The 230,686-nt window shown below is 45.0% G+C and carries 238 protein-coding genes, 1 tRNA gene, 1 other RNA gene, 16 pseudogenes and 2 riboswitches (2 of these 258 cut by a window edge); of the genes and pseudogenes, 189 read left to right on the top strand and 67 right to left on the bottom strand.

Annotated features, from left to right (window positions below; translation table 11 throughout):
* Positions 1-256 carry the 5' portion of an ABC transporter substrate-binding protein gene (locus tag BXP28_RS13165; RefSeq protein ID WP_036655250.1) on the bottom strand. 1,556 nt of this gene lie to the left of the window's left edge, so 256 of the gene's 1,812 nt are visible here — the first part of the coding sequence; it begins with the start codon at positions 254-256; its stop codon lies off the left edge, out of view.
* 206 nt (positions 257-462) lie between these two features.
* Here BXP28_RS13165 and BXP28_RS13160 point away from each other — a divergent pair, with 206 nt between their 5' ends.
* The 3 genes from BXP28_RS13160 (at position 463) to BXP28_RS13150 (ending at position 2,603) form a co-directional block, all read left to right on the top strand.
* Positions 463-705 carry a hypothetical protein gene (locus tag BXP28_RS13160; protein WP_024095151.1) on the top strand — a complete coding sequence of 81 codons (243 nt, stop codon included), beginning with the start codon at positions 463-465 and terminating at the stop codon, positions 703-705.
* Positions 706-832: 127 nt separating this feature from the next.
* Entirely contained in the window at positions 833-1,111 is a 279-nt protein-coding gene (locus BXP28_RS13155) for a hypothetical protein (protein ID WP_036655248.1), read from the top strand.
* Positions 1,112-1,265: 154 nt separating this feature from the next.
* Positions 1,266-2,603 carry a DRTGG domain-containing protein gene (locus tag BXP28_RS13150; RefSeq protein ID WP_036655246.1) on the top strand — a complete coding sequence of 446 codons (1,338 nt, stop codon included), beginning with the start codon at positions 1,266-1,268 and terminating at the stop codon, positions 2,601-2,603.
* Here BXP28_RS13150 and BXP28_RS13145 read toward each other — a convergent pair.
* Positions 2,587-2,892, bottom strand: coding sequence for a YtpI family protein (locus BXP28_RS13145; RefSeq protein ID WP_023485471.1), 306 nt, complete (start codon positions 2,890-2,892; stop codon positions 2,587-2,589). The genes BXP28_RS13150 and BXP28_RS13145 overlap by 17 nt on opposite strands.
* A gap of 176 nt (positions 2,893-3,068) precedes the next feature.
* Entirely contained in the window at positions 3,069-3,221 is a 153-nt protein-coding gene (locus tag BXP28_RS22820; RefSeq protein ID WP_024095147.1) for a hypothetical protein, read from the bottom strand.
* A gap of 500 nt (positions 3,222-3,721) precedes the next feature.
* Here BXP28_RS22820 and BXP28_RS13135 point away from each other — a divergent pair, with 500 nt between their 5' ends.
* Genes BXP28_RS13135 through BXP28_RS13125 form a run of 3 tightly spaced genes read left to right on the top strand, consistent with a single transcriptional unit; the run spans position 3,722 to position 7,665 of the window.
* Entirely contained in the window at positions 3,722-6,043 is a 2,322-nt protein-coding gene (locus BXP28_RS13135; protein WP_036655243.1) for an ATP-binding protein, read from the top strand.
* On the top strand, positions 6,040-6,669 hold the full coding sequence (locus BXP28_RS13130) for a response regulator transcription factor (RefSeq protein WP_023485469.1): 630 nt from the start codon (positions 6,040-6,042) through the stop codon (positions 6,667-6,669). The genes BXP28_RS13135 and BXP28_RS13130 overlap by 4 nt, the downstream gene beginning before the upstream one ends.
* 21 nt (positions 6,670-6,690) lie before the next feature.
* Complete coding sequence (locus tag BXP28_RS13125; protein WP_023485468.1) at positions 6,691-7,665, top strand: polyprenyl synthetase family protein; 975 nt, start codon at positions 6,691-6,693, stop codon at positions 7,663-7,665.
* A gap of 314 nt (positions 7,666-7,979) precedes the next feature.
* On the opposite strand, the gene BXP28_RS13115 is transcribed toward BXP28_RS13125, so the two are convergent.
* On the bottom strand, positions 7,980-8,522 hold the full coding sequence (locus BXP28_RS13115; RefSeq protein ID WP_024095141.1) for a hypothetical protein: 543 nt from the start codon (positions 8,520-8,522) through the stop codon (positions 7,980-7,982).
* Between the two features lie 353 nt (positions 8,523-8,875).
* On the opposite strand from BXP28_RS13115, the gene BXP28_RS13110 reads away from it, so the two are divergent.
* Positions 8,876-9,223 carry a hypothetical protein gene (locus BXP28_RS13110; protein WP_036655241.1) on the top strand — a complete coding sequence of 116 codons (348 nt, stop codon included), beginning with the start codon at positions 8,876-8,878 and terminating at the stop codon, positions 9,221-9,223.
* Positions 9,224-9,645: 422 nt separating this feature from the next.
* On the opposite strand, the gene BXP28_RS25160 is transcribed toward BXP28_RS13110, so the two are convergent.
* The gene (locus BXP28_RS25160; RefSeq protein ID WP_144029651.1) at positions 9,646-9,789 is read right to left on the bottom strand and encodes a hypothetical protein; all 144 of its coding nucleotides are present in this window, start codon (positions 9,787-9,789) and stop codon (positions 9,646-9,648) included.
* 754 nt (positions 9,790-10,543) lie between these two features.
* Positions 10,544-10,685, top strand: a riboswitch (cyclic di-AMP (ydaO/yuaA leader).
* A 3-nt stretch (positions 10,686-10,688) separates the two neighbouring features.
* Between BXP28_RS25160 and BXP28_RS13105 the strand changes: the two genes are divergently transcribed.
* Positions 10,689-11,735 carry a C40 family peptidase gene (locus BXP28_RS13105; RefSeq protein WP_051427933.1) on the top strand — a complete coding sequence of 349 codons (1,047 nt, stop codon included), beginning with the start codon at positions 10,689-10,691 and terminating at the stop codon, positions 11,733-11,735.
* A gap of 448 nt (positions 11,736-12,183) precedes the next feature.
* On the opposite strand, the gene BXP28_RS13100 is transcribed toward BXP28_RS13105, so the two are convergent.
* On the bottom strand, positions 12,184-12,762 hold the full coding sequence (locus BXP28_RS13100; RefSeq protein ID WP_023483429.1) for a sporulation membrane protein YtrI: 579 nt from the start codon (positions 12,760-12,762) through the stop codon (positions 12,184-12,186).
* Positions 12,759-13,091: a YtrH family sporulation protein gene (locus BXP28_RS13095; protein WP_024095139.1), complete on the bottom strand. Its 333-nt coding sequence runs from the start codon at positions 13,089-13,091 to the stop codon at positions 12,759-12,761. The genes BXP28_RS13100 and BXP28_RS13095 overlap by 4 nt, the downstream gene beginning before the upstream one ends.
* A gap of 256 nt (positions 13,092-13,347) precedes the next feature.
* Here BXP28_RS13095 and BXP28_RS25605 point away from each other — a divergent pair.
* From BXP28_RS25605 to mdh, 10 genes and pseudogenes are all read left to right on the top strand, one after another.
* A pseudogene (locus BXP28_RS25605) lies at positions 13,348-13,903 on the top strand (transposase); the annotation flags it as partial.
* Positions 13,904-14,167: 264 nt separating this feature from the next.
* Entirely contained in the window at positions 14,168-17,824 is a 3,657-nt protein-coding gene (locus BXP28_RS13085; protein WP_024095137.1) for a DNA polymerase III subunit alpha, read from the top strand.
* A 352-nt stretch (positions 17,825-18,176) separates the two neighbouring features.
* On the top strand, positions 18,177-18,368 hold the full coding sequence (locus tag BXP28_RS13080) for a hypothetical protein (RefSeq protein WP_024095136.1): 192 nt from the start codon (positions 18,177-18,179) through the stop codon (positions 18,366-18,368).
* A 94-nt stretch (positions 18,369-18,462) separates the two neighbouring features.
* Entirely contained in the window at positions 18,463-19,329 is an 867-nt protein-coding gene (gene accD / locus BXP28_RS13075) for an acetyl-CoA carboxylase, carboxyltransferase subunit beta (RefSeq protein ID WP_024095135.1), read from the top strand.
* A complete protein-coding gene (accA, locus tag BXP28_RS13070) occupies positions 19,319-20,293 on the top strand; it encodes an acetyl-CoA carboxylase carboxyl transferase subunit alpha (RefSeq protein WP_023483424.1) in 975 nt (324 codons plus the stop codon). Before accD ends, accA begins: the two co-directional genes overlap by 11 nt.
* Positions 20,286-22,040, top strand: coding sequence for a pyruvate kinase (gene pyk, locus BXP28_RS13065; protein WP_036655239.1), 1,755 nt, complete (start codon positions 20,286-20,288; stop codon positions 22,038-22,040). The genes accA and pyk overlap by 8 nt, the downstream gene beginning before the upstream one ends.
* Before the next feature lie 176 nt (positions 22,041-22,216).
* Positions 22,217-22,663: an acyl-CoA thioesterase gene (locus BXP28_RS13060; protein ID WP_023483422.1), complete on the top strand. Its 447-nt coding sequence runs from the start codon at positions 22,217-22,219 to the stop codon at positions 22,661-22,663.
* A 420-nt stretch (positions 22,664-23,083) separates the two neighbouring features.
* A complete protein-coding gene (gene citZ, locus BXP28_RS13055; protein WP_023483421.1) occupies positions 23,084-24,196 on the top strand; it encodes a citrate synthase in 1,113 nt (370 codons plus the stop codon).
* A gap of 106 nt (positions 24,197-24,302) precedes the next feature.
* Positions 24,303-25,601 carry an NADP-dependent isocitrate dehydrogenase gene (icd, locus tag BXP28_RS13050; protein WP_023483420.1) on the top strand — a complete coding sequence of 433 codons (1,299 nt, stop codon included), beginning with the start codon at positions 24,303-24,305 and terminating at the stop codon, positions 25,599-25,601.
* Between the two features lie 25 nt (positions 25,602-25,626).
* Positions 25,627-26,568, top strand: coding sequence for a malate dehydrogenase (gene mdh / locus BXP28_RS13045; protein ID WP_023483419.1), 942 nt, complete (start codon positions 25,627-25,629; stop codon positions 26,566-26,568).
* 92 nt (positions 26,569-26,660) lie between these two features.
* Here mdh and BXP28_RS13040 read toward each other — a convergent pair whose 3' ends face one another.
* The gene (locus tag BXP28_RS13040) at positions 26,661-26,810 is read right to left on the bottom strand and encodes a YfbR-like 5'-deoxynucleotidase (RefSeq protein ID WP_264366238.1); all 150 of its coding nucleotides are present in this window, start codon (positions 26,808-26,810) and stop codon (positions 26,661-26,663) included.
* 62 nt (positions 26,811-26,872) lie between these two features.
* Entirely contained in the window at positions 26,873-28,024 is a 1,152-nt protein-coding gene (locus BXP28_RS13035) for a polysaccharide deacetylase family protein (protein ID WP_023483418.1), read from the bottom strand.
* Between the two features lie 180 nt (positions 28,025-28,204).
* On the opposite strand from BXP28_RS13035, the pseudogene BXP28_RS13030 reads away from it, so the two are divergent.
* Positions 28,205-29,745 (top strand): annotated as a pseudogene (locus tag BXP28_RS13030) (fumarate hydratase).
* Between the two features lie 268 nt (positions 29,746-30,013).
* Here the strand turns inward: BXP28_RS13030 and BXP28_RS13025 are convergent.
* Entirely contained in the window at positions 30,014-31,435 is a 1,422-nt protein-coding gene (locus BXP28_RS13025; protein ID WP_235430667.1) for an N-acyl-D-glucosamine 2-epimerase, read from the bottom strand.
* A gap of 211 nt (positions 31,436-31,646) precedes the next feature.
* On the opposite strand from BXP28_RS13025, the gene pnpS reads away from it, so the two are divergent.
* Both pnpS and BXP28_RS13015 read left to right on the top strand, forming a co-directional pair.
* Positions 31,647-33,446, top strand: a complete 1,800-nt coding sequence (gene pnpS / locus BXP28_RS13020) for a two-component system histidine kinase PnpS (RefSeq protein WP_036655237.1) — start codon at positions 31,647-31,649, stop codon at positions 33,444-33,446.
* Positions 33,447-33,553: 107 nt separating this feature from the next.
* A complete protein-coding gene (locus tag BXP28_RS13015) occupies positions 33,554-34,267 on the top strand; it encodes a response regulator transcription factor (RefSeq protein ID WP_023483414.1) in 714 nt (237 codons plus the stop codon).
* A 129-nt stretch (positions 34,268-34,396) separates the two neighbouring features.
* On the opposite strand, the gene BXP28_RS13010 is transcribed toward BXP28_RS13015, so the two are convergent.
* Positions 34,397-35,260, bottom strand: coding sequence for an AraC family transcriptional regulator (locus BXP28_RS13010; protein WP_077585080.1), 864 nt, complete (start codon positions 35,258-35,260; stop codon positions 34,397-34,399).
* A gap of 139 nt (positions 35,261-35,399) precedes the next feature.
* On the opposite strand from BXP28_RS13010, the gene BXP28_RS13005 reads away from it, so the two are divergent.
* Positions 35,400-36,482, top strand: a complete 1,083-nt coding sequence (locus BXP28_RS13005) for a Gfo/Idh/MocA family protein (protein WP_023483412.1) — start codon at positions 35,400-35,402, stop codon at positions 36,480-36,482.
* Between the two features lie 90 nt (positions 36,483-36,572).
* Here the strand turns inward: BXP28_RS13005 and BXP28_RS13000 are convergent.
* Positions 36,573-36,815, bottom strand: a pseudogene (locus BXP28_RS13000) (cytochrome d ubiquinol oxidase subunit II); the annotation flags it as partial.
* A 382-nt stretch (positions 36,816-37,197) separates the two neighbouring features.
* Between BXP28_RS13000 and BXP28_RS12995 the strand changes: the two are divergent.
* The 7 genes from BXP28_RS12995 (at position 37,198) to BXP28_RS25595 (ending at position 41,967) form a co-directional block, all read left to right on the top strand.
* Entirely contained in the window at positions 37,198-38,088 is an 891-nt protein-coding gene (locus BXP28_RS12995; RefSeq protein WP_036655232.1) for a phosphate ABC transporter substrate-binding protein, read from the top strand.
* Between the two features lie 228 nt (positions 38,089-38,316).
* Complete coding sequence (gene pstC, locus BXP28_RS12990) at positions 38,317-39,261, top strand: phosphate ABC transporter permease subunit PstC (protein ID WP_024095123.1); 945 nt, start codon at positions 38,317-38,319, stop codon at positions 39,259-39,261.
* Entirely contained in the window at positions 39,258-40,115 is an 858-nt protein-coding gene (gene pstA, locus BXP28_RS12985; protein ID WP_036655230.1) for a phosphate ABC transporter permease PstA, read from the top strand. The genes pstC and pstA overlap by 4 nt, the downstream gene beginning before the upstream one ends.
* Positions 40,116-40,118: 3 nt before the next feature.
* On the top strand, positions 40,119-40,886 hold the full coding sequence (gene pstB / locus BXP28_RS12980) for a phosphate ABC transporter ATP-binding protein PstB (RefSeq protein ID WP_023483408.1): 768 nt from the start codon (positions 40,119-40,121) through the stop codon (positions 40,884-40,886).
* Positions 40,887-41,083: 197 nt separating this feature from the next.
* On the top strand, positions 41,084-41,419 hold the full coding sequence (locus BXP28_RS12975) for a TauD/TfdA family dioxygenase (RefSeq protein ID WP_023483407.1): 336 nt from the start codon (positions 41,084-41,086) through the stop codon (positions 41,417-41,419).
* Positions 41,420-41,470: 51 nt separating this feature from the next.
* Positions 41,471-41,731 carry a GNAT family N-acetyltransferase gene (locus BXP28_RS25600; RefSeq protein ID WP_394804621.1) on the top strand — a complete coding sequence of 87 codons (261 nt, stop codon included), beginning with the start codon at positions 41,471-41,473 and terminating at the stop codon, positions 41,729-41,731.
* Positions 41,725-41,967 carry a GNAT family N-acetyltransferase gene (locus tag BXP28_RS25595; RefSeq protein ID WP_394804622.1) on the top strand — a complete coding sequence of 81 codons (243 nt, stop codon included), beginning with the start codon at positions 41,725-41,727 and terminating at the stop codon, positions 41,965-41,967. The genes BXP28_RS25600 and BXP28_RS25595 overlap by 7 nt, the downstream gene beginning before the upstream one ends.
* Before the next feature lie 6 nt (positions 41,968-41,973).
* Here BXP28_RS25595 and BXP28_RS25590 read toward each other — a convergent pair.
* The 3 genes and pseudogenes from BXP28_RS25590 to BXP28_RS12960 form a co-directional block, all read right to left on the bottom strand.
* A pseudogene (locus BXP28_RS25590) lies at positions 41,974-42,258 on the bottom strand (transposase); the annotation flags it as partial.
* A gap of 180 nt (positions 42,259-42,438) precedes the next feature.
* A pseudogene (locus BXP28_RS24285) lies at positions 42,439-42,692 on the bottom strand (transposase); the annotation flags it as partial.
* A 260-nt stretch (positions 42,693-42,952) separates the two neighbouring features.
* Positions 42,953-43,357 (bottom strand): hypothetical protein, encoded by a 405-nt coding sequence (locus BXP28_RS12960; protein WP_036655226.1) that lies wholly within the window; start codon positions 43,355-43,357, stop codon positions 42,953-42,955.
* 317 nt (positions 43,358-43,674) lie between these two features.
* Between BXP28_RS12960 and BXP28_RS12955 the strand changes: the two genes are divergently transcribed.
* The 3 genes from BXP28_RS12955 to BXP28_RS12945 are packed head-to-tail and all read left to right on the top strand — an operon-like array spanning position 43,675 to position 45,876.
* Positions 43,675-44,844 (top strand): tetracycline resistance MFS efflux pump, encoded by a 1,170-nt coding sequence (locus BXP28_RS12955; protein ID WP_036657071.1) that lies wholly within the window; start codon positions 43,675-43,677, stop codon positions 44,842-44,844.
* Between the two features lies 1 nt (position 44,845).
* Positions 44,846-45,199: a DUF1516 family protein gene (locus BXP28_RS12950; RefSeq protein ID WP_023483404.1), complete on the top strand. Its 354-nt coding sequence runs from the start codon at positions 44,846-44,848 to the stop codon at positions 45,197-45,199.
* A 32-nt stretch (positions 45,200-45,231) separates the two neighbouring features.
* Positions 45,232-45,876 carry a KinB-signaling pathway activation protein gene (locus BXP28_RS12945; RefSeq protein ID WP_023483403.1) on the top strand — a complete coding sequence of 215 codons (645 nt, stop codon included), beginning with the start codon at positions 45,232-45,234 and terminating at the stop codon, positions 45,874-45,876.
* Positions 45,877-45,986: 110 nt separating this feature from the next.
* Here the strand turns inward: BXP28_RS12945 and BXP28_RS12940 are convergent, their stop codons facing one another.
* Complete coding sequence (locus BXP28_RS12940) at positions 45,987-46,733, bottom strand: HAD family hydrolase (RefSeq protein WP_036655225.1); 747 nt, start codon at positions 46,731-46,733, stop codon at positions 45,987-45,989.
* A 226-nt stretch (positions 46,734-46,959) separates the two neighbouring features.
* On the opposite strand from BXP28_RS12940, the gene polA reads away from it, so the two are divergent.
* The 5 genes from polA (at position 46,960) to BXP28_RS12915 (ending at position 52,447) form a co-directional block, all read left to right on the top strand.
* Positions 46,960-49,614 (top strand): DNA polymerase I, encoded by a 2,655-nt coding sequence (gene polA / locus BXP28_RS12935; protein ID WP_036657066.1) that lies wholly within the window; start codon positions 46,960-46,962, stop codon positions 49,612-49,614.
* A 19-nt stretch (positions 49,615-49,633) separates the two neighbouring features.
* Entirely contained in the window at positions 49,634-50,494 is an 861-nt protein-coding gene (gene mutM / locus BXP28_RS12930) for a DNA-formamidopyrimidine glycosylase (RefSeq protein ID WP_023483400.1), read from the top strand.
* A gap of 67 nt (positions 50,495-50,561) precedes the next feature.
* Positions 50,562-51,260, top strand: a complete 699-nt coding sequence (gene ytaF, locus BXP28_RS12925; RefSeq protein ID WP_024095115.1) for a sporulation membrane protein YtaF — start codon at positions 50,562-50,564, stop codon at positions 51,258-51,260.
* Between the two features lie 39 nt (positions 51,261-51,299).
* Positions 51,300-51,896, top strand: coding sequence for a dephospho-CoA kinase (gene coaE, locus BXP28_RS12920; protein WP_023483398.1), 597 nt, complete (start codon positions 51,300-51,302; stop codon positions 51,894-51,896).
* On the top strand, positions 51,893-52,447 hold the full coding sequence (locus BXP28_RS12915; RefSeq protein WP_023483397.1) for a lytic transglycosylase domain-containing protein: 555 nt from the start codon (positions 51,893-51,895) through the stop codon (positions 52,445-52,447). The genes coaE and BXP28_RS12915 overlap by 4 nt, the downstream gene beginning before the upstream one ends.
* Before the next feature lie 97 nt (positions 52,448-52,544).
* Here the strand turns inward: BXP28_RS12915 and BXP28_RS12910 are convergent, their stop codons facing one another.
* Entirely contained in the window at positions 52,545-52,775 is a 231-nt protein-coding gene (locus tag BXP28_RS12910) for an alpha/beta-type small acid-soluble spore protein (RefSeq protein ID WP_024095113.1), read from the bottom strand.
* 112 nt (positions 52,776-52,887) lie between these two features.
* Between BXP28_RS12910 and nrdR the strand changes: the two genes are divergently transcribed.
* The 14 genes and pseudogenes from nrdR to BXP28_RS12845 all read left to right on the top strand — a co-directional run bounded on the left by nrdR (position 52,888) and on the right by BXP28_RS12845 (position 67,677).
* Positions 52,888-53,358, top strand: a complete 471-nt coding sequence (nrdR, locus tag BXP28_RS12905; RefSeq protein WP_024095112.1) for a transcriptional regulator NrdR — start codon at positions 52,888-52,890, stop codon at positions 53,356-53,358.
* Between the two features lie 269 nt (positions 53,359-53,627).
* Positions 53,628-54,896, top strand: coding sequence for an ABC transporter substrate-binding protein (locus BXP28_RS12900; RefSeq protein WP_023483395.1), 1,269 nt, complete (start codon positions 53,628-53,630; stop codon positions 54,894-54,896).
* 76 nt (positions 54,897-54,972) lie between these two features.
* Positions 54,973-55,908, top strand: a complete 936-nt coding sequence (locus BXP28_RS12895; RefSeq protein ID WP_036655223.1) for a carbohydrate ABC transporter permease — start codon at positions 54,973-54,975, stop codon at positions 55,906-55,908.
* A gap of 2 nt (positions 55,909-55,910) precedes the next feature.
* A pseudogene (locus BXP28_RS12890) lies at positions 55,911-56,800 on the top strand (carbohydrate ABC transporter permease).
* A gap of 163 nt (positions 56,801-56,963) precedes the next feature.
* Positions 56,964-57,266 (top strand): annotated as a pseudogene (locus BXP28_RS12885) (MurR/RpiR family transcriptional regulator); the annotation flags it as partial.
* A gap of 150 nt (positions 57,267-57,416) precedes the next feature.
* Entirely contained in the window at positions 57,417-58,280 is an 864-nt protein-coding gene (gene glcT / locus BXP28_RS12880) for a glucose PTS transporter transcription antiterminator GlcT (protein WP_023483392.1), read from the top strand.
* A gap of 164 nt (positions 58,281-58,444) precedes the next feature.
* On the top strand, positions 58,445-58,930 hold the full coding sequence (locus tag BXP28_RS12875; protein ID WP_023483391.1) for a PTS sugar transporter subunit IIA: 486 nt from the start codon (positions 58,445-58,447) through the stop codon (positions 58,928-58,930).
* A gap of 42 nt (positions 58,931-58,972) precedes the next feature.
* Positions 58,973-60,427: an N-acetylglucosamine-specific PTS transporter subunit IIBC gene (gene nagE, locus BXP28_RS12870; RefSeq protein ID WP_023483390.1), complete on the top strand. Its 1,455-nt coding sequence runs from the start codon at positions 58,973-58,975 to the stop codon at positions 60,425-60,427.
* 229 nt (positions 60,428-60,656) lie between these two features.
* Entirely contained in the window at positions 60,657-62,396 is a 1,740-nt protein-coding gene (ptsP, locus tag BXP28_RS12865; protein WP_023483389.1) for a phosphoenolpyruvate--protein phosphotransferase, read from the top strand.
* Positions 62,397-63,342: 946 nt separating this feature from the next.
* Positions 63,343-64,932 carry a binary toxin-like calcium binding domain-containing protein gene (locus tag BXP28_RS12860; protein ID WP_174567576.1) on the top strand — a complete coding sequence of 530 codons (1,590 nt, stop codon included), beginning with the start codon at positions 63,343-63,345 and terminating at the stop codon, positions 64,930-64,932.
* Positions 64,933-65,020: 88 nt separating this feature from the next.
* Entirely contained in the window at positions 65,021-66,244 is a 1,224-nt protein-coding gene (locus BXP28_RS12855; protein ID WP_023483236.1) for an IS256 family transposase, read from the top strand.
* A 10-nt stretch (positions 66,245-66,254) separates the two neighbouring features.
* Positions 66,255-66,458, top strand: a pseudogene (locus BXP28_RS24280) (hypothetical protein); the annotation flags it as partial.
* Positions 66,459-67,361, top strand: coding sequence for a hypothetical protein (locus BXP28_RS12850; RefSeq protein WP_023484803.1), 903 nt, complete (start codon positions 66,459-66,461; stop codon positions 67,359-67,361).
* Between the two features lie 22 nt (positions 67,362-67,383).
* The gene (locus BXP28_RS12845) at positions 67,384-67,677 is read left to right on the top strand and encodes a hypothetical protein (RefSeq protein WP_036655218.1); all 294 of its coding nucleotides are present in this window, start codon (positions 67,384-67,386) and stop codon (positions 67,675-67,677) included.
* Between the two features lie 208 nt (positions 67,678-67,885).
* Here BXP28_RS12845 and BXP28_RS12840 read toward each other — a convergent pair whose 3' ends face one another.
* The 3 genes from BXP28_RS12840 to BXP28_RS12830 form a co-directional block, all read right to left on the bottom strand.
* Entirely contained in the window at positions 67,886-68,431 is a 546-nt protein-coding gene (locus BXP28_RS12840; protein WP_036655216.1) for a DUF3967 domain-containing protein, read from the bottom strand.
* Between the two features lie 286 nt (positions 68,432-68,717).
* Positions 68,718-69,734: an NADH:flavin oxidoreductase/NADH oxidase gene (locus BXP28_RS12835; RefSeq protein WP_036655213.1), complete on the bottom strand. Its 1,017-nt coding sequence runs from the start codon at positions 69,732-69,734 to the stop codon at positions 68,718-68,720.
* A gap of 213 nt (positions 69,735-69,947) precedes the next feature.
* Positions 69,948-70,514: a biotin transporter BioY gene (locus tag BXP28_RS12830; protein ID WP_023483386.1), complete on the bottom strand. Its 567-nt coding sequence runs from the start codon at positions 70,512-70,514 to the stop codon at positions 69,948-69,950.
* Between the two features lie 106 nt (positions 70,515-70,620).
* Here BXP28_RS12830 and BXP28_RS12825 point away from each other — a divergent pair, with 106 nt between their 5' ends.
* Positions 70,621-71,469 (top strand): ATP-binding cassette domain-containing protein, encoded by an 849-nt coding sequence (locus BXP28_RS12825; RefSeq protein ID WP_051427931.1) that lies wholly within the window; start codon positions 70,621-70,623, stop codon positions 71,467-71,469.
* Positions 71,453-73,117, top strand: a complete 1,665-nt coding sequence (locus BXP28_RS12820; protein WP_023483384.1) for an ATP-binding cassette domain-containing protein — start codon at positions 71,453-71,455, stop codon at positions 73,115-73,117. The genes BXP28_RS12825 and BXP28_RS12820 overlap by 17 nt, the downstream gene beginning before the upstream one ends.
* A 57-nt stretch (positions 73,118-73,174) precedes the next feature.
* Here BXP28_RS12820 and BXP28_RS12815 read toward each other — a convergent pair whose 3' ends face one another.
* Positions 73,175-74,365: an FtsW/RodA/SpoVE family cell cycle protein gene (locus BXP28_RS12815; RefSeq protein WP_023483383.1), complete on the bottom strand. Its 1,191-nt coding sequence runs from the start codon at positions 74,363-74,365 to the stop codon at positions 73,175-73,177.
* 148 nt (positions 74,366-74,513) lie between these two features.
* Between BXP28_RS12815 and BXP28_RS12810 the strand changes: the two genes are divergently transcribed.
* From BXP28_RS12810 to BXP28_RS12750, 12 genes are all read left to right on the top strand, one after another.
* Positions 74,514-74,777 carry a hypothetical protein gene (locus BXP28_RS12810; RefSeq protein WP_024095097.1) on the top strand — a complete coding sequence of 88 codons (264 nt, stop codon included), beginning with the start codon at positions 74,514-74,516 and terminating at the stop codon, positions 74,775-74,777.
* 30 nt (positions 74,778-74,807) lie between these two features.
* Entirely contained in the window at positions 74,808-75,347 is a 540-nt protein-coding gene (locus BXP28_RS12805; protein ID WP_023483382.1) for a hypothetical protein, read from the top strand.
* Positions 75,348-75,673: 326 nt separating this feature from the next.
* Entirely contained in the window at positions 75,674-76,462 is a 789-nt protein-coding gene (locus BXP28_RS12800) for an IclR family transcriptional regulator (RefSeq protein ID WP_036655209.1), read from the top strand.
* Between the two features lie 106 nt (positions 76,463-76,568).
* Entirely contained in the window at positions 76,569-78,056 is a 1,488-nt protein-coding gene (locus tag BXP28_RS12795; RefSeq protein WP_040932142.1) for an OPT/YSL family transporter, read from the top strand.
* A gap of 11 nt (positions 78,057-78,067) precedes the next feature.
* On the top strand, positions 78,068-79,123 hold the full coding sequence (locus BXP28_RS12790; protein WP_023483379.1) for an S-methyl thiohydantoin desulfurase family protein: 1,056 nt from the start codon (positions 78,068-78,070) through the stop codon (positions 79,121-79,123).
* 29 nt (positions 79,124-79,152) lie between these two features.
* Positions 79,153-80,082 (top strand): DUF1177 domain-containing protein, encoded by a 930-nt coding sequence (locus BXP28_RS12785; RefSeq protein ID WP_077585077.1) that lies wholly within the window; start codon positions 79,153-79,155, stop codon positions 80,080-80,082.
* 61 nt (positions 80,083-80,143) lie between these two features.
* Positions 80,144-80,827: an AroM family protein gene (locus BXP28_RS12780; RefSeq protein WP_023483377.1), complete on the top strand. Its 684-nt coding sequence runs from the start codon at positions 80,144-80,146 to the stop codon at positions 80,825-80,827.
* 45 nt (positions 80,828-80,872) lie between these two features.
* A complete protein-coding gene (locus tag BXP28_RS12775) occupies positions 80,873-81,820 on the top strand; it encodes an aminopeptidase (protein WP_023483376.1) in 948 nt (315 codons plus the stop codon).
* A gap of 30 nt (positions 81,821-81,850) precedes the next feature.
* The gene (locus tag BXP28_RS12770; protein ID WP_158442251.1) at positions 81,851-82,015 is read left to right on the top strand and encodes a hypothetical protein; all 165 of its coding nucleotides are present in this window, start codon (positions 81,851-81,853) and stop codon (positions 82,013-82,015) included.
* 532 nt (positions 82,016-82,547) lie between these two features.
* A complete protein-coding gene (locus BXP28_RS12765; protein ID WP_023483375.1) occupies positions 82,548-82,859 on the top strand; it encodes a hypothetical protein in 312 nt (103 codons plus the stop codon).
* A gap of 413 nt (positions 82,860-83,272) precedes the next feature.
* Entirely contained in the window at positions 83,273-85,279 is a 2,007-nt protein-coding gene (locus BXP28_RS12755) for a glycoside hydrolase domain-containing protein (protein ID WP_051427930.1), read from the top strand.
* Positions 85,276-85,602, top strand: coding sequence for a hypothetical protein (locus tag BXP28_RS12750; RefSeq protein WP_023484168.1), 327 nt, complete (start codon positions 85,276-85,278; stop codon positions 85,600-85,602). The genes BXP28_RS12755 and BXP28_RS12750 overlap by 4 nt, the downstream gene beginning before the upstream one ends.
* Positions 85,603-85,665: 63 nt before the next feature.
* On the opposite strand, the gene BXP28_RS12745 is transcribed toward BXP28_RS12750, so the two are convergent.
* Positions 85,666-86,496, bottom strand: coding sequence for a hypothetical protein (locus BXP28_RS12745; RefSeq protein ID WP_036655205.1), 831 nt, complete (start codon positions 86,494-86,496; stop codon positions 85,666-85,668).
* 197 nt (positions 86,497-86,693) lie between these two features.
* On the opposite strand from BXP28_RS12745, the gene BXP28_RS12740 reads away from it, so the two are divergent.
* Entirely contained in the window at positions 86,694-86,933 is a 240-nt protein-coding gene (locus BXP28_RS12740; protein ID WP_036655202.1) for a hypothetical protein, read from the top strand.
* Between the two features lie 55 nt (positions 86,934-86,988).
* On the opposite strand, the gene BXP28_RS12735 is transcribed toward BXP28_RS12740, so the two are convergent.
* The gene (locus BXP28_RS12735) at positions 86,989-87,846 is read right to left on the bottom strand and encodes a hypothetical protein (protein WP_036655200.1); all 858 of its coding nucleotides are present in this window, start codon (positions 87,844-87,846) and stop codon (positions 86,989-86,991) included.
* A gap of 408 nt (positions 87,847-88,254) precedes the next feature.
* Complete coding sequence (locus tag BXP28_RS12730) at positions 88,255-88,566, bottom strand: hypothetical protein (RefSeq protein WP_024095081.1); 312 nt, start codon at positions 88,564-88,566, stop codon at positions 88,255-88,257.
* Positions 88,567-88,739: 173 nt separating this feature from the next.
* On the opposite strand from BXP28_RS12730, the gene BXP28_RS25145 reads away from it, so the two are divergent.
* The 5 genes from BXP28_RS25145 (at position 88,740) to BXP28_RS12705 (ending at position 92,789) form a co-directional block, all read left to right on the top strand.
* The gene (locus BXP28_RS25145) at positions 88,740-88,877 is read left to right on the top strand and encodes a transposase (RefSeq protein WP_077585076.1); all 138 of its coding nucleotides are present in this window, start codon (positions 88,740-88,742) and stop codon (positions 88,875-88,877) included.
* A gap of 464 nt (positions 88,878-89,341) precedes the next feature.
* Positions 89,342-89,599, top strand: coding sequence for a hypothetical protein (locus BXP28_RS12720; RefSeq protein WP_036655198.1), 258 nt, complete (start codon positions 89,342-89,344; stop codon positions 89,597-89,599).
* A gap of 109 nt (positions 89,600-89,708) precedes the next feature.
* Complete coding sequence (locus BXP28_RS12715; RefSeq protein WP_023482424.1) at positions 89,709-90,764, top strand: nucleoid-associated protein; 1,056 nt, start codon at positions 89,709-89,711, stop codon at positions 90,762-90,764.
* 14 nt (positions 90,765-90,778) lie between these two features.
* Positions 90,779-92,260, top strand: a complete 1,482-nt coding sequence (locus BXP28_RS12710; RefSeq protein WP_023482425.1) for a hypothetical protein — start codon at positions 90,779-90,781, stop codon at positions 92,258-92,260.
* 52 nt (positions 92,261-92,312) lie between these two features.
* Positions 92,313-92,789, top strand: a complete 477-nt coding sequence (locus BXP28_RS12705) for a hypothetical protein (protein WP_036655196.1) — start codon at positions 92,313-92,315, stop codon at positions 92,787-92,789.
* Between the two features lie 317 nt (positions 92,790-93,106).
* Here BXP28_RS12705 and BXP28_RS12700 read toward each other — a convergent pair whose 3' ends face one another.
* Together BXP28_RS12700 and BXP28_RS12695 are read right to left on the bottom strand one after the other, a co-directional pair.
* Complete coding sequence (locus tag BXP28_RS12700) at positions 93,107-93,541, bottom strand: ImmA/IrrE family metallo-endopeptidase (RefSeq protein ID WP_036655194.1); 435 nt, start codon at positions 93,539-93,541, stop codon at positions 93,107-93,109.
* Between the two features lie 28 nt (positions 93,542-93,569).
* The gene (locus BXP28_RS12695; RefSeq protein ID WP_023482426.1) at positions 93,570-94,025 is read right to left on the bottom strand and encodes a helix-turn-helix domain-containing protein; all 456 of its coding nucleotides are present in this window, start codon (positions 94,023-94,025) and stop codon (positions 93,570-93,572) included.
* A 243-nt stretch (positions 94,026-94,268) separates the two neighbouring features.
* Here BXP28_RS12695 and BXP28_RS12690 point away from each other — a divergent pair, with 243 nt between their 5' ends.
* The 20 genes and pseudogenes from BXP28_RS12690 to BXP28_RS12600 all read left to right on the top strand — a co-directional run.
* Complete coding sequence (locus tag BXP28_RS12690; protein WP_023482427.1) at positions 94,269-94,718, top strand: ArpU family phage packaging/lysis transcriptional regulator; 450 nt, start codon at positions 94,269-94,271, stop codon at positions 94,716-94,718.
* Between the two features lie 102 nt (positions 94,719-94,820).
* A complete protein-coding gene (locus BXP28_RS12685) occupies positions 94,821-95,492 on the top strand; it encodes a hypothetical protein (protein WP_036655191.1) in 672 nt (223 codons plus the stop codon).
* Between the two features lie 470 nt (positions 95,493-95,962).
* Positions 95,963-96,391: a phage tail terminator family protein gene (locus tag BXP28_RS12680; protein ID WP_023482429.1), complete on the top strand. Its 429-nt coding sequence runs from the start codon at positions 95,963-95,965 to the stop codon at positions 96,389-96,391.
* Positions 96,366-96,548, top strand: coding sequence for a hypothetical protein (locus BXP28_RS12675; protein WP_036655187.1), 183 nt, complete (start codon positions 96,366-96,368; stop codon positions 96,546-96,548). The genes BXP28_RS12680 and BXP28_RS12675 overlap by 26 nt, the downstream gene beginning before the upstream one ends.
* Entirely contained in the window at positions 96,549-97,883 is a 1,335-nt protein-coding gene (locus BXP28_RS12670) for a phage tail sheath family protein (protein ID WP_023482430.1), read from the top strand.
* Position 97,884: 1 nt separating this feature from the next.
* Complete coding sequence (locus tag BXP28_RS12665; protein WP_036655185.1) at positions 97,885-98,346, top strand: phage tail tube protein; 462 nt, start codon at positions 97,885-97,887, stop codon at positions 98,344-98,346.
* A 19-nt stretch (positions 98,347-98,365) separates the two neighbouring features.
* On the top strand, positions 98,366-98,788 hold the full coding sequence (locus BXP28_RS12660) for a phage tail assembly chaperone (RefSeq protein ID WP_023482432.1): 423 nt from the start codon (positions 98,366-98,368) through the stop codon (positions 98,786-98,788).
* A 371-nt stretch (positions 98,789-99,159) separates the two neighbouring features.
* On the top strand, positions 99,160-101,205 hold the full coding sequence (locus tag BXP28_RS12655) for a hypothetical protein (RefSeq protein ID WP_036655183.1): 2,046 nt from the start codon (positions 99,160-99,162) through the stop codon (positions 101,203-101,205).
* A complete protein-coding gene (locus BXP28_RS12650; protein WP_023482434.1) occupies positions 101,205-101,846 on the top strand; it encodes a LysM peptidoglycan-binding domain-containing protein in 642 nt (213 codons plus the stop codon). Before BXP28_RS12655 ends, BXP28_RS12650 begins: the two co-directional genes overlap by 1 nt.
* A gap of 4 nt (positions 101,847-101,850) precedes the next feature.
* On the top strand, positions 101,851-102,819 hold the full coding sequence (locus tag BXP28_RS12645) for an XkdQ/YqbQ family protein (protein ID WP_023482435.1): 969 nt from the start codon (positions 101,851-101,853) through the stop codon (positions 102,817-102,819).
* A complete protein-coding gene (locus BXP28_RS12640; RefSeq protein WP_023482436.1) occupies positions 102,819-103,106 on the top strand; it encodes a DUF2577 domain-containing protein in 288 nt (95 codons plus the stop codon). The genes BXP28_RS12645 and BXP28_RS12640 overlap by 1 nt, the downstream gene beginning before the upstream one ends.
* A 2-nt stretch (positions 103,107-103,108) precedes the next feature.
* Positions 103,109-103,531, top strand: a complete 423-nt coding sequence (locus BXP28_RS12635) for a DUF2634 domain-containing protein (RefSeq protein ID WP_023482437.1) — start codon at positions 103,109-103,111, stop codon at positions 103,529-103,531.
* A complete protein-coding gene (locus BXP28_RS12630) occupies positions 103,509-104,585 on the top strand; it encodes a baseplate J/gp47 family protein (RefSeq protein ID WP_036655181.1) in 1,077 nt (358 codons plus the stop codon). Before BXP28_RS12635 ends, BXP28_RS12630 begins: the two co-directional genes overlap by 23 nt.
* Entirely contained in the window at positions 104,578-105,159 is a 582-nt protein-coding gene (locus tag BXP28_RS12625) for a putative phage tail protein (RefSeq protein ID WP_235430670.1), read from the top strand. Before BXP28_RS12630 ends, BXP28_RS12625 begins: the two co-directional genes overlap by 8 nt.
* Positions 105,156-105,434 (top strand): hypothetical protein, encoded by a 279-nt coding sequence (locus BXP28_RS12620; protein ID WP_036655179.1) that lies wholly within the window; start codon positions 105,156-105,158, stop codon positions 105,432-105,434. Before BXP28_RS12625 ends, BXP28_RS12620 begins: the two co-directional genes overlap by 4 nt.
* Before the next feature lie 3 nt (positions 105,435-105,437).
* Positions 105,438-107,537 (top strand): Kelch repeat-containing protein, encoded by a 2,100-nt coding sequence (locus BXP28_RS12615; RefSeq protein WP_051427929.1) that lies wholly within the window; start codon positions 105,438-105,440, stop codon positions 107,535-107,537.
* Positions 107,538-107,549: 12 nt separating this feature from the next.
* Positions 107,550-107,942, top strand: coding sequence for a hypothetical protein (locus BXP28_RS12610; protein ID WP_023484501.1), 393 nt, complete (start codon positions 107,550-107,552; stop codon positions 107,940-107,942).
* Positions 107,935-108,096 (top strand): hypothetical protein, encoded by a 162-nt coding sequence (locus BXP28_RS23310; protein ID WP_167552506.1) that lies wholly within the window; start codon positions 107,935-107,937, stop codon positions 108,094-108,096. The genes BXP28_RS12610 and BXP28_RS23310 overlap by 8 nt, the downstream gene beginning before the upstream one ends.
* A 38-nt stretch (positions 108,097-108,134) precedes the next feature.
* Positions 108,135-108,545, top strand: coding sequence for a phage holin family protein (locus BXP28_RS12605; RefSeq protein ID WP_023484502.1), 411 nt, complete (start codon positions 108,135-108,137; stop codon positions 108,543-108,545).
* A pseudogene (locus tag BXP28_RS12600) lies at positions 108,542-109,057 on the top strand (peptidoglycan recognition protein family protein); the annotation flags it as partial. The gene BXP28_RS12605 and the pseudogene BXP28_RS12600, both read left to right, overlap by 4 nt.
* Before the next feature lie 475 nt (positions 109,058-109,532).
* On the opposite strand, the gene BXP28_RS12595 reads toward BXP28_RS12600, so the two are convergent.
* Positions 109,533-110,825 carry a glycosyl hydrolase family 18 protein gene (locus BXP28_RS12595; protein ID WP_167552505.1) on the bottom strand — a complete coding sequence of 431 codons (1,293 nt, stop codon included), beginning with the start codon at positions 110,823-110,825 and terminating at the stop codon, positions 109,533-109,535.
* Between the two features lie 661 nt (positions 110,826-111,486).
* On the opposite strand from BXP28_RS12595, the gene BXP28_RS12585 reads away from it, so the two are divergent.
* Positions 111,487-111,834, top strand: coding sequence for a YolD-like family protein (locus BXP28_RS12585; RefSeq protein ID WP_036655172.1), 348 nt, complete (start codon positions 111,487-111,489; stop codon positions 111,832-111,834).
* Between the two features lie 50 nt (positions 111,835-111,884).
* On the opposite strand, the gene BXP28_RS12580 is transcribed toward BXP28_RS12585, so the two are convergent.
* On the bottom strand, positions 111,885-112,229 hold the full coding sequence (locus tag BXP28_RS12580) for a DUF2512 family protein (protein ID WP_023484506.1): 345 nt from the start codon (positions 112,227-112,229) through the stop codon (positions 111,885-111,887).
* Positions 112,230-112,413: 184 nt separating this feature from the next.
* Between BXP28_RS12580 and BXP28_RS12575 the strand changes: the two genes are divergently transcribed.
* From BXP28_RS12575 to BXP28_RS12465, 22 genes and pseudogenes are all read left to right on the top strand, one after another.
* Positions 112,414-112,617, top strand: coding sequence for a spore coat-like protein (locus tag BXP28_RS12575; protein WP_023484507.1), 204 nt, complete (start codon positions 112,414-112,416; stop codon positions 112,615-112,617).
* 118 nt (positions 112,618-112,735) lie between these two features.
* On the top strand, positions 112,736-112,939 hold the full coding sequence (locus tag BXP28_RS12570) for a spore coat protein (RefSeq protein ID WP_394804623.1): 204 nt from the start codon (positions 112,736-112,738) through the stop codon (positions 112,937-112,939).
* 345 nt (positions 112,940-113,284) lie between these two features.
* Positions 113,285-113,434: riboswitch (adenosylcobalamin (AdoCbl) riboswitch) on the top strand.
* Positions 113,435-113,820: 386 nt separating this feature from the next.
* Complete coding sequence (locus tag BXP28_RS12560) at positions 113,821-114,960, top strand: 1-propanol dehydrogenase PduQ (protein ID WP_023484509.1); 1,140 nt, start codon at positions 113,821-113,823, stop codon at positions 114,958-114,960.
* A gap of 184 nt (positions 114,961-115,144) precedes the next feature.
* Positions 115,145-115,497, top strand: a pseudogene (locus tag BXP28_RS12555) (BMC domain-containing protein).
* 11 nt (positions 115,498-115,508) lie between these two features.
* A complete protein-coding gene (locus tag BXP28_RS12550) occupies positions 115,509-115,940 on the top strand; it encodes a EutP/PduV family microcompartment system protein (protein WP_023484510.1) in 432 nt (143 codons plus the stop codon).
* 235 nt (positions 115,941-116,175) lie between these two features.
* A complete protein-coding gene (locus tag BXP28_RS12545) occupies positions 116,176-116,748 on the top strand; it encodes an ANTAR domain-containing response regulator (RefSeq protein ID WP_036655167.1) in 573 nt (190 codons plus the stop codon).
* Entirely contained in the window at positions 116,741-118,165 is a 1,425-nt protein-coding gene (locus BXP28_RS12540; RefSeq protein WP_023484512.1) for a sensor histidine kinase, read from the top strand. Before BXP28_RS12545 ends, BXP28_RS12540 begins: the two co-directional genes overlap by 8 nt.
* Before the next feature lie 140 nt (positions 118,166-118,305).
* Positions 118,306-119,736 (top strand): ethanolamine ammonia-lyase reactivating factor EutA, encoded by a 1,431-nt coding sequence (gene eutA, locus BXP28_RS12535; protein ID WP_036655164.1) that lies wholly within the window; start codon positions 118,306-118,308, stop codon positions 119,734-119,736.
* 29 nt (positions 119,737-119,765) lie between these two features.
* Complete coding sequence (locus tag BXP28_RS12530; RefSeq protein WP_023484514.1) at positions 119,766-121,130, top strand: ethanolamine ammonia-lyase subunit EutB; 1,365 nt, start codon at positions 119,766-119,768, stop codon at positions 121,128-121,130.
* 21 nt (positions 121,131-121,151) lie between these two features.
* Positions 121,152-122,102: an ethanolamine ammonia-lyase subunit EutC gene (gene eutC / locus BXP28_RS12525; RefSeq protein WP_023484515.1), complete on the top strand. Its 951-nt coding sequence runs from the start codon at positions 121,152-121,154 to the stop codon at positions 122,100-122,102.
* An 18-nt stretch (positions 122,103-122,120) separates the two neighbouring features.
* The gene (eutL, locus tag BXP28_RS12520) at positions 122,121-122,774 is read left to right on the top strand and encodes an ethanolamine utilization microcompartment protein EutL (RefSeq protein ID WP_023484516.1); all 654 of its coding nucleotides are present in this window, start codon (positions 122,121-122,123) and stop codon (positions 122,772-122,774) included.
* An 11-nt stretch (positions 122,775-122,785) separates the two neighbouring features.
* The gene (locus BXP28_RS12515; protein ID WP_077585074.1) at positions 122,786-123,526 is read left to right on the top strand and encodes a BMC domain-containing protein; all 741 of its coding nucleotides are present in this window, start codon (positions 122,786-122,788) and stop codon (positions 123,524-123,526) included.
* A gap of 150 nt (positions 123,527-123,676) precedes the next feature.
* Positions 123,677-125,140, top strand: a complete 1,464-nt coding sequence (locus BXP28_RS12510) for an acetaldehyde dehydrogenase (acetylating) (RefSeq protein ID WP_077585073.1) — start codon at positions 123,677-123,679, stop codon at positions 125,138-125,140.
* 49 nt (positions 125,141-125,189) lie between these two features.
* A complete protein-coding gene (locus BXP28_RS12505) occupies positions 125,190-125,477 on the top strand; it encodes a BMC domain-containing protein (RefSeq protein WP_036655161.1) in 288 nt (95 codons plus the stop codon).
* Positions 125,478-125,621: 144 nt separating this feature from the next.
* Positions 125,622-126,449 carry a cobalamin adenosyltransferase family protein gene (locus tag BXP28_RS12500; RefSeq protein ID WP_036657048.1) on the top strand — a complete coding sequence of 276 codons (828 nt, stop codon included), beginning with the start codon at positions 125,622-125,624 and terminating at the stop codon, positions 126,447-126,449.
* A gap of 11 nt (positions 126,450-126,460) precedes the next feature.
* The gene (gene eutD / locus BXP28_RS12495) at positions 126,461-127,099 is read left to right on the top strand and encodes an ethanolamine utilization phosphate acetyltransferase EutD (RefSeq protein WP_024093586.1); all 639 of its coding nucleotides are present in this window, start codon (positions 126,461-126,463) and stop codon (positions 127,097-127,099) included.
* Positions 127,100-127,117: 18 nt separating this feature from the next.
* Positions 127,118-127,801 (top strand): putative ethanolamine utilization protein, encoded by a 684-nt coding sequence (locus BXP28_RS12490; RefSeq protein ID WP_024093587.1) that lies wholly within the window; start codon positions 127,118-127,120, stop codon positions 127,799-127,801.
* A 12-nt stretch (positions 127,802-127,813) separates the two neighbouring features.
* On the top strand, positions 127,814-128,086 hold the full coding sequence (locus BXP28_RS12485) for a EutN/CcmL family microcompartment protein (RefSeq protein WP_036655159.1): 273 nt from the start codon (positions 127,814-127,816) through the stop codon (positions 128,084-128,086).
* On the top strand, positions 128,079-128,624 hold the full coding sequence (locus BXP28_RS12480; RefSeq protein ID WP_036655157.1) for a BMC domain-containing protein: 546 nt from the start codon (positions 128,079-128,081) through the stop codon (positions 128,622-128,624). The genes BXP28_RS12485 and BXP28_RS12480 overlap by 8 nt, the downstream gene beginning before the upstream one ends.
* Before the next feature lie 19 nt (positions 128,625-128,643).
* Positions 128,644-129,759, top strand: coding sequence for an ethanolamine utilization protein EutH (gene eutH / locus BXP28_RS12475; protein WP_023484520.1), 1,116 nt, complete (start codon positions 128,644-128,646; stop codon positions 129,757-129,759).
* 337 nt (positions 129,760-130,096) lie between these two features.
* Positions 130,097-130,573, top strand: a complete 477-nt coding sequence (locus tag BXP28_RS12470; RefSeq protein WP_077585072.1) for a class I SAM-dependent methyltransferase — start codon at positions 130,097-130,099, stop codon at positions 130,571-130,573.
* A 2-nt stretch (positions 130,574-130,575) separates the two neighbouring features.
* Complete coding sequence (locus tag BXP28_RS12465; RefSeq protein ID WP_077585071.1) at positions 130,576-130,935, top strand: hypothetical protein; 360 nt, start codon at positions 130,576-130,578, stop codon at positions 130,933-130,935.
* 127 nt (positions 130,936-131,062) lie between these two features.
* Here the strand turns inward: BXP28_RS12465 and BXP28_RS23305 are convergent, their stop codons facing one another.
* Together BXP28_RS23305 and BXP28_RS23300 are read right to left on the bottom strand one after the other, a co-directional pair.
* Positions 131,063-131,227 carry a hypothetical protein gene (locus BXP28_RS23305; protein WP_024093592.1) on the bottom strand — a complete coding sequence of 55 codons (165 nt, stop codon included), beginning with the start codon at positions 131,225-131,227 and terminating at the stop codon, positions 131,063-131,065.
* 47 nt (positions 131,228-131,274) lie between these two features.
* Positions 131,275-131,436: a hypothetical protein gene (locus tag BXP28_RS23300; protein ID WP_024093593.1), complete on the bottom strand. Its 162-nt coding sequence runs from the start codon at positions 131,434-131,436 to the stop codon at positions 131,275-131,277.
* A 935-nt stretch (positions 131,437-132,371) separates the two neighbouring features.
* Here BXP28_RS23300 and BXP28_RS12460 point away from each other — a divergent pair.
* The 3 genes from BXP28_RS12460 to BXP28_RS24270 all read left to right on the top strand — a co-directional run bounded on the left by BXP28_RS12460 (position 132,372) and on the right by BXP28_RS24270 (position 133,489).
* On the top strand, positions 132,372-132,566 hold the full coding sequence (locus tag BXP28_RS12460; protein ID WP_036655155.1) for a helix-turn-helix transcriptional regulator: 195 nt from the start codon (positions 132,372-132,374) through the stop codon (positions 132,564-132,566).
* A 333-nt stretch (positions 132,567-132,899) separates the two neighbouring features.
* On the top strand, positions 132,900-133,361 hold the full coding sequence (locus BXP28_RS12450) for a hypothetical protein (RefSeq protein ID WP_023484522.1): 462 nt from the start codon (positions 132,900-132,902) through the stop codon (positions 133,359-133,361).
* Complete coding sequence (locus BXP28_RS24270) at positions 133,358-133,489, top strand: hypothetical protein (RefSeq protein ID WP_024093596.1); 132 nt, start codon at positions 133,358-133,360, stop codon at positions 133,487-133,489. Before BXP28_RS12450 ends, BXP28_RS24270 begins: the two co-directional genes overlap by 4 nt.
* 551 nt (positions 133,490-134,040) lie before the next feature.
* Here BXP28_RS24270 and BXP28_RS12445 read toward each other — a convergent pair.
* Positions 134,041-134,113: transfer RNA gene (locus BXP28_RS12445), tRNA-Ala, on the bottom strand.
* 181 nt (positions 134,114-134,294) lie between these two features.
* Here BXP28_RS12445 and BXP28_RS12440 point away from each other — a divergent pair.
* The 3 genes from BXP28_RS12440 (at position 134,295) to BXP28_RS12430 (ending at position 135,634) form a co-directional block, all read left to right on the top strand.
* Positions 134,295-134,597 (top strand): hypothetical protein, encoded by a 303-nt coding sequence (locus BXP28_RS12440; RefSeq protein ID WP_144029556.1) that lies wholly within the window; start codon positions 134,295-134,297, stop codon positions 134,595-134,597.
* A 16-nt stretch (positions 134,598-134,613) separates the two neighbouring features.
* Entirely contained in the window at positions 134,614-135,138 is a 525-nt protein-coding gene (locus BXP28_RS12435; protein WP_024093598.1) for a VanZ family protein, read from the top strand.
* A gap of 82 nt (positions 135,139-135,220) precedes the next feature.
* Positions 135,221-135,634 carry a hypothetical protein gene (locus BXP28_RS12430; protein ID WP_051427927.1) on the top strand — a complete coding sequence of 138 codons (414 nt, stop codon included), beginning with the start codon at positions 135,221-135,223 and terminating at the stop codon, positions 135,632-135,634.
* Positions 135,635-135,905: 271 nt separating this feature from the next.
* On the opposite strand, the gene BXP28_RS12425 is transcribed toward BXP28_RS12430, so the two are convergent.
* Positions 135,906-136,208, bottom strand: coding sequence for a hypothetical protein (locus BXP28_RS12425; RefSeq protein WP_023484526.1), 303 nt, complete (start codon positions 136,206-136,208; stop codon positions 135,906-135,908).
* A gap of 385 nt (positions 136,209-136,593) precedes the next feature.
* On the opposite strand from BXP28_RS12425, the gene BXP28_RS12420 reads away from it, so the two are divergent.
* From BXP28_RS12420 to BXP28_RS12390, 6 genes and pseudogenes are all read left to right on the top strand, one after another.
* The gene (locus tag BXP28_RS12420; RefSeq protein WP_023484527.1) at positions 136,594-137,031 is read left to right on the top strand and encodes a DUF86 domain-containing protein; all 438 of its coding nucleotides are present in this window, start codon (positions 136,594-136,596) and stop codon (positions 137,029-137,031) included.
* Between the two features lie 274 nt (positions 137,032-137,305).
* On the top strand, positions 137,306-137,944 hold the full coding sequence (locus BXP28_RS12415; protein WP_023484528.1) for a helix-turn-helix transcriptional regulator: 639 nt from the start codon (positions 137,306-137,308) through the stop codon (positions 137,942-137,944).
* 288 nt (positions 137,945-138,232) lie between these two features.
* Positions 138,233-139,294 carry a selenide, water dikinase SelD gene (gene selD, locus BXP28_RS12405; RefSeq protein WP_023484529.1) on the top strand — a complete coding sequence of 354 codons (1,062 nt, stop codon included), beginning with the start codon at positions 138,233-138,235 and terminating at the stop codon, positions 139,292-139,294.
* 54 nt (positions 139,295-139,348) lie between these two features.
* Positions 139,349-140,400, top strand: a pseudogene (mnmH, locus tag BXP28_RS12400) (tRNA 2-selenouridine(34) synthase MnmH).
* A gap of 260 nt (positions 140,401-140,660) precedes the next feature.
* Positions 140,661-141,131, top strand: coding sequence for a hypothetical protein (locus BXP28_RS12395; protein ID WP_023484531.1), 471 nt, complete (start codon positions 140,661-140,663; stop codon positions 141,129-141,131).
* Between the two features lie 62 nt (positions 141,132-141,193).
* On the top strand, positions 141,194-141,571 hold the full coding sequence (locus BXP28_RS12390) for a YtxH domain-containing protein (protein ID WP_023484532.1): 378 nt from the start codon (positions 141,194-141,196) through the stop codon (positions 141,569-141,571).
* Between the two features lie 46 nt (positions 141,572-141,617).
* On the opposite strand, the gene BXP28_RS12385 is transcribed toward BXP28_RS12390, so the two are convergent.
* Positions 141,618-141,743: a helix-turn-helix domain-containing protein gene (locus BXP28_RS12385; protein ID WP_374049710.1), complete on the bottom strand. Its 126-nt coding sequence runs from the start codon at positions 141,741-141,743 to the stop codon at positions 141,618-141,620.
* 601 nt (positions 141,744-142,344) lie between these two features.
* Positions 142,345-142,917, bottom strand: coding sequence for a GNAT family N-acetyltransferase (locus tag BXP28_RS12380; protein ID WP_024093605.1), 573 nt, complete (start codon positions 142,915-142,917; stop codon positions 142,345-142,347).
* 177 nt (positions 142,918-143,094) lie between these two features.
* Between BXP28_RS12380 and BXP28_RS12375 the strand changes: the two are divergent.
* From BXP28_RS12375 to BXP28_RS12365, 3 genes and pseudogenes are all read left to right on the top strand, one after another.
* Positions 143,095-143,769: pseudogene (locus BXP28_RS12375) on the top strand (RNA-guided endonuclease TnpB family protein); the annotation flags it as partial.
* 414 nt (positions 143,770-144,183) lie between these two features.
* Positions 144,184-145,069, top strand: a pseudogene (locus tag BXP28_RS12370) (RNA-guided endonuclease InsQ/TnpB family protein).
* Positions 145,070-145,426: 357 nt separating this feature from the next.
* Positions 145,427-146,725, top strand: a complete 1,299-nt coding sequence (locus tag BXP28_RS12365) for an alpha-glucosidase/alpha-galactosidase (RefSeq protein ID WP_023484765.1) — start codon at positions 145,427-145,429, stop codon at positions 146,723-146,725.
* Between the two features lie 301 nt (positions 146,726-147,026).
* Here BXP28_RS12365 and BXP28_RS12360 read toward each other — a convergent pair whose 3' ends face one another.
* Entirely contained in the window at positions 147,027-147,221 is a 195-nt protein-coding gene (locus BXP28_RS12360) for a hypothetical protein (protein ID WP_235430665.1), read from the bottom strand.
* Between the two features lie 252 nt (positions 147,222-147,473).
* On the opposite strand from BXP28_RS12360, the gene BXP28_RS24265 reads away from it, so the two are divergent.
* A complete protein-coding gene (locus tag BXP28_RS24265) occupies positions 147,474-147,620 on the top strand; it encodes a hypothetical protein (RefSeq protein WP_024093612.1) in 147 nt (48 codons plus the stop codon).
* 223 nt (positions 147,621-147,843) lie between these two features.
* Positions 147,844-148,329 carry a DUF2798 domain-containing protein gene (locus BXP28_RS12350; protein WP_036657034.1) on the top strand — a complete coding sequence of 162 codons (486 nt, stop codon included), beginning with the start codon at positions 147,844-147,846 and terminating at the stop codon, positions 148,327-148,329.
* A 974-nt stretch (positions 148,330-149,303) separates the two neighbouring features.
* On the opposite strand, the gene BXP28_RS12345 is transcribed toward BXP28_RS12350, so the two are convergent.
* Positions 149,304-149,912, bottom strand: coding sequence for an ETX/MTX2 family pore-forming toxin (locus tag BXP28_RS12345; protein WP_051427926.1), 609 nt, complete (start codon positions 149,910-149,912; stop codon positions 149,304-149,306).
* Between the two features lie 379 nt (positions 149,913-150,291).
* Here BXP28_RS12345 and BXP28_RS12340 point away from each other — a divergent pair, with 379 nt between their 5' ends.
* The 7 genes from BXP28_RS12340 (at position 150,292) to BXP28_RS12315 (ending at position 155,040) form a co-directional block, all read left to right on the top strand.
* Positions 150,292-150,732, top strand: coding sequence for a MerR family transcriptional regulator (locus BXP28_RS12340; protein ID WP_036655149.1), 441 nt, complete (start codon positions 150,292-150,294; stop codon positions 150,730-150,732).
* Positions 150,733-150,769: 37 nt separating this feature from the next.
* On the top strand, positions 150,770-151,954 hold the full coding sequence (locus BXP28_RS12335) for an MFS transporter (RefSeq protein WP_036655147.1): 1,185 nt from the start codon (positions 150,770-150,772) through the stop codon (positions 151,952-151,954).
* 173 nt (positions 151,955-152,127) lie between these two features.
* Positions 152,128-152,934, top strand: a complete 807-nt coding sequence (gene racE, locus BXP28_RS12330) for a glutamate racemase (protein WP_023483961.1) — start codon at positions 152,128-152,130, stop codon at positions 152,932-152,934.
* Between the two features lie 104 nt (positions 152,935-153,038).
* Positions 153,039-153,800, top strand: coding sequence for a LysM peptidoglycan-binding domain-containing protein (locus tag BXP28_RS25140; protein WP_367869679.1), 762 nt, complete (start codon positions 153,039-153,041; stop codon positions 153,798-153,800).
* A gap of 2 nt (positions 153,801-153,802) precedes the next feature.
* Positions 153,803-154,240, top strand: coding sequence for a M14 family zinc carboxypeptidase (locus BXP28_RS25135; protein WP_313779736.1), 438 nt, complete (start codon positions 153,803-153,805; stop codon positions 154,238-154,240).
* An 84-nt stretch (positions 154,241-154,324) separates the two neighbouring features.
* Positions 154,325-154,633, top strand: coding sequence for a hypothetical protein (locus tag BXP28_RS23295; RefSeq protein WP_162544271.1), 309 nt, complete (start codon positions 154,325-154,327; stop codon positions 154,631-154,633).
* 125 nt (positions 154,634-154,758) lie between these two features.
* Positions 154,759-155,040, top strand: coding sequence for a YkvA family protein (locus BXP28_RS12315; protein ID WP_024093619.1), 282 nt, complete (start codon positions 154,759-154,761; stop codon positions 155,038-155,040).
* A gap of 33 nt (positions 155,041-155,073) precedes the next feature.
* On the opposite strand, the gene BXP28_RS12310 is transcribed toward BXP28_RS12315, so the two are convergent.
* Positions 155,074-155,265: a hypothetical protein gene (locus BXP28_RS12310; protein ID WP_024093620.1), complete on the bottom strand. Its 192-nt coding sequence runs from the start codon at positions 155,263-155,265 to the stop codon at positions 155,074-155,076.
* Between the two features lie 258 nt (positions 155,266-155,523).
* On the opposite strand from BXP28_RS12310, the gene BXP28_RS25585 reads away from it, so the two are divergent.
* From BXP28_RS25585 to BXP28_RS12300, 3 genes and pseudogenes are all read left to right on the top strand, one after another.
* Positions 155,524-155,877 (top strand): efflux RND transporter permease subunit, encoded by a 354-nt coding sequence (locus tag BXP28_RS25585; RefSeq protein WP_024093621.1) that lies wholly within the window; start codon positions 155,524-155,526, stop codon positions 155,875-155,877.
* Positions 155,778-156,524, top strand: a pseudogene (locus BXP28_RS12305) (helix-turn-helix domain-containing protein); the annotation flags it as partial. The gene BXP28_RS25585 and the pseudogene BXP28_RS12305, both read left to right, overlap by 100 nt.
* Positions 156,525-156,908: 384 nt before the next feature.
* Positions 156,909-157,256 carry a hypothetical protein gene (locus tag BXP28_RS12300; RefSeq protein WP_023483958.1) on the top strand — a complete coding sequence of 116 codons (348 nt, stop codon included), beginning with the start codon at positions 156,909-156,911 and terminating at the stop codon, positions 157,254-157,256.
* A 97-nt stretch (positions 157,257-157,353) separates the two neighbouring features.
* On the opposite strand, the gene ytvI is transcribed toward BXP28_RS12300, so the two are convergent.
* Positions 157,354-158,469, bottom strand: coding sequence for a sporulation integral membrane protein YtvI (gene ytvI / locus BXP28_RS12295; RefSeq protein ID WP_036655142.1), 1,116 nt, complete (start codon positions 158,467-158,469; stop codon positions 157,354-157,356).
* A 13-nt stretch (positions 158,470-158,482) separates the two neighbouring features.
* Positions 158,483-159,235, bottom strand: coding sequence for a type I methionyl aminopeptidase (map, locus tag BXP28_RS12290; protein WP_023483956.1), 753 nt, complete (start codon positions 159,233-159,235; stop codon positions 158,483-158,485).
* 257 nt (positions 159,236-159,492) lie between these two features.
* Here map and BXP28_RS12285 point away from each other — a divergent pair, with 257 nt between their 5' ends.
* The 4 genes from BXP28_RS12285 (at position 159,493) to BXP28_RS12265 (ending at position 161,623) form a co-directional block, all read left to right on the top strand.
* Positions 159,493-159,795 carry a hypothetical protein gene (locus BXP28_RS12285; RefSeq protein ID WP_023483955.1) on the top strand — a complete coding sequence of 101 codons (303 nt, stop codon included), beginning with the start codon at positions 159,493-159,495 and terminating at the stop codon, positions 159,793-159,795.
* Positions 159,795-160,019, top strand: coding sequence for a YuzB family protein (locus BXP28_RS12280; protein WP_023483954.1), 225 nt, complete (start codon positions 159,795-159,797; stop codon positions 160,017-160,019). Before BXP28_RS12285 ends, BXP28_RS12280 begins: the two co-directional genes overlap by 1 nt.
* Positions 160,020-160,549: 530 nt before the next feature.
* The gene (locus BXP28_RS12270; RefSeq protein WP_144029668.1) at positions 160,550-161,074 is read left to right on the top strand and encodes a hypothetical protein; all 525 of its coding nucleotides are present in this window, start codon (positions 160,550-160,552) and stop codon (positions 161,072-161,074) included.
* A gap of 9 nt (positions 161,075-161,083) precedes the next feature.
* Positions 161,084-161,623 carry a hypothetical protein gene (locus BXP28_RS12265; RefSeq protein ID WP_023483952.1) on the top strand — a complete coding sequence of 180 codons (540 nt, stop codon included), beginning with the start codon at positions 161,084-161,086 and terminating at the stop codon, positions 161,621-161,623.
* A gap of 109 nt (positions 161,624-161,732) precedes the next feature.
* Here BXP28_RS12265 and BXP28_RS12260 read toward each other — a convergent pair whose 3' ends face one another.
* Positions 161,733-162,887: a THUMP domain-containing class I SAM-dependent RNA methyltransferase gene (locus BXP28_RS12260; RefSeq protein ID WP_036657030.1), complete on the bottom strand. Its 1,155-nt coding sequence runs from the start codon at positions 162,885-162,887 to the stop codon at positions 161,733-161,735.
* A gap of 119 nt (positions 162,888-163,006) precedes the next feature.
* Between BXP28_RS12260 and BXP28_RS12255 the strand changes: the two genes are divergently transcribed.
* Positions 163,007-163,642: an O-methyltransferase gene (locus tag BXP28_RS12255; RefSeq protein ID WP_023483950.1), complete on the top strand. Its 636-nt coding sequence runs from the start codon at positions 163,007-163,009 to the stop codon at positions 163,640-163,642.
* Positions 163,643-163,693: 51 nt separating this feature from the next.
* On the opposite strand, the gene BXP28_RS12250 is transcribed toward BXP28_RS12255, so the two are convergent.
* Positions 163,694-164,911: an MFS transporter gene (locus tag BXP28_RS12250; RefSeq protein WP_036655138.1), complete on the bottom strand. Its 1,218-nt coding sequence runs from the start codon at positions 164,909-164,911 to the stop codon at positions 163,694-163,696.
* Positions 164,912-165,108: 197 nt separating this feature from the next.
* Between BXP28_RS12250 and BXP28_RS12245 the strand changes: the two genes are divergently transcribed.
* Positions 165,109-165,684, top strand: a complete 576-nt coding sequence (locus BXP28_RS12245) for a spore coat protein (protein ID WP_042118750.1) — start codon at positions 165,109-165,111, stop codon at positions 165,682-165,684.
* Positions 165,685-165,803: 119 nt separating this feature from the next.
* A complete protein-coding gene (locus BXP28_RS12240) occupies positions 165,804-166,439 on the top strand; it encodes a fumarylacetoacetate hydrolase family protein (protein ID WP_023483947.1) in 636 nt (211 codons plus the stop codon).
* Positions 166,440-166,522: 83 nt separating this feature from the next.
* Here the strand turns inward: BXP28_RS12240 and BXP28_RS12235 are convergent, their stop codons facing one another.
* Positions 166,523-167,263: a WecB/TagA/CpsF family glycosyltransferase gene (locus BXP28_RS12235; protein WP_024093630.1), complete on the bottom strand. Its 741-nt coding sequence runs from the start codon at positions 167,261-167,263 to the stop codon at positions 166,523-166,525.
* Between the two features lie 195 nt (positions 167,264-167,458).
* On the opposite strand from BXP28_RS12235, the gene BXP28_RS12230 reads away from it, so the two are divergent.
* Complete coding sequence (locus BXP28_RS12230; protein ID WP_023483945.1) at positions 167,459-168,313, top strand: DUF92 domain-containing protein; 855 nt, start codon at positions 167,459-167,461, stop codon at positions 168,311-168,313.
* Between the two features lie 50 nt (positions 168,314-168,363).
* On the opposite strand, the pseudogene BXP28_RS12225 reads toward BXP28_RS12230, so the two are convergent.
* The 5 genes and pseudogenes from BXP28_RS12225 to BXP28_RS12205 all read right to left on the bottom strand — a co-directional run bounded on the left by BXP28_RS12225 (position 168,364) and on the right by BXP28_RS12205 (position 173,972).
* A pseudogene (locus tag BXP28_RS12225) lies at positions 168,364-169,580 on the bottom strand (NCS2 family permease).
* A 176-nt stretch (positions 169,581-169,756) separates the two neighbouring features.
* Positions 169,757-170,116, bottom strand: coding sequence for a LapA family protein (locus BXP28_RS12220; protein WP_023483944.1), 360 nt, complete (start codon positions 170,114-170,116; stop codon positions 169,757-169,759).
* A gap of 62 nt (positions 170,117-170,178) precedes the next feature.
* Complete coding sequence (pepF, locus tag BXP28_RS12215) at positions 170,179-171,969, bottom strand: oligoendopeptidase F (protein WP_024093632.1); 1,791 nt, start codon at positions 171,967-171,969, stop codon at positions 170,179-170,181.
* Between the two features lie 827 nt (positions 171,970-172,796).
* Positions 172,797-173,438, bottom strand: a pseudogene (locus tag BXP28_RS12210) (TerC family protein); the annotation flags it as partial.
* 300 nt (positions 173,439-173,738) lie between these two features.
* The gene (locus tag BXP28_RS12205) at positions 173,739-173,972 is read right to left on the bottom strand and encodes a hypothetical protein (protein WP_036655135.1); all 234 of its coding nucleotides are present in this window, start codon (positions 173,970-173,972) and stop codon (positions 173,739-173,741) included.
* A 200-nt stretch (positions 173,973-174,172) separates the two neighbouring features.
* Here BXP28_RS12205 and BXP28_RS12200 point away from each other — a divergent pair, with 200 nt between their 5' ends.
* A complete protein-coding gene (locus tag BXP28_RS12200) occupies positions 174,173-174,370 on the top strand; it encodes a cold shock domain-containing protein (protein ID WP_024093635.1) in 198 nt (65 codons plus the stop codon).
* A gap of 206 nt (positions 174,371-174,576) precedes the next feature.
* The gene (locus BXP28_RS12195; RefSeq protein ID WP_023483941.1) at positions 174,577-175,317 is read left to right on the top strand and encodes a YebC/PmpR family DNA-binding transcriptional regulator; all 741 of its coding nucleotides are present in this window, start codon (positions 174,577-174,579) and stop codon (positions 175,315-175,317) included.
* A 57-nt stretch (positions 175,318-175,374) separates the two neighbouring features.
* On the opposite strand, the gene BXP28_RS12190 is transcribed toward BXP28_RS12195, so the two are convergent.
* On the bottom strand, positions 175,375-176,019 hold the full coding sequence (locus BXP28_RS12190) for a nitroreductase family protein (RefSeq protein WP_023483940.1): 645 nt from the start codon (positions 176,017-176,019) through the stop codon (positions 175,375-175,377).
* Positions 176,020-176,350: 331 nt separating this feature from the next.
* Between BXP28_RS12190 and BXP28_RS12185 the strand changes: the two genes are divergently transcribed.
* From BXP28_RS12185 to cydC, 11 genes are all read left to right on the top strand, one after another.
* Positions 176,351-176,665 carry a hypothetical protein gene (locus tag BXP28_RS12185; protein WP_023483939.1) on the top strand — a complete coding sequence of 105 codons (315 nt, stop codon included), beginning with the start codon at positions 176,351-176,353 and terminating at the stop codon, positions 176,663-176,665.
* A 165-nt stretch (positions 176,666-176,830) separates the two neighbouring features.
* Positions 176,831-177,442, top strand: a complete 612-nt coding sequence (locus tag BXP28_RS12180) for a hypothetical protein (RefSeq protein ID WP_036655132.1) — start codon at positions 176,831-176,833, stop codon at positions 177,440-177,442.
* 55 nt (positions 177,443-177,497) lie between these two features.
* Positions 177,498-178,523 carry a tetraprenyl-beta-curcumene synthase family protein gene (locus BXP28_RS12175; RefSeq protein ID WP_023483937.1) on the top strand — a complete coding sequence of 342 codons (1,026 nt, stop codon included), beginning with the start codon at positions 177,498-177,500 and terminating at the stop codon, positions 178,521-178,523.
* Positions 178,524-178,567: 44 nt separating this feature from the next.
* A complete protein-coding gene (pfkA, locus tag BXP28_RS12170; protein WP_023483936.1) occupies positions 178,568-179,533 on the top strand; it encodes a 6-phosphofructokinase in 966 nt (321 codons plus the stop codon).
* A gap of 231 nt (positions 179,534-179,764) precedes the next feature.
* Complete coding sequence (locus BXP28_RS12165; RefSeq protein WP_036657025.1) at positions 179,765-179,974, top strand: DUF3906 family protein; 210 nt, start codon at positions 179,765-179,767, stop codon at positions 179,972-179,974.
* A 32-nt stretch (positions 179,975-180,006) separates the two neighbouring features.
* Positions 180,007-180,558: an NADPH-dependent FMN reductase gene (locus BXP28_RS12160; RefSeq protein WP_023483935.1), complete on the top strand. Its 552-nt coding sequence runs from the start codon at positions 180,007-180,009 to the stop codon at positions 180,556-180,558.
* 147 nt (positions 180,559-180,705) lie between these two features.
* The gene (locus tag BXP28_RS22805) at positions 180,706-180,870 is read left to right on the top strand and encodes a hypothetical protein (RefSeq protein ID WP_155116340.1); all 165 of its coding nucleotides are present in this window, start codon (positions 180,706-180,708) and stop codon (positions 180,868-180,870) included.
* 97 nt (positions 180,871-180,967) lie between these two features.
* On the top strand, positions 180,968-182,374 hold the full coding sequence (locus tag BXP28_RS12155) for a cytochrome ubiquinol oxidase subunit I (RefSeq protein WP_036655127.1): 1,407 nt from the start codon (positions 180,968-180,970) through the stop codon (positions 182,372-182,374).
* Entirely contained in the window at positions 182,358-183,374 is a 1,017-nt protein-coding gene (gene cydB, locus BXP28_RS12150) for a cytochrome d ubiquinol oxidase subunit II (protein ID WP_023483933.1), read from the top strand. Before BXP28_RS12155 ends, cydB begins: the two co-directional genes overlap by 17 nt.
* A complete protein-coding gene (cydD, locus tag BXP28_RS12145) occupies positions 183,374-185,098 on the top strand; it encodes a thiol reductant ABC exporter subunit CydD (RefSeq protein WP_023483932.1) in 1,725 nt (574 codons plus the stop codon). Before cydB ends, cydD begins: the two co-directional genes overlap by 1 nt.
* On the top strand, positions 185,095-186,852 hold the full coding sequence (cydC, locus tag BXP28_RS12140) for a thiol reductant ABC exporter subunit CydC (RefSeq protein ID WP_036655124.1): 1,758 nt from the start codon (positions 185,095-185,097) through the stop codon (positions 186,850-186,852). Before cydD ends, cydC begins: the two co-directional genes overlap by 4 nt.
* 97 nt (positions 186,853-186,949) lie before the next feature.
* Here the strand turns inward: cydC and tatA are convergent, their stop codons facing one another.
* The 3 genes from tatA to BXP28_RS12125 all read right to left on the bottom strand — a co-directional run bounded on the left by tatA (position 186,950) and on the right by BXP28_RS12125 (position 188,589).
* Positions 186,950-187,186, bottom strand: coding sequence for a twin-arginine translocase TatA/TatE family subunit (gene tatA, locus BXP28_RS12135; protein WP_023483930.1), 237 nt, complete (start codon positions 187,184-187,186; stop codon positions 186,950-186,952).
* A gap of 248 nt (positions 187,187-187,434) precedes the next feature.
* On the bottom strand, positions 187,435-187,623 hold the full coding sequence (locus tag BXP28_RS12130) for a hypothetical protein (RefSeq protein ID WP_024093644.1): 189 nt from the start codon (positions 187,621-187,623) through the stop codon (positions 187,435-187,437).
* A 144-nt stretch (positions 187,624-187,767) separates the two neighbouring features.
* Entirely contained in the window at positions 187,768-188,589 is an 822-nt protein-coding gene (locus BXP28_RS12125) for a YitT family protein (protein WP_023483929.1), read from the bottom strand.
* Between the two features lie 309 nt (positions 188,590-188,898).
* On the opposite strand from BXP28_RS12125, the gene BXP28_RS12120 reads away from it, so the two are divergent.
* Entirely contained in the window at positions 188,899-189,474 is a 576-nt protein-coding gene (locus BXP28_RS12120; RefSeq protein WP_023483928.1) for a TetR/AcrR family transcriptional regulator, read from the top strand.
* 297 nt (positions 189,475-189,771) lie between these two features.
* Here the strand turns inward: BXP28_RS12120 and BXP28_RS12115 are convergent, their stop codons facing one another.
* Positions 189,772-190,440 (bottom strand): DUF4247 domain-containing protein, encoded by a 669-nt coding sequence (locus BXP28_RS12115; RefSeq protein WP_024093646.1) that lies wholly within the window; start codon positions 190,438-190,440, stop codon positions 189,772-189,774.
* Between the two features lie 28 nt (positions 190,441-190,468).
* A complete protein-coding gene (locus tag BXP28_RS12110) occupies positions 190,469-191,002 on the bottom strand; it encodes a DUF4178 domain-containing protein (RefSeq protein WP_023483926.1) in 534 nt (177 codons plus the stop codon).
* 371 nt (positions 191,003-191,373) lie between these two features.
* On the opposite strand from BXP28_RS12110, the gene cshA reads away from it, so the two are divergent.
* From cshA to BXP28_RS12075, 7 genes are all read left to right on the top strand, one after another.
* Complete coding sequence (gene cshA, locus BXP28_RS12105; RefSeq protein ID WP_024093648.1) at positions 191,374-192,891, top strand: degradosome RNA helicase CshA; 1,518 nt, start codon at positions 191,374-191,376, stop codon at positions 192,889-192,891.
* 198 nt (positions 192,892-193,089) lie between these two features.
* Positions 193,090-193,773 (top strand): YesL family protein, encoded by a 684-nt coding sequence (locus BXP28_RS12100; RefSeq protein ID WP_237088952.1) that lies wholly within the window; start codon positions 193,090-193,092, stop codon positions 193,771-193,773.
* Positions 193,774-193,860: 87 nt separating this feature from the next.
* Positions 193,861-194,040: non-coding RNA, 6S RNA (gene ssrS, locus BXP28_RS12095), on the top strand.
* Positions 194,041-194,184: 144 nt separating this feature from the next.
* Complete coding sequence (gene fsa, locus BXP28_RS12090) at positions 194,185-194,841, top strand: fructose-6-phosphate aldolase (protein WP_023483923.1); 657 nt, start codon at positions 194,185-194,187, stop codon at positions 194,839-194,841.
* A gap of 35 nt (positions 194,842-194,876) precedes the next feature.
* Positions 194,877-195,884: a class II fructose-bisphosphatase gene (gene glpX, locus BXP28_RS12085; RefSeq protein WP_023483922.1), complete on the top strand. Its 1,008-nt coding sequence runs from the start codon at positions 194,877-194,879 to the stop codon at positions 195,882-195,884.
* 234 nt (positions 195,885-196,118) lie between these two features.
* Positions 196,119-197,483 carry an Nramp family divalent metal transporter gene (locus BXP28_RS12080; RefSeq protein WP_036655120.1) on the top strand — a complete coding sequence of 455 codons (1,365 nt, stop codon included), beginning with the start codon at positions 196,119-196,121 and terminating at the stop codon, positions 197,481-197,483.
* A gap of 202 nt (positions 197,484-197,685) precedes the next feature.
* Positions 197,686-198,075, top strand: coding sequence for a DUF1499 domain-containing protein (locus tag BXP28_RS12075; RefSeq protein ID WP_036655118.1), 390 nt, complete (start codon positions 197,686-197,688; stop codon positions 198,073-198,075).
* An 84-nt stretch (positions 198,076-198,159) separates the two neighbouring features.
* Here BXP28_RS12075 and tpx read toward each other — a convergent pair whose 3' ends face one another.
* Positions 198,160-198,678: a thiol peroxidase gene (tpx, locus tag BXP28_RS12070; RefSeq protein ID WP_023483919.1), complete on the bottom strand. Its 519-nt coding sequence runs from the start codon at positions 198,676-198,678 to the stop codon at positions 198,160-198,162.
* 145 nt (positions 198,679-198,823) lie between these two features.
* Between tpx and gltC the strand changes: the two genes are divergently transcribed.
* Positions 198,824-199,753, top strand: a complete 930-nt coding sequence (gltC, locus tag BXP28_RS12065; protein WP_024093650.1) for a glutamate biosynthesis transcriptional regulator GltC — start codon at positions 198,824-198,826, stop codon at positions 199,751-199,753.
* Between the two features lie 17 nt (positions 199,754-199,770).
* Here gltC and BXP28_RS12060 read toward each other — a convergent pair whose 3' ends face one another.
* From BXP28_RS12060 to BXP28_RS12045, 4 genes are all read right to left on the bottom strand, one after another.
* The gene (locus tag BXP28_RS12060; RefSeq protein WP_036657023.1) at positions 199,771-200,457 is read right to left on the bottom strand and encodes a zinc metallopeptidase; all 687 of its coding nucleotides are present in this window, start codon (positions 200,455-200,457) and stop codon (positions 199,771-199,773) included.
* 39 nt (positions 200,458-200,496) lie between these two features.
* Positions 200,497-200,904 (bottom strand): MerR family transcriptional regulator, encoded by a 408-nt coding sequence (locus BXP28_RS12055; RefSeq protein ID WP_023483916.1) that lies wholly within the window; start codon positions 200,902-200,904, stop codon positions 200,497-200,499.
* A 305-nt stretch (positions 200,905-201,209) separates the two neighbouring features.
* Positions 201,210-201,635 carry a M67 family metallopeptidase gene (locus tag BXP28_RS12050; RefSeq protein ID WP_158225771.1) on the bottom strand — a complete coding sequence of 142 codons (426 nt, stop codon included), beginning with the start codon at positions 201,633-201,635 and terminating at the stop codon, positions 201,210-201,212.
* Positions 201,636-201,728: 93 nt separating this feature from the next.
* The gene (locus BXP28_RS12045) at positions 201,729-203,042 is read right to left on the bottom strand and encodes an MFS transporter (RefSeq protein ID WP_036655110.1); all 1,314 of its coding nucleotides are present in this window, start codon (positions 203,040-203,042) and stop codon (positions 201,729-201,731) included.
* Between the two features lie 153 nt (positions 203,043-203,195).
* Between BXP28_RS12045 and BXP28_RS12040 the strand changes: the two genes are divergently transcribed.
* A complete protein-coding gene (locus BXP28_RS12040; protein WP_023483913.1) occupies positions 203,196-203,765 on the top strand; it encodes a TlpA family protein disulfide reductase in 570 nt (189 codons plus the stop codon).
* Between the two features lie 125 nt (positions 203,766-203,890).
* Here BXP28_RS12040 and cimA read toward each other — a convergent pair whose 3' ends face one another.
* Positions 203,891-205,510: a citramalate synthase gene (gene cimA, locus BXP28_RS12035; RefSeq protein ID WP_036655107.1), complete on the bottom strand. Its 1,620-nt coding sequence runs from the start codon at positions 205,508-205,510 to the stop codon at positions 203,891-203,893.
* A 211-nt stretch (positions 205,511-205,721) separates the two neighbouring features.
* Between cimA and BXP28_RS12030 the strand changes: the two genes are divergently transcribed.
* From BXP28_RS12030 to BXP28_RS12020, 3 genes are all read left to right on the top strand, one after another.
* Positions 205,722-207,014 carry a DNA polymerase IV gene (locus BXP28_RS12030; RefSeq protein ID WP_036655106.1) on the top strand — a complete coding sequence of 431 codons (1,293 nt, stop codon included), beginning with the start codon at positions 205,722-205,724 and terminating at the stop codon, positions 207,012-207,014.
* 79 nt (positions 207,015-207,093) lie between these two features.
* A complete protein-coding gene (locus BXP28_RS12025; RefSeq protein WP_024093655.1) occupies positions 207,094-207,327 on the top strand; it encodes a ferredoxin in 234 nt (77 codons plus the stop codon).
* Positions 207,328-207,442: 115 nt separating this feature from the next.
* The gene (locus BXP28_RS12020) at positions 207,443-208,945 is read left to right on the top strand and encodes a L,D-transpeptidase family protein (RefSeq protein ID WP_023483909.1); all 1,503 of its coding nucleotides are present in this window, start codon (positions 207,443-207,445) and stop codon (positions 208,943-208,945) included.
* A 153-nt stretch (positions 208,946-209,098) separates the two neighbouring features.
* Here BXP28_RS12020 and BXP28_RS23285 read toward each other — a convergent pair whose 3' ends face one another.
* Positions 209,099-209,248, bottom strand: a complete 150-nt coding sequence (locus BXP28_RS23285; RefSeq protein WP_024093657.1) for a hypothetical protein — start codon at positions 209,246-209,248, stop codon at positions 209,099-209,101.
* 180 nt (positions 209,249-209,428) lie between these two features.
* On the opposite strand from BXP28_RS23285, the gene BXP28_RS12015 reads away from it, so the two are divergent.
* From BXP28_RS12015 to BXP28_RS11985, 7 genes are all read left to right on the top strand, one after another.
* Complete coding sequence (locus BXP28_RS12015; protein ID WP_023483908.1) at positions 209,429-210,526, top strand: quinone-dependent dihydroorotate dehydrogenase; 1,098 nt, start codon at positions 209,429-209,431, stop codon at positions 210,524-210,526.
* A 26-nt stretch (positions 210,527-210,552) separates the two neighbouring features.
* The gene (gene yjbM, locus BXP28_RS12010) at positions 210,553-211,359 is read left to right on the top strand and encodes a GTP diphosphokinase (RefSeq protein ID WP_023483907.1); all 807 of its coding nucleotides are present in this window, start codon (positions 210,553-210,555) and stop codon (positions 211,357-211,359) included.
* On the top strand, positions 211,356-211,775 hold the full coding sequence (locus BXP28_RS12005; RefSeq protein WP_023483906.1) for a DUF309 domain-containing protein: 420 nt from the start codon (positions 211,356-211,358) through the stop codon (positions 211,773-211,775). Before yjbM ends, BXP28_RS12005 begins: the two co-directional genes overlap by 4 nt.
* Positions 211,776-211,968: 193 nt before the next feature.
* On the top strand, positions 211,969-212,721 hold the full coding sequence (locus BXP28_RS12000; protein ID WP_374049656.1) for a pseudouridine synthase: 753 nt from the start codon (positions 211,969-211,971) through the stop codon (positions 212,719-212,721).
* 27 nt (positions 212,722-212,748) lie between these two features.
* The gene (locus tag BXP28_RS11995) at positions 212,749-213,552 is read left to right on the top strand and encodes a Cof-type HAD-IIB family hydrolase (protein ID WP_024093660.1); all 804 of its coding nucleotides are present in this window, start codon (positions 212,749-212,751) and stop codon (positions 213,550-213,552) included.
* 25 nt (positions 213,553-213,577) lie between these two features.
* On the top strand, positions 213,578-215,125 hold the full coding sequence (locus BXP28_RS11990; RefSeq protein WP_230460728.1) for an MDR family MFS transporter: 1,548 nt from the start codon (positions 213,578-213,580) through the stop codon (positions 215,123-215,125).
* Between the two features lie 152 nt (positions 215,126-215,277).
* Entirely contained in the window at positions 215,278-216,225 is a 948-nt protein-coding gene (locus tag BXP28_RS11985) for a hypothetical protein (protein ID WP_023483902.1), read from the top strand.
* A gap of 125 nt (positions 216,226-216,350) precedes the next feature.
* Here BXP28_RS11985 and trxA read toward each other — a convergent pair whose 3' ends face one another.
* The gene (trxA, locus tag BXP28_RS11980; protein ID WP_023483901.1) at positions 216,351-216,668 is read right to left on the bottom strand and encodes a thioredoxin; all 318 of its coding nucleotides are present in this window, start codon (positions 216,666-216,668) and stop codon (positions 216,351-216,353) included.
* Positions 216,669-216,785: 117 nt separating this feature from the next.
* Between trxA and BXP28_RS11975 the strand changes: the two genes are divergently transcribed.
* Complete coding sequence (locus BXP28_RS11975) at positions 216,786-217,055, top strand: hypothetical protein (RefSeq protein ID WP_036655103.1); 270 nt, start codon at positions 216,786-216,788, stop codon at positions 217,053-217,055.
* On the opposite strand, the gene BXP28_RS11970 is transcribed toward BXP28_RS11975, so the two are convergent.
* The gene (locus BXP28_RS11970) at positions 217,025-218,404 is read right to left on the bottom strand and encodes an RsmF rRNA methyltransferase first C-terminal domain-containing protein (protein WP_311795102.1); all 1,380 of its coding nucleotides are present in this window, start codon (positions 218,402-218,404) and stop codon (positions 217,025-217,027) included. The two genes, BXP28_RS11975 and BXP28_RS11970, sit on opposite strands and share 31 nt — an antisense overlap.
* Before the next feature lie 112 nt (positions 218,405-218,516).
* Between BXP28_RS11970 and rpiA the strand changes: the two genes are divergently transcribed.
* Entirely contained in the window at positions 218,517-219,164 is a 648-nt protein-coding gene (gene rpiA, locus BXP28_RS11965) for a ribose-5-phosphate isomerase RpiA (protein WP_023483899.1), read from the top strand.
* Between the two features lie 135 nt (positions 219,165-219,299).
* On the opposite strand, the gene BXP28_RS11960 is transcribed toward rpiA, so the two are convergent.
* From BXP28_RS11960 to BXP28_RS11940, 5 genes are all read right to left on the bottom strand, one after another.
* Positions 219,300-220,967: a glycerol-3-phosphate dehydrogenase/oxidase gene (locus BXP28_RS11960; protein ID WP_023483898.1), complete on the bottom strand. Its 1,668-nt coding sequence runs from the start codon at positions 220,965-220,967 to the stop codon at positions 219,300-219,302.
* Between the two features lie 194 nt (positions 220,968-221,161).
* Positions 221,162-222,652, bottom strand: a complete 1,491-nt coding sequence (gene glpK / locus BXP28_RS11955) for a glycerol kinase GlpK (RefSeq protein WP_023483897.1) — start codon at positions 222,650-222,652, stop codon at positions 221,162-221,164.
* Positions 222,653-222,700: 48 nt separating this feature from the next.
* Positions 222,701-223,519: an MIP/aquaporin family protein gene (locus tag BXP28_RS11950; RefSeq protein ID WP_036655099.1), complete on the bottom strand. Its 819-nt coding sequence runs from the start codon at positions 223,517-223,519 to the stop codon at positions 222,701-222,703.
* Positions 223,520-223,697: 178 nt separating this feature from the next.
* Complete coding sequence (locus tag BXP28_RS11945; RefSeq protein ID WP_023483895.1) at positions 223,698-224,255, bottom strand: glycerol-3-phosphate responsive antiterminator; 558 nt, start codon at positions 224,253-224,255, stop codon at positions 223,698-223,700.
* 197 nt (positions 224,256-224,452) lie between these two features.
* Entirely contained in the window at positions 224,453-224,923 is a 471-nt protein-coding gene (locus BXP28_RS11940) for a helix-turn-helix domain-containing protein (protein WP_230460727.1), read from the bottom strand.
* 120 nt (positions 224,924-225,043) lie between these two features.
* Between BXP28_RS11940 and BXP28_RS11935 the strand changes: the two genes are divergently transcribed.
* The 5 genes from BXP28_RS11935 to BXP28_RS11915 all read left to right on the top strand — a co-directional run.
* Entirely contained in the window at positions 225,044-225,250 is a 207-nt protein-coding gene (locus tag BXP28_RS11935; RefSeq protein ID WP_036655097.1) for a helix-turn-helix domain-containing protein, read from the top strand.
* A 544-nt stretch (positions 225,251-225,794) separates the two neighbouring features.
* A complete protein-coding gene (locus BXP28_RS11930) occupies positions 225,795-226,919 on the top strand; it encodes a glycosyltransferase family 4 protein (RefSeq protein WP_023483893.1) in 1,125 nt (374 codons plus the stop codon).
* A 5-nt stretch (positions 226,920-226,924) separates the two neighbouring features.
* Complete coding sequence (locus BXP28_RS11925; protein ID WP_023483892.1) at positions 226,925-228,235, top strand: metallophosphoesterase family protein; 1,311 nt, start codon at positions 226,925-226,927, stop codon at positions 228,233-228,235.
* The gene (locus BXP28_RS11920; RefSeq protein WP_167552504.1) at positions 228,232-228,639 is read left to right on the top strand and encodes an ATP-binding protein; all 408 of its coding nucleotides are present in this window, start codon (positions 228,232-228,234) and stop codon (positions 228,637-228,639) included. Before BXP28_RS11925 ends, BXP28_RS11920 begins: the two co-directional genes overlap by 4 nt.
* On the top strand, positions 228,609-230,686 hold the 5' portion of the coding sequence (locus BXP28_RS11915; RefSeq protein ID WP_077585062.1) for an AAA family ATPase. It continues 802 nt past the right edge of the window; the window shows 2,078 of its 2,880 coding nt (coding positions 1-2,078); the start codon lies at positions 228,609-228,611; the stop codon falls past the right edge of the window. The genes BXP28_RS11920 and BXP28_RS11915 overlap by 31 nt, the downstream gene beginning before the upstream one ends.

Raw genomic sequence — 230,686 nt, 5'->3', positions numbered from 1 at the left:
CCATATCGGCCGCTTCCTTGGCAAGTACATCTTCAGCGGCAATAAGAAACGTAATTTCTGAGGCATGCCCCCTGCCCCGTCCCGGTTTCCACTCAATCCATCCGTGAGCCGCCATTTTTTTCAGCAGCAGCTTCACGTTCCGTTCCGTGCAGAACAGGACTCCTGCTATCTGATCAAGAGTGACTCGGTGTGGGACTTTATCGGGCACATGTTCATACGAACTCCGCAAACGCAAATAATGATAAGTAATCTGCATATGAATGTACCTTTCTCTAAAAGGGGAAATATGTAAATTCTATTATAATCGTTTTTTTTATCTATGGTAAGAGTATTTAGACAAATAATGGAAGATTATAGAAAATTGGAAAAGGATAATTTGCAATCTCCAAGAAGAATCCCTATAATGTATTTAGGAAATATTTCCTTTTTAAGCCAATAGAAGTTAATCGAAGGAGCGTTATTATGAAAACCTTGCATTCTTCTTTTCGTATCTCAAGGTCCGAAGCGAAACCGACTTATCGGAGCAGTAAGCAGCGTCTGAGGTCTTTGGAAGAGGAATGGTTGGAGCTTCAGAAATTCGAAGAGCGAAGAACGAAAAAATCTTTGCAATTTATGCCCGAGACTCTGAAATGGTTCGGAATATTCGGATTAAGCGCTATGGTGATCATTGCCATGATGAGTATTTTTGTCGATATGCTCAGGTAAGTCTGATCAGACTGAACATTTCCTCTCCATTATTATGACAGTCTCTCAATGACAATCATCATATTTGTCCTAGTTTGTTCATAGAATAAAAACAAATATGAGTTCTTTAAGAGGGGGCGTGAAAGACTTGAAGGGGCTAAAAAATGTAATTTACATGAGTCTGGCTGTCGGGATGCTGATCTACGCATTGCCGAAACTCAATCTTGGAGAGGGTTTTACACTGCCGACCCTTTTCGGAGTGGTGTGGGTATGTTTCGCCCTGTTTGTGGTGGCGGCACATCTTCATGAACTGCTTGGGGTGGATGAGGAGAGAAGACAACAGATGAACCGTGTGCAGCGAATGAAGAAGTGGCAGACGGAACAAACGCTACAGGGGAGACGCAAAATTCTTCAACTTCGCAAATAAGGAATGGGAATATGCATCAATCATTCGGAACGTTTTGTTGAAACGGTCGCCAGTCTATTTAAGGATGGCGGCCGTTTCCGTTTGTTTGTTATTTTTCGTTTCTGGCAATATAATTTAATAAAGTGTTACAGTTTGGGAAATTGGGGTGTAACAGATGGATCAAGTCAATACGCAATCGATGACTAAACATGAACAGATTTTACGATATATTGAAAGCTTGAAGCTAGGCACCAAAATTTCTGTTCGCAAAATTGCCGATCAATTGGAAGTTAGCGAAGGTACTGCTTATCGGGCGATCAAAGAGGCGGAGAACCTGGGCCTTGTCAGTACGAAAGAGCGTGTCGGAACCGTCCGTGTAGGAAAGAAACTGCGCCAAAATATAGACAAGCTGACCTTCGGTGAAGTTGTCAATATCGTGGATGGGGAAGTGCTCGGAGGCAAAAACGGCTTGCAAAAAACGCTGAACAAATTCGTTATTGGGGCGATGGAGCTTGATGCCATGGTCCGGTATATTGAACCGGGCAGCCTACTGATTGTGGGAAACCGGACAGGCGCTCATGGACTGGCCCTGAAACAGGGGGCGGGCGTCCTTATAACAGGAGGGTTTACAACCACAGACGGGATTAAGGAACTGGCCGACGAAATGGGCCTTCCGATCATTTCCAGCAGTTATGATTCTTTCACGGTAGCTTCCATGATTAATAGGGCTATCTATGACCGTCTTATCAAAAAGAAAATCATGCTGGTAGAGGATATTATTTCATCTCATACTCCCGTCTACTCCCTTAAAGCGACAAGCACGCCGGATGATTGGAAGAACTTGCTGGAACAGACCGGACACAGCCGTTTTCCTGTAGTGGATGAGTGGAACCGGGTAATTGGAGTAGTCACATCCAAGGATATGGTGGGGGCTGATCCGGATCAAGCGGTTGATAAGCTGATGACTCGTAACCCGCTAACCGTATACCCGAGCACTTCCATAGCTTCGGCGGCTCATACGATGGTTTGGGAAGCTATTGAACTGCTCCCGGTAGTGGATTCCAACAGAAAGATGCTTGCAGTGATCAGCCGTAATGACGTACTCAAGGCAATGCAGTATATTCAAAAGCAGCCTCAGCACGGCGAAACATTCGAAGATCTGATCTGTACAGGGTTTGAGGAAAGCAGGGATGAAAGCGGCGGGCTTTTGTACAAAGGAGTGATAACCCCGCAAATGACGAATCATCTTGGAACGGTATCGGAAGGCGTTCTTCATACGCTGATCACGCAAGCCGCCTTCCGGGCCGTTCAGGATGTGAAACGCGGGGACTTGGTCATGAATAATATTTCAATCTACTCCATCAAGCCTGTCCAGATTGAGAGTGAAATTATCATTAAGCCCCAGCTGCTTGAAGTTAGCCGTAAATTTGTAAAGATTGACGTATCCATTCATCATCAGCAGATGCTGGTATGTAAGGCTATGCTGACGGCTCAGGTTATCGATCGTTCTTAGACATTAAGCGGGAGTAATGACCGTTATTCCGGATGCCTGCAAACAGGTTAAACAGACCGAGCAGCAGGCAGACCGTTCCAAAAATGCGGCGGGTAATTGAGTCTGTAAAGAAAAACAACTGGGTAATAGAAATAATAATGAGCATGATGCCCATGGCGATATTCATGCGTGCCGCATTTAGGCCCCGTGTTACCGGGTCCTTTTCCCTGCGGTATTTCAGGCTGAACCAGACAGAAATGACCAGCATCACCACAATAGCGATGAACAGAAACATTTGAACAGTTTCCATGTAAATGTCCTCCTTGCGTACAAAAGATAGGGTCCAAGATGGTTTTGATAATGTAACTGTACAAATTTTTACATCCATTTGCAATTGGCAGTCAAAAGATGTGTACACAAAAAAAGAAACCTCCTGCTTCTGTTACAGAGGTTTTCTGTATAAAGGTATTTTTGTTTTTGATAAGACTAAAGAGTCTGCTCTCCGGCTTCCAGATGCTCAAGAACGGTCTCTAGTGAATAATGAATAGTTCGCGTTGGAATTTCAATTGCATGGATGCATTCGTCTAATGTTTCATTCCACACATCGTCAAACAGCTGATCAAAATGAACTTGTTTCATAATTGCACTCCCGTTTATTAAGATGGTTAATTCTGTATAAGAATGTCTACTTTTATATTATCTTTTGGGGAGCCATTATTCAGCGTAAATGTATTTCGCTTCCATGCACATTTTATTACATATATGCGCAACAGGGTGTAGTCGTACAAAAAAAGATTGCATATTAGCACAAGCCAATATGCAATCTCTTTTCACATTCTGATAAGATGAAGATAAGGATTAATACCAACTGCCTGGTGGACGAACTCCTTTTCTTTCATTTATCCCGGAGTTTTGTGCGAAAGCTTTGGTAATGGATTGCTGTTCCATCGATGTAAGAATCAAAGACTCTTGTTTTAAGCCGGATTTAAGCGATTTGACTGCACTTTTAAGATCTTGGGACCAAAGAATGGTAGCTTGCATACTTTACACCTCACCTTAGAAATTTGGTTCCTATACATAGGTACCTGTACCTATGATATACCAAATAATACCTAGTTTCAAAGGGAGATTTGAAATTAATGAAATTAATGAAATATATAAGATGGTTAATCCCTGTGTTTCTTGTTGTGCAAATTTGGACAGTTTATATCACATTTACTTACCCTTACCTGGGGATTGTGGTATTCCAAAATGAACAGGGGCAGTGGCAAGTTAACGAGTTCCAAAAGAAAAGCGAAGGATCAAATCTTGTACATAAAGGCGATATTGTGTTAAGTATTGACGGACAAGAGCCGGGCGATTATTTTACCGTGAAGAAATGGAAGGGAATTGAACAGGCCGGTAATATCGTTGTTGAAAGGGATGGAGGAAGAATTTACTCTGTAGATACCCGTAATCTTCCCCATCCGGTAGCTCCGGGTTTTATCTATTTGTTAGCGGAATTACTTTCCATCGGATTTGCTCTTCTGCTGATGAAAAAAGCGGGAAAATCGAAGTCCGCAAGACTGCTGGCCCTTGTATTTATCAATATTGCTCTGCTTTATATGAACGTGGGGGCTTCGGAACGGGGAGATACTCTCGCGAAAGTATTAATTTCTAATTTCATGCCTATACTCCCTTTTGTTTTTCTAAAGTTTCTTATCGAATTTTTTCGAGAAAAAACAGGCGTTCATTGCAAGGACGGTTATTTGCGTTTTTTGTATCCGACCTTGACGGTGATTTTCGTACTGCGTTTTTCTTTGTTTTTACCCAATGCTGATTATGGTACTTATCAAGCCAATTTTATCGCTATAGCGGTCTTTCTCTTGATTGGACTGATCCTGAATTTCTGGCTCCTGATAAGTATTTATTATAGATATGCCGAGACACACGCTTATCTTGCCATGATTTTAAGAACGGTGATGTTTTCCCTGTTTATTTCGTTTTTCCCGGTTGTAGGGTTAACTTTTTTGCCTCAGGTGCTTTTTCAGCAAGAGATCGGATACTCATTTTATAATAGCTGGTTTGTCCACTTTTTTCCGATGTCGTTTGCTTATCTGATTCTGTCCAAGCAGATTTACGATATTGAGATTATATTACGGAGATTGCTTTATACCACGATAATTTCGATTATTCCCAGTGTTGTTCTAACAGCTGTGATCACAGGATTACTGTACAAAGACACTCATCTGGAAAAAATATTGCTGACCTTTATTACGATCCTGCTGGTCATGTCCGTACTGATTTATTCATTAGAATATCTGGCGACGAAACTTGAGAAAATTATGTTTCCCCGCAAGTATTATCTTCAGACTGCACTGAAAAAAGTCGCCAAGGATCTGGAAGTCATTACGAGCTTTCGGGAACTGAAAGAAATCGTGCTTGTGGATATTGTAAATACTCTGCAGGTTCATGGGGCTGCCTTTGTCATACAATACCCGAATGATATAGAAGTGATCGGTGAAGGAATGATTGATCCAACAGAGGTAGAGAATCAGTTTAATAACAGAAGCTGGAATGAAATGGGGTATACGGTAGCTGAAATAAATAAACATGAAGAGTATAACAGTTACCTTGTACTTACGAGGAAAAAGACCAATACTTATATGAACCGGGAAGAACTGCAATGGCTCAATCTGATTATCACTTATTTATCCGTCAGTATGGAAAACCTGTATCTCATCCGCAAACTTCATATGCGGTTGCATGAACTGGCTTCGGAACTGCCTAACCAGGAGAACGGGGGCGACTATGTCTGGTTCAGAAAGACGATGTTCGAGCTTCAGGAGAAGGAACGCACACGGATTGCTTCCGACCTTCACGACACGACGATGCAGGATATCTTCTTTGTCATCCGCAAGCTGAAATCCCTTCAAAAGCAGCTGACACAAACGGAGGACCTCAGGCAAATCCGGGATATTTTGAATCATCTTGAACTGATCAACGTCAACCTGCGGCAGTGCTGTTTTGAACTGAATCCTTATATGCTTAAAAATATCGGGCTTATCGGTGCTCTGCGCAATCTGATTGATATAGAATCAGGGCTTGGCAGCTATGAGATTCAATTGATTACATCCGGCAACCTGGAGGAGATAGAACAGATGGAGGATGAGAAGAAACGGCACATATTCCGCATGATCCAGGAACTGATTACGAACGGGAGGAAACATGCCCGGGCCGATCATCTGAATATCAAGTTGCAAGCAGACAAGGGGCAACTGCTGGTTATGTATGAGGACGACGGAATAGGTTTTCAAACCGAATCTGTTGCATCCAAAGTGCTCGGGAAGTCAGGTATGGGACTGGAACAGATGAAGAGCAGGGCCCTTCATTTGAACGGCCTAATGGATATTTCCTCGGAAAAAGGCAGCGGGGTACGAATATCTATTAAAATCCCAGTGAAAGAAGGTGTGAGAGTATGAACCGAGAATGGACGGTACTTATCGTGGATGATCATCCGGCAATGGCATTCGGTACGAAAATGATTCTGGAGGCAAGAGAAAATATCCGGGTCATAGGGATTGCATCTTCCGGAGAAGAGGGGCTCAGCCTTGTAAAAAGTGAGCGCCCGGACATAGTCTTTCTGGATTTCCATCTTCCGGATATGACAGGACTTGAAGTGGCATCCGGTATGATGAAAACCCATGAAGAACTGAAGATCGTGATTTTCACGGGTATTGATTTCATGCCGATTTTGAACAACCTGTTGAGCCTGGGCATCAGCGGGATTATGTCCAAAGATTCAAGCGAGGAACAAATTACGAACATGGTGAATTGCCTGATTGAAGGGCAAACCGCTATTTCCCTGGAGCTTTTCCGCCAGCTTCAGCTGGGTAAAGGGGAAGATGACGGCACCGCCTTAACGGATGAAGAGATCAACATTATGAATCAGATTATCAAAGGGGCGACCAACGAGCAGATCGCTGAGGTAATTCATATGAGCAAACGCTCTGTAGATAATTATGTACGCAAAATTTATGATAAATTCGGCGTAAAATCACGGGCCCAGGCCATCGAGAAATTTATCCAAATGAAACGCCCGGTGTGACGCCAACGGGAGGAACCAGAAATGAATCCACAAGTTTGGAAAGAAATAAACGAAATCACTGACCGGTATTTTACGGAACCGGATTTAAACGGGCTGCTTAAAAAGAGTATAGCGGACAAAGCCGAGGAAACATCCATCTGGTCAGAGATGACTCTTTATATCCATAGAATGTTTGGCGGAAATAACCCTTGTCTATACAGACTGGGGGCGTTGGCGGAACTGCTTATTCTTGGACTGGATATTATGGATGATCTTCAGGATAAAGACAATACCGGCAAGGTCTGGATGGCGATGCCGGAAGCAGCAGCCATGAACGTAATGAATGGTATGCTTATGGCAGCTTTAGCCGAGCTGGGGAATATGAAAAAGGAGTATGCGGGCCAGCCATTTCCTTGTGCTTCTGAAGTAAGCAGGATGATTACGACAGCCATTAACGGGCAGCACATCGATATTATGGGCAAGGTTCAGACGGAAGAGGAATATGTAGCTATGGTACAGCAGAAATCCTGCACATTGTTCAGGCTCTCTTTTTATCTGGGGTATTCCTCTGCAGGACCGAATCTTGTCTCCGATTTGGAGGCGGAACAGCTTCAGCAATTTGCTGTCTACGCAGGTATGCTTGGCCAGATTCAGAATGATATCCAGGATCTGACCCGGTATGATATTAAGAACGATTTGCTGTACAAAAAAAGAACACTCCCCATTTTGTATCTTCTTGCAGAGGATGAATCGGATTTTCCTCCCATTCATCAGTTTTACCGTTCGGAGATAACCTGGGAGGAATTCCTTACTTATAAGCTGGAATGCCTTGAATACATAAACGAGTGCGGATGCGTGGAATATGTCTCTGCCATTCGGCATTTGTATGCCACACATGCGAACCAACTGCTGGATGAAATCCGTGTCCGGAATGAATGGAAGGAACGGCTTCGGGATGTTTTGCTTGGTGCCTATAACAATGAGGTCATGGAAGAGGCTGAGATAAAAGAGGGATAATAGGTGAAAAAAGTGGTGCCGGATTAGGTAATGTGGAGTTGGTAAATCAATAATGATGATGAAAAAAGACATTGGATGTATTTATTTCCAATGTCTTTTTTTTGTGCAATGCTGAAGCTTAAGTTGATGTTCTTTTATCCACTTATTTACTCTTTTTATCAAATTTAAATATAGAGAAATAAATGAGTGAACAAACATAAAAAATAGCCGTAATTACAAGGACTTCAATCCAATTGGTTTGTTTGTTAAAAATAAGATGGTATAAGACGAAAACCAATGCGAACACCAATGAAAGGATAATATAAAGTAACCAGTTAGGTATAGACGTGTTGTTTTCCTTCAATTCCATTTTCCTCCTTCATTCCCCATATTGCGCACTTACCGCTATAGTATACCAAAGTTGCCACTAAGCTTATTACACTTACTCCAGGGACATATCTTATTATAAGTTTTGCTGCTTCTTTCCATGCCTTTGCTTTAATATAAGTCAATACACCTCCACCAATCAAAGATTCAAATATATTTACTCCAAAATAATCCAATAAAGCAGATTTCATACAATCTAGCCAAGCGCTACGATTATTTTCGGTTTTTTCCTTCACTTCTTTTTCTAATAAATCTAGTCCTTTATCTTGACCATACCTTTCTCTGATTTTATCAAAATCCAGACCAATTATGTTATCATATTCATCTGTTAACACTGCGTGTTCACCAATAAATTCTAGTATTTCTTCTGTTTCTTTTAGTCGTTGGTCATAATCCATGTTTGTTGCTCCAGCTATAGGGGCACCCACTGAAGAAAAAAACATAACTAAACTCGCGAACACCAAAAAATACTTGATCTTGCTCAACTTCATTTTAATTACCTCCTTGGTATATTTTTGACCCCTTATATAGGAATCAGATTACATTTTCTACAAAGGAAGTAAAACATCATCCATCTAAATACATATTTACCATAATAAAACATTTCTCTTTCTGTATATGCTCTTAGGCCTCCATAAATTCACATAATTTTAAACCGGTCCTCCTATCTCCAGACATGCCTACTAGGTCTTTTTAAAGGTCATAATAAAAGGAAATCATGCCGTCTGATCGTCGGGACGATATTTAACATCAGTCATGATTGATGTACAAAATTGCAGAAAAATTCAAATGTAGTATTATGGAATTATATGGTACTCTGGGCAAAGAGAGAAGGAAGAAAAAAATGGACAATAGAATTACGTTGCGTGGCGAACTTGAAAAAGCCATAGATGAAACCGGATGTACACTATCCCAACTGGAAGAAAAGGGCGGTACCCAAATTGGAAATCTTAGTGCCTGCCTTCGCGGCAAATCGCTCCGGCCTATCACATATACTCTAGAATTTTGGTCTATGGTTGAGGAGTTTACTGAAGAACTGCGGATACTATCGAATATTGTATATCTAGAGGAGTTAAGAAAACTTAATAACAATAGATCGGAACCACCAGTAGAAACCGAACGACATCTTGTTGTTTATTACGGTAAATCATATTTAATAAAAGGCGCGGCCTTATTTAAACAAGGTCGTTGAGGAAACCAAAGCATGTATTGAAGGATATCAAGACCCCAGCTGGTTTAAACATTTGGATGATTTAGGAAAGATGGAAGTCAAAAAATATAGCCAATTGCAAAAGCAAATAGGTATAGCGTAGAATTGCTATTAGGGAATACTGATGTACTTGATAAGTTCTTGAATTTCCTCACAGATTATCCCCAACATACTTCAGGAGCACTTTTAGTTATTTTAGAGGTAGCGAATACATACGGATATTAAATATAGACCACATTTTGGAACGATTCGCTAATTCCTACTAGAACATCCCAACAGAATGTGGTGTTTGCTCAGAAACAATTGAGGTTTTATTAGCAGGCGCTTTTTTTGCCAATGTCTTGATTTGTTCCAGATGAGCCTGTACATTTTTTCGGTAGTCTCTTTTTGTTGAAGCGCTGCCCCTAGCATACATAGACATCTAATATTTCTAGATAGTTAGAAGACGAGCTTTTTATATAAATGGTCGGTGCAATATCGTTGAGCTTTGCTTGGATATCTTTGTGTCGAGCTGGGTCTGCGATAATGAGATCTGGTGCTGCTTCCATCAATTTCTCCAGATTTGGCGTGCGCCTTGAGCCGAGAGAAACGTACTCACCGATTTATCGGAAAGCTGCGGGATGTTTTATCTCCGTCGTCTGTGACCGCTACTATCTTTTTATCAAGATACCGGCAGTTTCTGCCTTTGGCTCTTGATTTACTTCGTTTCCGCAACCAGCGGCGATGAATAGCAGGACGAAAAAAAGCATGGAGAAAACGGTTTAATGTTCACGTTTTCCCCCTCCCTCTTTTTTTCCGTCACTACCGAAGTCAGAATTGTATAGATTGTCCCCTTAAATCAGCCTGTACAAAGGCAAAAGTGGAACGGGGAAATCCGGGTGAAGCCTCCTCCCATATGTCTCCGCCCTGCTGATGAAACCAATTATTTTGGACGTGAAGCCATGTTCCTGAACATAAGATGTCTCCAATCCCCTTTTGGCTTTGTAAAAAGGTCTTGTTTTTAATCGTAATATTTACTATTATAAAAACAGCTTTACGAATGGTCAATAGTACAAGGACACTTTTGGGAAGGGAGTGATGAAAGGGGAGGCTGGATGGACCGGGACCGGGTTTCCGGTTTTGATCTGAAAGGATTTCCAGATGAACGCTCTCAAATGTGGATAGAGGGTATTAGCTCAGGATAAATTTGCCAACAAGCTATATTAATTTTTTATGATGGAAAAAATTTTTTAAATGGCCACGAAAGTTGCAAGACTCCAATTAATTATGCTAACCTTGCCAAAGACGAGGAAGCTTGTTTTGTTTTAATAAAAGCCGAATCTTGCTCTTCTACATGAGGAACAGGTACGGGGGACGATATGCTGTGGGGTGAATTTGCAATATTGTGCATTAGGGAATACCTCTTCCCGAACCACTAACCTCGGAGGCTACGTACAGGAGGGAATTTATGGCTACAAAATGGTTGAAAAGTTTGGTTCTTTCAGGGACTTTAGTAACGGTAGGGTTAATAGCATCAAATACTACTGCACACGCAGCTATTCCGGACGGTGTTAAAGTTCAGATCAATAACCACTTAGTTAATTTTTCGGATGCTATGCCTTATTTGAACCAAGGATCGATAATGGTCCCGCTGCGAGCGGTAGCTGAGAATTTAGGCTACAAATTGGAGTTTGAAATGATTCAAAATGGTACTCAAGTCAGAGTCAAACTCATAGGAGATGGTCATGTATTTGAGTTTGAGTCCGGTAAGCAGGAGGCAAAAGTAGATAACAGAAGTATAACCCTAGATGAAGCACCTGTTATTAAAAATGACCGTGTCTATGTACATATCCGTTCAATTGGAGAGCATTTTGGACATATTGTCCAATGGGATATGAACAATAATATCGGCATTCTGGGTGCAGATGGAAAATACCATGCTCCTGCGTGGTATAAGCCTGCAAAACGAACTACACCAAGCAAAGATGTAACCTTGTCTGCTAAGAAGTCAAACGAATCTGCAGGAAAACAGCATACCGGGAAACCTGCTGATAAACAAGTCTCATCTGCTAAGAAAGCAAACGAATCTGCGGGAAAACAGCATACCGAGAAATCTGCTGATAAAAAGGTAGAACCAGCTACAAGCAAAGAAATAGCCTCAACTGATAAAAAATCCATCGTATCTAAGGCAACAGGGCAGGTTGGGGTACCATACTTATGGGGGGGAAGTTCCCCAAGTGGGTTTGATTGCTCGGGTTTAGTAACTTATATCTTTAAGCAACAAGGTATAAATCTTCCGAGGACTTCTTCAGGCATGTATGGTGTGGGAACATCGGTATCGAATCCCGAACAAGGGGATCTTGTATTTTTCGCTAATGGCGGTAAAGTGTTTCATGTAGGCGTTTATGTTGGTGGCAATCGGTTTATTTCTGCAACCGACGATGGAGTTAAAATTGATAGTTTAGGAAATTCTTATTGGAACAAATATTATATAGGCGCTAAAAAAGTGATGTAAGATTATATTCGTATTGGAACAGTTAAGACCAAGTCACTTTTCGGATTTTGTCCGAAAAGTGACTTTTTATATAATTTCATAACTTAGATTTTCCATCCGAACAGGTACAAGATATAGATAAATCTGAACCGTATTTGTATCTTCTCTACCTACTGTTGATTCCAATATAAAATAAGTTGCCCTGCAATTGATTACAACCTGTTAACAAGAAACATGGAAATTCTTCACATAATACAAAAAGGGACGAGTATTACGCCTTGAAGCAAAGGGGGAAGGGGAACAGGAAAGCTATCGAGGCGCTTGCAAAGCTTGTAGAGAACAAATTTGGCGAGGATTGATAAGGGTGTTTCCGCTGCCCAAAAGGGGCCAGCCCAAAAAAGAGAAGAGACCTTCATTTATCTTACAGTTAGGATTTTGGAGGTCTCTTCTTTGTTATATATACGGGACTTTACATAGTAAAAGGGTCATCTTTTTTTGGAGAAAACCATTGGCTTTTCCCTTTATTTTCCTCTGTATCTGAAGGGGCTCCGGCAGCGCCGGGTTTTCGCTCTAAGGCCGCGATCCAGAATACAAGCTCATTTTTTACAAGCATAATGGCCTTCACCCTTACGACATAATCTTTTTCAAAGACGCCGTAATAAGTCCGGTCGGAAATGAGTTTCTCATATAGCTCCAGAGAATCATTCACACTATTGACCTTTTGCCCGACAACCACCTTCATATCGTTTTGGACTTTCTTTTCAAGTTCTTTGCGGATATCCTCGTTCAGGGGAGGTGTCTGGCTATCTTTCAAATGTACGGTGACCCGCTGGATGACAGTCTGCTTGTCCTTAAATTTCGTTAAAGATTCCAGATCAAGAGAGAGCCGTTCATTATCGGATTTCAGTTTCCGGAGTTCTACAACAAGGAAGTTAAAGTTTTGATGATAAACCCCCATGAAAATGCTGCTGCCAATAATTACTCCGGATAAAAACAAACCGATTCCGGGTAAAAGCCGGGAGGCCCGGTAAAAAGAGGGGATTTTCAAACGGAACCGCCACCCTTGGCAATCCAGTGGATCACGGTAGCTCCCATATGAGCTCCCATAAATGCACTGACGATGATCATAATCTGCTTAATGGCTGGCGATAAATCCCCTCCCGCCACATGACTTTCAATAACCCTGATCGGATCAATAGTTCCCCCTATGGCGGCTACCATGGCCCAGATTTTTATCCGTTCGGCAAGCAGCAGCATATTCTCCGTAGGAGGCTGGAGGCTTAATACGGATCCGACTGCACCCATCATACAAGCACCCAGCACAACACCGAATGCAATAAAAAAATCCAAAATCATATCTGTGATAAAGTCGCTCATTCGGAGTGCTCCTTCCTTTTGCAAAACCCTTGTCTCTACATTGTATGGGGACCTGTCCGCATTATGACTGAAATTGATGAAAAAGCTTGCGCAAACTCGTGACTTCAGTCGTGAGTAAGCAAGCTTCGGTTGAGGCATAGGCTTTAGCTATGTCAATCGACCGAGATATATTGAACTAAATAAACTGCCTAACACTTATATAATCGGATTTCAACAGATACATATGTTAAAATTATTTAGAGGTGTTTTTCTATGTTTGGCGGATTCTTTTTCTCGATTCTTCAAAAAGCAAAACAATAAACCTCAATTTAAAAGCAAAAAGAATCCTGTACAAAGCTATACAACCCAATTTACAAACAATAATATTGCTATATTAGAAGGACATATCAAACTTCCTAAACTAGGACCGGTTAAGTTTGCTAAAAGTCAAGAGCCCAATATCCTTAATGCTACAATTTGCAAGAACGCCAGTGGAAAATTCTTCGTATCTATTCTTTGTGAAGAAGAAATATACGTGCTTCCAAAAACGGATTCTGCCATTGGTATTGACTTAGGCATCACAGAAACGTGAACAACGTAAGCTGTCCAGACGTGCGTTGGCTGCTAAGAAAAACGGTATCAACCTATATGAAGCGAAAAACTATCAAAAACAAAAGCGTAAAGTCGCTCGTTTGCACGAAAAAGTAATGAATCAACGCAATGACTTTCTGAATAAGTTAAGTACAGACATGATCAAAAACCACGATATGATCTGTATTGAGGACTTAAACACAAAAGGTATGTTGCATAATCATAAACTAGCGAAAAGTATTTAAGAGAAACCTCTGTTGGTAAAGAAATACGCTAACAAGTATGCTCTCTTCCCAAGAACCTCGTGATTTTAGTCATGAGAGGTTCAAGAAGAATATCCGGACTTTAGCAAAAGGGCGAATTTGTGTTCGATGTATGATAAAATTGAAAGAAAAACCGAATCAATTTCATAAAACTTCTTCGGATGGAAATCTAAGTTATGAAATTGATTTAAACCGAGAAACTTTTAATATGTTAAGAACTGGATCCAGAGAGGATGGAACGTAGTGAGTTCGTTTGTACATTTGCATGTGCACAGTGAATACAGCCTGCTCGACGGCGCCGCGCGTATCCATGATCTTACGGAGCGGGCGGCGGAACTGGGCATGTCCGCTCTTGCCCTGACCGATCACGGGGTTATGTACGGCACAATTGCTTTTTATAAAGCCTGCAAACAGCGTGGGATCAAGCCGATCATAGGGTGTGAGGTTTATTTCACCACGGGCTCTATCAGGCAGAAGGGCAATCGGCAGGAGCAGCCTATCTATCATCTGATCCTCCTTGCCAAGAATAATACGGGTTACCGTAATTTAATGAAGCTGTGCTCCATTGGACATTTGGAAGGATTCCATTATAAACCGCGGATTGACGCCGAGCATCTGGCAGCCCATTCGGAAGGGCTGATCTGTCTGAGTGCCTGCCTTGGCAGTGAAGTATCCCAGCATTTGCTCCACGACCGCAAAGAAGACGCAAGGAAGGCCGCCGAACGTTACCGTTCTATATTTGGTGAGGATTTTTATCTGGAGATTCAGGATCACGGCATGATGGAGCAGAAGAAAGTCATGCACAGTATGATTGAATTGAGCCGTGAAACCGGCATACCGCTTATTGCAACCAATGACGTCCATTACGTGCGGGAACCTGATCATGAAGTGCAGGATGTTCTGATTTGTATCGGTACAGGCAAAACAGTAGAGGACGAGGACAGATTGAAGATGGGGACAAGTCAGCTCTATCTGAAAACCCGGGAAGCAATGGCCGCTTTATTCGCCCATGTGCCCGAGGCTGTCTTAAATACGGAAAAAGTGGCAGCCCAATGCCAGGTGGAAATTGAATTAGGACATTCTATCCTGCCAAGTTTTGAACCTATTCCGGAATCTCTTACAGCGGCGGAATATCTGAAACAGCTTTGCCTGGAAGGAATTTCAGGGCGCTATGGAACCCGTCAAGAGTGGAATGACCCGTCTTCGGATTTCCGCAAGCAAGTGGAACAAAAGCTTTATTATGAATTGGATGTTATTGAAAGCATGGGATTCTCGGATTACTTCCTCATAGTATGGGACTTTATCCGGTATGCCCATGAACAGGGAATCATGACCGGCCCGGGCAGGGGATCCTCTGCAGGGAGCCTTGTCGCCTATGCATTGAATATTACCGATGTAGATCCCATTGAGTATAACCTGCTGTTCGAGCGGTTCCTTAATCCCGAACGGATCACCATGCCTGATATTGATATAGATTTTAATGATGAAAGGCGGGACGAAGTCATTGATTACGTAGTACGTAAATACGGCAAGGAACGTGTAGCCCAGATTATTACTTTCGGGACCATGGCGGCCAAGGCTGCGGTGCGGGATGTGGGAAGAGTCCTTAATCTTCCTTACAATGAAGTAGATAAAGCGGCCAAGCTGATACCAAACCATCTGGGCATGACAATTGACCATGCGCTTGAAGTGAACAGCGATCTTCGCGAGCTTGCGGAAAAGCAGCCAAAAACAGCGGAATTGCTGAATATGGCAAAACGTGTCGAAGGCATGCCCCGACATGCTTCGACTCACGCCGCGGGGGTTGTCATTTCCCGTGATCCTCTTACCGATTATGTTCCGCTCCAGGAAGGAACTGAACAAACACCCCTGACGCAGTATTCCATGGAGCATTTGGAATCCATAGGATTGCTGAAGATAGATTTCCTCGGGCTCCGTACCTTATCCATTATCGAACGTACACTTGCCTGGATCAAGGAGCAGGAAGGGAAGCTGGTTGATTGGACACAGACGGACAAGAGTGACCCTAAAACGTATGAGCTTCTCAGCAGAGGCGAAACAACCGGTGTGTTTCAGCTTGAATCCCCCGGTATGCGCCGGGTATTGAAGGAGCTTAAGCCGTCACGGTTTGAGGACATCATTTCCGTACTCGCCCTGTACCGTCCAGGACCGATGGAGTTTATCCCGCAGTATATTGCCTGCAAACATAAACAGACGGAACCGGTTTATCCGCACCCCTCCTTGGAGACGATTTTGAAAGATACGTACGGCATTATCGTGTATCAGGAACAGATTATGCAGATTGCCTCCAGGATGGCGGGATTCAGCCTGGGTGAAGCGGATTTGCTGCGCCGGGCTGTATCTAAGAAAAAACGTGAGGTACTGGATGAGCAGCGTTCCCATTTTGTAGAGGGAAGCCTTGGCCAAGGCTTTACTGCAGAGGAGGCGAATCATGTCTATGATATGATCGTCCGTTTCGCGGACTATGGCTATCCGCGTGCGCACGCGACCGCATACGGTGTACTCGCCTTCCAGACGGCTTATCTGAAGGCACATTATCCAAGGCATTTCATGGCATCCATGCTGACAGCGGTAACCGGGAACCAACGTAAAATGGCAGAATATGTCGATGAGTGCAGACGAATGAAGCTGGATGTGCTTCCTCCGGATATTAATGAGAGCGGAGTGCTCTTCACTCCGGTTGCTTCTCCGGGGTTTGGTACGGAGCCTGCCCGGTACGCCGGCGAGCCGGCAGAGGAGGGGATGGCGGATAAAATCCCCGTGAATGGAGCCATCCGCTTTGGGCTTGCGGCCATCAAGAATGTTGGAGCAAGCGCCATTGAAGCGGTGCTCAAGGAGCGGCGCAAAGAGACGTTTACGAGCCTGCTTGATTTTTGCCGGCGCGTTGATCTGCGTATCTGCAATAAGCGTGTCATTGAATCATTGATTCAAGCCGGCGCGTTTGACACGCTGCCGGGTCATAGAGCCCAGCTTGTGGCCATGCTTGATGATACGGCGGAGGCGGCACTAAAGTGGAGGAAAGAGAAGGACGATCTCCAGCTGCACTTGTTCGGCTTTGTAGAAGAGCCGCATTGGGAGGTAGAGGTCCCTGACGTGCCGATGCTGACTAAGCTGCAGCAGCTGGATTACGAGCGGGAATTGATCGGAATGTACTTGTCCGGTCATCCGCTCGATGCGCATGAGGATCTATTGGGCAGGCTGGAAGCAGATCCGCTTTACCAACTGCAAGAGTATCCCGATCACAGTGAAGTGGTTGTGGCAGGCATGGTCGCATCCAGCAAGACCATCGTGACCAAAAGAGGGGAACCGATGGCCTTTATGGAGCTGGAAGACCGGATTGCCAAAGTAGAGATCGTCCTTTTCCCCAAAGTATGGAAGGGGGCAGCTCCACTTGTCCAGAAAGGACGTGTCGTTTTTGTAAAGGCAAAGCTGCAGCACCAGGATGAAGATATGCCTAAACTTTTGGCAGATGTTGTCTGCGGTCCTGATGATCCGGCTATTTATCAGCTTTTTTATAAAAATGGGGACATTAGGAAAAATGGTGCTGTTCATAATGGCCAGGTAAGTTTTGGGAAGTCCGGGAGCCATTCGAGGCAAAAAGTTTTAACCGTGGATAATGCCGGGGAAGCGGGAATCGGAAAAACAGGGAAGAACCAGAGGGTCTATATCAAAATATCCCCAGATCATGAGGAACAGGGGAAACTGGTTCCCCTGAAGCAGCTTTTGCAGAAACACAGCGGACACTTGCAGGTTGCTCTGTTCTACGAACGTAATCAGAAAGCCGTGGCTTTAAGTGATGCTTACCGGGTAAAACCGTCACCTGAATTGTTTCAGGCAGTGGAAACCTTATTGGGAGCATCCAGCATCAGAGTGAAATGAAAAAGTAAAGGAACAAAAAGCCTACCCGCCAGGACCAAGCAGCGAAAAGGTCCGGGTGGGAGGGCTTTTTAACAAACCAAATAAAGCGTTTACCTTGAAAATTTGCATGGAACGGTCGAATAAAAGGAATAAATATGGAGTGAAGGGGGGAAATGGTACTTTTAACTTGGGTTTTGTCCCCTTTAATAATGAGTTGTTTTGTTGCGGGAAAAAGTGGACATATGGTATCATTAATCCATTGTATAGGTACACGAGGCGGGAAGCTGAAGTTGCGGGGTAGGCAGAGAGATAAATTGAATTTAGAGAGAACAGCAGCACCCTGGCCCTTAGCAAACTTGTAGGAGGTTTTTCCATGTGGACAGTAATTTATATTGCTCCCACAGCGAATATTGCAGAGCGAATAAAAGATAGACTGACAGAAGAAGGTTTCCTGGTTCAGGTCCGGGGAGTCAGCATGTCGAAGAATCAGTTCGAAATCTTAGTTCCCGAAGGTGAAGTGGAAGAGGTGCAGGAAGTACTGAATTCCATTTTGCATAACAAGTAAAGCGGGAAAGGCAGATTGATCTTCTTCCGGTATTGGAACACAAAGGCTAGAAGTAGCGGGCGAAGCAGGATTATGAAGCCAGTGAGGTGTGAATGTGTTAAAGGATCTATTTCAAAAGCGAAAATACGCAACCATCCCTTCCGAAAAAACAAAGAGGGATATTCCAGAAGGCTTAATGAATAAATGTCCGCGCTGCGGTACCATTCAATACAGCAAAGAACTTGAGAAGAACTTGAAAGTGTGCCTCGCGTGCGGTTATCATTACAAATTAAACGCGATGGAACGCGTTCGTATGACACTTGATGACGAACGGCTTTTTGAATATGATGATCAGATGATATCTGAAGATCCGTTGGGGTTCCCTGATTATAAGGACAAGCTGGCTAAGGCTTCGTCCAGATCCGGATTGAAAGACGCCATTGTGACTGGGGAAGGAACAATTGGCGGTTTTCCTGTGGTTATTGGAGCCATGAGCTTTGATTTTATGGGCGGTTCCCTGGGGTCCGTAGTCGGGGAGAAAATAACCCGGGCCGTTGAAAAAGCTATTCAGAAGCAGTACCCTGTCATTCTCTTCTCAACTTCCGGCGGGGCCCGTATGCAGGAAAGTATTCTCAGCCTGATGCAGATGGCCAAAACAAGTGCTGCCATTTCCAAGTTGAACGAATCTGGTGGATTATTTGTTTCGGTCATAACGGATCCGACCTTTGGCGGAGTTACAGCTAGCTTTGCTATGCTTGGCGATATTATCCTGGCTGAACCGGCATCTTCATTCGGTTTTACCGGACGTCGTGTGATTGAGCAAACTATTCGGGAAAAACTGCCGAATAACTTCCAGACTGCAGAGTTTAACCTTCAGCACGGCCAGTTGGATAAGGTCGTGCACCGGAAGGAAATGAGGGCGACACTCACAGCCATTTTGGATATGCACATGATGAAGGGGGATGCGAATTATGGCGGGTGAACTGTCTTTTGAGCAGCCTCTGGTAGAGCTGCGTGCCAAAATCGAGGAACTGAAAAAGTTCGGCGAGGAGAAACAGATTGATTTCTCGGAAGAAATCAAACGTTTAGAAGAAAGATACGAGCAATTGGAGAATGAATTGTATGTCAACATGAGCACACCGCAAAGAATGCAGCTGGCCAGACATCCTGGCCGGCCTACAGCCATGGACTATATACAATCCATTTTTACTGATTTTATAGAGCTTCATGGGGATCGCCTATATGGTGATGACCTGGCTATCGTCGGTGGTATCGCCAAACTGGAGGGCAGACCGGTCACGGTTATTGGCCACCAAAAGGGTAAAGATACTAAAGACAACATTGCCCGCAATTTTGGAATGCCCCATCCGGAGGGGTACCGGAAAGCGTTGCGTCTAATGCAACAGGCGGACAAGTTCAAACGTCCAATCATTACATTTATCGATACGAAGGGAGCTTACCCCGGCATCGCATCTGAAGAACGCGGGCAAGGGGAGGCTATTGCACGCAATTTGTTGGAAATGGCATCAATGCGTGTGCCGATTATCTGCATAGTGATTGGTGAAGGTGGTAGTGGAGGAGCGCTGGCTTTGGGTGTCGGCAACCGGGTTCTCATGCTTGAGAATTCTATCTATTCGGTAATTAGCCCCGAAGGTGCCGCTTCTATACTATATAATGATGCTTCAAAGTCCCTGCATGCGGCGGAGGCAATGAAAATTACCGCCAAAGATATTGAGAAACTGGGGGTAATTGACGGAACGATTCCAGAGCCCAAAGGCGGTGCTCACCGGGATTGGGAGAAGCAGGCGGATTACATAAAAGCTGCACTTCTTGAACATTTGCAGCCGCTGCTTACCATGTCGGAACAGGAGCTCAAAGAAGACCGATACCGGAAATTCAGGGAGATCGGCAGGTTTACATTCACACAGGAGGGAAACCATGCGTAAAACTAAAATCGTTTGTACAATCGGCCCAGCAAGTGAATCTCTGGAAATACTGAAAAAGTTGATGAACGCGGGCATGAACGTGGCCCGTCTTAATTTCTCACACGGAGACTATGAGGAACACGGAAAGCGGATTCAGACCATACGTCAGGCATCGCAGGAAACCGGGAAAAATGTGGCTATCCTATTAGATACCAAAGGACCGGAAATTCGTACGGGCAATCTGAAGGAAGAACCTATCGAGCTTGTTCAGGGAAATAAAATTACACTGACAACGGAAGAAATTCTTGGGGATGCGAATCGCATTTCCATTACTTACCAGAATCTTCCTAAGGATGTTCAAGTAGGGTTCACCATTTTAATTGACGACGGTCTGATCGGCCTTAGGGTTGACAGCATCAACGAAACTGATATTGAGTGCACCATTGTAAATGGGGGAGCTATTAAAAGCAAGAAAGGCGTGAATGTTCCTGGGGTAAAAATTGCCCTTCCAGGAATCACTGAAAAGGATGCTAATGACATCAGATTCGGCATTAAGCAGGATGTGGATTTTATTGCCGCTTCTTTTGTTCGCAAAGCAAGCGATGTGCTTGAAATCCGTGAATTATTGGAGCATCATAACGCAACCCACATTCAAATCATCCCGAAAATTGAAAACCAGGAAGGCGTCGAAAACCTGGATGAGATCATCGAGGTTTCTGACGGTTTAATGGTGGCACGTGGTGATCTTGGTGTAGAAATCCCTGCGGAGGAAGTACCGATCGCACAAAAAGAAATGATCAAAAAATGCAACCTGGCAGGGAAGCCGGTTATTACGGCAACGATGATGCTGGATTCCATGCAGCGCAACCCTCGTCCGACCCGCGCGGAATCCAGTGATGTGGCCAACGCTGTATTCGACGGTTCAGATGCTGTTATGTTGTCTGGAGAAACAGCTGCCGGAAAATATCCGGTAGAAGCGGTTCAAACCATGGCCCGTATTGCAGAGCGTACGGAACAAGCCCTGCAGTATCGTGAAATCTTTCTCCATCGGGCCAATGCTCTGCAGGTGACGGTAACTGAGGCCATCAGCCAGGCCGTAGCCAATGCTGCATTGGAATTGGAGGCAAAAGCGATTATTACGGCTACCGAAAGCGGCTTTACAGCACGTATGGTATCCAAATACCGCCCGGAATCCCCGATTATTGCCGTAACCAAAACCGAGCGTATGATGCGTCGGCTCAGTCTGGTTTGGGGGGTACATCCTGTACTTCGCGGTCATGCAAGTACAACCGATGAACTGTTCGAGCAAGCGGTGGAAAGCAGTCTAAAAACCGGTGCAGTATCACTGGGTGACATCGTTATCATTACAGCAGGAGTTCCTGTAGGAAGTTCCGGCAGCACCAACCTGATGAAAGTGCATCAAATCGGTGAAATGATTGGAAAAGGAACGGGAATCGGTTCCCAAAACATTACCGGTAACGTATGCTCGGCTTCTTCCGCAGAGGAAGCTCTGAATAAAATGACGGACGGTGCGATTCTGGTGGCCCGCAGCACAGACAAAGACTATATGCCGGCTATTGAAAAAGCTTCCGCATTGATTACGGAACTTGGAGGAATTACTTCTCATGCGGCAGTAGTGGCTGTTAGCCTGGGTATTCCGGTAATTGTTGGGGTGGAACGTGCCCTTGATTTGATGAAAGACGGTATGGAAGTGTCTGTCTATCCGGAGGTTGGTGTAATTTATTCAGGAAGAGCCCGTGTTCTTTAATACACCAAACGGACTTTGACATAAACAGGCTTGCATAAATCCCTAAGATGTTTGTTTATCGCTTTAATTGGTTAAGCAAAATGCTTAAACTAAGGAGTGAACCAGAGCTTGATTTCTCTGTTTCACTCTTTTTTTAAAAGTTTAGAAAGAAACAGGAAATTAGGGGAGGTCATGCCATGAGTTTTCCGTGGAAAGAACATCATTTAAGGGTGAGATATGCGGAGACGGATGCTATGGGTGTCGTATATCATGCCAATTATTTAATTTGGCTGGAAGTAGGCCGTACGGAGTTTATCAGGGAAATGGGATACCCTTATGCCAAAATGGAGGAGCAGGGGCTATTACTTCCTGTAGTCGAGACAAATCTCCGGTACCGCAGGCCGGCAAAATACGACGATGCCATTACAGTGTACTCGCGGATCGAATCCTTTACTCCAAGCAAAATTATTTTTACTTATGAAATCAGAAGAAAGGCGGAAGCGGAACAGCAGAATGAAGACCCTGCCGGGGAACTCCTTGTTACAGGAACGACGGTTCACGTATGGATTAACCGTTCCTGGAATCCTGTACGTATAGATAAGGAAGCTCCAGAGTTATTCTTATTTTTGCAGGAAAACGCATGAAGTCCTGCCTATTTAGATTTATCCCGGCCCGGGTTCGGCGATTCAGCCGGATCCGGGTTACTTTAAATTTCATCCATTTCATATACTTTTAAGAAAAATTTGTTTGTATCCATTTTCACGCGAAATGCAAATAAATTGAAAAACAGTTTCAACTAATGAACCGGAACTGTCTGAATTTGCCTGTTCTTGTTTTTATTAAAAACATACGTGAATAGGCTTACATAGTATACTTTTTTGATAAGAAGTAATGGATATAATGCGGTTTTCCCCATTATCAAGCTGTATAACAAACTTTGTTTATTGTACTGATAATGAACTTTTATGTCTAAATTTGTTCACAGAATTTCTAAAATCCTTTATTATTGAACTAAAGGGAATAAGCAATTTTTGTAAATTCAAGTGAATTAAGGGGAGATTCCAATGACAGCAACCAAAGGTTTGGAAGGCATTGTCGCTACGACGTCTTCGATCAGCTCGATCATTGACGGCGTTTTAACTTATCGGGGTATTGATATCGATGAATTGGCAGAACGCGCCTCTTTCGAAGAGGTTATTTATTTACTTTGGTTCGGCAAACTGCCAAACCGGTCCGAGTTGGAACAGCTTCGCAAAGACTTGAATGAGAATATGTCCATTCCGGATGGTATCATTCAGCAGTTGAAGCTGTATCCGAAAGATACAAATTCCATGGCTGCCTTGCGTACCGCGGTATCAAGTCTTTCTTTCTACGACAGGGAAGCTGGTGATATGAGCCGGGAAGCTAATATCCGCAAAGCAATCAGATTGCAAGCCAAGCTTCCTGCCGTTATTGCTGCTTTTGCTCGCATCCGGGAAGGCAAAGAGCCATTACCGCCGGCAGGGCATGATACGATCGCAGCCAACTTCCTGTATATGCTGACAGGGGAAGAACCTCATTCCACAGCTGCGGAAGCACTGAACAAAGCACTCGTCCTCCATGCGGATCATGAACTTAATGCATCTACTTTTGCGGCCCGTGTTACCGTTGCAACATTATCTGATATTTATTCCGGCATTACTTCTGCAATTGGAGCCCTCAAGGGGCCTCTTCACGGAGGAGCCAATGAAGCGGTAATGGCAATGCTCGAGGAAATCGGGACAGAGGATAATATTCGACCCTATATCACAAAGAAAATCGAACATAAAGAGAAAATCATGGGATTCGGGCACCGTGTTTACAAAACGGGTGATCCCCGTGCCAAGCATCTTCAACAGATGTCCAAAGAGCTTGGAGAGTCAACAGGCGACTTGAAGTGGTATAACATGTCTATCCGGATTGAAGAGCTTATTCATAATCTAAAGGGACTGAAGCCTAACGTGGACTTTTATTCTGCTTCTGTTTATACCGCACTTCAAATTCCGAGAGATTTGTTTACCCCGATTTTTGCCTTGAGCCGGACAGCCGGTTGGGCTGCCCATATCCTGGAACAGTATGAAAATAACCGGATCATCCGTCCGCGTGCTGAATATACGGGGCCTGTTAATCAAAGATTCATACCTATAGAGTCGCGCTAATTGTAAAAGAGGATTTGCGCTATATCCCTACATTATCCATAATAAGGAGAGGCAGGTGTGAACCTGCCTTAAGGAATTTATTATATTGATAGGAGGAATTTGAGAGATGCCACAATTTGAAAGCTACTCACTGCCCGCCGAAGGCGAGAGAATTACGATTGAAAACGGAAAACTGCAGGTGCCAAACAATCCTATTATTCCTTTTATCGAAGGAGACGGAACAGGTCCCGATATCTGGGCCTCCGCTCAACGTGTGCTGGATGCGGCTGTAGAAAAAGCCTATAAAGGTGAGAAGAAAATTGCCTGGTATGAAGTATTTGCAGGGGAGAAAGCTTTCAACAAATTTGGAAGCTGGCTTCCTAACGATACGTTAACTGCCATTCGTGAATATATTGTTGCTATTAAAGGGCCTCTGACCACTCCGGTTGGCGGAGGTATCCGTTCTTTGAACGTTGCGCTGCGTCAGGAGTTGGACCTCTATACTTGCCTTCGTCCGGTCCGCTATTTCGACGGAGTACCGTCTCCGGTAAAACGTCCTGAACTCGTGGACATGGTCATTTTCCGTGAAAATACGGAAGATATTTATGCCGGTATTGAATACCAGGAAGGCAGCGAAGAAGTTAAGAAAGTGGTAGAATTCCTCAAAAATGAGATGGGTGTGAACAAAATTCGTTTCCCTGAAACATCCGGAATTGGCATCAAACCTGTCTCCAAAGAAGGCTCCAGCCGTTTGATCCGTGCGGCTATTAAATATGCAATCAAGCATAACCGCAAGAGCGTCACCCTGGTGCACAAAGGAAACATCATGAAATTTACCGAGGGTGCTTTCAAGAACTGGGGTTACGAACTGGCCGAAAAGGAGTTTGGAGATAATACCTTCACCTGGGCCCAGTATGACCGTATTAAGGAAGAGCAGGGCGTTGAAGCGGCTAATGCGGCACAAAAAGAGGCCGAAGAGGCAGGCAAAATCATCGTAAAAGATGCCATCGCCGATATTGCCCTGCAGCAGGTTCTGACCCGTCCGAATGATTTTGATGTGATTGCGACCCTCAACCTGAACGGTGATTACCTGTCTGATGCCCTGGCTGCCCAAGTAGGCGGAATCGGTATTGCGCCCGGAGCTAACATCAACTATGTAACAGGACATGCGATTTTTGAAGCCACACATGGTACGGCTCCTAAATATGCAGGATTGGATGTTGTGAACCCGGGATCGGTCATTCTTTCCGGTGTTATGATGCTGGAACATCTCGGATGGCTGGAAGCAGCTGACCTGATCTATAAAGGGATGGCCGTTTCCATTAACAACAAGACGGTCACTTACGACTTTGCACGTCTGATGGAAGGCGCCAAGGAAATCAAATGCTCGGAATTCGGCAGTGAAATCATTAAAAACATGGACTAATACTAATCTACGGAGGTAGCGGAAAATGGCCATTCGTCGTAAAAAAATAACGGTTGTAGGTGCTGGTTTTACGGGGGCAACCACAGCATTAATGCTGGCTCAAAAAGAATTGGGAGACGTCGTGCTGGTTGATATTCCTCAACTGGAGAACCCTACAAAGGGAAAAGCATTGGACATGCTTGAAGCCAGCCCGGTTCAGGGATTTGACAGTACAATTATCGGTACTTCGAACTACGAGGATACCAAGGGATCTGATGTGGTTATTATCACGGCAGGTGTAGCCCGTAAGCCTGGTATGAGCCGGGATGATCTTGTAAACACCAATGCCGGTATCGTCAAATCAGTTTGCGAGAATGTAAAAACGTATTGTCCGGATAGTATTGTCATTATCCTGAGCAATCCTGTTGATGCGATGACGTATACGGCTTATCAGACTCTAGGGTTTCCTAAAAACCGTGTAATCGGCCAATCCGGCGTTTTGGATACCGCACGTTACTGCACATTTATCGCCCAGGAACTGAATGTATCAGTGGAAGATGTGCGCGGATTTGTTCTGGGTGGTCACGGTGATGACATGGTTCCGCTTGTCCGCTATTCCAGCGTTGGTGGTATTCCAATTGATAAGCTGATTCCACAAGACCGGATTGATGCAATTGTCAAGCGTACCCGTACAGGCGGAGGAGAGATCGTCAATCTGCTTGGCAACGGAAGCGCCTACTATGCACCGGCCGCTTCCCTTGTCCAAATGACGGAAGCCATTCTAAAGGACAAAAAACGGGTTCTTCCTTCCATCGCCCTCCTGCAAGGAGAATACGGCTACGATAACCTGTTTATGGGCGTCCCTACCCTTCTTGGGGGAGACGGAATTGAGAAAGTATTCGAACTTGAGCTTACAGCGGAAGAAAAAGCGGCGCTCGATAAATCCGCAGAGTCCGTACGGAATGTCATCCAAGTAGTGAGCGTTTAGTCAAAACAAACAGGGCTGTTGAGTCATCAACGGCCCTGTATTCATGTATATGTAGCTGGAAAACGGAAAGTTATGACATAAAAAATGCGGGTCTACATGGATAGTTCGTCGAGTGTTTTCTCGACGCTTGGGGCAAGGTGGGTAAGGAAATACTCCACTTCAGGCATATTTAGCTGCCTGATGGCTTCTTCTGTCTGCTTCCTGGCTGTTCCAAACTCTCGGTATTGCGCATCAGACTCCAACGTTCGATATGTTTCAGTCTGTACATGTAGGCAAAAAAGTCGCTTTCCATAATTACAGCTCCTTAAGAAGAGTGGGTCATTAAGGGTTTTCTTAAGCTTATCTGCCTGGTTGCCGGATCATACTGGGCCTGTTGTCGGGTTAAAGTTTGCAGATCTTTCCAGGAAATCATGGGGCGTCCCCCGCGAAGCAGTAAAGGCTTTTTAAGTCGGAGTATCCCGGCAGTTCCTCTAAGTTCCATGCTGCGTATTTTACCTACCCAATACCGGTCTTGATAGCGGATGATCACTTTTTGATGATCCAGCTGCATATCGCCACCAAGCTGTTTCATTGCATCGTCAAGCGGAAAGAAATCCGGGCTGTCCGGTATAGGGATCGTTCTTTTTTGAATAATACGATCCAAACGCTCAGGTGTGATCCAGGGACTGCCGGCATTAATGCGGGGAATTCGCATCGGATCAGCGTCTCTGGTGGCCATTTGCGGAATGATGGTAAACCCGTATTGAAACCCACTTTTCTTCAATAAGCGGATGCTTTCGGTATTAATAATTCCGTAAGGATACGCAATCGTGTCTACAGGCCGTTCGTAAATTCTGCTCAGATGTTCAATAGAAGTTTTTCCGTCCTTAAGAATGCGCTGTTCGTACTGTTCCTTGGTTTCTTCCTTCCCGTCCACAGTTTCTCTGCCTACGAGCGCAGCTTGATTGTTACCCAGCTTCCGATGAGAAGCATGGGTATGGGACTGGATGTCGATGAAATCCGTTTCATGCGTCATTTGATAGAGTTCATCCCGGGACATAGGAGGAATATAAGAGGATTCCGGATCATCCAGTGTTTCCGTAATGACAAAGCTGACAGCGGGAACCTCATACTTTTTTAGAACAGGATAGGCATTCTCGTATACGCTCTTATAGCCATCATCAAGCGTAACCAGTACTGCGTTGGAAGGGACGGAGGCCCCTTTCATGAACGCCTTAAATTCGGTAAGGGAAATAAAATGATAGCCTTTGTCTTTCAAGTACCGGATCTGGTCTTCAAATAACCGGGTCGTCACGGTACCGGAGCTTTTGTCCGTGTCGTGAATATGATGATACATGAGCACCGCTACTTGGTCTCTGTAAGAAGGATTCTTTTGTTCAGCCTGAATAGGCTGGAGTATAAGGGTGAGCCCTAGCAGGGAGGCAAGCAGGGTGCCGGATAGCCACTTCCAATTCATGTAATTACTCCTTTATCTTCTAGTAAAAAAAGGCAGATTCCGCCACCCTGTGATACAATACAGGAAGCTAGTCTGATAGAGTTGTAACGCAAGAGAAAACTGTTTTAGCGCCTTAAAGGCGGGCGAGTTTTCTGTAAAATAAACCAATTCAGCCTAATGACGAGAGGGGTATCAAGCACAATGCAGCATTTTCAACAGAGTGTCTATGATATGATTGTGGAAACATCTACGAATCTGCCAGCCGATGTGAGAGAGGCAATTCAAAAAGCAAGACTCATGGAGGATCAGGGAACGCGTGCGGCCCTTGCCCTTTCCACAATTACGGATAATATTCATATGGCCGAAACGAATGTATCTCCTATTTGTCAGGATACAGGAATGCCTACGTTTATTATACACTGTCCCGTCGGAGCGAACCAACTGATCATGAAAAAAGACATTTTAGCTGCGATTCAGCGTGCAACCAAAGATAGTAAGCTGAGACCGAACTCCGTGGACTCCCTGACGGGTGAAAATAGCGGAGATAACCTTGGTGCCGGAACCCCGGTCATTCATTTTGAACAATGGGAACGGGATGACATTGAGATAAAGCTCATTTTAAAGGGCGGTGGCTGTGAGAACAAAAACATTCAGTACAGCCTGCCGGCTGATATCCCTGGTCTTGATAAAGCAGGACGTGATCTTGACGGTATCCGGAAATGCATTTTGCATGCGGTCTATCAGGCACAAGGACAAGGATGCAGTGCAGGAGTAATTGGCGTAGGTATTGGCGGAGACCGGACAACCGGGTATGAACTGGCCAAACAACAGCTGTTCCGGTCATTGGACGATATCAATCCCAATGAGGATTTGCGGAAGTTGGAAGAGTATATTCTGGAAAATGCCAATAAGCTTGGTGTGGGAACAATGGGCTTTGGCGGCCAGGTTACGCTGCTTGGCTGTAAAATCGGGGCCTATAACCGGCTTCCGGCCAGCTTCTTTGTATCGGTAGCCTACAATTGTTGGGCTTACCGCCGGCAAGGTGTACGGATTGATGCCGGATCAGGGGAAATCACGGAATGGCTGTACCGGTCAGGGTCCGAGAAACCGATGGAGACGGATTCAGCCCATAGGCAGCAAGAAGTGCAGGAGCCAGCGGAACGCCGGGAGTTCAGACTTACGGCACCTCTTACGGAAGAACAGGTCCGTGAGCTGAAGGTGGGCGATGTCGTCATTCTGGACGGATTGCTCCATACCGGCAGGGATGCACTTCACAAATATTTATTGGATCATGATTCCCCGGTTGATCTGAACGGGGCCGTTATTTATCATTGTGGTCCGGTTATGAGCAAAGAAGCGGACGGAGGCTGGAAAGTTAAGGCAGCAGGGCCTACGACGAGCATTCGGGAGGAGCCGTATCAGGGCGATATTATGAAAAAATTTGGCATTCGTGCCGTCATAGGCAAGGGGGGGATGGGAGCGAAAACCCTTGTGGCTTTACAGGAACATGGCGGTGTTTACCTGAATGCTATCGGGGGAGCGGCCCAATATTATGCCGAATGCTTCAAGCAGGTAGAGGGAGTGGACTTTTTGGAATTCGGAATTCCGGAAGCCATGTGGCACCTTCAGACAGAAGGCTTTGCAGCCATTGTAACGATGGACTCAAACGGCAACAGCCTTCATGCGGATGTAGAAAAGGATTCTTTTGAAAGCTTGCAGCATTCAAGAAACCTGTATTTTAAAACTCATTAATTGGGTTTTCAGCTATAAATAAAACTCACTTAGTAATGTTATTTTTCGATCCTGCTAAAACTGGAAAAGGGTATGGAAAACAAATTATTCAATTATTAGTCAGTGACTTTGGAGTGACAACTGTTGATGTAAATAAACAAAATGAGAATGCAAAAATGTTCTACTACTGCCATTTGAAATTAACGGTAAATCAAAGAAGCTTCATGGGGAGAGATCGTCTCCTTCATGAAGCTTTTTTGATAACGGGAGGATGAACGCCTAATGCAGGGGCGTATTTCCACTTGAATAAGGTTCAACCGGAATTCGTGTATCCGGTAAAATTGTATTGGCCATCTGGTCTTTATGATAAAGCCAAAGTTCAGGTGTATCCTGAACATTGCGGATAGTAAGATATATATTTCCCTTTAGGAGCTGTCTGGTTTTCAGATAGACGCAGTTGCCATCCACCCGGATTTGATTCGGGGGTACAGGAAAAGATTTACCCTGATGACCAATCACAAAGCTGTTCGGCTGCTTGGCGGAAACTTCCTTGATTCTCTTATGGAAAGTAACCCGAATCGTATGGGAGTCTGTCCACTTGGCTTCCTTGGCGATAGGTACTTCTTCATAAATATAACCGCCAAGATGATATTCATATGCTGTCCATGTTGAGTATCCGATCTGTTGCGTGGTTTGAATAAAAGTATTCAGCCATGTCCTGCTTTTGGTCATTTGGATGCCGGAGCCAATATCGGCCTGAATGCCGAGAGGCAGGGAAGGATGCCGGCTGCGGATTTGCTCGACAAACGGTTGATACTTAAGAGGATAATTTCCGGGCAGTACGGATTCGGGTTTGCCCCAATCCGGCCAGTGTGTTTGCAGGACATGGATATCGGGGTGGACGGCACTGATCATCTTCGCTGCATCCATCCCCTGGTATTCCCTCAATAAAGAAACAGAGCCCGGCCCTGCGTCTATCGCCAAAGACCATGTGGCAACCAGCAATCCTGGTCTGGCTTCCCTGACTCCCCCTCGTCCGTTTATGAGCTCATTCAGAAAATTATTTACAGCATCTACCCGGAAGGTCTGCCATTTGCCGTACAGGTCGGGCTGTTTTTTGTAATAATAAGCATGCTTGGGGTCTGCAAAGTTAGGCATGGGAAGCCCGTAAAACTTGGAGAAGGCCGCTTCCGCAAGAGGACCCACATCCCCGTAATTTCCCGACTCGATTCCGTTCCACTCGGGAAAATAGGGCTCTGCGACTTCAATCCCGTCAAAAGGAAACGATTCTATCAGGTGTGCCAGGGCCTGCTTCTTCCATGCGACATATTTTTCGCTGAAAGGCGAGAACAGGTAAAACCCGTCATTCGGTCTTTCTTTTAATAGTTTCATTTGCCAGGCAGGCCAATCCTCCGGAAACCCTGTAACCGAATAGCTTCCGTTTCCAAGGACAAGTGCCCATACTGCAAGTCCCGCATTGTGGAAGGCTTCAATCAGTTCCCGGTTTACATTATTTTCGTTAGTCACAAAATAATGCACGGACCGGTATCCGTTTACACGTATTTCTTCAGCAATGCTTGCCGGAGTACGGCCCTGATAATAAGGAAAACCGGGGTCAACTTGAATGGAAGGACCGCATAGCGCATGCTGCTTTCTTTCAGCAGCAGAGTGAGTAACAGCTGAAACGGGAGTGGTCGTCATAAGAAATTCCACCTTCTTTCAAAGGCTGCCTTACGTTTTTATTTTACCATTTTATTCCATAGTGATGAAAGAATGTCTACTTGTTATCTCTTCTTCTTTGTGAAGGGTACTGTTCAAGACAGGAGTAATCGCAGAACATCAATTGACTTGTTGGTGCCCTTCCTATATGTTGAATGCAGAAAAGTAAAAGTTGAAATATGGAGGAGTCGGCATGAACAAATTCCGTGCCAAATTAACGTGGACATTCACGATTCTGATCGGGATTGCCGTCCTCATGGCAGGAGTATTTGCTGCAAAGCTGCTGGAGCAATTTCATATGAATGAGCTTGAGCAGAACCTGGTTCGTGAGCTGCATGTGATGAATGATGTGTTTGATTGGACGAAATCCGGTGAAGAAACGGCCCTGATGGAAGAATTTACGAAAGAGACGCAGAGAATGAAGGAGCAGACGGATGCGCGGGTAACCTACATACGTGCAGACGGTAAGGTGCTTGGGGATTCCAACGAACATCCCTCGGAAATGGACAACCATCTTCACCGGGAAGAAATTGATCAAGCAGCTAAACAAGGCATCGGATCAGTTGTCCGTTTTAGTGATACAATAAGACAAAACATGATGTATGTCGCGGTTTCTGTAAAGGGAGCCAGTGGACAGACTGAAGGATATTTGCGGATGGCCATGAGCTTGCAGCAGATTGAAGGGACCGTCCGGCAATTGTGGCTTTTCTTATTGATTGGACTGCTCATCCTGTTCCTGTTGTCCGGATTGATTTGTTACCGCATTGCGAGGGGGATAACAAGGCCGATCGAACGGATTACCCGGGTGGCCCGCCAAATGGCGAATCAGCAGTATGCAGCCCGTGTACCGGAAGCCGGGAATGATGAAGTCGGCGAACTGGCCAGAACGATTAACCGTATGGCGGAGAACCTGCAAATACAGATGCAGCATATCAGGGAGAATGAATACCGCCTTCAGGGTGTATTGGAAAATATGGTCAGTGGTGTCATGATGGTGGATCAGCGGGGAACGATTACGCTAGTCAATCGTTCTGCAGAGGACATACTGGGATATTCTTCGCATGAGCTGCTGAACAAATCGTATCTGGATGCCGGATTTCAGCTTGAGTTTACCGCACTTCTTGCAGACGCAATTGAAACTCATACCCGGGTCAGGGAAGAGCTTATGCTTCATTTTCCGCAGGAGCAGATCTTGGAGGTTCACGTCAGTCCGATTGTACAAGGGGACGGGCAGCGCAAGGGTGTACTGGTCGTTCTGCATGATATTACAGCTGTTCGGCGTTTGGAACGTATCCGTAGTGAATTTGTCGCAAACGTATCTCACGAACTCAAGACTCCGGTTGCCGCAGTAAAGGGATTTGCTGAAACGCTGATGGCAGGTGCCCTGGAAGATAAAGAAATGGCCAGATCCTTCCTCCAAATTATATATGATGAAAGTGACCGGTTAAACCGTCTGATCGGAGACATCCTCGAACTATCCAAAATTGAATCCAAACGCATACCGCTCCAGTTTTCTCCGGTAGATGTGGAGAGTATAGTAGAAAACTCCATCCAGATGATGAAGGCAGAAGCTGAAAAGAAGCACATCACCCTGGAAAGCTGTGTAGAAAATGAGCTTTATATCGAAGCGGATGAGGACCGTTTGCGGCAAATTTTGATCAATTTGCTGTCTAATGGGATCAGCTATACCCCTGAAGGAGGAAGAGTGTCCATAGGTGTGGAATTTGTGCCAAGTCTGGATGATAATCCGGATAATGAACGGATGCGTATCCGTATTTCAGATACGGGGATCGGGATTCCGGAAAAAGATTTGCCGCGGATTTTTGAGCGGTTCTACCGGGTGGATAAGGCCAGATCCAGAAGTTCAGGAGGGACAGGGCTTGGATTATCCATTGTCAAACACTTAACGGAGCTTCATCACGGCACTATTTCCGTGGAAAGCGAAGCAGGAAAAGGAACCACGTTCAATATAGAACTTCCCGTAATCCAGTAGGCCGGTTAACATTTTTACACGGTGTTGACATTTGGTTTACCATCGTTTTACATCCCGTTGATATGATACAATTAAGTTACAAACCTAATGATAGGGGACGTTGCGATATGTCGCAAAAAATTCTGGTAATTGAAGACGAGCCGACGCTATCCAGATTGTTGTCTTATAACTTGGCTCAGGAAGGGTATGAAACCGATGTGGTCGGGGACGGAGCAGAAGGATACCAGGCGGCTGTGCGCAACACGTATGATCTTATTATCCTGGATATTATGCTTCCCGGCATGAATGGGTTTGAAGTTTTGTCCAAGTTGAGACAAAAAGGAAGCAAGACTCCGGTAATCATCTTAACTGCCCGCAATGCGGAGGAGGAAGTGGTTCAGGGACTCAAATTCGGGGCAGATGACTATATCACGAAGCCGTTTGGGGTAGCAGAGCTGCTGTCCAGAGTATCCGCAGTCCTGCGGAGAACCGGAAACAAAGAGGTGGAGGACACAGGTACTCATTCGGGGGATAAAGTCATCACGGTTGGCGATTTATTCATTTATCCGGAAAAGTATGAAGTAGTGCTGAACAATCAGTCCATCCCCTTGCGTCCGAAAGAATTTGAAGTACTGCTTTATCTAGTCCAGCGTCTGGGTATCGTTGTTACCCGGGATGACCTGATGAATGTAGTTTGGGGATTTGATTATATCGGGGGGCAGCGAACGGTGGACGTACATGTCAGTTCTTTGCGCAAAAAGCTGGAAATGAACCAGCAATCTGTTCAGATTGAGTCGATTCGCGGAGTAGGATATAAGCTGGTTGTATACCAGCCGAAATAACAGTGGAGGTCCCTTTTCTGCATATAGATAAGCCGGATGCGCCAGCATCCCGTTTTTTAATGCCCTCATAATGTTCCGTCCGGATAGGAAGGTGAAGTTGTTTCCGGCTGTGTTTTGTCCTGATCCGGGTTAAAGGTCAGCATTTTTTTTACGGAATTCATGGGGGGAACAGTGGTTATATTTTTTGAAGATTTTATAGAAATGGGCCATATTGGGCATTCCGATTTCTTCCCCTACCTGGGCAACACTGATGTCCCTGGTTAGAAGAATTTTCTCCGCTTTTTTAATCTTTTTGTAATTTACATAATCCATAAAGGACATGCCGATTACTTTTTTAAAATATTTCACGAAATAATAATAACTGACATTGGCGGCCCGGCTTGCCTCTTCTACATGAATTTTTCCGCCAATATTGGCTTCAATATAATCAAATACAGGTTTAAGCCGAATAAAGTCGGTGCTTTTGTTGTAGTTCAGTTTTTTCCGGGTATCATTGCGGAGAAGAGCCAGTACTATGCGCTTGATTAGAATATTCACGGCGATTTCATAACCGGGAGTTTTCGTTTCCCACTCGCGGTAGATTTCCGTTACGCATTCGGCAACGAGAGTCCTGATCTCACTGTTTTCTTCAAAAATATAATTCAGCTTGCTTAAAGCCGATTCCGCTTCGGAGAAATATTTCAGATACGGGATCGTACTTTCATCAAAATAATGCTCCAGATCAAACTGCAGCACCAGGTAAACGGTCTCAATGCCGGGAAAGGACCGGTCTCGGTGCAGCTGGGAGGAACCGATTAAGATAATGTCCCCTTCGTTCAAGAGGGTCATTTCGTTGTTCAGATACACCTCAAGTTTCCCTTTAAGGATGACGAGCATTTCCATTTCTTTATGGTAGTGCCAATTTCCGATGAACGGTTCCCCCCGGAAAGCCTGAAAAATATGCATGGACAAAAAAGGGTTTTCATAATTAATTTTTTCGTTATAAAATTCCACTTTCAGTTCCTCCGTATGGCAAAATCACATATAAGTATACCCATATAAGCAATTGTTTTTCTCTTGGTTTTCTCTATACTTTATTGTAGTACGTCAAGTTTTCTAATGAAAGACCTATCTGATAGGAGGAGTTTGGAGAATGTCGAAAACATATCGCCTTGGTATCATTGGTTGCGGTGGAATTGCAAACGGAAAGCATATGCCGAGTCTGGCCAAATTGGACAATGTAGAAATGGTGGCGTTTTGTGATACTATCAAGGAACGCGCCGACCAAGCCAAAGAACAGTATGGAACGGAAGGGGCCGCAATTTACGAGAACTACCAGGATCTGCTCAAAGACGAGTCAATCGATATCATTCATGTTTGTACGCCAAACGACTCCCATGCGGATATTACCATTGCTTCACTGGAAGCAGGAAAGCACGTCATGTGTGAGAAGCCGATGGCCAAAACAGCCGCCGATGCCCGCCGGATGGTGGAGGCAGCGAAACGCACCGGCAAAAAACTGACAATCGGATATAACAACCGTTTCCGTTCCGACAGCCAATATTTAAATAAAGTATGCCAGGAAGGCGGGCTCGGAGAAATTTATTTTGCGAAAGCGCACGCTATCCGCCGCCGTGCCGTGCCAACTTGGGGTGTATTCCTCGACGAAGAAAAACAGGGCGGGGGACCGCTTATCGATATCGGTACACACGCACTTGATCTAACGCTTTGGATGATGAACAACTATAAGCCGAAAGTGGTTTTGGGTAAAGCTTATCATAAACTTTCCGGCCGTGAAAATGCGGCAAACGCATGGGGGCCTTGGGATCCGGCCAAATTTACTGTGGAAGATTCCGCATTTGGCATGATCACGATGGAAAACGGAGCCACGATCATACTGGAATCCAGCTGGGCACTGAACGCTCTGGATGCGGACGAAGCCAAATGTACACTTTGCGGTACGGAAGGCGGAGCCGACATGAAAGACGGACTTCGCATTAACGGCGAAAAGCACGGCAAACTGTTCACCAACCATATCGAGCTGAATGCAAGCGGCGTTGCTTTCTACGACGGGGTAAGTGAGGAGGCTCCGGATGTTGAAATGAAAATGTGGATTGACGCTATCGAAAATGACAAGGAACCTGTTGTAACTCCGGAACAAGCCTGCGTCGTTTCCGAAATTCTTGAGGCCATCTACACATCCTCTGAAACAGGAAAAGCCGTTTACTTCGATTAATCTCATAATCTTTAATGAAAGCCGTGTACAAGTATTGTATACGGCCTTCTTATTTTGAAATCTCCCATGCAATCTCACCCTTTCTTTTTTTCAGCGGTTGCGTCTTTTGTTCTGTACATAGTCCGCATCGAACAGGAACAGGCGCATCAGGAGCCACAAGGATGGTACCAGGATACAGAGTCCCGCGATAAAGGCAATGATCAAGGCAATTGCCATCTCCGCATTGACGAAGTTTTCGTGGATATGAATGTACGGATATAAAAGATAGGGCAGGTGTGCAGCTCCGTACCCGAAAAAGGCGAAGGCAAACTGCAGGATGACCAGAACAAACGACCAGCAAGTGCCGGGTTTTATGCTGGGCAAAAACACTTCGAAGCATAAGCTTAGTCATGATTATGATTACCCAAATATGAAAAAAATGGGATAGCTCTCTTCAGAAAGGCATAAAAAAGAACAGCAGCAACAACGAAACACAATATGATCAATTTTTTTTCTTGTTTTTTGTAGTTCATCAGTAGCCTCCCCTGCCGGATATATGATTATCTTGTGCAAATTTTTGTGATACCTTTCACAGGCAATATAAATAAGCTTTCTTAATTGGCCGTTTTACATTTTTACATGTCGTTAACAATCTGAGTGTTTGGATTTTACACTGGCTTGTTACGATGATTTCAGAAACAACAAATCATTTGAATTTTTCGGGAGGTCATAATTGATGAAGAAGATGTGGAGCAGAAAGCCTGTTCTATTTCTTGTAACAGGAGTATTATTTGCCAGTTTGCTTGCAGGATGCGGCTCGAAAAGCGAAACGAATGCATCATCCAGCCCAAAAGGCTCTGCGGAGTCATCCGCAAGCAGTGAAGTATCCGGTACAGTGACAGCATCCGGCTCCAGTGCTCTGCTTCCTTTAGTTAAAGCTGCCGCAGCGGAATTCTCCAAGAAAAACTCTAATGTGACTGTAAATGTAACGGCCGGTGGTTCCGGTACAGGCCTTAAGAACGTGGCCGATGGAATTTCGGATATCGGAAATTCTGACGTAGAAGCCAGAGATGAATACAAAGATAAAAATCTTGTAGACCATGTAGTATCGATTGCACCTTTTGCCCTGATTGTAAATAAGGATGTGGAAGTAGAAAATCTGAGCAAGCAACAGGCGGCAGACATCTTCTCCGGTAAAGTGAAAAACTGGAAAGAACTCGGTGGTAAAGACCAGCCTATCGTGATTGTTAATCGCCCTGACAGTTCCGGTTCCCGCAAACTTATCAAGACCCTTGTACTTGGGGATCAGGATTTTACTAAAGAAGGCGTGACCCAGGAGAGCAGCGGGGCCATGAAAACAGCGGTTTCCCAAACCACCGGTGCCATAGGCTATGTAGATATTCCTTATGTGGATGATGCAGTGAAAATGTTGAAATTCGAAGGTGTGGAATACAAGAAAGAAGCGATCAAAGACGGTTCTTACAAACTGTACGGCGTTGAGCATATGTATACCAAAGGAGAGCCTAAAGGAGCCGTTAAAGCCTTCCTTGAATACATCATGAGCGCGGAATTCCAGAATTCCCAGGTAGAGCAGCTGAAATTCCTTCCGGCCTCTACCCTTAAATAATGAATCCTCATTCTATAAAAACCGGTCTCTCCTGTTTGGGAACCGGTTTTCATATTTCCGGACCCGGCCAGTAAAATATTGATTTGCACTCGGCGGGAGGGGGTTAACAAAATTATCTGGTTTAACACTGTGTTAACAAAACGTTTATTTTCTATTTACACTAGTCCCCTATGATGAAAGTGTACTAAAACCGTGGCTTCGGCTTAGAAAAGTAAGGGGGACTACCCGTTGAATTCTTCTGTTGCAAAATCTATTGCAGGTACCCATAACAAGCCTGAATTGGCACAATCAGATGCAAGCTCGTGGACTAAAAACCGGCATCGTACGGACAAAATGATGCGATGGCTGTTTGTAGGCAGTACTGTTCTTGTTTCCTGTATTATTTTCTCGATTATTCTGTTTGTAGGCTTTCAAGGTATACAGACGTTTAAAGATGTTAATCCGTTCACATTCTTTTTCTCTATGGAGTGGGTTCCGGCCAATAATCAGTTTGGAACCTTTTCCTTTTTGTTCAGCACATTGGCTTTAACCGGCCTGTCCATCCTGATGGTTGTACCTCTAGCCGTTTCTGCTGCCATTTTCATGGCGAAGATTGCTCCAAAATGGATGAGGGAGATTTTGCGTCCGGCTGCTGAATTGTTTGTCGGCATTCCTTCTGTCGTGTACGGGCTAATCGGACTGACGGTTATCGTTCCTTGGCTTGCCAATATTAGCGGAACGGCGGGTTACGGTATCTTACCGGCTGCTATCGTCCTGGCCGTGATGATTTTGCCAACAATCCTGTCAGTCTCCGAGGATGCGCTCCGTGCCTTATCTCCCGGACTTCAGGAAGCTTCCCTGGCACTTGGAGCCACCCGCTGGCAAACGATTTGGAGAGTGCTCCTTCCGGCAGCAAGGCCCGGAATTATAACAGGAATAATTTTGGGGATCGGGCGTGCTCTCGGTGAGACAATGGCTGTGTTCATGGTTATCGGAAACTCCCCGTTATTGCCGAAATCCTGGCTGGAATCCACAACGGTTCTTACGACGGCTATTGTGAAAGATATGGGGAACACACATCACGGGACGGCCTGGAATAATGCTTTATACATGATGGCATTTGTACTGCTGGTCATTTCACTAATCCTGATTCTTGCTATCCGGATTATTGCAAAAAGGAGTGAAGTGAAGTGAGGAACAAGGCGACAGACTTTGCCGCAACAGTGTATTTTTGGCTGGCAGGATTTTCGATTATCGGGCTTTTGGTCTGGGTACTTTACCGGATCTTAAGCGCAGGACTTCCGCATCTTTCCTGGGACTTTATAACCGGACTTCCGGAAGATATCATGCCCGGCGGCGGTGTAGGGCCAATGCTCTTCAACTCTTTCTATATCCTGTTTCTGTCTCTTGTATTCTCGCTTCCAGTTGGTTTTGGGGCAGGTATTTATCTGGCAGTCTATGCGAAGAAGAACAGGTTGACGGAATTTATCAGGATCTCAGTTGAAGCTTTAGCTTCCGTGCCTTCCATTGTTTTTGGCCTGTTTGGCTTCTTGCTCTTTGTACAATTTTTCAATTTGAAAATATCCGTTCTGAGCGGTTCTTTGGCTCTGGCCCTTTTGAACCTGCCCGTTCTTGTCCGGGTAACCGAAGGAGCTTTCCGGACCGTCCCGCACTCATATTGGGAGGCCAGTCTTGCCCTCGGTTCTACCCGCTGGCAGGCTATCCGTAAAGTGCTGTTTCCGGCAGCTTTGCCTAGTCTGATTACCGGAATAACACTTGTAGCGGGACGTGCACTAGGGGAATCCGCTATTTTGATCTATACTGCCGGATTATCTGTATCCCGAAATTTCCCGGAATTAAATCCATTTGCCATGGGGGAAACGCTGGCTGTTCACTTATGGTACGTTCAATCTGAGGCACTTGTACCGGACGCGAAGCAAATTGCGGCCGGAAGCGCAGCTCTTCTTCTGCTTGTTGTGCTTGCCTTTAACCTTCTTATCGGCATACTAAGTCGTATTATTCAAAAACGATTACCCGGAGGCAAATAACTTATGATCACAACGACCGCAACAAAAATAAGTGTCAAAGATGCTAATTTGTTTTATGGAGAACAACAGGCACTCAAAAATATGAATTTGGATATGCCGGAGAAATCCATTACAGCTCTGATCGGGCCTTCCGGATGCGGGAAATCCACTTTTCTCCGCATGCTGAACCGGATGAATGATTTGATTGAAGGTGTACGCATTACAGGGACTGTGGTTATAGACGGACTTGACATTTATGCATCGAATACGGATGTGGCTTCCTTAAGGAAACGGATCGGTATGGTATTTCAGCGTCCGAATCCTTTTCAGACGAGTATTTTTGACAATGTGGCTTATGGACCGCGTATCCACGGGATCAGAAAAAAAGCGGAGCTCGAGGTTATCGTGGAACGGAGTCTTAAACAGGCAGCCCTCTGGGAGGAAGTGAAGGACCGACTCAACAAGTCTGCATTGGCCTTGTCGGGCGGACAGCAGCAGAGGCTGTGCATAGCCAGGCTGCTGGCTGTGGAACCGGAGGTACTTCTGATGGATGAGCCGACCTCTGCGCTGGACCCGGTCTCTACTATGAAAGTGGAGGAACTTACTCAAGAATTGAAAGAGAAATATACGATAGTAATCGTTACTCATAATATGCAGCAAGCTGCCCGGATTTCCGATCAAACTGCCTTTTTCTTAAACGGTGTGCTGGTGGAAAATGGGGAGACGGAGAAAATCTTCAATAATCCGGCGGACCAACGTACGGAAGACTACATTCGGGGCAGATTCGGCTGATAAGGGAAAACTTAAAAAACGAATCAATTTCGGATGGATATCTAAGTTATGAAATTGATTCAAACATTTTTTGAACCTCTCATGACTAAAGTCGCGAGATTCTCGGGAACAGAGCGTACTTTTACGACATACCAGTCTGCTCTAAAGCCCCCTAATGAACTTGGACAGTACATCCCTTATTCCGATATAATAAAATCATGTTGGAGGGGAACGAAAACCAGAAAGCAATACGACCTGAATTTCAAAAAGATGATCGTGCCAAGGGAAAAGGAATCGGCAATATGACGGCTGTCGCGAGACAGCTAGCAGAGAAAGCTTTTGGTGTTAAAATAAGTGATATACAACGAGAAGCCTTAGACTTATTTGATTCCATTACATTTAATCCGGACTTTCAATTAGTTATGAAGCTTGAGCCAGGTGACATGCAATTTCTTAATAATCATGTTGTAATACATTCGAGGACTGAGTTTGAAGATTATGAAGATCCTAAATTAAAAAAGACATTTATTACGGTTATGGCTTTCTGTACGTAATTCAAGAAAAGAACACCCAATCACCTTTTAAATTGAGAGGAGTGGTATTTAATGATAATAAGGGAAGCAACAACTGATGATGCATTAGAACTTACAGAACTGATTAAACAAGTTGAAAGGGAATCTGATTTTATGTTGTTTGGGGCAGAAGAAAGGATACTCAGTCCAGAACAACAAATGAAAAAAATAGAAGCAGTAAAACAAGATGAAAATTCAATTATTTTAGTCGCTGACATTAATGGTAAATTGGTAGGCTATTTAATTGCGAACGGAGGATTTGCAAAAAAAATAAACATTCTACTTATTTGGTAATAGGAATTTTAGAAGAATTCACTGGAAAAGGGATTGGAAAGGATTTATTTAACGAATTGGAAACATGGGCATCTCTAAATAGTATACACCGATTAGAATTGACTGTTATGAAGCACAATGAGAGAGCAGTTTCACTTTATAAAAAAATGGGATTCGAAATCGAAGGAGTTAAAAGGAATTCATTACTAGTAAATAATATATATGTAGATGAGTATTATATGTCGAAATTATTATAAATAGTTTCAAAGTTCGATGGAACCCAAAATAATGTAATATAAATTTAAGACGTCCGTCATGACGAGATATAGCATCTTCAGCAGCGGCTCATCGGTAGGGAAAATGCTTTTTCCTTTCGTCACCTTGCGTAACCGGCGATGATAGCTTTCGATCATGTCCGTCTTAAGATGAGCTTACGGATCTCTGACGGGTACTTGAAAAAAATAGCGAGTTTCTCCCCAGTTGGTGCGCCACGAATGGACGATAAGCGGATACTTGGTGCCCCATGTCCCTTCGAATCGATCCAGCTTTTACAGACTCGAAAACTGTAAGCACGGATGGCATTCTTAATGACTTTAATTAGTCCCCCGAATATGTTGTACTTGTTTTCTGTTCGATATACATCGGAAGTTGGATGAAAGGCGCAAACATTGATTTATTCAGTGATGGTTTGTTTATTTACTGGTTTAAAAATAAGGGGCTACCCCAAACATGTCGTACCTCAATCGTTCGACGATGTTAACGTCAGATAGTTCAAAGATCACCTTCAAGAGCAAGTATTTAAACAATTGAATCGGGTCGATTGCCTTTCGGCCGTTATCCAGACTGTAGCGCTCTTTCAATTCTTATAAACAAATGAGAAATCCACCAATTCATTGATCTGACGCAAAATATTATCCTTTGGAATAATCAAGTTATAGAGTTCTATATAGGGATTTAAAGTCATGGATTGTTGTTGAAGCATCACATTTCACCTACTCGGTTTGATGCTTTCATTATACTAAAAAAAGGTACAGCTCCCTCAAAAATTTGAGGAACCTGTACCTTTTTAGCTTTTAGAGGGACTTTTTCAGTGGCCTTTCAGTCAGGAACAGATTTTTTTTATTTCATCTGTCTACCTAAAGGAGAGCATATCATTGGTGCTGGGTTAAACTATCGACAAAGTCCCTATATTCACCGCCGCAAAGTAAAAGGTTTTTGCTGGAGGGCGAAGGCAGGCGCCTTTTATTCCTGGATTCTTTCAATTTTGGGCACAATCGCCAAAGCCGGAATGGAGTTAGTCATTGCTCTTGCAAATACCTTTACTTTTTCACCTATCATATAAGGAGCAGGATTTGATATAGGAACCTTTAGCAACTTATCTTGAAAAGCCAATACCCACCAACTTCCCAAATAAAAGAGTGCCTCTTCTCTTGTAGGAGTATCTGCAACCAGCATGTGGCCGTGAGAAATGGAGATGACATACCCGGTAAAGGGCAGCCGATCTTCTTTCACAAGACAGTAAATGGAGGTATCATTCGATGGAGACACATCCGAATGGGCAAGAGCGGGTGTTATTCCCGCCGTAACTCCCCATCCTAAGGCAAGAGTGGTTGCTGCAGCTACAAACTTTTGTTTTGAAGTGAACATAGATTTATCCTCCTTGTTTTTAGACTTCATAGCTATACATTCTTATAAATAACCCAAAATCCTTCAAAAATTGAAATATTTAACAATTTTGAAACAATTGATATAATAGAAAATGCTTTAAAAAATTCAAGATATCGACAGATTTATGACACTTTGTTTGTGAAATAGTTCATAGATCCATGTATAATATATACTGAAAAGATATGGATCAGCTTGCATAAATCCTTAAAGTTAAGATGGCTGTGAACCTGGCGAATCTAAGGGAGGTACCTGTTCTTACATACGGTTTACCTTTGCCTGTGAAAGGAAGGGAAACATTGAAAAAGCCGATATTACTTATCATGATCATGTTGTTTTTCGTCTATGTAGGGTTTGGGATTATCATTCCCGTATTGCCGGTTTTTGTGCAAGAAGAAGGAGTTGACCCGGCCGGACTCGGCCTGCTGCTTTCCATCTATTCCATCGTATCCTTTCTGGTTGCCCCATTCTGGGGAGCGCTGTCCGACCGGAAAGGCAGGCGTCCCATTCTGCTGACAGCCACGTTTGGTTTTGCATTAAGCTTCGTGCTTTTGGCTTTATCGGAACGGCATATTTGGCTGCTCTATCTATCCAGGGTCCTGGGAGGACTATTTTCAGGAGCTTTAAGCGGAGTCGCCATGGCATATGTAGCGGATATTACTTCCCATGAGGAAAGGACGAAATCCATGGGATTCGTCGGGATGTCCATTGGGCTGGGCTTTATCTTTGGTCCGGCTTTGGGCGGTCTTCTAAGTAGTTGGAGCTTAACTCTGCCTTTTTGGGTTTCGGCTGGAGCTTGCACTGCAGTGTTTGCAGGTACACTGCTGGTTTTGCCGGAATCTCTTGATAAAAGTGTACAGCCTGCAGAACATTCGCATTCATCCAGGTGGAAAGCTTTCAGCGGTCTGCTGCGTTATCTGTATATTCTTACCTTTGTAGTATCCGTCTCTCTGGCAGGACTGGAATCCACCTTCCAGTACTTTGAAATGGAAGTATTTCAGGTTACCTCTTCACAAATCGGGCTAATGTTTATGTTCAGCGGTTTTGCTGATGCCCTTGTTCAAGGGGGATTAATTCGCCCGATTGCCAAACGGAAATGGGAGAAACAGGCTATTGGTACAGGATTGTTCTTCTCTGTGATGGGGTTTATCATGATTCTTCAATCCGCCGGTTTCTGGACAGCTACGGTGGCGCTTACTATATTCAGCATGGGGAATGCGATGGTCCGCCCTTGTGTCAGCTCTTTATTGACGCAGCGCACTACAGGCGGACAGGGAATTACAACCGGGCTGAATTCTTCTATGGACAGCCTCGGACGTATTGCAGGCCCCCTGCTGGGAACAAGCTTGTTCGGGTGGAAATCAGGCGCTCCTTATCTGGCAGGTATTTTGCTTAGCCTTGCAGCAGGGTATTGGCTTTGGAAGTTTCATGAATTGGACCAAAAAAAGAAAAATGCAGGAGGCGTGTAGGATGTCGGAAACGGTGTTTAACATTTTTCAAAAATCCCATGAGGGTTCCTGGGCATTTGTGATTGTTTTCTTCATTTTGAGCGTTATTTTTACCCGGCAAAAAATCACCCCGATGATAGCCCGGTTATTTTATTTGATCATGCTTGTAAGTGGTATCGGTATGCTGATTAATTGGGGATTTCCAGGCAAGTATCTGACCAAAGGAATCCTCGCTGTTCTTATGATCGGCGTCATTGAGATGATTATGGGACGTACAAGAAGAGGACAGGGAAAAGAACCTGTTACACTTGGCATGTGGGCGGCATTTGTCATACTGCTTATTCTCATATTATTGATTGGTTTCGGAGTGTTCTGAAAGATATAAATCTATAAGTTTGGGGATCAAACATGATGATTAAAAATTGGCTGTATATTAGTGTGACTACGGTTCTGTACGGGTCTGCCGTAACCCTGCTGCTTTTGGGAAGTGTGAAGCTTATTTTTCCGGGCTTTGTCTTTATGGATGAGGCAGCCAAAGGGACCAGCGAGATAGGATACGCCCTGTTTGGTTCAGTTACCGTCAGTATCGTTTGTGTAGTCGGTTTTTTTGCTTATCTCGTAGCTAATTATTATATGATCGGGATACTTAAAAACCGTTTCAAAGCATGGAACGGGATTCAAATCTTCTTCATTTTCCTGACACTGGCGGACCTGGTTTTTCTTCGTTATGAAAACTTCGCCCGGTCTGAGGAAAGTATCTGGAGATATGCAGGATTGCCTATAGTTATAGTGACAGCGGCTATTGCAGTTGCTTGGTGGAAGGTAAAACTGACCAACAAAAACGCCTGGATTCCGACCTTGTTTTTCATGATTGTTGTGACTTCTTTGGAGCTTATACCGGCCATGCAGGCCAATGAAGACGAGTATCTGCTTATTCTTCTCGGTACCCTTGTAGTGCTCAATGCAAGACTTATCCTGATTCTGCATAAGCTTGTCAATCGCACAAGAGCCGCCAAGGCGGCAGCGGCTAAAACCCGTTCCGGACAGGGATAAGTGTAAGTTTCAGCCCTAAAGGGACCAGAAAACGGGCCAGCCGCACGCCCAAGCAGAGCAAAGCCGTGAAAATGGCCGCTCCGCACGGAAAACAAGAAAAAATCAGCTGGCTACAGTACGGAATCAAGCTGTTTCACGGCTTTTATAATGAGAATTTTATGCTTCCCGACCTTGCGTCGGGATATTTTTTTGGCGTGGGCGGGATAAATCCAAATGGCATCAAGTCCGCAGCGTGTGGCTCCGATAATATCATTTTTCCAGGAATTTCCTACCATAACACCTTCAATCGGTTTTGTTCCGGTTGCTTTCATGGCAGCCTCAAACAAGGCGGAGTGCGGTTTTCTGGGACCGTTTTTGAGCGAGCTGAAGATCAGGTGTTCGGGGAACCAGCGTTCCAGCTTCAGATTCCGCAGATTCCGTTCCAGTCTGGATCGTTTTCCGTTACTGATAATAGCCAGTTTATACCTTTTTGATAGTTCATTCAGTACTTCCTCAACGCCCGGAAAAAGGGATACGTACTTTTCTTCAGCCAGTTCCACCTGATCAAAAAAAATTTTGGCAAATGCCTCGTTCACCCTGATCGGATAGGGTTCCAGAGCTTTTTTCAGGGAACGGATACGGATTTCCTCAGAGGATAGGGGGGGCTTATCTTCCGCTTTCCGGGCACGGCTCCATTCCAGCTTGTAACTGTGAAGAGCATCCTGGGCCGTCCATGTGCTGGCTTCAGGGGCCCATCTTCCTGTAAATTCACTTAACGCGTCCACAAAAGCGAAATCAAAACACCTTCTTCGGTCTACAAGTGTGTTGTTCATATCGAAAAAGACGACCTTTTTCTGAGGGAAAAAAAAGGAGCTCATGCAGGGTCCTCCTTCACTTGCGTCTTTTCGTCCAAGCGGATTATCCGTTCTCTAACGCGACATTTAATGGATACAGAGGAATTTCCGCATTTGGAACTTTTTTCTAAAATATTAGAAAGGACAAATTTTCCTTTCGGATGTTACTTATGTTTATGTGGGGATTCATTTTTTTATTTACGGTTCCTATGCTATCATGAGAATAGTACGTGAAAAATTGGGGTGGACCATGGAAAAATTAATCATAATTGATGGGAATAGTATTGCAAACCGGGCTTTTTATGCCCTGCCTCTGCTGAGTAATTCCAGCGGGCTGCACACAAATGCGGTGTATGGGTTTACCACCATGTTATTGAGGCTGATTGAAGAGGAAAAACCGACCCACTTTCTCGTTGCTTTTGATGCGGGAAAAGTGACGTTTCGACATAAAGAATATAAAGAGTATAAAGGGGGAAGGGCCAAAACCCCTTCGGAGCTATCTGAACAATTTCCTTTAATCAAAGAGCTTCTGAACGCTTTCGGCATTCGCCAGTTTGAGCTGGAGGGTTATGAAGCAGACGATATTATCGGTACCTTGACCAGAGCTGCTGACGAAAAAAAGAAGCATGTTATGCTGGTTTCCGGAGATAAGGACATGCTTCAGCTTGCCTCCGATTATGTGACAGTTGCGATTACACGTAAAGGCATCAGTGAAGTGGAGCATTACGGTCCAAAAGAAATCGAAGAAAAATACGGATTAAAGCCGGAACAAATCATCGATATGAAGGGCCTGATGGGGGATTCTTCCGATAATATCCCTGGTATTCCCGGCGTAGGAGAGAAAACGGCTCTTAAACTTTTGCATGAATACGGCTCTGTTGAATCTGTTCTTGAGCATGCTGATGAACTGAAAGGCAAAATGAAAGAAAAAGTGAAGGAAAATGCGGACTTAGCCCGGATGAGCAAGGAATTGGCGACTATTTTCCGTGAAGTTCCGATGTCTACAGAATGGGATGAGCTTGTTTATGAGGGCTATGAAGGACCCAAGCTTCAGGAAATGTTCCGCAAGCTGGAGTTCAAGTCTTTGCTGGAAAAACTCGATTTTGGGAACGGAGAAACAGGTAAGGAAGCCGGCAAAGAGGAAGACCCCGTCCCATTTGAAGTGATAAAAGAAGATCAGCTTGCCGTTCTGGAAGCTGTTTTAGATTATATCAAGGCTATCCATGTGGAAGTAGTGGGAGAGAATCCCCATCATTCAGATATAGCAGGATTGGGGCTTTATGACGGAAACAAAGGGTATTTTCTAGCTTTTGAAACGCTGCAATCCGTTAATGCGGAGCCGATCCGCCAGTGGCTTTCGGACGCGGACAAGGAAAAATGGATATTCGATAAGCATCGGGCCCAACTGGCTTTGTCCTGGAAAGGTATTAAGCTTCGCGGGGTCTCTTTTGACGTATTGCTCGCATCGTATCTGCTTGATCCTACGGAATCCACACTTACATTAAGCGGGGTTGCCGGCAAATATTCGGTGGCTTCCCTTCCTGCTGATGAACAGGTGTTTGGAAAAGGGGCTAAATTTAAACTGCCGGAGGAACACCTGCTTGGAGAGAACCTTTCTTTGAAGGCGGAGCGTGTATCCCGCCTTGTTCCGGTTTTGAAAGCGAAGCTGGAAGAAAGCGGGATGCAAGAGCTTTATTATGAGCTTGAGCACCCGCTTGCAGGTGTGCTTGCAGAAATGGAATTGGCCGGGATAAAGGTGGATAAGGAAAGCCTTAAGCAGCTCGGTACGGAAATATCAGACCAGCTTAAAACTATTATGGACCGCATCTACGAGCAGGCAGGGATGACTTTCAATATTAATTCACCGAAACAACTGGGTGAAGTATTGTTCGAAAAACTGCAGCTGCCTGTTCAAAAGAAAACGAAGACAGGTTATTCGACGGATGCCGAGGTGCTGGAGAAGCTGGCTCCTTATCATGATATTGTCGGTGATATCCTTCATTACCGGACGCTGGCAAAGCTTCAATCCACATATGTGGAGGGATTGCTTAAAGAAGTCCGTCCGGACACAGGAAAGGTGCATACGTATTACCGCCAGACCATCGCGGCGACAGGCAGGCTTTCCAGCCAGTATCCGAATCTGCAAAATATTCCGATCCGCCTGGAGGAAGGGCGCAAGATCCGCAAGGTTTTTGTTCCATCGAAACCCGGATGGCATATTCTGGCTGCGGATTATTCGCAAATTGAACTTCGTGTACTCGCTCATATCTCAGGGGACGAAAAGCTGAAGGAAGCTTTCGTCAAGGATATGGATATCCATACTAAGACTGCTATGGATGTGTTTGGGGTTAGCGAAGCGGAAGTGGACGCTAATATGAGGCGTTCTGCCAAGGCGGTTAACTTCGGAATTGTATATGGAATCAGCGATTACGGCTTATCCCAGAACCTTGGGATTACGCGGAAAGAAGCTTCCCGGTTTATCGAGCAGTATTTTTCTGTATTCCGCGGAGTCCGCAATTATATGGACTCCATTATCAGGGAAGCCAAAACACAGGGTTACGTAACGACACTTCTCCAGCGCCGCAGATACTTGCCTGAAATTAATGCATCAAATTACAACCTGCGTTCTTTTGCCGAGCGTACAGCCATGAATACGCCTATCCAAGGCACAGCTGCGGATATTATCAAGCTTGCCATGGTTCAAATGGATGAGCGTCTTAAACAGGAAAAACTGAAGAGTACAATGCTGCTGCAAGTACATGACGAATTAATTTTTGAAGTACCGGAAGATGAATTGGAGACCATAAAAAAGCTAGTGCCGGAAGTGATGGAACAGGCTCTTGCTCTTGACGTTCCCTTGAAAGTGGAAGTGGATGAAGGGGAAAACTGGTACGAAGCGAAATAATGAATTAGGGGGAGTCAGGATGCCGGAATTGCCAGAAGTCGAGACCGTCAAACGGACTCTGAATGAATTGGTTGTCGGAAAAACTATTGAACAAGTGGAAGTGCGGCTTTCGCGTATTATCCAAAAGCCGCTGAATATAGAGGAATTTGCCTTGCTTTTGGAGGGGCAGACCATTGAGCGGATCGACCGCAGAGGGAAATTTCTAAAATTTATTTTTACGGATTATGTATTGGTATCCCATCTTAGGATGGAAGGCAGGTACGGGGTATATCTATCCAATGATCCTGTAGAAAATCATACTCATGTGTTGTTCCATTTTACTGACGGGACGGATTTGCGTTACAAGGATGTACGACAATTTGGTACCATGCACTTGTTTCCAAAGGGACAAGAAGAACTGGATCCGCCTCTGAACAAGCTGGGGTTGGAACCTCTTGATGAAACATTCACGTTTGAACGGTTCTATCAGACCATTCACCATAAAACCACAAGGATCAAGCCTCTCCTGCTAAACCAGGAATACATTGTTGGGGTAGGAAATATTTATGTAGATGAAGCTTTGTATACAGCGGGTATTCATCCCGAGACGGAGACGCACTTACTGACAAAAAAAGAATTGCGCAAGCTCCATGAAGCCATCGTTCACACGCTGCAAAGCTCTGTGGATGTCGGAGGGTCTTCAATAAAATCCTATGTGAACGGACAGGGAGAGATGGGCATGTTTCAGCATCAGCTGAAGATATACGGCCGGACTTCCGAATTATGTACCCAGTGCGGAGGCGTAATTGTAAAAATGGTGGTTGGAGGGCGTGGCACTCATATCTGTCCGACCTGCCAGCCCCGCAAAAGGAAACGTACAAGAAAGAAAGTACTTCAATAAGCACATTCCCCTAGGCACTTCCATATCATAAATGGAAGGATCAAGTTGCCTGGGGGGAGGAAAAAACATGCTTCCTGGTATATCCCTATTCGTTCTTGCTCTCGCTGTTAGCTTGGACGGTTTGGGCGTAGGTATGATGTATGGAATTCGTAAAATAAAAATTCCGCTTTTATCCGTTGCCATTATCTCGTTATGGTCGGGTCTTGTCATTCTTGCATCCATGCAGATTGGAACCTGGCTGGCTGAATGGATAAGCCCCGCTCTGGCCCGGAAGCTGGGGGCGGTCATTTTAATAGGCATTGGTATCTGGGCACTTTATCAGCTTTATATGCAAAAACATCCGGGAAGGGAAGAACCTGGCCGGGTACCTGAAAATCAATTCGAGTCATTAGGCGTACCTGTTAACGGAAAACTGCTAAGCAGAGAGGTAGTCTCTATTGAACTAAAACGTTTCGGTCTGGTCATTCAAATTCTTCGAACGCCTTCAGTAGCAGACGTGGACCGTTCCGGGAATATTTCCGCTTACGAGGCTACTTTGCTCGGATTAGCTTTGTCGCTGGATGCGTTCGGAGCGGGAATAGGAGCGGCCCTTATTGGATTTTCCCCAATCGTCACTTCGGCAGTTATAGCTTGTTCCGGCGGTTTTTTCATTGCCATGGGATTGAAAGCGGGGTACCGGTTTGCAGATCTAAACTGGGTAAAGAGATTATCTGTACTTCCCGGGTGTGTACTTGTGCTGATGGGATTAATCAAACTGTTCGGTTGAGAGGACTTTGTCCGAGATTCTAAAGAGGAGTGAAACCATATGAATATAGGCTTAACAGGCGGTATCGCCTGTGGAAAAACGACCGTTGCCTCCAGTCTTGTCCGGCGCGGCGCACTATTGATTGATGCGGATCTTCTCGCCCGGGAAGTAGTAGAACCGGGAAGCCCTATACTGGAGCAAGTCACGTCACATTTTGGACAAGGCATCCTGCACCCGGATGGTTCTCTAAATCGAAAAGCTTTAGGAGAAAAAGTTTTTAGGGATAAGGCCTCCAGAAAACTGCTGGAAAGTATCCTCCATCCCGCCATCAGGCTTCTTATGGAAGAACGCATGAACTGCTATGAAAAAGAATACCCGGACAAACTGATAGTGGCAGATGTACCTTTGCTATATGAATCCGGATTTGATGGTATGTTTGCAGAGGTTATGGTTGTTTATGTTCCACAGAATGTTCAGCTTGAACGTCTTATGGAGAGGGACAAGCTTACGGAGGAACAGGCACTTAGCCGGATTCGGGCTCAAATGTCCATTGAAGAAAAGAAAAAACGAGCTGATATACTTATAGAAAACCAAGGGGATCTCTTAGAAACAGAACGTCAATTGGACGAATTTTGGAAGAGGAAGGGGCTTACATGAGATTTCTCCGAAAAAAGAGAGTTTTTGCTCTTTTGCTGATCGTTTTTTTGTTTATACTATTCTATAATAGTGAATTTATCGGAAAAAGAATTTACCCGATTTCCTACCAGAACGAAATAAAACAAAGCGCGGCAGAGCATAATATGGACCCTCTGGTACTTGCTGCTATTATTCGTGTTGAAACGAACTTTTCTCCGGAAAGCGTATCTAAAGTCGGAGCTATGGGAATCATGCAGATTATGCCGGAAACAGCCGAATGGATTCATAAACAAACGAATATCCCTCTTAGTGATTTTACTAAAGTAGATGTCAATATTCGCATGGGAGCCTGGTATCTGAGCTATTTAAAAGAAATGTACGATGGAAATATGCTGTATGCTATCGCCGCTTATAACGCAGGACAGGGAAATGTGAACAAATGGAAGAAAAATCAAATATGGGACGGTACAAAGGACGGCATTAGCAATATTCCTTTTGGAGAAACCCGCCACTATGTCCAAAAGGTATTGTATTACTATACAAAATATCAAAAAGTATATAAAAGTATATAAAAGTGAGCTTTCCTATGCCGATATTAATGGAAAGAAGCAAGGGAAAGAAGCATACGGCTTCTCTTCCCCTGCTTTAGCTTAGTCAGCAACGGTTTTGTTATCGGCTACCTTGTGTACCGGAAAGTTGCTGTTCGGCGATTTGAACTAAGCGGCGAGTGATGTGACCACCAATCGCTCCAGTGTCACGAGTAGCCATGTTGCCATAGTATCCATCCTGAGGAATGACGATACCAAGCTCTTGAGCTACTTCGTATTTCAATTGGTCCAACGCAGCATTTGCTTGAGGAACAACTAATACGTTACTGCTACGAGATTGTCCTGTACCCATGTCTGTTCACCTCCTTGTCGTTGGTAACTGTATTATGTGCGATCTTATTAAGAACATGACAAGCAACATATGGGAAATTCGAATTAAATAAAGGATAGGGGTGAGGATAACTATGAAGTGTCCTTTCTGTGACCACCTGGGTACGAAAGTCCTGGATTCAAGAGCCGCCAACGATAATAAGTCCATAAGACGGCGCCGGGAATGCGAGAAATGCATGCGCAGGTTTACTACTTTTGAAATGGTAGAAGAAACACCTTTAATGGTAGTAAAGAAAGACGGCAGCCGTGAAGAGTTTAATCGTGACAAAATATTGCGCGGATTAGTCCGGGCCTGTGAAAAGCGTCCGGTGTCTGTAGACCAGCTGGAACAGATCGTAACCGAAGTAGAAATGCGGGTGCGCAATATGGCCAAACCGGAGGTAGACAGCCGGGAGATAGGCGAGCTTGTTATGGAACAATTATACCCTGTTGACGAAGTGGCTTATATCCGTTTTGCTTCGGTGTACCGCCAATTTAAGGATATCAGTATGTTCATGAAAGAATTGAACGAACTGCTGGGCAGAGGAAATGAAACTGATATATAGTAAAAAGATTTGTAAGAGTGGGAAGTTTTCATTAAGACTTCCCTTTTCTTTTTTTCAAAGTTTTAATGTATGAATAAGAAAAACCGGATAGTTTGATAGAACAAGAAGGAAATGGAAAAAAGCACAAAAGGAGGGATGGGGAAAATCAGCGGCTAATTGCCAAATAAAAAAATGTTCCCAAAACATTCATCTAGTACAGGCATCTGCAATAACCTAATAACAAAATCCATTTCAAACTTATTCATAACCCAGCGGGGGAGGAAAGCGGTATGCGGAGAAAAGTTAGCCTGATTGTTCTATCGCTTTTGTTACTTTCATTTCTTGCCTTGACAGGCTGTTCGGGCAGCAAAGAGGAGAAAGTAACCTTGAATTTCTGGTATGGCTGGACAGGGCCGGAAGCGGATGCCTTGGAAAAACTGATTAAAGAATTCAATGATACACACAAAGAGATACAGGTGAAGGGGCTGAGTCAAAGTGACTATCAAAAGCAGCTGACGGCTATTACAGGAGGAAATCCTCCGGACCTTGCGTCCCAATTCGGTCAGAACGTGGCCTCATGGGGAGTCAAGGGGGCAATGCTTCCGCTTGATGACTATATCAAAAAGGAAAATGTGGATTTGAATGATTTTATTCCTTCGGCATTATCCACGTCCCAATACAATGGAAAAACGTATGCGCTTCCAATTGCGATGCATGTTACCATGCTTTTTTATAACAAAGATTTGCTGAAAGAAGCGGGATTTGACGGACCTCCAAAAACCGTAAAAGAAATGAAACAATATGCCGAGAAATTAAGCGTAGTAAAAGAGGAAGGGCGCCTGGAACGTCTTGGCCTCTGGCCCGGAACGGACCCGTATACTTTTGCTTATGTTTTTAACGGAAAATTTTATGACCCGGATAAAAATGAAGTAACGCCGGAAGATCCGGGTTTCAAGGCAGCCATCCAGCTTTCCAAGGACCTGTGGGATAAATACGGCAGTGAGAATCTGGACCGTTTCTCCTCTAGTCTGGGTAAATATCAATCAGCCCAGAACCCGTTCTTTTCGGGAAAATATGCTATGACTATAGACGGGGAATGGCTTCCGAACTTTATCAAACAGTATGCGCCCAACCTGAATTACGGAATCACTTCCATCCCTTATAATGATGAGCATCCGGAGCTTAAAAATGTCGGCAACATCAACACATCCGTTTTCTATATTCCTAAGGGGGCAAAACACCCTGAACAATCCTGGACTTTCCTCAAATGGATGACCGAGAAAAGCCATATGTCCAAATTTGACGCGGCCCTCGGAAACCTTCCTACACGGAAAAGCGCACTTGAAGACCCCGCATTTAACGATGTGCCGGGATTTAAAGAATTTTTGAATTATGCCAAAAGTGATAACCTTCACACTTTCCCGATCGTCCCGTTCATGAATGAGTATATGGATGAAATCAAGGTACAATATGACGCTATCCTGAGAGGGAAAATCAGTATGGACGAAGCTTTAAAACAAATCAAAGAAAAAATCCAGCCGCTGGCGGACAAGAAGTAGTTAAATCAGGGATCTTGCAGGTTCGATAGGTTCTCCCTGCGGGATACTGCCATCCTGATGGAAAGGAGCAATCCGCATGAGCATAACGGCAGCAAAGAAAAGGAAAATGACGAGGAAGGAACGTCATTATATGTGGCTGGGGCTGGCATTTGCTTCTCCGTGGATTATAGGATTTTTGGTTTTTACCGTTTACCCCTTTTTTGGCTCCCTTTACTTTAGTTTAACGGAATATGACCTGTTTAATTCCCCGAAATGGATCGGAATGCAAAATTATGTGAAAATATTTCAGAATAACCATTTTTATATCTCTTTAATAAATACGCTTTACATGGCAGGAATATCCATGCCGATAGGATTAATCAGCAGCTTGCTGATTGCCCTGCTTCTGAACTTTAAAGTAAGGGGTATCAGTTTTTACCGGACTGTATATTACCTGCCGGCAGTTATTCCGATTGTAGCCAATGCCATTTTATGGGCCTGGATGCTGAATCCGGATTTCGGCCTGATCAATATGATTCTAAGAGAGCTGCATATGCCGGACCCTGCCTGGCTTCTGGATCCCCGGTTTACCAAACCTTCCCTGATCTTAATGGGAATTTGGGGTTCCGGAGCCGGGTCGCTTATTTTTCTTGCCGCGCTGCAGGGGATTCCCCAGCAGTTCTATGAGGCAGCCTCTATAGATGGTGCAAGCAGGTGGCATAGATTTAGACATATTACACTTCCGGGATTATCGCCTGTAATTTTGTTCCAGATTATTATGGGACTGATCTCCGCATTTCAAATATTTACCGAATCGTATATCCTTGCAGGAGGGAAGACGGCCGATGCCAATCTGGGCGGTCCGGAGCAATCGCTGCTATTCTATGCTGTGAATCTGTACCAGGAAGCCTTCGTATACATCAAAATGGGATATGCTTCTGCCCTTGCCTGGATCCTATTTGTGATCGTAGTGATTCTTACCGCAGCCATACTCAAAAGTTCTGCCCGCTGGGTATACTATGGAGGTGAGTAAAGATGGCAAAAGATTTATCCGCCGTACCTTCTGCTCCTGCTTTTTCGCCTAAAACCAAACATAGCTTCGGCTATATCTTCAAGAAGACCATACTTCCTCATGCGGCATTGCTCCTGTTGGGCTGTTTTTTCCTCTTCCCTTTTATTTGGCTCATTATCACTTCTTTAAAAACACCCGCAGAAATATTTGAGATTCCGCCCCGCATTTTTCCGGATAAACCCCAATGGGTAAACTACCAAAATGCCGTTGAAGCGATTCCTTTTTTCAAATACATGGGGAATACTTTGCTTATTTGCGGGGTCAACATCATCGGCCAGCTATTTTCTGCCCCTTTGATCGCTTATTCCATAACGAAGATTCCATGGAAAGGCCGTAATATTATTTTTGCCATAGTGGTAGCGACGATGATTTTACCCCCCAGGTCCAGATGATTCCGGTATATATCATTTACGCTAAACTTGGCTGGGTTAATACCATTTTGCCCCTTACTATCGGCAGCTTCCTGGGAGCACCCTTTTATATTTTCCTGTTAAGGCAGTTTATGCTTACATTGCCCAACGAGCTGATTGAAGCGGCCAAAATTGACGGTGCCAATGAGTTTAGAATTTATTCCCGGATTATCCTGCCTCTGCTTAAGCCGGCACTGGCCACGATTGTACTTTTTACTTTTGTGGCAGCCTATACCGACTTTATGGGGCCGCTCATTTATTTGAACGATTCGGAAAAATGGACGATCAGTGTGGGACTCCAGGGATTTCTTCAGGATCACGGTGCCCAATGGGAGCAGCTGATGGCAGCCTCTGCTATATTTACGCTTCCCATGATCATTCTATATTTTTTCGGACAAAAATATTTCATAAAAGCCGGTTCAACGCTAACGGGGTTTAAATAAGCTTTACTCATTCCCTGAAACCCCCTGTCATATTTCTTTCTTTTGGAACCGCAAGTCATATTTTGTAAAAAAATTCATAAATGTGATATCTGATTTAGGCGTATTAGATCATTTATGTTACACTGGGCAAAAGAGATGTGAATCCTTAAAAACCCCGAATCGGCTCGGCATTTCATCTTCCGGAAGCACCAAGGATCTGATGGATGCTGTCCAGATTGCCAAGGCAAACGGCGACCTTATAATCTGTTTGACAAACCACGCCCGGTCTCCTATCACCCATCATGCCGATGTAGTACTTCTTGCTGCAGCCAAGGAAACTCCGCTTCAGGGCGGAGCATTTTCATCCAAACTGGCTCAGATTCATGTCATGGATATTCTATCAACCGCAATAGCTATCAGGCAGAAGGACCATACTTATACCGCACTTGAGAAGACTGCAAAATCTGTGTTGGATAAATTATATTAATCAGGGTTGGTTCTTTCACGAAAATACGAATTAAATCAACCATTAAAAAAATATGATTATTGACCCTTGATTAGTCATAGCTTATAATGGACACGAATTCTTGATCGGCTTCAAAATCTAAGCTTCTCTATACAAAAAAGTGGTGATATCATGGCGGAAACAAACGGATATGAAATCCAGAGAGTCCTTAGCAATAACGTTGTCCTGGTCCGGGACCCAAGCACCGGTTCGGAGATGATCTTAACAGGAAAAGGCATTGGATTCGGGAAAAAATCAGGCCAGCAACTTGACAATACGGATTCATTAATCGAGAAGAAATATGTTATGGAGTCGGAATCTCACTTGCAGCAGCTGCAGACTCTAACCAATCAGATCGATCAAGATGTAATCTCTATATCTGAAGATATTATTTCCATGATTGCGAATCAGATTACAGCCGATATTAATGAGCATATTCATATTGCTCTTCCCAGTCATATCCAGTTCGCTGTTTATCGCCTGAAACATAATGTGGATATTGCCAATCCGTTTTTGTACGAAATACAGTCACTATATCCCAGGGAATACGAGTTAGCTGAGCAGGCGGCTTATTTAATCTCCAGTCATTTTCATGTTCAGGTGCCGGAGAGTGAAGTCGGTTTCCTGGCCATGCACATACATTCGGCTGTTTATCATGTGTCTGTCAGTGAAATGGTACAATTCAATAACTTAATCAGGATAATGGTAGAGTATATTGAAAAGGTGAAACAAATCCGGATCAAGAGGGATACTCTTGATTATATCCGGCTGATTACCCATTTACGTTTTGCGGTGGAGCGGATCAGACAAGGCAAATCCAGCTATAATCCATTTCTGCAAAACCTGAAAACCGGTATGCCCGAAGAGTATGAAATTGCGTGCAAACTTTGCGAAATTATGCAGGAAAAGCTTCAGGTTGAAATACCTGAAGATGAGATCGGTTATATAACGATGCATTTATTTCGCTTGTTTCAGCAGGTTGACTCCAAGCAATAATTATGTTACGTTAATATCATAACTTAGCGTGTTACTAGTTCGACTAGGCATGAGCTGAAAGCGGATATTTAGATAAAACTTATCTATATGTCCGTTTCGGCTCATGCCTTTTTGTAATTCTGGGAACACTTAGAATACATCGCTTAACTAGGAGGAATTACATCATGTTTGGTTTTGGAAAGAAGAAAAAAACGGTCGAAGTTGCTGCTCCGCTAACAGGAAATACTGTTTCTTTAGATCAAGTTCCTGATCCTGCTTTTGCTCAGAAAATTATCGGCGACGGGATAGCAATTGAACCATCAGAGGGGGTGCTGGTTTCCCCGGTAGATGGAAAGGTTATTCACATTATTGACAAATCTTATCACTCTTTGGTAATCGGACATGAGTCTGGATTGGAACTGCTTATGCATATTGGAGTAAACACGGTTCAGCTTCAAGGAAACGGTTTCAAACCGCTCGTGAAAAACGGAGACGTTGTGAAAAAAGGCCAGCCTGTCATTGAGTTCGATATGGCCAGCATCAAGGAAGCCGGTTATCCCGTTATCACTCCTGTTGTTATTGCCAATGGTGATGCTGTTAAGGAATCCACTTTCTTCACAGGCAGTGTAACCGCAGGAAGCAGCACAATCATGGAAGTCGTTCTTAAATAAAATCTTTATCTTATTTTTCAAATTCTGAGGGGGATACAAGCTATGTTAGGTTTTCTGCAAAAAATCGGTAGATCCTTAATACTTCCCGTCGCTACTTTACCGGCCGCAGCTATTCTGCTGCGGTTCGGTAATATCGACTACATCAAGGACTTCCACATGGGAGATACTGTTGGCGGATTCTTAAACCAGTTCGTTCAGCCGTTCCTGAATGCCGGTGGAAGTGCCATTATGGATAACCTGCCACTCATTTTTGCTGTCGGGGTTGCGATTGGGTTTGCCGGCGATGCGGTTGCGGCGCTGGCTGCGGTAATTGCTCACCTGGTATTAACTAAAGTTCTTATTGCAGTTCCGAAAGCGTTTGCTTTTATTCCGGCCGATATGAAGCTGGATATGGGAGTACTGGGCGGTATTCTGGCCGGTGGTATTGCAGCCTATTTCTATAAGAAATACCACGATATCAAGCTTCCGGAATGGTTGGGCTTCTTCGGGGGCAAACGTTTTGTTCCGATCATCACGTCACTTGTTATGGTATTTGTAGGTCTGATTTTCGGACTGATTTGGGGGCCAGTTCAGACCTGGCTCGATTCCTTCGGAAACTGGGTAGTAAGTCTTGGTGCCATCGGTTCCGGTGTGTTTATGGTTGCCAACCGTCTCCTGATTCCTTTCGGTCTTCACCATATTATTAATACCATCGCATGGTTCCAAATCGGTTCCTTTACCAATGCGGCAGGTAATGTGGTGCACGGTGACATTCACCGCTTCTTTGCCGGCGATCCATCTACGGGAATGTTCATGACCTGTTTCTTCCCGATCATGATGTTTGCTCTTCCGGGCGCTGCGCTTGCGATTATTCATACGGCGAAGAAAGAAAAAAGAAAAGCGGTGTCTTCCATCTTCATCGGTACTGCTTTTGCCGCTTTCCTGACAGGGATTACAGAGCCGCTTGAGTTCTCCTTTATGTTCCTGGCTCCTGTCCTGTATGTGATTCACGCTATTTTAAGCGGTTTATCCGGGGTAATTATGTCACTCCTGGATGTGCGTCTCGGTTTCGGTTTTTCCGCGGGCCTTATTGACTACATTCTCAACTGGCCTCTTGCTTCGAAGCCAATCATGCTGATTCCGGTCGGTTTGGCCTATTTTGTTCTGTACTACTTCCTGTTCCGGTTTACCATTGTCAAATTCAACCTGAAAACCCCAGGCCGTGAAGATGATGACATCACAGAAGATGGGCAGGATGGTTCAGAAACGGGAGGCTCCAGCAGCCTTCGCGACAAGGCGGAGAAAATTGTACCTATGCTCGGAGGTAAAGAAAATATCAAGAGTATTGATGCTTGTATTACCCGGCTCCGTCTTGTCCTGGAGGATGATAAAAAAGTGGATGAGAAAGGCCTCAAGTCTCTTGGTGCCGCCGGTATTATGAAACTTGGCGGTGGCAGTGTGCAGGTTGTCTTTGGTACCCAATCTGAACTGATCAAGGAAGAAATGTTAAAACTGTAACTCTGCTAATCATCAAAATCTATATCAGGCAGGAAGCGCGACGGATACGGCCTCTGTAAAGAGAGGAACTGTAAGTATCTTGTTAATTTAAGGGCTTCCTGCCCTTTCGTTTTGACGCCTGCAAAAACTTGGTTAAGGTTTCTCTTCTTTGCCAAGTGGGAAAGGGGAATCAAACCCGTTATAATAGAAAAAGGACTTCATAGAGCATGTACAAAAGGAGTGGAGAGATTTGGAATTAAAAGGAATAGCTGCAGCTTCCGGATACGCCATTGGTCCGGCCTTTATTCTTCAGCATGTGGAGGTAGAGGCGGAACGCTGTGAACTTGCAAGCGGTGAAGTGAAAGCGGAAGTAACCCGTTTGGAAGAAAAGGTACAGGAGGCTATCGGACAGCTCGAAAAGATTAAGGCGGATACAGAGAAAAAACTGGGTGAGGACCATGCAGGCATCTTCGCTACTCACATTCTGGTTCTGCAGGACGAAGAATATATAGGACAGGTTATAGCTAAAATACAGGAAGAGAAAGTAAATGCGGAATATGCTTTAAAGCAGGTTACCGAAGAACTTGTAACGATTTTTGCAAGCATGGATAATGCTTATATGAATGAGCGGGTTGCCGACTTTAAAGATGTGTGTAGCCGGGTTCTTCAACTGCTTGCCGGCGTGACATCCCGCTCCCTGGACGATTTTGAAGAACCGGTCGTACTGATTGCAGACGATCTGGCACCTTCCGATACCGCTCAGTTGAACCGGGACAAAGTTGCCGGATTTGCAACTAATATCGGTGGTCGGACTTCCCATTCCGCCATTATGGCGCGTTCCATGGAAATCCCGGCTGTAGTGGGATTGAAAAAAGCGACGGAAGAGATCAAGGATGGCGATTATGTTATCCTCGACGGCAGCAAAGGGGTTATCATAATCAATCCGGAAGAAGATGTTCTGAAAGCTTATCAGGAACAGCTTGTGAAATATGAAAAAAGGCTGGCGGAGATCCGCAAATATAAAGATCAGCCATCCATCAGCCAGGATGGACATCATGTGGAGCTTGTCGCTAATATTGGAAATCCGCAGGATGCTTTGGGAGCCAGAAACAATGGCGCTGAAGGTGTCGGCCTTTACCGGACCGAATTCCTGTACATGGGACGTAATGACTTTCCGTCCGAGGAAGAACAGTTCGAAGCTTACAAAAATGTAGCGGAAATTATGGGGGCTGAGAAGCCTGTTGTTATCCGTTCCCTCGATATCGGAGGAGATAAGGAGCTTCCTTATCTGGATTTGCCGAAGGAGATGAATCCGTTCTTGGGCTATAGGGCCATCCGTCTGTGCCTGGACCGCAAGGATTTATTCAAAACACAGCTTCGTGCTATTCTCCGGGCCAGTGCCCATGGAAACATCAAGCTGATGTATCCGATGATTTCTTCCCTTTTCGAACTTAGGGAAGCGAACCGGATTCTGGACGAAGTGAAGAAGGAACTGGCTGCCGAGAATATTCCGTTCAATTCCGGCATGGAAGTGGGAATGATGATCGAAGTGCCAGCCGCCGCTGTTATTGCGGATCAATTAGCCAAAGAAGTGAACTTTTTCAGCATCGGTACGAACGATCTGGTGCAATACACCATGGCTGTTGACCGGATGAACGAAAAAGTGTCCTATTTGACCCAGCCTTTCAATCCGGCTATACTTCGTTTGATTCATATGGTTATTTCGGCTGCCCATAAAGAAGGAAAATGGGCGGGAATGTGCGGAGAAATGGCCGGAAACCTGACGGCTATCCCGATTCTGCTTGGCCTAGGCCTGGATGAGTTCAGCATGAGCGCAAGCTCTGTACTTCCGGCCCGTGTGCTGATTAATAAGCTGAACAAGAAAGACATGGACAAGCTCGCTCAGCAGGTACTAAATATGGAGAATGCGGAAGAAATCCAAACCTTCGTGCAAAAGCAAGTTCCTGGAGTGACCGAACTGCAAATGTAAAGGCGATAAGAAACATACTTCAGGGGGGCACTATTCGAACGACTAAAAGAAAAGCTATATCAAGATGACATCTGTATTCACAGGTGTCATTTTGGTTTTTATGCTGCTTAGAAGTTATAATAGCAGATTTATTGTCTACTCAAGTGTTTACAAACTTGTTTAGACAAGTTATATTTATCATAAGTTATTATTTCCACAGAAAGAAAATGATGGTATATCTATATACAAAATTTTGATTAAAAGGTTATATTTGTTTATTTATTATAAACGAAAATTGCACATAATTATAGACTAAATTTGTGAAAAAAATGAAACGATATTAAAAAATATCATTAAGAGGTATTTACAATTTGCGGTATAAATAGTATATTCGGGAAATAATTCTACTTTTATTTGAGAAAGGAGAGATTTGCAATTGAAGAATGTAAAGGGGAGGTGGAATAAAAAAACATTGCATCAGAAAAAGATTTAGGTTCACATTTAGCTACGGAACTAGAGTGAATGTGGGGGAGCGGAAACCTGTATTTTACCAAAATAAGGATATTATAAACATGAGCGAATCAGGGATACCCCTTCCATTAGGAACTGCCACTGGATACATATAACAACAATTCTTCCACGTATTTTATGAACAGTTTCATGCTTATGCAGTAGAAAACTAGTATCCAATCAGGTTAATATTCTTGTTTTGTTTTCGTAGAATTGTTCACATGAACTTTTTTTGCTTGCCGTCATGCGGGAGGTTTTGAGTTCTCACAGAGTTTGTGTTTCCTGCTTGAACCCTCGCGATAAGATGATGGGAAAGAAAACAATATATTGTAGAGGGGGAAGAGGAAATAAGTTGAAGTAAAAATTTTTCAATCGCATGATTTGTCTGATTATTTTAAAGGTGTTAAACGTTATGTAATAGATGCGATATTATTAAAGAAATAAGGAGATGGAAGTATTGAAGAAAAAATTATCGGGTGTTGTAACATGTACGTTATTAGCGTTTACGTGTTTAAATGCCATAGTTCCTCCTGCTTATGCACAAAATGAGGGAAATCAAACGATAGCAACGCAAGGAACACAAGAAAAGGAAATGGATCGAACTGGTTTGCTGGGTTATTATTTCAAAGGAAACAATTTTAATGAGCTTGCACTGTTCGCACCAACGCGGGATAATACCCTCATTTATGATCAAGAAACAGCTGATGCATTATTAGATAAGGATCAACAAACCTATCAGTCGATTCGTTGGGTTGGTTTGATCCAAAGTAAGGAAACAGGTGATTTTACATTTCAATTATCTGATGACCAAAATGCGAAAATCAAGATAGATGGACATCTAGTTTCCAACCAAGGCACAGACAAACAAGTCGTGCATTTAGAGAAAGACAAATTGGTGCCGATAAAAATTGAATACAAGCCCGAAGGAAAGCTGGATAGCAATAATCAAACTTTTAAAGAACTGAAGCTATTTAAGATCAACAAGCAAAATCAAATGGTGCCAATCCAACAGGAAGAAGTAAGGAATCCTGATTTTAATAAAGAAGCTAAGTCTTCTCTAAGAAAAAAAAGATCCGTTCTGTCTGATGACCAGTCAATAGATGACGATGATACCATAGATATAGATACAGATAACGATAAAATCCCTGATGTTTGGGAAGAAAATGGATATACGATTAAAAATAAACTAGTTGTGAAATGGGATGACTCTTTAGCGGCGAAAGGATATACCAAATTTGTATCCAACCCCAACGAAGCTCATACAGTGGGAGATCCCTATACCGATTATGAAAAAGCAGCCAGAGATTTGCCTTTAGCCAATGCCAAAGAAACATTTAATCCTTTAGTAGCTGCTTTCCCCAGTGTGAATGTAAATATGGAAAAGATGATACTGTCTCCAAACAAGGATTTATCCGAAAGCGTTCAGTCCAATTCATCTACGAATTGGTCGTATTCAAATACAGTAGGAGCTTCTGTTGAAATTGGTTTTTCATTATTTACGGGCCCTTCCTTCGGAGTTAGTGCAAACTATCAGCATTCTGATACAGTAGCGCAGGAATGGGGATCCTCTAATGGCACTTCTTCCCAATTCAATACAGCTTCAGCAGGATACTTGAATGCGAATGTCCGGTACAACAATGTTGGAACGGGTGCCATCTATGATGTAAAGCCTACAACGAGCTTTGTCATAGGTAATACTACAATTGGAACAATTACAGCAAAGGCCAATTCTACAGCATTAAGTCTAACTCCAGGAGCAAGTTATCCGAAAAAGGGGCAAAATGGGATCGCTATAAACACAATGGATGACTTTGGTTCCCATCCCATTACGTTAAATAAGCAGCAGCTAAGTGATCTCTTAAATAATAAGCCTATTAAGATTGAAACCAATCAGACAGATGGTAAGTATATGATAAAAGATGCAGATGGGAAAATTAAGGAGGGCGGTCAATGGAATGGGATTACAGAAGAAATCGAGGCAAGAACGGCTTCTATTATAGTAGATACAGGAAACAAGTTGAGTCCGTATAATTGTGTAAAAAGCTAGGTTCCAAAAAATGAAAGGAGCCATATTCATAGCCCTCAGTTAGAATAATGTTGGGACACAAAATTCTAAATATACGAGGTGTTATGAAATGGCTCAATACCAGATTAACGTAGATTCGCAGCTTTTGCATCAACTATTTTTGGGAAATTCTCAGGATGCGGGTGTAGCCAAGCTGCTCGAGTCTGTACTGAACCAAGTCTTACAAGCACAGGTGAGTGAACAAGTGGAAGCAGATCGTTATGAACGAACAGAGAATCGAAAAGCGTACCGGAATGGATCGTATCCACATGGGCTGCATACGCGGGTGGGAACCATTACACTAAGTGTTCCGCGCATCCGTGGTGGGAAGTTCACGACAGAGCTCTTTAGTCGTTACCAGAGAAGTGAACAAGCGTTAATCTTAGCGATGATGGAAATGGTCGTAAACGGCGTCTCTACGCGTAAAGTCTCGCAAGTAACCGAAGAACTCTGCGGAACCGAGTTTTCTAAATCCACTGTTTCAGACCTTTGTAAGCGGCTGGATCCCATCGTAACTGCTTGGAATAATCGAAGCCTGGCAGACAGCCTCTTTCCGTTTGTTCTCGTAGATGCGATGTATCTCAAGGTCCGTGAAGACGGTCGTGTACGCTCACGAGGCATCATGATTGCCATTGGTGTAAACACCGAGGGCTATCGTGAAGTCCTTGGCCTGATGCTGGGTGACACAGAATCTGAAGCAAGCTGGAGTGAGTTTTTCAGCTCTCTAAAAGGACGTGGATTACGAGGTGTGGATCTCATTACCTCCGACGATCATGGCGGCCTTGTACGCGCGGTACGGCAGCAGCTGCAAGGGGTAACATGGCAGCGATGCCAGACTCACTTCACGCGAAATGTATTAGAAGCCTCACCCAAAGCCTTGAAGGATGAGATCCATGGCCGTCTACGGTCGATTCTAGATGCTCCTGATACTGGAACGGCAAGGTTTTTATTAAAACAGACCTTAGCGGCTTATGAAGATAAGGCGGGTAAGGCGATGGGCGTGCTGGAAAGCGGATTTGACGATGCTACCGCCGTCTTAATGCTGCCAGAGCGTTACCGAAAACGGCTGCGCACGACAAATAGCGTTGAGCGTCTCAACGAAGAGGTTAGACGCCGGGAACGTGTCATTCGCATCTTCCCAAACCGTGAATCCGTGATTCGTCTTATTGGTGCTCTATTGATGGAACAGGATGAAAAATGGGCAGCCGGCAAGAAATATCTCGACATGACCGAGTACATGGAATGGCGGAAGGATCGGCCAAAGTCCGATGCCAAAGTGACTCGCATTATGTAGCACAGTCTAGCTGAGGGAATTTACACACAAATTTGGACTTGATCCAGGAAACAATATTTCGGAAAAAAGGGTAGCCGCTAAAGATTACGAAAATCCGGAAGATAAAACCCCATCGTTATCCTTAAAAGAAGCATTAAAATTAGCCTATCCCGAAATTACTGAAAAAGATGGATTATTATATTATCATAAAAAACCAATCTATGAGTCAAGTGTAATGACATTTTTGGATACCGATACGGCAACAGAAGTGAAAAATCAGTTAGACGCGACGTCCGGATCTTTTGCAGATGTGAACCAATTATATGATGTGAAGCTTACACCCAAAATGAATTTTACGATTAAACTGGCTTCACTGTATGATAGTGCTGAAAGTGATAGCCCTCTAGGAAACTGGATTTATACTGATCAAGTGGATGGAGGTAATACAGGGAAAAAACAATATCAATCAGCGGATCGTAATACAAGTTTAATTTTCTCTTCAGAGGCCAAGAGTAAGTTGAATAAAAACAAAGCTTATTATCTGAGCATGTATATGAAAGCTGATTCGGATACAGAGCCCACAATAAAAGTAAAAGGCCAAAACTCTACAATCGCCAGTAAAAAGGTCAAATTAAACAATAAGAGATACCAAAGAGTGGATATTCTTGTGAAAAATAGGGGTAAAAATCCGATAGATCGAATAAGTGTAAAAGGTGATAGTAAAACCAATGTGTATTGGGATGATATTACAATTACAGATATATCATCCATAAAACCGGATAAAGAAATTCGGGAAACAAATAAGGATCACAATATGGCTATAGATATATGTGAGGGTATAACGGATAAAGAAATCCAAGAAATGTACAAGGATTACAGTGAAACAAAAAATGGACATTATATAAATGCTGTCACGTTTAAAAATATAAAACTATTAAAGAAGGATATAAAAAAATACAGAGTTGAAACTGTTCAGAGATACGGATTTGATACTAAAAAAATCAGAAGCAGTTATTCAATTGATAACAACGGCAATGTAAAAGTTAATCTTCTTGATCACATAGAAACTGATGAAAACATAATTAAGATTTATGTTATAACAAAAGATGGCAGAAAAATACAAATTTATGGGAAATAAGCTATTTTTGAAGAAATAAGTATTGAAGAAAAAATTATCGGGTGTTGTAACATGTACGTTATTAGCGTTTACGTGTTTAAATGCCATAGTTCCTCCTGCTTATGCACAAAATGAAGGAAATCAAACGATAGCAACACAAGGAACACAAGAAAAGGAAATGGATCGAACTGGTTTGCTGAGTTATTATTTCAAAGGAAACAATTTTAATGACCTTGCACTGTTCGCACCAAATAGGGATAATACCCTCATTTATGATCAAGAAACAGCTGATTTTAAGATAAATGGACACCTACACAGAAAAGGGTGGTTCAATTAATCAAGACCAACAAACAGCCAAATGCTTTCTAAAGGAAGCCTTGGCTGTTTTGTACGTGTGTAAACCTGATGTAAGGAAGGACAGAAGATTGTGCCTTTTTAATACAGATACAAGTCTTTTGATTTATCAATATTTCAGATGATAAGGAGAGATTTCAAACAATCTAAAGCTTAAAAGTATTTAGAGTATATTTTATATTAAATCAGTATCAGTATAAACCAAAAAGTCGTTTCCATACAGATTTTTTTTCTTTTGCAGCCGCTATGGCACGCTTTGTTTCTCTGAGCTCCATCAGAATCTGAGTGATTCGTTCATCCCTATTTTGCAGGGCTCCTTCTATCTTGTTTTGTTGTTCCGTGACACGGTCGGATAAATCTTTGTTCATGGCAATTAATTCATTCATTCGTGCAAAAACTTCATCCAGGAGAGAGGAAGAGGGAGCAGCAGGCAAGGTTTCTGCCGCCGCCGCAACCGGAGCAGGGGAGGAGGCCTGTTCAGCCAAAAATCTGGAAGCTACCATTTCCGCACTCTTCTCTACTGTCATTCCGGACCTTTCTCTTAATGTAAACAGCTGTTGAAGTGCCATTGCATCCACATCGGAATAAGTACGGCGATCCTTATCATCCCGGCTAATGATGTAGCCGGCCTTTTCAAGAGCCAATGCATATTTGCGAACGGTAACGGTCTCAATTCCAAGCATAGCCGCCATATCTTTGGTGGTATGCCACGCATTCTCCATTATTATTTCATTCATCACTGCTCATCACCTCACTGCCTAATAAGTTCTACAAAGAAGGGGCAAATCCTACAAGGAGCTTTGTCATGACTCTTATATAAAAAACGGAAACCTTCGCCAAAACACGAGAGACCTCGTCTAATAAAATTAGCGAATGAAATCGAAATGAAGAGGGATACCTGATGAATAGTTCTATTGGACTATGCTTTTGTATAATATTTGGTATGATCAAAGTGAAAATGATTCTTAAGTATGAGAAAAATAAAAACCCGTTCTATAGAAAAGAACGGGTTCATAGTCAAATTTACAATCCGCGTTTATACTGACGGGGTACTTCTATATCGGCTCCAAGAGCCTTTGCGGCATGAAGACTCCAGTAAGGATCACCAAGCATTCCTCGGCCTACGGCAACAAGTTCTGAATCTCCGCTCGCTACAGTCAGTTCTGCCACATTATAGTCTGATAAGTTCCCTACGCTCATAACAGGGATATTCACATGATCTTTTATATGACGGGCAAACGGAACCTGATAGCCGGGGTCTTTCCCATTACTTGGCCCTTTAGCGGACTCTCCTCCTGAGGATACATCGAATAAATCTACACCGGCTTCCTTGTATTGTCTGGCGAGATCGATGATATGATCCAAGCCGTATCCTCCCTGTTCATATTCGATTGCGGATACACGCATGATGAGTGGCATACCCGAAGGCAGCTCGCTCTTTACCGCCTGGATCACTTCAATACCGAATCGCGCCAGGTCCTGCCCGTAGATATCTTCTCTTTTGTTCGTCAATGGAGAATGAAATTGGTGGATCAAGTATCCGTGGGCACCATGCAATTCAACCGTATCGAATCCTGCCTTAACCGCACGTTTTGCTGTATCTCTGAATTTCTCCACAAGCTGCTTGACTTCATCTGTAGACAGGGCACGGGGTTCTTTGTAAGAGCTGCTGAAGCGGATAGCCGAAGGGGCTACAGGAATAGCAGCATCTTCTGCTTTGCGGCCGGCATGGGCAATTTGTATGGCTGTTTTGGCGCCATGTTCATGACAGGCGTCGCTGATTCGGGCGAACGCATCTATTTGGTCATCCGACCATAGACCGAGGTCATAATCGGAAATGCGCCCGTCCGGTTCCACATCCGTCATTTCCAGCATAATCAACCCGGCACCTCCAACGGCACGGCTGACATAATGAATATAGTGCCAGTCATTTGGCTTTCCGTCTTTGGCCGATACTGAATACTGACACATCGGAGACATGACAATCCGGTTTTTGAGTTCCAGTTTCTGCAAGGTATATGGGGTGAATAAATGGGCCAACGTTTCTCCACTCCTTTTCATTTAAAAATCGTGTTTAAGTTCTCTTTTTTATTATATACCCATTTTTCCTATAAACCTAATCCGAAATTTGTTCAGGAATCTCCGTTTTCCCGAACTCTTTGGTCAATTGCTCCAATCCTTCTTTCAATCTTTCCCGCCTCCTTCTCGTGAGCATATATATAGATTTATAGGATTACCCGTCTAGTTTTTTCACTAATTTTTTATAATTGGTCCGCCTGTCTGATAAAAAATACTTTGCACAATTACAGCGGAGGTAAAAGCTTTGATGGCATCTCCGATCAGATAAGGATAACAACCCAGAACCAGTGCTTTTCCTAAAGATATTTGAGCAGAATGGGCCAGCCAGGGTACTCCCGTCACATACAGCAGTCCGGAACCAAAAATGAGCATGATGAAAAAAACAAGAAGGAATCCCGCAATACCTTTTACAGTCACATGTCGGATAATCCATCCGATGAAAAGAGCGACAAATGGATAAGCCCAAATAAATCCGCCTGTCGGGCCAAACAGTAATGTCGGGCCGCCGGCTCCGTGCAAGAGAGGCAATCCCAGAGCCGTCAGCAAGACTACTGAAAATACACTGAAAAATCCATACTTAGGACCAAGCAGGGCCCCGGAGAGCATGATCACAAAATTAACCAGTGTAATAGGTACAGGGGAGATACCTAGTTGGATGTTGACAAAACTAAGTGCAACCAGCAGTGCAGCAAACATAGCACTAAACATGATGCCGCGAACAGTAAATCCAGATGTTTTCATTGCAGTTTCTCCAATCTTTTGTTAACTTTTTGTTGTGGGTTTTTGGTTAACAATCGGATTTTACCATAGAAAATAGAGCTTGAAAAGGCAGTGGAGGGGATTTTTGTTGGAAGAGGAAGAAAAGACGAAAAGGCCATATAGTCTTCGCCAGGCAGAAATTTGTATAGAACGTGAAGGAATGACCTTTCCAATACTGGCGGATTTGGATATGGAGCTTCGCCAGGGAGAATGGCTTGCGCTGATCGGGCATAACGGCAGCGGGAAGAGTACGCTTGCCAAGGTCATTGGAGGCTATATCCCCCTGAACAGAGGTGAAATCGATAAGGGATGGCTCGAGGGGAATGTTGTACGTATGGTTTTGCAGCACCCTGAAACACAGCTCGTGGGGGAAACGGTACATGAGGATATCCTGTTTGGTTTAGAACATGCAGGCGTACCTGTTCGCGAGATGGAGCATAGGGCTCTTTCCGCTTTGAAACAAGTAGGGCTGGAAGATTGGCTTGACTCTCCATGCCGAGTACTCTCAGGCGGGCAAAAGCAGTTGCTCGCTTTAGCTGGCTGTATCTCGGCAGGGTCCAGCCTTCTGATTCTGGATGAGGCCACATCCATGCTTGATAAGGCGTCCAGATCCGCCGTAATGAAACAAGTGCAGGAGCTTAACAAAAGAGGACATACGGTCATTTGGATAACCCAATGGATGGAAGAATTATATCCGGCCGATCGCGTTTTGGCCTTGCATCTAGGGCGAAAGATATATGACGGCGCCCCCATTCCTTTTTTTTACGAACGGCAGAAAGAAACAGGTTTGACTGCATGTGAAGATCTCGGATTTGTCTCCCCCTATGCAGTTCGTGTGACGCAAAAACTTGCAGAGCAGGGAATTGTACTGCCTGATTATCCTCTGTCTACTCTAAAATTGGCTGATATGGTGGAGAAGTATGGGAATACAATTTGAACAGGTCAGTTATCATGTGATCGGACAGGCCACGGGATCTTGTCCTTCCGGAGCAGTTACCCTGATTACCGGGCAAACAGGAGCTGGAAAATCTACACTGCTGGATTTGCTTACAGGATTAAGTAAACCAGATGAAGGGACAATTACTTACGAAGGTGAGCCATTATGGCACCGGGGGAAAGTAAACCGGAACCTGTTAAAGAGAATCGGGGTTGTCTTTCAGCAGCCGGAAGATCAGCTTTTCGCCACGAAAGTGAAGGGGGAGTTCGATTATTCACTGAAACCGTGGAAACTGACTAAAGAAGAGAAAAGGCAGCGGACGGAAGCTGCTCTTATCCGTATGGGGCTTGACCCTGCTATCCTGGAATTGAACCCTTTTGCCTTAAGCGGAGGCACCCGGCGGAAAATAGCCATGGCAACGACATTAGCGGCTGCACCGGACTGGCTGCTGCTTGACGAACCTTCGGCGGGATTGGATGCTAAAGGGATCCGGCAGTTGCAGGAGCTGCTCACAACCTGGAAGGGCAAGGAAAATGGCGGGGTAGTTATCGTAACCCATGACCTGGACGCTTTCCTGCCGGTTGCCGACCATGTGCTCTTGCTGGACCGCGGGCGCCTAATCACGGCTTGCACCCGCGATGAGCTGTTGAAGCGGCCGCAGCTGCTAAAAAGCATTGGCGTCGGATTGCCGGAAAGCTTGCGGCTTAAGGACCTTCTTCAGGCCCGAGGGGTCTATATCTCGGGATCTGAAGCTCCGGAGGCAGCTGCCGAGGCTATCGCTTCCCAGCTCCACGCTCCATGCAGGTCTCCTGTGGCGACCATGGAGTCTGCCTGTACGACGGCATTGCCGGAACCGGCTTCACTTCAGCCTCCAGACACCGAAGCCGGAGGCCCCGGCGGCATGATCGGGCGCATCGATCCTCGCAGCTTGTGGCTGCTGTTTATGCTCGTTTCGGCCGGTATCTTCATGCAGCGCTCCTGCTCCGGATTACTCGTAGCGGGTATACTGACGGCTCTGCTGATCGGTTTGTCCCGTGTTCCGTTGGCACCGGTTTGGCGGGGTGCCAAGGCCTTTTTCCTCTTTATGGCCATAGCTGCTGCGATTGCCGGATTGCGCTTATCACCAGAGCCGGGATACCCTTTTATTGCTTTTTCTTTCCAGGCGGCCGGGTCGACCTTGCTGCATGTAACCAGGCTGCTGCTTGTTCTGCTGCTTGGCCTGACACTTCCTCTTGCCGTTAGTTATTTACGCATGAAAAAAGGATTGGAACAGGGGCTGGCCGCACTTTCCAGGATTGGACTTCCCGTTGAAGCCCTGGCGCTTGCCGCTTCTCTCATTCTGCGTTTTGTACCGGTGATCTCTGGGGAATGGAAAAGATTTGCACGTATTGCCCAGGCCCGCGGGAAAAACGGCAGGCGCAAAGAAGCCCCGGGAATAAGGGATCTTAGGGTAATGATGGTTCCGCTCTTGTTTTCATTAATCCGGCATGCGGAGGCCTTGTCTTTTGCTATGGAAATGAGAGGTTATACCCGTTTGGATAAGCAGTTCAGAGTCCGTGATCCACTGGTTTTTTCCTCTGTTGATCTAGGCGTAGTCCTTTTGGCGATAATTCTGTTTACCGGACTTGTATTCCTCCGCTTTGTTTAAAAATAAGCCTTTGGTTTCCGAAAGGGTGCCAAAGGCTTTTCAAATTGAAACAGTATATTACATGCTTTTGGATTTGTCCGTACTGGCAAAAGTGAGCCCCGGATTCGGGTCGACATTGTGGATACGGATGCTCATAATGAGCCCCATACTTAACATGTTGATAAGCAGAGACGTCCCTCCATAGCTGATAAAAGGCAGGGTAATTCCGGTAAGGGGCATCATGCCGACCAGCATGCCGATATTCTCAAAAATCTGGAAGATTAACATGGCGATAAGACCTACCGCTATGTAAGACCCTGAACTGTGAAAGCATTCAATGGCGATGATCATCAACCTGTATATCAGGAGAAAAAATAAAAAGATCAGCAAAGAAGAGCCGGCAAACCCGAATTCTTCCCCAATCACGGCAAAGACGGAATCGGCATAGGGATAAGGCACAAAGTGATTTTGAACAGAATCCCCTTTCGTATACCCCTCCCCCAAAAATTGCCCGCTCCCAATAGCAATGGTGGCGTTCCGGACGTGATACAAGTCGTCTTTAGAGGCTTTGCTCGGGAAAAACATGGCATCGATCCGCTGAACCCAGTGCCCTTTTTGTTTCTGATCCAGATAAGCTTTAATCTCATCATGATTCCGGTCATACCAGTAATAGGTCCCTGCGATTACAACTCCGGTAATCACAAACCCTATTAAAAAGTGGAGAAAACGGATATTGGCCACCCAATAGACAGCAACCAGAATAACGATAAGAGCCAGTGCATTGCCGAGGTCGGGCTGCATGAGAATAAAAGCGAACGGAACTCCCGTCAAAAGGCCGAGCGGAATGATATGCTTGAAAAAACGCAGATGGTGATCGGCGGGATTCATTTTTTGCAAATAGGCCACGAGAATCAGCACGACAGCCAGCTTAGCAAATTCTGCAGGCTGGAAACTAAGCCCGCCGGGAAGAGAAATCCACCCGCTGGAATTATTAATCTTCTTGTTTGAAATAAGGACAAAGGCCAGTAATCCTGTGGAAATAAGGTAAATCAATGGGGACAATTTTAAAATCCATTTATAATCGAAAAAAGAAACGATAAGCATTACGACTAAACCCAATGCATAGAAGATGGCCATTTTATTGGCGGAATTCGCAAATTCAGAGGAGGCATTTAAAGTTGCGCTATGAAGAGTCAGGACGCAGATCACAGAGAAAATCAAAAGAATAATCAGGATCAAGCTGTCCAGTTTTTGGAATTTTCTAACCATGAATTAGCCTCCCAAAAGGATAAGTTGATAATAGGCGGTCAAGTAGAGGCTAAGGATGAGAGAAGCCTATTCCCTATCTATTATACGGTTCCATGAAAGGAAAGAAAACCCTAATCGTACGATTAGGGTCTTCAGGAGGAGGAAAGCCATGGCAATGGGCTTGCAGAGATGTGAAGCCGGTTTACCCGCTTTGAAGCGGACCGGGGTTCATATCCTGTCTGTACTTAAAGTATCAAGTAGAGGCAGAAATTATTCAGAAATAGGAAAATCCGGCTATGCCTGCCATTCAGGGGAGGAGAGTTTCCAAACAGTGGTAAATATCCCCTTTCCTTTTTTTCTCCGTCTGAAGGCGGAGAAGGCTTTCAAACCGGGGGAGGTTGGTTTTTTTATACAAGCTGATAAACTGATATAAAAGAATTGATAATAGTACGGAGGTTGAACGATGGGAACAAAGGAGAAGCTGTTGCATGCTTTTCGGGAGGGAATCGATTATCAGTGGCCGGAGAGAGGATTTCCGGTAATCAACATTCATACCAGGGGGACAAGAAAAGGCAGAGCCAGGCTGGCCTTTGGACTCATTGCAATCGGAGATATTGCGGTCGGCCTGGTTTCCGTAGGAGCTATCAGTGTAGGCCTCCTATCTTTAGGGGCACTTGCCATTGGCTGGCTGCTTTCTGCCGGGGCCGTATCTGCAAGCAGCTTTCTGGCAGCGGGAGCCGTAGCGATTTCGGGCTGGTTCAGTGCCGGGGCTGTGGCTATTGCAGGGTGGATATCCGTTGGAGCCGTAGCTATAGGCAAGGTGGCTATAGGAGCGGTGGCTATCGCCCAGATAGCTTTTGGGGCCGTCGGGATTGGAGAAACGGCCTATGGTGTTGTTGTCGTTGCCAATCACGGATTGGGTCTGATTCCGATAACGGCGGATGCAGCCAGGTGGATATCAAATTTTCTGCTAAACCTTGTTCCACCAACCGGTCATCTTTAATGTTTGTCCACAATCCGGAACTTTCCTTCTAAAAGGAAAGTTCTTTTTTTAATTTGATAACGCAATAAAGCTTTAGAATGATATCAGAATAAATGTGAATATAACTTACAATTTGTCCTTTCTTTTTAAAGAAAAAGTGATTTGAAAGAAGAATAAGGTAGGTAAAACTCTAAAAAATCATTATTAGTGTCAATAAAACTAACATATTTTTAAGAATTTACAATATTTGCATTGTTTTTTAATCGAATGAAGTTTTATAATAGTATGAAAATTGTCCCTATATTCTGAATATTGTACCTGATATAGAGACGCAGGTGGGTGATGACATGCTAAAGACACTAGAAAACTCTCTGGACTTGCTGGAATATTTCACGGCGGAAACACCGTCTTGGGGAGTTCGGGAACTAGCGAAAGAAATGGGTTTCAGCCATTCCATCGTTTATCGTATCCTGGCCACATATGAGAAAAGGGGATTTTTAAGGCAGAACCCGCACACGAAGAAATACGAGCTTGGCCTTAAGTTTTGGGGATTTGGCCGGCTTGTCCAGGAACAGATGAAAATCACGGATGTGATACGGCCCATCTTGGAGAATATGGCGGAGGAGATACATGAAAGCATTTTCCTCACCTGGCTGGACGGAGAAGAAGGGGTATGTGTGGAAATAGCGGAGGCCGTGCATGTAATCAAATATTCCCTTAAAGTTGGTCACCGCACTCCTTTATACGCTGGAGCGTCAAACAAAGTTATTATGGCGTATCTCCCCAAAGAAGTTCAGGCGAGCATTATTTCGAAAGGGTTAAAGCCCAGGACGGCCAAAACCATTGTAGAAGCGGACAAACTGATTGAAGATTTGGAAGGGATCAGGAAGCAGGGATGGCAGTATTCGGTCGGGGAATACTCTGATGATATTTTTGGCATTGCCGTTCCGGTGTTCTCACAAGGGCAGATTACGGCGTCTCTGACTGCTGCCGGACTAGCATACCGGATGCCGCAAGAAAAGGTGCCGTATGTTCTTGATATTTTACGCAAGGGCAGAGACGAAATGGAGATTTACATCGACAATCTGTACAACCGTTCTTTGGTAAACAATTTGCTGAATCCCGGGTTTCTTTAAAAAGAACATAGTTTTTAAAAAAGGCATAGCTTTTAAAAGGTAACGTCCCTGACAAAGAGGACGAAGCCGTTCCTGTTTGTCCATCAATAAGAACAAGAGAGGGATGATGTCTATGGAAAAGGAAAAGAAACACCCGTCCGTTTTTGAACCTTTTGCTATTGTGCTAAATCTTGCCGTAAGTGTAGTGGGGGCAATTATCGGAATTCAGATCGTCACTACGCTGGGTGTAACTCCGAGCACTTCCATTATTGGGGCACTCGTAGCTATGCTGATAGCACGCATACCCATGGAACTGTTCCGCAAATATAAGTCCATTCATCGCCAAAATCTGATGCAGACTTCGATTTCTTCCGCTACCTTCGGTGCGGCCAACAGTCTGCTGATCCCGATCGGGATTCCATTTATTATGGGAAAAACCGAACTGATTTTGCCTATGCTGATCGGTGCGGCCCTGGCGATGTTCATTGATGCGACGCTGCTGTACAAATTGTTTGATTCCCGGATTTTTCCGGCCCGCGAAAGCTGGGCTCCCGGAGTAGCAACGGCCGAGTCTATCCTCGCCGGTGATAAAGGAGGCAAACGGGCGGGGCTTTTGGGAATAGGAGCATTGATTGGCGTGATCGGATCGGTACTCAAAATTCCGATGTCCGCCTTAGGGGTAGCCTTTATCGGAAATATCTGGGCATTAACTATGTTCGGAGTCGGTTTATTGATTAACCAGTACTCCATGCCGCTGTTTCAGCTGGATGTCGGCAAACTGTATATTGCCCATGGCATTATGATCGGTGCCGGTATCGTAGCGTTGATTCAGGTTGCCGTCCTCATTTTCAAAAGGGAGGATTCCGCTGCGGAAGCATCCAAGGAGAATGAAGCGGTTACTGTTCCTATGAGATCGGTTAAGCGTACACTTGGTCTTGGCTATGTGGCTTATCTGGCTGTTGCTGTTATCATTGCTGTTTTAGGCGGCCTGATGACCAAAATGTCGGCGGGCATGCTGATCGGATTTATCATTTTTGCCGCATTCGCCGCGTTCTTCCATGAGCTTATAGTTGGTATTGCAGCTATGCATTCAGGCTGGTTCCCGGCCTTTGCCGATATGGGATATGATCTGAAAACCGGATATATTCTCCGTGGTAACGGTTCGGACAAAGAGCTGGAAATCAGGGGAAGAAAGCAGCAATACTATACGGGAATGATTGCATTCGGTGTTGCCTTGTTGACAGTGGTGCTCACTTACAAAGGTTTCTTCGGACAAAATCTGGTCCCTCCAATTGATAAAGTCTATGCGTCCACGATTAATGCCGGAGCCTCCCTGGATGTGGCGATGAAACTGCTGATCTGGGCTATTCCGGGTGCTATTATCCAATGGATTGGCGGACCGAACCGCCAGCTTGGGGTTATGCTGGCTACAGGTCTTCTGATCGTTTCTCCAAATGCTTGCTGGGCTGTCCTTGGCGGGATTCTGATCCGGGTTGCCGTGCTTAAGATCAAAGGAAAAGAAGCGGAATCCACCATGAGTATTCTGGCCGCCGGATTTATCGCCGGAGATGCACTCTACAGCTTCTTTACTTCTGTATTTAAAGCTAGCAAATGAGGTGTTGAAAAGTGACTGCGATAACAATTGATGAACAAATTGTCCGCTATGCCGTCTATGGAGGAGCCATCCTCGGAGGCGGTGGCGGCGGGTGGATTAAAGAGGGGCTGGAGCTCGGCCGTCTTGCCCTTGAGGCGGGAGATCCCAGGCTGCTGACCGTAGATGAGCTTTCGGATGAGGATTTGCTGGTCACCGTGGCTATGGTGGGAGCACCTGCCGCCAAGGACCAGTACGTGAAGCCGATCCAGTATGCAAGGGCTCTGGAACTTCTTCAGGAACGGACAGGCCGTACGTTCAGGGGGATTATTACAAACGAGAATGGAGCAGGGACTACCGTTAACGGCTGGTTTCAGGCAGCCCTTACAGGAATCCCCGTTATCGATAATCCCTGTAATGGGAGGGCTCATCCTACCGGTGTGATGGGAGCTCTGAATTTATCGGAACTGCCCGATTATGTTTCCCATCAAGCGGCAGTAGGAGGCAAAGCAGCGAACCTGGTGGAATTGACCGTTTCCGGTTCTCTCAGTAAAGCGGCTTCCTTGGTCCGCTCCGCTTCAGTGGAAGCGGGAGGCCTTGTTGCTGTAGCCCGAAATCCCGTAACCGTATCCTACGCCAAGAAAAACGGGGCCCCGGGAGCTATCGTCCAAGCTATCGAGGTGGGAGAGGCTCTGCTGTCCCACAAAGGCGAAGCGGCTATCGATGCGGTCGCAGCCAAACTGGGCGGTAAGCTTGTAACCGTGGGGGAAGTATCGGATTTTCGTATGGAAACCGCGGGAGGTTTCGATGTCGGTACGGTCCTGATCGGAGGTTATGAAATGACGTTCTGGAACGAGTACATGACCCTGGAGAAAGACGGGGAGCGGCTTTCCACCTTCCCGGACCTCATCATGACCCTGGATGCCGATACGGCGGAACCTGTCGTCTCTGCGGCAGTAGCAAAAGAGCAACGTTTGGCCGTAATCAGCGTGCCCAAACAGAACCTGAAATTAAGCACCACCATGAGCAACAAGAATTTGCTTAAGCCGATCGAACCAATCGTACACAAGCCTATCGAAGCGTATTTGTAACGAAAATTACTAACCTGGAGGCATGCATCATGGCTTTGAAACAAACGCTTACTGTATATGAAACTTTGGATAGTGCCTATGTAACGGGAGATAAAGTGAAAGAGCTTTTTCAAGATTATCCTAAAGTATCCGTTACCGTTCAAAAAATAACCGGAGAAGAAGGCAGCACGGATTTTATCAAAATCGTCATTCCCGGTTCTAACGGAAAATCGAACGGAGGAGATGCTCCTACATTCGGAATTATCGGCCGTTTAGGCGGAATCGGTGCCCGTCCAAGCCGGGTCGGGCTCGTCTCCGACGGGGACGGGGCGGTTGCGTCTGCTTTGAAACTGGCGGATATGCAGGTAAAAGGCGACGTGCTTCCGGGAGATGTCATCGCAACTACGCATATTTGTCCGGATGCGCCTACCCAGCCTCATGAACCTGTCGATTTCATGGGTTCCCCGGTAGAAATGGATATTATGAATACTTACGAAATTTTGCCGGAGCAGGAAGCTATTTTATCCATCGATACCACAAAAGGAAACCGTGTTATTAACCATAAGGGCATCGCGCTGTCTCCAACGGTAAAAGAAGGATACATCTTGCGGGTAAGTGAGGATTTGCTGCGCATTATGGAAATGATTACGGGCCAGCTTCCGGTGACTTTCCCGATTACCATGCAGGATATTACGCCTTACGGAAATGATGTATACCATATCAATTCCATTCTTCAGCCGGCTGTTGCCACAGACGCCCCGGTTGTCGGGCTTGCCGTTTCGGCTCAATCGGCTGTACCGGGATGCGGAACCGGAGCCAGCCACGAGGTGGACATTGCTTCTGCCGTACGCTTTGCGGTTGAAGTAGCTAAAGAGTACACGCAGGGAACCTGCCAATTTTATAATGAGCAAGAGTTTGCCCGACTGACCAAGCTTTACGGATCGATGAAGGTACTGCAAACAATGGGGAAAGAAGCGTAAACGTTGATCTAAATGAAAGCAGGGGAGACCCCCTGCTCTTTTCCATATTTTTGAGGAGGGGATGCTGTTGGTTAAACTCGGCATGATTACAATCGGGCAGGCACCCCGTACGGATGTGGCTCCTATTATGGAGAAGTACCTGGAGAATCGTGCGGAACTGGTACAGATGGGAGCTCTGGACGGTTTAACCAAGACTTACATTGATGAGCGGATGGCTCCCGGCGAGGAAGATTACATTCTGACTTCCCGTCTGACGACCGGGGAACATGTGGTCATGAGCCGTTCTTGTCTTCAGCCGTTGGTTGAGGATAAAATAAAACAGATGGAGAACCTTGGGATTACCCAGATTTTACTTCTTTGTACCGGACAATTTCCGGGTTTGGCAACGGAACGCTCCTACTTGATCGAGCCGGATCATATTCTTCCTCCTGTAGTCCGTACTATGACCGGAAACCGGAGGCTTGGGATATTGGTACCATTGCCTGAACAAATGGACGGAATGAAAGAGAAATTTCATTCATTTGAGCAAGAGCCGGTTTATGCGGTTTCTTCCCCTTACACGCCCGATAAAGTGCGGTTTATGTCTGCATCCCGGGAATTGAAGGAAAAGGGAGCCGATCTGATTATTTTGGACTGCATGGGTTATCAGGAAGAAATGCGGGCATGGGTCGAGGAAGCTTCCGGTCTTCCGGTTATCTTGTCCAATGCCTTGATGGCCAAACTGATCTCTGAGATGATTGGTTAGAAAGGTCTGAAATAGACCGATTCTAATAAAAAGGGTGAATTCAGAATGAAACCAGAATTAATCGAAGTAAGCAAACGGTTATTGACAAATTGCCTGGGATTAAAGGCGGGGGAGACGTTCCTTGTTGTTGCGGACGATTCAAGGGAAGAACTTGCCAAGCATGTCTACGAAGCGGGACGCAGGCTGGGGGCTGAATCCGTCATTATGGTCATGAAGGAAAAGGAAAAATCCGGACAGGAACCCCCGGTTCCGGTTGCATCCGCTATGGCGGCTTCCCATGTGGTCATTTGCCTGACGAAAATGTCCCTGACACATACACAGGCCCGCAAACAGGCTGTGGCAGCCGGCAGCCGGCTGGCGACCATGCCGAGCATTACGGAAGATATGTTCCTGCAGGGAGCGGTTGCGGCAGATTATTCAGAAGTAAAGGTCTTTACGGAGAAAGTGACCGACATGCTGACCACAAGCAAACAGGCGCGCATTGAAAAAGACGGATATTCGCTGACGTTTTCTCTGGAAGAACGAAAAGGCGTTCCCAGTACCGGCGTTTATCTTAATCCGGGAGAGTCAGGCAACCTGCCTTCAGGAGAAGCGTACATTGCACCGGTGGAAGGCACAGCAAACGGCCAGCTGCTGGTAGACGGGTCCATCGCTGAGATCGGCAAAGTACAGGGTCCTGTTTTGTTGACGATAGAGGACGGAAGACTTGTGAAAGCGGAAGGACCGGATGGAGAACAGCTGCTTCATATTCTGGGTGATGGTGACGGGCGGTCTGTAGCTGAATTCGGTATCGGAACCAATAAGAAAGCCCGTATTACAGGCGTGGTGCTGGAGGATGAGAAAGTATACGGCACCGTTCATGTGGCATTCGGCAGCAATAATACGTTCGGAGGCATAGTTTCGGCAGGAGTACATATTGATTGTGTTGTCAAACAGCCGGATGTCTATCTGGACGGGAATAAGGTAATGGAAAAAGGCCAACTCATCTGTTAAAACAGGATGAAGGCTCTTACCTTTGGAAGCGTGTTTGATAAGGATTTTACCGAAGAGAACCTGGAAAAAATGAGACCGGTCACAGACCGGCAACTCATGGATCATATCACCGGCAAGAAGAAATTAACCAGGGAAGAGCTGGATCACGCCATCAAACAGCAGAAACTGATCAGCATGGGCGGAAAGTATTTATAACAGCGGAAAGTATTTGTAACAATTGAACCATAGTGAAAGTATAAACAAGTCATTTGAAAAAATGGCTTGTTTTTTTATGATAAGGGAACAGGTGGAGAACTAATAAAAAATCCAGCCTGCTTTTCCTTTAGCCGAAGGGAAGAGCGACTGGATTTTTATATGTTCCGGATGCTTTTGGTTATGCTGAATAATAGTAAACTGCGTTCATTTCTTTTCTTTATTCTTATTCACATAATCACGGATGTGCAGGGCGACAAATACACACGTACTGATAATAATAAACTGGGCCCATTCTCCTTTAAACCTCAAAAGAAGAAGGGTACATACGGGAATAAAAAAAATAAGTGCGAAAATACTTCCTTTCAACGCGATCACCTCGATTTAGGTCCATCACCTGTTTCTTTATTATAGCATAGGCCCGCTTTCCGCTCGTTATGATCTTAAGGGAACATTATAATCTTAAGGATCATTTAAGAAACGCGCCCTCCTTTCCATACGTATGAATAATATACATAAATTAGGAGGGTGTGCCATGAGTCAAACAGAAAAAAAGAGCAGAACAGGCATCATTGTTACATTGATTATTGTGGTGATCATCGTTGGAGGTATTGTCTGGTTTTTTAATACGGCATCAGGGGAGCGCATGATTAAAAACTTCCAGTACAACAATCTGGGGGGATTGGAAAGAACAGTAAAAGTTTATGGGAACAACGGGGACCTGATTAAAGAGTATGAAGGAAAACTTGACATTAAAGATACGGAACTCGGTAATAAAGTTCTCTTTGATTTAAACGGAAAAAGAATCACGATCTACAATGCCACCGTAATCACAGAGGAGAAGTAGCGCACTGTTTACTTTATGAAGATGGCAACTGCAAAAGGGTTGTCTCAAAAAAATACATGGATTAATAAGATAGGCGAGTACGGAGTAGGACATTTCCATTTTCCGACTTTGGCGGGATAGCGCCACTTGATGCGCTGTCGGTCCGAACACTTTCCCCAACAGACCATTTTGCGTCCAATTGGCAGACGAACGACGTCGGAGGCATCGTGGGCTGAATCCAAGATCGCCTCTCCGACCTTCCAATCCGGGTACAGTGACGTAGTTCCCGCTAACAGCAAATCCATGAGAAAACGTTTAAGAGGATATTCCAAAATAAGAACTTTTCATTTAATATTGTTAATATACCTAAATAATGGTATTATTTTAGATAGAAAAATAGTTTTAAGAAATAATGAAAAAAGGAGGGGATTATCATGTCAAAAGAAGTTTTAGACGCGCAGGTATGGCTAAATTCGACCTACGGGAATAATTCCAAGTACATCCGTGTAAAAGAGACGGGCTATCCCGGAACAGCAACATCGAAAGCATTAATATCCGCTTTACAAATTGAACTAGGGCTTTCTTCCGTCACAGGAAACTTTGGAGATATGACTTCCAAGGCCTGCGATGCAAACCCACTGGGTAGCGGAAGTACAGGAAACAAAGTCAAATTACTCCAATATGGGCTTTACTGTAAAGGATATAATCCGCGGAGTACGGATGGGGTATTTAATCAACATACACAAAACGCGTTGAAATCCATTCAACAGGACGCCGGATTATCGGAAAATCAAATCTCAACAGCTGCAAAAGGACTTCAAATGAAGGCAGTTCTCGGCCCTGATGAATATAAGAAAGTCAGCCGCGGAGACAGCAAGATACGGGAAATGCAGCAGGAACTGAACCGCAGGTATTTGGACTATACGGGTCTTCGTCCCTGTGATGGGATTTATTCACGCGGAACAAATGCGGCACTTATCTTTGCTTTACAGGCCGAAGAACATTTGCCTATCGGCGTCGCAAATGGCAACTTTGGCGTTACAACCAGGAAATGCTGTCCGGAGATTCCTTATACGAAGGCACAAAAAGATTATAAGGGTGCAGCTTACAACAGCGAAAGTATTACCCGGTTCATCAAGTTAGTACAGTTCACCTTATATTGTGTCGGGCATGACCGGTACAGTGCACTTCCTTTCAATGGAAGCAAATATGATCCCGGTAAGTTTAACGGAGAGTTTAATAATTCAACCCTAGAGGCTCTTCATCAATTCCAAAGAGATGTCGCCTTGCCTGTCAGGGACAGGATTGGAATAGATGAGTGGATGGCACTGCTTGTCAGCACAGGGAATCCAGACCGTGCCGGCGACGTTTGTGACTGTGCTTCCAGAATTACGCCTGCTGTCGCAGCCCAATTAAAAAAAGCAGGATATATACTTGTTGGCCGGTACCTGACCGGGGATATCGTCGTAAAGAATACCCGGGTTGCCAAAAATCTATTGCGTTCGGAGATGTACGATATTTTTAAAGCCAGGTTAAGACTCTTTGTTATCTTCCAAGATGCCAGAGAGTATTACACGGAAAACCCGCATGAGGAGAACATTGTAAACTATTTTACACAAAAGCGGGGATATGCCGATGCAGAGAAAGCATTTTCCGCCGCCAAGTCACTTGGTGTTCCGAGGAACGAAATCATTTATTTTACGGTGGATTATGATTTTATGGAAGATCAGGTCAAGTCGAAGATCATTCCTTATTTTAAAGGAGTTAATGAATATGCGAAGGAAGCCGGGAATATCTTCAGGATCGGGATTTATGGTTCCCGCAACACCTGCTCACTTGTGAAAAAGGAAGGTTATTCTGTCAGTAGTTTTGTTTCCGATCTTTCAACCGGGTACAGCGGAAATATGGGATATCCCCTCCCGGACGATTGGGCCTTTGACCAAATCAAAGAATATGGTCCGAGCTCATCTGTGAGCATCGGGATCGATAAGAATGTACGTTCAGGCCGGTATGAAGGTTTTAATGACTTTATTAAGGAAGAACAGGATAATGAATGGGATCTGATTCGTAAGAACGGTTCTGCGTATGTGCTTACCGACGGACCAAAGGGACCCTATCCGAATGATGAAAGTAAACTTCCTGTCTATTGGGCTAAGGTAAAAACGTCTGACGGGAAATTCGTTGCCAAATATCCCATGTATGATGGCATACAAGTTGGTGCGTTTTACAGCAAGCGAGATATAAATCCTAATCGTAAAGACAGTAATGATGACCATATTCGATATGTATATTTCAGAGATGTCGGCGGCCGACTGAATGCGGGTTATATTGACGAGTCGTCTTTGATTAATTATCCGAATGAAGGAAAGGGGAAGTTTGTCTATCATTACTTTGGAGGTAAGAGGTATGGAGAGATAGCGATGGAAAGAATGCTTTTATGAACGCTAAAGATCTTTTTTTATCCGATAAAGATATACCTGAAACCATAAAGGTACACTTCTTGGTCACTTCAACCTTGAAATGCTACAAAGAAAACTTCGAGAGGGCTCCCGATCTTTTGCCGGGAACCAAAATCGAAATTTTGGCATCGTCTACTACGGGAAAACATTACGCGCACTTGGTTCTATGCACCGCTAAAATGCTTCCTGGAAGCAGCAAATGGGAACACTTAATCAAGGGAGAAAAACACGGGTTTGTGGATTTAGGGTTTGAAATTGGTGTCATGCCGCATAATAGAAGTCTGGTTACCGGTATAGGTAAATAAATAACGAGCAAAACTGTATGCAGAAGCAGGCCATTTTTGAACATGGCCTGCTTCTGTGCTTATTTACTCTTCTATCTTGTCTACAATAAGAAGAATCACGTTGTTGGCTATATACGTGATTTTTTCTGTTTGTCCCAATTCCATTTCGTTAAAGCCCTTTATGGTTCCGTCCTGTACATAATAGGGGATCACAACGTAATAGTCTTTGTTTGTAAATTGCAAATTGTTTAAACCCGGGAATGATTCCGGCTTGTCCATTTCGCGTATGTCGTTTGACGAGCAGTCCAGGTAAGTAACATGCACATCCGGATTCTCAACAACCTCGCTTGTGATAGGCCCAGATAGAAACTGGTAGCGAACCGGATTTCCCACCCTATATTGCTCCAAAACTGATTTTAAGTTAAAGTTCGTAAACCACTCTATGAACTTGGGAAACTTTTCAAAGTTAAACGTTGCACCCTCTCCTTCCGATTCCCAATATACGTCAATCCCCGTCATGGTTGAAGAAGGTGCCGAGAATGCTTCTGGCATGGATTGCTTGTTTTTGAATTCGGTTCTATGGTTATTCCTGATTCTATACAGCCCCATGTTGTCTTGATCCTCCGTGGATTCCTCCAGTGCCTGAACGGAACAATTTACATTCATAATTTCACCTTCGGGAGTAAATAGGATATCAATTGTAGGATCAGTTACCTTATTATCTTCAGCCTTAATTTTAGCGAGAATTTGGTCATACAGGTCATGAAAGTTTAAGGTGAACATATTGGGACGTTTCAACGGAATAAAAGTATCCTTTTTGCGGCCACTTTCATCATAATCCTCCTGTAATGTACAGCCACCCAGGAAAAGGAGGAAAACCAATAACAGCAAAACGATACCTGTACCTTTTTTCATCATCATCACTCCAATTATAAAAGCTCTATACCAAACATACTGCTTAAGGCATTATGAAATGAGGCTTGAGAAATAAAAAAACATCTGTACATTCTGTAAGATGTGATCAGTCCATTGAGAGGAAATAACAGGATACTTAACCAGTATATCGATCTTTTTCTTCATTTTCCAGAAATATAAACAATTTTTGGAAATAAATGAGCACAGATTTTCCTATCATAGCGATCTTTTTGCCGGGAACTAAAATCGAAATTTTGGCATCATCTAGTACGGGAGAATCCTACCCGCACTGGATTCTATGCACCGCCAAAATGCTCCCCGGAAGCAACCAATGGGCAAGCTTAATCCCGGGGGAAGCACACGGGTTTGTTGATTTGGGATTTGAAATGGGTGTCATGCCTCATGATAGAAGCCTGATTACTGGTATAAGCAAGTAATATCGAGTAGTATGCGGAAGCAGGCCATGTTCAAATGGCCTGCTTTTATACTCAATTATCCTTTTGTCGTTTTATCGACAATAAGAAGAATCACGTTGTTAGCTATATACGTTATTTTATCTGTTTCTGTTTGCCCCATATGCCTTTCGTTAAACCCCTTTATGGTTCCATCCTGTACATAATAGGGGATCACGGCATAATAGTCTTTATCGGTAAGTTTCAAATAATGGGACTCAGGGTATGATTCCGGTTTGTCCATTTCCCGTATGTCGTTTGATGAGCAATCCAGGTAAGTAACATGCACATCCGGATTTTGAACCACCTCACTTATAACTTTCGATTGAAGTTCAAAGCGAATCGGGCTTCCCACCGTATATTGTTCTAATACTGATTTTAAGTTGAAGTTCGCAAACCACTCTATGAACTTGGGGAACTTTTGAAAGTTTAACATGTCCATATATCTCCCGTCATAGTACCCTCCCGATTCCCGATATACGTCAATTCCCGTCATGGCTGAAGAAGGTGCCGAGAATGCTTCTGGAAGGGATTGCCGGTTTTTTGTATCGGTGCTATGGTTATTCCTGATTCTATACAGCTCCAAGTCGTATTGATCTTCCGACTCCGAGGATTCCATCAGTGCATGAACGGAACAATCCACATCCATAATTTCTCCTCCGGGAGTAAACAGGATATCTATAGTCGGATCAGCTACTTTGTTATTTTCAGCCTTAATTTTGGCGAAAATTTGGTCAAACAGGTCATGAAAGTTTAAGGTGAACATATTGGGACTTTTCAACGGAATAAAAGTATCCTTTTTGCGGCCACTTTCATCATACTCCTCCTGTAATGTACAGCCACCCAGGAAAAGGAGGAAAACCAATAACAGCAAAATGATACCTGCACCTTTTTTCATCACATCACTCCAATATAAAAGGCTCTACAGCAAACATAGTGCTTGAAACATTATGAAATGAGGCTTGAGAAATAAAAAAACATCTGTACATTCCGTAAGATGTCAAGTAAGAATATAGGATGCATAACTAGTATACCGATCTTTTTCTTTATTTTCCAGAAATATAAACAAGTTTTGGAAATAAATGAGTATAACCCTTCCTATTGAAATTACTACTGTTTCAAGAAACAGGTTTGCCTGATTTGCCGATTTATTGGTTTTGTGATTCGAAGAACCAATTTCCTCAAACTTCTCAATTTGCTGTTATACCGCATAATAGAAGCCTGATTACTGGTATAAGCAAGTAAATATCGAGAAAGCTGCATGCAGAAGCAGGCCATTTTGAACATGGCCTGCTTCTATACTCAATTATTCTTTTGTCGTTTTGTCGACAATAAGAAGAATTACATTGTTTGCTATATACGTGATTTTCTCTGTTTGTCCCAATTCCATTCCGTTAAAGCCCTTTATAGTTCCGTCCTGTAAATAATATGGGATCACAGCGTAATAGTCTTTGTTTGTAAATTGCAAATAGTTTAAACCCGGGTATGATGTCGGTTTGTCCATTTCCCGTATGTCGTTTGACGAACAGTCTAAATAAGTGACGTGTACATCCGGATTCTCAACAACCTCGCTAGTGATAGGCCCAGATAGAAACTGGTAGCGAACCGGATTTCCCACCCTAAATTGCTCCAAAACTGATTTTAAGTTGAAGTTCGTAAACCACTCTATGAACTTGGGAAACTTTTCAAAGTTGAACGTTGCACCCTCTCCTTCCGTTTCCCAATATACGTCAATTTTAATGCTCCCATAAGTTGTGACACGGGAGAGTGATAAATAAGTTATATAACACTATGGAAAAACGAAACCGATATACCTCAGAGTTTAAGACGAAGGTCGTGTTAGAGGTGCTCCGTAAGGAGCAGACCGTCAATGAGATTACAGCCAGATATGAATTAAGCCCAGTGATGATTAGCCGTTGGAAAGCGTAGTTCCTTGAGCGGGGTTCAATGGTGTTTGAGAAGAAGACGAGTGATGCTAATAAAGTAAGAAGGAGTACGGGGTTCCATTTACCTATTCAACATCATCGATTAGTATAGCCGCAAAGTGATCGACCCGACGAATTCTATGCTCACCCTATTGATGGGATCGCGACCTAAAACATGAAAAGGAGGACATAACTTATTCCTGAAAAAATCGTATCTTGACAATGGGGAGCATTAAAGTTATTTTTGAAGTATATCATGTACTAGCGGAAGCACCGCAAACTCGGGACTGACAACCGATGTTTGGGGTGTTTTTTGATTTTGTTACAAGTAAGTTTTATTTTTCTCCTGATTCGTATCTGTAGGTGTAAAATTGTCTTCTAGGTTAGGATCTCAAGAATATATATGATTAACAGGGGCATAAATTGTCAATTATATTTTATAAGCTGTAATTATGGAGGACGATAATATTGAATTCGAGAGTAGTTCGAGCCAAACTGTTCATCACCTGTGATGTTATTATAGACGATACACTTATTAAAAATATTGAGGAACAGTATGTCGATATAAGTAGCGACGAAGAGGCAGGTGCTCAGGTTTTATTTGCTTTTTTAAATCCGAAATTGCCTACAGTCGACCAACTCAGAAAAGATCTTGGTACTTGGGATGGTGTGTGCGATTTTAAAGACCGGTTTAAAGAACTGCAATTATCACTTGATATAGAATGAACAAGGGGAATTTGTCAATTTTTCTTCCCTATGGAAAAATATCCTATTCAATACTCTCCCTTTATGGTACATTAAAATAGTACTTTTTTACATAAGGGAGCGTAGGATTTTGCCGAATATAGAGATATCGAAGTTAATAGCCCATGATTTAGCTCTGGACAAAGCCAGCCCGAAAACATATCAGCAGCTCATGGACCTATCGCAGATTCCTGCAGAGGTACTTGAGTTCTTCTCTAGCCATATTTCAAATGCAGTTATTGCAAAACAAATAAAAGTATGTACATTCACGCATAAAGATGCGGCTGTTTTTCTCGGTTGCTTGGAAATATCTCAAGATCTTGCTGACGATCATTTATTTATTAATAATAGCACCAATATGACCCAGCTACTTTTTAACGTGATGAAAGCTTCGAGTTCAAGAAGTTCGGGGACATTAATTTTTATTTTATACAACGATTTGGATACTGGCCTTCCGTACCTTGCGATTCTCAAAATGGATCCTAACAAAGCTATTCAAATTGATCGTACAAATTATAAGTTTGTTGTTCAAGAAGATATTTTGCCTAGTGTAAACGAAAGGCTCCATAAATGTGCTTTTATAAAACTTAGTCCAACTCTTTGGGAAGATGAATTCCATCTGAAAGTACTAGACAAGCAGCAGGTAACAGGTGAGGTTTCTAAGTATTTTCTATTATCCTTTCTGGAATCACAAGCGTTGATTGATAACAAAGCTATGACAGAACTGGTTAGCGTTAATCTGGCTGAGTATGCAATTCAAGAACAGATTATTCGAACACAATTGGAGATTGTTGATTTTAACGCAAAAGTAGACCGATTGCTCAGCAAAGGAAATGATGTTGACTTGGATCGAGACTTGGACAACCTTTTCAAAACATACATAGCGGGAGATGCTGATCGGGTAAATAAAATAGATGGGTTCAAGCAAAAGCTTGTTCAAAAACGAGAGAACGTCATGTTTGAATTCGTTGCTGAGAAAAGACCTACAATCGCAATGTTTGCAGACCCAGATAGATTAATTAAAATTCAATTTCCTCTTCAAGATATGGACACTAAGGTATTCCTTGAATATAAAAAAGAAGAAGACGGTTCCGTAACAACGATAATTAAAATTAAAGGTGTGGAACTAAAAGAAAAGTTTAAGTAGGGAGTTATACTGTTATGGATTCATTGCTAAATACATTTTTAGCAATTTTGTCGGAATTGGAGTCATTTGAACAGGAGTGTTCAGAGGACCCCAGTCTATTCACTGTCAACTACTCTGTGCCGCTACCAATGATTAGAATCATTTCGAAGAGGTATGAAGAGGTTTTTAGAAATTTTGATGTAAGTTTTGAGATTTTGTATGAGGAAAGAAGATTGGACTTTAACGCCTTTAAACAAAATGACCGTTTCATGAATACAGATGCTCAATTGGAACTAAAACTTACGATTAATAAACGAGTTAAGCTCTGTTTGTCTGAGAATACGTTTGTTTTTTTCAAGAATCAATATTTTTTTAAGCATTTTAATGTACTTAACAGTGAACTGTTTCGAAGTATTAATGTAGAAAAAGAAATTATTACTCATCTACCAATTGAAAAACCTTACTCAAATTCGTATTTAAAGCTTATCCCTATTGGATTAAATGCTATTACATCTGCTAATAAGCTAAGCGAAAAAACGAAGGAAGAATTTGATCTAATTAGAAAAATTCATGACGAAGTTGCTCGCGGTGGAGATAGACATCCATTACCGAATTACTATAAGATTGATGGCTTAACTGGTTCTTTTAAATCTTGGTTTGATCAAAATTTATTTCATGCAAGTCTTCTTTATATAGCAAACAAAATGTCAGAATATGGAAAGATAGTAATTAGGGGACATAAGACAACTGAGATTTCACCGTCGCAAGAACTGAGTGTTCAAAATGCTCTAGCTATCTTTAATATCTATCGTTTTTGTTACGAGGAGAAACATTATAACGACAAAATTGAAATTGCCAGAAATATATTTACAATCTATTTGAATTCGACCGACTCTGCTGCAAAAATAGATGAGTTGCTCCCGAAAATTGAAAAAACGATCTCGAATCATTTTTCAGCCTATATACAAGACAGTATCAAAAAATTTTTTAACGATCGAAAAGATGTTGTAAAAGAAGCACATAAATTTGGGTCAGATCTAAAAAAAGAATCAGATAAGTTGCTGACTTATATTAATACATCGCTTATAGGAATTATTACAGCAATTTTTTCTGCCTCTTTGGGGTTATCTAAAGGTGAACGATGGTATTTGATCATAGCGCTTATATTCCATGCACTGTTGTTTATATTTTCATACTTATTTAATCGCAGTTATATTGAGAAACGAAAGAATGAAATTACAAGATTGTATGGAAAATATACGTCTAAATTTGTGGTTTTGGCGGAAGATGATCTCGAAGATATAAAAAAAATATATATAGATCCGGGAGTTGAAAATGTTAATTCATATTTGAAGCTTTACAAACGAGTAATAATTGGACTTATTGCATTAATGATTTTGTTGATTGTAATAGGTCTCCGACTACCTGACGGTATGTTTACCACAAACAATACAAAATCTAACAATGGTCTGATAGTTACAAACAACTTGTATATAACCTTAATGCTTGATCTATAGTCCGGAATATTCATTCTCACCCGTTTTAACTTGCAGAGGAGAACATTTGGAAGTGACATTGGATAATCAACCACTCATCGATCCTTTCAAGGTTTCAATCCATAACAAATCAGAATATATATATTGGGGGATATTGGGCTTTCTGGAGGTGAGGAACAAAGAGGAGGGGCGTATTCAAACTGTTGTCGTTCAAAATACAAACCCGGAGTATAACGAGGATCCCTCAACTTCAACCAAACGACATTGGTATCTATATTACATAGATAAAGATGGGACAGTAACCAAAGAGCATGTTACCTATGAAAATCGGTCGTCCAATTATCTTGCCTTTAAATTGATTATGAAAAGTGATACATCCGGCTCTTCAATAGGATACTATTCGGATATTCTGAACCGTCATCCGAGCTTCTGGTTTCCTTTTGTTTATCCATATAGTTTTGCTATTGCGGGACTTCTGCTCATACTAATAGGGTCAAGCCATTTTTTCAGCCATTTGAACCGTATAAGAAAAGCTGCCCTAAACAAATAAAAAGAGGCATCTTCTCTAGATGCCCCGGTCGATATCAAGAATTTACGGATTACGTTGCCTGTTAGGTAAAAGGTTTTAGCTGTAGAGGGGATAGCGTAATGTACAGCAACCAGAGGCCTTTCATTCCGGGAAATGGCGAAAAACTTCCTTTTCAGATTCCCTGAAACGAACAGCGCCGGAAGCAAAACCTTTTTCCTTTACCGGATAGACTTTCTCTTCATGTCTCTTCACGCCTGCGTGGGGGTCTGACCACCCGCCGTGCAGCGCCAATGCGCGCCGGAAGAGACGCGCAAAGAACAGTCATCCCTCAGATGCCCTCACTTTTCAGTTGACAGATCAAAGTAGATTTCCATTTTCTCTGGTATGCCGCATCTCTTGAACAGTGTCTGAATGGTCTCATCCCTTTGCATTTCACAATTTGCCAGCAGCAAATGGATAGCGAATTGATGAGCTTCACGTTCATATTTGCTGGAGACGAAATAAGTGTTGCGGGTGAGAAAGTAATGGCTGAATCCTTGATGCAGGATCATATGCCCGAGTTCGTGCGCGCACACGAATCTCCGCTCCGTTTCCTCCTCCAGATTTTGATTGAGTACAATGAATTTCCGGCGAAGCACATGCTGGCAGTAGCCTTTGACACTCATAGGAAGATCCAGATAGACCACATGAATATTCAGCATCTTGGCTATGGTGAAAGGGCAGTTTGTTTGATATTTGCGAAACAGCTTTTTGGTCTGCCGCTGGATGTCCAAAATTCATCCCTCCTGAAGTAGCCGCCTCTTAGAGTTCTTTGTTGTTGCGGTTGTTCTTTTTCTCCCGGCTTTTTCGATTAACTTCTTTGTTCATCTTTTTGGCTTCCCAGAAGATCGTTTCCATGACCCCCAGCATTTTGGCGCGGTCTTCATCCGAAAATTCGATGCCGTCGAAATACAGGACGTCCGGACTTTGCAGCATTTTTTTTAGATCACGTTTGTCCTTGGATGTGGCCCATTCCGGGTAGGTTTTTAGGCCGGCTGCTGCCCCTTGCGGAGACGGGTCGTCTGTACGGCCCAGCAGATAGTCAGCGTTTGTCTGGAGAATGTCTGCGATTTTTTGCAGATCTGAGCTGGAGGGAGTTACCCTGCCGTTCTCAATATGTCCAAAATTAGAACGCCCCATCTTCAATTGTTCCGCGATTTCAAGCTGGGTTATTTGAAGTAATTTTCTGCGCTGTCTGATTCTTTCGCCAATCGACATCTTAGGACCGACCTCCCGTATGGAAAGGGTATTTTAAATACTTGACGGTATTTTTAATACCTTTTATAATCAAATTATCTTAATCCGTTGAGTGTACCGTTAGTTTACTCTGAAAAACATGGTAACGTCAATACCGTGAACAGAGGGGAACTCATTTTTTTATCCAAAAGGGTATTTAAATTACCTATCCTATCTATTCATCTATTATTTATACTTACATTTTAACTAAAGGTGGTTATCCTAATGGCTCCCATTTCCTATCCATTACCCGAATTAGACCGCAAGAAGACACAAGCAGCCGTCGAGGCGGCCCTGGAAAAGTACCGTATTTACAAGACTATCACATTTGAAGCCAGGGAGACTTCAATTACTTCCTCTTATACGGAACGTTTACACGGCCCTACTAACCGGATCAGTGACCAGACAGCGAATGTGGCCGTCTATAATGTGGACACTCCGGCTATGCGCAAAGAGTATTGTGAGCGGATTGATCAGGCGGTCAGCCGTCTTCATCCCAAGGAACAGCTGCTGATTCGCGAACGTTACCTGAAGCAGGATTATGTGTATGATTATGTGGTTTATAATCAGATATTTGACCCGCCCATTAGCGAGGGTACCTATGCAAAAATACGCTGGAAAGCTTTTTACAAGCTGGCTTTGGCTCTGGGCATCGGTGTAGAGAAAGAGAAGTGACAGCAGTATACGGGAAAAAGATTTTATTGTATAACTGATAATGTAATTCATTCAAAAAAAGCGGAAGGAGAATGTGAACATGGAATTCAAAGGAGGTTAATGGTGAATAGAAAACTTATTATGTTGATTATTGGCAGTTTACTCTTATTTTACTCTGGTCCCCCTTTACTTTCTATCATGAAGGAAAAACAGATTGAGTCCAGGTTGAATGAGAACTATAGCATTACCTCAATTATACCCACAAGTCCGGAATTTCAGATCGATTCTCATATATTTAAAATTGCAGAAGAGAACTCACATTTGGAAGTGAGATTGGATAATCAACCACTTATCGATCCTTTTAAGGTTTCAATCCATAACAAATCGGAATATAGGTATTGGGGGATATTGGGCTTTCTGGAGGTAAAGAACAAAGAAGAGGGACGTATACAAACCGTTGCCGTTCAAAATGCAAACACGGAGTATAACGAGGATCCCTCAATTTTAACCAAACGTCATTGGTATCTATATTACATAGATAAAGATGGGACAGTAACCAAAGAACTTGTTACTTATGAAGACCGATCTTCTAATCCTCTCGCCGTTAAATTGATTATGAAAAGCGGTACATCCGGCTCTGCAATAGGATATCATTCAGATATTTTGAACTTTCATCCGAGCTTCTGGTTTCCCTTTATTTATCCATATGGTTTGGCTTTTCTAAGTTTATTGTTCATTCTTATAGGATCAACCCACTTGATCCGGATAAGTAAAGCTGCCTCGAAAAATAAATAGCCTGCTGAGGAATTCATCAGGCTATTTTTGTCTCCATCTATTCTTCATATCATATTATTGAAGCGGGAAAAATAAGAAAAAATTGAGGAAGATGTGTGTGTCATTCGCCTTTCTACAGCTTATGATTATAACATGGAAATCAAATGAGACACACCAGAAAACACTCATGTATTCCGGAATAACCGGAACAAAACCATAAAGCTGGTCCCTTCCGTTTGGTTTCCATCTCTTGTTTTGACTTCCTCATATCCGGCGCGTGCGTTTCAGCAATTAACCTCGAACCCGCCTCTGATCGAATCGGGTTTATTAATTGCTGATGGCTAACATGTTAAGAAGTCCCATGAACATCCTTTTGATGCTCTGGGGCTTTTTTGTATGCCGTTTGATAGGGAACCAGGAGAAAGGAAGACAACATGAAAGCGTAAGGAGGTGAAACAAGCTATCCATGAAAGAGATTGGATAGTGATGGCATGAAAGCATGGATCGATGCCGTAATAGCTGCTCTGAGGGAACCATTTCCGGATGCAGGCCTGTATGACGAGAAAGTGAAGGACCCGTGGGAACCGGGTGATTTTTTTATTTCCCTTTCGGATTACAGGCAGGAGCGGCAGGTCGGGCTGCGGTTCAGGCAGCTTTTTACCGTGAAAATCCAATACAAACCCCAAAGCTGTGCAGATGCCTATGATACGGCACAAAAGCTTTCGGCCCATCTGGAATATATCCGTCTGGGCGAGTATACGGTCAGGCCGGGCCAGATGAGTATGGTCTTCAAGGATGATCAGGTCGAGGCCGTTTTGGTATTGGAAGTGTTCGTAACGAAGCCCGAAACGCCGGGAACGAAAATGAAACAATGGAAGCAGGAGGGAACTATCCGTGAGCAAAACGAAACAAGCCGTTAAGCCGGCTGTCTTCAGCAAGGCGCAATTCCTTGAGTCCAAACAATTTACGACAATGCAAAAACAACTTTTATCCGTTGTTTTGAAGGATGACGAAACTTATACATGCGAACAGGCCAAGCAGCTGATCGAGGATTTATTGAACAGGGAGGTACGTTAAATGGCAGGCGGAACATGGGATGCACAAAACAAAGTAAGACCGGGAGTCTATATCAATACAGCGACCAAGCAAAAAACACTGGGAGCCATGGGAGAAAGAGGAACCGCAGCTTTTCCTGCAAAACTGGGCTGGGGACCCGTCAAACAAATTCTAACCCTTCAGGCAGGGGAAGAAATCAAGGAGATTCTCGGATATGAACTGACGGACCCGGAGATGCTGCTGGTGAAAGAAGCGTTCAAACGGGCCAAAACCGTGAAACTGTACAGAGTAAACGAAGGAACGAAAGCCCAGGCTTCATTGGGGGATCTGACGGTACAGGCCGTATATCCGGGAAAACGCGGTAACAGTCTGTCCGTTTTCGTGGAAGCCAACATCGATGATACAGCCAAGACCGATATCCGAACTTATCTGGACGGCCGGGAAGTACACCGCCAAACCGTGGGCAAAGCGGGGGATTTGAAAGGAAATGCATGGGTTGAGTTCATAATGCCGGCTAAAGATGCGGCATTAACTCCGGCAGCAGCGGTCTTTTTAAAGGATGGCCAGGATGGAGAGGCCACCTATCAGGACTACATGGATTTTCTGAACGCTATCGATTCTCATGAGTTCCATACCCTTGCGCTGCCTTACGACAGCAAGGATAGCCAAACTTTAAAAACTTTGGTTGCCGCTCAAGTGAAACGGTGGAGAGACGGGGAAGGAAGGAAAATCCAGGCCGTGATGGCTAATTTTAAGGAAGCGGATGATGAAGGCATCATCAGTGTGAAGAACGGGGTGATCCTGGAAGACGGAACCAGACTGAATGCTGCTCAAGCTACGGTTTGGACGGCAGCCGCCACAGCTTCGGCAGGGGCGAACGAATCCCTCACCTTCCAGGCTTATGAAGGAGCTGTCGATGCGGATACAAGATACACTCATCAGGAAGTGGAACAAGCACTCCGCCAGGGAGAATTTTTATTTGTCGCTAACAACGGAAAAGCCGTGGTGGAGCAAGATATTAACACGTTCCAGACGGTAACGGCCAAGAAAGGAAAGCATTTTGCCAAAAACCGGGTCATCCGTACGCTGGACGGCCTTGCCAATGACAGCAAACGGGTGTACGAGCAGTATTATATCGGCCAGATGGACAATAACGCTGATGGAAGAAACCTGTTCAAAAAAGAACTGGTGCAATTGTTTGAATCCTACCAGCGTTTAAATGCCATTCAGGATTTTGACGCACAGAAAGATGTCAGCGTGGAGGCAGGTCAAGACTCAGACAGTATTGTGGTTCATATTCAGGTGCAGCCTGTGGATGCAATCGAAAAAATCTATATGCAAGTAGAGGTGGAGTAAGATGGACTACTTAATGGCTCGCGATACGATTTCCGGTCAGGAAGGCCGTGCTTTTGCCACGATTGAGGGGAAAGTTGAACCGATGTTTTATGCCAAAAATGTGGAGGCAACGGTCAAGAAGAACAAGGCGGAAGTGAAAACACTCGGAAGAAGGGTCGTGCAGCACAAAGCTGCCGGCTGGACAGGTGAAGGCAAAATGACAATTTATACCGTGACCTCCACCTTCCGTAAGATCATGCTGAATTACATGAAGAACGGGGTAGACACCTACTTCGATATTATGGTCGTCAACGATGATCCGGCTTCCAGTATAGGCAAGCAGACCGTTATTTTAAAAGGGGTCAATTTGGATGAGGTCGTTATGGCCAAACTGGATACGGAAAGCGATGTGCTGGAGGAAGAAGTCAGCTTTACGTTTGAAGATGTGGATCTGATGGATTCGTTTTCGGCCCCTAAAAATTAAGAAAAAAGGAGAATGAGGCATGAGTGATTTAAGTCTGTTCTATGCACAGAATGCGGAAGCGGGCATTATGGAGGAATTCGCTGTTTCGAACCGTTTCAAAACAAAAGACGGGAAACCGGTCCTGTGGAAAATCCGCTGCATGACGGAAGCAGAGAACGAGGAACACCGGAAAGCGGCCACGAAAAAAGTGAAGGCCAAAAACGGGACTTATCTGTCTGAAACCAACAGTGACCTGTACTTGGCCAAATTGGCAGTTGGCAGTGTAGTATATCCGGATTTGAAAGATGCTGAACTGCAAAAATCTTACGGTACCCTGGGGGCCGAAAACCTGCTGCGGGTTATGCTGCTTCCGGGCGAGTATGCCGCACTGATAGAGAAAGTCCAGCAGATTAACGGATTTGATAAGGATCTGAATGAGCTTAAAGAAGAAGTAAAAAACTAATTTTCGGGGGCGACGGGGAAGCGAATTACGCTTACTACGCCCTCCATGAACTCAATATCCTGCCGCACGAATTAGTCCGCATGTCACAGCGTGAAAAAGCCGTGATCTACGCGATGATTGACATCCGGATTCAGGAGGAAAAGAAGCAGCAGGCCAAGATGAAAAGAAAGTAAGGATCAAATCTCGTACGGATTTGGGATTGATCCATTCATCGAAATCATGGATTACTTTTGGGACAGCAGCCCCGTCCCTTTTGGAACCGGGGATTCAACCAGGGAGGGGGTTCTCCGGTTCTGAAGGCGGGCACTATGGACGCTATCGTTTTCAGGCAAAATATCTTTTGCCAGTACAGTTTAAAGGAGGTGGAACGGATGACAACAGTAGCAGCCAGCTTAAATCAATTTCATTCAATCTCCAATCAGACCTTTACGTCAATGAACAAAATTACGCAAGTCCTGCAGCAGAATGTGACGGTTCAGCAGAACTTCAATAAAGCTGTGGAGGAGGGGAACAAGAAAACCCTCTCCCTGGCGGATACGGTCAAAAAAATCGGCTTTAACCTGGAAAATGCCAAGAAGCTCGCCAAACTGGCGATTGGGGGAGCTGCCGAAGAACAGGGAATGAAGAATGCGTTCATAGCCAGAACAGGCAATCAGGATGCCGGTACTGCCATGTTTGATAAATTCAGGCAGGAGGCCGTGCAAACAGGAATGGATGTGAACGATTCCCTGTCCGGGACCCTGACGTTCTTTTCCAGTACGAAAGACAGCGGGCAGATCAGCAGGTTAAGCCAGCTTGCCAGACAAATGTCTGTTTTCGATACGGGAGGCAAGGGCATCCAGGGGGCGGCTGACGCCCTGAAGGAAGCGCTGAATGGAGATGCTTCTTCCCTGGCCAAAAGCTTCAATATTCCAAAAGCGGATTTGCAGGCATTCAAGATTGAGGATCTGGCGAAATCCGGGAACATCGAGGGGTTCATCACGGCTTTTGATCAGCTGCTTGAAAAGCAAGGGATGGGCAAGCAGGCCTTTGAAACGATGCTGGACAGCCCTGCTTTGAAATGGGAGGGGATTTTGAACAATCTGACGGCCAAATTCGCCATGGTCGGCCAAGGAGCCCTGACGGCATTGGCTCCTCTCCTGGATTTGTTCGGTAATGCGCTTCAGAACGGTACGTTTGAGCCCTTTTTCCAAATCTTCATGATCGGGTTGACCCTGATTGGCCAGGCATTGGCCTGGATTGCCAACAATGTGATTTGGCTTGCCGGCATCTTGCTTGAAAACTGGGTTCCTATTGCTTTCGGTCTGCTGCCCATCATCCTGGTCACGCTATGGTCAATGATCGCCCCCATTATGATGCAGGCGGGTGCATGGTTGATGGCCCAATGGCCCATTCTGCTTATTGGACTGGCTATCGGGTTGCTCATCTTTATCTTGATGCAGTGCTGGGTTACGACGGAACAAATCGTAGGCACGATCATGGGCAGCTTTTATGCCTTGTTTGCCTTTATTTATAACAGTGTCGCTTTATTATGGGATACCCTTGTCAGCTTCGGGGAGTTTTTTGCCAATCTGTTTGTGGACCCGGTCTATGCCATTCAAAAGCTGATCTATGATCTGGCCATGGTATTCGGCGGGTACATGATCAATATGCTGCGCAGTGTTGAAACGTTCGCCGGCGGATTCGTGAAATTGATGTTGTCAGCCGTAAATAAAGTGTTAAGCGGGATCAACTGGTTTGCAGAGAAGCTCAATAGTATTTTCGGTACCAGTTTTTCGACCATTACTTTACTGGATGCTGACAATATCCATATTCTTAGCGACTCGCTCCAAGGGGCCCTCAATTCGATACCGAAACCGGCTTCCAATAAACATGTAGCTGATTTCTCCAAATATAAAATGGGACAAAAAACGCTGGATGGAGCTTTCAGCAAGGGCTACAGCACGGGCTCCGATCTGGTGCAGCAGTTAGGGGACATGAAGCTGCCGGATCTGAAACCGGATATGGATGCTTTAGGAAAATGGGACGCCGGAAGCAAGAACCCGGCAATTCCTTCAGGCGGTTCAGGAGGAGCCAAGGTCCCGGGTCTGCCTTCTTTCGGATACAATACCGGTTCGATGCCGCAAATGCCCTCCATGCCGCAAATGCCTCAGATGCCGGCATCCCTGGAGAATGTGGGCAGTGTGGATAAAGTTGGATCGATCGAGGATCAGGTGGATATCTCAAGTGAAGACCTGAAGGTCATGCGGGAACTGGCGGAAATGAAGAGCATACAGAATTTCGTCTCCCTGACTCCAACGGTTCAAATGACTACCGGCGACATCAACAGCGGATATTCGATTGATACGATTATTGACCGGATTGAGAAAAAGCTGGAGGAAGAATTTATCACGGCTGCCCAGGGGGTGTATGCCTAATGCGGTCAGGAATTTGGCTCAGCTACAACAACCAGGAGGAAGGCTTCAAGCTGCCGGTCAACCCCGAGACGATCGAAGTAAAGAGTGGCGGGAATGGCAAGACATATAACGTGTTGGGACTTGGGGAAGTGAACGTGATTCAGGACCGGAAGCTGTCCGGGATTGAATTTGAAAGTCTTTTTCCCGCAGCGGACTATCCGTTTATAGAACAGGATGCCATTCTTCTGCAGCCCTCTCACTACATTGAATATATTGAAAAATGGTGGGCCACCAACAGGCCGATCCGTTTTGTTTATGTAGGGGATACGGTTGATATCAACCTGGCGGTCAGCATTGAAAATTTTGATTATAAAGAAAAAGCGGGTTCTCCCGGGGATATCGAATACAAGCTGTCTTTGAAGAAATATGTCTTTTATTCGGCAAACCGGGTCACGGTTACGTCCCCTTCAGAGGTAGAAGTCAAGCCCGAACGCGTGGATGAACGGATTACTCCCCCCACTTATAACATGAAGCCGGGAGATAATCTGTTCCGGGTATGCAAAAAGTACGGCTGTGAGCTGAAACAGGTGTTGAAGCTGAACAAGCTGACAGACGAACAGACCAAGAAATTAAAAGTCGGAACGATCATAAGGTTAAGGTGAGACCATGAAAGAGATTCTTCTCGATAATCGCAACGGGAATGTATGGGATATCTCGGAGCTTATTGTCAGCATGAGTTATAAAACGAGCCGGATCGGGAAACCGTCCGATCTCTCCCTCACCTGCCTGAAAAAAGGAATCTACCAAAGCCCGGCTTTCGGCTATAACAATGGGGACGTGATCCGTTTCAAGCTGGATGATGTGAATGTGTTCTACGGATATATTTTCAAAGTAAGCAGCGGTCCGGATGCAGAGGTGAAAATCACCGCTTATGATCAGATGAGATACCTGAATTATAACGATACTTACGTGTTCAAAAACACGTCTGCTACCGAGATAATCCGGCGTATTGCCAGTGATTTTCAGCTTTCAATCGGTACGCTTGCCGATACGGGATACAAGGTTCCCTCCCTGGTGGAGGACGATAAAAAACTGCTCGATATCATATGTAAGGCGCTTGATTCAACGCTGATTGCCACAACAAGAAATTACGTCTTTTACGACGACTTCGGCAAGCTTACGCTCCGCAACATAGAAGAGATGAAAGCGGATGTTATTCTGGGTGACTTCAGTTTAATGACGGATTACGACTATGAAAGATCGATCGACGGGGAAACCTATAACCGGATTAAACTCGTCCAGGATAATAAGGAGAGCAAGGCCCGGGACGTATATGTGGCTCAGGACAGTGCCAATATAGCAAGGTGGGGACGCCTTCAGCTGTTTAAAAAGATGGAGGACAAGATGAACAGTGCCCAAATCCAGGAGGTCCTGAACAATCTGATCGCCGTAAAAAACCGCGAACAACGGACGATTCAGGTCACGGCTATCGGAGATATCCGGCTAAGGGCGGGTTGTTTTGTGCCCATTGTCATCAAGGAACTGGGGATCAGACAATATTTCCTTGTCGATGAATGTACGCATAAATTTGAAGGCGGCGACCATACGATGACGTTAGATTTGAAGGTGATATAATGCTGAACATTATCAAGCAGGCTGCTCTTGGCGCTGTCGATACAAGCAACCCTGTATCTATCCTGTTTGGTGAAGTAACGAAAGCGAATCCTCTTGAAGTGAGTGTCGATCAGCGATTCTCTCTTTCAGAGGATTTTTTGATTGTCCCTGAGCATGTTACGGGATATCAGCCAACGGTAGAAGGCCAGACTATCCCCGTTCGTCAGGGGCTTAGAAAGGGTGACCGGGTGATTCTGCTTCGTGCCCAGGGCGGCCACAGTTTTGTCATTCTTGGAAAGGCGGTGTAGCCATGCTGCCGACCGGATACAGGATTCAAACAGAAAATGATGAACGGACCGTACAGCCAAGCCTTACGTACGATGTCAACCTGAAAGAAAAAAGGATCACCGGAAGAGTGGATGGACTGGAGGCTATCCGGCAGGCCGTGCACAAAATCCTGCACACGGAAAGGTATGAGCATCTGATCTACAGTCCCGATTATGGAAGTGAACTGACAGGGTTAATCGGCCAGGCCCCCCTTTATGTACAGTCCGAGCTTAAGCGCAGAATTTCCGAAGCTCTATTGCAGGATGACCGTATTGAAGAAGTCGGCGAATTCCGTTTTTCCGCTTCGGAGGACCGGGTTCTTGTTTCTTTCACGGTGACCAGTCTGTTCGGAAAATGGGATGAGCATAAGGAGGTGAAGCAGGATGTACGAACATCAGACCTATGACAAGATTTTGCAGCGGATGCTGGAGCGGGTGCCCGGTGATTTGGACAAAAGGGAAGGCAGTATCATCTGCGATGCCCTGGCGCCTTTAGCGTTTTCTTTGGCTGAAGCCTATGCCGATCTGGATCTGAACTGGAACCTGTCTTCGGCCAGTACGGCCTCCGGGGAATATTTGGACCGGAATGTGGCGGACTTCGGCCTTACCCGGAAACCGGCTACCTATGCAAAGAGAAAAGGCGTGTTTCTGGACAAGGACGGCTTGCCGAAGGAAGTTCCTTTACAGAGCCGTTTTTCCGCAGAGAATGCCGGATTTAAAGTTGTGGAAAGATTGGGCCCCGGAGAATATGTCATGGAATGTGAGGCAGCAGGTGAGGTTGGCAACAAGCATTTCGGCAAGCTGCTGCCTGTTGAATATATCGGGGGGCTGGCGTTTGCGCAGCTGGCAGATGTTTTGGTCCCTGCCGAAAATGAAGAGGAGGATGAACACCTCCGCCAGCGTTATTTCGAACAATTGAACGAAAAGCCGTTCGGGGGAAATATCACGGATTATCAGCGTAAAGTCAAGTCTATCGGCGGTGTAGGAGGAGTGAAAGTATTTCCGTCCTGGAAGGGCGGCGGCACGGTCAAGTGCACCATTATCGCGAGTGACTATACACCTCCGTCGGCCCAACTGGTGGAAGATATTCAGACGGAGATTGACCTGGTGGAGAATACCGGAAAGGGCATTGGCTGGGCCCCCATTGGACATGCCGTAACCATTGCTCCGGTTCACCCCGTTACAATCGAGGTGAGTACGACCCTGGTATTGAACCGGGGAGTTACCGTGGGACAAATCCGGGAGGAACTGGACAGCGTAGTATCCGAGTATTTGCTTGCTTTGCGGAAAGACTGGGAAATTGAGGACAAGCTTATTGTCCGGGTGAGCCAGCTGGAGGCGCGTATCCTGACCGTAAGCGGCGTAGCAGACATAGCGGGAACACAGCTGAACGGAGCTGCCGGCAATCTGGAACTTGGCAGCGAGGAAGTACCGGTATTTGGAGGTGTTCACGTTGGATAGATGGATGGGGCTGATGCCTGATTATTACCGGGATATCCGGGAATTCGAGGAACTTATGAAGACTTTAGGCGAAGAAGCCAGGCTGCTGGAGATCGAAAAGGAACGACTCCTAAACAACCAGTTCGTGCTGTCTTCGGATGAGGGAGCGATTAAGCGGAGGGAGACGGAACTGGGCATCCAGTCCGATCCCAAACAAGAAAGCCTCGATTTCCGGAAAAAGCGGATTATTAACCGCTATTCCACCAAGCCTCCTTTCACCATCCGGTATCTGCAGGAACGGCTGGATTATCTAATAGGGCGAGGACGTGCCAATGCCAGTGTAGATCCGCAGGACTTTGTGTTAAAAGTCAGGACAAAAATCAATGATGCTTCCGTATTCCGCGAAGTCGAGCATACCGTTCATTCCATCAAGCCGGCTAACCTCGTTTATCATCAGGAAACTTCCCTGCAGGACGGGATAGGGATCGTCGAGCATATTTATATGACTCCCATCCGCCGCTTGACCAAGCTGGGTTCCTGGAAGGTTGGACGGACCCCATTTGCGGAGAGAGGGAAGGAGGTACTAGTAAAATGATCATTTCTTCGTTTATCCAAGAAGTGGCGGACTATGCCCGTGACAAGATCGCTACCGTATATCTCAATTCCTCCTACCAGGTGGAACAAGTACAAAAAACATTCACAGGCAACACCGTCAACCTTGAATACATCGTCCCGAAAGGGGCGATGGACAACATCAGCCTGATTGAATTGAAAACATCTGATGATCAGCTGATTAGCAGGAACGAAGTATTCATTCCAATCACTTCAGATACCGTGATCAAACAAACTTTATTCGTGGAGGAGGTGTGATTCTTGGCCTATATACCTAAGACAGACTGGAAGCTGGAAGATACGGTAACAGAAAGAGACTTCAACCGGATTGAAGGCGGGATCAAGGAAGCTTTGGCTGCGGTTAATCTCGTGGACCAGAAAGATGCTGAGACATTGAATGAAGCTAAACAATATACAGACCAGAAGGTAGACAATATCGAAGTCCCCGTCAAATCCGTAAACGACAAAACGGGGGATGTGGTGCTTGCTGCGTCTGATATCCAAACCGGAAGTGGCAAAGATGTTGAAACTACGATAAACGAGCTTTTTACCTCTGTCAGTGATGGGAAAGAACAAGTTGCTAAGGCCATTACTGACCAGGGAGTGTCCGCAACCAAGGAGGACGCATTTAAAGACTTAGCAACAAAAATCCGGAGCATTGATAACGGCAATATTCCGATATATGTACAGCCTACAGAGCCAATCAAGAAAACGGGGTTTTGGATACAGGATGAGCAAAATGAAATTGAACATGTTGTGTATACAAATGCTTTTTCCGAAGGTACTGGATGGGCAGCAGGCGCAGACATGCCAACAGCGAGGGATGATCTAACTTCAAGCGCAGTAGGAGATAAAATTTATGTAATAGGTGGGTTTGGTGGTAGGGACAAACTAGAGATCTACGACACCACCACAAACACATGGACAGCAGGAGCAGACATGCCAACGGCGAGGAGCGGTCTAACTTCAAACGCAGTAGGAGATAAAATTTATGTAATAGGCGGGAGTGGTTCTAGCAAAGTAGAGATCTACGATACAGCCACAAACACATGGACAGCAGGAGCAGACATGCCAACGGCGAGGAGCGGTCTAACTTCAAACGCAGTAGGAGATAAAATTTATGTAATAGGTGGGTTTGATGGTAGTTTCCTTAGTAATCTTGAGATCTACGATACAGCCACAAACACTTGGACAATAGGAGCAGACATGCCAACAGCGAGGGATGATCTAACTTCAAGCGCAGTAGGGGATAAAATCTACGTTATAGGTGGGTATGGTGGTAGATACCTCAAAAAACTAGAAATCTACGACACCACCACAAACACTTGGACAGCAGGAGCAGACATGCCAACGGCGAGGAGCGATCTAACTTCAAGCGCAGTAGGAGATAAAATTTATGTAATAGGTGGGTTTGATGGTAGTTTCCTTAGTAATCTTGAGATCTACGATACAGCCGTATGGTCAACAGGCGCAAGCATGCCAACGGCAAGGTCTGATCTAACCTCAAGTGCAGTAGGGGATAAAATCTATGTTATAGGTGGTTGGGATGGTAATAGTCATCTAAGCAAACTAGAGATCTACGACACCACCACAAACACATGGGCAACAGGAGCAAATATGCCAACGGCAAGAAGATTACTAACCTCAAGCGCAGTTGGAGATAAGATCTATGTAATAGGTGGGGTGTTAGGTGGGTATGTTGGTAACTATCTAAGCAAACTAGAGATCTACGACACCACCACAAACACATGGACATCGGGTAAAGACATGCCAACGGCAAGGGGATTTCTAACCTCAAGTGCAGTTGGAGATAAGATCTATGTAATAGGTGGGTATGATGGTAGTAACAGTCTAAGCAAACTGGAAATCTACGACACAACCACAAACACTTGGACAGCAGGCGCAGACATGCCAACGGCAAGGAGCTATCTAACCTCAAGCGCAGTAGGGGATAAAATCTACGTTATAGGCGGGAGTGGTGGCGACCTTATTAGCAAACTAGAGATCTACGATACAGCCACAAACACTTGGAAAGTGGGAACAAGCATGCCAACGGCAAGGAGTTCTCTAACTTCAAGCGCAGTGGGGGATAAAATCTATGTAATAGACGGGTATGATGGTAGCTACCTCAACAAACTAGAGATTTATAGTATTACATCGGATCGATTTCCTTCTAACTCCTTGGTATTTGAAAACGGAACAGCGAAAGATGTAAGCATACCTAATAAAACAAAATTAGGCATTAAGTACAGCCAACGGATACAATTTAATTCTGCCTATTACTATAACAAATTAGCCGAATTGGTCTATAAGCCCATGTATTTTGGCAATGGTCAAAAGTGGACAAAAATTCTTAACTAGGAGGATGTAAGCATGGAATATACCATTTGGGACAAAAAAGAAAGCATCAACGGAGTTCCTGCAAATAAGGTGTTAGAATCTAATCCGCATTGGGAGGATGCAGACCTGATTCTTATTACCGAAAACGGCAGGATCACGCGAATTGAAGACATCCAAATCATTAATGCTAACGCTGGCGGCAACCTTTTTGAAGAGAACGACAGCTTGGAGGTAAAAGCACAAAAAGTGTTTGAACACATTGTAAAAGAGCGTGAGGAGCAGGAGAATGCCGAAGCCCATCCAGATTCTCCAGTGCCTGAGCAGCGAATCAGTGACCTGGAAGAAGCTTTGAATAAGCAAAAGGAAGATATGGATAAAGCCATTATGGAGCTAACACTAGCATTGGGAGGTAAGAAAGATGTTTAATGAAGTCAGTATCTGTGTGGACGTTTGGTGCAGAGCGGTGGTTGCTGGAGTATATCCATACAGCGAAGTCCCTGACCTGTACAATCTCCGGGAAATAGTCGGCAAGAAGCTTGGGAAAATGGAAGAAGAATCAGAATCAGTTAGCGCCAAATAATAAGGCGTTATTTTTATGCTCAAAAACAGGAGGATAACATGGAGAAAGTATTAAAGCCGGCTGTAGCGGCGGGAGGAGGGGCGGTTTCTTATTTGTTTGGAGGGTGGGGGGCAGCGCTGGATATTTTACTATTTTGCGTCATTGTAGATTACATTACCGGAATGATATCGGCCTTTCTGGAAGGAACTCTGGTAAGCAAAGCCGGATATATCGGCATCGCCCGTAAAATCACGATCTTTATCCTGGTGGTTATTTCCCACAAAATTGATATTTATCTGGGACAATCCCCGTTTCTCCGTGATGCGGTCGTCATCTTTTATATCTTCAATGAAATGGTAAGTATACTGGAAAATTGCGGGCGGATCGGTGTGCCTATTCCTCCGTTTCTGAAAGAAGCTATAGCCGTGTTGAAAGGAAAATCCGAAAAGGAAAAGGGGGATAAGCATTGAATGGAAACCAATACTCCATCACCCAAGACTATATCCGCATCCGGGACAATACAAGGCCGGGCTCCAAATTAAGGGGTCCGGTCTTTCTTGTAGCCCATGATACCGGGAATCCCGGGTCAACGGCCCGAAATAACCGAAATTATTTCAATACGATGACAGAACGCAGCGCATCTGCTCACGTCTTTATCGACGATACAGAGATCCTGGAGATTATCCCGCTTAATGAAAAAGCATGGCACGTGCGCTACGATGTTCCGACAGACAAACGGTTATACGGATGCAGCGCAAATGATGCGGCGGTCGGAGTTGAACTGTGCTATGGCGGACACATCCATTTTGAGAAGGCCTACCGTCGGTACGTGTGGTATTTTGCTTACCTGTGCAGGAAATTTGACTTAAACCCGCGCAAGCATATAGTCAGCCACAAAACGCTTGATCCCGGCCGCAAGGTGGACCCGGATTCGGCACTTGCAACAGGCGGGAAGACGTTCGAACAATTTATAAATGATGTATGTGTTGAAATGGAGAACAAGAATACCAATCTAATCAGGGAAACGGAGTGGTGGGGCATGAAGATGAATTTGCCATTGGAAACATGGAGACAGCTTGCCGGGGAACTGAACCGGATGTATCATGAATCTGTTGATGGCAAGATTGTTCCTCCGGTGCTAAACGACTATACATTAGTGGAGAAAGCCTACGGCTGTGAGATGACCCCGGAGGAACTCCTGACTATTATGTCGATTATCCGGATGAGGCAAATTTGCTAGATTCCAAAGAAAAAAAGGCATTATCCCAGGCAGACATGTCCCTACAGGAAACTGCGGGATAATGCCCTTATCCAATTCTTTCATTCTCTCTTTTCTTCTCTCTACAGCTTATAAAAATACGCTGATCCGGTTTTTTTTCTTTGTTTCAGCTAATTAGGTTCAGATCCCATTTTTCAAAAGGCAGGATTCAGCAACTTCATAAAATTTTCTCTCAAAGCTATTTCAGGTATTTCCATGCCCAAGGTGCTGCCTCCGGATTATCATGAGGATTTGCCCATCCTATACACAGGTATGCTTTCCCGTTATAACCAACTCTTTCTCCTGCATTGTAACTTTTACTTTCATCATATTTAGGGTAGCTGTACGTTGGAATTGGTTTAAACGGATCTTTACTTCCGTCTTCCGATATGAATGTTACAAATGCTTTACTGTAATCCCCCTCTTGGGTGCCGGGATGTACCCAACTATTATCATTAGAGTCTCTGTTTATACTCCACATGGACAAAAATGGAATCCCGACACTATTGGCGAAATCAATTGTCGCCTGAACATCTTTTAATGTGAACGGATGACCTTGATCATCTTGTGCGGTCATGGATGTAATCCCCATAAGATTCCAAATGTCAGCATCTGTTTTGTCATATCCATATTTTTGATAAAGGTCTTTTAATGTCGTATGGGTACTGCGTAATGCTTTTATTGTTGTTTCCACTAATGATTCATTGATCTCTCCGTAATCAAAAGCCATAAAATTAAGACGGGATATATCTACCCCTTCTTTAATTGCCGGTTCGATAATGGCAACTTCCTTCGGTTCAATTCCGCTCTTTCCTAAAGCCAGAGTATAAGAAACGGACAGAGGCTGTCCTTCAGATTGTAATTCTTTTTTTAATTGTTTAATCACTTTTGCCCGATTTTCATGACCTTTTTTATCCGGAGTCAGATTTCCCTCAATATCAAAATCAAGATGTGTAAAGCCATAAGCGGTAAGAAATTCTTTATATTCCTTTACGGCATCTTCTGCACTTTTCACGGTTTCGGGGAGCATGGTTGCTCCGGCACCGCCCACTGCAATTCCTAAATCTTTTCCTTGCTCACGTAATCTTCGGATATCATCGAAAATCATATCCCTGCCGTTTGGTTGTAAAACGTCAACAGGTTTATTGCTTCCGCTCCAGACTAATTCATCCGTTTGCGGATTCGTAACCAGAAAACCCAGAAAAGCCTCTTGAGTCCCTGTTTTCGTCATGTAATCATACATCAATAAAGGGTTTTGAGGATATGCCCCCACATCAAAATACGGTACATACTGTTTAATTCCCCAATTTTCGTACCCGTATCCTGCTTGAATTTGCGAAAAATCCCATGCTTTGGATGACTGCCCGTACACAGCGGATTGTGTCTGATGATCATGAATAGAACCAGCCGTCACCGGGGGGAGTGCACTTCCCAGCATGACTCCGGCAACTGCTAACGAAGTGATTGTCATGAAGCATTTTTTCTTTTTCATCATCATCCTCCTGTTTTCTTCTAAGGTTGTGAAAAAAATAACATGTAAGTGGACAACAACTAAACTTCACGCCCATTACGGGGATTTTTAATTTAGCTCATTAGAACCACCTCCTGATTATTTATTTGGTAACGTTTTCATATTAACATTTATTTTAGTGAACAAAAGGGGAAAAATGTTACTATTTTGTGGAATTTTATTCCTCTGATTATCCGGCTTTTGAGGCAGGTTTGACTAATTCCGGATTTTTATGCAGGATTGGCTAATCCCGGCTTAAGCGGCAATTTTGACAAGAGCGGGAAAACGGGAGTACAAGGGGCGGCGATTGTTTTGGGGGCTTACGGGTTTGTCCCTTATTTGTTCCTAAAACGGCTTTTCCCATGTTTATTTAATCATTTTATCAAAGAAAAAAGGCATTATCGCAGGCATGCCTCTGCTTCTTTTGCCTACTCTTAAGAATTGTGAAAAAACGAACATGGAAGCGGACGATAAATAAACATTCAAGATATATTGGGAACTTCCAAATGGCTCATAAAAAACCACCTCCCTTAATACATTTTTTAGGGGCACTTTCATCATAACATTTTATTTTCCCAACAAAAGGGAAAAAATGTTATAATGAGAACAAATGTTCCTATTATGAAGCAAGGAAGGGATTGCCGTGACTAAGAATTTGTCTGAATATGTTCTCTATGAAGCCTCCCGCTCCATTCCTCTGGAAAAGAAAGAATGGGTGGTCCGGCAAATTATGCAGTATAGACGGCAGGTAGCTACTGAGAAACGCGAGAATCACAAGAAACAGGAGAAACGCGTTCATGAACTCTCTGAAATCCTTTCAGAAGCATTTGAAAGCAGCACAGTAATCACGGTTGTTACTTATGGAATATATAAGAACCGGGAGTACAGCGGCGTAATTATAAAGCTGGACCTGCGGGAGGAGAAGATTTTGTTAAAGTGTCAGGAAAGCATGCAGTGGCTTCACTTTTCTTCAATTTTACATGTATACTGAGTCTTCGTTTCTTTTTTGTTTAGAAGCTGTATTTATTAAGCTCCCAATAATTATCGAGCCTCTTTATTAACAGAAGTCTGTCCTAAAAAGCGGTGAAATCCGATTTCTACTACACCGAGTACGATAACGACCGTAAGCAGTTCCCCTACTGACAATGACCAGTTGGCATAGCGGGCTACCAGCCAAAGATAAAACAAAGCGACAACGGCATCCACAATGGTAGCAACTGTATTGTTAGTGTACCTAAGGACGATTTGATCTCCTATTAGATAAGCAATGACTGACAAAATAACGGCAGCTGTGGCTGCCCCTACAAAAGTAGCTTCTGTATACCACATAAGCAGGGGAATGACTACGATTCCGTTTAACAATACTTTAATTAGAAATTTATTCATCAATTTTTGACCTCTTTTCTGACAGTTATTGTTTATTAGCTTCTCCAAACATCCCCAATTTTATTTCAGCCTGATCCTATTTCTTCATAGCTTTTTCATGTTTTATTTTACCAATTTAAATTGAATATCCTTATTTGCACGGGCGGATAATAAATTCATGGTTTAAAGGAGGTGAATCGTTATAATGGCACAACAAGGCCTTGCCGTACACGAAACATTGGAAGTACATGAGCTCCTTACCTTTAAAAATACCTGTATGACAAAATCGGTTGCTATGCAGGGACTGGTTTCTGATCCGGCGCTTAAAAGTCTTTTGCAAGAAGATATTCAGCATTCTGCAAAAGCAATTCAAGACTATCAGGGATTATTATCCCGACCCCATATTTAGAAAGGAGAAAACATAAAAATGAGCACCACTGTAGAGAATTTAACCGGTATGAATGTAATAACTGAACAGGTTATCGCATCCGATTTCCTTATTGCCTCAAAATCCGGTGTTAAAGATCTTGGCTACTGCTTTAACTGAAGCCACTACTCCGGAAGTCAGATCAGTTCTGAAAAACCATCTGGATACAGCGATCACTATGCACCAGAAAATAACGGATTACATGCTGAATAAAGGCATGTACCATCCCTTTAATGTAAATGAACAAATCCAAATGGATATCCAGAATGCCCAGAAGACTTTAAATTTAATGAATCGTTCCTGAATTCCAGAAAAACGTTTTACTTTACAACAAGGGCCCTCCCCAATGCACATAATTTGCTTAAGGACGGGCCTTATATTTTTCTACGAGGAAAAAACTATCATTCTCAGCTTTTTAATTTGCTATAATTTTATGGATGAGAGGATTTTAGCAAAAAAATACGACAGGGATAATATCTTTCTAAAAAAGGAGAAGGATAATGAGCAAGAAAAGACATTCCGTTATCGAGTCTCCAAAACTTCAGCCTCAATTGGACAACAGCGAATAATCTGCCAAATAATTTGTCAAATGATTTGCCAAATTATTTCTATATGCTATAATGTTCTCGAATGGTAACATTCACGTCATGCCACAATATAAAAGTTTTAGGCAATGGAAGTTTGGTGCAAATCCAACGCGGTCCCGCCACTGTGATAGACCGGATACCGGTCTTAAGTCAGGTCTTTTGCCTAGAAACTTTGAGCAACCAACCGCTTCGAGGCGAAAGTGGTGGTTTAGAAGTCTAGTGTGACGATTATCGCCTCTAGGCTTTTTTTATTGGAAAGAGGGTGTCCCGACAATGTTGTCGGGGGTATGGCCTGGCGGCGGCGCCAAACATGTACAAGGATGTACAGCAAGGAAACGGGTAGATTCTTCAACGAAGAAGAATGTGATACACAATGGCGTGTATCCCCTTTTTTTTATCATCTGCCTTTTGCATAAGATGGCATTAAGCAACAACAGGTTGACGTTTTACTGAATAAGGGTGTAAACTAATAGACGACAATCAAATGACAGCAAGCTGCACAATGACGTGTACATATAAGCAAAGAGGCTTTTAAAGGAATTCGTTCTTTTAAAAGTCTCTTTTTTATTTTCCTGAAACTTACATTGGAGGTGCCTGCATGGATAAAATTTCTTTTAAAACCGATATCTATATGGGGCAAGGTGCGTTAGACCGGCTAACGGAATTACGCAACAAACGAATATTTGTCGTTACCGATCCGTTCATGGTGAAATCCGGCATGATTAATCTGCTGTTCGAGAGACTGCACGAAAGCAACAAACAGTACATTTTCAGCAATATCGTGCCGGACCCGCCAATCGAGGTCGTGACAGAAGGTTTGGAAGCACTCAGCTCGTTTAACACCGATATGATCATAGCCGTGGGCGGAGGTTCTGCTATTGATGCGGCCAAGGCGATGAAGATCTTTGCCAAAAAACTGATGAACCAGCAGGATATCCCTTTCGTGGCCATTCCGACAACGAGCGGCACCGGTTCCGAAGTCACTTCTTTTTCGGTCATCAGCGACAAGAAGAAGAATATCAAGTATCCTCTTGTTTCTCATGACATGCTGCCGGAAGAAGCTATTTTGGACCCTGAACTGGTCAAGAGTGTTCCGGATTTCATCACGGCTGATACGGGAATGGACGTATTGACCCACGCCATTGAAGCCTATGTGTCCACCAAAGCCAATGATATTTCCGATGCCCTGGCGGAAAAAGCGCTCAAGCTTGTGTTTGCCTATCTGCCCAAAGCCCACAAGGACGGCAGTGATCTCGAAGCGCGTGAGAAGATGCATAACGCATCGTGTCTGGCCGGTATGGCTTTCAATATTGCTTCACTTGGACTTAACCATGGGATTGCCCATGTGGCAGGAGCCAAATTCAAGATTGCCCATGGCCGGATGAACTCGCTATTATTGCCGCATGTGATTGAATTTAATGCTGATTACAAGCCGGGATACGGCAAAGATGAAGGCAATGCTGCGGCTGCAAGATATGCGGAGATCTCCAGAAGCTTAGGGCTGCCGGCTTCCAATTCCCGAAGCGGGGTACGCAGTCTGGTCCAGGCGATTAAACAGCTGCAGAAGCAATTGAAGATGCCGCAAACATTAAAAGACTGCAATATTGCATACAGTACTTTGGAAGAAATGCAGGAGGCCATTGCCCAAGGTGCGCTGAAGGACGGATGTACAGCAACCAATCCGCGTGTTCCGTCAGACGCGGATGTGATCGGAATTTTGAACAAAATGTATCAATAAAATTTACCGCATTGACAACGTTTGCTTAAATCAAATATATTATGAGATAAAGATAGCACAATGGCGTGTTGTATAACAAGTAAAGCGAAGAGGCTTCTTAAAATTTCCGTGTGAATTTTTTAAGAAGCCTTTATGTTTTTTTATGGCTTTAATCACGTGTTTTTTTGATGGGATGGGATAAGGGATGAACCAGCAAGATGAAAAGCAGCGCGTCATTCAGGAGTACGTGCCCGGGAAACAGGTAACCTTGGCTCACATTATTGCCAATCCAACAAGGACATTTACAAGAAGCTGGGATTGGGGACGGATGTGCAGGATGCCATTGGCATTATGACGATAACCCCAAGCGAAGCCTCCATTATTGGGGCGGACATTGCAACCAAGGCAGCCGGCGTTCAGATCGGTTTTGTCGATCGTTTCAGTGGCTCCCTGGTTATAACGGGCGATGTTTCATCCGTTGATTCAGCTGTGAATGAAGTACTGAATGGTTTGCAGAACATTCTCGGATTTTCGGCTGCTGCCATTACGAGAACGTAGGGGAAACTGCCATGAAGAAGTTGATATTAGCCGGGAGTACAGGCTCTGGTAAGACCACGTTATGTCAACGGCTGCACGGTCAGGAGCTTGCCTACAAAAAGACACAGGCGATTGAGAATTTTGAGCAAGCCATAGATACGCCCGGGGAGTGCATTGAAAACCGTTCTTTATACAGAATGCTTCTTGTTACAAGCGTTGATGCTGATGTAATCGGCCTTGTGCAAGATTGCACAAACGAAGAAAGCTATTTTCCTCCGTCCTTTGCTACAGCATTTGCCAAACCGGTCATTGGCATTGTAACCAAGATCGAACTGGCGGAGTCTGATGAGGATATTGCAAAGGCAGCGGAATACTTGCAGGCCGCCGGGGCCTCACCCATTTTCCGGATTTCTTCCGTGGAGAATCTGGGATTGGACGAGCTTGAGGCCTATTTGAGAGAGTAGCTGTTTGAATCAATTTCATAACTTGGATCACCATCCGAAATGATATAATAACTGGTATAATATATATAAATAGATATATATAAATTAGATATATATCTATCTGAACCGTATTTATCTAAATCTTCTCCATTAAACGCTCACCGGTTATTTTACGAAATTGATTCCGTTTTATAACTGAATAGCGGGGTTCACGGGATAACAAGCAAATATCGGTAAACAATGAGGTGCATGACACATGAATGGAAAAATTGTAATAGTCGACGACGAACCTATTACAAGAATGGATATTCGTGCGATGCTTGAAGAAGCGGACTACGATGTTGTAGGGGAAGCTTCAGATGGGTTTGAAGCCATCGAATTATGCAAAAAGCATCTGCCCGAACTGGTCATTATGGATATTCAAATGCCGATCCTGGATGGGTTAAAAGCAGGAAAACGAATTATCACCGAGCAACTGGCGGGTGGGGTCCTCTTATTGACCGCATTCAGCGACAAACAGACGATTGAAAAGGCATCCTCTATCGGTGCGCTTGGTTATCTGGTGAAACCGCTTGATGAGAAATCTCTGATCCCCATGGTTGAGGTTATGATTGCCAAAGGGAAGGAGATCCGTAAACTGGAGCAAAACCTGACGAAGCTTAATCAGAAGATGGAAGAGCGCAAGGCAATTGAAAAAGCTAAAGGCATTTTAATGAAAGAGAATGGTTGTACCGAAGACGAGGCCTACCAGATGATTCGCAAATTAAGCATGGATCGGCGGTGTCCGATGATGGAAATTGCAGCAACGATCGTCATTTCCTATGACTAAGGTTAGGGAGCAGATTGTCCGTCTTTGCAGCAAGCATACCCGTCTGACAGATGAAGAAATCGGCAGGATCATTGAAGTTGCCGGGTCTTTCGAATCATCCGATGAACGGGATGACGTATTCATTGATGTCTTGTCCCGTATTACCAACGATGCTATTGTCGTATACCATTGTCCTCCTGGAACCGGCAAATCGCTGTATAAACGTTCGGTTGTGGGAGAAAGGGCGCTTCGGGAAAACGAACCCGGAGTCCTCAGGACATTGGAGACGGGAATCTTATCCCAGGGGCTTGTAGCGAATACTCAGGAAAATCATCTGGTCAGACAGACTGTTTATCCGATCAAACATCGGGATGCAGTCATTGGGGTCGTTATCTACGAACGGGATGTAAGTGAAAATATTCAAGCTCACTTCGGTTCGGCCGGAACACCACATGAAGAAGGCGAAATGTCTTCAACCCTGACCGCCATGCTCCGGTTTAACGAGTCCATAATTAATCAGCTGGAAGATGCTGTCCTGATTTTCGACAAGCATGGATTTGTGAAGCTGAAGAACAAAAAGGCTGACCTCTACTACCGGCGTCTCGGTTATCTGGAAGATATTCAGGGATTGCATTATGACAACCTTTCTCTGGATCAAACTACCTTTGCACAAGTAATGAGCGAGTATTCGTCTTTACCATCTTGTCCATTATCGGCAGAGGTACAGGTGGCGGGCTATTATTACCAGGTCAAAAGAGTGTTTATCACAGAGCGGGATTTTCGTGTAGGCGTCATCCTGCATGACGTTACGGAAATCAGGAACAAGGAAGCGGAGATCGTCTCCAAATCCGTGGCTATCCGTGAAATTCACCACCGGGTAAAAAACAATTTGCAGACAGTGGCTTCATTGCTCCGCATTCAGGCACGGCAATGTGAAAGCCGGGAAGCTAAAAAAAGTTTAACTGAAAGTGTAAGCCGGGTTTTGGCCATTGCAGCTACCCATGATCTGTTATCGAAGGAAATTGAAGCCCAGGTGGATTTGCTTGACGTTATTCAACTTATCGCTTCAAATATCCAACGGTGTTTTGTAGACAGCAAAAATATCCACATCGGGATGAAGGCTAATCAAAGCATCTGTCTGGACAGTGACCGTACAGTGGCGATTGCGCTTATTGTCAACGAGCTTCTGCAAAATTGTTATGAGCATGCCTTTGGCGATTGTACGGATGGCAATGTTACGGTGAATGTGCTTTTGGAAAGCGGCTTAGTGACTGTAGCCGTAACGGATGACGGACAAGGATTTCCTCCCGGCAAACAATCACATAAAAGCTTGGGATTATCCATTGTTCACAGTTATGTGAAAGACAAGCTGAAAGGCAAACTTGACATTAGTTCCAATACCAATGGAACAACCGTGATGTTTACTTTTAAAAAATAAATATATAGAAGGGCTACAAAGGTGTAGTTCATGTAAGCAATGAGGCTTAAGGTTATAAGTTCCTGTTTATCGGGAATTTGTGTAACTTTAAGCCTTTTTGTTTGCATCAAAAAATGTTACCAAGCCATGGAGGTGAAAAGATGAAAGAAGAACTGCTCAGTGTTGGCATCGATATGGGCACATCTACAACGCAGCTCGTGCTCTCTAAATTATACATCCAGAACCTGGCTTCATCCTTTTCGGTTCCCCGTCTGGTCATTACAGATAAAGAGGTGATCTATCGAAGTGATATCTGCTTCACACCTGTATTTGCTGACAACCGGATTGATGCCCGCAAAATCCAGACCTTCGTAGAAGAGCAATACCGCAAAGCGGGGATCAGCAAGGAAGAGATTCAAACGGGAGCCGTCATTATCACGGGAGAAACAGCCCGGAAAGAAAACGCTAATGAAGTGCTCTTGTCATTGAGCGGATTTGCCGGAGATTTTGTAGTGGCCACAGCGGGTCCCGATTTGGAAAGTATTATTGCTGCCAAAGGAGCGGGAGCCCATACGTATTCGAAAGAACACTCTGCCTCTATTGTCAATATTGACATTGGCGGCGGTACCAGCAATCTGGCTCTCTTCTCAAACGGTGAACTGATTGATACAGGCTGTCTCGATATAGGGGGGCGGTTAATCAAGGTAGACCGGGTGACCAAGGAGATCACCTATATCGCACCCAAAATCAAACAGCTTGTGGAGAGGAGAGTCCTTCATCTGGAGCTTGGGCAGCGGGTAACACCGGCCGATTTGGCCCCGGTCATAGAAGAGATGGTCAAGTTGCTCGAGGAGAGCGTAGGCATCCGGTCCCCCGGCGATTTTTACGATGTTATCATAACCAACAAAGGGTTGAAGCCGGATCGGAGCATTTCCTGTATCTCTTTCTCGGGAGGGGTAGCTGACTACATTTATCAGGAAGCGCCAGGCGACGTGTTTGAGTATGGGGACATAGGGATTTTGCTGGGAAGAGCGATTGCCTCCTCCCTGTTGACCCGGAATTTGACGGTCGCAAGATCGGCCGAAACCATCCGGGCAACCGTAGTCGGGGCCGGTTCCCATACGACAGAAATCAGCGGAAGCACCATCACTTATACGGAGAAAAGCTTTCCGATCAAGAACATCCCGATTCTAAAGCTGGCTAAGGAAGATGAATCCGGAAGCGATGAGGTACTGGCGGCTGCCATTTCCGAGAAATTGAACTGGTTCAAGCTGAACAATGATTTGCAGAAAGTAGCGATTGCGGTAGAAGGGAAGAAGAATCCAAGCTTCCTCGATGTGCAAAAGTACGCAAAGGGACTGCGCAGAGGAATGTCGGAACTGATGGAAAGGGAGTACCCGCTTATCGTGATTGTCCATCATGATATGGCGAAGGTGCTGGGCCAGACGCTTTACGGCTTGCTTGATTACAAGAAGGATGTTGTCTGCATCGACAGTGTGCAGGTGGACAACGGAGACTACATCGACATCGGCAAACCCATTGCCAGCGGGAAGGTATTGCCTGTGGTCATTAAAACCCTCGTGTTTAATTAATTAGAGGTTACCTGGAAGGAGGAGCTTTTATGATTTTGAAAACCAAATTGTTTGGTCGAACCTATCAATTCAAAACATTGATGGAAGTTATGGCAAAAGCGAATGAAGAAAAATCAGGGGACACGCTGGCCGGATTGGCAGCCGAGTCTTCAGAGGAGCGCGTAGCAGCTAAGGTGGTTCTTTCTCAGATTAAGCTCGAAGATTTGCGCAGTAACCCTGCTGTTCCTTATGAAATAGATGAAGTTACCCGTATTATTCAGGACCAGGTGAATGAACGCATCTATAGCGAGATTAAGAACTGGACGGTTGAAGAGCTTCGGGAATGGATACTGAATGAACATACTACCGAAGCCGACATCAAGCGCGTGTCCCGTGGACTTACAGCTGAGATGATTGCGGCTGTTGCCAAGATCATGTCCAACATGGACCTGATGTACGGGGCCCGGAAAATCCGGATTACGGCTCACGCCAATACGACCATTGGCCGTACAGGCACCTTGTCAGCGCGTCTGCAGCCGAACCACCCGACTGATGATCCGGATGGAATCATGGCTTCCCTGATGGAAGGGTTAACCTTTGGTATCGGCGATGCGGTGCTGGGACTCAATCCGGTGGATGATTCCGTAGAGAGCGTCACACGTATTCTGAACAGGTTCGAAGAGTTCAGGCAAAAATGGGACATCCCTACACAAACTTGCGTTCTGGCTCACGTTACTACGCAAATGGAAGCCGTTAAACGGGGAGCGCCGACAGGGCTGATTTTCCAATCGATCGCAGGCTCACAGAAAGCTAACGAAGCCTTCGGATTTAATGCCGCCACCATCGAGGAAGCCCGCCAGCTTGTGCTGCGCAACGGCCAGGTTGAGGGTCCGAACGTCATGTACTTCGAGACGGGTCAAGGTTCCGAGCTTTCTTCCGAAGCCCATCACGGAATCGATCAGGTAACGATGGAAGCACGCTGTTATGGTTTTGCCAAAAAATATAACCCGTTTCTGGTTAATACGGTTGTCGGTTTCATCGGCCCCGAGTATTTGTACGATGCCAAACAGGTTATCCGGGCGGGACTGGAAGACCACTTCATGGGTAAGTTAACAGGCATATCGATGGGATGTGACGCTTGTTATACAAACCATATGAAAGCCGATCAGAACGATCTGGAAAACCTGGCGGTTCTCTTGTCAACAGCAGGATGCAACTTCTTTATGGGTATTCCTCATGGCGATGATGTCATGCTGAACTATCAGACAACAGGCTATCACGAAACGGCCACGCTGCGTGAACTATTAGGTCTCCGTCCTATCCGGGAATTTGAACAATGGATGGAAAAGATGGGCTTCATTGAAAATGGCAAATTGACCAAAAAAGCAGGGGACGCATCGGTGTTTCTCAAGTAAGGAAAGGAGGAGGAAGCTCTTATGAATGAAAAAGACCTGAAATCTATGATTGAACAGATTCTTCTGGAAATGGTTGGAGACAAGCCGGAAGAAGCTGCTCAGCCTGCAACCAAACAAGAACCTGAACAGCATGCGGTGAAGGCTGAGCCGGTATCTGCCGAACCCGTCCGGCATCAAGTTCAGCAAAATACAGAAGAAGCCGACAGCGGGGAATGTCTCGATGACATTACGGAGATTGATCTTCGCAAGCAGCTTCTGGTTCCCGAACCGGAGGATCGTGAAGGTTATCTGAAAATGAAGGAAAAAACCCCGGCCCGCCTTGGAGTTTGGCGTGCGGGACCGCGCTACAAAACGATTACATCTCTTCGTTTCCGTGCCGACCATGCTGCTGCGCAGGACGCCGTATTCTCATATGTGCCGGAGGATTTTGTAAAGGAAATGAATCTGGTTTCAGTGGGAACCCTTTGCCGGGACAAGGATGAGTATATTACCCGGCCTGACCTGGGACGCCAGTTCTCTCCTGAAACGATCGAATATATCAAACAGCATACCACAAGGCAGGCCAAAGTGCAGATTATGGTGGGAGACGGATTAAGCTCCGCGGCGATTGAGGCCAACCTGCGGGACATTTTGCCCTCCATTGCCCAGGGACTTAAGATGTACAACATTGAAGCGGGCAATATCCTGTTTGTCAAGCATTGCCGTGTTCCTTCCATGGATGTAATCGGTGATGTGACGGAAGCCGATGTGGTTTGTCTCCTGGTTGGAGAACGGCCTGGTCTTGTAACGGCAGAATCGATGAGCGCTTATATCGCCTATAAGCCAACGGTAGGTATGCCGGAAGCAAAACGCACCGTGATTTCCAATATTCATTCAGGCGGTACTCCTGCGGTTGAAGCGGGAGCGCACATCGCCGAACTGATCAAGACGATGATTGACCGAAAAGCTTCAGGGATTGATTTGAAATTATAGAAACACAAGGAGGCCCGTATGAGAAACGATCCGATTCATGCAAAAGTACTGGGCATGAAGCTCATTTCCAACGTAAGTCCGGATATGGCCGACAAGCTGGAACTGCAGCCTCATCATAAAAGCCTGGGACTCATAACCGCAGACATTGATGATGTGACCTATGCGGCGCTTGACGAGGCAACCAAGGCAGCAGAGGTGGAGGTTGTATACGCCAAAAGTATGTATGCCGGTTCAGCCAACGCTTCCACCAAACTGGCGGGCGAGGTCATCGGGATTCTGGCCGGCCCAAGCCCCGCGGAAGTTCGGAGCGGAATGAATGCCGCCGTTGATTATATTGAGAACGAAGCACATTTTGTAAGTGCCAATGAGGATGACAGCATTACCTACTTTGCCCATTGTGTGTCCCGTACAGGCACTTATTTATCCCAGACCGCAGGCATTAAAGAGGGAGAAGCATTGGCTTATCTGATTGCCCCGCCGCTCGAAGCCATGTACGCACTGGATGCGGCGTTGAAGGCTGCTGATGTAACAATCGCTACTTTCTTCGGCCCGCCTTCCGAAACCAACTTTGCCGGAGCCTTGCTGACAGGCAGCCAATCTGCCTGTAAAGCAGCGTGTGATGCATTTGCCGATGCCGTACAATTCGTCGCAGATAATCCGACGAGTTATTAAGGTAGATAGCTATGAGGACGAATGCGTTAGGCCTTGTTGAAGTAAGAGGGTACTTGGGGGCAATCGCCGCAGCAGATGCTGCGCTGAAAGCGGCAAGCGTTACTTGCATCGGCCTGGAAATGATCAAAAGCGGGCTGGTAACGGTCAAGATAACAGGCGATGTTGGAGCTGTGCAGGCTGCTGTTGAAGCGGGAGCTGATACGGCCGAACAACTGAAGGTACTGCTGACCCGCCACGTAATTGCCAGACTGCATGAGGAGACAAAAGCAATCGTCATGAAGAAGGAGGGCGAGAACGAACAGGCAGAGGAACAGCCTGCTGCGGGAGCCGCAAACAGTGGGAATGCGGATAAGGCTGATGAAGCTAAAGAAGCTAATGAAGCAGGTACTGCTGATGCAAATGAATCTCAAACGAAAGCAGGGGAAGCGGATGTGCCTGCTGATGCCGAAAAGAAGGCGACGAACACCTTAACCGCTGCGGCGAATGAGACTGCCGCTGCGGCTCAGCCGGAACCTGCAACAGCGAATCCGGGTTCCAGCCCGGCCGGTTTGCCGGGTTCAAAGGATGATACATCCGGTACGCCTGCTCAGGGAGCAAAGAAACAAACAACCGAGGTCAAAGTGGTTGATTTGCCGGCGGCACCTGTTAAAGAGCAGGCCGGATCAACAGGAACTTCACCCGGCACTAAAAGCAAAAAGCCTGCGTCCAAAGAAACCAAGCGAATCAGGAAAATGAAAAAAGCCGGTTCATAAGGTCACACTCTGTAACATCCAGGAGTGATCACAGTCTGGAATGGTCACAGTCTAGAATGATCACAATCCAGATTTCAGAACGGCAGCATTCCGAATTGGCGCAAGCTTATCACTTATCTGTAAAAAACATAATGGAGAGAAGGAGTATTGATGGAAACATTGGATAAAGACCTGAGATCCATTCAAGAGGTCCGTAATCTGATCAAGAAAGCGAAAGAAGCCCATGCCCAATTGGCCGCCATGTCACAGGAACAAATCGATGCCATTGTGAAGGCAATCGCGGATGCAGGCTACAAGCATCGTGAAAAGTTGGCGAAGATGGCCAATGAAGAAACGGGTTTTGGCCGCTGGCAGGATAAAATTGTCAAGAATGCATTTGCTTCCAAGCATGTGTATGAGTCGATCAAGGACATGAAAACCGTAGGTGTCCTGAAGGACGACAAAATCCACAAAGTCATGGAAGTGGCTGTTCCGGTCGGAGTGGTTGCCGGTTTGATTCCGTCCACCAACCCAACATCGACCGTTATCTATAAAGCTCAAATTGCAGTCAAAGCAGGGAACAGTATCGTGTTTTCTCCCCATCCGAATGCGCTGAAAAGCATCCTGGAGACGGTGAAAATCATCAGTGAAGCGGCAAAAGAAGCAGGTTGTCCGGACGGAGCCATCTCCGCCATGACCGTTCCGACTATTCAGGGGACCGACCAGCTGATGAAGCATAACGATGTAGCCTTAATTTTAGCTACCGGCGGAACAGCGATGGTTAAAGCCGCTTACTCTTCCGGTACACCGGCCATCGGTGTCGGCCCGGACAACGGTCCGGCCTTTATCGAGAAGAGTGCCAATATCCCGTTGGCAGTGAAACGTATCCTGGATTCCAAAACGTTTGACAATGGAACCATCTGTGCTTCCGAACAATCCGTAGTTGTCGAAACATGCAGCAAGGATGCGGTTGTGGCCGAGTTTAAAAAGCAAGGTGCCTATTTACTGTCCAAGGAAGAAGCGGATCAGCTGGGCAAGTTCATCATGCGGGCTAACGGTACGATGAATCCGCAAATCGTTGGAAGAAGCGTAGACCACATTACCAAGCTCGCTAACCTTCAGGTTCCCGGAGGCACACGGGTGCTGATTGCCGAGGAGACCCGTGTAGGACATAACGTTCCATACTCCCGTGAGAAGCTGGCTCCTATTCTTGCATTCTACACGGAAGAGAACTGGGAAGCCGCTTGCGAACGCTGCATCGGGATTCTAAATGGCGAAGGGGCAGGACATACGATGATCATTCACTCCGAGAATGAAGAGATCGTCCGTCAGTTTGCCCTGAAGAAGCCCGTATCCCGGCTGCTGGTGAATACACCTGGAGCTTTAGGGGGAATCGGTGCGACAACTGCTCTTGCCCCGGCGCTCACTCTCGGTTGCGGGGCAGTAGGAGGAAGCTCCACATCAGACAATATCAGCCCGCTTAATCTGCTTAACATCAGAAGAATGGCGTATGGTCTGAAGGAACTGGACGATTTGGTGGAAGGCGCACCAAAAGCGGAAGAATCCGCAATCAGCCTTAGTAGTAAAGAAGAGTTGATCAACATGATCGTAAAAAGAATTTTAGCAGAAATGTAAAACACGTTTATCCCGAAAATTGAACATATAAATTAGGAGGAATTCAATCATGGCAAACGCAAACGCACTGGGAATGGTAGAAACTAAAGGTTTGGTAGGAGCAATCGAAGCCGCAGACGCAATGGTGAAAGCAGCTAACGTAACCCTCATCGGCAAGGAACAAATCGGTGCCGGACTTGTAACTGTTATGGTCCGCGGTGATGTAGGCGCAGTTAAAGCAGCAACGGATGCAGGCGCAGCAGCGGCAGAGCGTGTAGGTGAATTACTTTCCGTACATGTTATTCCAAGACCGCATTCGGAAGTGGATGCCATTCTGCCGAAAGCCAAAGCAGAGTAAGTACAGAGTTTCTGACAGACGATAGCACCGGGATGAATCAGGTGCGGCAGCAATTGGATGCAGAGCATTCTGCATCCATCCTGCTGTCTGTCGATTGCCCATTGTCAGCAGCCCGGAACTCCGGATGCAGAAGGATGTGAAAACATGGCTGTGATAACTGAAAACGATTTGCGTAAACACTTCAGGAACCAGAATCTAAAAGAGGTTTCTGTGTATGAAGCCCCCAAGGGAGCGATTTTGACTCCTTCCGCCAAAAGTTTTTTGACTGATCATCAGATTGAGCTCCGTTACACGGGAAATCCTGTTAAATCGAAGCCGGAAGCAGATAAAAAGCCTGATGCAGATACGAAGCCGAAAAAAGAAGTTAAGATTCAAATCACCAAAAGCCTGGACAGCGGGCAAGAACCGGCAGCAGCAAAAAAACGTTACCGCACCCTGTACGGAGGTTTTCTGGAAACCAAGCCGGAACACATGACCCATTTGTATGGAAACATGCTTGTATTTAAAGATCATCCCCGGATTTTATTCCGCGGGAAACTGGACTCCCTGGAAACGAAGATTCTGGAAGCCCAGATCAACTGTTCTAAACTGAACATGGACAGGCTTGTCAATGATCTGGAAGAAATTTTGCAGTTTGTACGGCAAATATTACGGTGTGAAGTGCTAAACGAAAGTATAGAGGATTTTCATTTACTTGGGATGACGCCTAAAGAATTGCGTGAACAATCCCACTTTCCTAAGAAATATTTTGGACTGGAACATTTTCAACCCAGCTACGATATGGGCGAAGCGGTTGTTGTCATAAATTCATTGCGCACCTTCACAAGGGAAACGGAACTTTTTGCTTATCAGGCTTTTAAAAAGGAGCACGGGGGCGCAGAGCGTGAAGATATCATCCGGACGCTGAACCGTCTTTCCTCCTTATTTTGGATTATCATGTTTCGGATTCGCATCGGACAGTACAACTCATGAGGTGAACATAAGTGAATAATGAACTGGTAGAAAGCATTGTGAATGAAGTAGTCAAACGGGTGCAGGAAGAAACAGCCGGAATCGAGGTCGAGGCCTCCGGTAAGCATGTTCATTTAAACCGTGAGGCGATTGACGCCCTGTTTGGAGAAGGTTATCAATTAACGAAAGCGAAGGATCTTTCCCAACCCGGGCAATATGCCTGCAAAGAGCGCGTTACCCTGATCGGGCCAAAAGGAGCTCTGCATAATGTTGTCATATTGGGCCCTGAACGCAAGGAATCCCAAGTGGAAATCTCGCAAACTGATTCAGTGGCACTGGGAGTGAAGGTTCCTGTACGGGAAAGCGGTCAATTGGAAGGAACACCGGGTATCGTGATTGTTTCCGCCAACAACGTGATCCGGCTGGATAAAGGTTTGATTGCTGCCCAGCGCCATATCCATGTAAAAGCTGAAGATGCCGGGAAATTCGGGGTGAAAAACGGGGAGATCGTACAGGTCAAAGTGGAAGGCAAACGCCCGCTTATTTTTGACGATGTGTTAATCCGGGTAAGTCCCAATTACGAAACCTACATGCATATCGATTATGATGAAGCCAATGCTTGCGGTTTTGTGAAAGGAATGAAGGGGAAAATTTTGAAAAAGAACATCTAGGCCCAGGAGTGTGAAAAAATGAACTTGGAATCTCTGGATAGAGAAGCACTCATTCAGGCAGTGGCAGATGAAGTCTACAAAAGACTGCGGCAGAATCAGACAGCTGAGGCGATTCCACCCGTTAAGCCCAAAGCAGTACTCCTGTCGGGGGAGCCGGTTTCCGAACTGGAGGAGATGCTGAATCCGCACTATGACGTGCAATATTATGATGAGTCGCTCAGAGATTGCGATTTGATCATTATTCCTAAACTGTGCATTCAGCTGCTCTCCAATCTCGCGAACGGCATCAGCGCAGGAAACCGGGAACGGTTTGTACTCACGATGCTCTTAAAAGGGAAAAGGGTTATCGCTTTGGATGAGGGGCTTTTGTACCGGAAATATAAATCGGCGGCTCCTGTTCTCCTGTACAAGCTGTATGCCGGATTTGCGGACAAACTGGAGAACTATGGCATCAGGATAGTCCAGACTCCTGAACTGCTTGCCGCTTGTCTGGAGGAGGATGGACAGTCGGATATTCAGACAGAGGTTGAGGACATCCCGTCTTGTCAGGATGTTTTGTCCAAAAAAGTAATTACTGAAGCCGAACTGAAACAATGCCACTTCCGGAATATCAAAACAGTTGTGGTTGACCGTAACAGCATCATAACCCCTCTTGCACAGGATTACTTGAGAATGCAAAAGATGCATGTGCACAGAAGATAGCGAGGTGAACCTATGATAGTGGGAGAAGTAGTGGGCAGCCTGTGGGCCACCCGAAAAGACCAGAAGCTGAACGGCCTGACCTTTCTGGTAGTGAAACCGTTATCGTATGGCAAGGCGGTTCAGCGTGATTACTTTGTGGCCGCAGACAATGCAGGCGCAGGCATAGGGGATACCGTTCTTGTCACAAAAGGAAGTTCTGCCCGGACATCCATAGCCAATCCGGACGTGCCCGTTGACGCAGTCATCGTCGGCATTGTTGACTCCATCGAGCTGGCTCATGAGTAGCGCTATCGGTGTTGTGGAGCTGCGCAGCATTAGCAAAGGGTATGAGACGGCTGACTGCATGCTGAAAAAATCTTCTGTCACCATACATCATCTCAAACCCATTTGTCCGGGTAAATTTCTGATCATCATCAGCGGAGATACGGCAGAGGTTCAGGAAGCCATGGACTTCGCCAGAACGGAAGCGAACGGGTTCAGAATAAGCGATTTTGTGCTGCATGGCGTTCATCCTGAAATTGTGGACGGCTTGAAAAAGCGTTATTCTCCCCGGCCTGTTGAAGCAATCGGGATTCTGGAAACATCTACGGTGTCTTCCGGCATATTTGCCTTAAACAACGCCTTGAAACAAAGTGAAATCCATGTAAAAAGAATGAATCTTGGAATGGCGATCGGGGGTAAATTCTTCACCGTGTTTACGGGAAGTGTCAGCGACGTGGAACAAGGGATGAAAGTGATCCTTTCCTCGATGGATGAAAAGAGGATTATTCATTATACCGTGATCCCATCCCCGAGTGAAGAAATGAAAAAACACTTCCAATGAGAATGGAGGAGCAGCGTCCGTGGAAATCAATGAGATTATCATTTACCTCATGGTTATTTTTATGATTCTGGGTGCCATTGACAAGAGTATCGGATACAAATTCGGCTTAGGTCATCAATTCGATGAAGGGATTATGGCCATGGGGTCTTTAACGCTGGCGATGGTAGGAATTATTTCTTTATCACCTGTATTGGCCAAGTTGTTAAGCCCTATTGTGGTCCCTTTATACACTGCGTTGGGAGCAGATCCCGCCATGTTTGCGACAACACTCCTGGCAAATGACATGGGCGGATTCTCCCTGGCACAAGAGCTTGCTAACAGTCCGGATGCGGGCATGTTTGCCGGAACCGTACTGGGTGCCATGCTGGGGCCAACCATTGTATTTATCATCCCGGTAGCACTTGGCATCATCAAAAAAGAAGATCATACATTTTTGGCAACCGGTGTTCTTTCCGGCATTGTTACCGTTCCGCTAGGCTGCTTGCTGGGAGGATTGGTTGCAGGTTATTCTTTCTCCATGATTTTGTCCAATCTCGTACCGATTATTTTGTTTGCTGCTTTGATTGTGCTTGGTTTATGGAAATGCCCGCAGGGAATGATCAAGGGCTTCACGGTATTCGGGCAGTTTATTGTGATTGTGGCAACGCTGGGGCTCGCAGCCGGCATTGTTCAGCAGCTGACAGGCATCGTTATCATTTCCGGCCTTGCACCGATTGAAGAAGGAATCAAAATCGTCGGGGATATTTCCATTGTATTGGCAGGCGCTTTCTGCATGGTGTTTGTTATTACCAAAGTGTTTAACAAGCCGCTGTTGAAACTTGGGAAAATGATGGGCATGAACGAGATTGCGGCAGCAGGTATGGTGGCTACGCTGGCTAACGTAATCCCGATGTTCGGAATGATGAAAGACATGGATAACAGAGGCAAGGCAATCAACGTGGCCTTTGCCGTCTCAGCCGCCTTTGTATTCGGGGACCACCTGGGTTTTACGGCAGGGGTAGCCAAAGAGATGATTCTCCCCATGATTGTCGGAAAACTGGTTGGCGGAATTTCGGCTATTTTTGTAGCCATCTACCTATCCAAAAAAATGACGGATAAACCAAAGAAGGAAGAGCAAGCGGAGAAGGCCGTTTAAGAATGAAACCGGGAATGCGGCTAGTTAAGCAGCCGATCCAAAATAAGTGGGACGGGACCTCCAATCACGCCATGAGGCTGGATTGGAGGTCTTTTTGTGATTTGGCGATATAAAAAGATAAAATGTGAACTGGCTTAAGAGGAATTACCATTCCGGCATAAAATTGTTTAGTAGAATAACTTTTTACAGGTATCTGGCTCCATATCTTGGCTCAGGTTGAGGGAAAGTGGTTCGTTCTTTTCTGGATTTTCGAACAGATGTTTGCAAGAGGTGATCCGGATCGTTTACCATAAAAGTAAGCACTAATTCACTAAGTCCTTATGAAGGAGTGAACTTTATGACAGGCAAACTCCCAAATGAAGAACAGCGGGAACATTATAGGGAGCATTACAGCCCGGGTTACGGTACAGAGTTGATCCGTTCGTACCAGAGGCGTTCCGTCACAAAAGAAGCGTCTTTTCTAATCTCCCATTTGAAACCGGGCATGTCCTTGCTGGATTGCGGCTGCGGCCCCGGGACAATCACGGCCGGATTGGCCAATCTGATAGCTCCGGGTCAAGTCACGGGCATAGATAAGGAAGCAGGTCAAATTGACCGGGCTTACGCCTATGCCCGCGATCAAGATGTAACAAATGTCCGTTTTCAGGAAGCGGACATTTATCAACTGCCGTTTGCAGACGAGTCATTTGATGTAGTTTTTATGCATGCTCTGCTCCAACATCTTCAAAATCCGTTAAAAGCATTAAAAGAAGCAAACCGGGTACTGAAGCCGGGGGAATCATCGGTGTACGGGATGATGATCAGGGCAGTTTAATAATGGCTCCGTATGATGACAAGATGGAGCGGGTCATTCAGCTGCTCAAGCAAGTGATGAAGTATAGCGGAGGGGACCCCTACGCCGGCAGAAGGCATCGGGAATTGTTGGGAATGGCCGGTTTTACGAACATACAGGCTACAGCCAGCTGTGAATCAGATGGCATTTTAGAGGAAACAAGAAAGCGTGGCAATCTTGCAGCTAAACTGCTGGAACATATGTCGGAGACGATCGTGCAGCAAGGATGGTGTACGAAGAAAGAATTAACGGAATTGCAAGCCGCCTGCAGGGAATGGGGACAAAACCCGGATGCGTTCGATGGCATCACCTGGTGTGAGGCGGTAGGGTGGAAACCTTTATAAGCAAATTTAGCAGGTTGAAGTTTCTATATCCGGATATAAAAAATGCTTCCCTCTACTATTGAAATAGCGGAAAGAAGCGTTTTGATATGATGAATTAGGGACTGTATACCCAAGTAATCATTTCCTGTTACCTTGTAGGACTGACATCTGTACGCACCACACCTACATCGGAAGCATTTATGGCAAAGACATTGCCTCCCTGGCCGGTTTGCGCACGTGCAGACTGATTAACTTTAACTGTATTTTTACCATTTTTCCAATGATGGCGGTTTTTTGATTTTTTATTCCGCACAGTTTCACCTCCCTTTAGAGGAAAACTATCTTTTGTACCGCAAGGAATTAACGACGTTTGCGCTTGCTAAACACTTTTACATTGAGAGCATTGCTGGCCAGGGCATTGCCATGGATCGTCTTCGCATTTGCCGACTGAAATATTTGAATCACTATAAATCTGTTTTTGCCTATTCGGTGTTTAAAGGTTTTCACGTTTGTCCGGGTCATTCATACAGCTCCTTTTAAGATTGGACTATTCTATACATATGCTTAAGATTTCATCCATGTATCGGCTGGTTTCCCATAACTGGAGCCTGGAATTGTAGTATAAACAATACACACTCTTATTGTCCAAGTTCATTAGGGGGCTTTAGAGTGAAAATGGAAATATGATCAGTTTGTGAAATATAAAAAACGTTCCCTTCTAGAGAAACTAATGTAGAATGTGTTAAGAGATATAAATCTATTGGATAAACCAAGTAATGGGAGTTACCTTCTCGATAACAATAATATTTCTGAGGCATGGAACGTAAATAGCTTGATTACCAAATAAATACATATGGGTTTTGTTTTTAAAACTTTCAGTTTATTCTGAAATCAGTGTTAAGATAATGTTTATCTGTCGCTCATATATGCCGAAGTTCGAAGAAATGAACTTATGGAGATTGTAACGCTGATAGCATTCTTTTGAGTAAATATGTGCAATCTTATTTGGAGTCTTTGGCTGGTAACTCTCCGAACTATTCACATGTATTTTCAAGCAGGTGAAAAACAAACTGAGAGGGTATTATCAAACCGATCATAATCTTATTTTTTTGATATCCTAGAAGACCAGCTTACTTTTTTTCGGATTTACTTAATCACTCAAGGCATATAATCTGGATGTCTATGCCTAACATTGTAATTTACTTTCAACCGTCCAAGGCTTGCTATAGGTGGCTTGGCGTTAGCCTTTCCAAGCTTAGTATTTCCCAATCTAGGCTTGTCACACGGAAAATTGGGTTATAAAAAGTGTAAAGAATATTTGACATTAAGGATGAGTTCATGTTATGGTTGATGTAATATATTACCTATAAAACCATATACAGATATAATTAATCTTCATTTAACAAAATGGCTTATAAACCATTTTGTTACCCACTCCCCATAAGGAGGTGAGTTTATTGCGTAATAACATAAAAAATTTAAGGAAAACCTTATGCATATCTCAAGATGAATTGGCAAAACACTGTAATGTAACTAGGCAAACAATCAATGCAATCGAAAACAATAAGTACAGCCCCAGTCTGGTTCTGGCATTCCGTATAGCAGAAAAGCTAAATACAAATATTGAAAAAGTTTTCATTAAAGACATTTGATTAAGAAAGGATTGAGAAGAAAATGAGAAAAATGGATGAGATGGAAAAGTATCATTCTGGTTTTGCAGCTAGAATTGCTTTCAGTTTTTATACAATTGTATTACTTGTCTGGTCCTTAATCAATTACATTCAAGAGAATGACACAGGTTGGCAACTCTCTATAGCACTTGTCGGAAGTTCAATTTATCTCTGGATACTTGTGTACTATAAACGAAAAGTCAGAAATAACAAGTAGACTATAAACAAGGTCATTATGAGAAAGCTAAACAATATATAGAAGGTTATGAAGATCTTAGTTGGTTTGAGATCTTAGACGAACAGGGAAAAAAAGAAGTGGACAAGTTTCGTTTGTGGGCAAAAGCGAATAAATATACCGTAGAATTACTTTTGGGGAATACGGGGGTACTTGATGAATATACAAATTTTCTTACAGATTATCCGAATGAAATTCTTTCCGGTCTTCTCACAATTATAAAAGCTGCCAATACATTTGGATTTTCCATAGACCATATCTTAGAACGACTCCCTGAGCCTTCTTTAACCAATAAGGTAGACCCTGTGAAGATTGAAAAATTTCTGAGATTTCATTATCAGAAAGCGATTTATGCGTTTAGTCAACACCGTTTTGAAGAAGGACTGGAAACCATTTTATACTGCCTCTCTTTATCTATCTCCACCAAGAACCATCCTAAGACTGTATTGTGTACAGCCTGGTTTCAAAAATACATTAAGCATGTTTCGAATTCCCAAAAGGAAACATTCTCATACATCATGGAAGAGGTGTTAAAAGGGTGAAAATTAAGAATTTGATCTTATGTATTGCAGTGGCGATTACGTTACTAGGTGGATCTACACTTAGTATGACAGGATTTAATGTTGCTTTTGAACATGGAACTGAAGACCAAAAAGCTTCTAAAGCATGAGATGCATCTTTGTTCCATGCCTTATAACAATCCTGAAGCTAAAAGACTGCTTTCCTTACCATCAAGGGGAGAAGTCTTTTAACGATTTGGGTGATTGTGCCGGAAAACGCGTATTATTCCGGTAAATGTAACGTTGATTAAATCCCTTATTTTTTACATCTTATCCCCCAAGATGGATAATCACTGTTTCCACAATTAATGAACCTCTTTATGCTTTTGCAACCATTCTGAAATAATGGATCGATTTTTGCAACCAGACTTGAAGCACCGCTATAGAAAGAGCGCCTAGGATCAATTTCCTGAACGGTTCTCAACAAGCACGCTGCAAAAGCAAGGATATATTACCTGGTAGCCGCAGAACGTCCAAACTATTCAAATCGTCAGAGTTTGGGAAGAGTCTTCGAAGATCAAAGACGGGCACCAAAAAATATATTAATAGGGCGCATGGAGCGTCTCTTTTTATTTTCGTCCCCAATTCCAAAAATTACGATAAATACAGAGAATAACAAAAGAAGAAAAACCCTTGATTCTTCAAGGGTTTTTCTTTTCTATGGAGCCTAGGGGGATCGAACCCCTGACCTCATCGCTGCCAGCGATGCGCTCTCCCAGCTGAGCTAAGGCCCCTTATAGGATTTGTCCGGATTCATTTTCTCGCCCGACAATTTAAAATTATACACGAAACTTTTTAAGAAGACAAGTATTAATTTTATCTTTTTTTCTAATGATTTTGCAGGGGCAAAGTTGTACGGGGAGGCGGGAACATGCTAACCTATAGGCAATGATGAAAAATTTGGGAGTGAGAACAGTGTCCGGCAATCTGCTGTACTGGTTATGGCTTGGCTGCACCTTTGTGATTACGATTGGAACGGGGCTTGTTGTGATGCGGAAAACCCGGCGTTACGGACTGTCGGCCATAGTGGCAGCGTGCCTGGGTATTATTTTGACTGTCTTGGCTTGCATATGGTGGTCCGGTTTGAATCTGGAACGCCACCGTTACCTGATCGGATTATTATTCTACATCATCGCTTTTGTCAATATGTTGTTTTTGACCTTGTTTGTTCTTATGAGCCTGAGAAAAAAAGACGGCTGCGGTAATAAGTCGGCCTAAACATAGGGAGGGAAATATGAAGAGGAAAACATGGGCCTATATTTGGACAGCCGCCGCTTTAATTTGGATGGTTGTCATTTTTATGAAATCGGCGGAGCCTTACCAGGAGCAGGATATGAGACCGTTTCTAAAGAATTGGATCTCGGAAGAACGGCTAACCTCCTGGCTGCCCCATATTTCATTCACTTATGACGGGCATCCTGTCACCTGGCAGAAACCTTATGACATGCTGGAGTTTTTCATCCGTAAGGCTGGTCATGTGGCGGAGTTTGCCCTGCTGATGCTGTTTGTTACGCTGGTTCTTCTGTCATGGAGGAAGGCGTTTTATCCTATGCTCTGCCTGGGGACTTTGATCTCGGTCGGCTATGCGGCAACGGACGAATGGCATCAGACATTTGTACCCGGACGGACGGGGCATGTAGTAGATGTTCTAGTGGATTCCATTGGAATTGTTCTGGTTGCGTTAATTTGGCTTCTGGTTCATGTTTGTATGACTAAGGCGAATTTAAAACCGGCCGCAAAAGAAAAAGAAGAGTTATAAAATAGAGTTATGGAATAGAGTTATGGAATAGGGGAAAAATGGGGAAACTCTACCTGAAAGATAATCTGGAAGGGAGATTCCCATGGCTCAAGTTACGCACGCAGAGTTTGTACGCATGTCGCAACGGAATGATGTTCCTTGCGGGGAGGTTAAGTTTTACCTGGACGGGGAAGATACGCCTTATTTGGCTGAAGTAATTTCTTCTGCAGACGGGCATAAAGAAGTCAGACGGGTATACAAGATGCAGGTTGATCCGGCTGTGGATTGGTACGACAATAATATGCACCAGGCTTATGAGGAAGTGACAAACCGGTTTGCCGACCGGGCCCCCTCTGATTTGTCATCGCAGACCGATTCTCCGGATGCTTCTGCCCAAGCCGCATCTGCAGGAGCGACTATGAATGATTTAACGCAACAACTCATGCAGGTGGATGAAGTAAGCCGCGGATTAGAACAAGGGTTTTCTGCTCCTGTTGAATCAAATTTGGAAAGATGATAAAAATGCCTCCGATTTCGAGGGGCTTCAGACTGTTGAGAAACCCTAGACGGGAAAATGGCTATGTAAACAGTTTGGGGTGCATCCGCAAAAGTTTACGTCCGCCTTTGGAACCCGTGAAAATACGGCTAATTTCCATTCTTTTCACAGGTTCCAACAGCGGCTGGAGGGATATACCCCATCAACCTGTACAGCCAATTTCTGCGTGAAGCGGGTTTCTTGATAAGCTAAAAACCCAATTTCGGGAGCTTAAGTCCGGTAAGATAGACGATTACTTCTTTCGCTTTGTCTTTTTCCGGTTCTGGTTGCGGGCTCTTTCTTCCTCAAGTGCCTGCTCATATCTCCGTTCATTCATCTCCCATCGCCCGTTCCCGATCATTAAGCCGACAACACTAAACACAACCAGCCGGATCGCGACATAGGGAAGAGAGATATTTTTGGAGCTGATTAACTCGAAAATAGTAGTAAGTACCGTTAACCCTACACCGAAATAGAGTACCCAGGTCCTCATCAAATAAGATTTTTTTCCCCGTTCCCGGGCCCGTTCCCAATCTTTTCTTTGTGCAGCCTTCATGATTCAATCCCCCATTATATTGTTCCAAAACGAAAATACTTCTTCACAAATTATACTAGACTTCTGCTTAAAAGAAACAAAGAAATAGAAGAAAATGATCACTGCTTTTATTTAGCATGGACATAATCTGGAGAAATGATAAAGTTGTTTTAATAATTATGGATGAACTGAATTAATGCTCCGCATATCCCCAGCTTAATTGTATAGAGACTGTGCAGGATTAATAGATCGCGGGGTTTGGTAGAATAAAGGGAATCTGCAAGTCCACCCGCAATAAAAGATCGTGTGAAATCGCTCCCAGCAAACTTGACTCCCCTGCTGGGCAGACATAAACTGGAATCAGTGGAATGCTGACAACGCCCCGCGAAGAAAAGGAGATTGTGACATGTATTACATTAATTGGGATCAGGTACATAGCAGATTGGATTTCATTCCGGCTATTCAGCAGGTTTGCGAGACCATTATAGAGTCACCGAACCAGGGCAATCTTTCGGCCACAGAACATTTCGCCCAGGAAAGAGCCCTGCACCTTGCTATTGAAACGGTAACGGATGTCGGGAGTCTTCTGATTGATGGCTTTATTATGAGAGATGCCAGCAGCTACGAGGATATTATTGAGATTTTAAAAGGGGAGCAGGTTTTCTCTGAAGACATAGCCTTTATCTTACTGGAACTCGTACGGCTAAGAAGGCCGCTGGTTCAGGAATATATGGATCTTGAAAGGAAAGGTGTGCATCCGCTTCTGCCGAAAATCCGGGAAACCTTGCCTTCTTTTACCGAATCTGTGAAAGCATTTATTAAGAAAGAATTGAAACAGGAATAATCTGAGACTGAAAACCTTTTTCCTTTACATACTTTGTCTACAACTTCGAATCCCTTCAGAAAAAGAAGGGATTTTTTAAGGTCCGGATACTGACTGTTATTTCTTTGTTCTATGAAACCGACGGCGATACAGTAAATTTAAAAGAATTATTCAAAATCCCGGTAGTATACGTTGTTCTATATATTCAGATATAATATACATTTTTGTTTCTTAATTTACTTATCGGACAGGTTAAGGTAAAATGGCACTAAGTACGGGGTGGAGGATGATAGTCATGGCCCAGGATAGTGAAACGTCAACACGTAAAATCATTTTGACGATGTTGAAGACAAGCGGACCTTTTAGTGTCAGCGACATGGCGAAGGAACTAGGCATCACTGAGATGGCGGTGAGGCGTCATTTAAATACTTTGGACCGTGACGGTCTGCTTCAATCCAAACTGGTCCGGCAAGGGATGGGACGACCCGCCCAAGTATATTCCCTGACAAGCCAGGCCGATGATTTATTTCCCAAGAAATATCAACAGTTGACACTCGAACTGCTTGACATGTTGGCCGCTGATTTGGGGAAAGAATGGGTACAGGAACTGTTCGACAAAAGAAAAGAAAGAATGTACTTTTCTTATAAACTGTTTATGGAAGGAAAGACGTTATCCGACAAAGTTTCCGCTCTGGCCAAAATCCAGAATGAAAACGGATATATGGTAGAATGGGAACCTGTTGGGGAAGAAACTTATGAACTAAAAGAGTTCAATTGCCCGATTGCTCAGGTGGCCAATGAATATGAGCATGCGTGCGCTTGTGAGCTTTCCCTCTTTGAAAGCCTGCTTGAGGCCAAGGTGGAACGTAAAGAATGCTTGGCTAAAGGCGGTCAATGCTGTAAATATACAATTCAAAAAAAAGGTTCGTCATAATGAACGATAAAAGCCACTACCCGGAAGCAGGGAAGACTGCGGCCGGGTGTGGCTTTTTAGCTTTATCCCGGCTTAAACAAGACAATCATCGAGATCCTTATAAAACCATAGGGAGGCTTTCAAAAACGATGCGGCCTTATCTTGTCATACTTGCGTTAAGCTTAACTTTTCTTCTTTCTTAAACTGTGATACGTTAAAAAGAGTGAATACTTGCCAGGAGACTTGCTTGGACCAGCAAAGCAGGTTTCTTTCCAATATATGAAGGTGAATGAAAGGTGAGGAATTTTAATGAGCGATGCAAACCTTATCCGGTTGACCACATTATCCAGCAAAGGAGGCTGCGGATGCAAAATAGGTCCGGCCGATTTATCCCAAGTGCTCCGGCTTTTGCCTCCTGCTGAGTCCAATCCAAATCTGTTAGTTGGTCTTGATGCCAGTGATGATGCCGGTGTGTACAAGCTGACCGACGAACTGGCTCTTGTGCAGACTGTAGATTTTTTTACCCCCATTGTGGATGATCCTTACTCGTTCGGTCAAGTAGCGGCGGCCAATGCACTTAGCGATGTTTATGCCATGGGCGGAAAACCGTTAACGGTATTAAATATCGTGGCTTTTCCAATTAGTCAACTCGAAAAGTCAATCCTTGCGGATATATTGCGCGGAGCAGCCGATAAGGTAAAGGAAGCGGGGGCAACTCTTGTCGGCGGCCACTCTATCGATGACAAGGAACCCAAATTCGGCCTGGCAGTGACCGGGATTGTACATCCGGACAAAGTACGGGCCAATGCCGGGGCCAAGCCGGGAGACCAGCTAATCCTGACCAAACCGATCGGGGTGGGCATCCTAACCACTTCGATCAAGAAAGGCCAGCTGAGCAGGGAAGAGATTGAGCGGGTCACTCGGGTCATGACCACGCTCAACAAAACAGCGGCCGAAGCGATGGAACCCTATGAGGTGCATGCATGCACCGATATCACAGGCTTCGGCCTGCTGGGCCACACCGCTGAGATGGCGAAAGGCAGCGATGTCGGTGTGCGCATAGACGCTTCGCAGGTGCCGTTCCTGCCGCGTGTCCGTGAACTCGCGGACGCGGGCTTTGTGCCGGGCGGCACCAAGAACAACTATGCGCACCTGGAAGGCTCCGTCACCTTCAACCCGGCTCTGGACCAAGTGGCCCAGTGGATGCTGTGCGATGCGGTGACGTCAGGCGGGCTGCTGATAGCGGCATCCTCGGACCATGCGGACGTCCTGCTTGCCGCTTTGCGGGATAGGGGCGTCCAAGCGAGCAGGATCGGCGAAATCACCGCCGACCATCCGGATCATATCGTCGTGGAAGGGACGATAAAGTGAAGGACCCTGCCCCTTCTGTCGGGGCAGGTGTGAGACGCAAAAGGAGTGGAACGAATGTTTCAGGACATAACGATACAAGAACTGCTGGAACTTCAGGAGCGCCGGGACATCCAACTGATTGATGTGCGCTCTCCCAGCGAGTTCGTGGACTTCACCATTCCGGGAAGCCGGAACATTCCACTATTTTCGGATGAAGAACGCAGGGAGATAGGGATTTTATATAAACAGGTCAGCATTCAGGCCGCTAAGGAAAAAGGACTGGAAGTGGTTTCGGCCAAGCTCCCTGCTTTTATTAGGCAGTTTGCCGAAATTCCGGGAAGAAAAGCGGTCTTCTGCTGGAGGGGGGCATGAGAAGCCGGACAACGGCTACGGTCCTGTCGTTAATGGATATTCATGTCTCCCGGTTACAAGGGGGAATACGGGCTTACCGCAAGTGGGTCGTAGAGACATTGGGGAAAAAACCTTCCCTGCCGCCATGTATTGTAATAGGCGGACATACAGGCATTGGGAAAACGCAGATGCTCCGCAAGCTTGCAGATGAAGGTTATCCTGTCCTCGATTTGGAAGGAATGGCCGGGCACAGAGGGTCCATCTTCGGTCAAACCGGGCTTGAAGCCAATAACCAAAAGACGTTTGAAGCTCTGTTTGTGGAAGGGATCCTCCAGTGGAAGGATGCCCCTTTCGTTCTGGTCGAGGCCGAAAGCAAGCGGATTGGCAAAGTGGTCTTGCCGGATTTTCTGGTTACAGCCAAGGAAGCAGGGCAGCAGATTATTCTTCGAATGCCAATTAAGCAAAGAGTCCGTCATATTATTGAAGAGTACAAGCCGGACCTGCATAAAGAAGAGTACATCAGTGCCTTTAGGCGGATCAAGTCCCGGATTCATACGCCGATTGCCCGTCAGATTGAGCAGGATCTGCTTGCGGACCGCTTTGAAGAGGCTGTCGAGCTGCTCTTGGAATACTATTATGATCCGCGATATTTGCATGCCGAACAGAATTATGCCCTTGAACCGATCGTGTGCAAAGTAGAGGATATAGAAGATGCGATAATCCGGGTGAAGACCATTATGGACCGGTTTTACCCCTCCAAGATTAAGGGGCGATAATCCGATAACTAATGAATCCCATTTAGAGAAATTCTTCATGAATTTTGTTGAGCGGAATTTTTTTATAAAAAAGGGTGTCAAAGTTATGGGCGTCTGCCTATAATGTAGTAACTTCACAAGAGGAATGGATTTATCGTTCTTTTAGAAGGTTTTCCGCCGCCCGGTATAGAAGGAAAACCATTAAGGCAGCCACCCATCATGCTTGAAGTTGAGTAAACAACCAGGCGGCGAACTGTATAACAGCATGGGGAGGAGATAGAATGACAGCAGGAGAAATAGCAGCCTTAACAGCTTCAGGAGCCGGTTTGCTGCTGGTGATCTGGCTGATGGTAGTGCTGAGCCAAGGAATTCTTCTGATGAAAAAAGCTTCGGCCTTTCTGGAGCAGGCAAGCCGGACTGCGGCTCAAGCACAAAAGCTGATGGCCGAAGTAGAAGAACCTTTGGCGGGGATGATTCATTCGGCTGAAACGGCAGCCGCCGAGGCCGCAGCTGTTCTGGGAACGGTCCGGTCCTGTACAGGCGCGGCTGAGCAGTTAAGTTCCGCGGCTCATCATGCCTCTTCTGCGGTGAGGTATGCTTCGGATGCCGTGCAGCGTTCTTTCTCCTACATGGAGGAAGCCGTCAAGGAGGAGCAGGGCAAGTGGCAGGGAATCATCAGGTGCTCTGCGACCGGGGCGGAGCTTTGGCGGGCTCTGAAAGGGGCGAATGAAGCAGACAAAGCGGCAGTTTAGAACATTGCCGGAACAGTGGCGGATTACCATACTTCTACGAGTAAAAAAAGGAGAGGGAGAACATGGGAAAATCACAAAGAACAAAAGACATTCTGGTTGGGGTAGTAGCCGGCAGCGTGCTTGGCGCCATCACAGCACTTTTATTTGCTCCTAAACCCGGAAAAGAACTTAGGGCGGACATCAAGCAGCAGGCCCAGCAGGTTGGAGAAAAAACAGCACAATTTGCCGGTGCCGTAGCAGAGAAAACCCAGGAAGTGGCGGGAACCGTGAGTACAACGACTACAGAATGGGTAGGAAAAGCCAAGACGGCAGCTTCCGAAGTGATTGACAACTTTAGGCAAAAAGACAAAACGGCTGAACCTGCCCAGCCAACAGTCGGGGAAGAAACTTCCGCCGGGAATATGCAGGAAGAACAGCAAACGGCTGCGCTCTCCAAATGACGAGATCTCCCCTCTGGTACCAGCATGTGACCGGAGGGGATTTTCTTCATATGTAGTATCCTCCGGCTCTCTTTTTACGAAACTGGTTCGGCGAGAGCCCTTCCAATTTCTTAAACGATTTGCTGAAATATTTCTCATCCGTGTATCCGGTGGCCTCGGCTACAGCCGAAATGCTGTAACGCGCCTTGTCAATATTGGAAGGTTTTTAAAGATGTATCAATTTCATTAAACAACTGGCGAGCGTTTAATGGAGAAGATGTAGATAAATCCGGTTCAGATTTTATTTATAGTTTGTACCTCTTCGGTTGGAAATCTAAGTTATGAAATGGATTCAGACACAAGAGAAATATTAATTTTTATGGGAGGTAAAGATATGGGAAATGATGGAGAGATTGAAAAGCTTAAAGAGAGATAAATGAAATAGAATCACAACTTAGACAATTACAATGTTCAAAGAATAAATATAAACGATCTTCTTTGAAATATATAATGGTTACTATACTTATAACTATAAGTATTTGTTATTTATTGCTAGTTATTTTCGTAATAAGCAGATAACTCTGCGTATCATTTGGATGAACATGGACGATGGTTGTGCCCATCATCTTCTTTGATTATCTTTCTCCTATTGAATTTGAGAAGGCTGAACATAAAATTTGCCTGACTTAGTGTCCAGTGAATGTTGACAAGTCCAACGGTCACTTTTTTCAAATTGTCCATCTTGCGGATCACGGTTCAACCTTCATTTGGGTCCCGTTTTTTAAGACAATTTTTTATTTTTGATAGTCTTCCGCCAGGATAGCGAAGTTGATATGATCCTCCCACTTGCCGTTGATTTTCAGATAATTCCTGCTGTAACCTTCCCTTGTGAATCCGTTCTTCTCCAGAACGCGCTGTGAAGCAAGATTGCGGGGCATTACATTAGCCTGAACCCGGTGAAGCTTGAGTGCTCCGAAGGCTACATTCAGGCAGAGGTTAACAGCCTCGGTCATAAAACCGTGCCCGTTATATTTTTCAGCCATGGAATAGCCCAAATATGCATTCTGGAAGACCCCTCGGGAAATCATACTGAGCCGGATTGTTCCGATCAGGGTCCCGGAGGCACGCAAAAAAATACCGAAACCGTAAGCTTTGTCCAAATCGGCTTCCTCAACGGACTGCTGGACAGCTGCCTGGTGCGAGGCAAGCGTGAAGGAAGCATCATCCTTTAACCCTTCAAATGGGGTGAAAAAGGGCCGGTTCTCATTACGGAATTGATGGTAAGCTTTCGTATACCGGGGTTGGAGGAGCTGCAGCATGACGGATTTTCCGGAAAAACGTTCCTCTATGCCAATATAAGGTGTCATCTCTAGTCCCCCTTTTACATTAATTTCCAACTGAAAGCCCACGGTTTTAATCGTGGGATGAAAGCCGGCTTTGCCAGAACATCCCTTCATGGGATGGGCAGGGCAAAAAATAGCCATGTGCGTGTATTTTTCGTTCAATTGTTGTAGTTGTATAGTTGAACGGATGATATGGAACTGTTAAGAAAAGCCAAACTTGGATTGATGCGTATTATCGAAAAGTCAGGAAAATGGTACGCTCAAATTTCAATAGAAGTACCTACAAGCGTAACAAACAACGAAAACATCATGGGTATTGATCTTGGTTTGAAAGTTCCCGCTGTTTCTGTAACTTCTACGGGTAAAACCCGATTCTTTGGAAACGGCAGAGAAAACAAGTATATACGAAGAAAGTACCAACAACGCAGACGTAAATTAGGTAAACTCAAAAAATTGTCTGCCATTCGTAAGCCAGGTAATAAAGAGCAACGTTGGATGAAAGATCAAAATCATAAGATTAGTCGGCAAATTGTCGATACAGCCATTCAGGAAAATGTGTCCATAATCAAGCTTGAACGACTGGAGAATATTCGCAAGACGGCAAGAACAAGCCGCAAAAACGCAAAGAATCTGCATAGTTGGACTTTTTATCAGCTTCAACAATTCATCTCCTACAAAGCAAACCTAGTCGGCATAAAGATTGTGGAGGTAAATCCTGCCTACACTTCTCAAACATGTCCTGCCTGTGCGGAGAAGAACAAAGCGAAAGACAGAGGGTACGAATGTTCATGCGGATTCAACGCTCATCGAGATCGGGTTGGAGCGATCAATATCATGAATCAACCTGTGGCAGATGGTAACAGTCTGTCAGCCTAAGATGCTATATGTACTGTCTTAGGACGGGCTGATGAGACAGCCCTGAACTTGGGGGAACTACGGTTAGCAGAAATGCATGACCGACTACCACCCAAGAATCCCAGTGATACCGAAGGTGTCAGCTTGCGGCTTTAGCCGTGGGAGTCTCAAATAAAACCACTTTCTTTATCTTATAGCGAACAATCATATTGTGCAAAAGGCCGTTCTCGCCTATACTCGCTTGGCTCCCTGCCCGAACCATTTTTTAACGTAATACACCAGAAGTCTCCTTCCTCTATAGGTGGGAGATGAAGGGTGTTTTCTTTTATCAAAACATACGTTTTGTTATATAATGGAATAGAAATGAGGTGATTCGTTATGGCAAACAAGGCATATAAGTTCCGTTTGTACCCAACACAAGAATAAGAACAACTTCTGGCGAAAACTTTCGGCTGCGTTCGTTTTGTCTACAACAAAATGCTGGCTGAACGAAAGGAAACCTATGAGCAATTCAAGGATGACAAAAAAGCGCTAGCGAGACAAACGTATACAACAAATGTAGTCAGCGGAAACATCATGCTTTTGGATGGCTTTATCAAGTTACCGAAACTGAAACTTGTAAAAATGAAGCAACATCGAGAAATTCCGTCTCATCACATCATCAAGTCTTGTACAGTTTCTCGAACAAAAACAGGGAAATACTATGTTTCTATTCTCACTGAAAACGAACATCAACCTATACAAAAACAAATACAAGCTGTTGTTGGCTTAGATTTTTCCATGAATGGCTTATTTGTCGATAGTGAAGAAGGGAAGACAGCCAATTACCCTCGTTTCTATCGGCAAGCCTTGGAAAAATTAGCGAAGAAACAGCGTATTCTATCACGCAGAAAGAAAGGCTCTAATCGTTGGCATAAACAGGGACTGGAAGTAGCGAAGCTGCATGAAAGAATTGCCAATCAACGAAAAGACTTTCTACATAAGGAATCGCAAAATTAGCGAAACGGTATGACGGCGTGGTGATCGAAGACCTCAATATGAAGGGAATGTCACAAGCCCTAAATTTCGGTAAAAGTATTGCTGATCATGCATGGGGATGTTCACGACATTCCTCCAGTACAAGTTAGAGGAACAAGGAAAAAAGCTGATCAAAATCGACAAGTGGTTTCCCTCTTCTAAAACTTGCTCTTGTTGTGGTCGGAAAAAAGAATCTTTATCCCTTTCTGATCGTACATTCCGCTGTGAATGTGGTTTTATAGTAAACAGGGACTGGAATGCGGCCTTCAACATCAAACGTGAAGGGCTGCGATTGTTAGCATAACCTATATAGAGCATGGGACAGGCTCAATAGCTAAGTAAATTTTGTACCGTTAGGTATGACTACCTTAGAAGCCCCCGCCTCTAAGCGTTAGCGTAGGTGGTGGGTAGTTCACATTGCTTGGAAAAATAGAGCGGATCAGAAAAGCCGACAGAAGAAGCAATTCTCTTCAATAGTCAGCGGTTGGCCGAGCAGGGTTTTGGCTCGTTCATTTTTGGTAAAAATTGGCTAGTGCTCATTCCCGTTTCCTGCTTAAGTACGGTGATTGATACCCGGGGGCAGCCGCCAGTTCTTCAATCGTCACCGGTCTTATATATTGATTCAAGGAAGAACTATCACTTTTCGGGGAGGATATAAGTCATGTCCAAGATTACGTTTTTAGGGGCGGGAAGTACGGTATTTGCCAAAAATGTACTGGGCGATTGCATGCTCACGGAATCGCTTTCGGGATTTGAGCTGGCGCTGTTCGATATTGACGGAGAAAGACTCCGTGATTCGGAACAGATGCTGCAAAACTTGAAGCAAACAACAGGCAGTACCTGCCGTGTTCAAGCCTGCACGGACCGGAAAGAAGCTCTGAGAGGAGCAAAATATGTCGTGAATGCTATCCAGGTAGGGGGATACGATCCTTGTACCATTACTGATTTTGAAATTCCGAAAAAATACGGCCTTAGGCAGACGATTGCGGATACGGTAGGGATCGGCGGCATTTTCCGCAATTTACGAACAATTCCCGTTATGATGGAATTTGCCGAAGACATCCGGGAGGTTTGTCCGGATGCCTGGTTTCTGAATTATACCAACCCGATGGCTGTCTTGACCAACGTTATGAATACCTACGGTGGGGTAAAGACGGTCGGGTTATGCCACAGTGTCCAGGTTTGTGTCCCTGACTTGTTCCATCAGCTTGGCATGGAGGAGGCCGGTGTACAATCAAAAATCGCCGGTATTAATCATATGGCCTGGCTTCTTGAAGTGACAAAGGACGGAAGGGACTTGTATCCAAATATTAAACGCCGGGCCAAACAAAAACAAAAAGAAAAACACGGAGATATGGTACGATTTGAACTGATGTTCAAATTTGGTTACTACGTGACGGAGTCTTCCGAGCATAATGCGGAGTATCACCCGTATTTTATTAAACAGACATATCCTGAACTGATTGATAAGCTGAATATTCCGCTTGACGAATACCCGCGCCGCTGTTTGCACCAGATTGAAAGCTGGAAACAAATGAAGAAAGATCTGGTTCATAATAAAAATCTGGAACATCATCGCTCCCATGAATATGCCTCTTACATCCTGGAGGCTATGGAGACGAACCGCCCTTACAAAATTGGCGGCAACGTGATGAATACGGGGCTGATTACCAATCTGCCTAAAGACGCATGCGTGGAAGTACCGTGTCTGGTAGATGCAAGTGGAATCAACCCGGTCTATATAGGGGATCTTCCTCCTCAGCTGGCTGCACTTAACAGGACGAACATCAATACACAGCTGCTTACGATTGAAGCGGCCATAACGGGCAAAAAGGAGCATATTTATCATGCAGCCTTCCTTGATCCCCATACCTCTTCTGAATTATCCCTGGATGACATCGTCTCCTTGTGTGACGATCTGATTGAGGCTCATGGAGAGTGGCTTCCCAAATTTAATTAGATATATATGCTCAAAGCCTCCCGCATTAAGCGGGGGGCTTTGAGCATATGAGGATATAAGGGAGGTTACTCTCCATTTTTTTCATGAGCTTCGGTTTCTTTGGTTTTTTCGGGCTGATGTTTTTTCTTTTTGCCCAGCAGGAAGGTATCGATCATTTCCCCCCTGATATTCCGGACTTCCACTTTTATGTTCTTTGACGTCACCCGGGTATTCGTATAAACTTGGGTATCTTCTCCATATAACGCTTCAAAGTATTCATAAGGTCTTTCCGGATAAAACTTAGGACCCGGCGAACCTCCAATCAGATAAACGTTCCTTTTTCCTGTTCTCCGGTCTTGGCTCCGCCCTTCATCGGGAATGTTCTGGCATAGGCGTGGTCATGTCCCGTTAGTATCAGATCTACGCCTGCAGCTTCGAGAATAGGGGCAATGATCCGTTTAGTGGCGTCCTCCTCACGGGTCGGATTACTTTGATAGGCGGCACGATGGAAGGCCACAATTTTCCATCTTTTTTTCGTGGAGGAAAGGTCCTTTTTGAGCCATTCTGTCTGCTTTTTCAAAGAATAGAACATTACAACTGGAAGACTGGCAGTGGAAACAACTCTATGACAACATGGGGAAAGCCTGGAACGCGGGGAAGTTTACTGACTGGAATTGGATGGTTAAAATAGAAAACCGTTGCCTTACCGTTGATGAGCCTGGCATGGTTGAATAACCACATTTTGGCGAGTAGCCTTTAGGAGGACGCTATGAATATAGAAATCACAGATGTTGTCATTGTTGCTGTTATTGTTGGGATTGTTGAAATGGCGAAAGGAATAGGACTGCCGGTTCGTCTGGCTCCCGTTCTTTCCGTTACCCTGCATCGTAGCAGGCGTTGTTTACTTCCCGGGTGATGTAAGGACAAGTGTTATGTTTGGTATTATCTCCGGTCTTACTTCATGTGGGCTGTATAGTGCTGGTAAGAGTGCAGTGAAGAAGGAGCAGTAATGATGTATCCGTGGGTTTTGATCTGCCTAGTGCCCCAATAATTAAAAAGTACGTTCACAAAATGTTCACTTACAGAGTTTTTTTCATTGTCGCTATAATAACATGAGTTAGAAAGAGGTGATAATGAAAATGCCAACAAGTAAGAAGGAAAGCATACAATTTGGTTTAATGATGTGCTTTGGGATGGTTTTAGTTATGACTATCTATAATCTTTTATTAAATGGAGTAAATGGTTCTATTACAATTCCTAAAGTTATAGGGGAGTTTATTTTAGGGTTTGTTATTGCATTAATGTTAGATATATTTATAGTTGGTCCAGGGGTAAAAAAAATCGTATTTAAATTACCAATAGATAAATCTAAAAAATTAAATGTTATCATCGCAATGTCAACATTTATGGTAATGGGTATGGCTTTCTTTATGTCATTTTTTGGATTGGCAGTAAAGTATCTTCATGACGGTATTAATAGTAGCTCCCTAATGTTAGATTACTGGTCTACATTTAGTAAGAATTTTATTGCTGCTTATCCATTGCAAATAATTGTTATGGGTCCACTTGTTCGCCATTTGTTTAATAAATATGTTTTGAAAGATAAAAATGTTGGTCCTGCATAAATTAAACAAAAGTACAGGCATTACTAACGAATAACGTTGTATTAATAACAATAATGAACTCTCCTTCTTAAAGGGGGAGAGTGGACTAAAAGATTAGTTTGGGATATGTTTCTTAATTCTGGGGTACCATAAATCTGGTACTATCCATGCGCAAAAAAGAAGATCACGTTTGGCGAATTAAACGCCTTCGCGATCTTCTTTTTTTTGACAATGGGTTTTGTTCGAGTGAGACCAAGAACGATATAAGATTATCATACCTAAACCAAGCTGGCAAGAACTGATCTCCTTTAAGGAGATGGGTTTAAAAGAGTATTTTCTTCAGTTCTGGGTAACATAAATATGATCATTCTCCTAAAGAAAAAAGAAAGCCACGTTGGTAAAAATACTTACCCTTGTGGCTTTCTTTTTCTGAAATTGGAAAATGTTTTATGAGGAAACCAATACTGTTATGATAACATACTCCATAGTTGCTGACAAGAACTGATGTCCTTAAAGGACATGGGTGTAACTGGTAAAAAGTTGATTCAAAAAAAACCACGAAGGCTTAAAGTTGCCAACGTGATTTTTAGAAAATGGAGTCGGTGACAACCTTAATTCAAGGTTGGTATACTAGCACATTTGTAAGAATAACATAAGGAGTTCTTCATCTCAAGAGGAAATTATATCCTGTTAACTGACCTGCTTTAAACAGGTGGCAAACATTTACTATCGAACTCATGTCTTTAAAGGACATGAGTGTAATTGAACCTAATAACGACTAAAGGTTTTCTTCATCTTGCAGAAAGCCTTAATCTCCAGCCATATTTTCACCTTTTTAACTATCCGCTTTAAAGGCGGAGCAAAAATTTACTATCGAAAAGTGAACTGAGTTCCTTAAAGGAACTGGGTGTAGTTGGTAAAAAATGAATGGAGTATAAATTTGAAGATTTCTCAGAAGTAATCCCGCAAGTCTAGACCTGCGGGTTTTTCTCGGTTTAGCTGCCTATTTTTTTGATTTCTGGAGTTACTTTATAGGTGTAGCCTTCATCAACGGATCTTTTTGATATACGGTTTTTACTCACAGGCTTAACTGTTACAGAAAAATCAGTTCCATAATCTACTTCGTATTTACCGGTCCCTATCAAATTTGCCGTTCCATCTAGATTGGGAGATAGTCTTCTATCTGGAGCATGATTTGCGAAATAAACAAGATTACCCCTAAGACGATATACTTCACCAGAGGAATAGTAAAAAGTTGCATTAGCTGAAGAACTTATTTTAGATAAGAGTTTTACATCTCCTTTCGCTTTAGCCTGATTTAAATTTACAATTACCTCCACAGACGAATGTGCAGGTACTTTAATATTTTGCGGGGAGGCTGTATACGCATAACTTGTCGAGTTTGTTTTGGAGGATGTGTCTGAGAAGTTATATTCAGTCGATAATTCCATCCCCGTTTCTCCCACAAGAGGGATTTGGAACTTTGCAGTAGCTTTAGTTCCTAATTTAAATCCGTGTGTAGTAGAATTAGTAACAGAATTTTGAATGGTTTTAGTAAAACTATTTGTAGATAATGTTTGTTCCTGGTCTGTATTATTCGTCAAAGTTGTCTTTCCTACAAATATAGGAGTTAATTCATTAAATTTAGGTGAACCATCCTGTTCAACTGAAAGTTCTTTGATAGAAACGGGGGCAGGTATGTCGATTCAAGTTGTAAGGATGCCGCTAACAATCCTCCTTTCGTTAAAAGATAAAGATAACATATAATTTCTTACAATTTCATTATAAATTAGGGGGCGCTTCTGTCAATAAAATATTTCCTTAATAATTGAGTGAAATGAAAAAATATTTCATTAGTCGCATATCTAAGTTCCTATGGAATTCAAAATCAATTATATGTCTGATGTTTGAAAGAAATTAACGTTGACGTTAACGTTAAGTAGGGTGTATAGTTTAAAAGTGGAATCGAAAGGTGAGATGAAGATGACATGGTTGAAAATTGACGATGTTGCCAAAAAGACCGGTTTGACTAAACGTTCTATCCGTTACTACGAAGAGATAGGGCTAATTCGCCCGCCCAAAAGAAGTGACGGCAGGGTTCGCTTATATACGGAGGAGGATGTGGAACGCCTCATCCGGATCATGGATGCCAGGGAAGTGCTTGGTTTCTCTCTTCAAGAGCTTCTGGAATTTATTGAGGTTAACGATACCCTGCAGAATAAGCGTTCCGAATACAGGTCGATCCAGGACGAGGATGAAGAGGAAAGGATTCAGAAACTGATTGATATAGAGGAGGTCCTGAAGCGGCAGATCGCTATGATGGAACAGAAGATGAAAAAGATCGAACTCTTTAAACGGGATGCGGAATCGTTGCTTGAACGGGTTACGAAAGGATTGAATAAACGGCGTGTGAAAGAAAAGTAAAAAAGTAAATAGTTAACGTCAGGAGATGAGAGGATATATGGATTTTCAAGAGAAAGAAGATAGACAGACAAAGACCGGTAGATATATAACCGTCTTTGCCTCCTTTTTGGTCTTTATGGGAATAGGGGTGGTTGATCCTATTTTGCCAGTAATCGCGGAGCAGATCGGTGCGAACGAATGGCAGGTAGAAATGCTGTTTACCGCCTACATTCTCGTATTGTCTCTAATGATGATACCTGCGGGATTGCTTAGCGCGAAACTTGGCGATAAACGGATGGTGGTTACGGGATTGCCTATTGTAACAGTATTCGCCATGCTCTGTGCCGTTTCAAATAATATTCCGCAGCTGGCTATATTCCGTGCGGGATGGGGCCTTGGTAACTCTTTGTTTATGGCCACGGCTATGACCTTGCTGATCTCTCTAACCCCCAAAATGAGAGACGCAGTCGGCTTATATGAGGCGGCTATGGGGTTGGGAATGGCAGGCGGTCCATTATTAGGAGGCCTTCTTGGTTCCTACAGCTGGAGGGCTCCCTTCTTTGCAACGAGTATGCTGGTTCTTTTGGCTTTTGTTCTGGTTATGATTCTGGTTAAAGAACCTGAACGGAAGGCAAAACGAAAGGTCACCGGAACTAAAGAGCTATTCCGGTTAATTAAGTACCGGCCATTTTTAAAAGTAGCGCTCTCCTCTATGTTTTATTACTACGGATTTTTCGTTATTCTGGCTTATTCACCGCTTGTACTTCATTTATCCGCGATTCAGCTCGGCTTCGTCTTTTTCGGGTGGGGGATTCTTCTTGCTGCCGGTTCCGCCGTATTGGCTCATAGACTGGAAGAAAGTTTCCGGCCCCAAGTGATCATACCGTTTAGTATAGCGCTTAGCTGTATTTGGCTGATCCTGCTTTTTGTGACCCAAACGGTTTGGCTGCAAGTAATCTTGATTATTTCAAGCGGGTTGATCCTGGGCTTCAACAATGCCCTGTTTACAAGCCATATCATGGAAGTATCCCCTTATGAGCGGTCTATAACTTCAGGAGCTTATAACTTTGTCCGCTGGATGGGTGCGGCCATCGCCCCTATCGCTTCAGGAGCTTTAGGCCATCTTCTGGCTCCACGCAGCCCGTTTTTGGTTGCAGCCCTGATAGGGGCTTGCGGATTTATTTTCATGATAGTCCGTCCCAATAAGGAAGTTTTAGTTAAGAAACTGGAACTTGATCAGTAAAAGACGGTCTATACGGGAAATAAAAATCTAGCAGGTTGTTTGGCACATACGAGCAAATTTGATATGATGTCCTAGGTACGTTTTGGTTTCTGGACTCATAATCTGTTCTTGTATTAAAAAGAGTAAGTTTAGGAGAGGAACGACCAAATTAACGGCAAAGGAAGCGTGTCATAGTGCAGCAAGCGATAGCTATTTTGGATTCCGGAGTCGGCGGACTGACGGTTGTTAAAGAAGTGATGAGGCAGCTTCCGCAGGAGCAGATCATTTATTTCGGAGATTCTGCCCGTTCTCCTTACGGACCGAGGCCTGCAGATGAGGTCAAATTATTTACCCGCCAAGTTGTAGATTATTTAATAGAGTTTCATCCTAAGATGATCGTCATAGCTTGTAATACGGCAACAGCAGTAGCTTTGGAAGAGATTCGGCAAAGAGTAGCTATACCGGTTGTTGGTGTTATTTCCCCGGGCGCAAGGGCAGCGATTAAAATGGCCAGAACAGGGTCAATCGGAGTGATTGGGACAGATGGTACAATCCGAAGCGGCGCTTATGAGGAAACGCTGAAAACCATTTCTCCCACTATTCAAGTGCATAGTCAGTCCTGTCCGCTTCTTGCCCCGATGGTAGAGAAGGGAATTTTCAATGGTGAGGAGGCACTTCAAGTTGTCGAGTCATCCCTTTTACCTTTACTTGATAAATCAATGGATTGTTTGATTCTTGGGTGTACTCATTATCCGTATTTAGCTGACGTGATTGGCAAGGTGATGGGACCTGAAGTTTGCCTGATCAATTCTGCTGAAGAAACAGCAAGGGAAGTCAGTACCATTTTACAGCATCAGAACCAGTTGGCAACGGGGAAATTCAGACCGGAACACCGGTTTTTCTGCAGCGGGGACCCTGTGCTGTTCAAAAAAATTACAGACATTTGGCTGAAAGAAGACATTACGGTAACGCCTGTAGAATGGCAGGCTGAACTGGTTTAGGAACGTCAAGAACCTTGGGTTCTTGGCGTTTTTTTTGTAAAGATAACAATACCTCCAGCATACCTATATAACGAATCTTGCAAAAACCTGTAGGAGGTACAAGCATGTCATTTCGTTATGTCGTTCAAGAGGGAGATACGTGGCACCGCATTGCCAGGATCCATGCAGTGAACCTGTCTTCCTTAACTTCAATGAATCCGGGAATCAAAGAGACCGAATATCTGGTCCCGGGGGAAGTCATTCAAATACCAAGACAGACCAATAGGGAATATGTGGTACAGCCTAAAGAGACCCCGCTGGTTATTGCCAGACGGTTCGGGATCCCCCTTGAAAAGCTGATCGAAGTAAATGACGGTATAGATATGAAACAACTTCGGCCCGGCAGCAAAATTGATCTTCCGGCCGGTATACAAAACCGTATAGTCCGTATGGATCTTGAGTATGGATATAAAGAACTTCTGGAGGATCTGGATCAGTTTAAGCAGAGGTATTCCTTTGTAGAGGAAACTTGTATTGGTAGAAGTGTAATGGGGAAAAAGATCCCTGCGATTCGTCTGGGATCAGGGCCAAGAAACCTCCATATTAATGCTTCTTTTCATGCTAACGAGTGGATAACATCTTTAGTCCTTATGGCCTTTATGGAGGATTGCTGCGAAGCTCACCGAAGACAGGAAAAACTGTATGGGAAAGACATAACTTCCCTGTTCCATGGGGTAACTTTATTCGTGGTTCCAATGGTAAATCCCGATGGGGTACAGCTTGTTCAGGAAGGTATTACTGCCAGCCATCCGTTTTACGAAGAAATTCTCCGGATTAATCAGGGATCGTTTTATTTCAGAAGATGGAAAGCTAATATTCGGGGGTAGACTTGAATGATCAGTTTCCGGCTCATTGGGAAGAGGAGAAGAAAAGAAGAGGCGCAGAATCCCCTTCCATGAGGGATTATCCCGGTGAGAATCCGTTAACTGAACCCGAGGCAATAGCCATTGCTGAATATACGGAAAAGAACTGTTTCGATGCGGTTGTTGCTTTACATACACAAGGACAGGAGATCTATTGGAATTACAGGGATTATGAACCAAAAGAATCGGAGAAATGGGCTGAACGCCTTTCTTCTGTATCGGGTTATCGCAGTGTCCGGTTATCTGGAAGTGATGCCGGTTATAAGGACTGGTTCATTCAAACTTTCCGTAAACCCGGTTTTACGGTGGAGGCAGGGCTCGGTATTAACCCGCTTCCACTGTGGCAGACACACCAGATTAAGGATGAGATTGCGGCGATCCTGCTGGAATTGATGTCGGGTTAGCTTGCCTGTAAATAAAACAATGTCCGAGCCCGCACCCAAATTAACCGGGTATACTGTATCAGTAATATGGGGGAGGGATCGGCCATGGAGGGAAAAAAGACAAAAGGGAGCAAGCAGGCAAAGTCCGAATCAGGGAGTGCGCAGTTTACGATGCGGGTGATGGAGTCGTCTGTTTGCGAGGTATGCAAGCGGCAATGTGCAAGAGGAATCCGGTATCTCGCCCCACATGTCAGTACCGGGAGCTATCGGCCAGGGAGTTCCTTGTATACTTACAAGAAAGCGAGTCTGATAATCCTATCGATTGAATCGTTGATGATGTATCTTCAACGGTTTGTTTTTTTATTTGATTGTATAAAAGTTTTTGATTTGCAGCTATTAGTATGCTTGTCCTGATTAAAGGGGAGAGTGACGCTAAGGCTTTCAGGATGGAATCCTATCCCTTGATAATTGCGTAGAGATGGCGGATAAGGGCAGAATATCTGACGGATACGAACAGTTAAAGGAGGGAACGAATTTTTATGAGAAAATTGTGGTCACTGCGCCATTGGAAACATGTTTTTGTCCGGGTCTACCGGCTTTTGACCTCTCCTGCCGTTTCCACTTTTGACAAGCTTCTGTTTCTTATTCCTGTTCTTATGTATTGGGTTTTGCCCGATTTCTTACCGTTTATGCCTATTGATGACATTGCCGTTACAATGGTGGCCGCCAATTTTTTCTCAGGTTATATGGAACACAAATACCCGGCTTCCGTAGAAATAAAAGAAAAAAAGCGGGGACGTTCTTCTCGAGACTATCCGTAAAGGACGGCCTCAAAGCCGCCCTCCTTTTTGCAGTTAAAAATGTTCTTTGGGATAAGAGCATTTGTTTTCAATAAAAGAAATCTGGTTTTCTATACGGTTTCTAAGCTCCTCTGCTTCTTTAGTTTGTTCATTTTTGATAAGAAGCTCATTCAATTCCTCTTTCAGAACATGCAAATCCTGGCCTGCATTGCAGCAATCATAATTGCTGTCCAGATTGTGAATCATGGAAATTCCCCCTGGTTTATTTGTTTTTGCTTTTGTCTTTTTTATCTGACGTGCGTGATGTCGTATTTTGTCTCGCATGGCCTTGTTGTTTATGGGACATCGATTTGTCCGCTCCTTTTCCGGCATTTTCTTATTAGTATTAAAGCGGCCGGACATTAATATGCGTAATCTCAGTCAATGAAATGTATGGAAAATGAAAATAGATAAAAATAGATTCGACCAATTGGTCGAAAAATATACAAGAGAGAGGGGAAGAGAATGAAGGGAATCATCCGATTTTCGTTAAACAACAAGTTTGCTATCTGGCTGCTTACAATTATTGTAACAGTTTCCGGTCTATATGCCGGACTTCACATGAAACAGGAGACAATTCCGAATATCAAAATGCCTGTTTTGACTGTAAGCACAGCCTTTCCGGGAGCTTCCCCTGAGGAAGTTGCCGAGAAAATTTCAAAGCCATTGGAACAAAAAGTGAAAAATCTGAGCATGAAGGGACCAAAACCGTCACCATGCTCGACCAAGGCAAACCAATCGAGGATTCGGTTCGTACGATGCTTGATAAAGCAGTTTTCGGTGCCTTGTTTGCTGTTATTATCATTTTACTGTTTTTGAGAAATATCCGGACTACTCTTATTTCTATAGTCTCCATTCCCTTATCCCTGCTGATTGCTGTTCTGGTACTGAAACAGATGGACATCAGTTTGAATATTATGACCCTTGGAGCTATGACAGTGGCGATCGGACGGATAGTCGACGACTCGATCGTAGTCATTGAAAATATATACAGGCGCATGTCCCTAACAAGCGAGCGTCTGAAAGGAAAAGAATTGATTCTGTCAGCCACTCGCGAAATGTTTATGCCAATTATGTCTTCGACTATTGTCACAATCGCTGTTTTCCTACCGCTGGCTGCAGTTAGCGGGCCTATCGGGGAATTATTTACCCCGTTTGCCTTAACGATTGTATTTGCGCTTATGGCATCTTTGCTTGTTGCCATTACAATAGTGCCCAAGATGGGACATGCTATGTTCAAGAATGGAATCCGCAAAAAGACAAGCGAACAAGAGCATGATAAGCCAGGCAGAATGGCAGGGTTCTATCAGAGTGTATTGAAATGGGCCCTTAATCATAAGTGGATTACATTTGGCGCCGCCATCCTGCTTCTGGCATACCATGCCACATCCATTCAGGAAATTGTGGATACGGCGGGAATTGCCAAAGGTTCGCTTTATTTTTACTTTAAGTCCAAAGAAGATTTGCTTCTTTCCCTATTAAAATATTATTATGATTTATTGCGAAGTACCATAAACATCATTTCTCAGGACACCCATCTCTCATCCAGGGAGAGACTGGCCAAACAAATGCTGGCCCAGTTTGAGTTTTTAACGGAAAACAAGGACTTCATCATGATGTTGATGCACGAATCGTCCCTGTATTCAAACGAAACCTTCAGACAATTCGGACTCTGGGTGCAATTCCCAATCCGTTCTATGGTACTACCAAAGAATTGTGGATATTTATGGGGAAGAAATAAAGCCTTATGGGGTAGATATGGCATTTATTCTGAATGCTGTGACCCAGCAGTTTTTCTCGTACAGTATGATTTTTAATCATTCAATGGACTTGAAGAGTTAATTGACTTCTTGCTGGACCATTTGGATGATACGGCGTTTGGTATGATGGAACGGAAGAAGCCGCCGCTGATTGAAGAGAAACTGATCCACGATATTATTCAGGATCAGGATAGTCCTATTCTAGAAGATGTGGAACTTGATTTGGATGCGGAACTTGAAATTTTAAAACAAATTGTGGCTCAGCTGGACCTGCACGCCAAAAAGAAGAATGAGGTGCTTGACTGTATCTGCGTTATGCAGGAAGGGGCAGGCAAGAAGGACGGGAAACTGATAATAAAAGCCATGACCCTGTATTTGAATAGCCTGGAAATTACTGAGTTGAAGGAACGTCTGGAGCTTATTGAGAAACAATTGTAAAACGAATCAATTCTATAACTTGATTCAAACAGATTTGTTTTTTTAAAAGAAAGAGTATCTTTTGTGCATTTGGCAAAGATACTCTTCTTTATTTCATTCAATCTACAGGATAATCTTTCCCGGGAAGACGGATCAGACGGTGGAAGTATCCTTCCTTATACAAAGCTTTGAGTGTAATCAGCAAAACAGGTGAAATGATGAACCCGAATACTCCGAAAACAGACAGGGAAACGATCATAAAAGCGAACATCGTAAAAGGCGAAACCCCCAGGGCTTGTCCGGTGATCTTAGGCTCCATAATCTGACGCACAAGAAGAGTTATGCCAAGAACGATGGAAAGGGCAATGGCCAGCGGATAATTGTTTATGATGAACAGATAAATTATCCAGGGAATGAAGAAGGCCGATATCCCAAGCAGCGGGAGCACATCAATAACACCGGCCATTATAGATAAAGATAAGGCGTTCTCCACCCGTAAAATAATCAGGGAAACAAGTACAATGACAAACGTAATGCTAACCAGAATCAATTGGGATTTGATATAACCGGATACCCCTTTCCCCACATTTTCTTTTAGAAAAGTAAAAGTATTAAGGAGAGATGGGGATATTTTCCTGCGGGCCCCTTTCTTCCAGCTTTCGATTTCAAGGCTGAGGAAAAAGGCCAAAATAATCCCGACTACAAAGTTGACCATAATTCCGGAAAAAGAAGTAAAGAAAGAAAGCAGACCACCCTTAAAGAAATCAAGAATCCCTTTCAGAAAGGCAGTTGTAAATTTTGTTGCGGTCTCCGTTAAGTTGTTGGCAAATTCTTGAAATTTATCGAGGGTATCCGGAGGAAGATTTTGCATCTTTTTTTGTATGTACGTGGTCGTACCTGCGATTTGGTGCTGAATGATATTCGCGTAACCCGGAATTTTTTCAATAAGGGAGGCTACCTGATTCGTTAGAAACAGTCCCAGAACCGTTACAAAAGCCAGGATCAGGATAATGAAAGAAAATGTAGAGATAGTAGTGGCTAATCCCTTGCGAAGACCTTTCCGGTTTAAAAAACGGGCAAAAGGCTCTATCATCAGAAAAATAACAAATGACCAAAACAAAGGGGCAGCGATACTATACAAAAAACCAAGAAGCCGGAGGCCCAGATAAAGAGCCAGGACGACCAGCAAAATATCGATGATCGTCCTATAATACCTTTGAATAAATATGGTCAAGCTGAACACCTCATTATAGTTCTTGATCTGTTAAAATAACGGGGCCGTTTTTTGTTATTGCAATGGTGTGTTCATATTGGGCAGAAAGACTTCCATCCGCTGTTCTCGCTGTCCAGCCGTCGGCATCAATTTTGACATGGTATTTGCCAATATTCAGCATAGGCTCAACGGTGATAACCATTCCTTCCTTAAGACGGGGGCCTCTTCCGGGTGGGCCAAAATGAGGCACTTGCGGTTCTTCATGCATCTCTTGACCGATAGCATGGCCGATAAAATCTCTTACAACCGAAAATCCCTCTGCTTCAGCATAGGTTTGAATGGCATGAGAGATATCCCCGATACGGTTACCGACAACAGCCTGCTCAATTCCCCGGTACATGGATTCTTTGGTTACATCCAGCAATTTCCGTGCTTCGGGGGTAATGGTTCCAACTGCGTAAGACCAGGCGGAATCCGCCAGCCAGTCGTCTTTATTGACTACCATATCAATGGTGACGATATCTCCGTTTTTTAAAGGCTGCTTGTTCGGAAACCCGTGGCATATAACATCGTTGACCGAAGCACAGGTTGCATATTCATAACCTTTGTATCCTTTTTGCTCTGGTGTGGCTCCATGTCTTTTTAAGAAAGATTCGACAAATTCTTCTATGTCCCATGTGCTGATTCCGGGACGGATCATTTTGGCGATTTCACGGTGGCAGGCGGCCAGAATTTTACCGGCGGCATGCATCTTGCCAATTTGTTCACTGGTTTTGATTGTTATCATGAGTAATATTCAACTCCTCTGCCTTTATCATATGTATATTCCATCATTATGACCATTTGATAGCATGTAATTGCAAGCTAAGATAAAAAAGGCGGTATTGCCGTCCGGCAAAACCGGTTTTCCGGTTCAGATGAGGAACAACGTCATACTTTTCATAGTAATGAAGAACAGATAAAATTACAAATATTGATTTCCTTGGTGGCTTTCTTTACAATAGGATATAATAATAATCACCTCATATTTCAGGAGATGTGTCTATGAAAGTCAAAATTACTCGCAATGCGGCAAAAGTATTAAAACAAGAACTTGCTAAAGAAGATAGCCAAGGCCTCATGGTCCGGGTACAGGTTGCTCACCGCCACGGAGACCATGCCCATTACGCCCTTGGATTAGATACACAAGGCAACGGCGATGTGGTTGTCGAAACAGATAAAGACATCAGCGTACTGCTGGACCCGAATGAACCGCTTCTGGATGGAATCATGATTGACTATTTGTATCTGCCTCAGGAAGGGTTTATGATTACGAATCCAAGCAAAGGAAACTTTGGAGATCACTGATGGCCAACGATATTCGCATCTGTGATAAATGCCGTCATATGAAGATGAAGACAGCCGTACCCAAGCTGAAGAAGCTGGCCCCGGGTGCCAACATCAAAATCGGATGCAAATCTTATTGCGGACACTGTACGAAGCGTGCTTTCGTCTTTATTAACGGACGTTACGTGACGGCACCAACCGAGGATGAAGCTATCGAAAAAGCAACCAAATTCATAAAAAAATAAAGGGCTGGCTGATATCTTTAGCCCTTTCATAAAAAACAGTTCGGGTACAAGTCCGGACTGTTTTTTTATCTCAAAAAAATGATACCACTTGGGAAGGGGAGGCTCTTATGCCGTCGAAGATACGCGCTTTTATTCAATCCTAATGCGGGAATGATCGGCCTGATTGTAGGAGCCGGTCCCCTTGCGGGAACGATTGGAGGTTTTTTTGGAGGGGCCTTGTCTGACCGATGGAAATTCACCGCTTCCTTTTATCATAACGGGAATTGTTTTAATTTTCCTGCATCTGCCTTATGGACCGGATTGCACCGGAACATATGCGGGGGGCCTATTTTGGAGCACAATCTTTTAACAGCCTCGGGCTCAGAAAAAATTCTTCCCCGTTAATCAGGCAAGAAGAAGCTAAATTGTAATCCATTGAAACAAAAAATCGTATACTTAGGTTGTAGAGATACCTGATAAGGATGGGAGCCACAAGGTCGGGTTTTAAAGGGAGGCCCTGCTGCAAAAAACAGGGAAAGCGGGAGATGATAGTGAAAGGGAAACTTATGTTTGGTCTGGCCGTTATTTTTTCTATTACGGGAACCGGAACAGTGGCAGCGGAAAGAGTCACAGTACCGATTGAAACCCTGAAGCCTGCTGTTCATCTGGACAAACCGATCTTGAAGCTTACAGGCGGACCTTTGATTCTAAGCGATTCACCGGAGACCTATGAGGAGGAAGGAGCCTTTTACCGGGATCAGGTGAAGGGAGAATTTAGGGTTTTTTGGCATCATCAGTACGGCGGAAGCGGTTCCTCTCATGTAGGCGTTGCAGTGACGAATCAATCCGGTGAGGCAGTTAAGCTTTATGTCAAAGGAGCGGGCAATGCCGTCAATATATACCCGGATGTAGCAGGAGAAGAAGCCATGATTTCCTTCATTAATTCGGAAAAACAGAGGAAGTACCTTAAAACGTTGTCACCCGGTGAAAGCTGCGTATGGGATACGGAAGTTCCGTCCACTTATACAAACAGCGGAATCGCTCAGTACCAGGCCTATACGAAAGCGGGGCATTAGCCTGCAAAAGTGACAGTAACCACGTTCAATTATAAACAAAACCGGCCTGTTAAGCCGGAAGTCCTGCCTATTCTCGCGGGAGACTCCCATGAGCGGGGTACATTTCCCCATTTTGACCGGGTTGGAACTATTTCTTATCCTTTCTCCCTGGGCAATGCCTATATTTCAATCTCCTCCTCCCCTTCCGGACAGTGGAATGATAGCCTGCCGGGAGAATACGAAGAAGGGATTGATGCTACAACGGGACAGAAAGTTATTAACAATGGGAATTACGGTGTCTTCTACCGTTTCCGGCTCGCGATGGTGAATGATCTAAGGCAGTTCAGACAGGTCACAGTTTATGACAATCTTGCCGGAGGATTCGGCCATTTTGTGATCAAGTGGAAGAATCAGCTCCTTCGTTCCGGTTTTCTCTCATATAAAGATGCCTGGCTGTTAGACCGCTTTTCCGTGGGATCGGGAGGCAGAACCATCAAAACAGACTTGAGCCTGCCGGGAGGAGCATTCGGACCGTCTGTCCTTTATTTCACCAATGAACCGAAAAAATAATATCCCATTAAGAAAAAAGCCCCCTTCTTCATAAAAAGGAAGGGGGCTTGCCAGTAACCCGACATTGGGCACTGTAAGGAGTAGGCACGGTAAGAGGCAATCTCGGCCCCTATGGCTTAGGTGCAGACTTCGGGCGGGGAGGCAGGGGGCCGAACAGCTGTGTAAGCTGGCACTCGATCCGGCCGTTATACAACTTGCGTTTTTTATCTGCTTTACGGCCGAGATAATGCTCCATTTGCTTGCTGGGCGAGAGCACGAAAGTGCTCCAGGTCGGCAGCTGTGCCACGAGCAGGCCGAGCGAACGCAGCGCCCGCTCGACCTCTTTCTGATCACCAAGCCGCTCGCCGTACGGCGGATTGGTGATCAGGCACCCATAGTCGCCCCTCGGCTTTGCCCGGGCGACCGGCTCCGCGCGAAAGCGCAGCTCTTTCGCGAGCCCCGCCGCCTTGGCGGCGGCTTCTGCGACCTCGATCGCTTTCGGATCGAGGTCGGAACCGACGATGTCCAGGGGGACATCGTCACAAAGCGCGTCGTAGGCTTCCTCGCGGGCCCGGTCCCATAGCTTGGCCGGGACCGCTTCCCATGCCTCCGACGTGAAAGAGCGCCGCAGCCCGGGCGCGATGTTCCACCCGATCATGGCCGCCTCGATCGGGATAGTGCCTGACCCGCAGAACGGGTCATAAAGCGGCCGCTCCGCCCGCCAGCGGCTAAGCAGCACCATAGCGGCCGCCATGGTTTCCTTCAGCGGTGCCTCGGTTACCAGCTTGCGGTAACCGCGCTTATGAAGTCCTGCCCCTGTGGTATCCAGGGTCAGGGTGGCCACATCTTTCAGCAGAGATACTTCGATCACGTATCTCGCTCCGGTTTCGGGGAACCATTCCGTCCGATACTGCTGCTTCATTTTCTCTACGATGGCCTTTTTGACAATGCCCTGGCAGGCCGGCACGCTTGATAGCTGGGATTTTTGGGAGCGGCCCTCTACAGGAAACTCTCCGTTCTCCGGAATCCACGAAGGCCAGGGAAGAGCTTTGGTACCCTCAAACAGTTCTTCGAAGGTACGCGCCTCAAACTCCCCCATTTTGATGAGTATCCGATCCGCTGTACGCAGCCATAGATTGGCTCTGCAAATAGCAAGCTCATTCCCTATAAAAGAAACACGGCCGTTTTCAACCGTTACTTCTTCATACCCGAGTTCGCGGACTTCCCTTGCTACAACAGCTTCAAGCCCCATGGGGGAAGTCGCAATCAATTCAATACGAGACATGATGTTCAGGTTCCTTTCTCGCCCTTTTGTCTTTTCATTTTTCTCATTCATTTCCCAGAAGGACACATTATATTTATAATATCCGTAGAGAAGAAAGTCAAAATAAGGAGGAAGTTATCATGGGAGAGCTCACAGCTGAACAGTATGTGGAAGATTTATACGATAAAGACGAACAGCTTGAACGGGTGAAGGAAGGAATCAGGGCACATAACATGCCGGAAATATCGATTGCCGAAGGGTATGGGCGCCTGCTTACCATGCTCGTTCATATGGTCAAAGCGGAACGAATTCTGGAGATCGGGGCGCTTGGAGGATACAGCGGGATCTGTCTGGCGAGAGGACTTAACGAAGGGGGAAAGCTTTATTCTCTGGAAATCAGGGAGGAATTTGCGGAAGTTGCCAGGCATCATGTGAATGAAGCCGGACTTGGCGATAAGGTAGAATACCGAATCGGAGAAGCGCTGGATAGTCTGGCGCAGTTTCAAAAAGAAAAAGTGAAATTTGATTTCTTTTTTATTGATGCGGATAAGGTAAACTACCCGAACTATTTGGAAAAGGCTATTGAACTGGCCAATCCCGGGGCCGTTATTATCGGGGATAACATTCTGATGAGAGGACGCTGCCTGGATTCCTCCATAACGAAAAAATCCGTGGAAGCTATGCGTTCCTTTAACCGTCTGATAGCCTCTCATCCAAGATTAGAGAGCACCATTTTGCCGGCCTATGACGGACTGGCTATTGCTAGAATTTTGTAAGGCCCCTTATCGTTAGGCGTTTCCCGGCAGTCAAAAAAGTCATGGATATCCTTATCCATGACTTTTTCGGGTTTGCTGCTTGAAGGGCTGATTCAGGGAAAAGCGGGCCCAAAAGCCGTTGATGCCAAGCAGGACGGCGGTAAGGATAAAAAGGCTCCGGATGCTTAATAATCCTGATAGGGCCCCTCCTATGACAGGTCCCATCATATTGCCAAGAGCCATTGCACTCGTATTGAAGCTATATACACGGCTCTCCATTCCGACCGGAGCGTAGGTCCTGATGAGGAGATTGACAGTAGGGAGCAGACCCCCGAGGAAAATGCCCAGAAGGAATCTGGCGATGAGCAGCTGCCATACATTGAGAACAAATGCCTGAGGGATAAAGAACAGGGCGGCTCCAAATAAACAGAATACTAATATTTTTCCCGACCCTATGCGGTCTGACAGCTTGCCTAAAAAAGGGGACGCGATCATATTGGAGAATCCTGTGATAGAACCGACAAGTCCGGCATAAAAAGCAAGCATCTCCCCGCTGCCGTGAAGTTCTTCCACAAAAAGCGCCATAAGCGGCATGGTGCATTGAATAGCAAATTGGATCATGAATGTGACGGAATAAAGAACCGGCAGCTGCTTAATGTGCCGGATATCGCTAAATCCCTGAATGACTGAAACCTTGGGCTGCTTGGCTGCTTCGGAAGCGTTAAACTTCTCTTTGACCATGGTCATCGTCAGCATTGTGGCCAAAAACAGCAGGGCGCCTGTTACATAGAAAATATACCGGTATCCGATGGCCTCAGCGAGAAGTCCTCCGATAAACGGGCCCAGAATACTTCCGGCTACAGCCCCCGATTGCAGCGTGCCCATGGCAAGGCCTATTTTTTCCTTTGGTGTATTCGTGGAAACCAGGGCGACCGCCGCAGGAGAATAACCGGAAATGGTTCCGTTCAATAGACGCAGCACGAGCAGCTGCCAGGCTGAGGCGGCAAATCCCATTAGAACCATCACAATCGCCATGCCGAAGCCGGAACGCAAAAGCATTATTTTTCTTCCGTACCTGTCGGCGAGCCCTCCCCAAAATGGCTGAAATAAAAAAGAAGTGACAAAGTTACCGGCAAAAATAATTCCTGCCCACGTCGCCACTTGATGGGAATCCGTCATTCCTAATTCTTCCAGATACAAAGGAAGGAATGGCATGATCATCGTCATTCCTGCCATAACCAGGAACTGTCCGAGCCAGAGCACGGTTAAGTTGACTTTCCAGTTGACCATATAATCCCTTCTTTCTGGCTGCACATATTTCAAAACTCCGGTCATCTCAATCTTTTTAGTATAACACAACTTTAAAAGGAATAGTTGGGAAGCGGATTATTAATAGTAAGTGGATGCATGCTTGTTGTATAAAATGGAAAAGAATGGGCAGGGTAAAGGGAAAGTACTTAAATTTGTCCGTGAAGGAGTGCAAAGCTATGCCTTTTGGAGCCCATGAAACAATGGAAGTTCATGAAGTGCTGAATGACAAAATAAACATGATTACCCACTTTAAACTGTACCTCCAGCATTGTCAGAATGCGGTAATCCGTTCCATGCTGGAGCAGCATTTGAATGCCGGGATCCAGCATTACAACCAGCTTGTCGGATATACTCATGATTACAGCGCTGCGGGTATCATTCCCGAAACTTCCCGCCCGGAGGTTCAAGTAGAAGAAATCCAATATGGCCTTCGCCATCCTGGCCCGGCTGCTCCACAGCTGCAAGGGATACTTCAGGATAATCAGATTGTTTCCGCCATGCTTTCCTGCCACAAACATGCAGCAGTAAATCAAATGCATGCGGCTTTGGAATGTGCGGACCCCAATGTACGTCAAATGTTAATCAACGGAGCCAATACAGCTGCCCACCATGCTTATGAGGTATTTCTATTTATGAATCAGCAGGGGCAATATCAGGTTCCTACCATGCAGGATCATACGGCCAAAACATTTCTGCATACCTTCCAGCCCGTTCAAACATCCATGTACCCGGGCCCATATACCAGACAATGAAATAGCTGTTTTCAAAGGATGCCTGCGGGCATCTCTTTTTTATGGGGAAAAACAGGCAAAGGTTCGTGTATAATCAAGAAATAAAAGTTTAGACAAAACGGCAAAGAGGAGAAATTGAAATGAAACCGGTAATCAGAAACATTTATTGTGTAGGTCGCAATTATCAACTGCATGCTGAGGAACTTGGAAACGCTGTACCTGAAAAACCGATGATCTTTACAAAACCTTCCCATGCTGTTGCATGGATGGACGGAGATACCCATATGCTCCCGGGAGGCAAGGGGGAGATTCATTATGAAGCTGAGCTTGTGATCCGGATCGGTTCCGGATATGAGCCGGGGAAAAAAGCGGAGGACCTGATCGAATCCGTCGCTTTGGGGATCGATTATACACTTAGAGAAGTCCAAAATAAACTGAAAGAAAAAGGACATCCCTGGCTGGAGGCAAAAGGATTTCTCGGATCGGCAGGACTCACGGATTTTCATGTATTTGAAGGTATACATAAGCTGACGGATGAGACGTTTTCTCTTCAAATAAATGAGAAGACCGTACAGAAGGGAAACGTGGCCGATATGATTTTTGGCCTGGATGCGATTGTCTCTTATATAGGTACCCATTTCGGGTTAAATGAAGGGGATATCATCTATACCGGAACCCCGGCAGGAATCGGGACTGTAAGGCATGGGGACGAACTGGCCCTATTGTGGGGAGAACAGTTATGGGGAACCTGCACTTTACATTTACGGAAATCCTAATATTTCTGGAAAGAAAGGAACCGCTCTCGGAAGAACGGCTCCTTTTTATATTTGCACCATTTTTCGGGGAAGCGGGCTGTCTCTCAAGCCCTGCTCTTCTTTCTTTCTTTAAGACAGGTGAGTACGAAAAGAGGCAGGACAAGCTGTCTTCTCCAACGGGAAGGCTGGGAAAGCAAACGGTACATCCACTCCAGATTCAGTTTCTGCCAAATGGCCGGTGCCCGCTTTACCTTACCGGCAATGACGTCCAGGCTGCCACCGACACCCATGGCGAGTTGTACGGGAAGTTTACTCTTATGGGTATAAATCCATCTCTCCGCACGCGGAGCACCCAGAGCAATAATCAAGAAGGTTGGTCTGGCCTCAGCAATTTCCTCTAAAATTCGAGATTCATCCTCCGGTTTAAAAAAGCCGTGTTGCCGTCCGGCAATAATAACGCCCGGGTATTGCTGTTGAATGGTTTCAACGGCTTTCCTGTTTGTTTCCTCGTCCGCTCCCAGAAAATAAAAGGACCAGTTTTCCAGGTTTCCAAGTTCCAGCAGGCGGAGCAGTAAATCGTAACCGGTAACGCGTTCAGGGATGTTTTCCCCAAACCATTTAGCAGCCTTAACGACACCGATGCCATCAGCTGTAATCATATCCGCTTCTTCCAGGATCGTTTTGAGTCCGGCGTCTTTCCGTGCAGCCATTACGATTTCCGGATTGGCCGTAATCAGATGGAAAAGCCGGGATTCACCGCCATTCAGTCTGGCATGCAAGGCATTTACGGTCTCGTCCATACTCAGATTACTGAAAGGGATGTCAAGTATACGGACTTTATTCATAGGGTCTGTTCACCTTTTCATTCATTAATACTAATTGCTATTGTAGCATATTTGATGCGGGCATATCTTGTCAAAATCCGATTTCCTGTTTATGCTTGTTTTAGTTTGGCCCTCCTGCCCTTTAGTTTAGGACCAAAAAGGGATATTCGCATAGATAGTTTGGTATACATAAAGAAAAGAAAGGGGTTGTCATCTATGGACTGGTTGATTGGACTTGCAGGAAGCATGCTGATTGCCGGTTTGGCTTATTGGCGCAAGGCCCTCACATTATCTGGAAGCTTTGCTGCTGTATTTATTGGTATCTTGCTTTACGGGTTTGGCTCACTTGCTTGGTTCGGTACATTAATTGTTTTTTTCGTCTCATCATCTTTACTTTCCGTTATCAAAGAAGATAGGAAGTCCGAAGCGGAGACTGCTTATGAAAAATCCGGAACCAGGGATGCCGGGCAGGTACTCGCAAACGGCGGGCTTGCCGCGCTTCTTTGTTTAGGAAATGCTTTCTGGCCTCACCCGTTTTGGTGGGCGGCTTTTGTCGGAGTAATGGCGGCAGTCACGGCCGATACCTGGGCTACGGAAATCGGAGGGCTCAGCCGCAAAAACCCCCGAACTATCCTGGGTGGGGAAGAGGTAACACCGGGAACATCCGGAGGCGTAACTCTGCTTGGCTTTTTGGCCTCCATGCTTGGAGGTCTGTTTATCGGGATGACGGCCTGGGTACTTACAGGATGGGGAAAGGAACCTTTTACGGTTCCCCAAACGGCCGGTGAATTTATTTTTGCAGCCGGTTTTCATTCCAAACAGATCTATACCCTGCTGCTGATTGGTTTATGGGGCGGTCTGATCGGTTCTGTCGTAGATTCCGTGATAGGGGCGAAATGGCAGATGATGTATAAATGCCAGGTCTGTCTGAGGCTGGTGGAACGAAGGGAGCACTGTAATCTTCCTACCAAACCGGTACGTAAATGGGTCTGGCTGAATAATGATGCGGTAAATATCATCAGCTCGGTTGCAGCCGGAGGAACAGCGATCCTTATTCTTTGCCTGCTGTAAGCGAAAAAAAACTCTTTCCCTGACGGGGGGAAAGAGTTTTTACGGGTGTCCTAATGCGGGAGGAAAATAAGCTGATACAGGAACATCAGCGCAATAATACATATGAGCGGATGTATTTCTTTCACTTTTCCGCGCGCCAGTTTGAGAATCGGATATGTGATGAAACCCATGGCAATACCCGTGGCAATACTTCCTGTTACCGGCATGGTTAAAATAACGAAGAAAGCAGGGAACGATTCATCAAACGGTTCCCACTTAATGTGGCGCACATGCGTCAGCATCAGTGATCCCACGATAATCAAGGCAGGAGCAGTAATAGCCGAGACACCGGAAACGGAAGAAATAAGCGGACTAAAGAAAGCGGAGACAGCAAATAAGACAGCGACTACAACGGAAGTAAGCCCTGTTCGCCCCCCTGCCGCTACGCCGGAAGCCGATTCCAGAAATGCGGCCGACGGACTGGTACCAAACATCGCACCCACCATAGTAGCCACTGAATCTCCCAGCAGTACACGCCTCGCACGGGCAAGCTTACCTTCCTTCATTAACCCGGCTTGTTCACTGACAGCCACGACAGTTCCGGTAGTATCGAAAATCGTAACGGCAGAAAGGAGAAGACCACTGCATACAAACCATATTGAATTACATCTCCGATGGCATGAAAAGGGTTGGAAATAATAAGCCCTTCAGGCAGGGAGGGAACGGCAACGAAGCCGTTCGTGAATTGGAGCTGCCCTGTGAATAGAGCAACGGTGCCGGTGATCAGCATACCCAAAAATAAGGAGCCCCGGATATTGAGCGTAAACAGGATCAGGGTGACCGTAAGTCCGATCAGAGAGAGCACTACACCTGGGGAGTTCAATTTTACAAGTGTGACCAGATTCGTCGGATGGGCTGCCACAATCCCGGACATCTTGAGTCCAAGAAAAGCGATGAATAAACCGATTCCCGCCGATATGGCATGTTTTAGATTGGGCGGAATTATATCGATCAGCTTGCTGCGTAATGGGGTCAAGGACAAGATTACAAAAATAATCCCTGCCACAAAAACGGCTGAAAAGGCAATCTGATAACTCATGCCCTCATTAGCCTGTACGACGGAGAATGCAAAATAAGCATTTAATCCCATCCCGGGTGCTACGGCTATCGGATAATTAGCCAATAAACCCATAAGGAGAGTTCCCGTCAAAGTGGCAATAATCGTGGCAGAGAAGCTCTGGTCAAAAGAAATTCCCGCTTCTGAAAGAATGAGCGGATTGACCACCATGACATAAGCCATCGTCAGAAAAGTTGTCAATCCGGCTATCATTTCCGTACGGACTGAGGTGTTGTTTTGTTTTAAGTGAAACATAATGGTCCTGTACCTCCATAAAACCGAATATTAAAAGAACGAGTATATATAATATTCGGTTTTTTGCGAATGGTCAAGGGGTAGCTTCCCTTTTACTCCAGGAATGAATCGTTTTTATTGCTTCCGGGAAGAGGGTCGGAGGCTATTTCCTTGGAACGTGACGATATATTTTGTTTCGTATGGTGCTCATTTTTATCTTTACCCGGATAAGATCCTGGAAGCTGTTGTTCCAAGATCCGTATTTTCTTTTGAAGCTTGTACTGGCGGTAAATCCCATAGGAGCCGACCATCAATCCCCCCAGAACTGTAGAAAACACAATGACCAGAATCAGAGGGGCCGTTGTCTTCGTAAACAGAAAATTCACTTGCACCGGGTCCATATTGATGACGGCAAAAATGGCGGTGATGACAAAAAAGACCAATGCCCCTGCCAGTGTCCACTGTACTTTCATTTTCAAACCTCCTTCTTGGTAAAGAAGGCGGTGACCAGGTCAAAAGCCTTCTCCCAAGGGCCTTATTTCGTTAACTGCTCCATTTGTTCCACGACCGATTTAAATACGTCCATAGATTGTTTGATAGGTTCAGGTGATGACATATCCACACCGGCCTTTTTCAGAATGTTAATGGAGAAGTCGCTGCCGCCGCTCTTCAAGAATCCTAAATAACGTTCAACCGCAGGTTCCCCTTTTTCAAGAATCTGGCTGGCAAAGCTGGTCGCCGCAGAGAATCCGGTAGCATATTTATAAACATAGAAGCTGTTGTAGAAATGGGGGATTCTGGCCCATTCCATTTCAATATCCTGATCCACTACCATATCATTACCATGATAAAGTTTGTTTAAATCATAGTACACTTTACTGAATTCCTGCGGCGTCAAGGATTCGCCTTTTTCCGCCTTCTCATGAACAATCTTTTCAAATTCAGCAAACATGGTTTGACGGAAGACCGTGGTACGGAACTGGTCAGCATAGTAAGTCAGCAAATAAAGCTTTTCTTTTGGATCAGTCGTATGCTTCAGCATATAGTCCATCAGCAGGGCTTCATTCAAAGTGGAAGCTACTTCCGCCAAGAAAATGGTGTATTGGGCATTGCGGTATTCCTGATTAGCATCAGACAGATACGAATGCATTGCATGGCCCATTTCGTGAGCCAGCGTAAACATGCTGTTCAGGTTATCCTTATGATTCAGCAGAACGTAAGGATGAGTTCCATATGCACCCCAGCTGTAAGCACCGCTGCGTTTGTTTTTGTTTTCATGGACATCAATCCAGCGATTTTCAAAGCCCTCTTTTAAAATATCAATGTATTTTCCCCCAAGAGGCCGGAGAGCTTCGATGATTTTTTCCTGGGCCTGTTTATAGGTAATGTCCATTTTAAACTCTTCCACAAGCGGAGCAAACAGGTCATACATATGGAGCTCATCGACCTTAAGCAGTTTTTTGCGCAGTTTAAAATAACGGTGAAGAACCGGTAAAGAGTCATGAATGGTGCTGATCAGATTTGTATAAACAGAAGGATCAATGTTATCAGCATGCAGGGACATTTCAAGTACAGACGGGTACTTGCGTGCTCTTGCATAAAATATATTTTTGTTCACGTTGGCGCTTAAAGTTGCTGCTATGGTGTTTCTTTGATTTCTATATGTCTCGTAGACGGCTTGGAATGCCCGCTTCCGGACCTCGCGGTCAGGATTTTCAAGAAATTGGATATAGGAACCGTGGGTCAGTTGGACTTCCTCGCCCTTTTCATTTTTAATTTTAGGGAACTGTATATCCGCATTGTTAATCATGCCGAAGATATTACTGGCTGATCCTGCCATATTTCCCGTCATGGCGAGAAGCGTTTCCTCAGACTTGGATAATACATGGGGTTTTTCCCGCAATAGTTCCTCAAGGGTACGTTTATACAGGCTAAGATCGGGATGGCTGATAAAAGACCTCAGCTGGTCCTCGCTTAAACTTAAGATTTCCGGCGAAATGAATGAAAGGGCTTGGTTTACTTCCACACTCAATTTTCTTGCCTTTTCGCTAAGGGCTTGATATGTAGGATCTGCGGCATCTTCGTCATGCTTCATTTTGGCATAAACATAAAGACGCTCGGTATGAAGGGAAATCTTGTCTTCCAATTCAAAACATTGTTTGATTGCGTTATCGTTGTTTAGTTTTCCGTGAAAATCGTCTACTTTTTTAAGAAGCTGTTTCACTTCATTGAATTCCTTATCCCACGCTTTCTGGTCAGCGAATAAATCCTCCAGCTTCCATTTTTCCTGTTCAGGCACATCTTTACGGGCGGGTATTTGACTCATGGTAGACCTCCTATCAGAATTTGATGGTTTTGCCGATAAAGGCGTAACGCTTTCAAGAAGAAACGCTGACACCAGTATAGCTGTAAGAACCAGGGGACTCAAACGCACAGAGGGTCACACTCCGATCTCGCGTAGTTACACACATTGTATCTTAGTATGACCGATCCTTCGTCTTATTATAAAAAAATGCGGAACTTAAGTAAACGGAAGCAGGAAAAGTAAAGAAAAACCTTTAAGCCGGACTAAAACCGAAAAAGCTATAGATAATCAATCCAAACGAGAGAAGGACCATAATAAGAGCGAAAATGGCAAGATAAGGCCTAATGGACGGGGGAAGGGAATTTTTGCTTAATATAAGCACCAGTGCCAGGCAAAACGAAACGATAATAAATGTTAACAATGTAGACAAAAATCGTACACCTCAATTACGCATATATTGCTGCATATTGGACCCAATCCTCCTGTTTGGGCGGAATATGCAAAATGCTTTGGTTTTATTTGTTATGTGTATTATAGCACGTTTTCTCAGTCAGCCTGTTACAGACAACAGGTTAAAAATAAAAATGGCTGTCCGTAATTGGGACAGCCTGGATGTTTGCTTGTATAAAGTTCACTGTCTAAGCATGCTGGGCTACATGATGTGGCGATGAGAGCTTGTCAGGATCATCAGTGTCTTCAATTTTTACCAGGACAAACCTGCCTTCACCATCCATTCTTACCGTGAATTGATCTTCGGGAAGAATATCGGCTTCAAGACCGATATGTTTCGGAAGAACGATCTGTCCCAAAGCATTTACCTTTACGGAATGCCCGACTGTACGTGATAATTTACCGACAACTAGCACTAAGACTACAATAACGCCAATCAGTGTCCATTTCATTTCCGGATTTGCCGCGAAGAAATCATGGAACAGTTTTTCCTCAGCAATCATTTTACCCGCGGTATAAGCAAGTACGGCAGATCCGGCATAAATTACGATAGGGAACCGTTCCACTACACGGATAAACAGAGTGCTGCCCCATACAATTATAGGAACGCTCACCAGCAATCCGATAATAACAAGTCCGGTATGACCGTGAGAAGCCCCGGCTATCGCAATGACATTGTCCATTCCCATAGCGGCATCGGCTATGATAATGGTCCGGATAGCTGCGACCATGTTATTTTTCGCTTCGATTTCATGTCCTTTTTTCTCAGCAAGCAGTTTGTAAGCGATCCAAACGAGCAGCAGGCCGCCAATCAGAAGGAGTCCGGGGATTTTAAGAATTTGTACGACAAGCACAGTTGCCACAATACGGATGGCTATAGCCCCCAACGTACCAAACAAAATGGCCTTTTTCTGCAAATCCTTCTTGACATTACGGGCCGCAAGCCCAATGACGATAGCATTATCGCCGGCAAGAACTAGGTCGATCAAAATGATGCTGAACAAGGTGGTCAAAGTTTCTGCTGAGAACCAAAATTCCATCAAGTACACTCCTTTGTTTTATGTTCTGCAACTGTCGGCCTATTATTCTGTTTACATATAAAAAGCCCTTACCGAAAAGCATCGGCAAAGGCTCTTGCATTCACAAAATAATACAGACCTCTACCAGTTGGTGGCAAAGGTCTTGCTAACAACTCACGTTGCCAATAAAGCCGGGGCTATTCACCCGAACTGACGACTTTATTGTAACAGCTACTCCCCTTTGTGAAAAACATATATCCAGTTTTGTACTATATATTATATGTGGGGCTTATGGCTTCGTCAAGAACAAAAAAAATCCGCTCAAATGTCACGAAACGAAGCAAGGATTTCCTGCCTTTCTTCTTCGGTTCCTTCAAACCTGTCCGGTGAAAACCGGCGGTTTGCCCATTCCATCATCTCAGGGCGGGTCAGGAAAGTATGACACTCTTCTCCCCATTGGTCGGAGATTTCGCGGAGCACAATTTGTTTGCCGTGGACTTCCACATTCATCATGTTCCATTTGTCTTTCTTATAAATCTGATATTTCTTAATCACGGCGGACATCCCCCTTTTTCTTCGTTTTACGGCTCATCATACAGGAACACTCTCCCGAAAGCAAGACAGGCGGAATATAAAAATATTATTAGTAAAAATCTTTAGACTTTTCTTAATAAAAACTAGTTGATTTAGCGAGGAGGTGATGCTATACTAACCTTATTCGCCACAGATGGCGATACAGTTAGGAGGTTGTACACTTGAAAGGTACAGTTAAATGGTTTAACGCAGAAAAAGGTTATGGTTTTATCCAAGTTGATGGTGGAGAAGACGTATTCGTTCATTTTTCCGCAATCCAAGGAGACGGATTTAAAACATTGGATGAAGGTCAAGCTGTTGAATTCGAAATCACTGAAGGCAATCGTGGCCCTCAAGCAGCTAACGTCATTAAATTATAAGATTAAAAGAAGTTCTTTTCTTATAAATAGTGTCCTAGCTAAACAGGCGGTTTTCCTCTAAGGAAAACCGTCTTTTTGGTATACGGGAGCGGTGAACAGGCGGCTCATCTTTGTTTCTTTTGAAACTAACGGATTAGGGACTTTGACCATAGAGAGCCTGCAGTGTTAAACTAAAGAATGCAATCTGAATTTGGGGAGCGTTACGTATGCCAAAATTTAAACTTTTCAAAGACCGTAAAGGTAAAGCGGATCAGGTCAAGAACAATCAGTTTGTCAAGCTTGCAAGAGAAATTTTCGTGGCCGCAAGGCAAGGCGGACCGAATCCGGAAGCCAATTTCGCCCTGAAGAATGCCATTGATAAAGCACGACATATTCAAATGCCTAACGATAACATTGAACGTGCAATCAAAAAAGCCCAGGGGGATCACAATTCCGAGAATTTTGAAGAGATCTACTATGAGGGCTATGGTCCAGGGGGAGTAGCCATTATGGTCAAAACTCTGACAGATAACCGTAACCGTTCTGCAGCCGATATCCGGGCGATTTTTAATAAACGGGGTGGCAATATGGGGGAAACCGGCTGTGTTTCTTACATGTTTGATGAAAAGGGAGTACTGGTGACAGAGCGTGAAGAGGGGGCCGATGAAGACGAGCTGATGATGCTGGCCCTAGAAGCAGGGGCTGAGGACTTCGCCTCCCAGGATGAAAGCTTTGAAATTTATACGCATCCGCATGAACTGGAAAAGGTGAAAAAGGCTCTGGAGGAACAAGGGCTGGTGTTCACTTCCGCTTCCGTCAGCTGGATTCCGCAAAATACCGTGGCAGTGGAAGGCGAGAATGCGGAAAAACTGCTGAAAATGATGGATGCTTTTGAAGATAACGATGATGTGCAGGATGTTTATTCCAACTTTGAAATCAGCGATGAAGAAATGGAACGTATTGGCTGAAAAAGGATCAAAAGCAGGAATCTCTTCAAGGAGAGATTCCTGCTTTTTTTGATTGGATTAGAGGATATCCAGGATTTCGTCCACTTCCTTCCGGGGAAGCTTCCCCGGCTGCTCTTGGGGATGTCCCAGGGCAATGACCATATTGATCTGACACTCCGCCGGAATCTGGAGCAGCTCTCTAAGCCGTTCCTGGGAAAGCAGCACCGGACCGGTCATCGGACAGGTTGCCAGACCCATGGCATGGGCCGCCAGCATCAGATTTTGCGATGCAAGACAGGAGCTTTTGATCCCTTCTTCTTCCCATACGGATTCGCTCACGAATTGAATGGGGTCGAAGATTTTTTCACGGAACTTGGATGTATAGGGAGTGGCCAGGCATACGATCAGCGCGGGGGCATCCGCAAATGCCGTTGCATAAGGGCCGAACGACTTGACCAGCAGCTTTGCTTCCCTCTTCAGACCTTTATCTTCTGCTTCTGCAGCCCGTTTATGTAGTTCATCCCAGGTGAGCTGTTCAATTTCCCGGATTAAATTGCGGTTCAAAACGGCGGTGAATTTCCATGTTTGCGAGTTTGTGTCACTTGGCGCATAGCGCGCACAGTCGATTAGCTCCCGGATATCTTCCTCAGTCACATGTTGTTCCGTAAAGCGGCGGATGCTGCGTCTTTCTGTGATAATGCGTTTGAATGCTTCATACTTCATGTAAGATCCTCCGATTCAGTAGAGAGGGATTTCTAATATAATACCAGGTACTAATATCTACTATTATAATTGAAGTGCAAGCAAATGCAAAGTTCTTTCATTTCATAGTTATAGTATAAAGCGGAAAATAGGAGGCTACAACAGCCATCATCATGTAATAAGTATAAGTAAACCCCTGTTGTGATGACTATCATTGTGAGCCTCTCTAGTATAGCAGAAAATAAAACCAAATTGGTTCGGGCCATTTTTTTCTGGAAAAATAACGGTGCAGCATGATAAATTTAGGTTAGCATTCTCATGGCTTTTTGAACCGTAGAAAGGGTGGTTCCGTATGTCAGCCATATTTCTTATGGATGAACACCTGGGTATTGAACTTCCCTGTCTGGAAAAAGATTGGGCAGACTATACAGAGGAGGAACGTTCTGATATTCTGCTGTATTGGGAACAGGTCAGAGGAACAATTCCCGAACAGATCAAGCGCCTGGAAAAGAAAATTGTGCGGAAACAGCTTCAATTATATGAGGAAGAAAATTTTGAAATTTCCTGCAGGCTGAACAGTGATATTGCAGAGCTGGCCAGCACGATTAATGACCTTCACATCTGGTTCCGGCTCAATCAAGAAATAGAACCGAAGGTTCACGGATAGTATTTTTTCAGTCTCACAAGACGGATTTGCACTGGCGGGAAGAATGCTGTCCCGGCCTATCGGGGTTCGGGGAAAAGTGTGTAAAAGACCTTCATTTCTGGTAAGATAGAAGCTAAGGATTTGGACTGCAAAATAGGGCAAACGCCAGAGAAAGGGGTGCATGAGGTGCCGTCAGGTAAAAAGAAGGCAACGTGGAAGGAACTCGTTGTTAAGCCATTAATGGAACATTTGCCGTCTTTATACCCGGTCGAGGAGTGGGACCCTCTTATGGATATCCGTATCAGTCGGCTTGCCATGGAACAGCTTACAGGCGGGGAGCCTGAACAAGAACCCTATGGTTTGGCCTGTAAAGCAGGGTTGTATCTGTTCAATGAAAATCTCGACAAGTCCCATGAGATCTCCCAGCATATTACGAACGATACAGGAAGCTATTGGCACGGGATCATGCATCGGATGGAAGGGGATTACAGCGACGCAAAGTATTGGTTTCATGATGTAGCTCACCATCCTATCCACACGGATTTGATTGGACAGGTTAAGGATTACCTGACCGGGCAAGAGGAATATCAGGGACTGAAGCATGAAACATTAAAAGCAAAGCTTGATGTGCTGGTGCATTCTCCGGAATGGAACGCGTCTGTATTCACCGATGTGGTAGAACTGCAGGTGACTTTAGTTCAGCATCCAATAGCAGATATTTGGTTAAGACACATTCAGCGCATGGAAATGCGATTGTTGTGGCAATATGCCTATATGCAAAGTGGCGGAGGACAATGATTTGAAGCGACCTAACAATCAGGCAGCCCAAGTACCTCGAAACCCTCTCCGCCTGATGTTCCGTGTATACCGCTATGTTTTACCTACAGTGGATAAAGAACTCCGTAGGTGGACATCAAAAGCAGAGCAAATCCCGGATCCGGAACTGAAACAGCAGGCTCTCGCCAGTATTACGGCCAAAAGGTTTCACTGCCAGGGCGGTGCCGTATATGGAATCGTCCATCTGTCCGAACACCACAGATTAATTCCTTTAATCGTAGCTTTTCAAACCATAAGCGATTACCTGGATAATTTGTGTGACCGCAGTACTTCCCTTGATCCGGCGGATTTCCGGATGCTTCACCAATCCATGCTGGATGCGGTGGATCCGGATGAACCCTTTCATGACTACTATGCCTGCCGCATGGAGAAAGAAGACGGAGGGTATTTGAGAAGTCTGGTAGAAACTTGCCAAAAGGAGATCAGGGGGCTATCTTCCTACCCGGTTGTGAAGGATAAAGTAAGGGAGCTTGTTTCTTTGTACTGTGATCTTCAGGTCTACAAGCACATTCAGGCGGATTTGAGGGAAAATGAGCTTCACCGATGGTGGAAGGGACATCTGGCTTCTTATCCGGATATCAGCTGGAATGAGTTTGCTGCTGCGACCGGTTCGACTTTAGGTGTGTTTATGCTTTTTCAGGCTGCTTCAAATCCTGATTTGGACAAGGAACAGGCCCGGCAGATCGTTGAAGCGTATTTTCCTTACGTATGCGGTCTTCATATTCTGCTTGATTACCTGATCGACCAGGAAGAGGATTTAATCGGAGGAGATTTAAATTTTTGCAGCTACTATGCGGATATGGATGAAACGGTGAACCGTATCGCTTATTTCGTGACCAAATCCCGGGAACGGGTGGCACACTTGGATCATTCGCATTTTCACCGTATGATTATTGAAGGTCTGCTTGCCTTATATTTATCAGACCCCAAAGTAAAAGATCAGAAGCAGGTACGCAGTGTGTCCAGGCAGCTTATGAAGAAGAGCCCCATGACGAGAATGTTCTTCTGGATGAATAGTATATGGATTCGTAAAACATCCTAAAATTTAGAAATCACAGGATGGTCAGCTTAGAGGAGGATTAGGAGATGACAATAAAATCAATTGCAGTATTAACAAGTGGAGGAGATTCCCAGGGGATGAATGCAGCCGTTCGTGCCGTTGTACGCAGCGGGCTTTTCCATGGCTTGAAGGTTTTCGGAGTACAGCGGGGATACCAGGGGCTGCTTAAGGATGATATCCGCGAAATGGATTTGCGCAGTGTGGGCGACATCATTCAACGCGGGGGAACCATTCTGCAATCCGCACGTTGCAAAGAGTTTCAAACTCCGGAAGGGCAACAGCTTGCCGCTGAAAATCTCAGAAAACGCGGGATTGACGGCCTCGTAGTTATTGGGGGCGACGGTTCTTATCAAGGGGCGAACAAACTCAATAAACTAGGAATTAAAACAATAGGATTGCCGGGAACCATTGATAATGATATTTCATTTACCGATTTTACTATCGGTTTCGATACAGCCGTAAGCATTGTTGTGGATGCCATTAACAAACTTCGCGATACGATGACTTCCCACGAACGCAGCTCTGTTGTAGAAGTAATGGGCCGCCACTGCGGAGAGATTGCTTTATATGCAGGATTGGCCAGCGGAGCGGAAGCTATTCTGGTACCTGAAATAAAGTTTGATCTTGATGATGTCGCTAACCGGATGAAGGACAATTTCCTTCACGGCAAACGCCATAGTATTGTCATTGTGGCTGAAGGAGTCGGTTCCGGTGAAGAAATTGCGAAACAGATCACGGAGCGCAACGGTATCGATACCCGGGTTACTGTACTTGGCCATATTCAACGCGGTGGGACACCGACTCATAACGACCGTATTCTGGCAAGCCGTCTTGGTGACTTTGCTGTCAGAAAGCTGATCGAGGGAGAATCAGGGAAAGCATGCGGTGTCATTAATGGGCAGTTGGTTGCTACAGATATTGATGTGGTAGTGAATACGAAACGCTCTTTCAATCTGGATCTGTATGAATTGGCACTTCGCCTTTCCCAATAGTAAGCATGTAAAATCAAACATCCCCCATGCCGGGAAAACGGAATTTTCCGTCTCTCGGGCAGGGAGGATGTTTTTTTATGATTTGTCCATTTCCGCCGGCCGGCTTTTTAAATCAGGATAGAAATGCCCGGTGACCCCTTGTGCAAGCCATCATTTATTGATAACATATTAGGAAGGTTTTACAATTCATCAATTTTTATCAAAGACCCGCCAAAGAAAGGGCGTGACGCCGTGTATTTATATAAATTGGAGATTGAACTTGCAGATCGGTTGTTATTTTTGGTGCTAGCGGCAGATAACGATGAAACTGCATTTGATTACATCGAAGATCATTTGGCAAGAGCCTATACTGTGGTGCCGGAAGTGAAGCAGGCCGCAATCGTGGAAAAAAAACGGGTTACCAAAGGCGCGGGCTATCTTTTGAGCAGTGAATCCAATTAAGATTAAACATTCAGGTAAGGAGAAGAAGCATCATGGCTAACAAAATTGCTGTTATTTGCGGCAGTAACCGCAAAGAGTCAAGCAGCACACAGCTTGCCTACTACATCCAACGGATACTTCGGGAGAAAGAATACGAAGGAACCGTCATTCATTTGTACTGCCAGCCTCTGCCTTTTTATGCACCGGATGAGAATGAGAATCATGATCCTAATCTTGTACATATGAAAGAAACGGTGATGGAAGCGGATGGCATTGTCCTGGCAACTCCGGAATATCATGGATCCATAAGTGGTGTATTGAAAAATGCGCTTGATCACCTCAGCTCCGAGCACTTTAGCGGCAAAATTGTTTTGTCTGTCAGTTCTGCTGGAGGAGCTGTAGGCGTTTCCTCCTTGCAGCAGCTTCACACCATTGTACGGAACCTGCATGGCATTAACTGTCCGGAATGGATTTCTATCGGAGGGGCAGAGAGGAACTTTACTGCAGAAGGCGAACCGGAAACGGTTAAAATCAAAGACCGGATTATCCGGACCACTTCTTATTTTCTTCATATGCTGGAGCGGTTTCCTCGTGATTCCCAATAGCTAAAAAACAGAAGGTTCCTGTTATTGAATCAGGATCTTCTTCTTTAGTCGGAGAAGATATTGATCAAGCTTTTTTGTACATTGCAAGTACATTGTTCACATGAATGACAAACTCCTTTGCGGCAGGACTGGCAGGGAGTTTTTTATATGTCCGGAAGAGCTAAACCCTTGATTTTCCAAGCTTTATCAGGGTTGATAGGAATGAAAGGAAAAAGAAAAGAAGAGATGGAAATATCCAATAAAAGGAATGATAGGAATGTACTTGCATATCTGCCAAATATGAATGTGATAAATTTCACAGTTTTTGCGTGATAAACGACTTATAACAGTTATAGTGAATCTTTATCTAGAGTCATTATAGTTTCAAAAGTTTCAGCGAAAAAACTTGAAGAAGAATGAGGGGGAAGCAATGGATACTGTAATTCTTTCGCGAATTCAGTTCGCTTCAACAACAATTTTTCACTTCATTTTCGTGCCCATGTCCATTGGTTTGGCTTTCTTGATTGCCGTTATGCAAACCATGTATGTGGTCAAAGGAAATGAAGAATACAAAAAGATGGCGAAGTTCTGGGGGAAAACGTTTCTCATTAACTTTGCTGTCGGGGTTGTTACCGGTATTCTGCAGGAATTTCAGTTCGGTATGAACTGGTCGGATTACTCCCGATTCGTGGGGGATGTATTTGGAGCACCGTTAGCGATTGAAGCGCTGCTCGCTTTTTTCCTGGAGTCTACCTTCATCGGCCTTTGGATCTTTGGATGGGACCGTCTTCCCAAAAAGGTTCATTTGGCGTGCATTTGGCTCGTCTCCATCGGTACAGCCATTTCCGCTTTCTGGATTTTGCTGGCAAACTCATTTATGCAGGAACCGGTCGGATATGTTATCAATAACGGGCGTGCAGAAATGAACGATTTCTTTGCCTTGATTACAAACCCTCAATTATGGGTAGAATTCCCGCATACCATCTTTGCTTCATTGGCTACGGGAGGATTCTTTATTGCCGGCGTTAGCGGTTACAAGCTAGTCAAAAAACAGGATTTTTCGTTCTTTAAAAAATCATTCCAGATATCCGTAATCGTGGCCCTTGTATCATCGATCGGGATTGCATTCTCGGGTCACTCCCAGGCAAAGCATCTGATCCATGCCCAGCCGATGAAAATGGCAGCCAGCGAAGCTTTGTGGGAGAATAGCGGTGATCCCGCCGCATGGACGCTTTCAGCCTTTATTGACCCTGAGAAACAAGAAAACAAAGGCGAAATTCAAATTCCTTATTTGCTGAGTTACCTGTCATATAGTAAATTCTCCGGGGAAGTAAAGGGAATGAAGCAGCTTCAGCAGGAATATGAGCAGCAGTACGGACCTGGTAATTATATTCCTCCTGTGCGAACCACCTTCTGGAGTTTCCGGATCATGGTTGGGGCCGGTACGGTGATGATTCTGCTTTCTCTTATTGGCACGTATCTGGTAGGACGTAAAAAAGATATTTCTAAAAATAAGAAGTACATGCGATTCATGCTGTTTGGAATTTCCCTGCCGTTTATCGCTAATATATCCGGATGGATTATGACCGAAATAGGCCGTCAGCCTTGGACCGTATTTGGCCTTATGAAGACGGAAGATGCCGTTTCTCCTAGCGTAACCGCAGGCAGTGTATTGTTTTCCTTAATCAGTTTCACAGCGATCTATACGATCCTGGGGATTGTTATGGCCTATTTGTTCGTTAAGGTGATCAAAAAAGGCCCTAACGTAGAGGAAACGCAGAAATCCCATTCAAACGACCCGTTTGATAAGGAGGAGTATCATGCTATCTCTCAATGAGCTTTGGTTTATTCTTGTCGCCGTTTTGTTTGTCGGATTCTTCTTCCTGGAGGGCTTCGATTTCGGAGTAGGGATTGTATCGCGGTTTCTGGGGAAAAATGATTCCCAGCGCCGTGCCTTAATCAATACGATCGGGCCGTTCTGGGACGCCAATGAAGTCTGGTTTATTACGGCTGCAGGAGCCATGTTTGCCGCTTTTCCAAACTGGTATGCCACTTTGTTCAGCGGTTTTTATCTCCCCTTCGTCGTTGTACTGCTGGCTTTGATCGGCCGTGGTGTGGCTTTCGAATTTAGGGGCAAAGCTGATAGCGAAGGCTGGAAGAAGACATGGGTCTGGGTGATTTTCATCGGCAGCCTATTGCCTCCTTTCCTGCTGGGTGTTGTATTTGCAAGCTTTATTAAAGGGCTCCCGATCGATGGAAATATGGAGCTTAGCGCCGGATTCTTTGATATTGTAAATATCTATACGGTAATTTGCGGAATTACAGTAGTCGTACTCTGTCTGGTTCACGGTTTGATGTTTATAACCTTGAGGACTATCGGTGAATTGCAGCAACGTGCCCGCGAATGGGCAAAAAAACTGCTGGTTGTACTTGCCGCATTGCTTCTTCTCTTCTGTATCATGACCTATTTTATGACGGATCTTTTCGAAGTTCGCGGATTGATCTTATCCGTCGTGGCAGTACTTGGCCTTGCCGCCTTCCTGCTTTCAGGTTATTTCATGGGAAAAAGAAAAGACGGTTGGGCGTTTGCCATGACCGGTTCGGTGATTGCACTTTCTATTGCGGCCGTTTTTATCGGTTTATTCCCGCGCGTCATGATCAGTTCGCTGACCAGTGTATTTGATTTGACGGTTTACAATGCCTCCTCCGGCGATTATTCGCTGAAAGTTATGACCATCGTAGCGCTCTCGCTGCTGCCGTTTGTACTCGGGTATCAAATATGGAGTTACTATGTGTTCCGCAAGCGTGTAAATGAGAAGGAGCATATGGAGTACTAATGGGTAAAAATATAATGGCCTATAAAGGTATAAGACCTGTTCTCTTTATCACGGCCTGTATTACCTTTATACAAAGCTTTGCCATCCTGCTGCAGGCAATATGGCTGGCGGAAGTGATTTCCGCCCTTTTTGCCGGGCAGCCCTTGTCGGGGCAGACAGACAAAATAGCTTTATTTGCGGGGGCTTTTTTCATCCGCAATGTACTGCATGCTATCCGTCAAAAAATAGCATACCGGTTCGCTGAGGTCACGGGAACAAAAATCCGGCAGGAACTGCTGAATAAACTGTTTCGTTTAGGGCCCCGGTTTACAAAAACAGAAGGTACAGGAAATCTGGTTACGCTGGAGCAGGAGGGGATTTCCCAGCTGCGTACGTATCTGGAACTCTTTATTCCGAGGATGATTGGCACAGTCTTTGTACCAATCATTCTTCTTATTTACGTCTTTATGCAAGACAGGGTGTCCGGTATCATCCTGACGGTCACTATGCCTATTTTGATTATTTTTATGATCCTGCTGGGGCTGGCAGCAAAAAAACAAATGAACAGGCAATGGAAATCGTATCGAATACTTTCCAATCATTTTGTAGATTCCCTCCGCGGCCTGGAAACGTTAAAAGTATTGGGAAGAAGCAAGGAACACAGCGGGATGATTGGCCGGGTGAGCGATAAGTACCGGGCAGCTACTATCCGTACATTAAGGGTTGCTTTTCTATCTTCATTCGCATTGGATTTTTTCACCATGCTATCGGTAGCCTCAGTAGCTGTAGGGCTCGGTATGCGTCTGATTGACGGCAGTATGATGCTGGAAACAGCGCTGGTTGTCTTAATATTGGCTCCTGAGTATTTCCTTCCCGTACGTGAACTTGGAGCGGATTATCATGCTACACTTAACGGTAAAGAAGCGGGGGACGCCATACAGGCAATACTGAACCATCCTGAAGAATGGAATGAAGGTTCAGAAGTAGGTGTCCTGAATTGGAACAAGGAAAACGGAATCCGCCTGTCAGGAGTCACTGTCCGGCATGAGAATGAGGGGCCGGCTTCCCTGGATGATATTTCTTTTACCTTCCAAGGTGCGGCCAAGATCGGCATTATTGGAGAGAGCGGGGCAGGGAAATCTACACTCATCGATGTATTAGCCGGATTCCTCTCTCCGACAGAAGGAACTATTGAAGTTGCCGGGAAGAAGCTCGCTTCTTTAACGATTGAAGGTTGGCGGAATCAGGTGACTTATATACCGCAGCATCCTTACTTATTTCATTCTTCTCTTGCTGAAAATGTAAAGTTCTATTCGCCTGAAGCATCTTCCGAGGAAGTGGAAAAAGCCATAGCTGCCGCCGGACTTGCCCCGCTCACAGACCGTTTTCCTAACGGGAGCGGAGAAGTTATCGGAAACGGTGGACGACCGCTCAGCGGCGGACAGGAACAGCGTGTGGCGCTCGCACGTGCTTTCCTTGGAAACCGGCAGGTCATTCTGCTTGACGAGCCGACGGCTCACTTGGATATTGAAACGGAATATGAGCTTAAAGAAACGATGTTGGAACTCTTTCAGGACAAGCTTGTATTCTTTGCGACACATCGCCTCCATTGGATGAGGGACATGGATATCATTTTGGTGATGCACCGGGGGCAGGTTGCAGAGACAGGCACGCATGAAGAACTGCTTACCCGCAAGGGGATCTACTATAACATGATTCAGTCACAAATGGAGGGAATCAGATGAGACGGTCCGAGTGGTTTACACCTTATATCCGAAACTATTCTTGGCGGTTCGTCCTGATTATTGCCTTGACTGTGCTGACTTTACTGACAGCCGGCTCACTTATGTTCACCTCGGGTTATCTGATTTCTAAATCAGCATTGAGACCGGAGAATGTATTGATGGTGTATGTCCCCATTGTGGCTGTACGGACATTCGGTATCAGCCGTTCCGTTGTTCATTATGTGCAGCGTCTGGTTAGTCATGACGCCATCCTCAGAATATTGTCAAGGATGAGGGTGCGTTTGTATCAGATTTTGGAACCACAGGCCTTGTTTATCCGATCCCGTTACCGAACCGGGGATATTTTCGGTGTACTGGCCGATGATGTTGAGCATCTTCAGGATGTTTACTTGCGTACGGTATTTCCGTCCGTTGCCGGACTGATTATATATACCATTGTGATTGGCGCTGTGGGAATGTTCGATTGGAGCTTTGCCTTACTGCTGGCTATTTACCTGTTTGTACTGGTTGCCGTATTGCCGGCAATCTCTCTTGTGATCATGAAAAAGAAAAGCCAACAAGTGAAGCAGGGGAGAAACCGTCTTTACAGCAAGCTTACTGATGCCGTTCTAGGAATCGGGGACTGGGTGATAAGTGGAAGGCACGGGGAATTTATCCGCCGGTATGAGGATGAAGAGCAGAAGACCGTGATCGACGAAAGATCCCTTGCAAGATGGGCCAGATGGAGAAATCTGATCGCGCAATGCGTGATCGGAGCTGTAGTGGTTTCAACCGTTTACTGGTCGGGACAACAGGTGGCAGAAGGTCAGATGAATCCAACGTTGATAGCGGCCTTCGTGCTTGTTATCTTTCCGGTAATGGATGCCTTCTTGCCGTTGTCTGAAGCTGTTCAGAAAATCCCTCAGTATCAGGATTCGCTAGACCGCATCATGAAGATTGCCGAACAAGGGAAGGAAATCGAATACCGGGACGGGTCGCAAATTGAGATTTCAGATCTTCATGAAAATAAAGTCGGCATTAAGCTGGAACATGTATCATTCCGATACTCGCATAAGGAGGACTGGTCTATACAAGATTTGAATCTGGATCTTCCTCATGGAAAAAAGATTGCAGTTATTGGCCGCAGTGGAGCCGGGAAATCGACACTGATCAAACTCATCCAAGGTGCTCTAATGCCGCAACAGGGTACGGTTACCATTAATGGAGTGGCCTCTGCCGAATGGGGGGAACAGATTCCGTGTCTGCTTTCCGTATTGAATCAAAGCCCTCATTTGTTTGATACGAGTGTGGGAAACAATATTCGCATTGGCAAGCCTGAAGCGACAGAAGAAGAAATTCATAGGGCGGCTGCAGGTGTCTGTATGGACGGGCTCATTGATTCCCTGCCGGAAGGGTTTGAGACGCCCATGAGAGAGACGGGCCAAAGGTTTTCCGGGGGTGAACGCCAGCGTATTGCATTGGCAAGGATTTTGCTTCAGGATACTCCGGCGGTTATCCTGGATGAGCCTACTGTAGGGCTTGACCCAAGAACGGAAAGGGAGCTTCTTGCTGCAATATTTGACGTTTTAGACCAGAAAACCCTGATTTGGATTACCCATCATCTGGTGGGGGTGGAACATATGGATGAAGTAATTTTTATGGAAAACGGCCGTATCGAGATGAGAGGGACTCATCAGGAATTACTGTCCCTCTTTCCCCGTTACCGTCATCTGTATGAGTTGGATCGCCCCGGAATGCCCGGGTTACCTGAATAATTCCTTACCGTACCAGGTTATCCATAGCAAATAGAACCCCCTATAGCAGGGATGGTTTTCTCCAGGTATGCTCTAGGGGTATGATTTAATTGGGGAATTATTTTTGGTCAGCCTTAACCTCACCGGCGGAAGACGAAGATACGTTCTCCTCAGCGGTTGTTTTTTTCTCTGTATGCGTGGATGTTTCGTCGGATGTTATTCCGCTAGTCGCATCCTTAAATTCCTTAAACATACGGCCGGCACCCCGTCCAAGCTCGGGCAGCTTGTTCGGCCCGAATAGCAAAAGCGCTACGATAGCAATCAGCAGAATATGCCAGATTGAAAAAGGTCCCACAGGTTGCACCTCCATTATTTTACAAAACATGCTTGTATTCCAAATACCTTATCCTTCCAGTTAGATTTATAATAACATTAATAGGCAAAAGTATACAGACCATTTTTTTTAAAAGTTAGGAATTTGACACCTTTCGTAAAACCTTTCGTGATCGTTTGTATCAGCTTGGCCGGAATTCAAGTTAAAAAAGGCTTACTCGTTTACCTTCACATTTTTTCAAAACGTGTAAAAAAAGAGACGCTTCCTTCTTATTGAAGGATAGCGTCTTTTTGGTGTTCGGAGATGCTAAATTGAACAATTTCCATGACGTCCCCGGCATCCAGCGCCTGCAGTCCGTCACGAAGCACGATCTGTGATTCAAGCTCCCTTCGGGTCAGATAAGGGACCAGTTCAGGGGTTAATCTCATAACAATCCTGGATAATGTTACGGTTTCCATATCCAATCACCCTTCCAATCACATGATTAGAAAAAGCAAATAGCTGGTAAAACCAGAACGGTATGAAATTACAAATTTATTATACCACATTTACCATGCCAATGCATGACGCAGAACTTGGAATCGGGGCCGCTTCCGACTCCCTTACTCAAGACGGCGGAACTCTCCTTGAATACCGACCGTTTCAACGATATTAACGAATGCTTTGGAATCGATCTCTTTTACGATCTTTTTCAGTTCGATTAATTCATATCGAGTAGTGACGGTCATCAGCATTTCTTTTTCCTCTTTGGTAAAAGCCCCCTCGGTTTTGATGATGGTAACTCCTCTGGGTTTTTGGAGAAGCTTCTCAAGCATTGCTTCTTTTTGTTTTGTAACAATAAAGGCGGTCACCTTAATGTGGCTTACATAGATGGCATCCAGCACTTTCCCGGTTACGAAGATCGCCAGCATAGAGTAAAGAGCCAGATCCCAGTTGTTTTTGAAATACCCGAGGGCAAAAATGACAATCCCGTTTAATGAAAACAGCATCATACCTAGTGGCAGGTCCCTTTTGCGGGTCACAATAGCAGCAACAATGTCAAATCCTCCGGTAGATCCTCCGAAACGGAAACTGATACCTGTACCGATCCCGACAACTACCCCGCCAAATACAGCACCAAGTATCTGATCGTTCACTACGGATACTGTGGGGATGAGCTGCATGAACCAGACCGTGGCCAGCACATTTAGCACACTCAATACGATAAACCGGCGTCCCACTTTCGCAAGTCCCCATATCATCAGGGGCAAATTTAATATAAAGTAAAGTAAGGATATATCCCAATTTGTTAAATAACCTATCATCATTGCGATACCTGAAATCCCGCCACTTAGCAGCTCATGGGGAATCAGGAACATATTAAAACCAAAGGAAACGATAGCTCCTCCCACAATGATTCCGACGATATCAACCGCCTTTTTCAATGCTGATCACCTCAAGACTTATTTTGCAAAACAAATGTAAGTATAAAGCATTTATCTAAACTTTCAAGTTAACTTTTTGTATACATCTATAAATGATTTAAAAAGGCCCTATATAAGAAATGCAATGGACTGAATTTTCATCATCATGCAAAATATTCAAGTATAATTATTACCATTTGTTTTTTGCCAAACCTTTTATTCCGTTTGTTATCTTGTTTTTTTCAAGCGGCTGTCTTATGATGGGCAATAAACCAGAAAACAGGATATGTTGACAGGCATAATCAGATTAAAAAAGATAGGTGTGAGAAAGTGAAGGGAACAGACAAGAAAATCAGGATTTTGGAGGCGGCTGAACAACTGTTCACAAGACAAGGGGTTAAAAACACCACGATCGAGCAGATTGCCAAAGGTGCCCAGATTGGAAAGGGAACCGTTTATTTGTATTTTAAAGACAAGGAAGCGGTTGTATCGGAGGTAATGGAGTATAAGTGGCGGCGCCTCCAGAGTGAAGCGGCTTCCCGAATGGGGAAAGGAACCCCGTTTTTGGACAATATTAATAATTTGCTGCATGAAATGACCAGGTTCAGGGCGTCGGACCCTTTTTTCTGCAAACTTTATGAGGAATACAGGGAATTGCAGACCGGGGAGATTCGCCTTGGAATGAAAAATGTTCAGCTGAGCGTCGTACATTATATTGAAAAGGTGGTTAAAGAGGCGGGGGAAAGAGGAGAAGTGCCGGTTTCTCTTCCCAGCCGGATACTGGCTTTTTTGCTTGTTAAATCCTATTCCGCCTTTATTTACGAATGGCCGGAAGAGTTCGGGCCCGTAAGAGAAGAGGATTTAAGCCTAATGCTGGAAGTGCTTTTTTCCCAGGCGAAAGGATAGCGGATCGGAGGAAGTGTTTACATTCATATTGCCGGTAAAAGAGAGCCGGAAGATAAAACTTTTGCTTCTCATTGCAGAGGAGGCTTTGTCTAAACACAAGGGGCTGTCCTATAAGTGTTCGCATGAATGATCCAGTCCCAAACTCCAAACTATAGAACCTCCAAATCCACTGGCAAAGTGGATTTGGAGGTTCTTTTTTGCCTGAAATTTAACTTTAAGCGGGAATCAAAACATCACAAATCGACTTTTGGGACAGCCCCTTCAAAACGCCGACAAAATCTTTGGTTCATTGCCTTTTTATTTCTTTTTTGTACTGAATGAACCGGAACGTCCGCTGGTTCCAGGCTTTGAACCAGTATCAGATTTGGTCTTTGGAGCCGATCCGTCATTCTTACGGCTACTGCTGCCCGTATCCTTTTTGCCGGTATCAAACGAGCCTTTCCGGTCGGAAGTGGATGGGGTATTGCTGTCTTTCTTATCCGTACTGCCGGAGTCCTGCTGTCTGTTTTGCTGGGGAGTAGAGCTATATCCTTTGTAGGAGGAATTCGAGTTCGAATTAAACCACCCGCCGCCCAGAACAGATTGCAGTGCCGCAGCCGTCAGAAAGGTTTGCAGGAAGGAAGAATTGTAATGCTCCTTCGCATATTCAATTGTATTGATTTCAACTAGCGTATTATTTTCATTTTTCGGATCCTTCTGTACATTTATAACCTGATCGTTGTACAGAAGAAACATTTGTTCATCGGATTCCTTGCTCATTTCTTTCGGCTTTTGCTCATTTGCCAGTTCTTTGGATACTTCCGGGACTTTTTTGCCTTCTACCGAATATACTTTGGACATATTGCTTCCTTTGCCATCGGCTTTAACAAGATTGTAATGATCCTTGACATAGTCGCCAACGTTTGAACACCCGACAAGAAGGGTGAATACCATTAGAACAGCGATCCATTTACACCATTTAGACACCTTGCTTCCCCCTTTTCCCGGAACGATCCTATAAGGATCCTTTCAAGAATTTTACATCGGCAGCAGGAATTCTGCTTCCTTCCATAGCAACGAATTTCCCGTCCTGCCATTGGAGGAAGAAGTAATCTTCTCCGGCGCTGAAATAGCGCCAGAACATGGCTTCATCCCCGCTGCGGAAGTCGGTATTGCCTTCGGTTCGGGTCACATCTAACCGGTGGTGCTCCAATTCATACGTTTTATCGCCGTCCAGGACAAGTGTGGAAGGAACATCGTTAGGGTCATCAAGTGCACCTTCCAGAAAATTGCAAATGAAACATTCATACGTCCGTCCTTTTTCCACAATCAAACACTTGATCGTTTTGCCGCTTTGGACATAATAAGCATACCGGTGGGGGGCATAACCGCGGTCGAAATAAAGGACTTTACCTGAAAAAACATATTCTTCCAAATCTACCGTTACGATATCACCGACACGGGAATCTTCAAAAGGGTTGCTTTCTTTAACGGCGGGCTGTTCTTTATGGCTCTTTAAAATATTTCCGACTCGTTTAAATAGGGACATGAGACCAAACGCTCCTTATCTTTTCATTGTGTAGTATTTCCTATTTTCGAAAAAAACTTAATTGTATTTATATACGCTGACCCGGGATGAAGGTTTCACCTAAAGGAAGTATATCATAGAAACAGGGAAGAATATGAAAGTCATCGGTTATTTGCAATAAAACGGACATGGGGGTGTACCGAAAGTGAGGCTGGAAATGGTTGGTCAATCTGTGCTATAATGTTCAAGATATTCTTAGGGATCGCTTTTATAGGGAGGCTGTTCATGAATACACATGTTCTGCATGGGCGAAAAGTACAGGTAAGTCGTGCTTAAGGATATAAGACAGCGAAGGTGAAAAGCCTTCATAAGATAAAGGAGATTGAAAACTATTGGCTACATTTCAAGAATTCGGTTTAGAACCAAAAGTTACAAAAGCAATTACAGAAATGGGATTTGAAGAGGCAACACCTATCCAGGCAAAAACAATTCCACTTGCCCTCCAAGGACATGATCTGATCGGTCAGGCGCAAACAGGAACAGGAAAAACTGCCGCTTTCGGTGTTCCTCTTATCAACAAGATTGATACGGCTGCAGATAAAATTGTTGCACTGGTTATGTGTCCTACCCGGGAGCTCGCGATTCAAGTGGCAGAAGAAATCAGCAAGCTGGGACGTTTTAAAGGGATCCGTTCCCTGCCTATCTATGGCGGACAGGATATCGTTAAACAAATTCGCGCATTGAAAAAGAAACCTCAAATTATTATCGGTACCCCAGGCCGTTTGCTTGACCACATTAACCGCAAAACCATCAAGCTTGAAGGTGTGGAGACAGTCGTTCTGGACGAAGCAGATGAAATGCTTGACATGGGCTTTATGGATGACATTCAATCTATCTTGAGTCAAGTTCCAGAAGAGCGCCATACTATGCTGTTTTCCGCCACAATGCCGCCTAATATTCAGAAGCTTGCTCATCAGTTCTTGCGCAACCCTCAACACGTTTCGGTTATTCCTAAGCAAGTAAGTGCACCGCTTATTGCTCAAGCATATATCGAAGTACATGAAAAACAGAAATTTGAGGCACTTAGCCGTCTGTTGGATATGGAAGCGCCGGAACTTGCCATTATTTTTGGCCGTACCAAGCGCAGAGTGGACGAATTATCGGAAGCCCTGCAAAAAAGGGGATATGCTGCCGAAGGCCTGCATGGCGACCTTTCCCAAAATCAGCGTGACAATGTGATGAGAAAATTCCGTGATGGAAGCATTGATGTTCTCGTGGCTACGGATGTGGCTGCCCGCGGTTTGGATGTAAGTGGGGTTTCCCATGTAATCAACTTCGACCTTCCGCAAGATCCGGAAAGCTACGTTCACCGTATCGGTCGTACCGGACGTGCAGGTAAAGAAGGAACGGCCTGGACATTTGTCACTCCCCGTGAGATTGACCATCTTCATTTCATTGAGAAAGTAACCCGTCATAAGATTAGCAGAAAACCACTGCCGAGCCTGGCTGAAGCTATGGAAGGCAAGCAAAAGATGACAGCAGAACGTATCCTGGAGCTGATGGAAAAAGATAATCATCAGGAATTTAAGGGTGTTGCCATTCAACTTCTGGAGCAATATGACTCTGTAAATTTATTGGCTGCGGCTCTTAAACTGCTGACCGGTGAGAAGAAAGACGTAAATATTGAACTGACTCCTGAAGAACCGCTTCGTGCGAAAAAACGCCGTTTCGACGTTCGGAATTCGGGACGTAAGCCATACGGCAATGACCGCCGTTCCGGAGGTTACCGTTCTTCACGCAAAGATGGATACAGGGACCGGGATAAAGACCGCCGCGGAGGAAGAGATTTCTCAAACCGCGATTATTCCAAGAACAGAACCCACTCTTCAAAGAAAGAGAATTTCATATAAGATTGTCTTAAACGGACATTGTAGAGATCTGCCGGCTGCAGATCTCTTTTTCCTATCTAATCCAAGCGAAATAAGCTATAATAATGAAAACAAACCTTTTTAGGAGGGCACCATCTTGGAGTTTAGAGGAATTATGGGGGACTTTACCGGCTGACAGAATGGATTACGAGACTGGCCGCAATTAATTTGCTGGGTCTCTTGGCCAGCTTCCTATTTTTCTGGGTAGTTCTTGCAGGCCTGAATACCCCGGAAATGTGGGCAATGACGCTCCTTCTTCTCGCTGTTTTGGCACCGTTTACATTGCTTCCATCCATGGCAGCCATGTTTTCCGTAGTACGCAAATGGGTAATGGGGGATGAGGATGTTCCCTTATTCAAGACTTTTTTCAAAGGGTACAAGGAAAATTACCTTCAGAGTATGCTTGGCGGACTGACCTTTGTCCTTCTGGCAATTGTTGTCTTCGTCAACTACAAATTCTATGCCGCACAATCCGGCACTTTCCATTTTCTTTCGTATTTGTTTCTGGCTCTTGGGTTTATTTTAACAGCCGCGATAATTAATTTCGTTTCGATTACGGTGCACCTTCACATGAAGGTCAGACATATTGTGAAAAATGCGCTTCTGATTACGGTTGGAAATCCGCTTAACGCTTTTTCACTTATTGTGGTCAATGCATTGATCACTTATATCGGTGTTAAGTTTCCGCCGCTGATCCTGTTTTTTGCGGGAAGTGTTATGGCAACGTATTCGTTTTGGATGTTCTACCGGAACTTCCTGAAAATCAGACAAAAGCAGGAAAAGATGGCTCAGGCTTTGGCAGAACAGGAAAAAGAGGATAAAGCGGAAGAATTGTCCGTGAAACAGACTCCAAATAAGGCATAAGTAACAGGACTTCCACATTCCGCCCATCACTTGAATCTTCAAAAAATCTGTTCTATAATAGATACAGCATAAGCTAAACACAAATTGAATATCCTGCGATGTTCGTTTCGGTTTTTGTTGTTTTGAACCAATGACAGTTTCAAGGGAGACTTAGATCGAAGTATGGCTGACATGCCCTCGAAAAGGGATTTCAAAAGTACTTCTGCGGTCACCCACCTGCGAGAGCGGGTTTGAAACTATAAAACCGGACGGCACTGCGGGTTTTTTGTGTTTTTACATACAGAATTTATGTTTATTGGATTTACGGTTGCTTTTTCCCGAATTGTGACTTTTTATCCCGTTTTATGATAAGGTTAAATGGGGTAAAGATATGGGGATGAACCATATCAACAAAAAGAAAGTGGTGAGAGCATGCGTTTATTTATTGATTCAGCTAGTGTAGAAGAAATCAGAAAAGTGCATGAACTGGGGGTTATCTCTGGTATTACCACAAATCCTTCCCTGATTGCAAAAGAAGGAAGGGATTTTTTCGAGACAGTCAAAGAGATCATTTCCATTACAGGAGATCTGCCTCTTAGTACTGAAGTTGTAGCAGAAGATGCTGAGGGCATGGTCGAACAAGGGAAGAAATTGGCCGGGCTAGGTGAGGGGATCGTGATTAAAGTACCCATGAATGCCGAAGGGCTGAAAGCAACCAACAGGCTGTCCAAGCTTGGCATCAAAACGAATGTCACGCTCATTTTCAGTTCCACACAAGCCCTTCTGGCAGCCCGTGCCGGAGCCACATATGTTTCACCTTTTATTGGCCGTCTGGACGATATTAACCAGATCGGGATGAACTTGATTGAAGAGATCAGCCAGATGTTCAAGATTCATGGCATTGAATCACAAATTATTGCAGCCAGTGTACGCCATACCACTCATGTAATCGAAGCCGCTTTGGCGGGTTCGGATATTGCCACTATTCCATACAAAGTGTTTGAAAGTATGATGAGACATCCTCTGACGGATGCCGGAATTGCCAAGTTCAATGAAGACTGGAAAAATGCCGAGCAAAAACCGTTTTAATAAATAGTTAAACAAATGGGGGGGCCTTGTCGACTATGGAGAGAGAACTGGCCTTGGAGGTCGTAAGAGTTACGGAAGCGGCAGCACTCGCATCCGCGAAATGGATGGGACGGGGCAAGAAGAACGAAGCGGATGAGGCTGCTACTACAGCCATGAGGGTAATGTTCGATACGGTTTCCGTTCAAGGAACCGTCGTGATTGGGGAAGGCGAAATGGACGAAGCCCCAATGCTGTATATTGGGGAAGCGGTTGGGAATAATCAGGGAATAGAAGTGGACATAGCAGTTGACCCGCTCGAAGGAACCAATATAGTCGCACAAGGTCTCGATAATGCCATTTCTGTACTTGCTATGGCGCCGCGGGGGAATTTGCTTCATGCTCCGGATATGTATATGGAAAAGCTGGCTGTCGGGCCACAACTGGCCGGGAAGGTAAGCATTGCCGATCCAATTGAGAAGACACTGCAAACTGCGGCAAAAGAGCTGCACAAAAATATAAGCGATCTAACGGTTATGCTTCTCGACCGGGAACGCCATGACCCAATTGTGAAAGCATTGCGCCGGGTTGGAGTGAGGATCAAGTTCTTAAGCGATGGGGACGTGGCCGGAGCAATTGCCCCTGCAATGGAGGAAAGCGGAATTGACTTGTTTGTAGGCTCAGGAGGTGCTCCTGAGGGAGTTCTGGCGGCAGCCGCACTGAAATGTCTCGGTGGAGAGATTCAGGCAAGACTAATGCCCGGTAATGCCGCGGAATATGAACGGTGTATAGAGATGGGCATGAAGGACCCGTACCAAATCTTAACGATGGAAGAAATGGTTGGAACCGGCGATGTTATTTTTGCGGCTACGGGTGTAACATCCGGCAGCTTTTTAAAGGGAGTCCGCTATCTGAAAGGGGAAAAAGCGGAAACGCATTCTCTCGTAATGCGGGCGAAAACCAAAACAGTACGTTATATTCAGACAACCCACTATTTGCCGAATAAACCGCTCCTGAACAAAACAGAAGGGCAAGTAGCTGCCCCTGTAGAGGGAGATAGCCTTTAAATCTGTTATAAAATTGAGCCTGAAGGATTTCTTCAGGTTCAATTTTTGTATTTCCGCCGAAATTTGTACCATTCAAACCAGGCCAACGAAATCTCTTCGTCTTAGGATGGTCCAAAAGAATTGTGCACCACTTCAAGGCAAAAGAAATAAACTGGTTCAAGGCGGAGCTCTATTTTTTTAAAATAAAAGTTTCCCTCGGACAACATTATTGAATTAACGAAAGAAGGGGTGGAAATGGACGCCGTTATCAAAGAGAAAGAAAAACAACAGCAAAAAGGTTGGCGGCATCAAACGGACTCCATCAGCTTACCCGAAGTAAATAAAACAATGAAAGTCCCTAAGAAAGGAAGCTTTTTACGCAAGTTTATGGCATTTATAGGGCCGGGTTATCTGGTTGCAGTCGGTTATATGGACCCGGGTAATTGGGCAACCGACTTAGCGGGTGGTTCCATGTTCGGTTACACTCTGTTGTCGGTAATCCTCATCTCAAATTTGATGGCTATTTTACTGCAAGCCCTATCTGCCAGGTTGGGAATCGCAACGGGGAAAGATCTGGCCCAGGCTTGCCGGGATCATTACATTAAGCCGGTTTCTTTTGCCTTATGGCTTCTTTGTGAACTTGCCATTGCGGCTTGCGATTTGGCTGAAGTGATCGGCTCAGCCATTGCGTTGAAATTATTGTTCGGAATTCCGCTATTATATGGAGTCCTTATTACAGCATTTGATGTCATTTTGGTTTTGCTTCTTCAGAAAAAAGGTTTCCGTCTAATCGAGGCAATTGTCATTAGCCTGATCTTATTGATTGGCGTTTGTTTTGTTTTCGACATAGCTTTGTCTCAGCCTAATGTTGCTGAAGTGATGAAAGGGTTTGTCCCTACAGCTGAAATTGTACAGAATCCTGAAATGCTTTACATTGCCCTTGGCATTCTGGGAGCAACGGTGATGCCGCATAATTTGTATCTGCATTCCTCGATCGTTCAGACGCGTGATTATGAAAGGACAACAGAAGGAAAACGCTCGGCCATCCGCTACGCAACTTGGGACTCTTCCATAGCTTTGATGCTGGCGTTGTTCGTTAATGCCGCTATTCTGATTGTTTCTGCCGCTACATTCCATACGGTTGGACGTGAAGTCAGTGATATTGAAGCAGCTTATGAACTTTTGGGGCCTATGCTGGGAACAGGGGCAGCCAGCATCGTGTTTGGTGTGGCTCTGCTTGCTTCGGGGCAGAGTTCAACGCTTACAGGTACGCTTGCGGGACAGATTGTTATGGAGGGCTTTCTGAATATACGACTAAAGCCATGGTTAAGACGCCTTATAACACGGCTGATTGCCATTATTCCGGCTGTTGTTGTGACGGCTATTTATGGCGAACAAGGAACAGCTGATCTACTCGTATTCAGTCAGGTTATTTTGTCTCTGCAGCTTTCTTTTGCAGTTATTCCGCTTGTGAAATTTACTTCTGATAAATACAAAATGGGTGAGCTTGCAGCTCCGAAATGGATGTCATATTTGAGCTGGGTGGTAGCCATTGTTATAGCCTGCCTGAATATATATTTATTATATCAAACGATTTTTCCGGGACTGCTGGTAGAGTAGATCACTAAACTTGTCCGGTTTAAAAGTAAAGAATATCTCCGAGACAATAAAGTGTTTTTGTTTGTTTTCCATAAACTCGCATTTTTATGTAAATAAGTTTCGTTTTATTCCCTAATCCTCTTTTTCTTATCCGGAATCAATGGTAAGATTAATTTTAATGTAGGAAGACATTGTATGGACTCACCTTGAAGGAGGGAGGGTTTTGCTTAAGAGAACGTTAGTGGGTATAGTAAGAAGTCAGGAGACAACAGGGGAGAAAGCCAAAGACCCGGCATTAAAGACGAGATACTATAAATTACCCGGTGAGCTGGTATGGAATGAAGTTGTGACGCTCATAAAAAGAACACCCGGTTACAAACTGCTTCATGAAGTGAAAAATGTCGGGGAAATTGTGCTTGAGAAAAAAACCATGCTAGGACGGACTCAGGACATCACCCTTACTATAATTGCTGTGAATCCTGTTATCACGGCCATTGACATCTATTCTGCATCGCGCGGTTCACGAGGAGATCTCGGTTCTAATTATCGGGCGATTCGCGACCTTTATAACATGTTTGATAAAAAGTTGGCTCAATACGTTATCCGTACTTAGCATATAAAAACAGCAAAGGAAGTCCTTTGCTGTTTTTCACTGACTGTTTGGTATAAGTTGGTATGACCTGATTTACAAAATCTTTTACAGAAGGGACTTAATTGCTTCGAGGGCAGCGTCGTAATTAGGATGATCGGTCATTTCACCGAGGTATTCAACATAGCGGATCTTGTCCTCTGCATCGATAACGAAAATAGAGCGCATATCCAGTTGAAGTTCCTTGATCAGTACACCGTAAGCCTGGCCGAACGACTTGGATTTATAGTCCGACAGCATGACTACACGATCTACCCCGGCTGCTCCGCACCAGCGGGCTTGAGCGAACGGAAGATCGACACTTACCGTTAAAATTTGCACCTTGTCACCAAGTTTGGAAGCTTCCTCGTTAAAACGCCGGGTTTGGGCATCGCATACCCCTGTATCAATGGAAGGAACTACACTAATCAGTTTGACCTTACCGGAGAAGTCTTTCAAGGATACTTCTGTGAGCAAATCTTTATTCAGTTTAAAATCAGGCGCCGTATCGCCCGCTTTTAATTCAGGTCCGACAAGAGTGATGGGATTGCCTTTGAAGGTAGCTGCTTCTTTGCGTTCTACAGTCATGCTAAATCCTCCTTTTGGAATATGTAAAAATGCTGTGAGAAAAGTTACTGATTCTATTATAAACTTCCTAAAAGGAGATTGTCCAATTCCTGCTTTTATTGTACACTATGAACGTTTGCGAAGAACAAATCTTACGGAGGAAAATGTGGAGTTAAGACAGTTGCAGTATTTCGTGAAAGTAGCGAAAAAACAACACGTTACACAAGCCGCGGAGGAACTGCACGTGGCTCAATCTGCGGTAAGCAGGCAAATTCACCTGCTTGAAGCCGAACTAGGCGTTAATTTGTTTGTTCAAAAAGGAAGGAATTTACAACTGACATCCGTCGGGCGTCTCTTTTTATCAAGAGTGGAAGAAATCCTGTTGGATTTGGAGAAAGCCGTAAATGAAATTCATGAATTCCTGGATCCGGATGCGGGCGAAATCCGGATAGGGTTTCCGCATAGTATTGTGATTACGCTTATGCCCAATTTTGTATCCCGTTTTCGGAAGGATCATCCGAATGTCCGCTTTCGAATGAAGCAGGGAACCTATAATACATTGATCCGGGATGTCATTCAAGGCGAGATTGATTTAGCTTTTATTACGCCTTATCCTGAAGATCATGATCAGGTTTCGGGTGAGATTATTTTGACGGAAGAATTATTTGCCGTACTTCCCCCCAATCACGAGTTGGCAGGAGAAAAGGCAATCCGGTTGATTCAATTAAAAGATGAGCCTTTTGTTATGTTCAGTGAAGATTATTCGCTGCGTGCCATTGCGATGAATGCCTGCATGAAAGCCGGATTTGTACCTGATATTGAATTTGAAGGGGAAGAAACCGACACGATAAGGGGCCTTGTTGCAGCCGGAATGGGGGTCAGCCTGCTGCCTGCCATGGCTCTTCGCGATAAAGGAGAGCTTCAGCCGGCCAAAGTAAAAATTATTGATCCGAAGGTGACACGCACGGTCGGCATTATTAAACGGAAAGGGGAGAAACTCCCCCTAGTGGCTGAAGTGTTTCGCCGTTTCTTAATTGATTATTTTGAAAAACACCGGAATAACCAGAACAAGAAAAATAAAGGTTCCAAAGCTTAAGGCTTTGGAACCTTTTGTCAATCCCTGTTATTGAAAATCATAATAAACTTCAGGAGCTGAAGTACGGAAATCAGGGCTGCAGCTACATACGTAAGAGCAGCGGCATTCAGGACCTTACCTACACCGTACTCTTCTTCGCGGGTTACGAATCCATAATCCAGCATAAGCTTCCTTGCCCGGCTGCTTGCATTGAATTCAACCGGGAGGGTAATCAATTGGAACAGGACGGCTACGGAGAAAAAGATGATGCCAATATGAAGCAGAAAGCTGAATTGTTGAAAGATTAACCCGGCCAGAATCAGAAAAGGAGCCACACCGGATGCAAAATTGGCAACCGGGAAGATCTGGCTTCTGGTGACCAGCATCGGGTAATTGACCTTATGCTGGATAGCATGGCCTACTTCGTGACAGGCAACCGAAATGGCCGAAATGGATCTTTCATAATAAACAGGTTCCGATAATCTGACTACTCTGGCTTGTGGGTCATAATGATCTGTAAGGGCTCCTTGGACAGGCTCAACCGGTACATCGTGAAGACCATTAACATCGAGCATCCTTCTGGCCGCTTCGTAACCGGTCATACCGGACATGGTTTGGACTTGCGAATATTCATTAAAGGTTCCTCTCACGCGGAAGGAAGCCCACATTGAGATACCGAATGCTACAAAAATTAGTAAATCCATTGGATGAAAATAAAATGGCATAAACAATAGCCTAACCTCCATTCATGATGAACTGTTTGTTTAAGAGAAAGGTCCTTTTCCTAGCAAGAAAAGCAGGGCTTCTATACATGCTGCGGTTGGCTGGGTAAGCAGATTGTAGACTTTTTTCATTTGACGCGGCTTCAGCTGCTGAATGATGGGTTCCAGTTCCTTCACTTCCTTCTCCAATTGTCCAAGATGCAGTTGAAGAGAAGTTAATTTATCCGTCATGTCCGGTTGCTGAAGGGCTTTATCCCACTGCTTAAGCTTTTCCTTAATCTCATCTAAACTATACTTCTCTTTTTTCAGCATTTCGATGCGTTTAAGCCTGGCCAAGGTATCGTCACTGTAATAACGGTAATTGCTGTCAGATCTCATCTCAGGACGGATAAGACCGAGTTTCGTATAGTAATCGATAGTCCTGGAGCTTACACCAGCCAGCTGGGCCAATTCGCCTATTTTATATAGTGGTTTATCCCCATCTCCATCACCTCAACACTTATTCATACTCTTCTTCCTTATTATTATAATGATACCTGAATTGAAACCGTACAGTCAAACGTAATAGTTTTCATAAACAGGAAGTTGAAACAATTTTCATAGCTTTGTTGTATGACAAAATTGTTTCAGTTGAGTATTGTATATACGATTATATACTATCCATTGTAAAACTTGTGGCTATGAGAACCTTAAAACAACCTAAATTTTCAAATGTAATAATGAATGTGCGATTTTACCTTAGCCTATGTGAAACTTCAACACCATCTTATACGGCAAAGCCGCTCCTCTAAGTTTCCGGAGTACGGTGTACAGGGAAACGGCATTTCATATATATGAAGCGGATTAACCAGTCCGGGCAAAAGAGATAAAATCCAATACGTAGGCAGAGTATGCCAAAAAGTTGTTTTATCTTCTATGGATGGGATTGGAGGTGTTTCCGGATGGGAATGGAAAATGCCAATTAATTCAGTATTCCTTAAAAATCCGGTTTTCTCTGGAGCGGTTTCTTCCATCAGGGCTTGAATAACGCTTCTGGGGTCCATTTCAAAGTGTGCAGTCGGATTAGCGGCGACATTAGGTACCAGGCGGATCCAGGAGACATGAAACCCATTTTCTCTTTTGCTGCCATATACGAATCCGCAGCTTTCCCGTGGGGCTTGCTCCAGGCAGGATTGTTTCACCTTGTTAAACATTTTTTTTGAAATATATAAGGTAGTCATCATAGATTTATTATATAAAAAAAGCACCCGACTGCCAGGTCCGGGTGCCGGAATTCAATTAATTTTCCCCTTTGGTTTAATGAGAAAGAAGGCCAGGCCCAAAGTGACGGCGGCCAGGATGGATACCGTAATGAAAACAGATTGATGGGAAATGCCCATCAGCCATCCGAAAAGAGGGGGTCCGAAAGCAACACCGATAAATCGCAAGCTGTTATAAATAGAAGTAATCATCCCGCGTTCCTGTTTTTTGACGGATCCGGTAATCATCGTATTCAGACACGGAAGCAAAAGACCGGTTCCTATACCGCTCAAGGTCAGCAGGCTTATAAAGATATACAGCTTATTAAACAGGAAGATAGAGGCGCCAAGCGAAACGGTCATGAGAGCAAGCCCGATGTTAATGAGCCAGCGCATGGCGGTTCCGTTCTTTTTAATGAGAGCTCCCGTAGTATAAGAGGTCACGACCATGCCCAACAAAGGGATAGCGAGAACAAGACCTTTTCTTACCCCTTTAATGTGATAAGGAGCTTCTTCCAGTACATCGGATAAGTAAAAAAGAACACCGAACAGGATAAACAAGGCCAGAGAACCTGCAAAAAAAGAAGTGATGAGCCATCGCCCTTTGTCTTTCAAAATGCTTCCAATTTTCTTCAGGTATGGTTTAAGTTCGGGAGGTTTCTGGTCCCGTTTCGGTTCTTTTATGATAAAAATAACGGCTAACAGGGAGATTGCACAAAAAACAGGAAAAGCAAAAAAAGGGACATACCAGGCTATTATAGCCAATAGTGAACCTAAAATCGGACTGATCACTTTACCGGCTCCGTTTGAAGCTTCCGTTAGGCCAAGGGCCTTGCTTTCTGTTCCCCCGGTATACAAGTCACCGACAAGAGCCATGGCAATAGGAGCAGTCCCTGCTGCACCCATCCCCTGAATGGCCCGGGCAATAATGATAATGGTATAAGACTTCCATATTGCGCCAAAGCCGGCTAATATACCGGCAATCCCGTAAATGACCAAGGACGGGATAATAATGGCTTTCCGCGAAAAACGATCCGATAAATAGCCGGAGACCGGAATAACGAGTCCGGCTGTAATTGAGAATAACGTGATAACCAAACTGGATTGAAATCGGGAAACGCCGAGGGTGCTCTCCAGTTCAGGGAGAATGGGCACCAGCATGGAATTTCCCAGAACAAGGACTAAAGGAATTGTAGCAATCGCCATAAATTCCAGCAGTTTTCCCTTGGACCCTTGATCTTGGCCTGATTTCTGCGAACTCTGGGAAGATGAATGCTCACCGGGATGGGCATCTTCCCTCATGTCGCTTTCAAAAACCACACGTAGCCTTTTAGATTTTGTCTGTTCCAAGCTGTCCACCTCTGCTTCTTCACATTAATCGCACTCTTTGTATAAGATTCCCTAAGGCAAGTCCCCCATTCGGTCAGAAAAGAGAAAGATATTGGAATTTTCCGGCCATTTTGGAGATAATAAAGGAAGAAGACAAAATAGCTTGGAGGGACTATGTTTAAAAGGAATATTGTCGTAAGTATCCTCTTGATAGTGCTTGTCGGTTTTGCGGTATATAAAAATGGGAATAATGCCAATCAGCCGATGAGCCAGGCGATCAATACAGCAGGGCTTCAGATTGCCGAAGGGCAGGAAGCTCCCCAAAAAGGGTCTTCCGCCCCTTCATTTTCCTTAACGGGACTCGATGGAAAAAGTTATAATGTAGGAGGCAGCCGCGATAAACTTTTATTGGTTAATTTCTGGGCATCCTGGTGCGGGCCCTGCAGGACTGAAGCACCCGACCTGGTCCAGCTGTACAACAAATATAAGGATAAAATGGACTTGTATGCAGTCAATGTTTCTCAAGGAGACAGCATGCGGAATATTCAGGCCTTTGTGGATGAATTCAAGTTTCCTTTTCCTGTATTGCTGGATAAAGAGGGCACAGTGGCAAGTGCCTACAGAATTCTTGCTATTCCAACCAGTTTTTTGATTGATAAGAACGGAAAAATTGTGGAAATATTTAATGTGCTTCCGCCCAAGGAACTTGAGAAAAAAATTCAGAAGCACCAATCGGGTTCATAACCGGAATTTTCCACCACCCGGTTTTATTAGACACCGGTAAACCGGTAACCATTTAAAAAACTGCGTGCGGTTGATCGAAAATTGATCATCTGCACGCAGTTTCTTGTTGAATTCTTAAAAGTATCTTAATGGTTAACAAGTCCAACATGTTCTTTATATTCCATGGGTGCGATCGGAAGCGGTTTTTTACCGATCAGGGCATACCGGAAACTATCGACCAATGCATTCCAGCTGGCTTCAATAACGTTTTCGGAGACTCCGACGGTACTCCATGAAGTTTCCCCATTAGTTGTTTCGATCAATACTCTTACTTTAGCGGCCGATGCGTCTTTCTCATCCAGCACCCGGACTTTATAGTCGGTCAGATGCATATTCCGGATGGAAGGATAATACGGCTCCAATGCTTTTCGAAGAGCATAGTCAAGGGCGTTTAAAGGCCCTCGTCCTTCAGCAGCTGTATACATGGAATTCCCGTGAACATTTACTTTCAAAAACGCCTCGGATTCTTCCGGCTTACCTGCCGCTTTTTCCATCAGGATTTTAAAGGATTCCAACCGGAAAATATCTTCAAGCCCGTGTACATGTTTACGAAGAAGAAGTTCCAGGGAAGCGTCGGCACCTTCAAACTGATAACCTTCATGTTCTAGATTTTTCACTTCCAGAATGACTTTTTTGGTGCCCTCATGCTGAGGGTCCAGCTCCATGTTCAACTCCTGGGCCTTGGATAACAGGTTGCTTTGTCCGGCGAGTTCCGAGACAAGCACCCTTTGTTTGTTGCCCACGTATTCGGGTTTTGTATGCTCGTAAGTTGTAGGATTTTTCAGAATGGCAGAAACATGAATGCCTCCTTTATGGGCAAATGCTGCTGTGCCTACATACGGCTGGTTCAGAGGCATGTGCATATTAGCAATTTCACTGATATACCGGGCTGTCGGAGTCAGCAGTTCGAGCTGCTGCGGTGCAAGGGCTTCAAGGCCCATTTTTAGTTGGAGATTCGGAATAACCGAGCACAGATTCGCATTGCCGCAGCGCTCCCCGTAACCGTTCATGGTTCCTTGTACCTGAGTGGCCCCTGCAGCTACTGCCGCGAGTGTATTGGCCACCCCAAGCTCACAGTCGTTATGGGCGTGAATACCGAGCGGTATATTTAAAGGCTGCTGAACAGCTGTTACAATATTAGCCACTTCATCAGGCAGTGATCCTCCATTGGTATCGCAAAGGACAATCCAATCGGCACCGCCCTCTTGGGCTTTAAGAATAGTATCCAGGGCGTAGGCGGGATTATGTTTGTACCCGTCAAAAAAATGTTCGGCCAAATAAATGACCTCAAGTCCTTTGCTTTTCAGGTAAGATACGGAATCATGAATCATGGAGAGATTTTCTTCCAGTGTAGTCTGAATAGCTTTGTGTACATGGAAGTCCCATGACTTTCCAAAAATGCTGGCAACTTCAACACCCGACTCTATAATACGGTTTAGATTGATGTCTTCACTGGCCTTGATGCCTTTGCGCCGGGTGCTTCCAAAAGCTGAAATCTTCGCTTGCTTCAGGTTCAGCTCCCGGACCCTGACAAAGAATTCTATGTCTTTGCTGTTGCTTCCGGGCCAACCGCCTTCAATATAATGGACACCCAGCTCATCGAGCTTGTGTGCTATCTTCAGTTTGTCTTCAACAGATAAGCTAACTCCTTCACCCTGTGTGCCGTCTCTTAGAGTTGTGTCAAAAATCCGAACTGACTTAGGCAATTGTTGTCCCTCCATCCGCAAAAATCGTCTGTCCAAGTATATTGCTTGATTATATCACAAATTCCTGCTTATGGATAAGAATTGTAAGGGAAACAAGGCAGCTTCTTGTTGATTTTCAAAAAGGGCGGAAGTATGCTGATAATAGAGGCGGAAATGGTTACCTTTTATAAAAGAGCGTTTCCAAATGATTATAAAATAAGGAAGTCTTGCTATGAATTCAGTGCATGACAGTTATCCGAAAAAAGGGCGGGTTATCCTGCATATTGATATGAATGCTTTTTATTGTTCGGTACATGCTGCTGTGGATCCTGAACAGTATAAGGGAAAACCCATTGCGGTCTCCGGAAGCATCGAACAGAGAAAAGGTATTATCGTTACTTCTTCGTATGCGGCCAGGGCCAAGGGGGTAAAAACCGGGATGCATGTCAGGCAGGCACTGCGGGTTTGTCCTGATTTGATTTTAATAAAACCGGACTTTCATTTATACCGCCAGTATTCCAAGGCATTCATAAAAATTGTGTACGATTATTCCCCCTTGGTGGAACCTGTTTCAATTGACGAATGCTTTGTAGATATAACCGGGTCTAAACAATTCGGAACACCGCTGGAAATTGCCCGGGAGATTCAGAGACGGATACAGGATGAACTGCATTTGCCATGTTCCATCGGCATTGCTCCTAACAAGCTGTTGGCCAAGATGGGTTCGGACATGAAGAAGCCGCGGGGACTTTTTGTTTTTCGCCTCAGGGATGTCCCGGATGTTTTATGGAACAAACCTTGCGGTGTCCTGTTTGGTATAGGGAAAAGAACAGCGGACAAGCTAAAAAAGCTGAATATTCATACCATCGGGCAGCTTGCTTCCTGTGAGGAATCCTTTTTGACGAAAACGTTTGGTGTACAGGGTTCTTATTTGAAACGGGCGGCTAACGGTTTAGATGATTCTCCGGTAAACCCGCAGAGAGAAGCTAGCAAATCTGTGGGGCATACTACCACGCTTCCTTATAATCTGACAGAACGCCTTGAGGTTACAAGAGTGTTTCTAAACCTTGCCGATCAGGTGGCCCGGAGAATGCGCCGCCAGGGTCTGGTAGCTTCTACCATCCAGATTACGATCCGGGATCCGGATATGAAAACTATAACAAGGTCAGTTACACTGCCTGTACCGACTGAACATGCTGACGATATTTATCAAGAGGCTTGCAAACTTTTTGACCGCCATTGGAAAGAAGGAAGGCCTATCCGTCTGCTGGGTATTACTCTCCAGAGTCTGGGGAATAAAGAAGAAAAGCCGATTCAACTGGATTTGTTCAGCTACGAACAGCAGCCCAAAAAAGAGCAGCTTACCAAAGCACTTGATTCCCTAAGGGACAAATTTGGTGAAAATGCGGTCCTGACCGCGGGTATGCTTGGCGATGATCCTTCAACGCTGCTGAGAAACCATAAAAGAAGAGGAACGTCCTTACAGAAGGATCAGCTCTTTAATCCTGGTCAAACGGAGTCATAATCTGTCAAAAACTACGTTTGAACTTTGCAAACTTTTATATTATATTGTAGTTTGAGGATATTTAGAGGAGGAATTTACAATGGCAAAATACACATGGGTGGAGAAAGATACCTGCATTGCTTGTGGTGCATGCGGAGCAACTGCGCCGGATATTTATGATTACGACGATGAAGGACTTGCCGAAGTTATTTACGAAGGCGATAACAACCAAGGCATAACTGAAATTCCGGAAGATTTATACGATGATCTGCAGGATGCCCAGGACGGCTGCCCGACGGATTCCATTAAAGTTGCCGATACACCATTTAACTAATTGGTTTCGATATAGATCTGATTCAGAACCCTCAAGCGGTCTGCTGCGGGGTTCTTTTTTTGTGTTTTTCTGCCGATATATGTTATACAAGAGTTTTTCGGGAGGAAAATGAGGGATGAAGGACGATCGCCGGGAACTCCTTGAGACGGAAGAGGAGGAGCTGTTCGAAGACCTGAAACAGTTCGTTCAGCGGCACCCAAATCAGCAGATGGCCTGGTATTTGCTCGGCCGGGAATATGCGGCCCAGGGGAAAATGGCCAAGGCGCGCTATTGTTTTGCCAGGGCGGGAGAAGTGTATGAAGCATTCGAGAACCGGGCGATTAAGGTCGACCCCGCCGTCCTGGCAGCTGCCGAAGAAGCGGCCCGGGGAAGAGGGGATTCCGAGAAGCCGGGCCGCCCGTCCCGGCGTTGGCGGGGCACGTTGCTGGTCGCGCTTCTGGCGCTGCTTCTCATCCCTATTACTGGGGATGAGAGAAGAATCCCGGTCCGCCTGACGGTAGAAAGGACGGACAAAACAGCCCTGGCCGAAGCGCGGGCGATATCGGAGAAGCCGGTGGTCGGCAGCGAACCGAAGGCAGTCGTCTACTACGCGGACAGGGCCTTGCGGCGGAGGTCCGGGGGAGAGCAAACGGGAAGAGGAGAACGGCTTCGGAAGGAGATTTCACACCTCCTGTTTGCAAGCGGCGAACGCGTTCCTGAAGCGCTTATTCTAGCGGGTGAAGCGGCGGAGGAGGGGGAGTGGTCGGCCTGGTACCGGCCGCCCGTTTTAATTGCGTCCGTGAAACAGGGCGCGGACAGGGATAAACCCCGAATTGAACATTACGATGCCGAAACCTGTGCCTGTAAACCTGCAAATTCGGCCCATGCCAGAGCCATGGCAGCTGAATGGCGTGGCCGCCAGGAGCAACTGCTTGTGCTGCGTTCGGCCGTGGAGTCGTTTTACCGCAGGAACAGCCGGATGCCGGAAAAGGCCGAAGAATTAACTGGTAATTATCCGGACAATATTATACCCGGTATGACCCCTTACATGGAGACGATGTTTATCAAAATACGGGAGGAAGTTCATACAAAGCTGGGAATGAACAAAGAGGCGGAACCGGTCAAATCCGGTCCTGCCAAATGGCTGGCTACGTCCGTAAAGCCGGAACATGCGGAAGATCAACTCTTCGAGGAGCCCTTGCGCATTGTAGTTGACCGGCGGGCATACCGGCTCGCGGTCATTAGTGGAAACACCATTATCCGCACATTTCCGGTAGGACTCGGGGGAGAAAAAACGCCGGATGGAGAATTTACCATTACGGAAAAAGTAAGGAACCCTAACGGGAAATCAAACGGGGAATTTGGCAGCCGGGGAATGACCTTATCCGATACACTGTACGCGATTCACGGAACGAATGAACCGGATAGCATCGGACAGGATGAGTCCAAGGGATGCATCCGTATGGGGAAGGAAGATGTCGAGGAACTGTTTGATCTGGTGCCGTTGGAAACAAGGGTTACTATTGGCCGGGATCTTCTCCCGGTATTGTCTGACGGTGATCCCTCGGAACCGAGATGGAGTCTGCCCGGAAAAGCAGTAGAAACCAATCCCCAAAAAGTATACAAATGGTTGAATTAAATCAAACGGGATTATATGAATGGATGAAAATAGCCTTTCTTATATAAACATAAGAAAGGAAGCCGTTTCCATGCAGTTCGTGACGGAAACGGCTTTTCCTTCTAAGTTCATTTGTAAGCAGACCAATAAAAAATACCGGGGTATGTAAAAATATTATCCGTTTACTATTAACAGGACACTCATGGCAATGATAATGAGGACAATCAAGCTGGCGCTCCAGATCAGTGCTTTTTTGTTCGGCCCGTCCTGTTTCTTTTTTACGGCGATACTGTTTGGTACGGGTTTACGTTTAGGTTTGGCCATGATAGGACTCTCCTTCCATCTTTTGGAGTGCTGATCTTATGTTTATTTTAGCATAATTTACCGTGTACATAACGTGAAATTGATTATCATGTAAGCGCGTTTATTATAAAATATTTTGCATTCCCTTAAGGAACAGGATAAACTGTCTGAGAGAGCAACTTAGAACGGGGTGTTATCCGGATGTTATACAAAAAGTTGGCTAAACCTGTCTTGTTCCGGATGGATCCGGAGGCTGCCCATCATCTTACGATCTGTGGTTTATCCATAGCTGGTAAGGTGCCGGGAGCCAAAGGTATCATTCACGGGCTTTACGGGATGCCTAAACGGGCAGAATTGCAAATGAAATTATGGGGGATCGGCTTCGCTAATCCTGTCGGCCTGGCCGCTGGTCTGGATAAAAATGCGGAAGCAGTGGAAGGATTCTCCCAAATGGGCTTCGGATTTATGGAGGTTGGGACGGTTACTCCAAGACCTCAGGAAGGCAACGAAAAGCCAAGGCTGTTTCGTCTGCTCGAGTACCAAGCCCTAATCAATAGGATGGGCTTTAACAACGTTGGTGCAGAGAAAATGGCCAGAACTATGTCAGCTTTAAAGAACAGGCCAATACCCGTTGCTGTAAACATTGGAAAAAACAAGGTGACGCCTAATGAGGATGCTGAAGAAGATTACCGCATATGCATCCGGACTTTATATAAGGAAGCAGATTTTTTCGTAGTCAATATCAGCTCTCCGAATACACCTGATTTACGCAGTCTGCAGCATGGCAGTGATTTATTGAATCTGCTTCATGCCGTAACCGACGAAATGCAGCGGCAGCAAGCCAGATACGGAGACTCAGGCAAGCCTGTACTAGTCAAAATTGCACCTGATTTAACGGATGAAGAGGTGGAGAACACCATTCATACGATCAGGGAAAGCGGGGCAGCAGGTATCATTGTCTCCAACACGACGATAAGCCGTGAGGGTATCGTTCATGCCCATAAAGACCAGGCCGGGGGATTGAGCGGGAAACCGCTGGCTGAATGTTCAACGGAAATGGTGGCTAAAGTATACCTGTTGACCGGGGGTAAAATGCCGATTATAGGGTCTGGAGGCATCTTTACACCAGAAGACGCTTATGCCAAATTCCGTGCGGGAGCAAGCCTGGTTGAAGTATATACCGCTTTGATATACGAAGGTCCTAAACTGATCCGCAGGCTCAATGAGGGACTGATCGCCTTGTTGAAGCGTGACGGCTATACCCATCTTTCCCAAGCGATAGGGGCCGATCATCGCTGACTTCATCAGAAATGGGGGCTAGTTCAATGGATGGACGTGACTGGAGGAAATTCCTGCAGCCTTACGAGCAGGCTGTGGAAGAACTCAAATTTAAATTTAAAACTCTTCGCAAAGAATTGAAAAGCCCGGACGAGTATTCTCCTATCGAATTTGTAACCGGCCGGGTGAAGAAGATTTCAAGTATATTAGAGAAAGCAAAAAAACTGGATGTACCGATGGATGAACTGGAAACAGGCATCGAGGATATTGCCGGCATTCGCATTATGTGCCAGTTTGTTGAGGATATCCATACGTTGATAGAACTGATTCACGGGCGCCATGATCTGAAAGTGCTGTATGAAAAGGATTATATTACGAATAAAAAGGAAAGCGGCTACCGCAGCTACCATATTATTATTGAGTACGCAGTTCATACCTCTCTCGGAGTAAAACGGATACTTGCCGAGATTCAGATCCGTACATTGGCTATGAATTTCTGGGCAACCATCGAACATTCTCTCAATTATAAGTATAAGGAAAGCATGCTGCCGGATGAAGTACGCAAACGGCTCAGCAAAGCGGCAGAAGCCGCGTATCTGTTGGATCAGGAGATGTCCAGCATCCGGGATGAGATTGTGGAAGCCCAGAAGTTGTTCGAGGATAACTCTATGCTCGTTTCCAATGTACTGAACTATATCCAGGTTCTGTACTATTTCCACCGGGTCCGCGAGGCCGCCCAATTCCAAATAAGATTTACTGAAATTTGGGAAAAGGAAGATACACGGAGTTTACGTGCACTGGCTCAGGAGATTGAAGAGGCCGTTACCAGAGCCAAACAAAAGGAGCGAGAATGAAGACACCTTACAATCCGCTGCTCATTGCGTTTGTATATCATTTTAATGAGACGGAAGATTATTTCGAATGTCATGAGGTGTTGGAAGAATTATGGATGGAAGAAGGCCGGGATATTTTTTATCAGGGGCTGCTGCAGATTGCTGTCGGGTTATACCACTACCGGAACGGTAATGTTAGCGGTGCAATCAAGCTGTTATCAGGCGGCATTGATAAACTGGGAAGGGAACCGGGACGAAATGAAGGAATGGACATCGGAAAGCTGCTTGCTGACAGCAGGTCCTGCCTGACCAGACTGCAACAGGAGGAGAACTTGCCTTTCTGTCCGTTAAAGATCCGGATCCTGGACAAAAAGCTCGAGGAAGCATTGAGTATTCTTATAACGAACCCGCCGGAGCGCCAGGCCGATCAGGAATAAACCTGATCGGTCAAGTTGGTATTTATAACTATAATTTGTTTAGGAAGCTAACGAAAATTTTGCGTTCTGTTGGACAAACCTGCCCGGGGTCCAAAGGATGCCTTGTATGTCCGGATAGTTTCCCTGCGTAATGGCGAATAGCAGCAGGACTGCTGGAAAATGATCATCCGGCAGAATGGAGGTGGACTGGAACTTGAAGGGAACACTTCGCCTGGACAAAATGTTATCCCATCTGGGATACGGAACACGCTCCGAATTGAAAAAGCTGGCCAAAAACGGAGGGGTAACAGTAAATGGCAAGGTTGTGAAAGATAGCGGATGGAAAGTCTATCCTGACGAAGACTATATTGAAGTGAACGGAGAACAGGTTATTTTCAGAGAGCATGTATATGTGCTATTGAATAAACCTGCAGGGGTCATTTCGGCAACGGAGGATATGCGGGACCGCACTGTTGTGGATCTGCTGGACGATCACATCCGGGTATTCGGGGTTTTCCCGGTAGGCAGGCTCGACAAAGATACCGAAGGGCTTCTCCTGCTGACCAATGACGGGAAGCTTGCCCATAATTTACTCTCCCCCCGCAAGCATGTGCCTAAAACATACTATGCGAGGGTAAATGGGGATGTAACTGAGGAAGATGTAAGGATTTTTTCCGAAGGAGTCGTCCTGGATGACGGATATATGACCATGCCTGCACAGCTTGTCGTTTTGGATTCCGGGAACCCGGAGGAAGAAAAGCCTGCCGAGATCGAACTTACTATCCATGAAGGGAAATTTCATCAAGTAAAACGGATGTTTGAAGCTGTTCATAAAAAAGTCGTTTATCTGAAACGGATTTCCATGGGATCTTTAAAGCTCGATCCTTCCCTTTCCCCTGGAGCATCGAGAGAACTTACTGCAAAGGAACTGGAGGCTCTACAGGGTTATAAGACGGCTTCATTATAGAGAAATAAAGTGACAGGAGTGAAGAGTATGGATTTTGATATCATCGCGCTTGATGTTGACGGAACCCTGATTAATGACCAGTTTGAATTGACGGAAGGAAATAAGGAGGCTGTCCGGAAAGCCCATAAACTGGGTGCGAAAATTGTATTGTGTACCGGAAGAGGACCGGCAAGCACGCTTCCCTTACTGAAGGAGCTGGAACTGGAGGGATACTCGATTAATCATAACGGTGCAGCCACCATACACTCCAGGGGATCGGAAGAACCTGTACTGGTTCATGAATTCGCTTTTTCCGTGAACCAGATCGAGCTTTTGGTCCGGTATTGTAGAGAGCACGGGGTTCATTTCGATGTTTCAACAGCTTTTCACATGTATGTTGAGAAACTTACAGAAGAGGAGAAAACCGTTTATGAGAAATTTTTTCTGACTCCGGAATTATACGAGGATGTACTGAAACTTGAAATTCCTTTGGTTAAATTTACTCTTGCCGGCGAAGTCGCACAGGTTGACCGGATTGAGAAGGAGTGGACAGAAAGCAGAATTTACGGCGATCTGACCATGATGAGAAGCGGCGAGTTTTTCATTGATGTCATGCACACGGATGCTTCCAAAGGAAATGCACTCAAAGCCCTTGCCGAACGCTGGGACGTTCCTCCGGAAAGAATTATGGCTATAGGCAATTACTTCAACGACCTGGAAATGCTGGCTTATGCCGGACTTGGAGTGGCTATGGATAATTCCCCGGATGCCGTTAAAAAGGCTGCACGGGTAGTAACGGGTTCTAACAATGAAGACGGTGTAAGGGAAGCTTTAATGAAATATGTGCTGTAAAAAGTAGAGGAGTTGGAGTTGTTAAGTGGAAAAAAAACAAACCAATAAAACAATGGTCACACTGTCTATCATGCTTATCACATTCCTTTCTTCATTGGAAGGGACGATTGTCAGTACTGCGATCCCGAAAATCGTAAGTGACCTGGGCGGAATGCATCTTATGAACTGGGTTGTATCCATCTATCTGCTGACAACGGCCGTAGCCACTCCGATTGTGGGCAAATTATCGGATTTGTACGGGCGCAAGCTGATGTTCATATGCGGAACGATCTTGTTTCTGATCGGATCAATGCTTTCAGGAATGTCCCAATCCATGGAGCAGCTTATTGTGTTCAGGGCCATCCAGGGGTTAGGTGCAGGGGCTATTCTTCCAGTAACGATGATTATTATAGGAGATATCTATTCTTTTGAAGAAAGGGCCAAAATTCAGGGATGGATCAGCGGAATCTGGGGGATTTCCGGTATTCTGGGACCGCTCACCGGCGGGCTGATGGTAGACTATGTATCCTGGCATTGGATTTTTTATTTTAATGTCCCGTTTGGCCTGCTGTCGATTTTGTTCATTGTGATGTATTTGCATGAGCATCTGGACAAAAAGAAGCAGAAGGTCGATTATTTGGGAATTGCCCTCTTTACGGTTAGCATGACTTCCTTCATGTTTGCACTGCTGAGCGGAGGAAACCAATATGCCTGGAACTCTCCCTTCATGATCGGCATCTTAATATTGGCAGTTGTTACACTCGCTTTGTTCCTGGTTGTGGAATATTATGTGAAGGAACCGATGCTGCCTCTTAGGCTGTTTGCTATGAGACTAATCTCCGTGTCCAACCTTAGCGGTTTTCTTCTCAGTGCCATTCTTGTCGGTATTACGATATATCTGCCGCTCTGGATACAAGGGGTTGCCGGAAAAGGGGCTACGGATTCAGGATTTACCCTGATTCCTTTATCGGTTTGCTGGCCGGTTGGTGCCGCACTGGCAGGCAGATGGTTTGTACGCATGGGCGTAAGGTCTACGACTTTGATCGGTGTGAGTTGTTTGCTCGCGGCAGCGGCCGGTCTTTACTTTGTCGGTATTCATACGCCTTATTTGCTGCTGGTGGCTCTGATGGGCCTATTTGGGCTCGGGTTCGGATTTGCCTTTACATCCTATACGATTACGGTACAGTCTGCGGTTGGATGGCAGATGAGGGGAACGGCCATGGCTTCCTATACCTTTTTACGGACGCTTGGCCAGACGCTTGGTATCAGCGTGTTCGGGATGCTGTTCAATATGAATATTCAGTCCTATAAGACAGCTCACAGTCAAAATGAAGCGCTCCAGCAACTGGATACCAGCCAGGTATTTCATGGAGATCAGGCGGCGAGCCTGCCTCCCGGTCTCATGGAACAATTGAGGGAGATGATGGTGTACGGTATTCATCATATTTTTATATCTCTGTTAATTATTGCAGCCATAGCACTGGCAGTAACATGGATTCTGCCAAAGCGGTTTAAGGTAGATGAAGACAATCCGTGTCCAAAAGGGCAGGGTTCCCCAAAAAAATCCCGAAGGGAAACTACCGTCAGTTCTTAAATAAAAAAGATAAAATTCATCCCAAGTCCGGCCCGGTGGCCGGGCTTATATTTTTACGGATATCGGGGAAATGTAAGGAAGAAACCATTAATCTGAGGTGAACGGTTACAAGCCTAAAATGGTTACCCGACCCATTTGAGGAGGATCGAACGATGAGCAGTATCATGCTAAGGCCTGATCTTAAGACGGCAGGCGGAGAAGTAAACGATGTGCTAGTGAATGGAAAGTATGTGGGTTCAGTCAGCATCATTTACCGTGAAAGAGACCGTATGTTTGGAGCTGTACAGCTGGAGAAACATTCTTTGGGGGAAGATGAGGAAGGTGCCGTACTTGAGTTTGTAGAACAGTATGTCCTGGGAGTGGCCGAAGCATTGAATATCCATGAACAGGATATTATCGCAACTTGCAGTGTAGACCGCTTTATCATTAGCTCATCGGAAGATGAGTATAAAGAATATGATTTGGAAGATGACCCCCAATACGAACTGGTTATAGTGAATGAGAAGCGAAACAGGGTAGATTACGAGCTTCTAGACGAAGATTCCGGTTTGCTTGCAAATATTTATTGTAAAATGTATGGTGATGAGGTAGTTGGGACCTTTGTCTGGGTTGTGGACCCTTTGCCGGAAGAGATGGAACAGGCCGCACGTTTTGTAGCACAAGATTATGATTCCCGGCAGTTCCGTTCTTTTATCTTTCATATGGAGTATGACGGTGAACTGATTGACACCCATGAACTCCTTATGAACGAGGAAAACTCAGCTGAAGAAGAATTAGATGAAATCCTCGCAGAAGATTTTCGGGATGACTACCTCATATCGCTGGTAAGAGATGATGGAGATACGCTGACTTACGAAATTTACGAACAAGACCGGGGAGGATTGCCGATCGGTACTGCAACCGTGGATATCAATGAACGCCAATTAACAGGGTTTATAGACTTCCGGGCCCCTGAAGATACAAATGACCGTGATGTTATAGCAGCTCTCCTTATGGAGGAACTGGATAAAGAGGCGGAATATGATACCTTCAACGTGAGTATGTTATGCAATAATCGTGTCATTGACGAAATTTATTTTGAAAATGAGACGGTTCATTAAAGATCAAAAGCAGCTTGCATAAACTATAGCAATAAACACTGCCGTATCAATAAAGTTATGCAAATGTCCATAAAAGAAGAAGGCATGATCTTAGAAAAGACATGCCTTCTTTGTCTGATCCAGTATTATTTATGCTGGCTGATCAGATCTTTCAGTTTATTAAGCGGCTGAACACCGGAAACGGATTGAACTTCCTCTCCGTTTTTAAACAGCTTCAGAGTAGGAATTCCCATGATGCCGAATTTCTCAGCAATCGGGCCGTTCTCATCCACATTAACTTTGGCGATAGTAACGGTATCTCCCAGCTCTTCATCCAGTTTGTCCAGGGTTGGAGCCAGCATTTTACAAGGTCCGCACCAGGGCGCCCAGAAATCGACTAATACCAGTTCATTGTTATCAAGAGTTTCCTGGAAACTTTGCTGATTTACGTTCGTAATAGCCATATGATTCCCTCCTGTCTAGGTGATACTATAATCATAATTATTACAGTTATTCGTGTCAAGTTCTTGCTTCCAAGATTCGATAAAATCGGCGATAATTATAGGAAGGAAGTGAGAGCGATGAAGATGGATGAAAAAGAACTGCAGCATCTTGTTTTCCTTTCGGAAGTGGTGCTGACCGGCAATAAAAAGGGATTGATGAAAGAGACGCTGCAGTGTTTATTATATGTGGCCAAATCCGTCCAGAATGTAGATCTGCCTGAAAGTGTCATTGCCGAGATCAAACAGCTTACCGGGCATATTGAGGCGGACCTGCGATCTGAAAATGAGCGGATCCGGGGAATTCAAGACCGGCTTGCTCAGGCAAACCGGAGTAATCCTTTGGGATAACGGTTATTGAGTTGTCCCTGATTTTCCTTCCCCCATCCCAGGGGAAAACCATTCACGCACACCAGGGTCCACCCGGATAAGCTTCGGCCGGTGTAGAGGGCTTCTCCCCGCAAGTAAGCTTGGACCATTGGATCTTCGGGCTTCAGGTCTAGAGCAAGGGCTGCCTGTCCGGCTGAAACGGCAAGCGCAAGTGCATGGGAAGGCTCAAAACGGTTCTTCTTCATCTCACCTAAATGAAGCCCCGGACGCAGTACCTTAAGTCCGTTCAACATGTCCGGTATCATGCCTTCTTTTGCTTGAGGCATCCAATAAAGCTGATCGCCAAACCGGACGGGGCTTCCCTCGGGAAGTATATATCCCGGAAGAAATTGCTTACGGAACGTTTCAAAGTATTGCAGAGCCTCCGCCTCTTCCCGGTTTCGTGAGGATTTACCGGTTTTATTCCTTCCTCCTCGCCGGGATTTTTCCGGTTCCCCCGTTACCCGTATGCTCCCTTCCTCCTTGGCGAGCAGTGCTACGTAATGTCCCTCGCCTTTCTGAAGGTGGGGCCATATTCGTTCTTCTGAAATCAGCCTCATCTCTGGATAATCTGCAAGCAGGGCACGGATTGTTCCTTCATTCTCTTCCTGATTGAACGTACAGGTTGAATATACCAGAAGGCCTCCGGGTTTCAGCATCCGGATTGCATCCGGGAGAATGTCCATCTGTCTTGCTGCGCACATTTGCACATGCTCCGGCGACCATTCTTTAATGGCTTCAGGATCTTTACGGAACATGCCTTCACCTGAACAAGGGGCATCCACGATAATTTTATCGAAAAATAAGGGTAACTTCTCCGCAAGCTGTTGGGGGGAGGCATTCACCACAAGCACGTTCCCTGCTCCCATCCGTTCTATATTTTCCGCTAAGATTTTGGCTCTTCCCGGATGAATTTCGTTCGCTACCAGAAGACCCCGGCCAAGAAGCTTTCCGGCAATTTGACTGGATTTTCCTCCTGGGGCTGCGGCCAAATCCAGAACGATATCGCCGGGCTCCGGGTTCAAAATTTCGGCAGCCGACATGGCGGATGGCTCCTGCAAATAGTAAAGTCCTGCGGCATGATAAGGATGCTTGCCGGGACGGGTTTCTTCCTTATAATAATAACCGGTTGGGCACCAGGGAACGGATGTTAAACCAAAGAGAGAGACGAGCTCGCCGGTCCGCTCCTTTTGAGATTTGCGGATATTCAATGGGTTCAAACGCAAGCCAAATGTTCTTTGCTCAGTATAAGAGTTAAGGAAGGCCTCGCTTTCCTCTTTTAAAAGCTCTTTCATCTGTCGGATATAGGAAGAGGGAAGTTGTTCCATCATAACTAAGGCTCCTTTCATGACTGCCTTTTATTATACTTGATTTTGAAGTCCTCGGGCAAAACAGGAAGAAACCATTTAATCATAGGATTTAGAAACAAGGGAGGGAAAAAAGATGGATGAACAGAACAACCAAAAGAAACGTGCGGCAGAAGAGGCCGTCCATCTTGTAGAAGACGGGATGACTTTAGGGCTTGGTACAGGTTCAACTGTGTTTTATTTTCTTCAAGCCTTGGCAAGGCGAAGGGGATTGAATATCAGAGGAGTCTCCACTTCAGGACAGACCACCCGGTTAGCTTCGAAACTTGGTATCCCTCTCGTTAAGCTGGGAGATACCGGAGGTCTTGACCTGACTATAGACGGCGCTGATGAAGTGGATGAACGCATGCAGGGAATAAAAGGGGGAGGAGGGGCCTTGCTGTATGAAAAAATTGTCGCATCTTATTCCAGATATAATGTATGGATTGTAGACTCCGGCAAACGGGTCAAACAGCTTGGCAAGTTTCCCTTGCCTGTGGAAGTGGTTCCCTTCGCACTTAGACCTGTCCAGGAACTGTTCCGTCATAAAGAATGGAAGCCCCGGCTCCGGTTAAAAGGGGATACTCCTTTTTTGACCGACAGCCAAAATGTGATCCTGGATCTTCACTTGCAGTCTATTTCGGATCCTGCCGCATTGGCCGGTCAACTGAACGCCATCCCGGGAGTTGTAGAACACGGGCTGTTTCTGGGAATGGCGTCCGGACCTATACTTTGTAAAAAATGAACGAGTTCAAATAATGAGGAAAACCAATAATGAAGGTACCTGCGGCAAAAATCGGCAGGTACCTTTTTACTAGGAATGCTTATTTGGCCGGGTTCCATAATGTATGAGGCCCATTAGCTTTGATGCGGCTTTTTATTATTCCACATCCGGATCAGGGACAACGGCATCATGCAGGCACTGGTCCATCTCGGACGAATACGCCTGTTGCAAAGTCTCGTCCCAGCCGAAATAGGAAGCCATGTAACTTATCACATCTTCTTTCCACTTCCGTACCCAATCGATTCGGAAAAATAAGGTACCGGTCCGGCGGATAAAGAAGTCCTGGGGTTTTACTACGGATTCGTCTTCCAGGGCATAACGCAGAGGGACAAGAACTTCAAGCGGAAGGCTCTCATCCTGTTGCCCGGCCTCATCAGCCCACCCATAAAGGCGGTCTATATTGGAACCATACATCCGGACCCATTGTTCGGCCGTTTCCTTTAAGACGCCATGCCGGGGTCCTTCAGCAGCTTTTGTCCGGATGAAAGCCGGAAATCCGGCTGAGCCGTCTACATGCCCTCCTGATATCGGCATGTTTTTGGTTTGGCAAGCTGGCAGGGCAGCACCGGTTTGCTCCTGATGAAGGCGTCCAATCAGGTCGACAACCGTTTCGGCCATTTTCCGGTATCCCGTCAGCTTACCACCTGCAATGGTGATCAGACCGGAAGGGGACTGCCAGATCTCATCTTTTCGGGAGATCTCGGAGGCGCTCTTTCCGTCCTCATAAATGAGCGGCCGTACTCCGGCCCAACTGGATTCAATATCTTCAGGACCGATATTTACTTCAGGGAACATGTACCGGATAGCCGAAAGAATGTAGGTACGGTCTTTTTCATTCATTTTCGGATGAGCGGGATTCTGCCGGTACAAGGTATCAGTAGTTCCTGCATATGTTTTTCCGCCTCTTGGAATGGCAAAAACCATCCGGCCATCCGGAGTGTCAAAATAAATAGCCTGTTTCAGGGGGAATTTACGTTGATCAATTACCAGATGAACACCTTTGGTCAGCTGAAGATGCTTGCCTGTTTTCGATCCGTCTTTTTCCCTCAGAGTATCGACCCAGGGGCCCGCAGCATTGATGATATACCGGGCATAAATCTCATAAGCAGTCCCGTCAAGCTGATCCACCGCCAGGACTCCCTTGATCTTCCCTCTTTCATCATAAAGGAGCTTTTCAACCTTCACATAGTTCAATGCTTTTGCTCCACGGCTTACCGCTTCCTTCATAACTTCAATCGTTAACCGGGCATCGTCAGTGCGATATTCGACATAATATCCGCTGCCTTTCAAACCTTCCCTCTTAACGAGAGGTTCCCTGCGGATGGTTTCATCAATACCAAACATTTGGCGGCGTTCACTCCGTTTAACACCCGCCAGGAAGTCATACACCCTAAGACCGAGGGAGGTGCTGAATCTTCCAAACGTTCCTCCTTTATGGAAGGGAAGCATCATCCATTCGGGTTCTGTTACATGAGGTCCGTTTTCGTAGACGATGGCTCTTTCTTTACCCACTTCCGCTACCATCTTCACTTCGAACTGTTTCAAATAACGGAGTCCCCCGTGTACCAGTTTAGTAGAACGGCTGGAGGTTCCGGCAGCAAAATCCTGCATTTCCAGCAAAACCGTATCTAGTCCCCGGGTAACTGAATCTAAAGCGATTCCAGCTCCAGTAATTCCTCCTCCGATAATCAGTACATCTGTATGTGCCTGGTCTAGCCCCTGGAGGAGAGTTCTTCGCTTAGTTGCTGAGAATAATCCGTTCATCTTGTTGACCTCCTTTAAATATCCATAAAAGACAAAAAGACCACAACCGCACTATAGATATTCCTCCATAGCGGTGTTGTGGTTTCTCCTAGTCTCCAACCATTGAAATATAAACTTGTTAAAATGAGTATAACATAGTAATGAATTTTATTAAACTGCTGAATTAGTTTGAGGCGGTTTCAATAAGCCGGCAATTATTTAAATGCTTTGGTAGCCTGCACAGCTTTTTGCCACCCGGAGTAAAGCTCTTTGCTCGTCTGTGAATCCATTTGCGGACTGAAATTGCGGTCCTTATTCCACTGGGCAGATATAACCTCCTGATCCTTCCAGTAACCCACTGCCAGACCGGCAAGATAAGCGGCCCCGAGAGCTGTCGTTTCGCTAATTACAGGTCTTTCGACAGGAACTCCCAGGACATCGCTTTGGAACTGCATGAGAAAATCGTTCATAGAGGCTCCACCGTCTACACGGAGAGTATGCAGTTCAATGCCGGAGTCTGCTTCCATGGCCTTCAGTACATCTTTCGTCTGATAGGCGAGTGATTCGAGAGTTGCTCTGACAAACTGTTCCTTGGAAGTTCCTCTTGTGAGGCCGAAAACAGCCCCTTTGACTTCACTATCCCAATAAGGGGCCCCGAGTCCGACAAAAGCGGGCACGACGTATACTCCGTCAGTCGATTCGACACGGGAGGCATAAGCCTCGCTGTCTTGGGCGGACTTGAACATTCGAAGCCCGTCGCGAAGCCATTGAATAGCCGACCCCGCTACGAAAATGCTTCCTTCCAGAGCATACTCGACTTTACCGTTTAGCCCCCACGCGATAGTAGTAAGAAGGCCGTGTTCGGATTGAACCGCTTTCTCACCCGTATTCATGAGCATAAAGCATCCCGTGCCGTAAGTATTTTTGGCCATTCCCTGCTTAAAACAAGCCTGACCGAACAAAGCGGCTTGCTGATCACCTGCAATCCCGGCAATCGGGATCTCTTCCCCAAAAAAATGATAAGGGACTGTTTTGCCGTATATTTCGGAAGATGCCCGTACCTCTGGAAGCATTTGCTTCGGAATATCCAATATCTCAAGTAACTCTTCATCCCAGTTCAAATCATAAATGTTATACATCAGAGTACGGGATGCGTTCGTGTAGTCCGTCACATGAACCGCTCCGCCTGTCAATTTCCAGACAAGCCATGTATCAATAGTACCGAAAAGGAGTTCTCCTTTTTCCGCTTTTTCGCGGGCACCTTCCACATGATCCAGAATCCATTTCACTTTTGTTCCGGAGAAGTACGGATCAACAAGCAAACCGGTTTTTTTACGGAAAGTTTCCTCATGGCCCTTGGCCTTAAGTTCATCGCAAATGTCCTTAGTCTGTCTGGACTGCCATACAATCGCATTGTATACCGGTATACCGGACGTTTTATCCCAAACTACGGCCGTTTCCCGTTGGTTGGTTATCCCGATGGAGGCAATATGGGAAGGCTTAATACCCGATTCGATCAATGCGGTGGCAATAACGGAAAGGATGGAGGCCCATATTTCCTGAGCATTATGTTCCACCCAGCCCGGCTTCGGGAAATGTTGTGTAAATTCCCGCTGGGAGATGTGGATAATTTCCCCTTTTTGATTGAACAAAATAGCTCTTGAGCTTGTTGTTCCCTGATCTAATGCAAGAATATAGGTTTCCATGGAACAAATCCTCCCTCATTTTCTTTATTAAGGTGTTTATAACATTGGTTATGAACGAAGTGTTGATTTAGTCGAATTTACTCCGGGTCTTAAAGCCGCGGCTAAAGCAAGCACGACCAGTATGGCTGCAACAATCCCCCAAAGGGCTGCCGTCTGTTTGCCCTCGAATACGGCTTTATAAAACAGACCTCCGAAACAACCGCCAAGAATCGGACCGACAACCGGAATCCATGCATACTTCCAATTAGAGCTTCCTTTACCCGGAATAGGAAGAAGAAAATGGGCGATTCTTGGACCAAGATCACGGGCAGGATTGATAGCATAACCGGTAGTTCCGCCAAGCGAAAGACCGATGCTTACGATGAGAAATCCTACAATAAACGGATTTAGTCCGTCAGTAAATTTGTTGGCCCCAATGGCCAAAATTCCAAGAACGAGAATAAAGGTACCAATCATTTCGCTAAGCAGGTTGGCAAAAGGATTAGGAATGGCAGGACCCGTACTGAATACCCCCAATTTGGCGCCGGGATCTTCCGTTTCTTTCCAGTGAGGAAGATAATGCAGAAATACAATGACTGCTCCCAAAAAGGCACCGATCATTTGGGCCAGAATGTAAGCGGGTATATTTGTCCAGGCAAAATCCCCTTTGAACGCTAAAGCCAGTGTCAGGGCCGGATTTAAATGAGCCCCGCTGACGGAACCTACCGCATAAGCACCCATAGCTACTGCAAGGCCCCAGCCAAATGTTATAACAATCCACCCTGATTGATGGGCAAAAGACTTCTTCAGATTGACACCGGCGCAAACACCGCCACCCAGGATAATCAGGATCATAGTACCGACCAATTCTCCCATAAAAGACGACATAGTAACCCCTCCTTATGCAAATAGTAACATAGGCGGAAAAGAACAAATAGACCCACGTTGCCCCCAGCATTCATCCGTAAATCCAGATGAACAGAGCTCCACGTGAGTCTCCAAGTTCTCCGTCACAATATTAACTTGAGTTTATTATTAATCATTCCTGTAAGCGATGTCAAGAAAATTATTTTCTGTATAAATCCCACAGCTCCGGTGTGGAAGTTGTCACAGCTACAGCGCCTGCTTCAAGGGTACGCTCCACATCTTCGGGTGTACGAATAAATCCCCCAGCCAAAATAGGGATACCGGTTTTTTCACGGATTTCCCGGATCAATGGTGTAAGAGCACCCGGCAGCACCTCAATAAAATCAGGGCGGTTCTTTTCAATCAGAGCGTAACTTTTCTCAAGGGACCCGGAATCCAAAAGAAAGACCCTTTGAACAGCAAGGACTTTCTTTTGCTTCGCTTTGGCGACCACGTTGGTTTTGGTAGAAAGAATACCGTAAGGCTGAAATTCCTGGCAGATATATTCCGCTGCATAGCCGTCACTTTGCATTCCCTGAATCAGATCGAGATGTAAAAGCAATTTTTTACCGGCGCCTTTGGCAAATTGCACATTATGTTTTAATTGAGCTATGTGCACATCAAGCAGTACCAAATAGGTGTAACTTGAGTCCAGCAGCTTCTCCAAGTCTTTTATCCGGCGGATAGCCGGTAAAATCCGTTGTCCGTCAAAATGCACGATATTATCTCCTTTCGGTTTTTCTGATTTTGGCCATTAAAATAATACAGGAAAAAAGAGGAAACGGCCACAACGGCCGCTTCCCGAAAAATAGGGGCAATAAAGGGGTTGCCCGCCCTAAAGTCAAGGCAAAATTAAAGAAAATTTTATCTCAACTCAAAAAAGACGTGATAACCCGGTTCCGAGGGAAGAGGAAATCACGACCCATGCGTTTTTTGTTTTGGTTTTTGTTTCTTTTTTTGCGTCTGTTTTTGTTTCCAAAACAAAGCGGTCAATACACGTTCCATCCATTCTTTATCCTGTTCTGTAAGTAAAATACCGTCAAAAATAACCTCATTCTCATGTAAAAAGCGGCGAAGATTCACAGGAGATTTGGGTTTATCGCCCCCGGAAGAATGGGAGGAAGTCTGAAGATATCCGGCAATCTCCATTAATTCTTCATAGGAAATATTTAAACCTTCCGATAATTTCATCAGCACTTCAGGTGAAGGAATGCCACGGTTGCCGTTTTCGAGCTGTGAAATATAGGCGGTTGAAACCCCGGAACGGTCAGACAGTTCACGGATGGTATATCCTTTAAGTTTACGTAAATCCCGCAATTTATCATAAAAATACATGAGAACACCCGCGATCAAAATTTGGTAAACATTAGTTATGATTATTATCATAGCAGTTCATCTTTTGTTTTTCAATTTCTGGAGGCAATAAATGCAATTGTTAACAAAAATGATTGCAATAGTAAAAATAGATGTTATAATGGGAACGAGATGAGAACAAGGGTGAGATGCATGAAGATTATTGCGAGGAAAGAAACATTCATACGCGCAAGGGTACTTCAGGGAATGACACAGAGAGAACTGGCCAATAAATGCGGACTCAGCTATGCGTATATCAGTCTGCTAGAGAGGTCCGTCAAGCCTGTGGGTCCGGCAACTGCCAAAAAGCTCAGCGAGGTTTTGAACAGGCCGATGGAAGAGCTATTCATTATCGAATAGTCGGGAAACAGTGAGAAAGCACAACCCGGGTTTACCTTTTGAGGGTACGCCGGATTAGACGGGAGGATGAGAAACAGAGGAGAAGGATAGAATATATGGTCTTATTAGGATGTTTACTTTTGTCAACAACATCACCTTTTCTTTATTGATGAGCGCAAGCCTGCTTTTAATCTCTGATTAGGATCGCGTTATCCACGCATTTGGCAGCAGCCGAACAGAAGAATTGAAACTGCCCATTTGGTCGAATTGAATACTTTTTTCATGTGAATCGTCTCCTTAGTGAATGTTGATCTATTTAATTTGTCATGCCGTCTATGTCTATATATTATCTTTTTGGTTTCTGATAAGACATCGTTTGGCATTATACACGGCTTGCATTATCGTAAGCTTTTGGTTAAAAATCTATCAGGTTCACCCCAAGAGCCCCTCTTCCGGACAGCAGGATTAACGGATTATTTGTCGGAAGGGCTCTTTTCTTATCTCTTTCTTCTTGTGTATTTCCCCGTTAAAATGAAAGAAGAGAATAGAATGGGAGTGTTGAATAATGAATATCTTGCAAGCCTTGTTTTTTCCTCCCGAACAACCAGGCGGGGTCTCTTCCATGATTCCTTATACTTTGGAAAGATTTCAAAGACGCGGTTACCAGATGGAATTATTTTATTTACCGAAACGGATTAGAGGAAAAGGGACTGAACCTGTCGGGTTTGATACATTCGACTGGCACTCCTATGAGGGAAACCCGATTGTGGACAAATATATTCAAACCTATAAAGACTATGAATGGTGGGCTAAATTGCGTCTTAACAAGACGTTTGACCTGATTCATGCCCATCATCCTATTGCGGGACTCGTATTGAAAAAGCTGTATCCGGATGTGCCCGTAGTAATGACCGTCCATTCCAGTTACGAGAGGGAATTGCTGCTGAACGGGCAGATCCGGGAAAAAGGACCGGAGCAGCGGTTTTTAACATCGCTCTATCATGAGCTGGAAAGCAAAGTGGACCAACTGCTTACTGTTTCTCAATCATTCAAGCAATATTTGGAAGAATACATACAGAATCCGGATAGAGTAGGGGTAATTCCAAACGGTTTTGATGAAAAAAGATTCCGTCCCGTGGATCATGAGAATGAAATTCCGCAGCTCATTACCGTATGCCGGCTCGTCCCGGCTAAAGGTCTGGATATTTTGCTTAAAGCCTGTTCATTGCTCAAACAAAAAGGGCACCTGTTTGTCCTGCACATTATTGGAGACGGGCTGAGCCGCAAGGAACTTGAGCAGATGGCGGTGGAACTGAACATTTATGAAGAAACGATTTTTTACGGGTACATGCTGCATCCGGAGGAGTTTATGCCATTTTTTGATATTTTTGTCCTTCCCTCGCGTGCAGAAGCTTTTGGTTCCGTGTTTGCGGAAGCGGCCTTATGTTTATTAGGACTGGTTGGGACAAACGTAGGCGGCATAGCCGAACAGATCGAAGATGGACGCAACGGTCTTCTGGTTCCGCCGGATAACCCTGAAGCATTAAGCCAGGCACTGGAAAAAATGATCGCAGACCCGGCATACCGCTATCATTTGGCTCGCGCCGCTTCGGAAAAAGCGAAAAAGTCTTATTCCCTGCACAGGGTGATCCGGCAGTATAAAAGTGTATATGAATCCTATAGAAAGTAACGGGGGTGACAGCCATTCAGCCTTTTACGTTTATTCATGCTGCTGACCTTCATTTGGATAGTCCCTTCAAAGGAATGAGCGGTCTGCCTGGGGCTGTCAGAGAGAGAATCAAAGAATCCACTTTCGCAGCACTGGAGAGGCTGGTTCACGCAGCTTTTCGGGAAAAGGCCGATTTCGTAGTTATTAGCGGGGATATATACGATGCGGCAGACCGGTCGCTAAGAGCACAGCTGCGCTTTCAAAAAGCTGTATCCCGGCTTGCCGAAGCGGGAATCGGCGTATACCTGATCCACGGCAATCACGATCCGATGAACGGTGGCAGGGCTTCGTTGGATTGGCCGGATAAAGTTCATGTTTTTCCGGCAGACCGGGTAGAAAGCGTCGAGGTAACGACCCGGGAACGGGGTATAATTGCAGAGGTTCACGGAATGTCTTTTGCCTCGGCTTCGGTGACTGAGAATTTAGCCCGGTACTATCGGGCGGGTCGTCCCGATGTGTATCAGATAGCTTTACTTCATACTAATGTGGACGGTGATCCGAGTCACGATAATTATGCCCCCTGCACGAGACAACAGCTCATTCAAAGCGGAATGCACTATTGGGCGCTTGGCCATATTCATACCCGTGCTGTTCTCCATGAGGAGCCTTACATTGTTTATCCCGGCAATATTCAGGGGAGAAGTATTAAGGAATGCGGTCCGAGAGGATGCTATGTGGTTCGTGTTGGAGAAGACGGCGGTACGGATCTTGATTTTATTGAGCTGAATGACATCCGCTGGGAATTATGCAAGGTGTCCATCGAGCAGCTGCAAACGGAGCAGGAACTTAAAGATTTGATCGAGGAGGAACTGGAAAGACTTCTTGGGGAAGCCGGCGGGAAAGACGTTATTGTGCGATTCATCCTGGAAGGTAGGGGGCCTCTTCATCTGAAGCTTAGGGATTCACATGTTCTAGACGAACTGGTTCAGGAGTTACGCGAGGAACAAACCGCTCTTGTAACTGGAGGGGCTGGGCGTACGGCCAGTTTTGTCTGGATCGAATCCGCTGTGGACAGGACAGGCAGGGAGCTTGACTTGTCTTCCCTAAAAGCCGAGGGCGGCTTCCTTGGCGATCTTATCAGCATCAGTGAAGAACTTCTGGACTCGCCGGAACAGCTTGAAGCTTTTGTATTGGAAGCCTGCAAGCCATTAATGGACAATCCTAAGCTGGCCAGGGCACTTGGACCGGCTCTTCCCGGCCGGCCGGCGGAGCTGCTGGCCGCAGCCAGGGAGCTGGCGCTGGACCTGCTCGCCGAAGACAGGGGGTGGGAGGGGTGAAAATCACCTCCATCCAAGTGGACGGCTTCGGCTCGCTTAATAAGCGGCACCATGATCTCACAGCAGGGCTAACCGTGTTTCACGGAGCCAACGAAGCGGGCAAGAGCACGCTTCTGGCGTTCATTCGTGCGGTACTGTTCGGCTTTCCGCCGCGCAGCCAGCCGGCGGAACGCTACGAGCCGCCGAAAGGCGGCATCCACGGCGGGGCCCTGTTCCTGGAGGATGATCAGGGGAAGAGAATCCGCGTGGAGCGTTACGCTGGCGGCACTGGAACCGGAAGCCGGTCGGCCGGCTCCGTTAAAGTGACGTTTACCGACGGTTCTACCGGAGGCGAAGAGGAACTGCGGGCCCTGATGGGGGCTTATCGGCGGAATTGTTCCGCAGCCTGTTTGCCTTCGGGCTAGGAGAACTGCAGGAGCTGAGGACCCTGCAAAGCGAAGAGCTTAGCGGCTACTTATACAGCGCCGGACTCGGACTTAGCGGGAGCGCCATTATAGCCGCAGGCCGCAAGCTGAACCAGGACATGGACCAGTTGTACAAGCCGAGAGGAAAAAACCAGCTGGTGAATCAAGGACTAATAATGTGGGACGAGCTTCGGCTCAAGATCCGAAAAGTGAAGGAACATCTTGAACAGTACGATGAATGGAACAACGAGCTAAGCGAATTAGAGGAAAGCATTGTACGGGCGGAAGAAGAATATAAGGAGATAAGCAGGGAGACGGAATGGATTCAACTTTGCCTGAAAATCCGGCCGTCCTGGCTTAGGCTTAAACAGATTGACAGACAGCTGAACGAATTCCCGCCCCTCAGGGCTTTCCCCCGGCATGCCGTTACGCGCTGGGAATCCCTGCAGAAAGAAGCTGACGATCAGCTTGCCAGGATTCGCAATTGCACATCCAAACGGGATCAGGTGCGTACCGCGCTTATGTCCTTACCAATCCGGGAGGAACCGTGGGATGAAGTCGAGCTGGAACGGCTGGCCGGGCAGGGCATGAGGCTATTGGAGAACCAAAAAGTAATAGCCGGACTGGAAGCGGAGCTGGAGCAGGTACAGAAGGAAATGGACAGAAGGCTCCAGAAGCTGGATGAGGATTGGACCGAAGCGGATTTGGAGACTTTTCCGGCAACGATCGGTTTTAAGGAAACCGTCCGCAGCTTCAAAAAGCAATTTGACGAGATGCAGGAAAAGCGCAGGGAATTGGGACTCCAGGAAGACAGATTGTCTGACCTGACGGACGAAGCCTATGAACTTGTTCAGAATCAGCAGTTGGAATTGAATGAATGGAAGAAGCAATATGCCGGGGCTCTTAAACTTACGGAGGAAGGTTCCTTATCCGGCGGTATACCCGACTCTTCCACCCTGCATGCGATAGCCAAAGATTATGCTTCCTGGAAACTGTTATCACAAGAAGTGGTTCACCAGAAACAGAGACTAGCCGACCTCGCAGAAGCAGAGCGAAAATGGAGCGAAAGAAGACGCCAAGAGCGTAATAGAGTCCGAAGTCAGACCATCCTGTTTACAGTGCTTCCTGCCGCTGCGATTCTCGTTACCGCGCTGTTCTTGCAGATATGGTGGCTGGCCGCGGGCAGTTTTGTTTTACTTGGTGCGGCAAGTTTCATTTTTCTGCGGTTTCAAGGCGCTCCGGCTTCACATGGCAAACATAGAGGGGCCCACAAGGAAAATTCGGTTTCGCCAGATTTAGCAGAAAGTGGAGCTTGGCCTGCACTTGAGGTTTCCGAACAGCAATTGTTTCATCTTCAGCAAAAAATAATCCGGGCCGTTCAGGAACTTATTTTTTGGGAAGAAACGGCGGCTTCCTTGGATTCAGGAACAGGGCACGGGACGGATAACTGGTCTCTAGCCCGGAAATGGCTGGACACAGAGCTGGATGCCTGGATTACCGAACTGGATCAGTCCAAAACAATCCTTGAAGAGTACGGCCGCAAAAATAACCGGCTGGAAGAAGCAATGAAGCAGCTTGACAGGCTCGGCCAACAATCATACCGGCTGGGTGAGCGGAAGCAGGCCGCAGCAGACGAAAGAAAACAGCTGATGGATAACTGGCAAAACTGGCTTGGTCGATACCGGCTCCGTGTCCATCTGTCTCCAGAGGCGGTACTGGAATGCCTCTCTGTCATTGAGCAGGGACAGGAAACCATCCGTACGAAACATAGCCTTAAAAACAAACTGGCCCTCATGCGGAGTGAACAAAGTGAGTATCAGGTGCAGGCGGAGAACTTCCTTCGCCAATCTTATCCAGACCTTGGGGAATTGGTAGCGGCCCTCAAAAAGGCAAGGAAACAAGCGGAGGAGCAAAAACGCCTGATAGAGCAGAAACAGCTGTTTACCGAAAGAATCGATGAATGGGAAGAGGAAATAAGGCTCCTCCAGATTCAGCTTAGCCATGTACAGGAGCGGATGAAGAACCTTCTTGCCGAAGCGGGTGCCGG

Source organism: Paenibacillus larvae subsp. larvae (assembly GCF_002003265.1).
GTDB lineage: Bacteria > Bacillota > Bacilli > Paenibacillales > NBRC-103111 > Paenibacillus_H > Paenibacillus_H larvae.
This window is presented reverse-complemented; position numbering and strand designations above follow the sequence as displayed.

Excerpts from the sequence above, each read along its gene's own strand:
- BXP28_RS12840 (WP_036655216.1), bottom strand. The coding sequence starts at position 68,431 with ATGAATGAAATAATAATGGAGAATGCGTGGCATACCACCAAAGATATG.
- pepF (WP_024093632.1), bottom strand. The coding sequence starts at position 171,969 with ATGAGTCAAATACCCGCCCGTAAAGATGTGCCTGAACAGGAAAAATGG.
- BXP28_RS12175 (WP_023483937.1), top strand. The coding sequence starts at position 177,498 with ATGTTCCGTGTATACCGCTATGTTTTACCTACAGTGGATAAAGAACTC.
- BXP28_RS13005 (WP_023483412.1), top strand. The coding sequence starts at position 35,400 with ATGTCGAAAACATATCGCCTTGGTATCATTGGTTGCGGTGGAATTGCA.
- BXP28_RS12060 (WP_036657023.1), bottom strand. The coding sequence starts at position 200,457 with ATGCCATTTTATTTTCATCCAATGGATTTACTAATTTTTGTAGCATTC.
- BXP28_RS13115 (WP_024095141.1), bottom strand. The coding sequence starts at position 8,522 with ATGAAGTTGAGCAAGATCAAGTATTTTTTGGTGTTCGCGAGTTTAGTT.
- BXP28_RS12660 (WP_023482432.1), top strand. The coding sequence starts at position 98,366 with ATGAGTGATTTAAGTCTGTTCTATGCACAGAATGCGGAAGCGGGCATT.
- BXP28_RS13150 (WP_036655246.1), top strand. The coding sequence starts at position 1,266 with ATGGATCAAGTCAATACGCAATCGATGACTAAACATGAACAGATTTTA.
- BXP28_RS12415 (WP_023484528.1), top strand. The coding sequence starts at position 137,306 with ATGGCCCAGGATAGTGAAACGTCAACACGTAAAATCATTTTGACGATG.
- pyk (WP_036655239.1), top strand. The coding sequence starts at position 20,286 with ATGCGTAAAACTAAAATCGTTTGTACAATCGGCCCAGCAAGTGAATCT.
- BXP28_RS12240 (WP_023483947.1), top strand. The coding sequence starts at position 165,804 with ATGAAACCGGTAATCAGAAACATTTATTGTGTAGGTCGCAATTATCAA.
- BXP28_RS12815 (WP_023483383.1), bottom strand. The coding sequence starts at position 74,365 with ATGGTTAGAAAATTCCAAAAACTGGACAGCTTGATCCTGATTATTCTT.
- BXP28_RS11985 (WP_023483902.1), top strand. The coding sequence starts at position 215,278 with ATGAGCAGTATCATGCTAAGGCCTGATCTTAAGACGGCAGGCGGAGAA.
- BXP28_RS11995 (WP_024093660.1), top strand. The coding sequence starts at position 212,749 with ATGGATTTTGATATCATCGCGCTTGATGTTGACGGAACCCTGATTAAT.
- BXP28_RS12340 (WP_036655149.1), top strand. The coding sequence starts at position 150,292 with ATGACATGGTTGAAAATTGACGATGTTGCCAAAAAGACCGGTTTGACT.
- BXP28_RS12875 (WP_023483391.1), top strand. The coding sequence starts at position 58,445 with ATGTTTGGTTTTGGAAAGAAGAAAAAAACGGTCGAAGTTGCTGCTCCG.
- BXP28_RS13125 (WP_023485468.1), top strand. The coding sequence starts at position 6,691 with ATGAATCCACAAGTTTGGAAAGAAATAAACGAAATCACTGACCGGTAT.
- BXP28_RS12915 (WP_023483397.1), top strand. The coding sequence starts at position 51,893 with ATGAGATTTCTCCGAAAAAAGAGAGTTTTTGCTCTTTTGCTGATCGTT.
- cydD (WP_023483932.1), top strand. The coding sequence starts at position 183,374 with ATGGGTAAAAATATAATGGCCTATAAAGGTATAAGACCTGTTCTCTTT.
- BXP28_RS12260 (WP_036657030.1), bottom strand. The coding sequence starts at position 162,887 with ATGTCTCGTATTGAATTGATTGCGACTTCCCCCATGGGGCTTGAAGCT.
- BXP28_RS12245 (WP_042118750.1), top strand. The coding sequence starts at position 165,109 with ATGCCTTTTGGAGCCCATGAAACAATGGAAGTTCATGAAGTGCTGAAT.
- BXP28_RS12465 (WP_077585071.1), top strand. The coding sequence starts at position 130,576 with ATGGCTCCGTATGATGACAAGATGGAGCGGGTCATTCAGCTGCTCAAG.
- BXP28_RS12765 (WP_023483375.1), top strand. The coding sequence starts at position 82,548 with ATGAGTCAAACAGAAAAAAAGAGCAGAACAGGCATCATTGTTACATTG.
- BXP28_RS25140 (WP_367869679.1), top strand. The coding sequence starts at position 153,039 with ATGTCATTTCGTTATGTCGTTCAAGAGGGAGATACGTGGCACCGCATT.
- BXP28_RS12745 (WP_036655205.1), bottom strand. The coding sequence starts at position 86,496 with ATGAAAAAAGGTACAGGTATCGTTTTGCTGTTATTGGTTTTCCTCCTT.
- mutM (WP_023483400.1), top strand. The coding sequence starts at position 49,634 with ATGCCGGAATTGCCAGAAGTCGAGACCGTCAAACGGACTCTGAATGAA.
- icd (WP_023483420.1), top strand. The coding sequence starts at position 24,303 with ATGCCACAATTTGAAAGCTACTCACTGCCCGCCGAAGGCGAGAGAATT.
- BXP28_RS12350 (WP_036657034.1), top strand. The coding sequence starts at position 147,844 with ATGCCAACAAGTAAGAAGGAAAGCATACAATTTGGTTTAATGATGTGC.
- BXP28_RS12735 (WP_036655200.1), bottom strand. The coding sequence starts at position 87,846 with ATGAAAAAAGGTGCAGGTATCATTTTGCTGTTATTGGTTTTCCTCCTT.
- BXP28_RS12640 (WP_023482436.1), top strand. The coding sequence starts at position 102,819 with ATGCTGAACATTATCAAGCAGGCTGCTCTTGGCGCTGTCGATACAAGC.
- BXP28_RS12975 (WP_023483407.1), top strand. The coding sequence starts at position 41,084 with ATGTTGGAGGGGAACGAAAACCAGAAAGCAATACGACCTGAATTTCAA.
- BXP28_RS12740 (WP_036655202.1), top strand. The coding sequence starts at position 86,694 with ATGAGCACAGATTTTCCTATCATAGCGATCTTTTTGCCGGGAACTAAA.
- BXP28_RS12820 (WP_023483384.1), top strand. The coding sequence starts at position 71,453 with ATGGGAATACAATTTGAACAGGTCAGTTATCATGTGATCGGACAGGCC.
- cydB (WP_023483933.1), top strand. The coding sequence starts at position 182,358 with ATGCTATCTCTCAATGAGCTTTGGTTTATTCTTGTCGCCGTTTTGTTT.
- BXP28_RS12800 (WP_036655209.1), top strand. The coding sequence starts at position 75,674 with ATGCTAAAGACACTAGAAAACTCTCTGGACTTGCTGGAATATTTCACG.
- BXP28_RS12655 (WP_036655183.1), top strand. The coding sequence starts at position 99,160 with ATGACAACAGTAGCAGCCAGCTTAAATCAATTTCATTCAATCTCCAAT.
- BXP28_RS12015 (WP_023483908.1), top strand. The coding sequence starts at position 209,429 with ATGTTATACAAAAAGTTGGCTAAACCTGTCTTGTTCCGGATGGATCCG.
- BXP28_RS12605 (WP_023484502.1), top strand. The coding sequence starts at position 108,135 with ATGGAGAAAGTATTAAAGCCGGCTGTAGCGGCGGGAGGAGGGGCGGTT.
- BXP28_RS23310 (WP_167552506.1), top strand. The coding sequence starts at position 107,935 with ATGTTTAATGAAGTCAGTATCTGTGTGGACGTTTGGTGCAGAGCGGTG.
- pnpS (WP_036655237.1), top strand. The coding sequence starts at position 31,647 with ATGAACAAATTCCGTGCCAAATTAACGTGGACATTCACGATTCTGATC.
- BXP28_RS13130 (WP_023485469.1), top strand. The coding sequence starts at position 6,040 with ATGAACCGAGAATGGACGGTACTTATCGTGGATGATCATCCGGCAATG.
- BXP28_RS13105 (WP_051427933.1), top strand. The coding sequence starts at position 10,689 with ATGGCTACAAAATGGTTGAAAAGTTTGGTTCTTTCAGGGACTTTAGTA.
- eutC (WP_023484515.1), top strand. The coding sequence starts at position 121,152 with ATGAATGAAAAAGACCTGAAATCTATGATTGAACAGATTCTTCTGGAA.
- BXP28_RS12645 (WP_023482435.1), top strand. The coding sequence starts at position 101,851 with ATGAAAGAGATTCTTCTCGATAATCGCAACGGGAATGTATGGGATATC.
- BXP28_RS12785 (WP_077585077.1), top strand. The coding sequence starts at position 79,153 with ATGGCTTTGAAACAAACGCTTACTGTATATGAAACTTTGGATAGTGCC.
- BXP28_RS13135 (WP_036655243.1), top strand. The coding sequence starts at position 3,722 with ATGAAATTAATGAAATATATAAGATGGTTAATCCCTGTGTTTCTTGTT.
- BXP28_RS12020 (WP_023483909.1), top strand. The coding sequence starts at position 207,443 with ATGAAGGACGATCGCCGGGAACTCCTTGAGACGGAAGAGGAGGAGCTG.
- BXP28_RS12960 (WP_036655226.1), bottom strand. The coding sequence starts at position 43,357 with ATGTTCACTTCAAAACAAAAGTTTGTAGCTGCAGCAACCACTCTTGCC.
- mdh (WP_023483419.1), top strand. The coding sequence starts at position 25,627 with ATGGCCATTCGTCGTAAAAAAATAACGGTTGTAGGTGCTGGTTTTACG.
- BXP28_RS13160 (WP_024095151.1), top strand. The coding sequence starts at position 463 with ATGAAAACCTTGCATTCTTCTTTTCGTATCTCAAGGTCCGAAGCGAAA.
- BXP28_RS11930 (WP_023483893.1), top strand. The coding sequence starts at position 225,795 with ATGAATATCTTGCAAGCCTTGTTTTTTCCTCCCGAACAACCAGGCGGG.
- glpX (WP_023483922.1), top strand. The coding sequence starts at position 194,877 with ATGGAGAGAGAACTGGCCTTGGAGGTCGTAAGAGTTACGGAAGCGGCA.
- BXP28_RS12550 (WP_023484510.1), top strand. The coding sequence starts at position 115,509 with ATGAAGAAGTTGATATTAGCCGGGAGTACAGGCTCTGGTAAGACCACG.
- BXP28_RS11950 (WP_036655099.1), bottom strand. The coding sequence starts at position 223,519 with ATGTCGTCTTTTATGGGAGAATTGGTCGGTACTATGATCCTGATTATC.
- BXP28_RS12695 (WP_023482426.1), bottom strand. The coding sequence starts at position 94,025 with ATGTCGATTGGCGAAAGAATCAGACAGCGCAGAAAATTACTTCAAATA.
- BXP28_RS12250 (WP_036655138.1), bottom strand. The coding sequence starts at position 164,911 with ATGGTCAACTGGAAAGTCAACTTAACCGTGCTCTGGCTCGGACAGTTC.
- fsa (WP_023483923.1), top strand. The coding sequence starts at position 194,185 with ATGCGTTTATTTATTGATTCAGCTAGTGTAGAAGAAATCAGAAAAGTG.
- BXP28_RS12155 (WP_036655127.1), top strand. The coding sequence starts at position 180,968 with ATGGATACTGTAATTCTTTCGCGAATTCAGTTCGCTTCAACAACAATT.
- BXP28_RS11935 (WP_036655097.1), top strand. The coding sequence starts at position 225,044 with ATGAAGATTATTGCGAGGAAAGAAACATTCATACGCGCAAGGGTACTT.
- BXP28_RS13025 (WP_235430667.1), bottom strand. The coding sequence starts at position 31,435 with ATGACGACCACTCCCGTTTCAGCTGTTACTCACTCTGCTGCTGAAAGA.
- BXP28_RS12895 (WP_036655223.1), top strand. The coding sequence starts at position 54,973 with ATGAGCATAACGGCAGCAAAGAAAAGGAAAATGACGAGGAAGGAACGT.
- BXP28_RS12515 (WP_077585074.1), top strand. The coding sequence starts at position 122,786 with ATGAGGACGAATGCGTTAGGCCTTGTTGAAGTAAGAGGGTACTTGGGG.
- BXP28_RS12470 (WP_077585072.1), top strand. The coding sequence starts at position 130,097 with ATGACAGGCAAACTCCCAAATGAAGAACAGCGGGAACATTATAGGGAG.
- BXP28_RS13110 (WP_036655241.1), top strand. The coding sequence starts at position 8,876 with ATGGACAATAGAATTACGTTGCGTGGCGAACTTGAAAAAGCCATAGAT.
- BXP28_RS12665 (WP_036655185.1), top strand. The coding sequence starts at position 97,885 with ATGGACTACTTAATGGCTCGCGATACGATTTCCGGTCAGGAAGGCCGT.
- BXP28_RS12190 (WP_023483940.1), bottom strand. The coding sequence starts at position 176,019 with ATGAAGTATGAAGCATTCAAACGCATTATCACAGAAAGACGCAGCATC.
- BXP28_RS12510 (WP_077585073.1), top strand. The coding sequence starts at position 123,677 with ATGGAAACATTGGATAAAGACCTGAGATCCATTCAAGAGGTCCGTAAT.
- BXP28_RS12755 (WP_051427930.1), top strand. The coding sequence starts at position 83,273 with ATGTCAAAAGAAGTTTTAGACGCGCAGGTATGGCTAAATTCGACCTAC.
- BXP28_RS22805 (WP_155116340.1), top strand. The coding sequence starts at position 180,706 with ATGTCCGGAAGAGCTAAACCCTTGATTTTCCAAGCTTTATCAGGGTTG.
- BXP28_RS12005 (WP_023483906.1), top strand. The coding sequence starts at position 211,356 with ATGAAGACACCTTACAATCCGCTGCTCATTGCGTTTGTATATCATTTT.
- BXP28_RS12485 (WP_036655159.1), top strand. The coding sequence starts at position 127,814 with ATGATAGTGGGAGAAGTAGTGGGCAGCCTGTGGGCCACCCGAAAAGAC.
- BXP28_RS25600 (WP_394804621.1), top strand. The coding sequence starts at position 41,471 with ATGATAATAAGGGAAGCAACAACTGATGATGCATTAGAACTTACAGAA.
- BXP28_RS12235 (WP_024093630.1), bottom strand. The coding sequence starts at position 167,263 with ATGAATAAAGTCCGTATACTTGACATCCCTTTCAGTAATCTGAGTATG.
- BXP28_RS23285 (WP_024093657.1), bottom strand. The coding sequence starts at position 209,248 with ATGGCCAAACCTAAACGTAAACCCGTACCAAACAGTATCGCCGTAAAA.
- BXP28_RS12690 (WP_023482427.1), top strand. The coding sequence starts at position 94,269 with ATGGCTCCCATTTCCTATCCATTACCCGAATTAGACCGCAAGAAGACA.
- BXP28_RS25160 (WP_144029651.1), bottom strand. The coding sequence starts at position 9,789 with ATGGAAGCAGCACCAGATCTCATTATCGCAGACCCAGCTCGACACAAA.
- BXP28_RS13060 (WP_023483422.1), top strand. The coding sequence starts at position 22,217 with ATGAGTTTTCCGTGGAAAGAACATCATTTAAGGGTGAGATATGCGGAG.
- BXP28_RS12310 (WP_024093620.1), bottom strand. The coding sequence starts at position 155,265 with ATGATTCACAATCTGGACAGCAATTATGATTGCTGCAATGCAGGCCAG.
- BXP28_RS12130 (WP_024093644.1), bottom strand. The coding sequence starts at position 187,623 with ATGGAAACCGTAACATTATCCAGGATTGTTATGAGATTAACCCCTGAA.
- BXP28_RS12230 (WP_023483945.1), top strand. The coding sequence starts at position 167,459 with ATGGACTGGTTGATTGGACTTGCAGGAAGCATGCTGATTGCCGGTTTG.
- BXP28_RS12430 (WP_051427927.1), top strand. The coding sequence starts at position 135,221 with ATGGCTCAAGTTACGCACGCAGAGTTTGTACGCATGTCGCAACGGAAT.
- BXP28_RS12080 (WP_036655120.1), top strand. The coding sequence starts at position 196,119 with ATGGACGCCGTTATCAAAGAGAAAGAAAAACAACAGCAAAAAGGTTGG.
- BXP28_RS12160 (WP_023483935.1), top strand. The coding sequence starts at position 180,007 with ATGGCTAACAAAATTGCTGTTATTTGCGGCAGTAACCGCAAAGAGTCA.
- eutA (WP_036655164.1), top strand. The coding sequence starts at position 118,306 with ATGAAAGAAGAACTGCTCAGTGTTGGCATCGATATGGGCACATCTACA.
- BXP28_RS12810 (WP_024095097.1), top strand. The coding sequence starts at position 74,514 with ATGGCAATGGGCTTGCAGAGATGTGAAGCCGGTTTACCCGCTTTGAAG.
- BXP28_RS23300 (WP_024093593.1), bottom strand. The coding sequence starts at position 131,436 with ATGACCCGGACAAACGTGAAAACCTTTAAACACCGAATAGGCAAAAAC.
- BXP28_RS12910 (WP_024095113.1), bottom strand. The coding sequence starts at position 52,775 with ATGGGTACAGGACAATCTCGTAGCAGTAACGTATTAGTTGTTCCTCAA.
- BXP28_RS13035 (WP_023483418.1), bottom strand. The coding sequence starts at position 28,024 with ATGAATTGGAAGTGGCTATCCGGCACCCTGCTTGCCTCCCTGCTAGGG.
- BXP28_RS12995 (WP_036655232.1), top strand. The coding sequence starts at position 37,198 with ATGAAGAAGATGTGGAGCAGAAAGCCTGTTCTATTTCTTGTAACAGGA.
- BXP28_RS12950 (WP_023483404.1), top strand. The coding sequence starts at position 44,846 with ATGTCGGAAACGGTGTTTAACATTTTTCAAAAATCCCATGAGGGTTCC.
- BXP28_RS24265 (WP_024093612.1), top strand. The coding sequence starts at position 147,474 with ATGAATATAGAAATCACAGATGTTGTCATTGTTGCTGTTATTGTTGGG.
- BXP28_RS12500 (WP_036657048.1), top strand. The coding sequence starts at position 125,622 with ATGGCTGTGATAACTGAAAACGATTTGCGTAAACACTTCAGGAACCAG.
- BXP28_RS13015 (WP_023483414.1), top strand. The coding sequence starts at position 33,554 with ATGTCGCAAAAAATTCTGGTAATTGAAGACGAGCCGACGCTATCCAGA.
- BXP28_RS12335 (WP_036655147.1), top strand. The coding sequence starts at position 150,770 with ATGGATTTTCAAGAGAAAGAAGATAGACAGACAAAGACCGGTAGATAT.
- BXP28_RS12395 (WP_023484531.1), top strand. The coding sequence starts at position 140,661 with ATGACAGCAGGAGAAATAGCAGCCTTAACAGCTTCAGGAGCCGGTTTG.
- BXP28_RS12030 (WP_036655106.1), top strand. The coding sequence starts at position 205,722 with ATGAATTCAGTGCATGACAGTTATCCGAAAAAAGGGCGGGTTATCCTG.
- BXP28_RS12255 (WP_023483950.1), top strand. The coding sequence starts at position 163,007 with ATGGGAGAGCTCACAGCTGAACAGTATGTGGAAGATTTATACGATAAA.
- BXP28_RS12670 (WP_023482430.1), top strand. The coding sequence starts at position 96,549 with ATGGCAGGCGGAACATGGGATGCACAAAACAAAGTAAGACCGGGAGTC.
- BXP28_RS11940 (WP_230460727.1), bottom strand. The coding sequence starts at position 224,923 with ATGATAATAATCATAACTAATGTTTACCAAATTTTGATCGCGGGTGTT.
- BXP28_RS12610 (WP_023484501.1), top strand. The coding sequence starts at position 107,550 with ATGGAATATACCATTTGGGACAAAAAAGAAAGCATCAACGGAGTTCCT.
- tpx (WP_023483919.1), bottom strand. The coding sequence starts at position 198,678 with ATGACTGTAGAACGCAAAGAAGCAGCTACCTTCAAAGGCAATCCCATC.
- BXP28_RS12940 (WP_036655225.1), bottom strand. The coding sequence starts at position 46,733 with ATGAGCTCCTTTTTTTTCCCTCAGAAAAAGGTCGTCTTTTTCGATATG.
- BXP28_RS12855 (WP_023483236.1), top strand. The coding sequence starts at position 65,021 with ATGGCTCAATACCAGATTAACGTAGATTCGCAGCTTTTGCATCAACTA.
- BXP28_RS12025 (WP_024093655.1), top strand. The coding sequence starts at position 207,094 with ATGGCAAAATACACATGGGTGGAGAAAGATACCTGCATTGCTTGTGGT.
- selD (WP_023484529.1), top strand. The coding sequence starts at position 138,233 with ATGAGCGATGCAAACCTTATCCGGTTGACCACATTATCCAGCAAAGGA.
- BXP28_RS13145 (WP_023485471.1), bottom strand. The coding sequence starts at position 2,892 with ATGGAAACTGTTCAAATGTTTCTGTTCATCGCTATTGTGGTGATGCTG.
- nrdR (WP_024095112.1), top strand. The coding sequence starts at position 52,888 with ATGAAGTGTCCTTTCTGTGACCACCTGGGTACGAAAGTCCTGGATTCA.
- BXP28_RS25145 (WP_077585076.1), top strand. The coding sequence starts at position 88,740 with ATGGAAAAACGAAACCGATATACCTCAGAGTTTAAGACGAAGGTCGTG.
- BXP28_RS12315 (WP_024093619.1), top strand. The coding sequence starts at position 154,759 with ATGAGAAAATTGTGGTCACTGCGCCATTGGAAACATGTTTTTGTCCGG.
- BXP28_RS12435 (WP_024093598.1), top strand. The coding sequence starts at position 134,614 with ATGAAGAGGAAAACATGGGCCTATATTTGGACAGCCGCCGCTTTAATT.
- BXP28_RS12575 (WP_023484507.1), top strand. The coding sequence starts at position 112,414 with ATGGCACAACAAGGCCTTGCCGTACACGAAACATTGGAAGTACATGAG.
- map (WP_023483956.1), bottom strand. The coding sequence starts at position 159,235 with ATGATAACAATCAAAACCAGTGAACAAATTGGCAAGATGCATGCCGCC.
- BXP28_RS12285 (WP_023483955.1), top strand. The coding sequence starts at position 159,493 with ATGAAAGTCAAAATTACTCGCAATGCGGCAAAAGTATTAAAACAAGAA.
- BXP28_RS12380 (WP_024093605.1), bottom strand. The coding sequence starts at position 142,917 with ATGACACCTTATATTGGCATAGAGGAACGTTTTTCCGGAAAATCCGTC.
- BXP28_RS11975 (WP_036655103.1), top strand. The coding sequence starts at position 216,786 with ATGAAGATGGATGAAAAAGAACTGCAGCATCTTGTTTTCCTTTCGGAA.
- BXP28_RS12850 (WP_023484803.1), top strand. The coding sequence starts at position 66,459 with ATGACATTTTTGGATACCGATACGGCAACAGAAGTGAAAAATCAGTTA.
- BXP28_RS12795 (WP_040932142.1), top strand. The coding sequence starts at position 76,569 with ATGTCTATGGAAAAGGAAAAGAAACACCCGTCCGTTTTTGAACCTTTT.
- BXP28_RS12680 (WP_023482429.1), top strand. The coding sequence starts at position 95,963 with ATGAAAGCATGGATCGATGCCGTAATAGCTGCTCTGAGGGAACCATTT.
- BXP28_RS12805 (WP_023483382.1), top strand. The coding sequence starts at position 74,808 with ATGGGAACAAAGGAGAAGCTGTTGCATGCTTTTCGGGAGGGAATCGAT.
- glpK (WP_023483897.1), bottom strand. The coding sequence starts at position 222,652 with ATGGAAACCTATATTCTTGCATTAGATCAGGGAACAACAAGCTCAAGA.
- eutL (WP_023484516.1), top strand. The coding sequence starts at position 122,121 with ATGAGAAACGATCCGATTCATGCAAAAGTACTGGGCATGAAGCTCATT.
- BXP28_RS12480 (WP_036655157.1), top strand. The coding sequence starts at position 128,079 with ATGAGTAGCGCTATCGGTGTTGTGGAGCTGCGCAGCATTAGCAAAGGG.
- BXP28_RS25585 (WP_024093621.1), top strand. The coding sequence starts at position 155,524 with ATGAAGGGAATCATCCGATTTTCGTTAAACAACAAGTTTGCTATCTGG.
- BXP28_RS12780 (WP_023483377.1), top strand. The coding sequence starts at position 80,144 with ATGCTGTTGGTTAAACTCGGCATGATTACAATCGGGCAGGCACCCCGT.
- nagE (WP_023483390.1), top strand. The coding sequence starts at position 58,973 with ATGTTAGGTTTTCTGCAAAAAATCGGTAGATCCTTAATACTTCCCGTC.
- pfkA (WP_023483936.1), top strand. The coding sequence starts at position 178,568 with ATGACAATAAAATCAATTGCAGTATTAACAAGTGGAGGAGATTCCCAG.
- BXP28_RS12650 (WP_023482434.1), top strand. The coding sequence starts at position 101,205 with ATGCGGTCAGGAATTTGGCTCAGCTACAACAACCAGGAGGAAGGCTTC.
- BXP28_RS12580 (WP_023484506.1), bottom strand. The coding sequence starts at position 112,229 with ATGAATAAATTTCTAATTAAAGTATTGTTAAACGGAATCGTAGTCATT.
- BXP28_RS11960 (WP_023483898.1), bottom strand. The coding sequence starts at position 220,967 with ATGAACGGATTATTCTCAGCAACTAAGCGAAGAACTCTCCTCCAGGGG.
- BXP28_RS12365 (WP_023484765.1), top strand. The coding sequence starts at position 145,427 with ATGTCCAAGATTACGTTTTTAGGGGCGGGAAGTACGGTATTTGCCAAA.
- BXP28_RS12620 (WP_036655179.1), top strand. The coding sequence starts at position 105,156 with ATGATCATTTCTTCGTTTATCCAAGAAGTGGCGGACTATGCCCGTGAC.
- BXP28_RS12635 (WP_023482437.1), top strand. The coding sequence starts at position 103,109 with ATGCTGCCGACCGGATACAGGATTCAAACAGAAAATGATGAACGGACC.
- BXP28_RS12220 (WP_023483944.1), bottom strand. The coding sequence starts at position 170,116 with ATGAAAGTACAGTGGACACTGGCAGGGGCATTGGTCTTTTTTGTCATC.
- BXP28_RS12110 (WP_023483926.1), bottom strand. The coding sequence starts at position 191,002 with ATGTCCCTATTTAAACGAGTCGGAAATATTTTAAAGAGCCATAAAGAA.
- BXP28_RS12750 (WP_023484168.1), top strand. The coding sequence starts at position 85,276 with ATGAACGCTAAAGATCTTTTTTTATCCGATAAAGATATACCTGAAACC.
- BXP28_RS12425 (WP_023484526.1), bottom strand. The coding sequence starts at position 136,208 with ATGAAGGCTGCACAAAGAAAAGATTGGGAACGGGCCCGGGAACGGGGA.
- polA (WP_036657066.1), top strand. The coding sequence starts at position 46,960 with ATGGAAAAATTAATCATAATTGATGGGAATAGTATTGCAAACCGGGCT.
- citZ (WP_023483421.1), top strand. The coding sequence starts at position 23,084 with ATGACAGCAACCAAAGGTTTGGAAGGCATTGTCGCTACGACGTCTTCG.
- BXP28_RS12775 (WP_023483376.1), top strand. The coding sequence starts at position 80,873 with ATGAAACCAGAATTAATCGAAGTAAGCAAACGGTTATTGACAAATTGC.
- coaE (WP_023483398.1), top strand. The coding sequence starts at position 51,300 with ATGAATATAGGCTTAACAGGCGGTATCGCCTGTGGAAAAACGACCGTT.
- BXP28_RS12560 (WP_023484509.1), top strand. The coding sequence starts at position 113,821 with ATGGATAAAATTTCTTTTAAAACCGATATCTATATGGGGCAAGGTGCG.
- yjbM (WP_023483907.1), top strand. The coding sequence starts at position 210,553 with ATGGATGGACGTGACTGGAGGAAATTCCTGCAGCCTTACGAGCAGGCT.
- BXP28_RS12530 (WP_023484514.1), top strand. The coding sequence starts at position 119,766 with ATGATTTTGAAAACCAAATTGTTTGGTCGAACCTATCAATTCAAAACA.
- trxA (WP_023483901.1), bottom strand. The coding sequence starts at position 216,668 with ATGGCTATTACGAACGTAAATCAGCAAAGTTTCCAGGAAACTCTTGAT.
- BXP28_RS12945 (WP_023483403.1), top strand. The coding sequence starts at position 45,232 with ATGATGATTAAAAATTGGCTGTATATTAGTGTGACTACGGTTCTGTAC.
- BXP28_RS12830 (WP_023483386.1), bottom strand. The coding sequence starts at position 70,514 with ATGAAAACATCTGGATTTACTGTTCGCGGCATCATGTTTAGTGCTATG.
- BXP28_RS12595 (WP_167552505.1), bottom strand. The coding sequence starts at position 110,825 with ATGAAAAAGAAAAAATGCTTCATGACAATCACTTCGTTAGCAGTTGCC.
- BXP28_RS12490 (WP_024093587.1), top strand. The coding sequence starts at position 127,118 with ATGAACTTGGAATCTCTGGATAGAGAAGCACTCATTCAGGCAGTGGCA.
- BXP28_RS12545 (WP_036655167.1), top strand. The coding sequence starts at position 116,176 with ATGAATGGAAAAATTGTAATAGTCGACGACGAACCTATTACAAGAATG.
- rpiA (WP_023483899.1), top strand. The coding sequence starts at position 218,517 with ATGGATGAACAGAACAACCAAAAGAAACGTGCGGCAGAAGAGGCCGTC.
- BXP28_RS12195 (WP_023483941.1), top strand. The coding sequence starts at position 174,577 with ATGCCAAAATTTAAACTTTTCAAAGACCGTAAAGGTAAAGCGGATCAG.
- glcT (WP_023483392.1), top strand. The coding sequence starts at position 57,417 with ATGGCGGAAACAAACGGATATGAAATCCAGAGAGTCCTTAGCAATAAC.
- BXP28_RS12710 (WP_023482425.1), top strand. The coding sequence starts at position 90,779 with ATGGATTCATTGCTAAATACATTTTTAGCAATTTTGTCGGAATTGGAG.
- BXP28_RS12040 (WP_023483913.1), top strand. The coding sequence starts at position 203,196 with ATGTTTAAAAGGAATATTGTCGTAAGTATCCTCTTGATAGTGCTTGTC.
- BXP28_RS12630 (WP_036655181.1), top strand. The coding sequence starts at position 103,509 with ATGTACGAACATCAGACCTATGACAAGATTTTGCAGCGGATGCTGGAG.
- BXP28_RS22820 (WP_024095147.1), bottom strand. The coding sequence starts at position 3,221 with ATGAAACAAGTTCATTTTGATCAGCTGTTTGACGATGTGTGGAATGAA.
- ytaF (WP_024095115.1), top strand. The coding sequence starts at position 50,562 with ATGCTTCCTGGTATATCCCTATTCGTTCTTGCTCTCGCTGTTAGCTTG.
- BXP28_RS12280 (WP_023483954.1), top strand. The coding sequence starts at position 159,795 with ATGGCCAACGATATTCGCATCTGTGATAAATGCCGTCATATGAAGATG.
- cydC (WP_036655124.1), top strand. The coding sequence starts at position 185,095 with ATGAGACGGTCCGAGTGGTTTACACCTTATATCCGAAACTATTCTTGG.
- BXP28_RS12390 (WP_023484532.1), top strand. The coding sequence starts at position 141,194 with ATGGGAAAATCACAAAGAACAAAAGACATTCTGGTTGGGGTAGTAGCC.
- accA (WP_023483424.1), top strand. The coding sequence starts at position 19,319 with ATGGCGGGTGAACTGTCTTTTGAGCAGCCTCTGGTAGAGCTGCGTGCC.
- BXP28_RS12505 (WP_036655161.1), top strand. The coding sequence starts at position 125,190 with ATGGCAAACGCAAACGCACTGGGAATGGTAGAAACTAAAGGTTTGGTA.
- BXP28_RS12185 (WP_023483939.1), top strand. The coding sequence starts at position 176,351 with ATGTCAGCCATATTTCTTATGGATGAACACCTGGGTATTGAACTTCCC.
- pstB (WP_023483408.1), top strand. The coding sequence starts at position 40,119 with ATGATCACAACGACCGCAACAAAAATAAGTGTCAAAGATGCTAATTTG.
- BXP28_RS12420 (WP_023484527.1), top strand. The coding sequence starts at position 136,594 with ATGTATTACATTAATTGGGATCAGGTACATAGCAGATTGGATTTCATT.
- BXP28_RS12540 (WP_023484512.1), top strand. The coding sequence starts at position 116,741 with ATGACTAAGGTTAGGGAGCAGATTGTCCGTCTTTGCAGCAAGCATACC.
- BXP28_RS23295 (WP_162544271.1), top strand. The coding sequence starts at position 154,325 with ATGGAGGGAAAAAAGACAAAAGGGAGCAAGCAGGCAAAGTCCGAATCA.
- BXP28_RS13080 (WP_024095136.1), top strand. The coding sequence starts at position 18,177 with ATGTGGACAGTAATTTATATTGCTCCCACAGCGAATATTGCAGAGCGA.
- BXP28_RS11970 (WP_311795102.1), bottom strand. The coding sequence starts at position 218,404 with ATGATGGAACAACTTCCCTCTTCCTATATCCGACAGATGAAAGAGCTT.
- BXP28_RS12900 (WP_023483395.1), top strand. The coding sequence starts at position 53,628 with ATGCGGAGAAAAGTTAGCCTGATTGTTCTATCGCTTTTGTTACTTTCA.
- BXP28_RS13095 (WP_024095139.1), bottom strand. The coding sequence starts at position 13,091 with ATGAGCGACTTTATCACAGATATGATTTTGGATTTTTTTATTGCATTC.